Origin of the sequence: Anaerotaenia torta (assembly GCF_050433395.1) — a bacterium.
In the GTDB taxonomy this organism is placed as follows: domain Bacteria; phylum Bacillota; class Clostridia; order Lachnospirales; family Lachnospiraceae; genus Mobilitalea; species Mobilitalea torta.
Genome location: NZ_JBNPXH010000004.1, coordinates 1 through 230,686, shown reverse-complemented (window position 1 = coordinate 230,686; position 230,686 = coordinate 1). Strand labels below are relative to the sequence as shown.

Annotated in this window: 199 protein-coding genes, 2 tRNA genes, 1 other RNA gene, 4 pseudogenes and 1 CRISPR repeat array (1 of these 207 cut by a window edge); of the genes and pseudogenes, 137 read left to right on the top strand and 69 right to left on the bottom strand. The window is 47.1% G+C overall.

All coding sequences use genetic code 11. The annotated features are described in order from the left end of the window. The 4 genes in view from HNQ56_RS09045 to HNQ56_RS09030 are tightly spaced (at most 45 nt apart) and all read left to right on the top strand, a layout consistent with a single transcriptional unit that may run on beyond the window. A protein-coding gene (locus HNQ56_RS09045; protein ID WP_429144804.1) for a DUF5696 domain-containing protein crosses the window boundary here: on the top strand, window positions 1-287 show its final stretch. 2,329 nt of this gene lie to the left of the window's left edge; the window shows 287 of its 2,616 coding nt (coding positions 2,330-2,616); the start codon falls outside the window, past its left edge; the stop codon is at window positions 285-287. A 2-nt stretch (window positions 288-289) separates the two neighbouring features. Continuing rightward, on the top strand, window positions 290-1,228 hold the full coding sequence (locus tag HNQ56_RS09040) for a carbohydrate ABC transporter permease (protein ID WP_429144802.1): 939 nt from the start codon (window positions 290-292) through the stop codon (window positions 1,226-1,228). Between the two features lie 24 nt (window positions 1,229-1,252). Continuing rightward, window positions 1,253-2,203 carry a carbohydrate ABC transporter permease gene (locus HNQ56_RS09035; RefSeq protein WP_429144800.1) on the top strand — a complete coding sequence of 317 codons (951 nt, stop codon included), beginning with the start codon at window positions 1,253-1,255 and terminating at the stop codon, window positions 2,201-2,203. A 45-nt stretch (window positions 2,204-2,248) separates the two neighbouring features. Next, on the top strand, window positions 2,249-3,328 hold the full coding sequence (locus tag HNQ56_RS09030) for a glycoside hydrolase family 76 protein (protein WP_429144798.1): 1,080 nt from the start codon (window positions 2,249-2,251) through the stop codon (window positions 3,326-3,328). Between the two features lie 76 nt (window positions 3,329-3,404). On the opposite strand, the gene HNQ56_RS09025 is transcribed toward HNQ56_RS09030, so the two are convergent. Continuing rightward, complete coding sequence (locus HNQ56_RS09025; RefSeq protein ID WP_429144796.1) at window positions 3,405-4,520, bottom strand: GntR family transcriptional regulator; 1,116 nt, start codon at window positions 4,518-4,520, stop codon at window positions 3,405-3,407. A gap of 309 nt (window positions 4,521-4,829) precedes the next feature. Between HNQ56_RS09025 and HNQ56_RS09020 the strand changes: the two genes are divergently transcribed. From HNQ56_RS09020 to HNQ56_RS08985, 8 genes are all read left to right on the top strand, one after another. Beyond that, a complete protein-coding gene (locus tag HNQ56_RS09020; protein WP_429144794.1) occupies window positions 4,830-10,811 on the top strand; it encodes a glucoamylase family protein in 5,982 nt (1,993 codons plus the stop codon). A 15-nt stretch (window positions 10,812-10,826) separates the two neighbouring features. Beyond that, on the top strand, window positions 10,827-13,247 hold the full coding sequence (locus HNQ56_RS09015; RefSeq protein ID WP_429144792.1) for a glycoside hydrolase family 94 protein: 2,421 nt from the start codon (window positions 10,827-10,829) through the stop codon (window positions 13,245-13,247). Between the two features lie 169 nt (window positions 13,248-13,416). Then, the gene (locus HNQ56_RS09010; protein ID WP_429144790.1) at window positions 13,417-14,163 is read left to right on the top strand and encodes a DUF975 family protein; all 747 of its coding nucleotides are present in this window, start codon (window positions 13,417-13,419) and stop codon (window positions 14,161-14,163) included. A gap of 87 nt (window positions 14,164-14,250) precedes the next feature. Continuing rightward, complete coding sequence (locus HNQ56_RS09005) at window positions 14,251-15,555, top strand: MATE family efflux transporter (protein ID WP_429144788.1); 1,305 nt, start codon at window positions 14,251-14,253, stop codon at window positions 15,553-15,555. A 339-nt stretch (window positions 15,556-15,894) separates the two neighbouring features. Then, window positions 15,895-16,554 (top strand): amino acid ABC transporter permease, encoded by a 660-nt coding sequence (locus tag HNQ56_RS09000; RefSeq protein ID WP_429145002.1) that lies wholly within the window; start codon window positions 15,895-15,897, stop codon window positions 16,552-16,554. Beyond that, on the top strand, window positions 16,535-17,212 hold the full coding sequence (locus HNQ56_RS08995; protein WP_429144786.1) for an amino acid ABC transporter permease: 678 nt from the start codon (window positions 16,535-16,537) through the stop codon (window positions 17,210-17,212). The genes HNQ56_RS09000 and HNQ56_RS08995 overlap by 20 nt, the downstream gene beginning before the upstream one ends. An 11-nt stretch (window positions 17,213-17,223) precedes the next feature. Further along, window positions 17,224-17,970, top strand: coding sequence for an amino acid ABC transporter ATP-binding protein (locus HNQ56_RS08990; protein ID WP_429144785.1), 747 nt, complete (start codon window positions 17,224-17,226; stop codon window positions 17,968-17,970). Between the two features lie 60 nt (window positions 17,971-18,030). Further along, window positions 18,031-18,915, top strand: a complete 885-nt coding sequence (locus HNQ56_RS08985; protein ID WP_429144783.1) for a cysteine ABC transporter substrate-binding protein — start codon at window positions 18,031-18,033, stop codon at window positions 18,913-18,915. 84 nt (window positions 18,916-18,999) lie between these two features. Here HNQ56_RS08985 and HNQ56_RS08980 read toward each other — a convergent pair whose 3' ends face one another. Further along, on the bottom strand, window positions 19,000-21,627 hold the full coding sequence (locus HNQ56_RS08980) for an Ig-like domain-containing protein (protein WP_429144782.1): 2,628 nt from the start codon (window positions 21,625-21,627) through the stop codon (window positions 19,000-19,002). A gap of 228 nt (window positions 21,628-21,855) precedes the next feature. Here HNQ56_RS08980 and HNQ56_RS08975 point away from each other — a divergent pair, with 228 nt between their 5' ends. The 15 genes from HNQ56_RS08975 (at window position 21,856) to HNQ56_RS08905 (ending at window position 45,277) form a co-directional block, all read left to right on the top strand. Further along, window positions 21,856-25,668 carry an Ig-like domain-containing protein gene (locus tag HNQ56_RS08975; protein ID WP_429144780.1) on the top strand — a complete coding sequence of 1,271 codons (3,813 nt, stop codon included), beginning with the start codon at window positions 21,856-21,858 and terminating at the stop codon, window positions 25,666-25,668. A 353-nt stretch (window positions 25,669-26,021) separates the two neighbouring features. Further along, window positions 26,022-27,689 (top strand): DNA repair protein RecN, encoded by a 1,668-nt coding sequence (gene recN, locus HNQ56_RS08970; RefSeq protein WP_429144779.1) that lies wholly within the window; start codon window positions 26,022-26,024, stop codon window positions 27,687-27,689. 324 nt (window positions 27,690-28,013) lie between these two features. Beyond that, window positions 28,014-29,303: a SpoIVB peptidase gene (spoIVB, locus tag HNQ56_RS08965; RefSeq protein ID WP_429144777.1), complete on the top strand. Its 1,290-nt coding sequence runs from the start codon at window positions 28,014-28,016 to the stop codon at window positions 29,301-29,303. Window positions 29,304-29,854: 551 nt separating this feature from the next. Then, entirely contained in the window at window positions 29,855-30,661 is an 807-nt protein-coding gene (spo0A, locus tag HNQ56_RS08960; protein WP_429144775.1) for a sporulation transcription factor Spo0A, read from the top strand. A gap of 578 nt (window positions 30,662-31,239) precedes the next feature. After that, window positions 31,240-32,247 carry a type I glyceraldehyde-3-phosphate dehydrogenase gene (gene gap, locus HNQ56_RS08955; protein WP_429144773.1) on the top strand — a complete coding sequence of 336 codons (1,008 nt, stop codon included), beginning with the start codon at window positions 31,240-31,242 and terminating at the stop codon, window positions 32,245-32,247. Between the two features lie 131 nt (window positions 32,248-32,378). After that, a complete protein-coding gene (locus HNQ56_RS08950; RefSeq protein ID WP_429144772.1) occupies window positions 32,379-33,572 on the top strand; it encodes a phosphoglycerate kinase in 1,194 nt (397 codons plus the stop codon). 13 nt (window positions 33,573-33,585) lie between these two features. Beyond that, window positions 33,586-34,335 (top strand): triose-phosphate isomerase, encoded by a 750-nt coding sequence (tpiA, locus tag HNQ56_RS08945; RefSeq protein ID WP_429145001.1) that lies wholly within the window; start codon window positions 33,586-33,588, stop codon window positions 34,333-34,335. A gap of 79 nt (window positions 34,336-34,414) precedes the next feature. Beyond that, entirely contained in the window at window positions 34,415-35,965 is a 1,551-nt protein-coding gene (gpmI, locus tag HNQ56_RS08940) for a 2,3-bisphosphoglycerate-independent phosphoglycerate mutase (protein ID WP_429144771.1), read from the top strand. A gap of 64 nt (window positions 35,966-36,029) precedes the next feature. Further along, complete coding sequence (secG, locus tag HNQ56_RS08935) at window positions 36,030-36,269, top strand: preprotein translocase subunit SecG (protein ID WP_429144769.1); 240 nt, start codon at window positions 36,030-36,032, stop codon at window positions 36,267-36,269. 158 nt (window positions 36,270-36,427) lie between these two features. Next, window positions 36,428-38,572, top strand: coding sequence for a ribonuclease R (rnr, locus tag HNQ56_RS08930; protein ID WP_429144999.1), 2,145 nt, complete (start codon window positions 36,428-36,430; stop codon window positions 38,570-38,572). Between the two features lie 18 nt (window positions 38,573-38,590). Then, window positions 38,591-39,055, top strand: a complete 465-nt coding sequence (gene smpB, locus HNQ56_RS08925) for an SsrA-binding protein SmpB (RefSeq protein ID WP_429144767.1) — start codon at window positions 38,591-38,593, stop codon at window positions 39,053-39,055. Window positions 39,056-39,173: 118 nt separating this feature from the next. Next, complete coding sequence (locus HNQ56_RS08920; protein ID WP_429144765.1) at window positions 39,174-40,916, top strand: Ig-like domain-containing protein; 1,743 nt, start codon at window positions 39,174-39,176, stop codon at window positions 40,914-40,916. A gap of 153 nt (window positions 40,917-41,069) precedes the next feature. Further along, window positions 41,070-41,434: a transfer-messenger RNA gene (gene ssrA, locus HNQ56_RS08915) on the top strand. 560 nt (window positions 41,435-41,994) lie between these two features. Continuing rightward, window positions 41,995-43,356 carry an Ig-like domain-containing protein gene (locus HNQ56_RS08910; protein ID WP_429144764.1) on the top strand — a complete coding sequence of 454 codons (1,362 nt, stop codon included), beginning with the start codon at window positions 41,995-41,997 and terminating at the stop codon, window positions 43,354-43,356. A gap of 511 nt (window positions 43,357-43,867) precedes the next feature. Beyond that, complete coding sequence (locus HNQ56_RS08905; RefSeq protein ID WP_429144762.1) at window positions 43,868-45,277, top strand: RICIN domain-containing protein; 1,410 nt, start codon at window positions 43,868-43,870, stop codon at window positions 45,275-45,277. A 348-nt stretch (window positions 45,278-45,625) separates the two neighbouring features. On the opposite strand, the gene trpB is transcribed toward HNQ56_RS08905, so the two are convergent. Together trpB and HNQ56_RS08895 are read right to left on the bottom strand one after the other, a co-directional pair. Beyond that, entirely contained in the window at window positions 45,626-46,831 is a 1,206-nt protein-coding gene (trpB, locus tag HNQ56_RS08900; protein WP_429144760.1) for a tryptophan synthase subunit beta, read from the bottom strand. A 102-nt stretch (window positions 46,832-46,933) separates the two neighbouring features. Continuing rightward, on the bottom strand, window positions 46,934-49,186 hold the full coding sequence (locus HNQ56_RS08895; RefSeq protein ID WP_429144758.1) for an extracellular solute-binding protein: 2,253 nt from the start codon (window positions 49,184-49,186) through the stop codon (window positions 46,934-46,936). Window positions 49,187-49,409: 223 nt separating this feature from the next. On the opposite strand from HNQ56_RS08895, the gene HNQ56_RS08890 reads away from it, so the two are divergent. The 13 genes from HNQ56_RS08890 (at window position 49,410) to HNQ56_RS08830 (ending at window position 67,161) form a co-directional block, all read left to right on the top strand. Continuing rightward, entirely contained in the window at window positions 49,410-50,447 is a 1,038-nt protein-coding gene (locus tag HNQ56_RS08890) for a uroporphyrinogen decarboxylase family protein (protein ID WP_429144756.1), read from the top strand. A 276-nt stretch (window positions 50,448-50,723) separates the two neighbouring features. Next, the gene (gene cas3 / locus HNQ56_RS08885; RefSeq protein ID WP_429144754.1) at window positions 50,724-53,255 is read left to right on the top strand and encodes a CRISPR-associated helicase Cas3'; all 2,532 of its coding nucleotides are present in this window, start codon (window positions 50,724-50,726) and stop codon (window positions 53,253-53,255) included. Window positions 53,256-53,271: 16 nt separating this feature from the next. Then, on the top strand, window positions 53,272-54,024 hold the full coding sequence (cas5c, locus tag HNQ56_RS08880) for a type I-C CRISPR-associated protein Cas5c (protein ID WP_429144753.1): 753 nt from the start codon (window positions 53,272-53,274) through the stop codon (window positions 54,022-54,024). Then, the gene (cas8c, locus tag HNQ56_RS08875; RefSeq protein WP_429144752.1) at window positions 54,021-55,988 is read left to right on the top strand and encodes a type I-C CRISPR-associated protein Cas8c/Csd1; all 1,968 of its coding nucleotides are present in this window, start codon (window positions 54,021-54,023) and stop codon (window positions 55,986-55,988) included. The genes cas5c and cas8c overlap by 4 nt, the downstream gene beginning before the upstream one ends. Further along, entirely contained in the window at window positions 55,985-56,854 is an 870-nt protein-coding gene (gene cas7c, locus HNQ56_RS08870; protein ID WP_429144751.1) for a type I-C CRISPR-associated protein Cas7/Csd2, read from the top strand. The genes cas8c and cas7c overlap by 4 nt, the downstream gene beginning before the upstream one ends. Before the next feature lie 16 nt (window positions 56,855-56,870). After that, window positions 56,871-57,500, top strand: coding sequence for a CRISPR-associated protein Cas4 (gene cas4 / locus HNQ56_RS08865; RefSeq protein WP_429144997.1), 630 nt, complete (start codon window positions 56,871-56,873; stop codon window positions 57,498-57,500). Continuing rightward, a complete protein-coding gene (gene cas1c / locus HNQ56_RS08860) occupies window positions 57,497-58,528 on the top strand; it encodes a type I-C CRISPR-associated endonuclease Cas1c (RefSeq protein WP_429144750.1) in 1,032 nt (343 codons plus the stop codon). The genes cas4 and cas1c overlap by 4 nt, the downstream gene beginning before the upstream one ends. 8 nt (window positions 58,529-58,536) lie before the next feature. Beyond that, a complete protein-coding gene (gene cas2, locus HNQ56_RS08855) occupies window positions 58,537-58,827 on the top strand; it encodes a CRISPR-associated endonuclease Cas2 (RefSeq protein WP_429144749.1) in 291 nt (96 codons plus the stop codon). A gap of 152 nt (window positions 58,828-58,979) precedes the next feature. Beyond that, a CRISPR array of direct repeats spans window positions 58,980-63,266; the repeat unit is 32 nt; unit sequence GTCGCACCCTTTATGGGTGCGTGGATTGAAAT. A gap of 190 nt (window positions 63,267-63,456) precedes the next feature. Continuing rightward, window positions 63,457-64,101, top strand: coding sequence for a hypothetical protein (locus HNQ56_RS08850; protein ID WP_429144748.1), 645 nt, complete (start codon window positions 63,457-63,459; stop codon window positions 64,099-64,101). Between the two features lie 39 nt (window positions 64,102-64,140). Continuing rightward, window positions 64,141-64,452: a hypothetical protein gene (locus HNQ56_RS08845; RefSeq protein WP_429144747.1), complete on the top strand. Its 312-nt coding sequence runs from the start codon at window positions 64,141-64,143 to the stop codon at window positions 64,450-64,452. Window positions 64,453-64,455: 3 nt separating this feature from the next. Next, a complete protein-coding gene (locus tag HNQ56_RS08840) occupies window positions 64,456-64,632 on the top strand; it encodes an ABC-2 family transporter protein (protein ID WP_429144996.1) in 177 nt (58 codons plus the stop codon). Window positions 64,633-64,829: 197 nt separating this feature from the next. Continuing rightward, on the top strand, window positions 64,830-65,912 hold the full coding sequence (locus tag HNQ56_RS08835) for a Gfo/Idh/MocA family protein (protein WP_429144746.1): 1,083 nt from the start codon (window positions 64,830-64,832) through the stop codon (window positions 65,910-65,912). Window positions 65,913-65,988: 76 nt separating this feature from the next. Further along, window positions 65,989-67,161, top strand: a complete 1,173-nt coding sequence (locus HNQ56_RS08830) for a Gfo/Idh/MocA family protein (protein ID WP_429144745.1) — start codon at window positions 65,989-65,991, stop codon at window positions 67,159-67,161. Here HNQ56_RS08830 and HNQ56_RS08825 read toward each other — a convergent pair. Continuing rightward, complete coding sequence (locus HNQ56_RS08825) at window positions 67,146-68,009, bottom strand: AraC family transcriptional regulator (RefSeq protein WP_429144743.1); 864 nt, start codon at window positions 68,007-68,009, stop codon at window positions 67,146-67,148. The genes HNQ56_RS08830 and HNQ56_RS08825 overlap by 16 nt on opposite strands. 208 nt (window positions 68,010-68,217) lie before the next feature. Between HNQ56_RS08825 and HNQ56_RS08820 the strand changes: the two genes are divergently transcribed. The 12 genes from HNQ56_RS08820 to HNQ56_RS08765 all read left to right on the top strand — a co-directional run bounded on the left by HNQ56_RS08820 (window position 68,218) and on the right by HNQ56_RS08765 (window position 79,515). Beyond that, window positions 68,218-68,706: a chemotaxis protein CheW gene (locus HNQ56_RS08820; protein WP_429144742.1), complete on the top strand. Its 489-nt coding sequence runs from the start codon at window positions 68,218-68,220 to the stop codon at window positions 68,704-68,706. Window positions 68,707-68,725: 19 nt separating this feature from the next. Further along, on the top strand, window positions 68,726-69,031 hold the full coding sequence (locus HNQ56_RS08815) for a Dabb family protein (protein ID WP_429144741.1): 306 nt from the start codon (window positions 68,726-68,728) through the stop codon (window positions 69,029-69,031). A 43-nt stretch (window positions 69,032-69,074) separates the two neighbouring features. Further along, entirely contained in the window at window positions 69,075-70,868 is a 1,794-nt protein-coding gene (gene aspS, locus HNQ56_RS08810; protein WP_429144740.1) for an aspartate--tRNA ligase, read from the top strand. A 4-nt stretch (window positions 70,869-70,872) separates the two neighbouring features. After that, a complete protein-coding gene (locus HNQ56_RS08805; protein ID WP_429144738.1) occupies window positions 70,873-71,145 on the top strand; it encodes a DUF1294 domain-containing protein in 273 nt (90 codons plus the stop codon). 360 nt (window positions 71,146-71,505) lie between these two features. Then, window positions 71,506-73,032, top strand: a complete 1,527-nt coding sequence (locus HNQ56_RS08800; RefSeq protein ID WP_429144736.1) for a sodium:solute symporter family transporter — start codon at window positions 71,506-71,508, stop codon at window positions 73,030-73,032. 114 nt (window positions 73,033-73,146) lie between these two features. Further along, window positions 73,147-74,454 (top strand): phenylacetate--CoA ligase family protein, encoded by a 1,308-nt coding sequence (locus HNQ56_RS08795; protein ID WP_429144735.1) that lies wholly within the window; start codon window positions 73,147-73,149, stop codon window positions 74,452-74,454. 174 nt (window positions 74,455-74,628) lie between these two features. Continuing rightward, entirely contained in the window at window positions 74,629-76,368 is a 1,740-nt protein-coding gene (gene iorA / locus HNQ56_RS08790; RefSeq protein WP_429144734.1) for an indolepyruvate ferredoxin oxidoreductase subunit alpha, read from the top strand. A 12-nt stretch (window positions 76,369-76,380) separates the two neighbouring features. Next, window positions 76,381-76,956: an indolepyruvate oxidoreductase subunit beta gene (locus HNQ56_RS08785; RefSeq protein ID WP_429144733.1), complete on the top strand. Its 576-nt coding sequence runs from the start codon at window positions 76,381-76,383 to the stop codon at window positions 76,954-76,956. Between the two features lie 79 nt (window positions 76,957-77,035). Continuing rightward, complete coding sequence (locus HNQ56_RS08780) at window positions 77,036-77,461, top strand: ACT domain-containing protein (RefSeq protein ID WP_429144731.1); 426 nt, start codon at window positions 77,036-77,038, stop codon at window positions 77,459-77,461. Beyond that, complete coding sequence (locus HNQ56_RS08775) at window positions 77,458-78,756, top strand: phenylacetate--CoA ligase family protein (protein WP_429144730.1); 1,299 nt, start codon at window positions 77,458-77,460, stop codon at window positions 78,754-78,756. The genes HNQ56_RS08780 and HNQ56_RS08775 overlap by 4 nt, the downstream gene beginning before the upstream one ends. 17 nt (window positions 78,757-78,773) lie before the next feature. Next, a complete protein-coding gene (locus HNQ56_RS08770; RefSeq protein WP_429144728.1) occupies window positions 78,774-79,220 on the top strand; it encodes an ACT domain-containing protein in 447 nt (148 codons plus the stop codon). A gap of 94 nt (window positions 79,221-79,314) precedes the next feature. Further along, entirely contained in the window at window positions 79,315-79,515 is a 201-nt protein-coding gene (locus tag HNQ56_RS08765) for a cold-shock protein (RefSeq protein WP_429144727.1), read from the top strand. Window positions 79,516-79,693: 178 nt separating this feature from the next. Here HNQ56_RS08765 and HNQ56_RS08760 read toward each other — a convergent pair whose 3' ends face one another. Together HNQ56_RS08760 and HNQ56_RS08755 are read right to left on the bottom strand one after the other, a co-directional pair. After that, window positions 79,694-80,188 (bottom strand): hypothetical protein, encoded by a 495-nt coding sequence (locus HNQ56_RS08760; RefSeq protein ID WP_429144725.1) that lies wholly within the window; start codon window positions 80,186-80,188, stop codon window positions 79,694-79,696. Between the two features lie 63 nt (window positions 80,189-80,251). After that, on the bottom strand, window positions 80,252-80,656 hold the full coding sequence (locus HNQ56_RS08755) for a DUF4430 domain-containing protein (RefSeq protein WP_429144723.1): 405 nt from the start codon (window positions 80,654-80,656) through the stop codon (window positions 80,252-80,254). 207 nt (window positions 80,657-80,863) lie between these two features. Here HNQ56_RS08755 and HNQ56_RS08750 point away from each other — a divergent pair, with 207 nt between their 5' ends. Beyond that, window positions 80,864-81,922 carry an aldose epimerase family protein gene (locus HNQ56_RS08750; protein WP_429144721.1) on the top strand — a complete coding sequence of 353 codons (1,059 nt, stop codon included), beginning with the start codon at window positions 80,864-80,866 and terminating at the stop codon, window positions 81,920-81,922. A 112-nt stretch (window positions 81,923-82,034) separates the two neighbouring features. Here the strand turns inward: HNQ56_RS08750 and upp are convergent. After that, a pseudogene (gene upp, locus HNQ56_RS08745) lies at window positions 82,035-82,663 on the bottom strand (uracil phosphoribosyltransferase). A 737-nt stretch (window positions 82,664-83,400) separates the two neighbouring features. Between upp and HNQ56_RS08740 the strand changes: the two are divergent. The 7 genes from HNQ56_RS08740 (at window position 83,401) to HNQ56_RS08710 (ending at window position 90,169) form a co-directional block, all read left to right on the top strand. Then, window positions 83,401-83,892 carry a hypothetical protein gene (locus HNQ56_RS08740; RefSeq protein WP_429144720.1) on the top strand — a complete coding sequence of 164 codons (492 nt, stop codon included), beginning with the start codon at window positions 83,401-83,403 and terminating at the stop codon, window positions 83,890-83,892. A gap of 125 nt (window positions 83,893-84,017) precedes the next feature. Further along, window positions 84,018-84,692 (top strand): L-serine ammonia-lyase, iron-sulfur-dependent subunit beta, encoded by a 675-nt coding sequence (sdaAB, locus tag HNQ56_RS08735; RefSeq protein ID WP_429144718.1) that lies wholly within the window; start codon window positions 84,018-84,020, stop codon window positions 84,690-84,692. Beyond that, window positions 84,682-85,551, top strand: a complete 870-nt coding sequence (gene sdaAA, locus HNQ56_RS08730) for an L-serine ammonia-lyase, iron-sulfur-dependent, subunit alpha (protein WP_429144716.1) — start codon at window positions 84,682-84,684, stop codon at window positions 85,549-85,551. Before sdaAB ends, sdaAA begins: the two co-directional genes overlap by 11 nt. A 350-nt stretch (window positions 85,552-85,901) precedes the next feature. Further along, window positions 85,902-86,585 (top strand): hypothetical protein, encoded by a 684-nt coding sequence (locus HNQ56_RS08725; protein ID WP_429144714.1) that lies wholly within the window; start codon window positions 85,902-85,904, stop codon window positions 86,583-86,585. A 40-nt stretch (window positions 86,586-86,625) separates the two neighbouring features. Then, the gene (locus HNQ56_RS08720; protein WP_429144712.1) at window positions 86,626-88,005 is read left to right on the top strand and encodes an MBOAT family O-acyltransferase; all 1,380 of its coding nucleotides are present in this window, start codon (window positions 86,626-86,628) and stop codon (window positions 88,003-88,005) included. Window positions 88,006-88,017: 12 nt separating this feature from the next. Continuing rightward, window positions 88,018-89,160: a DHHW family protein gene (locus HNQ56_RS08715; protein WP_429144710.1), complete on the top strand. Its 1,143-nt coding sequence runs from the start codon at window positions 88,018-88,020 to the stop codon at window positions 89,158-89,160. Window positions 89,161-89,251: 91 nt separating this feature from the next. After that, window positions 89,252-90,169, top strand: a complete 918-nt coding sequence (locus HNQ56_RS08710) for a polysaccharide deacetylase family protein (protein WP_429144708.1) — start codon at window positions 89,252-89,254, stop codon at window positions 90,167-90,169. 343 nt (window positions 90,170-90,512) lie between these two features. Here HNQ56_RS08710 and HNQ56_RS08705 read toward each other — a convergent pair whose 3' ends face one another. From HNQ56_RS08705 to HNQ56_RS08695, 3 genes are all read right to left on the bottom strand, one after another. Beyond that, a complete protein-coding gene (locus HNQ56_RS08705) occupies window positions 90,513-91,670 on the bottom strand; it encodes an aminotransferase class I/II-fold pyridoxal phosphate-dependent enzyme (protein ID WP_429144706.1) in 1,158 nt (385 codons plus the stop codon). A gap of 164 nt (window positions 91,671-91,834) precedes the next feature. Continuing rightward, window positions 91,835-92,674, bottom strand: coding sequence for a MerR family transcriptional regulator (locus tag HNQ56_RS08700; RefSeq protein ID WP_429144704.1), 840 nt, complete (start codon window positions 92,672-92,674; stop codon window positions 91,835-91,837). Between the two features lie 127 nt (window positions 92,675-92,801). After that, window positions 92,802-93,521 (bottom strand): SAM-dependent methyltransferase, encoded by a 720-nt coding sequence (locus HNQ56_RS08695; protein ID WP_429144702.1) that lies wholly within the window; start codon window positions 93,519-93,521, stop codon window positions 92,802-92,804. 375 nt (window positions 93,522-93,896) lie between these two features. Here HNQ56_RS08695 and HNQ56_RS08690 point away from each other — a divergent pair, with 375 nt between their 5' ends. From HNQ56_RS08690 to HNQ56_RS08680, 3 genes are all read left to right on the top strand, one after another. Beyond that, entirely contained in the window at window positions 93,897-94,367 is a 471-nt protein-coding gene (locus HNQ56_RS08690) for a hypothetical protein (protein WP_429144700.1), read from the top strand. 71 nt (window positions 94,368-94,438) lie between these two features. Beyond that, the gene (locus HNQ56_RS08685; RefSeq protein ID WP_429144698.1) at window positions 94,439-95,125 is read left to right on the top strand and encodes a response regulator transcription factor; all 687 of its coding nucleotides are present in this window, start codon (window positions 94,439-94,441) and stop codon (window positions 95,123-95,125) included. Further along, complete coding sequence (locus HNQ56_RS08680; RefSeq protein ID WP_429144696.1) at window positions 95,126-96,454, top strand: sensor histidine kinase; 1,329 nt, start codon at window positions 95,126-95,128, stop codon at window positions 96,452-96,454. Between the two features lie 26 nt (window positions 96,455-96,480). Here the strand turns inward: HNQ56_RS08680 and HNQ56_RS08675 are convergent, their stop codons facing one another. The 5 genes and pseudogenes from HNQ56_RS08675 to HNQ56_RS08655 form a co-directional block, all read right to left on the bottom strand. After that, window positions 96,481-97,503, bottom strand: coding sequence for a phosphotransferase (locus HNQ56_RS08675; RefSeq protein WP_429144694.1), 1,023 nt, complete (start codon window positions 97,501-97,503; stop codon window positions 96,481-96,483). 15 nt (window positions 97,504-97,518) lie between these two features. Next, window positions 97,519-97,995 carry an NUDIX hydrolase gene (locus HNQ56_RS08670; RefSeq protein WP_429144692.1) on the bottom strand — a complete coding sequence of 159 codons (477 nt, stop codon included), beginning with the start codon at window positions 97,993-97,995 and terminating at the stop codon, window positions 97,519-97,521. Between the two features lie 134 nt (window positions 97,996-98,129). Beyond that, entirely contained in the window at window positions 98,130-98,669 is a 540-nt protein-coding gene (locus HNQ56_RS08665; RefSeq protein WP_429144690.1) for a methylated-DNA--[protein]-cysteine S-methyltransferase, read from the bottom strand. Between the two features lie 10 nt (window positions 98,670-98,679). Then, the gene (locus tag HNQ56_RS08660) at window positions 98,680-99,831 is read right to left on the bottom strand and encodes an AlkA N-terminal domain-containing protein (protein WP_429144995.1); all 1,152 of its coding nucleotides are present in this window, start codon (window positions 99,829-99,831) and stop codon (window positions 98,680-98,682) included. 105 nt (window positions 99,832-99,936) lie between these two features. Then, window positions 99,937-100,137: pseudogene (locus HNQ56_RS08655) on the bottom strand (Ada metal-binding domain-containing protein); the annotation flags it as partial. A gap of 490 nt (window positions 100,138-100,627) precedes the next feature. Between HNQ56_RS08655 and HNQ56_RS08650 the strand changes: the two are divergent. Then, the gene (locus HNQ56_RS08650; RefSeq protein WP_429144688.1) at window positions 100,628-101,257 is read left to right on the top strand and encodes a CPBP family intramembrane glutamic endopeptidase; all 630 of its coding nucleotides are present in this window, start codon (window positions 100,628-100,630) and stop codon (window positions 101,255-101,257) included. A 118-nt stretch (window positions 101,258-101,375) separates the two neighbouring features. Here the strand turns inward: HNQ56_RS08650 and HNQ56_RS08645 are convergent, their stop codons facing one another. From HNQ56_RS08645 to pyrH, 3 genes are all read right to left on the bottom strand, one after another. After that, window positions 101,376-102,500 (bottom strand): amidohydrolase family protein, encoded by a 1,125-nt coding sequence (locus HNQ56_RS08645; protein WP_429144686.1) that lies wholly within the window; start codon window positions 102,498-102,500, stop codon window positions 101,376-101,378. A gap of 132 nt (window positions 102,501-102,632) precedes the next feature. Then, on the bottom strand, window positions 102,633-103,295 hold the full coding sequence (locus tag HNQ56_RS08640; RefSeq protein WP_429144685.1) for a zinc dependent phospholipase C family protein: 663 nt from the start codon (window positions 103,293-103,295) through the stop codon (window positions 102,633-102,635). A gap of 74 nt (window positions 103,296-103,369) precedes the next feature. Then, window positions 103,370-104,098 carry a UMP kinase gene (gene pyrH, locus HNQ56_RS08635; RefSeq protein WP_429144683.1) on the bottom strand — a complete coding sequence of 243 codons (729 nt, stop codon included), beginning with the start codon at window positions 104,096-104,098 and terminating at the stop codon, window positions 103,370-103,372. A 241-nt stretch (window positions 104,099-104,339) separates the two neighbouring features. On the opposite strand from pyrH, the gene HNQ56_RS08630 reads away from it, so the two are divergent. Further along, window positions 104,340-105,674, top strand: coding sequence for an MATE family efflux transporter (locus HNQ56_RS08630; protein ID WP_429144681.1), 1,335 nt, complete (start codon window positions 104,340-104,342; stop codon window positions 105,672-105,674). Window positions 105,675-105,696: 22 nt separating this feature from the next. Here HNQ56_RS08630 and HNQ56_RS08625 read toward each other — a convergent pair whose 3' ends face one another. After that, window positions 105,697-107,487 (bottom strand): sensor histidine kinase, encoded by a 1,791-nt coding sequence (locus tag HNQ56_RS08625; RefSeq protein ID WP_429144679.1) that lies wholly within the window; start codon window positions 107,485-107,487, stop codon window positions 105,697-105,699. Window positions 107,488-107,667: 180 nt separating this feature from the next. Here HNQ56_RS08625 and HNQ56_RS08620 point away from each other — a divergent pair, with 180 nt between their 5' ends. From HNQ56_RS08620 to HNQ56_RS08565, 12 genes are all read left to right on the top strand, one after another. Then, the gene (locus tag HNQ56_RS08620; protein ID WP_429144677.1) at window positions 107,668-109,233 is read left to right on the top strand and encodes a response regulator; all 1,566 of its coding nucleotides are present in this window, start codon (window positions 107,668-107,670) and stop codon (window positions 109,231-109,233) included. 307 nt (window positions 109,234-109,540) lie between these two features. After that, window positions 109,541-110,746 carry a glycoside hydrolase family 130 protein gene (locus tag HNQ56_RS08615; protein WP_429144675.1) on the top strand — a complete coding sequence of 402 codons (1,206 nt, stop codon included), beginning with the start codon at window positions 109,541-109,543 and terminating at the stop codon, window positions 110,744-110,746. A 69-nt stretch (window positions 110,747-110,815) separates the two neighbouring features. Next, entirely contained in the window at window positions 110,816-114,397 is a 3,582-nt protein-coding gene (locus HNQ56_RS08610) for a carbohydrate binding domain-containing protein (protein ID WP_429144673.1), read from the top strand. Between the two features lie 148 nt (window positions 114,398-114,545). Next, the gene (locus HNQ56_RS08605) at window positions 114,546-115,877 is read left to right on the top strand and encodes an ABC transporter substrate-binding protein (protein WP_429144672.1); all 1,332 of its coding nucleotides are present in this window, start codon (window positions 114,546-114,548) and stop codon (window positions 115,875-115,877) included. An 85-nt stretch (window positions 115,878-115,962) separates the two neighbouring features. After that, window positions 115,963-116,838, top strand: coding sequence for a carbohydrate ABC transporter permease (locus HNQ56_RS08600; RefSeq protein ID WP_429144670.1), 876 nt, complete (start codon window positions 115,963-115,965; stop codon window positions 116,836-116,838). A 2-nt stretch (window positions 116,839-116,840) separates the two neighbouring features. Next, entirely contained in the window at window positions 116,841-117,728 is an 888-nt protein-coding gene (locus HNQ56_RS08595; protein ID WP_429144668.1) for a carbohydrate ABC transporter permease, read from the top strand. A 134-nt stretch (window positions 117,729-117,862) separates the two neighbouring features. Continuing rightward, window positions 117,863-118,879 (top strand): glycoside hydrolase family 130 protein, encoded by a 1,017-nt coding sequence (locus HNQ56_RS08590; RefSeq protein WP_429144666.1) that lies wholly within the window; start codon window positions 117,863-117,865, stop codon window positions 118,877-118,879. Between the two features lie 227 nt (window positions 118,880-119,106). Continuing rightward, window positions 119,107-120,684: a glycosyl hydrolase gene (locus HNQ56_RS08585; protein ID WP_429144664.1), complete on the top strand. Its 1,578-nt coding sequence runs from the start codon at window positions 119,107-119,109 to the stop codon at window positions 120,682-120,684. A gap of 196 nt (window positions 120,685-120,880) precedes the next feature. Then, the gene (locus HNQ56_RS08580; RefSeq protein ID WP_429144662.1) at window positions 120,881-122,242 is read left to right on the top strand and encodes an ABC transporter substrate-binding protein; all 1,362 of its coding nucleotides are present in this window, start codon (window positions 120,881-120,883) and stop codon (window positions 122,240-122,242) included. Next, window positions 122,199-122,456 carry a hypothetical protein gene (locus HNQ56_RS08575; protein WP_429144660.1) on the top strand — a complete coding sequence of 86 codons (258 nt, stop codon included), beginning with the start codon at window positions 122,199-122,201 and terminating at the stop codon, window positions 122,454-122,456. Before HNQ56_RS08580 ends, HNQ56_RS08575 begins: the two co-directional genes overlap by 44 nt. Further along, on the top strand, window positions 122,438-123,394 hold the full coding sequence (locus HNQ56_RS08570) for a carbohydrate ABC transporter permease (protein ID WP_429144658.1): 957 nt from the start codon (window positions 122,438-122,440) through the stop codon (window positions 123,392-123,394). Before HNQ56_RS08575 ends, HNQ56_RS08570 begins: the two co-directional genes overlap by 19 nt. Next, window positions 123,391-124,239 (top strand): carbohydrate ABC transporter permease, encoded by an 849-nt coding sequence (locus HNQ56_RS08565; RefSeq protein ID WP_429144656.1) that lies wholly within the window; start codon window positions 123,391-123,393, stop codon window positions 124,237-124,239. Before HNQ56_RS08570 ends, HNQ56_RS08565 begins: the two co-directional genes overlap by 4 nt. Before the next feature lie 284 nt (window positions 124,240-124,523). On the opposite strand, the gene HNQ56_RS08560 is transcribed toward HNQ56_RS08565, so the two are convergent. The 6 genes from HNQ56_RS08560 to HNQ56_RS08535 all read right to left on the bottom strand — a co-directional run bounded on the left by HNQ56_RS08560 (window position 124,524) and on the right by HNQ56_RS08535 (window position 128,653). Next, window positions 124,524-125,006 (bottom strand): DUF6773 family protein, encoded by a 483-nt coding sequence (locus tag HNQ56_RS08560; RefSeq protein WP_429144655.1) that lies wholly within the window; start codon window positions 125,004-125,006, stop codon window positions 124,524-124,526. After that, a complete protein-coding gene (locus tag HNQ56_RS08555; RefSeq protein ID WP_429144653.1) occupies window positions 124,987-125,202 on the bottom strand; it encodes a helix-turn-helix transcriptional regulator in 216 nt (71 codons plus the stop codon). The genes HNQ56_RS08560 and HNQ56_RS08555 overlap by 20 nt, the downstream gene beginning before the upstream one ends. A gap of 172 nt (window positions 125,203-125,374) precedes the next feature. After that, window positions 125,375-126,043 (bottom strand): hypothetical protein, encoded by a 669-nt coding sequence (locus HNQ56_RS08550; protein WP_429144651.1) that lies wholly within the window; start codon window positions 126,041-126,043, stop codon window positions 125,375-125,377. Window positions 126,044-126,241: 198 nt separating this feature from the next. Next, window positions 126,242-126,853 (bottom strand): immunity 26/phosphotriesterase HocA family protein, encoded by a 612-nt coding sequence (locus HNQ56_RS08545; protein ID WP_429144650.1) that lies wholly within the window; start codon window positions 126,851-126,853, stop codon window positions 126,242-126,244. Window positions 126,854-127,181: 328 nt separating this feature from the next. Beyond that, entirely contained in the window at window positions 127,182-128,099 is a 918-nt protein-coding gene (locus HNQ56_RS08540; RefSeq protein WP_429144648.1) for a helix-turn-helix domain-containing protein, read from the bottom strand. 329 nt (window positions 128,100-128,428) lie between these two features. Further along, window positions 128,429-128,653 carry a hypothetical protein gene (locus HNQ56_RS08535; protein WP_429144646.1) on the bottom strand — a complete coding sequence of 75 codons (225 nt, stop codon included), beginning with the start codon at window positions 128,651-128,653 and terminating at the stop codon, window positions 128,429-128,431. 203 nt (window positions 128,654-128,856) lie between these two features. On the opposite strand from HNQ56_RS08535, the gene HNQ56_RS08530 reads away from it, so the two are divergent. The 3 genes from HNQ56_RS08530 (at window position 128,857) to HNQ56_RS08520 (ending at window position 130,443) form a co-directional block, all read left to right on the top strand. Continuing rightward, window positions 128,857-129,558, top strand: coding sequence for an Ig-like domain-containing protein (locus HNQ56_RS08530; RefSeq protein ID WP_429144645.1), 702 nt, complete (start codon window positions 128,857-128,859; stop codon window positions 129,556-129,558). Next, window positions 129,551-129,832, top strand: coding sequence for a T9SS type A sorting domain-containing protein (locus HNQ56_RS08525; protein ID WP_488167873.1), 282 nt, complete (start codon window positions 129,551-129,553; stop codon window positions 129,830-129,832). Before HNQ56_RS08530 ends, HNQ56_RS08525 begins: the two co-directional genes overlap by 8 nt. A gap of 92 nt (window positions 129,833-129,924) precedes the next feature. After that, window positions 129,925-130,443 carry a nitroreductase family protein gene (locus HNQ56_RS08520; protein ID WP_429144642.1) on the top strand — a complete coding sequence of 173 codons (519 nt, stop codon included), beginning with the start codon at window positions 129,925-129,927 and terminating at the stop codon, window positions 130,441-130,443. Between the two features lie 31 nt (window positions 130,444-130,474). On the opposite strand, the gene HNQ56_RS08515 is transcribed toward HNQ56_RS08520, so the two are convergent. The 8 genes from HNQ56_RS08515 to HNQ56_RS08480 form a co-directional block, all read right to left on the bottom strand. Beyond that, the gene (locus tag HNQ56_RS08515) at window positions 130,475-131,083 is read right to left on the bottom strand and encodes a class I SAM-dependent methyltransferase (RefSeq protein WP_429144640.1); all 609 of its coding nucleotides are present in this window, start codon (window positions 131,081-131,083) and stop codon (window positions 130,475-130,477) included. Further along, window positions 131,080-131,883, bottom strand: coding sequence for a hypothetical protein (locus tag HNQ56_RS08510; RefSeq protein WP_429144638.1), 804 nt, complete (start codon window positions 131,881-131,883; stop codon window positions 131,080-131,082). Before HNQ56_RS08510 ends, HNQ56_RS08515 begins: the two co-directional genes overlap by 4 nt. A gap of 181 nt (window positions 131,884-132,064) precedes the next feature. Beyond that, entirely contained in the window at window positions 132,065-132,961 is an 897-nt protein-coding gene (locus HNQ56_RS08505; RefSeq protein WP_429144636.1) for an AraC family transcriptional regulator, read from the bottom strand. Between the two features lie 9 nt (window positions 132,962-132,970). Beyond that, window positions 132,971-133,891: a transglutaminase-like domain-containing protein gene (locus HNQ56_RS08500; RefSeq protein ID WP_429144634.1), complete on the bottom strand. Its 921-nt coding sequence runs from the start codon at window positions 133,889-133,891 to the stop codon at window positions 132,971-132,973. 77 nt (window positions 133,892-133,968) lie between these two features. After that, a complete protein-coding gene (locus HNQ56_RS08495; RefSeq protein WP_429144633.1) occupies window positions 133,969-134,499 on the bottom strand; it encodes a sugar phosphate isomerase/epimerase family protein in 531 nt (176 codons plus the stop codon). A 212-nt stretch (window positions 134,500-134,711) separates the two neighbouring features. Beyond that, a tRNA-Gly gene (locus HNQ56_RS08490) sits at window positions 134,712-134,783 on the bottom strand. 135 nt (window positions 134,784-134,918) lie between these two features. Continuing rightward, the gene (locus HNQ56_RS08485; RefSeq protein WP_429144631.1) at window positions 134,919-135,695 is read right to left on the bottom strand and encodes a nitroreductase family protein; all 777 of its coding nucleotides are present in this window, start codon (window positions 135,693-135,695) and stop codon (window positions 134,919-134,921) included. A 40-nt stretch (window positions 135,696-135,735) separates the two neighbouring features. Further along, window positions 135,736-136,605, bottom strand: coding sequence for an AraC family transcriptional regulator (locus HNQ56_RS08480; RefSeq protein ID WP_429144629.1), 870 nt, complete (start codon window positions 136,603-136,605; stop codon window positions 135,736-135,738). 490 nt (window positions 136,606-137,095) lie between these two features. On the opposite strand from HNQ56_RS08480, the gene HNQ56_RS08475 reads away from it, so the two are divergent. Next, on the top strand, window positions 137,096-138,886 hold the full coding sequence (locus tag HNQ56_RS08475) for an ABC transporter ATP-binding protein (protein ID WP_429144627.1): 1,791 nt from the start codon (window positions 137,096-137,098) through the stop codon (window positions 138,884-138,886). Beyond that, complete coding sequence (locus HNQ56_RS08470) at window positions 138,879-140,678, top strand: ABC transporter ATP-binding protein (protein WP_429144625.1); 1,800 nt, start codon at window positions 138,879-138,881, stop codon at window positions 140,676-140,678. The genes HNQ56_RS08475 and HNQ56_RS08470 overlap by 8 nt, the downstream gene beginning before the upstream one ends. 144 nt (window positions 140,679-140,822) lie before the next feature. Here HNQ56_RS08470 and HNQ56_RS08465 read toward each other — a convergent pair whose 3' ends face one another. Further along, a complete protein-coding gene (locus HNQ56_RS08465) occupies window positions 140,823-141,632 on the bottom strand; it encodes a GGDEF domain-containing protein (protein WP_429144623.1) in 810 nt (269 codons plus the stop codon). A 203-nt stretch (window positions 141,633-141,835) separates the two neighbouring features. Here HNQ56_RS08465 and HNQ56_RS08460 point away from each other — a divergent pair, with 203 nt between their 5' ends. The 3 genes from HNQ56_RS08460 to HNQ56_RS08450 all read left to right on the top strand — a co-directional run bounded on the left by HNQ56_RS08460 (window position 141,836) and on the right by HNQ56_RS08450 (window position 144,119). Beyond that, complete coding sequence (locus HNQ56_RS08460; RefSeq protein ID WP_429144621.1) at window positions 141,836-142,174, top strand: helix-turn-helix domain-containing protein; 339 nt, start codon at window positions 141,836-141,838, stop codon at window positions 142,172-142,174. Window positions 142,175-142,321: 147 nt separating this feature from the next. Next, window positions 142,322-143,383 (top strand): A/G-specific adenine glycosylase, encoded by a 1,062-nt coding sequence (mutY, locus tag HNQ56_RS08455; protein WP_429144619.1) that lies wholly within the window; start codon window positions 142,322-142,324, stop codon window positions 143,381-143,383. 172 nt (window positions 143,384-143,555) lie between these two features. Beyond that, window positions 143,556-144,119 (top strand): SH3 domain-containing protein, encoded by a 564-nt coding sequence (locus HNQ56_RS08450; protein ID WP_429144617.1) that lies wholly within the window; start codon window positions 143,556-143,558, stop codon window positions 144,117-144,119. Here HNQ56_RS08450 and HNQ56_RS08445 read toward each other — a convergent pair. Next, on the bottom strand, window positions 144,068-144,985 hold the full coding sequence (locus HNQ56_RS08445; protein WP_429144615.1) for a LysR family transcriptional regulator: 918 nt from the start codon (window positions 144,983-144,985) through the stop codon (window positions 144,068-144,070). The genes HNQ56_RS08450 and HNQ56_RS08445 overlap by 52 nt on opposite strands. 339 nt (window positions 144,986-145,324) lie before the next feature. Here HNQ56_RS08445 and leuB point away from each other — a divergent pair, with 339 nt between their 5' ends. From leuB to HNQ56_RS08420, 5 genes are all read left to right on the top strand, one after another. Further along, window positions 145,325-146,407 carry a 3-isopropylmalate dehydrogenase gene (gene leuB / locus HNQ56_RS08440; protein ID WP_429144613.1) on the top strand — a complete coding sequence of 361 codons (1,083 nt, stop codon included), beginning with the start codon at window positions 145,325-145,327 and terminating at the stop codon, window positions 146,405-146,407. A gap of 117 nt (window positions 146,408-146,524) precedes the next feature. Beyond that, a complete protein-coding gene (leuC, locus tag HNQ56_RS08435) occupies window positions 146,525-147,808 on the top strand; it encodes a 3-isopropylmalate dehydratase large subunit (RefSeq protein WP_429144611.1) in 1,284 nt (427 codons plus the stop codon). 18 nt (window positions 147,809-147,826) lie between these two features. Then, window positions 147,827-148,312, top strand: a complete 486-nt coding sequence (leuD, locus tag HNQ56_RS08430) for a 3-isopropylmalate dehydratase small subunit (RefSeq protein WP_429144610.1) — start codon at window positions 147,827-147,829, stop codon at window positions 148,310-148,312. 210 nt (window positions 148,313-148,522) lie between these two features. Beyond that, a complete protein-coding gene (locus HNQ56_RS08425) occupies window positions 148,523-149,638 on the top strand; it encodes a LysM peptidoglycan-binding domain-containing protein (RefSeq protein ID WP_429144608.1) in 1,116 nt (371 codons plus the stop codon). A gap of 119 nt (window positions 149,639-149,757) precedes the next feature. After that, window positions 149,758-149,937 carry a DUF1540 domain-containing protein gene (locus HNQ56_RS08420; protein WP_429144607.1) on the top strand — a complete coding sequence of 60 codons (180 nt, stop codon included), beginning with the start codon at window positions 149,758-149,760 and terminating at the stop codon, window positions 149,935-149,937. 79 nt (window positions 149,938-150,016) lie between these two features. Here the strand turns inward: HNQ56_RS08420 and ytvI are convergent, their stop codons facing one another. The 3 genes from ytvI to HNQ56_RS08405 are packed head-to-tail and all read right to left on the bottom strand — an operon-like array spanning window position 150,017 to window position 152,834. Next, window positions 150,017-151,084, bottom strand: coding sequence for a sporulation integral membrane protein YtvI (gene ytvI, locus HNQ56_RS08415; protein ID WP_429144605.1), 1,068 nt, complete (start codon window positions 151,082-151,084; stop codon window positions 150,017-150,019). A 42-nt stretch (window positions 151,085-151,126) separates the two neighbouring features. After that, the gene (locus HNQ56_RS08410; RefSeq protein ID WP_429144603.1) at window positions 151,127-151,750 is read right to left on the bottom strand and encodes a DUF47 domain-containing protein; all 624 of its coding nucleotides are present in this window, start codon (window positions 151,748-151,750) and stop codon (window positions 151,127-151,129) included. 34 nt (window positions 151,751-151,784) lie between these two features. Next, window positions 151,785-152,834 (bottom strand): inorganic phosphate transporter, encoded by a 1,050-nt coding sequence (locus HNQ56_RS08405; RefSeq protein ID WP_429144602.1) that lies wholly within the window; start codon window positions 152,832-152,834, stop codon window positions 151,785-151,787. A 549-nt stretch (window positions 152,835-153,383) separates the two neighbouring features. On the opposite strand from HNQ56_RS08405, the gene ilvD reads away from it, so the two are divergent. From ilvD to HNQ56_RS08255, 30 genes and pseudogenes are all read left to right on the top strand, one after another. Next, window positions 153,384-155,075, top strand: a complete 1,692-nt coding sequence (gene ilvD / locus HNQ56_RS08400; RefSeq protein ID WP_429144601.1) for a dihydroxy-acid dehydratase — start codon at window positions 153,384-153,386, stop codon at window positions 155,073-155,075. 72 nt (window positions 155,076-155,147) lie between these two features. Continuing rightward, on the top strand, window positions 155,148-156,830 hold the full coding sequence (gene ilvB, locus HNQ56_RS08395; RefSeq protein WP_429144600.1) for a biosynthetic-type acetolactate synthase large subunit: 1,683 nt from the start codon (window positions 155,148-155,150) through the stop codon (window positions 156,828-156,830). Between the two features lie 255 nt (window positions 156,831-157,085). Then, window positions 157,086-158,174, top strand: coding sequence for a 3-phosphoserine/phosphohydroxythreonine transaminase (gene serC / locus HNQ56_RS08390; protein ID WP_429144599.1), 1,089 nt, complete (start codon window positions 157,086-157,088; stop codon window positions 158,172-158,174). A gap of 122 nt (window positions 158,175-158,296) precedes the next feature. Next, the gene (locus HNQ56_RS08385; protein ID WP_429144597.1) at window positions 158,297-159,475 is read left to right on the top strand and encodes a phosphoglycerate dehydrogenase; all 1,179 of its coding nucleotides are present in this window, start codon (window positions 158,297-158,299) and stop codon (window positions 159,473-159,475) included. Between the two features lie 381 nt (window positions 159,476-159,856). Then, complete coding sequence (locus tag HNQ56_RS08380; protein ID WP_429144595.1) at window positions 159,857-161,341, top strand: methyl-accepting chemotaxis protein; 1,485 nt, start codon at window positions 159,857-159,859, stop codon at window positions 161,339-161,341. Between the two features lie 59 nt (window positions 161,342-161,400). Beyond that, on the top strand, window positions 161,401-162,642 hold the full coding sequence (locus tag HNQ56_RS08375; RefSeq protein ID WP_429144593.1) for a DUF1015 domain-containing protein: 1,242 nt from the start codon (window positions 161,401-161,403) through the stop codon (window positions 162,640-162,642). Window positions 162,643-162,737: 95 nt separating this feature from the next. Further along, the gene (locus tag HNQ56_RS08370) at window positions 162,738-163,400 is read left to right on the top strand and encodes a YesL family protein (RefSeq protein ID WP_429144591.1); all 663 of its coding nucleotides are present in this window, start codon (window positions 162,738-162,740) and stop codon (window positions 163,398-163,400) included. Between the two features lie 272 nt (window positions 163,401-163,672). Next, window positions 163,673-165,781, top strand: coding sequence for a glutamine synthetase III family protein (locus HNQ56_RS08365; RefSeq protein WP_429144590.1), 2,109 nt, complete (start codon window positions 163,673-163,675; stop codon window positions 165,779-165,781). Between the two features lie 238 nt (window positions 165,782-166,019). Further along, window positions 166,020-166,472, top strand: a complete 453-nt coding sequence (locus HNQ56_RS08360) for a MarR family winged helix-turn-helix transcriptional regulator (protein ID WP_429144588.1) — start codon at window positions 166,020-166,022, stop codon at window positions 166,470-166,472. A 70-nt stretch (window positions 166,473-166,542) separates the two neighbouring features. Next, on the top strand, window positions 166,543-167,520 hold the full coding sequence (locus tag HNQ56_RS08355) for a beta-ketoacyl-ACP synthase III (RefSeq protein ID WP_429144586.1): 978 nt from the start codon (window positions 166,543-166,545) through the stop codon (window positions 167,518-167,520). 85 nt (window positions 167,521-167,605) lie between these two features. Further along, window positions 167,606-167,842 carry an acyl carrier protein gene (acpP, locus tag HNQ56_RS08350; protein ID WP_429144584.1) on the top strand — a complete coding sequence of 79 codons (237 nt, stop codon included), beginning with the start codon at window positions 167,606-167,608 and terminating at the stop codon, window positions 167,840-167,842. Window positions 167,843-167,897: 55 nt separating this feature from the next. Continuing rightward, window positions 167,898-168,839 carry an enoyl-[acyl-carrier-protein] reductase FabK gene (fabK, locus tag HNQ56_RS08345; RefSeq protein WP_429144582.1) on the top strand — a complete coding sequence of 314 codons (942 nt, stop codon included), beginning with the start codon at window positions 167,898-167,900 and terminating at the stop codon, window positions 168,837-168,839. Between the two features lie 25 nt (window positions 168,840-168,864). Further along, on the top strand, window positions 168,865-169,806 hold the full coding sequence (gene fabD, locus HNQ56_RS08340; RefSeq protein WP_429144581.1) for an ACP S-malonyltransferase: 942 nt from the start codon (window positions 168,865-168,867) through the stop codon (window positions 169,804-169,806). Between the two features lie 16 nt (window positions 169,807-169,822). Further along, complete coding sequence (gene fabG / locus HNQ56_RS08335) at window positions 169,823-170,563, top strand: 3-oxoacyl-[acyl-carrier-protein] reductase (RefSeq protein ID WP_429144579.1); 741 nt, start codon at window positions 169,823-169,825, stop codon at window positions 170,561-170,563. A gap of 168 nt (window positions 170,564-170,731) precedes the next feature. Continuing rightward, window positions 170,732-171,964 (top strand): beta-ketoacyl-ACP synthase II, encoded by a 1,233-nt coding sequence (gene fabF / locus HNQ56_RS08330; protein WP_429144577.1) that lies wholly within the window; start codon window positions 170,732-170,734, stop codon window positions 171,962-171,964. Between the two features lie 51 nt (window positions 171,965-172,015). Beyond that, window positions 172,016-172,537: an acetyl-CoA carboxylase biotin carboxyl carrier protein gene (accB, locus tag HNQ56_RS08325; RefSeq protein ID WP_429144575.1), complete on the top strand. Its 522-nt coding sequence runs from the start codon at window positions 172,016-172,018 to the stop codon at window positions 172,535-172,537. A 30-nt stretch (window positions 172,538-172,567) separates the two neighbouring features. Further along, window positions 172,568-172,993 (top strand): 3-hydroxyacyl-ACP dehydratase FabZ, encoded by a 426-nt coding sequence (gene fabZ / locus HNQ56_RS08320; RefSeq protein ID WP_429144573.1) that lies wholly within the window; start codon window positions 172,568-172,570, stop codon window positions 172,991-172,993. Window positions 172,994-173,004: 11 nt separating this feature from the next. Then, window positions 173,005-174,339 (top strand): acetyl-CoA carboxylase biotin carboxylase subunit, encoded by a 1,335-nt coding sequence (locus HNQ56_RS08315; protein WP_429144571.1) that lies wholly within the window; start codon window positions 173,005-173,007, stop codon window positions 174,337-174,339. A 3-nt stretch (window positions 174,340-174,342) separates the two neighbouring features. Next, window positions 174,343-176,025 (top strand): annotated as a pseudogene (locus tag HNQ56_RS08310) (acetyl-CoA carboxylase carboxyltransferase subunit alpha). A 320-nt stretch (window positions 176,026-176,345) separates the two neighbouring features. Next, window positions 176,346-176,705 (top strand): BlaI/MecI/CopY family transcriptional regulator, encoded by a 360-nt coding sequence (locus HNQ56_RS08305; RefSeq protein WP_429144570.1) that lies wholly within the window; start codon window positions 176,346-176,348, stop codon window positions 176,703-176,705. After that, window positions 176,702-178,018 (top strand): M56 family metallopeptidase, encoded by a 1,317-nt coding sequence (locus HNQ56_RS08300; protein ID WP_429144569.1) that lies wholly within the window; start codon window positions 176,702-176,704, stop codon window positions 178,016-178,018. The genes HNQ56_RS08305 and HNQ56_RS08300 overlap by 4 nt, the downstream gene beginning before the upstream one ends. A 61-nt stretch (window positions 178,019-178,079) precedes the next feature. Continuing rightward, window positions 178,080-178,574, top strand: coding sequence for a flavodoxin family protein (locus HNQ56_RS08295; protein ID WP_429144567.1), 495 nt, complete (start codon window positions 178,080-178,082; stop codon window positions 178,572-178,574). After that, on the top strand, window positions 178,568-179,236 hold the full coding sequence (locus tag HNQ56_RS08290) for a flavodoxin family protein (RefSeq protein WP_429144566.1): 669 nt from the start codon (window positions 178,568-178,570) through the stop codon (window positions 179,234-179,236). Before HNQ56_RS08295 ends, HNQ56_RS08290 begins: the two co-directional genes overlap by 7 nt. A gap of 82 nt (window positions 179,237-179,318) precedes the next feature. Then, window positions 179,319-181,079: a DUF5050 domain-containing protein gene (locus tag HNQ56_RS08285; RefSeq protein ID WP_429144564.1), complete on the top strand. Its 1,761-nt coding sequence runs from the start codon at window positions 179,319-179,321 to the stop codon at window positions 181,077-181,079. A 705-nt stretch (window positions 181,080-181,784) separates the two neighbouring features. Beyond that, the gene (gene thrS / locus HNQ56_RS08280) at window positions 181,785-183,662 is read left to right on the top strand and encodes a threonine--tRNA ligase (protein ID WP_429144562.1); all 1,878 of its coding nucleotides are present in this window, start codon (window positions 181,785-181,787) and stop codon (window positions 183,660-183,662) included. Window positions 183,663-183,825: 163 nt separating this feature from the next. Beyond that, on the top strand, window positions 183,826-184,956 hold the full coding sequence (locus tag HNQ56_RS08275) for a helix-turn-helix domain-containing protein (RefSeq protein WP_429144560.1): 1,131 nt from the start codon (window positions 183,826-183,828) through the stop codon (window positions 184,954-184,956). 258 nt (window positions 184,957-185,214) lie between these two features. Next, window positions 185,215-186,183 (top strand): hypothetical protein, encoded by a 969-nt coding sequence (locus HNQ56_RS08270; RefSeq protein ID WP_429144558.1) that lies wholly within the window; start codon window positions 185,215-185,217, stop codon window positions 186,181-186,183. Window positions 186,184-186,193: 10 nt separating this feature from the next. Then, window positions 186,194-186,424, top strand: a complete 231-nt coding sequence (locus HNQ56_RS08265; protein WP_429144556.1) for a helix-turn-helix domain-containing protein — start codon at window positions 186,194-186,196, stop codon at window positions 186,422-186,424. Further along, window positions 186,411-187,388, top strand: coding sequence for a hypothetical protein (locus tag HNQ56_RS08260; RefSeq protein ID WP_429144554.1), 978 nt, complete (start codon window positions 186,411-186,413; stop codon window positions 187,386-187,388). Before HNQ56_RS08265 ends, HNQ56_RS08260 begins: the two co-directional genes overlap by 14 nt. A gap of 170 nt (window positions 187,389-187,558) precedes the next feature. After that, window positions 187,559-188,845: an MFS transporter gene (locus HNQ56_RS08255; protein WP_429144553.1), complete on the top strand. Its 1,287-nt coding sequence runs from the start codon at window positions 187,559-187,561 to the stop codon at window positions 188,843-188,845. A gap of 115 nt (window positions 188,846-188,960) precedes the next feature. On the opposite strand, the gene HNQ56_RS08250 is transcribed toward HNQ56_RS08255, so the two are convergent. Further along, complete coding sequence (locus HNQ56_RS08250) at window positions 188,961-189,833, bottom strand: hypothetical protein (protein ID WP_429144551.1); 873 nt, start codon at window positions 189,831-189,833, stop codon at window positions 188,961-188,963. A gap of 120 nt (window positions 189,834-189,953) precedes the next feature. Next, window positions 189,954-191,594: an ABC-F family ATP-binding cassette domain-containing protein gene (locus HNQ56_RS08245; protein ID WP_429144550.1), complete on the bottom strand. Its 1,641-nt coding sequence runs from the start codon at window positions 191,592-191,594 to the stop codon at window positions 189,954-189,956. 244 nt (window positions 191,595-191,838) lie between these two features. Between HNQ56_RS08245 and HNQ56_RS08240 the strand changes: the two genes are divergently transcribed. The 5 genes from HNQ56_RS08240 to HNQ56_RS08220 all read left to right on the top strand — a co-directional run bounded on the left by HNQ56_RS08240 (window position 191,839) and on the right by HNQ56_RS08220 (window position 196,707). After that, complete coding sequence (locus HNQ56_RS08240; protein WP_429144548.1) at window positions 191,839-192,471, top strand: SGNH/GDSL hydrolase family protein; 633 nt, start codon at window positions 191,839-191,841, stop codon at window positions 192,469-192,471. A gap of 470 nt (window positions 192,472-192,941) precedes the next feature. Further along, window positions 192,942-193,874, top strand: coding sequence for an alpha/beta hydrolase (locus tag HNQ56_RS08235; protein WP_429144546.1), 933 nt, complete (start codon window positions 192,942-192,944; stop codon window positions 193,872-193,874). Window positions 193,875-193,953: 79 nt separating this feature from the next. Beyond that, window positions 193,954-195,222 carry a hypothetical protein gene (locus HNQ56_RS08230; RefSeq protein ID WP_429144544.1) on the top strand — a complete coding sequence of 423 codons (1,269 nt, stop codon included), beginning with the start codon at window positions 193,954-193,956 and terminating at the stop codon, window positions 195,220-195,222. A gap of 98 nt (window positions 195,223-195,320) precedes the next feature. Next, window positions 195,321-195,992, top strand: coding sequence for a DUF6320 domain-containing protein (locus tag HNQ56_RS08225; protein ID WP_429144542.1), 672 nt, complete (start codon window positions 195,321-195,323; stop codon window positions 195,990-195,992). Between the two features lie 43 nt (window positions 195,993-196,035). Then, window positions 196,036-196,707 (top strand): TraX family protein, encoded by a 672-nt coding sequence (locus HNQ56_RS08220; protein WP_429144540.1) that lies wholly within the window; start codon window positions 196,036-196,038, stop codon window positions 196,705-196,707. Here the strand turns inward: HNQ56_RS08220 and HNQ56_RS08215 are convergent. Then, a complete protein-coding gene (locus HNQ56_RS08215; protein ID WP_429144538.1) occupies window positions 196,691-196,894 on the bottom strand; it encodes a hypothetical protein in 204 nt (67 codons plus the stop codon). The two genes, HNQ56_RS08220 and HNQ56_RS08215, sit on opposite strands and share 17 nt — an antisense overlap. Window positions 196,895-197,024: 130 nt before the next feature. Between HNQ56_RS08215 and HNQ56_RS08210 the strand changes: the two genes are divergently transcribed. The 12 genes from HNQ56_RS08210 to HNQ56_RS08155 all read left to right on the top strand — a co-directional run bounded on the left by HNQ56_RS08210 (window position 197,025) and on the right by HNQ56_RS08155 (window position 207,553). Beyond that, window positions 197,025-197,525 carry a DUF5721 family protein gene (locus HNQ56_RS08210; RefSeq protein WP_429144536.1) on the top strand — a complete coding sequence of 167 codons (501 nt, stop codon included), beginning with the start codon at window positions 197,025-197,027 and terminating at the stop codon, window positions 197,523-197,525. Between the two features lie 167 nt (window positions 197,526-197,692). Then, window positions 197,693-199,879 (top strand): molecular chaperone HtpG, encoded by a 2,187-nt coding sequence (gene htpG, locus HNQ56_RS08205; RefSeq protein WP_429144534.1) that lies wholly within the window; start codon window positions 197,693-197,695, stop codon window positions 199,877-199,879. Window positions 199,880-200,176: 297 nt separating this feature from the next. Then, window positions 200,177-201,013 carry a DegV family protein gene (locus HNQ56_RS08200; protein ID WP_429144532.1) on the top strand — a complete coding sequence of 279 codons (837 nt, stop codon included), beginning with the start codon at window positions 200,177-200,179 and terminating at the stop codon, window positions 201,011-201,013. Between the two features lie 154 nt (window positions 201,014-201,167). Continuing rightward, a complete protein-coding gene (locus HNQ56_RS08195) occupies window positions 201,168-201,293 on the top strand; it encodes a hypothetical protein (protein ID WP_429144531.1) in 126 nt (41 codons plus the stop codon). A gap of 20 nt (window positions 201,294-201,313) precedes the next feature. Continuing rightward, window positions 201,314-201,514 (top strand): hypothetical protein, encoded by a 201-nt coding sequence (locus tag HNQ56_RS08190; protein ID WP_429144529.1) that lies wholly within the window; start codon window positions 201,314-201,316, stop codon window positions 201,512-201,514. Window positions 201,515-201,651: 137 nt separating this feature from the next. After that, on the top strand, window positions 201,652-202,149 hold the full coding sequence (locus HNQ56_RS08185) for an RNA polymerase sigma factor (RefSeq protein WP_429144527.1): 498 nt from the start codon (window positions 201,652-201,654) through the stop codon (window positions 202,147-202,149). Then, window positions 202,139-202,945 (top strand): zf-HC2 domain-containing protein, encoded by an 807-nt coding sequence (locus tag HNQ56_RS08180; protein ID WP_429144525.1) that lies wholly within the window; start codon window positions 202,139-202,141, stop codon window positions 202,943-202,945. The genes HNQ56_RS08185 and HNQ56_RS08180 overlap by 11 nt, the downstream gene beginning before the upstream one ends. A gap of 278 nt (window positions 202,946-203,223) precedes the next feature. Then, a complete protein-coding gene (locus HNQ56_RS08175; RefSeq protein WP_429144523.1) occupies window positions 203,224-203,412 on the top strand; it encodes a hypothetical protein in 189 nt (62 codons plus the stop codon). 38 nt (window positions 203,413-203,450) lie between these two features. Beyond that, window positions 203,451-204,443 (top strand): putative bifunctional diguanylate cyclase/phosphodiesterase, encoded by a 993-nt coding sequence (locus HNQ56_RS08170; protein ID WP_429144521.1) that lies wholly within the window; start codon window positions 203,451-203,453, stop codon window positions 204,441-204,443. Between the two features lie 154 nt (window positions 204,444-204,597). Then, a tRNA-Pro gene (locus tag HNQ56_RS08165) sits at window positions 204,598-204,671 on the top strand. A 241-nt stretch (window positions 204,672-204,912) separates the two neighbouring features. Next, window positions 204,913-207,066, top strand: a complete 2,154-nt coding sequence (locus HNQ56_RS08160; RefSeq protein ID WP_429144519.1) for a methyl-accepting chemotaxis protein — start codon at window positions 204,913-204,915, stop codon at window positions 207,064-207,066. After that, window positions 206,990-207,553 carry an SMI1/KNR4 family protein gene (locus HNQ56_RS08155; protein ID WP_429144518.1) on the top strand — a complete coding sequence of 188 codons (564 nt, stop codon included), beginning with the start codon at window positions 206,990-206,992 and terminating at the stop codon, window positions 207,551-207,553. Before HNQ56_RS08160 ends, HNQ56_RS08155 begins: the two co-directional genes overlap by 77 nt. A gap of 137 nt (window positions 207,554-207,690) precedes the next feature. On the opposite strand, the gene HNQ56_RS08150 is transcribed toward HNQ56_RS08155, so the two are convergent. The 27 genes and pseudogenes from HNQ56_RS08150 to HNQ56_RS08020 all read right to left on the bottom strand — a co-directional run. After that, complete coding sequence (locus HNQ56_RS08150; RefSeq protein ID WP_429144516.1) at window positions 207,691-208,167, bottom strand: 6-pyruvoyl trahydropterin synthase family protein; 477 nt, start codon at window positions 208,165-208,167, stop codon at window positions 207,691-207,693. Window positions 208,168-208,225: 58 nt separating this feature from the next. Then, the gene (locus HNQ56_RS08145; protein WP_429144514.1) at window positions 208,226-208,618 is read right to left on the bottom strand and encodes a Fur family transcriptional regulator; all 393 of its coding nucleotides are present in this window, start codon (window positions 208,616-208,618) and stop codon (window positions 208,226-208,228) included. Between the two features lie 384 nt (window positions 208,619-209,002). Further along, the gene (locus HNQ56_RS08140) at window positions 209,003-209,404 is read right to left on the bottom strand and encodes an arsenate reductase ArsC (protein WP_429144512.1); all 402 of its coding nucleotides are present in this window, start codon (window positions 209,402-209,404) and stop codon (window positions 209,003-209,005) included. Beyond that, window positions 209,401-210,459 carry an ACR3 family arsenite efflux transporter gene (gene arsB, locus HNQ56_RS08135; RefSeq protein ID WP_429144510.1) on the bottom strand — a complete coding sequence of 353 codons (1,059 nt, stop codon included), beginning with the start codon at window positions 210,457-210,459 and terminating at the stop codon, window positions 209,401-209,403. The genes HNQ56_RS08140 and arsB overlap by 4 nt, the downstream gene beginning before the upstream one ends. Window positions 210,460-210,478: 19 nt before the next feature. Beyond that, a complete protein-coding gene (gene hgcB, locus HNQ56_RS08130) occupies window positions 210,479-210,772 on the bottom strand; it encodes a mercury methylation ferredoxin HgcB (protein ID WP_429144509.1) in 294 nt (97 codons plus the stop codon). 12 nt (window positions 210,773-210,784) lie between these two features. After that, window positions 210,785-211,873 carry a mercury methylation corrinoid protein HgcA gene (gene hgcA / locus HNQ56_RS08125; protein WP_429144507.1) on the bottom strand — a complete coding sequence of 363 codons (1,089 nt, stop codon included), beginning with the start codon at window positions 211,871-211,873 and terminating at the stop codon, window positions 210,785-210,787. Further along, a complete protein-coding gene (locus HNQ56_RS08120; RefSeq protein WP_429144506.1) occupies window positions 211,866-212,201 on the bottom strand; it encodes an ArsR/SmtB family transcription factor in 336 nt (111 codons plus the stop codon). Before HNQ56_RS08120 ends, hgcA begins: the two co-directional genes overlap by 8 nt. Before the next feature lie 169 nt (window positions 212,202-212,370). After that, window positions 212,371-212,631, bottom strand: coding sequence for a sporulation initiation factor Spo0A C-terminal domain-containing protein (locus HNQ56_RS08115; RefSeq protein WP_429144504.1), 261 nt, complete (start codon window positions 212,629-212,631; stop codon window positions 212,371-212,373). 190 nt (window positions 212,632-212,821) lie between these two features. Further along, a complete protein-coding gene (locus tag HNQ56_RS08110) occupies window positions 212,822-214,441 on the bottom strand; it encodes a recombinase family protein (protein WP_429144502.1) in 1,620 nt (539 codons plus the stop codon). After that, window positions 214,441-215,781 (bottom strand): recombinase family protein, encoded by a 1,341-nt coding sequence (locus tag HNQ56_RS08105; protein WP_429144500.1) that lies wholly within the window; start codon window positions 215,779-215,781, stop codon window positions 214,441-214,443. Before HNQ56_RS08105 ends, HNQ56_RS08110 begins: the two co-directional genes overlap by 1 nt. Window positions 215,782-215,841: 60 nt before the next feature. Beyond that, entirely contained in the window at window positions 215,842-216,003 is a 162-nt protein-coding gene (locus tag HNQ56_RS08100) for an SHOCT domain-containing protein (RefSeq protein WP_429144499.1), read from the bottom strand. Then, the gene (locus HNQ56_RS08095) at window positions 215,984-216,400 is read right to left on the bottom strand and encodes an RNA polymerase subunit sigma-70 (RefSeq protein ID WP_429144497.1); all 417 of its coding nucleotides are present in this window, start codon (window positions 216,398-216,400) and stop codon (window positions 215,984-215,986) included. The genes HNQ56_RS08100 and HNQ56_RS08095 overlap by 20 nt, the downstream gene beginning before the upstream one ends. Window positions 216,401-216,452: 52 nt before the next feature. Further along, window positions 216,453-218,006, bottom strand: a complete 1,554-nt coding sequence (locus tag HNQ56_RS08090) for a SpoIID/LytB domain-containing protein (protein ID WP_429144496.1) — start codon at window positions 218,004-218,006, stop codon at window positions 216,453-216,455. Further along, window positions 218,003-218,419 carry a phage holin family protein gene (locus tag HNQ56_RS08085; protein WP_429144993.1) on the bottom strand — a complete coding sequence of 139 codons (417 nt, stop codon included), beginning with the start codon at window positions 218,417-218,419 and terminating at the stop codon, window positions 218,003-218,005. Before HNQ56_RS08085 ends, HNQ56_RS08090 begins: the two co-directional genes overlap by 4 nt. A gap of 76 nt (window positions 218,420-218,495) precedes the next feature. Next, window positions 218,496-220,961 (bottom strand): glycosyl hydrolase family 18 protein, encoded by a 2,466-nt coding sequence (locus HNQ56_RS08080; protein ID WP_429144494.1) that lies wholly within the window; start codon window positions 220,959-220,961, stop codon window positions 218,496-218,498. Beyond that, a complete protein-coding gene (locus HNQ56_RS08075) occupies window positions 220,961-221,530 on the bottom strand; it encodes a hypothetical protein (RefSeq protein WP_429144492.1) in 570 nt (189 codons plus the stop codon). Before HNQ56_RS08075 ends, HNQ56_RS08080 begins: the two co-directional genes overlap by 1 nt. Before the next feature lie 58 nt (window positions 221,531-221,588). Then, window positions 221,589-221,783: a hypothetical protein gene (locus HNQ56_RS08070; RefSeq protein WP_429144491.1), complete on the bottom strand. Its 195-nt coding sequence runs from the start codon at window positions 221,781-221,783 to the stop codon at window positions 221,589-221,591. 14 nt (window positions 221,784-221,797) lie between these two features. Continuing rightward, window positions 221,798-224,323, bottom strand: coding sequence for a phage tail spike protein (locus HNQ56_RS08065; RefSeq protein ID WP_429144490.1), 2,526 nt, complete (start codon window positions 224,321-224,323; stop codon window positions 221,798-221,800). A gap of 4 nt (window positions 224,324-224,327) precedes the next feature. Then, on the bottom strand, window positions 224,328-225,110 hold the full coding sequence (locus HNQ56_RS08060; protein ID WP_429144488.1) for a distal tail protein Dit: 783 nt from the start codon (window positions 225,108-225,110) through the stop codon (window positions 224,328-224,330). A 5-nt stretch (window positions 225,111-225,115) separates the two neighbouring features. After that, on the bottom strand, window positions 225,116-227,638 hold the full coding sequence (locus HNQ56_RS08055) for a phage tail protein (RefSeq protein WP_429144486.1): 2,523 nt from the start codon (window positions 227,636-227,638) through the stop codon (window positions 225,116-225,118). Window positions 227,639-227,840: 202 nt separating this feature from the next. Further along, window positions 227,841-228,230, bottom strand: a complete 390-nt coding sequence (locus HNQ56_RS08050; protein ID WP_429144484.1) for a hypothetical protein — start codon at window positions 228,228-228,230, stop codon at window positions 227,841-227,843. Between the two features lie 8 nt (window positions 228,231-228,238). Next, window positions 228,239-228,832 carry a major tail protein gene (locus HNQ56_RS08045; protein WP_429144483.1) on the bottom strand — a complete coding sequence of 198 codons (594 nt, stop codon included), beginning with the start codon at window positions 228,830-228,832 and terminating at the stop codon, window positions 228,239-228,241. After that, window positions 228,833-229,180 carry a hypothetical protein gene (locus HNQ56_RS08040; protein WP_429144482.1) on the bottom strand — a complete coding sequence of 116 codons (348 nt, stop codon included), beginning with the start codon at window positions 229,178-229,180 and terminating at the stop codon, window positions 228,833-228,835. It abuts the gene before it with no gap. Continuing rightward, window positions 229,177-229,641, bottom strand: coding sequence for an HK97-gp10 family putative phage morphogenesis protein (locus tag HNQ56_RS08035; RefSeq protein ID WP_429144481.1), 465 nt, complete (start codon window positions 229,639-229,641; stop codon window positions 229,177-229,179). The genes HNQ56_RS08040 and HNQ56_RS08035 overlap by 4 nt, the downstream gene beginning before the upstream one ends. A gap of 4 nt (window positions 229,642-229,645) precedes the next feature. Continuing rightward, entirely contained in the window at window positions 229,646-229,984 is a 339-nt protein-coding gene (locus HNQ56_RS08030) for a phage head completion protein (protein WP_429144479.1), read from the bottom strand. A gap of 3 nt (window positions 229,985-229,987) precedes the next feature. Further along, window positions 229,988-230,287 (bottom strand): head-tail connector protein, encoded by a 300-nt coding sequence (locus HNQ56_RS08025; protein WP_429144477.1) that lies wholly within the window; start codon window positions 230,285-230,287, stop codon window positions 229,988-229,990. A 48-nt stretch (window positions 230,288-230,335) separates the two neighbouring features. Next, a pseudogene (locus tag HNQ56_RS08020) lies at window positions 230,336-230,590 on the bottom strand (phage major capsid protein); the annotation flags it as partial. Between the last annotated feature and the right edge of the window lie 96 nt (window positions 230,591-230,686).

Below are 230,686 nucleotides of genomic sequence, written 5' to 3'. Positions count from 1 at the left end.
ACAGCTCCCTGCTGAAGGAAAGTGAAATCTACGATTCCTACTATTCTGTGAATTTTGATATTTGGAAGGAACAGGCGGTGTCAATATACCGGACGGTCAATGAAGTTCTGTCGGGAGTCAGGAACAGTTCCATCCAAAATCATGAAAATATAGCGGAGGATGTCTACCGTACCGTTTACGATAATGGAACCGGGATTTATGTAAATTACTCGGATGAAATTGTTGAGATTGATGGACTGACAATTGCTCCTATGGATTATGCAGTTGAGCAGATAGGAGGAAGATAATTATGGCCGGGTTTAAAAAGAAAGGAATATCGTTAGAGGCAAAAAAGGCAAGAATGGGATGGTTTTTCGTTGCACCGCTGGTATTGGGCTTCTTCCTGTTCTTTCTGGGGATCATTTATAATTCCTTAAAATTCAGCTTTATGGATGTGCAGACAGATCCTGCCCAAGGCATTCTGTTACGGAATATTAAGTTCGAGAATTACTCCTATATGCTGACGGTGGATACGGATTTTGTGAGGAATCTGAGAAATTCCGTCCGGGATATGCTTTATAACATCCCCATCACCATTATGTTCAGTTTATTTGTTGCCATCCTCTTAAATGGTAAAATGAAGGGCCGTGGTTTATTCCGGGCAATATTCTTCATTCCGGTTATTCTGGCCACGGGTATCATTGATAAGGCGGATGCGATGAATTCCGTATTGAATGCTTATCAGGGAATTGATGTCGGTGAGAGTATGAGCGCTGCATTTGAGATGGACAGTCTGTTTAATACGGCCAGCCTGACCTATTATTTTTCCGGTATACTATCCTTCAGCCCCGCGCTGACCAGTATGACGGTCTCGGTAGCCTCCAATATCTATCAGGTGGTGAGCTCCTCCGGTGTGCAGATTCTGATCTTTCTTGCCGGCTTGCAAGGGATATCACCCTCCTTATACGAGGCTGCGCAGATTGAAGGCTGCTCCCGATGGGAATGTTTTTGGAAAATCACCTTTCCCATTATCAGTCCGTTGATACTGACCAATGTAGTGTATACGGTGGTGGATTCCTTCACCAATGAGAGCAATGTCATCATGAATACCATTTCCACCTTCCTGAGCAGGGCGGAATATGGAAAAGCCTCCGCAACGGCATGGATGTATTTCCTGGTGATCGGTTTACTGATGGCAGTGGCGGGAATGGTTGTGAAGAGTTTTGTATTTTATCAAAATAGAGAGTAGGCGGATGGCCTGTGGAGGTTAAAAATGAAGAGGACAAGAGGGAAACAAACCTATCGGCGGATGGCTGAAATGACGGTTACGAGTGTTTTAAAATACCTGCTCCTGGCCGGATTGTCGTTTATCATATTGTATCCCCTGCTGTTAAAGCTTTCGACCAGCTTTATGACCGAGGAGGATATGCTGGATACTCTGGTGGTGTATATTCCCCGTAACTTCACTTTGGATAATTATAAAGTGATTGCGGAGTATACCCAATATTTTACCGGGTTAAAAAACACGTTTATGATTTCCGTTTTCTGCGGTGTGGTACAGATGTTTATTTGTTCCTATATCGGATACGGGCTTGCCAGATTTAAGTTTAAGGGCAGGGGCCTGGTGATGCTGCTGGTATTCTTCACCATCCTGGCGCCCCCGTCCACCTTTCAGACATCTATGTATTTAAAATTCCGTTATTTTGATTTTTTGGGTATTATCAGGCTTTTGACGGGAAATACGGTGAATTTGATGGATTCCTTCTGGCCCCTGGCAATTCTGTCCTTTACGGGATTTGCTTTTAAGAACGGTTTATTCATATTTATGATGAGACAATATTTTAAAAACGTACCGGAGGAACTGGAAGAAGCGGCCTATGTGGACGGATCGGGGATTATACGGACTTATTTTAAGATTATACTTCCCCTGGCAAAATCCATGATGCTGACCGTATTCCTGTTTTCCTTTGCATGGCAATGGACCGATACTTTTTATACCAGGATGTTTTTCAGCAGAATACGGACCTTATCCAATGCCTTACTGAAGGGCTTTGAGGGAATGATGGTTGCCGGCAAGACCCTGGGATTAAAGAACGGCCAGCCCTTAACGGTTGCCTACACCGGAACCATGAGTCTTATGGTGATTGCCCCTCTGATTATCATGTATATCTTTGCTCAGAAGAGCCTGACGGAGGGAATTGAAAGAAGCGGTATTGTTGGATAATAGTGCCTGCAGCCAAAGCTTGCAGGCAGTGAGAAAGGTGAGGTTATGAATAGGAAAGAGAAGAATTATACGGCGGGAAAGTTAGAGACTTATTGCGATTATGCGGAATGGGCTCAGGAGAAATTGTATGAAAATTATTGGGTAGAGAAGGAGCAATGCGTAAGTAATTATTATCCCTTTCAGCCTGAACGGGAAGAGGGCCTGAATTATTGGTGGAAGGCTCATGCGGCGGATGCAATGATTGACGGTCTGGAGCGCACCGGGCGGCAGGAGTATGCATTAAGGGCAGAGGCAGTGATTGACCGGGTATTTGCACGCAACGGTTCCCTCTTTAATGAATTCTATGATGATGAAGAATGGATGGCTCTGGCCTGCCTGAGGTTATACGATATAACCGGCAGTGAGCGGATGAAGGAATATGCCCTCCGTCTTTGGGAGGATATTAAAACTGCCTGGTGGGAGGATGAAATCGGAGGTCTGGCATGGAAGAAGGATGAAGGCAGAAAAGGCAGAAATGCTTGCTGCAACGGTCCCGCCGCCATTCTGGCTGCCAGATTGTATCAGCGGTTTGCGGATGAGAGCGATTTGGAATGGGCACGGAAAATCTATGCCTATGAAAAAAAATATCTGGTTGATCCGGACAATGGGCTGGTTTATGATGGTATGGCAGTCCGGGGGGATAAGACCCTGGATATTAATAAGGCCTGGCTGTTTACCTATAATGCGGGTACTTATATTGGAGCGGGAGTTGAGCTCTGCCGTATCACCAAGGAGCGGCATTATCTGGAGGATGCAATCAAGACAGCGGAAGGCTCCATGAAGGGCCTGGTTAATGAAGACGGAGTGCTGAAGAGTGAAGGAAACGGGGACGGAGGATTATTCAAGGGAATATTGATCCGCTATATGGAGCAGCTCTATCAGGTTAATCAGGAGGAGCGGATTGCAGACTTTATAAAATATAATACGGAGAAGCTGATTTTGGAAGGAAGCACGGAGGAACAGGGATTGTTTGGTCAGGTATGGACCAAACAGCCGCAGCTGCCCCTGGATGTTACCTGCCAGTTAAGCGGAGTATTTTTGCTCGAAGCAGCGGCCAGGATCGCTCCGGAAGGCAGTCTGATTTAGTTTTTTCATAACTTGACAGATACAAAAAGGGCACATCGTTTTCAGGATGTGCCCTTTTATAATAGGAAATTACGCCTCACGGCTGGTGATAGGTAATAATTTGATAGGGAATTAAGGTGGTTTCCGGAACATGATTTCCATTCATCACTTCATTCAGTATATCCACACTGGTTTTCCCTATCACGTACTGCTCCTGTGCTACATAAGCAAATTGGGCAGACAGATTGCAATCCGCAATACCGTCAAAGCATACAATAACCTTTTCCTTTTCTGTATTCAATTCTTTCATTGCTTCATAAATGATTTTGGCGATACCGTATTCAACAGCAAAATACGCAGTTGTTTTCGGATTTTCCGCCATATATGCCTTGACCATATCCACATCCCGGCGAATCAGATCTTCTTTTTTCTCATCAAAGTCCCAATAACTGGGCAGGGTAGAGACCAGATTGGCAATCCGGTTTCCTTCGTTGGTGATAACCCCCCGCTCTAGATGACAGTCGATAAATCCCTTATGCCGTTCCAGCAGGGTAGAGGTATCATTGCTCAGCGGCGCTGCATAGCAGATATTCGTATGGCCCAGATCAAATAAATAATTCGTAAGCACCCTGGAGGCTTTATAATTATCTGTTCCCACAAAAGGAATTGGGATTCCTTTTAATTGCCGGTCAATCAAAACCATAGGAAACTTTTTCAAGGACAGTTTCAAGATCTCATCATTATAGATGTCATCATGCACGCACATTATGATCATGCCCGATACATCCATCTCCAGGAAGCGCTTGATGGCGCTGGTTTCCTTTTCCTTTTTTCCATGGGAACATTTTAACACCATGTCAAATCCGTATTTATTGCATCTTTTTTCTATGCCCAACAGGATATCGGAGCCAAAATTGCTGCCAAAGGAATCAAACAAAACGCCGATGGTTTTATTTTCCTGATGCACCTTGTTTGCCGGTTCCTGCCCATCGCTTTCATTGCCAATAACAAAGGATCCCTTGCCTGGTTTTCGGACAATCAGCTTTTGCTCAGCCAACATTTCCAGGGCTTTTTTGCTGGTTATTCTGCTGACCCCATATAGCTCCGATATTTTAAATTCTGATGGTAAACAACTCCCAGGCGGATATTTGTTACTAAGAATATCGTCCAGCAAATCGTTATAGATTTTTTTATATAGTGCTTCTTTATCCATATTTCCTCCCGGCAATATACGCTAATGATATATACATTATATATATAGTATCAGAGGTTGCCCAATTCGTCAATCGAATCCGACAGATCACTTGAATTCCATGTCGAATACAGTCCTCTTCACGAGTATGCTCCTTGCAAATTTCATCAAATAGAAAGCATTCCATCCCCATTATTTTTAATTGCTATATACAATATAACCATTCCTATTATTACATAACCGGCCTGATCTGCTAAAAGGATCTTTTGCGGACTCATAAAGCTTTGCAAAATTGGCATACTATAATCAAAATTGCATACATTGCCAGCAATGTATAATCAGGAAAGGGACATAGCAATGACTTTGAATGATTTGGGACCAAAAGAGTGGGAGCAGTTTATGAAGGATCTTGCTTCTGATCATCGGAATACAAAAATAACAAGGTATAATACCATTCTGGATTATTATAATCAGGTTGCCTATAAAAAATTGAATCGGATTCGCGACCATATCTCCCAGATATCCACAGACATTATCGTTTTAATTCCGGCGGCACGGTGGCTGTTTGACAACTTTCAGATGATGTACCGGGAAATCAAAAAGTTCCGTGCATCGGGGACAAGCTACGAGCTTCTTCCAATTCTAAAGGACGGAGATGACAAAGGGTATCCCAGAGTCTATATTTTGGCGAAGACCATCACCCAGTTAAGCGGGGGGCATCTGAATGAAGAGAATATCCATATTATGCTGTCTGCTTATCAAAAGGAGCTTCCCTTGACCGACAGGGAGATATGGGTGCTGCCGGAGATGCTGGGCTTCTGTCTGCTGGAAAACATCATTGAATTAGCCCAGGAGATCATTCACATCATTAAAATCAAATCAAAGGCAGACCGGTTCGTGCACAGGAAACAGGGAAATCAGCAAGGGTTGTTGGACATAACTCCCTTGCTTACGGAATTAGACCAGGAGTGCAGGCATGATTTTAACTTTCATTCCCATGTAATACACCTGTTAAAGAACCGGTCGGCAGATGAAATATCCCTTCAGAGGTATCTAGACTACCATTTTAAAAGTTTTGGACGTCTCATTAAACCCAGTGATGTATTTACTGCGGAGGGTAAGATTGAATCCCAGCTGGAAGCCTATATCCGTGCTCTGATCATCAGCCTGAGAGACATTGATGATATCGATACGGAGGCCTTTTTTGATGCCTGTTCCTATCTGGAGCACATTCTTTCCAAGGACCCGGAGGGGGTATACTCCAGAATGGATTCGGAAAGCAGGGGGATGTACCGGCAGGTTATTGTCAAGCTCTCCCGCAAATATAAAATTAAAGAAGAAAAGATTGCGGATGCCTGTCTGGAGCTGGCTGTCCAGGGAGTGCCGGGGATGAACTGCTCCCACCATGTGGGAGTATATCTTCTGGGTAAGGGATACCGGATTCTGCGGGCAAAGCTCCTGGGAAAGCCGGTGCCGGATAAGACGGAGAAGAAGAACTGGAAAGGGTTCCTGTATTTTGCAGCTTTGACAGGAATTTTCCTGTGCCTGAATGCACTCATTCTGGCTATACTGATACGCTGTGGAATCGGAAATTATGATACGGCTGTTTTTCGGCCATTGCCTGGGGTATCTCCTACAGCGGCGGCTGTTTTCTGGCTGCTGGCCGGAGCTCCGCTGCTTATGGGAATCAGCCTGGAGATAAACAATTTCATCTTTACCCGGAATATCCAGGTGAAGAAAATACCTTCCATGAACTATATAGACGGGATACCGGAGGAAGCCAGAACCTTTGTGGTGATGCCCGTGATTGTATCCTCCCCTGCCCAGGCTGTGGGCTATATGGATCGGCTGCAGAAGCATTATCTGGCGAACCGCCAGCCGAATCTGTATTATGCTCTCTTAGTGGATCATAAGGATGCACAGGAGGAGTATCTGGCAGAGGATAAGGTGGTGGAAGAGGCCCTTTTAAACCGGCTGGAGGAGTTAAACCGGCTTTATCCCTCCGCTCATCCCCGGTTTTCGCTTTTTATCCGTTACCGGAAATGGAATGCCTCGGAGAAGTGTTATATGTGTTGGGAGCGCAAGAGGGGAAAGCTAGAAGAATTTAACAATCTCTTGAGCGGAGTGCCCGCTGAGAATACCACCTTCTCGCTGATCCGGTGCGACCGTGAACTTTTGGCCGCCTTCCGCTATGTTATCACGCTGGATTCGGATACGGATTTAATCCGGGACAACGCGGCCAAGCTGGTGGGCCTTATTGATCATCCCATGAACCGTCCGGTACTGGACGAGGAAGGCAGGAAGGTGAAGGAGGGCTATGCTATCATTCAGCCCATGGTGAGAAATCATATTGTGAACGGCCGCGGAAGCCGTTTTGCCAAGCTGTTTGGGGGACAGACGGGCATGGTCTATTATGCCACTGCCGTATCGGATATTTATCAGGATATTTTTGACCAGGGTATTTATATCGGGAAGGGAATCTATGATATCCATGCCTTTCACCGGCTGCTGAATGGGGTGATACCGGAGAACAGGGTTCTGAGTCATGACCTGTTGGAAAGCTGCTATGCCAGAACGGCATTCTCCAGCAGTGCCAGAGTGATGGATAACTTTCCCGGCAGTGTGATTGCTTATGCCAAGAGAGAGCACCGCTGGATCCGAGGGGACTGGCAGCTCTTTCCCTGGCTGTTTCGGAGCGGTTCTTCCGGAGGAAGGGGGCTGTGTGCCCTGTCCCGTTGGAAGGTTCTTGATAATCTCAGAAGAAGTCTGGTTCCTGTCAGCAAGCTCCTGATCATTGTACTCAATCTGGTGACCTTGCCGCGAGGAGCCATGCTCTGGGTGCCTTTGGTCTTCTTCAGTGATTTGTTCCAGATAACGGTGCTGATTTTAAGCATTGCAAAACAGAAGCTGCTGAGGCCTAAGCTGGCTCTGGTGTATAAAGGACTGAAGCATGATCTGGGAGCTATGCTGGAGTGCGGGTTTCTGGAGTTCGTGATTATACCATACCGGGCCTATATTGCTCTGGATGCCATGCTGCGGACCTTGTTCCGCCTGTATATCAGCAGAAGGAATCTGCTCCGCTGGAATACGGCGGAAGCGGTGGATTCCCAGATCAGCAATACGGTAAGGGGATATTTTCTTACCATGTCAAGCTGCGCCTGGGCTGCTGGCATTCTGCTGCTATTGCTGTGGAGAGTCCGGATCTCCCCTCTGGGACTGGCTTTGTATGGAAGTACGGCTCTGTGCTGGGCGTCAGCCTTTTACCTCTCCTACGGCATCAGTCAGCCGGAAGGTCTGAAGAATGCGGTGAAGCCGGAAGACAGGGCAATGCTTCTGGAGGCTTCCCGCAGAACCTGGATGTTTTTCAAGGAATATTCAAAGCCGGAAAACCATGATTTATGTCCCGACAATTATCAGATTGCCAGAGTGGAGAAGATCAGCGATAAGACCTCTCCCACCAATATCGGGCTTCAGTTCCTATCCATTCTCACGGCAAGGGACCTGGGTTTTGAAACTCTCAGCGGGACGGTAGAACGGATTGAGAGACTGATGGATACGGTACAAAGGCTGGAAAAATGGAAGGGACATCTGTTCAACTGGTATCATATCAAAACATTGGAGGTGTTGAATCCGGCGTATATATCCACTGTGGACAGCGGGAATTTCCTGGGTCACCTGGTGGCGCTGAAGAACGGACTGCTGGAGATGCTGAAACAGCCGATTTTTACAAAGAATTTTGTGGAGGAACTGAGGATGCTTCTGAAGCTCAGCCATTATGAAGGAGAGCTTTCCTCCGATTACACGATGGTTGGTGAGTTTTGTGAAGCGGTTGCCGGAATTCGGGAGGATTTGCAGGGAAGAAGCATCCGGCAGTATGAGGATTCCCGCTGGATCCGGGAGCTGGAGAAGCTGTCGGAGGAGACCCTTCAGGAGACCATGTACTACATGGTAAAGGGAGAAAGCCTTTCCGGATGTCCCTCCCTGGAGAAGTTATCAGAGAAGGGAAATAAGAATGCGATTGCGATGGCAGACCGAATCCGGCGCCTGGCGGGACAGATCGATGCTATTCTGGCCGATGTGGATTTTACCTTTTTATACGACAGCAGGCGGATGCTGTTTCATATCGGCTACCATGTGTCCTCCCAGACCCTGGATGCCGGCTGTTATGATCTGATGGCGTCGGAATCCGCACTTACCAGCTTTCTGGCCATTGCAGGAGGCAGTATTCCGCAGAAGCACTGGTTTAAGCTGGGAAGGCCGCTTACCATGGTTAGGGGAATTCCCTGCTTTGTCTCCTGGAGCGGCACCATGTTTGAATATCTGATGCCGAATCTGGTATTGAAGGAATATGAGGATTCTGTATTTGCAGAGACCTCCCGGGCAGCGGTGCTGCAGCAGATTAAATATGCAAAAGAGGCGGGGATACCCTGGGGGATCTCAGAATCCCAGTATTACCGCTTTGACCTGAACGCCAATTACCAGTATAAGGCCTTTGGCGTCCCCAAGCTGAGGCTTCAGCCGGTGAGGAAGAATTCCCTGGTGGCGGCGCCCTATGCCTGTATGCTGGCTCTGGAATATGCCCCGGAGGACTGCTTTGCCAATCTGAGGAGACTGAAGGACCTTGGCGTATATGGGGAATATGGTTTTTACGAAGCCATTGATTACAACAGCCCCGATGCTTCGGAGATGACCCCTTACTGTATTGTGCGTTCCTTCATGGCGCATCACCAGGGAATGAATCTGGTGGCAATTAATAATTTTCTTAATGAAGGGATTATGCGGAACCGCTTCCATTCCGAGGCGATGGTGAAAGCCACGGAAAGCCTGCTGGAGGAGAGGCGGCGCAGTCATCTGATTTCCATTGCAAAGCAGGGCTATACCATTAAGATCAACCGTTCTTATTTTAAGGAAGAGGCTTATAGCAGCCGGTATGTGAACGGAATATCTGCCAGACCGCCGGTTACGAATTATCTTTCCAATGGGCAGTATTCTCTGCTGATTACTTCGGACGGAGACGGCTTCGGCTGCTGCAGGGATCTGATGCTGTACCGGTGGAGGCCGGATTTATATGCGAATTCGGGAAATTATATTTATATTAAGGACACCGGAAGCAGAAAGGTATGGAGCAGCACCTATCATCCGACGAAGACCGAGCCGGTACGGTATCAGGCGGTGTTTTCCCCCCACCAGGCGCTTTTTATGCGGGAGGATGCGGAGATTGCCACCCAGACCGTGGTCAGCCTGGACGCGAACCGCAATATGGAGATTCGCAGGGTGACGGTGGCAAACCATAGCAAAGAGGACAAGGTAATTGAACTGACCAGCTACCTGGAGGTGGTTGGGGATACCCATCTGGCGGAGCGGAGCCATCCGGCTTTCAACAAGCTTTTTATGGAAAGCGAATTTCTGGAGGAGCAGGGGATCTTCCTCTCCAGGCGCAGAAGCGGGAAGGGTGTGAGCTATCCCTATATTATGCATATGGTGAGGTCCGGTGTAAAGCCTCTGAAAAGAGTGGAATATGAGAATGACCGGTTAAGATTTTTGGGAAGAAACAATACTCCGGCCCACCCGGCGGCAGTGGTGAACAGCTATGCCCTCTCGAATCAGGCGGGATTTTGCAATGATCCCATTATGAGCCTGAGGGTGACCATTGCACTGGATGCGGGAGAGTCGGCGTCGGTTTCCTTTATCACGGGAATCTGCGGCAGCCGGGAGGAGGCGGTTTTGGTAGGGCAGGAATTGAGCAGGGGATATCATGTTGATGATATTTTTGAGAAATTTAAGCTGCAAAAGGAACTTGAGCTGAAATATCTGGAGATATCAAAGGCGCAGATTATTGCGTTCCAGGAATTGATTACTCCCATTTATTACCCGGTGGCCATCTACCGGGGACCCAGGGAGAGCATTCGGAGAAATCATCAAAATCAAAGCTTCCTGTGGAGATTCGGAGTGTCCGGAGATAATCCCATTATGCTTCTGCGGGTGAAGTCCCTTGAGGACGCGGAGCTGATCAGGGATACGCTGAAGGCATATGAATATATGAAGATGAACCGGGTGGCGGTAGATTTAATTCTCTTGAGCGAAGCAAAGCACGGCTATCTTCAGGAGCTGGATGAACTGGTGAATGATCTGACCAGCTCTCTGCGGTTATATGATTCGAATAATGACAGGCCAAGTTTATTCCTGCTGCATTCCTATCAGATGGTGCCGGCAGAGATTGATTTGCTTTTGACGGTGGCAAGAGTGGTGATTTCCAACAGGACAGGAATTTATTTTATGAGAAGATATAAGGAAAACCTATTAACGGAGTAAAGGAGGCGGGCCGATTTGGACACAGGGACGGAGCAGACATTGCAGGGAAATTCTGAGTATTTTAACGGATTCGGAGGCTTTGTGGAAGAAGGAAAGGAATATGAGATTCTTCTGGAGGGAAAGAACAAGCCCCCGGTGCCCTGGATTAATGTAATTGCAAATAAAGAGTTCGGCTTCACAATCTCGGAGGCCGGAGGAGGATTTACCTGGTACGGCAACAGCAGGGAGAATAAGATTACGGCATGGTCCAATGATCCGGTAAGCGATCCTCCTTCTGAAGTGATTTATATTCTGGATGAGATTACCGGAGAGATTATGACCCCCGTCTCTCTGGGAAGGAGCGACCGGGGAACCTACCGGGTTCGGCACGGCTTTGGCTATTCTGTGTTCCGGCATGAAGAGGCCGGGCTGGAGCAGGAGCTTACTGTCTTCGCGGCAGTGGAGGACCCGGTTAAGCTGTGGCAGCTGAAGCTCACTAATAATTCCAACCGGGTGAAATATCTGAGCCTGGCTTATTATGTGGAGTGGGTGCTGGGAACCAACCGGGAGGATACGAATCCTTATATTGTGACCTCCTATAACAATGAACATGAATATCTGGCGGCAAAGAATAACTATGCATTTCATTTTCGGGAAAGCAGTGCCTTTCTCTTCAGCAGTGAAATGATTAAAAGATATACCGGTGACCGCCAGGAATTCCTGGGGGCCAGGGGTTCGATTGTTTGTCCCCAGGGAGTGGAAGGAATACTGTCCAACCATACGGGGGTGTGCTATGACCCCTGCGGGGCGCTTCAGACCTCCCTGGCCCTGGGCCCCGAGGAGTGCAAGACCGTAATTTTTGCCCTGGGCTATGGCGGTGATCCGGCAGAGCTGCGCCGGCTGCGGGATCAATATAGGGATCCCCGCAGGGCAGCAGAGGAGCTGGATCGGGTTAAGGCTTATTGGAACAGGCTGAACAGTACCATTCAGATTAAGACCTCGGATAAGGCCATAGATTATCTGGTCAACGGGTGGCTTCTGTACCAGACCGTGTCCTGCAGAATGAATGCGAGAGCGGCCTTCTACCAATGCGGCGGCGCATACGGCTACCGGGATCAGCTGCAGGATACTCTGGCGCTCCAGTTTGCGGACCCGGGGGCACTTCGAAACCAGATTTTGATTGCCTGCAGCAGACAGTTTGAAGAGGGGGATGTGCAGCATTGGTGGCATCCTCCCACGGGGTTGGGAGTTCGTACCAGGATAACGGATGATTTGCTCTGGCTGCCCTATGCAGTGGCGGCCTATATCCGCAGCAGCGGGGATTTCTCCATATTGAAGGAGGAAGTGCCGTATATTAAAGGCCCCGTGCTGGAGGAGGGGCAGCATGATGTAATGTTCACCCCTCAGATCTCTGAGATCACCGGTACGGTATATGAGCATGCCAAAAAGACGATCTTGCGTACCGGATATGGAGCCCACGGGCTTCCGCTGATGGGGGGCGGGGATTGGAATGATGGTATGAATGAGGTCGGTAAGGATGGGTTGGGGGAGAGCGTGTGGCTGGCCTGGTTCTTCTATACGGTACTGGGAGAGTTTATTCCGCTGTGCTATCATGAGGGAGAAGCGGATCTGGCCGGAGAGCTGGAGCAGAAAAGGGAAACCCTGCTGGAAAGCATCGAGAAGCACGGCTGGGACGGAGAGTGGTATCTGCGGGCTTATTATGACGACGGCACAAAGCTGGGCTCCAGGGAGAACGATGAGTGCAGAATAGACTCCATCAGCCAGTCCTGGAGTGTGATATCGGGCGGAGGGGACAAGGACAGATCCCTGGCGGCCATGAGATCTGCCTGGAGGTATCTGGTGAGAGAGGAGGATGATATTTCCCTGCTTCTTGCACCTCCCTTTAATAAGACGGATAAAAATCCCGGCTATATTAAGAATTATTATCCGGGTATCCGGGAGAACGGGGGCCAGTACACCCATGCGGCCGTATGGCTTGCCATTGCCACCGCGAAGCTTGGGGAATACAACATGGCCCATACCCTGTTCACCATGCTGAACCCAATTCACATCACGGAACATAAACGGGAGTCCCTGATTTATGAGAAGGAACCCTATGTGATGATTGCGGATATTTCCTTAAGTCCTCCCTATACGGGCCGGGGCGGCTGGAGCTGGTATACCGGCTCCGCCGGCTGGATGTACCAGGGACTGGTATGCTGGTTTCTCGGTATCCGAAAGGAGGGCCAGGAGCTGATTATTGATCCCGCCACTCCTGCCTGCTTTGGCAGCTACATGATCCGCTATCAGTATGGCAGCGCATTGTATGAGATTATTGTGGAGAGCCGGAGCAAAGGGGTGCTTTCCACGACGGAGCTTACCGTCGATGGGGAACGCATCATGGGGAACCGGGTTAAGCTGGCGGATGACGGCGCCTGCCACAGTGTGATTGTCTAAGTGACGTAGCAAAAATATAAAAATGTAACAGTTCAGAGGGCAATGTCAGTTACTTAAAAATTGATTAGAAGGATTAAATTAAGTATATTTTATTGAAATATCTGCAATAAACTGTTACTATAGTCAGCAGAAACGTATTTTAACTATGTATGATTAGGGAGGTAGCGGTATGTTATATGCAGAGGATTTTCGTAGCATTGCAAGGAACGCGCTCAGGGGGAGATGGGCGCTTGCCGTAGGAACGGGTTTTGTAGCCATGCTGCTGGGAGCGGATACAAGCGGCGGCGGCAGCAATGGCGGAAGATCAGGCAACAGGACGGGGGACGGATCGAGGCTATGGAATGGATTTGTTGATCTGATATCCAGCGGATGGGGCAGAGCTTTATTGTTCTTTATTGCCGGTATCGTCTCCGCTCTTGCATTATGGGCACTGATAAGCTTTTTGATCGGCGGTGCGGTTGAACTGGGATACTGCCGTTTCAATAAGAACCTGATTAAGGGGTATAACCCTCAGTTTTCAGATTTGTTTTCCAGATTTAATCTGTTTGGCAAGGCTCTTGGGCTGCGCCTGGTGACCACCATTTTTATTGTTTTGTGGACTCTGTTGTTTATTATACCGGGTATTATAGCATCCTACCGGTATTCGATGGCGTTTTATATTATGGATGATGACCCGTCCATTGGTATTATGGAAGCCATTAACCGGTCCAGTGACATGATGAGGGGAAATAAGTTCCGTCTCTTCTGTCTCCAGATCAGTTTCATTGGCTGGGCGATCCTGTGCCTCTTTACTCTGGGAATTGGATTTTTATGGCTGAATCCATACATCCATGCGGCCACCGCCGCCTTCTATCTGGAGGTATCCGGGCAGGGAATGAATCCCCAGCCGGCATATGAAGAGAGCTACAATCAATAGAGGAATGAGGGCACCGGTGCCGGGCGGCAGTTTCCGTCTGGATCATGGTGATACAGAGGCGATAAGATGTTTACGAGAAAAGATCTAATGAAATTGATTATCCCGTTAATCATAGAGCAGATGCTGGCGATTACGGTAGGAATGGCGGACGGCGTGATGGTGACCAGAGTCGGAGAGGCGGCGGTATCCGGAGTGTCTCTGGTGGATACTATTAATGTTCTTCTCATCGGGCTGTTCAGTGCAATGGCGACAGGAGGGGCCGTGGTATCTGCCCAGTTCCTGGGACAGAAGAAGACGGGGGCGGCGAGCACAGCCGGAGAACAGCTGATTGCGGCTGTTCTCGTTCTCTCTCTGGCCGTTATGGCGACGGCATTACTATTTGGCCATTCTGTTCTGAAAATGCTCTTTGGAGATGTCAACAAGGATGTCATGGACAATGCAAGAATTTATTTTCTCTATTCTGCCATGTCCTTCCCCTTTATTGCGGTTCACAGCGCCTGTTCGGCCCTGTTCCGTTCTATGGGGAATTCAAAGGTATCCATGCTGATATCTCTTATTATGAATGTGATTAATATTCTGGGCAATGGGATACTGATTTTTGGACTGAATATGGGGGTAGCGGGAGCAGCTATTGCTACCTTGCTGTCCAGAGTGGTGGCGGCAGCTATTATGTTCTTGCTGCTCATGAAGGGGAGGCAGGAGATTCGCATCGGGAATCCCCTGGCTTTTCGCATAAATATCGGAATGATTAAAAGAATTCTTAAGATCGGTATTCCCAACGGACTGGAGAACAGTGCATTTCAGATCGGTAAAATCATTGTTCAGGGAATCATCGCGGGGCTGGGAACCTCTGCCATCACTGCCAATGCTATTGCAGGTACGGTGGGCGGTATGGGAATATTGCCGGGCTCTGCCATTGGCCTTGCATTGATTACCGTAGTGGGGAGGTGTATGGGAGCCAATGATTATGCGGCGGTCAAGCGATATACCTTTCGTCTGATGCGGTTTGCCTACATAGCGGTGGCAATGGTCAACCTGGTGATCATATTTTTGATACCGGCGATCCTGAAGCTGTACGGTGTGTCGGACCAGACGGCGGATATCGCGTCGGATCTAATGCTGTATCATTGTATCCTTTCTTCCTTGATCTGGCCGCTCTCCTTTACATTGCCCAATGCTTTGCGGGCGGCTAATGATGTGAGGTTTACCATGTGGATATCCATGATCTCCATGTGGGTCTGGAGAATCGGCTTCAGCTATGTTCTGGCGATTACCCTTGAGCTGGGTGTATTGGGAATATGGATTGCAATGACGATTGACTGGCTGTTCCGTTCCATTATCTTTTTGATACGGTTTTTGCAGGGCAAGTACAGAAGTATGCCGGTTATGTGATTGGGAGTTTGGAATATAGCGGAATAGAAAGAGTGGAGAGCCGGGCGGTTCAGGACAAAATCGCTCCGGCTTTTTTGTTGTGCTCAGATTTTATATTTAAGGTCTTGACAAAAAGAGAAAGAGGATTTATTATAACATATAATTCATATAGAAATAGTATGAAATGAAGATAACGTGTTATGAAACCGATGAATAAGGAGAAAATAGAGGGTGTAGTATGAGATGCAAGGAATTTTATTGTTGCAGATTCATAATATATCTTATAAGTGATCTTCGTTTCTCTGCATGAGCAGGCCTGACGGCATACTGTTTTTCCGTGTCTGAAAGAAAGGAATGAAAATGGATTTTGATTTTATCTATCGGCATATTCCGATGTATCTGGAGGCGGCCGGACTGACAGTCCGAATTGGGGCTGTGGGAATAGCGGCTTCGGCGGCCCTGGGACTGGTCTGCAGTCTGATCCGTTATTTCAGGGTCCCTTTTTTGGAGAAAATAGTGGTTCTGTACACAGAGCTTTCAAGAAATACTCCCTTACTGATTCAATTATTCTTCCTATATTTTGGACTGCCGAAGATAGGAATTGTGCTAAGCTCGGAAGCCTGTGCCATTATCGGTCTGATATTCCTGGGAGGAAGCTATATGGCAGAGGCCTTCCGCAGCGGGTTGGAATCTGTTGCAGGCAGCCAGATGGAATCGGGACTCAGTCTGGGGCTCACCAGGGGGCAGGTAATGAGGCATATTGTGCTGCCCCAGGCGATAACCGTCACCATCCCCGCTTTCAGCGCCAATGTCATCTTTCTGATTAAGGAAACCTCCGTATTCAGTGCGGTAGCTCTGGCGGACCTGATGTATGTGGCCAAGGATCTGATCGGATTGTATTACAAAACGGATGAAGCCCTGCTATTATTGGTGACTGCCTATTTGATCATATTATTGCCGATATCAATTGGTTTCACCCTGATTGAGAGGAGGATGAGATATGCAGGATATGGGAATTAATGTGATCTTCCAGGGGAGAAATCTGATCCGGCTCCTGGAGGGGCTCTGGGTCACAATCCGAATCTCCATGCTGTCTGTTATCCTGTCCGCAATACTTGGAATTCTCCTTGGAATGATTATGTCCGTAAAGAACCCGGTGATCAAGCTGCTGACCCGAATCTATTTGGAATTCATCCGTATTATGCCCCAGTTGGTCCTGCTGTTTCTGGTTTTCTTCGGACTGACCAAGATGTTCCGGATTAACCTCTCCGGTGAGACATCTGCAGTGATTGTATTCTCCCTCTGGGGAACGGCGGAGATGGGAGATCTGGTGAGAGGAGCCCTGGCTTCGATACCGAAGCACCAGTACGAAAGCGGCAGGGCCATTGGTCTTACAGACCTGCAGATATACCGTTATATCATCATCCCCCAGACCGTCCGGAGGCTGCTGCCCCAGGCGATGAATCTGGTCACGAGAATGATAAAAACCACATCCCTCATCGTGCTGATCGGTGTTGTGGAAGTGGTTAAGGTAGGGCAGCAGATTATTGAGGCATCCAGATTAACGACGCCTTCCTCGGCCATCTGGATTTATGGGATTATTTTTATGCTTTATTTTCTGGTCTGCTATCCCATCTCCCTGTTATCCGCAAGACTTGAAAAATTATGGAGGAATTGAGGCAAGTATTTATGAAATCAGATCAAAAATTAGTTGAAATAAAAAATCTTAGTAAATCCTATGAGAACAATGTGATCCTGGAGAATATATCCATTGATATCCATAAGGGCGAGGTGCTGGTATTGTTGGGTCCCTCCGGCTGCGGGAAGAGCACTCTGCTTCGATGTATTAACGGGCTGGAGGAGATCCAGTCCGGTGAAATCCTCCTAGCTGGAGAGCTGATCAGCGGCCAGAAGAAGAAAATGCACCTGGTCCGCCAAAAGGTCGGAATGGTGTTCCAGAGCTATGATTTATTCCCCCATATGACCGTGTTGGAGAATATCGTTCTGGGACCGGTAAAAGTACAGAAACGGGATAGGAAGGAAGTGGTGGAGGAAGCGGAACAGCTTCTGGAACGGGTTGGACTGTCGGATAAAAGGGATGCCTATCCGAGACAGCTCTCAGGAGGACAGAAGCAGAGGGTGGCGATTGTCCGGGCCCTCTGTATGCATCCGGAGGTTATGCTCTTTGATGAAGTAACGGCTGCCCTTGATCCGGAGATGGTACGTGAGGTTCTGGATGTCATTCTGGGGCTCGCCAGAGAGGGGATCACCATGGTGATCGTGACCCATGAGATGCAATTTGCAAAAGCCATTGCAGACCGCATTATTTTTCTGGATGAAAGCAGAATTGTGGAAGAAAGTGATCCGGCCGTATTTTTCACCAGGCCGGAGACGGAGAGAGCCAGGCAGTTTCTCAATCTTTTTGAGTTTAATTAAGTTTAAGAATAAATTATGGAATGCCGCAATGGCATTACAGGGAAAAGAGAGGATAGGAATATGAAGAAAGTAACAAATTTAGCAGCACTATTGTTAAGCCTTATTCTGGTGACGGCAGGACTTGCCGCTTGCAAGAAAGGCACGGACGTCCCTGGCACCGATGGGACAAAGGGTTCGCCGGACAGCCAGGCAACCGCAAGAACCCTGGAGGAAATTAAGGAAAGCGGAAAGATTATTATTGGTGTATTCAGTGATAAGAAGCCCTTCGGATATGTGGATGAGAATGGGGAGTACCAGGGTTATGATGTGTATTTCGGCAACCGGATTGCAGAGGATCTGAAGGTGAAAGCAGAATATGTTCCGGTGGAAGCGGCAAGCAGGGTGGAGTACCTGGTTACCGCCAAGGTGGATATTATACTGGCTAATTTCACCGTGACGAAGGAACGTGCGGAGAAGGTGGATTTTGCATTGCCCTATATGAAGGTGGCTCTGGGAGTGGTATCACCGGATAAGGCGCTGATCACCGCGCCGGAGCAGCTGGAAGGGAAGACCCTGATTATCAGCAAGGGAACTACCGCAGAGACCTTTTTCACAGAGAATTATCCGAAGGTTAAGCTTCTGAAGTTCGATCAGTACAGTGAGGCTTACGGTGCTCTGTTAGATGGCAGGGGAGATGCCATGTCCACCGACAATACGGAGGTTCTGGCCTGGGCGCTTGAGAATCCGGGATTTTCCGTGGGAATTGAATCCCTGGGCAGCCTTGATACCATTGCGGCGGCGGTTCAGAAAGGAAATACGGAACTGTTAAATTGGTTAAACGATGAGATCAAAGCTCTGGGTAAAGAGCAATTCTTCCATGCGGCTTATGAGGAAACTCTGGCTCCGGTCTACGGTGATGCCGCATCCCCGGATAATCTTGTTGTAGAGGGCGGAGTGATCGAGTAACCTGGCAAAATATCCTGAAATAACACAAACAGCCTGCACCGAAGCGGTGACAGGCTGTTTGTGTGAATCCGGAGCGTATGCTTCTTAATAATTCACAAAGGCATTCAGAACCGGATCAATAGTGGATGGATTGCCACTTAAATCTGTAATACTGTTATTATCCACATAGATCTGTACATGGGTTCCGGCAGGAGGAGTATTGTCCAATGCAATCAGAACAGTATCCCCGGAGACGGTGACCGTATTGCCTATCATATTTCCTGTATTGCGTTCCCTTACCGTCACTGTCATGGTTCCCTGGATTTTCTCGCTGAACTTCACCTGTATTCCGCTCTTGGAGGCAGAATCATATTTTACACTCAGCAGTTCCGGATCCTTATTCTCTGCCAGGGTAATATCCTTGGAATAACTGTCCATTTCAGCGGAAGTACCGTTATAGCCCCGTATTCCCGACACGGTTATTTTGCGCTTGCCGGAGCTGGTAATGGACCCCTTTTCGACGGTAAGACGTACTGTCGCTCCGTTTGCGGTGTTGCTCAGTAATTTGACCTCTTCCGTGGTGACACCGGAAATTGCGTAATTGTTGGGATCCATGGCAGTTGCAACATCCAGCTGGTCGGCAAATTCAACATAGATAAAGGAATGATTTGCCTCGGATTGATAGATGGAATACGGCTCGGCCAGCTTGACCACTCCTCCGGCTCCGCTGCCATTGCGTATGGTAATGGTCTTGCTGTAGCTTGAGTTCTGGAAGGTATCTCTTGCAAAGCCTTCCGGCAGCGTGAAGGTATAGTCCCCATACAGGGTCATATCACTCAGCAGCAGCTCGATAACATTGCCCACCGCACTGGCCTGGGTATATTGTAAGAAGCCCTGAATATTATCCCGTTGATTGGAGGACATGGTGTATTCCAGGCTGTCCGTAGTCAGGTATAATTCTACCTTTTCATTAAAGGTTAATGTCAGTAAATTTAAAGCCGGATTGTAATCATGGGATATTATCTGGGGTCTGACCTTTTCCGTGGTGAAATTCACTTTAAAATCATACATTTTCTCAGCATAGGTATCCTGGGGCAGTACATTGAAGCTGTCCCAGAAGCCGATGGACACGGTCTGGGTTCCGGATAAGGTCTGCTCATAGTAGGACAGCTCATAGTTCACCTTCCGGTTGTCATTGGCATCCACCTTACCGGAGGCATAGCTGCCATTAATATAGGCATAACCGGGAACCTTAATTGCTCTGCTGAAGGTGGCGGTAACCGTGTCATAAGCCGTTCGGATTATGGAGATAGGCCTTGCCTGTGCTTTGGAGGAGGTATCCGTTCGAAGTGTAACAATAACGCTGCCTCCCGCCAGCCGGTTGCCGGAAGTGTCCGTAACTCCCGATATGGCGATGGAAAATGTCTTATTATAATCGCCGGAATTAATTCCGGCCAGGTCGATATAGACGGACTTGCCGTCCGAGCTGAAGGAGTAGTTGCTCTTCGTATTTAAAAAGCTGATGGAGCCGGCTGCGGCACTGGAGGAGCCTGCTACAAGCTTTGCATCGGAGACGGTGAAGCCGCTGAAATCCATCTTTTCAGAAAATGTGATGATATTGGTCGTTCCGTTATCATTCAGCACGGTCTGAACCAGGCGCGGTGCATCCGTATCCGGCGTCATGGGATCCGGGGTACCGGAATTATCATCATCCGTATTGCCGGTGTTGTTGGACGGATCGTCCGGCACTACGGCGGTATAATCCAATTCAAAATAATCAGGATAGACTGCTTCTCCTCCGCTTGTCAGTATCCCTTTCTCAAAGGTGATGCCATAGTGTCCGTTAAAGTAGTTGTCCGCCGTGATGGTCAGGGTCTTCAGATTGCCGGACAGGGTCCCCCGCAGGATACCCGGATCCTTTGCTTCTCCCTCCTTGGAATCGAATCTGCTCAGTCTGATCTTACCGGACAGGGTCCCGTTGGAATTGATCACGGTGGAGGACTGGACGGGAGCCCCGAATTCAACCCGAATCTGTTTTGAATTAATAATGCTGGCGGAAAGTACTTCCGGGGCAGAACCTACCACCTCGATAATGACGGCATCTTTGACAATGCTCTTCTTGGCGGACTTTTCGTTGGATTCTCTGGCAGCCGTGGCCACCAGTACGATTTTCCCGCTTCGGAGAGCGGTCACCTTTCCTACCTTGCTGTCGTCAATCCGAACCGCATTGGGATTCGCGTCGTCACTGGAAGCATCCAGCGACCAATAGGTTTTATCTGTGGAATTGGAGGGGGAGAGCGTACGGTTAAAATCGTAGCTCTCTCCGACTCTCATAATGTGAGCGCCGTTCTTTTCGCTGGTATTATTAATTTTAATTTTCTCGGCAGGGATAAGCACGGTAATATCACAGTATAAATATTTTGTTTTTCCATTGGAATAGGTGATCCTGCATTCTATTTCCGCGGTTCCCTTATTTACCGAGGTTACAAGTCCGCTGCTATCCACCTTGGCAACCTTTTTATTGGAGGAAGACCATTTATACTTGCTTTTTGCCGGTTTATTGGAAATTTTAAGCTGATATTCCTCTCCGATACCATGAATCTCAACCTCCTTCTCTTTGAAAGCCGGAGTTGCGGCCTTCGCCGTCGCTGCTGTGCCATGCAGGAGCATCGGCAATGCGATGGCGAATACTAAGAGTAGCCTTCTTATCCATCGTCCTGCTGTTCGCTTCATAAAACTAACCTCCTATTATCATAGATTATATCTTGCCTTTCTTTCCTATCTATAGCATACCACAATATCATTGTCAAAAAAATGGCAGCTTTGCAAATTCTTATCAGTAATATTTCCTATCTGTCACAAAAATGCCAAATGTTACAAATAAAATGAATACGAAAAAACTAATTAATATGGAATACCCATCCGATATATTGATTAAGATATGGTTTAGGAGGTTATCAAATGAGCAGGATAAAAAAGGTTGGTATATCCCTTGTATTTGGCGTTTTCTTTCTGTTGTTCTTCTTCTCAATCAGGCCGGAACAGGCATATGCGTCGGCAGCCCCGAGGCCGAAGTTCTATTTTAGAATAGGAGGAACTGAGGTTAAGGATGGCGGCACAGTGAAATTAAACGGCATCGTGAATGAGACGGACATTATTGTTCAGGCAGACGACTGGATGGAAGATTATACAGTGGAGTGGACCTCCTCAACAGATGTGGTAACACTTTCGTTTACGGATGCCGAGCATAAGAACGGAAGGCTGAAGCGCAACGGTCCGGGCTTTTCCACTATAGTAGCGACGATTAAAACAGGGGGATACACTCTGAGAATAAGCTGCATTATAGAGATAAAGCTTGAGGTGAACTGGGTTAAAACCAAGCATGTTGCGGCAAAAACATCAGGGGGAACGGACAGCTATGTAGTTCAGCTGAGGTTGAGCGATTTACCAGATACCCAGACAATTTATATGAAATATGCGGATGCAGAGACAGGAACCGGTACGGTGAGCGGCAGCCCGATTGAAACGGGGATTGAATTTGCAAGCAGTGATACTTCGGTGGTTGAAGTGGATTCGAAGGGTAAGCTCACGCCAAAGGGGGGAGGCAGCGCTGATATCACAGTCAGCAGCACCACCTATTCCGGTTCGGACAAGCCCATGACAGCGAAGGTCAGAGTGGTTGTAGTGCCGACCTTCCAGATCTCCTGGGATGAGAACGGTGCAACCAGGACAGAGGACTCATGGTATCCGAAGAGTAAGAAGACCCCAGTGCGGGATGTTCCTTCTAATTTTATTGTAAGATCCAATGCGCAGATTGCGGAAACATTGAAATGGGAGGTCTGGGATTGCACCGGGCAGACTCCCAAGAAGCTTTCTGCAAATTCGGCGAAGCTGGAGTATATTGTTAGCAACGTGGGCGAAAGCGTAACCTTCCGCAATGTGAAGGCGGGCACCTATGAGATACGGGCCTATGCCGGCCAGGACTATACGGAACAAAGCGGTGCTGTTGAATATGCTTATATGAGAATTGTGGTCCCGATCCGAATGGACGATACAAGTATTGTAATGCAGGTAGGGGATACCTATGATATTTTTAAAAACTCCAATATACCCATGGCAGATGCATTTACCTATACATCGGATAACCTCAATATAGTGGGCTTTGAAAATGGAAAAGTAGGGGTTCTGGAGGCAAAAACCAAGGGATCTACCTCGGTTATCTGCAAGCTGGTGCCCGGATGGCAGCTCTATCCCGAAGGGGTACCGGATTTAAAAGATGAATTTATAATTAATGTAAGGGTAATTGATGGAATATCCCTTAATATGAGCAATGCCAAGATGTACGTGGGCGGAACTCTGCAGCTGGTTGCCGATATCACGGACAAAACCCAGGCAGTCTGGTCTTCCAGCAATGAGAAGGTTGCGACGGTCAAGGATGGCCTTATTACCGCAAAGGCTGTAGGGCAAGCGAATATTATTGCCAGTGTAACCATTGACGGAGTGGTCAAGAAGGCAATCTGTAAGCTCCTGGTGGAAAAGACGGTGACCAAGATTGAGTTGGTACCGTCGAAGTGGACCCTGGGAATCGGTGAAAATCTTGCACTGGTTGCTAAGATGACACCCGATAATACAACGGTTAATCTGGTTTGGAAATCCTCTGATGAGAAAGTAGTTAAGATTTCTAAAACTTACCCGGACTCGGCTACCGTTACGGGTGTGTCCGGCGGACATGCGGTAATCTCTGCGATTAATGAGGACAATGTGGTTGTAGGATATTGCCATATCACTGTTCGTCAGCCGGTTACCAAGATTGAGCTATCCGAATATAAAATTGTTGCAGATTTAAACGGGAGGCTAATTCAGCTCAATGCCATCGTGCGTCCCGATAACGCGGAGAATAAGGAGATACTCTGGAGCTCTACTGATACAAGCAAGGCTACAGTGGACAAGAACGGCCTGGTAACGGTGAAGAAGCCGGGAACGGTATCCATCATTGCGACCTCGAAGGACAGTCCTGAGGTTACAGCCGTATGTAATATTGATATTCTGATTCCCGTCAATTCCATCAACCTGGATACTACGGAGAAAGTTATGAATGTCGGGGATACCCTGCGGCTGTCCTATACCATGAATCCGGTGGATGCCAGCACTAACAGCGTAAGCTGGACCTCGACGAATCCCAGGGTTGCAGCGGTGAACGGAACGGGGCTGGTTACTGCAAAAGCGCCCGGAACAGCGGTTATTATATTGAAATCCGAGGACGGAGGGTATACCTCCTATTGTACCATCACAGTAAAACGGATTGCCGCAGGCATCAAGCTGGATGCATCGGCATTGAATCTGAAGACAGGGGAGACCTATGCGTTAAAAGCAACCTTGACGCCTGCCGACAGTACGGAGGCGAAGATCACCTGGGAAACCAGTGATGCAAGGGTTGCAACGGTGGATGCCAGCGGCAAGATCACCGCAAAGGCAACGGGCTCCGCTATCATTGCGGCAAAGCTGGAGACAGGTGCCACCGTATACTGTAAGGTGAATGTAACCACGCCGGTAAGCGGATTGCTGATGAACTTTACAGAGAAGACAATTTACAAGGGAGAAACTTTAAAGCTCAAGGTATCCGTTACGCCCAGCAATGCCACCCTGATGGATGTGACCTGGACCAGCTCCAACAACACCATTGCAACGGTGGATGAGAGCGGTGAAGTGACGGCGGTTGCCGGGGGTACGGCAATCATTACCTGTAAGACAAAGGACGGCGGTTATACAGCCAACTGTGTACTGACGGTGCGGGAAGGGGTTACCAATGTCAGCCTGAATCATCAGACATACTATCTGGGAGTGGACAAGTCGGTAACACTGGTTGCCACGGTATCCTCCCCCTCTGCAACGAATCAGGAGATCATCTGGTCCACCAGCAATTCCAAGATTGCAACCGTGAATCAGAAGGGTAAGGTAACAGCGAAGAAGATAGGAAATGTTACAATTACAGCCATGGCTGCAGACGGAAGCGAGGCGGAAGCGACTTGTGAGATACAGGTGGTGAAGCCGGTAGAAAGCGTTTCCTTAAACAGCTCCAGTATTTCTCTGATGGTGGGTCAGACCAGGAAACTGAAAGTGACGGTAAAGCCTGGGGATGCAACCCTCAAGGCGGCGAAATGGACGTCCAGTGATCCCAGTGTGGCCATAGTTGATGAGGAAGGCGAGATCATTGCAGTGAAAGCGGGCAATACGACAATTACCGCAGAGGCTCTGGATAACAGCGGGAAGAAGGCGATATGCTATGTGGTTGTATATGAACGCGTCGCCTCTACGGGAGTAACCCTCCAGGACAAGCAGATTGTAATGGTTGCGGGAGAAGAAAAGGTGGTAACCAGCGTTCTCACTCCGGCCACTACCACGGATAAACTTACTTGGAGTACGGATAATGCGGCAGTAGCAAGGGTTGATAAGAACACGGGCAGAATCACTGCGAGAGCGAAAGGTGTTGCTTATATTACGGCAATGACCGACTCCGGAAAGACGGCCCAGGTAGAGGTGAAGGTAATCGGGCTGAATATAACGGAGTTGACGCTGGAAGAGTATACAAATTATAAACATCAGCTGCAGGTTGAAGGAACAGACTCAAAAGTCAGTTGGAGTATTGACAATCCCAGGGTTGCGGAAGTGACCAATGGAATGGTCAGCACCAGAGGAGTAGGAAAGGCAACGATTACCGCTACGGTGAACGGCCGCAAGCTGACCTGCAAGCTTACCGTAACCAAGATCAAATAAACTGCCGGGTCTATTCCCCGCAGCTTGGATAAAGAACGGCTCATAAAGCATATTTTCGAATGTGGCTTTATGAGCTGTTTTTATAAAACAGTTTATGGATATTGAATAGAAGCCGGGTGATTTTCTGGCAATAACCAACAGAGTTTGAACAAAGGATTGCGGCAAAAAAGCCCTTGTGATACAATGAAAGCGGAATGAGGATAGTGCGGAAAAGACATCCGCACAGCAAGCTTGCTTGCAATTTCCGATTGGAGTAACAAGATCATGAACATGGTTTTTGTTCATGATATAATATTTGCAGAACGTATGTTTCGAAACGAAAAGAGGGATACTAATTGTTAATCGGCTTGCATGTGAAGAATTTTGCAATTATTAATGAAGTTGAGATTGATTTTAAGGACCATCTGAATATTATAACAGGGGAGACCGGTGCGGGAAAATCAATTATTATCGGTTCTGTTAATGCTGCCCTTGGAGCGAAGATCAGCAAGGATATTGTGAGAAACGGAGCGGAATATGCTCTGGTGGAGCTTGTATTTGAGACAAAGGATGAAGCCGTCTTTCATGCCATGCGTGAGCTTGATATTCCTGTGGAGGGTGATCAGATCATAATCTCCCGCAAGATCATGGCCGGAAGAAGTATCTGCAGAATTAACGGAGAGAATGTGACAGCCTCTGCCCTGGCTGCGATTGCAGGAATGCTGATTGATATCCATGGACAGCACGAACACCAGTCCCTTTTGAACAAGGCAAAGCATCTGGAGATCGTGGACCGCTTTGCCCGTGATGAGATCGGAGACCTGAAGGCCGAGCTGGAGGAGAGCTATAAGGAATACCAGAGGCTCAGGCAGGAGTATGAGCATTCCGGAATGGATGAAGAGAAGAGACTGCGGGAAATTGCCTTTTTAGAATATGAAGTGAATGAAATTAAGAGCGCCGCATTGGTGCCGGGTGAAGATGAGGAGCTGGCGGGGCGGTATAAGAAGCTGTCCAACGCCAATATCCTGTCGGAAGGCTTGCAGAATACCTACCGGTATACCGGATATGATGCCGTTGCCGCAGGTGATTCTGTGGGACGTGCTCTTCGCCAGCTGATGAAGCTGACGGAATATGATGAAGAGATCGGCGGTTTTTTGAATCAGGTATCCGAGATTGACGGTCTGCTGAATGATTTAAACAGGGATCTTTCCCAGTATATTGCCGATATGGAGAATCCGGAGGAGGAGCTGGAGGAGGTCACCAGGAGACTGGATCGGATCAATCATTTAAAATCAAAATATGGTAATTCCATGGAGCAGATCCTTAATTACTGTAAGGACTGTGAGGAAAAGCTATCCAGATACCGGGATTATGACGAATATATGGACAAGCTGGGCAAAGAGCTTGCTTCGGCCCAGAACAGGCTGGAGCAGTTATGCAGCAGCCTGTCCGCAATTCGCAAGAGCAAGGCGAAGGAGTTGACAGAGCGGATCAGGGAAGCTCTCGTTGCTTTGAATTTTCTTGAGGTTAGATTTGATATGGTCTTTGAACAGGCCTCGCATTATTCTCCCAACGGCTATGATGACGGTGAATTCATTCTATCCACGAATCCGGGAGAAGCGTTAAAGCCGCTGTCAAAGGTTGCCTCAGGAGGAGAGCTTTCCCGTATCATGCTGGGAATAAAATCAGTGCTGGCCGAGAAGGATGAGATTGAGACTTTGATTTTTGATGAAATTGATGTTGGTATCAGCGGAAGGACAGCCCAAAAGGTATCGGAGCAGCTTTCCTTGATCGCCAGGCATCATCAGATTATCTGCATCACCCATCTGGCACAGATTGCGGCGATGGCGGATGCCCATTATGTGATAGAGAAGGAGACGGACGGAGTGTCAACCCAGACGGTGATCCGGACCTTGAAGGAAAGCGAGACCATCGACGAATTATCCCGTCTTCTGGGCGGTGCGCAGATTACGGAACGTGTGCGTGAGAGTGCAAGAGAGATGAAAGAATTGGCATCTGCTGCTAAAAAATACATCCTTTAAAAAACTAAAAAAGAGAGAATACTTACGGTGAGGATATACAATACTATGTATATCCTTTTTCGATTCTCAGCTGAGAAACTGCGTAAAATAGGGAAAAAATATAACAGATCAGCCTGCGGCGGTGAGAAGGGCATGATGCTCTCTCACACAGGATGGAAGACATATGACTGGATTTGTATGTCACAACCGTACAAGTTTGTTCGTCTGTGACATACAAATCCAATCACATCTCTTCCATACAGTGCATTACGGGAGCATCATGCCCTTCTCACCGCCGCAGGCTGATCTGTTACGAAAACTTGATAGAGGGTATGAGGTGAAAGGATGAGAAGCAGGAAAAGATACCGTAATTTTTTAATCTGTATTTTTCTCATAAATATTTTTCTGTTAGTATTTTTCATATATCGCACAATGGATAAAAGGATACCGGATGAAATAAAATTGTTGGTGGGCACCGAGGAAAGCTTTGATTTTGGAATGCCCCTGGAAGGGAATATAACCACGGAGGATATTGGCGTAATCCAGGTTAATGATCTAAGTGTCCCCACAGAGCAGATCAGAGTTGATTTAAAGCAGCCTTTTACCTTACAGTCAACCCAAACCGGAACCTACAGTATGGATTTGAAGCTGTTTGGTTTGTTCAGCTTCAAGCGGGTGTCCCTGGATGTGATTGACACCATGGAGCTCATCCCCTGCGGGAATCCCATCGGAATCTACGTGGAGACCGATGGAATTCTGGTACTTGGCAGCGGAAGGATCACCGGAGCGGACGGTCTGAACTACGAGCCCACCAGGGATAAGCTGAAGTCCGGGGATTATATCTTGAAAATTAATGGGACCGAGGTGAACCGCAAGAACGACTTTGTAGAGCTGATTCAACAATGTGAGGGAAAGGACATCATCCTGCTGGTCCGCAGAAACGGGGAAGAGATTACGGTGAGCATCGAGCCGGTGAAAACAGCCAGCGGCAGCTATAAAATCGGAGCCTGGATCCGGGACAATACCCAGGGCATCGGAACGCTCACCTTTATTGCACCGGACGGACAGTTCGGCGCCCTGGGGCATGGAATCACCGATATTGACACCGGTTTGCTCATGGATGTAAAAATGGGGTCTATCTATACGGCGGAGATTATGTCCATCGTTAAGGGCAAAAGCGGGGAGCCGGGAGAGCTAATCGGCATGATCCGCCAGAGCGACAAATATAAGATAGGAAATATAAGCAATAACACTTACCAGGGGATCTTCGGAAGGATTGGCTACGGCTATGATTTTGACAGCAGCAAGGGCCTGAAACCGCTGCCCATCGGACTAAAGCAGGAGGTGGAAAAGGGAAAGGCCTACATCCGATGTGCTATTGATAAAACCATCTCGGATTATGAAATTCAGATTGAAAGCGTGGATATCAGCAACAGCAATCACAGCAAAGGAATTGTGATCAGGATTACAGATAAACGGCTGGTGGAAATGACGGGAGGGATTGTCCAGGGAATGAGCGGCAGCCCGATTATCCAAAATAATAAGATAATTGGTGCGGTTACGCATGTATTTATACAGGATTCAACCAAAGGCTACGGTACTTTCATAGAGAACATGGTAAATAATTTGGAATAAGGAGAGCTTTTGTTATAAAAAGAATTCGACAAAAATGCAGTAAATACAATTTGTTTCAAAGAGAGAATACAGCACATTAATTGCTAATAAATTCCAATCACACACAAAATATTGTGGTTCCCATTTTATTTTTAAAAAACAGGCTTATTATCATGTCGATTGGTGCGGTATTAAATGTTTGAAAGTTGTAAATTTTATGATTATAATTCAGACATGGCAATAATTTACAGAAACTGATAACCGAAAACTTGTCGAAGAAACTTCTGAATTTTGTGCAGTTTAATGGGTTAAAATGTAAAAGACTAATAATAAAAGTCACATTATGGTACTTATATTTTGTTTAATTTGCTAAAGCAATATAGATTGACGCGTAATTAGCTAAGATGTATAATGATATCATAAAAATAACATGAAACCCAAAATACTGCACGAAAATTCACGATAAGTGAAGACACGTATATGTACAACCCGGGATACAGGCCAGATGAAGAGATATTTTAAGGGGATTTGTTTTAGGAGAACAAAATATGTAATGGAGGTTGGAAGGTAAAATGGGTAAAATTAATGTAGCTATCGTTGACGACAATGAGAGAATGGTAAATCTGCTGGAAGATATTTTGAAGGAAGATTCGGAAATTGAGGTTGTTGGTAAATCAGAAAATGGAATTGATGCTCTGGACATGATCAAAGAGAAGAAGCCGGATGTTGTTTTATTAGATTTAATAATGCCAAAGTTGGACGGGCTGGGAGTAATGGAGAAGATCCGGAGGGATGCGGAATTGAAGAAGAGTCCTTCCTTCATCGTCATAACAGCAATCGGTCAAGAAGGTGTTACAGAGAATGCATTTGACCTGGGTGCCAGCTATTATATTATGAAACCCTTCGATAATAACGTGATTCTGTCTCGAATCAAGCAGGTTAAAGGGGATTATCACAGCAAGCTGATTGATAACCACAGAGTCAGCGCATATGAAAACAGAAGCTCCAGCTCCTATGTGGAACGCAATCTGGAATCGGATGTGACCAATATCATACATGAGATTGGTGTTCCCGCACATATTAAGGGTTATCAGTACTTACGGGATGCGATCATGATGTCGGTGAATGATGCAGAGATGTTGAATTCTATCACAAAGATTTTATATCCTTCTATTGCGAAGCGCCATAAGACAACCCCAAGCAGAGTGGAAAGGGCGATACGGCATGCGATAGAGGTGGCCTGGAGCCGGGGAAAGATGGATACCATCGATGAACTATTCGGCTATACCGTAAGCAACGGCAAGGGAAAGCCGACGAATTCAGAGTTTGTGGCATTAATTGCAGATAAGATCCGGTTAGAATATAAATTACGGTCATAATCAGCAGGTTGTACATGGGATGTTGCAAATCAATTTACATAAGAAGGCCTGCGGTCACAGGGGGGCTTCCCTGACGCCGCGGGCCTTTTTGGTTACAGTTCGCAGGGCACCTTGTCTTCCGCCTGACTGCCCTATGAACTGTAACCCTTTTTGCGGTATTTCCATAGGGGAAAAGTCAAACATGTTGTAAAGGCATACAAACTATGTTATAATGGAATGTAGTGGATGTGAGGGACAGCACTTTTTTCGCTTTCGTCATAGCATGGTTATCACGATAAAATTGCACAAAAATAGATAACCTGCCTTATAAATTAGTAACATATTCATAATTATAATGAAATAGGGAAATAAGCTCTTGATATTTTGTTGTAAATTAGGTAAAATATTTTTGGATTGAGAAAATTTTGTCAATGTATTCCGGTTCCCAATTCCTTGAGAAATAAGATTTCACAGAAAGTATCTACTTTGATTAATTGCTGTCCTCAATGTACCGATAACAAGCATTTGACAGGAAAATCAGTTCGTTGGTATCTTGGGCAGTATATTATAAATTTAAATAATTTAGGAGGAATATAATCATGGCAGTAAAAGTAGCAATTAACGGTTTTGGACGTATTGGCCGTCTCGCATTCAGACAGATGTTCGGTGCGGAAGGTTACGAAATTGTAGCTATCAACGATTTAACAGATGCTAAAATGTTAGCACACTTATTAAAATACGATTCCGCACAGGGCAGATATGTTGGTCACGAGGTAGTAGCAAAGGAGAATTCCATTGTTGTAGACGGCAAGGAGATCCAGATCTACGCTCAGAAGAACCCGGCTGACTTACCTTGGGGCAAGCTTGGAGTAGATGTAGTTCTTGAGTGCACAGGCTTCTTCGCTTCCAAGGCTAAGTCTCAGGCACATATCGATGCAGGCGCTAAGAAGGTTGTTATCTCCGCTCCGGCCGGTGATGATCTTCCCACCGTTGTATTCAGCGTAAACGAGGATATCTTAAAGGCAAGCGACACCATTATTTCCGCCGCTTCCTGCACCACCAACTGCCTGGCACCCATGGCTGCCACATTGAACAAGTTAGTTCCCATCGAGAAGGGCTTCATGACCACCATCCATGCTTATACCGGTGATCAGATGACTCTGGACGGACCTCATCCGAAGGGTGATTTAAGAAGAGCACGTGCTGCAGCTGCTAATATTGTTCCCAACTCCACAGGCGCAGCTAAGGCTATCGGCCTTGTAATCCCTGAGTTAAGCGGCAAGCTGGACGGCGCTGCACAGAGAGTACCCGTTCCCACAGGCTCCCTTACTGAATTAGTTGCAGTTGTGAACGGCAAGGTAACCAAGGCTGAGATCAACGAAGCGATGAAGGCTGCACAGAGCGCATCCTACGGCTATACTGAGGATGAGCTGGTTTCCAGCGATATCGTGGGAATTACCTACGGTTCCTTATTTGATGCCACTCAGACCAAGGTGACCGATCTGGGAGACAAGACCTTAGTTAAGGTAGTGTCCTGGTATGATAATGAGAACTCCTACACAAGCCAGATGGTTAGAACAATTAAATACTTTGCTGAATTAGCATAAAGTTTACAATGCTTAATTGATCCATCATGGGTCCGGTCTTTCAGGACCGGACCCTTTTGTTTCGCTGTAGTTGATGGTATGAATAACATAGAATTCCTGAATAAGAGCGCAGTACTGAAAGGAGAAAGATTATGTTAAATAAGAAATCTGTTGATGATATCAATGTAAAAGGGAAAAAGGTTCTGGTAAGATGTGATTTCAATGTTCCTCTGCAGGATGGCAGAATCACCGATGAGGTGCGCCTGGTGGAGGCTCTCCCCACGATTAAGAAGCTGATTGCAGATGGCGGTAAAGTGATTCTCTGCTCCCATTTAGGCAAGCCCAAGGGTGAGCCCAAGCCGGAGCTGTCCCTTGCCCCTGTTGCGGCAAGGCTGACGGAATTACTGGGACAGAATGTCACTTTTGCAAAGGATGACAATGTAGTCGGCGACAATGCCAAAGCGGCCGTAGCGGCTATGAAGGAGGGCGATGTGGTTCTCCTTGAGAATACCCGTTACAGAGCGGAAGAGACGAAGAACGGAGAAGCCTTCAGCAAGGAGCTGGCCTCCCTGTGTGATGTATTTGTAGATGATGCTTTTGGTACCGCTCATAGAGCGCACTGCTCCAATGTTGGCGTTACAGAGTTTGTGGATACCGCTGTGGTAGGCTATTTAATGCAGAAGGAGATTGAGTTCCTGGGCAATGCGGTGAACAATCCCCAGAGACCCTTCGTAGCAATTCTCGGCGGCTCCAAGGTGTCCAGCAAGATTTCTGTTATTGACAATCTTCTCGAAAAGGTGGATACTCTCATCATCGGCGGCGGAATGGCATATACCTTTATGAAAGCTCTTGGCGAAGAGGTGGGCAATTCCCTGTTAGAGCCGGACTACATCGAATATTCAAAGCAGATGCTTGAAAAAGCTGAGAAAAAGGGAGTTAAATTATTGATTCCCGTGGATACTGTGGTTGCTCAGGAATTCTCCAATGACACAGCTTTCAAAACCGTAGGACGCGGCGGCATTGAACCGGGCTGGCAGGGCCTTGATATCGGTGAGAAGACCCGTGCGCTTTATGCAGATGCCATTAAGGAAGCTAAGACGGTTGTATGGAACGGACCCATGGGCGTATTCGAGTTCTCCAACTTTGCGGCAGGCACCATTGCAGTGGCAAAGGCATTGGCGGAAATCGATGCTACCACCATCATCGGCGGCGGTGATTCCGCGGCGGCAGTGAATATTCTGGGCTTCGGCGATAAGATGACCCATATTTCCACCGGCGGCGGCGCTTCCCTTGAATTCCTGGAGGGTAAGGAGCTTCCCGGTGTTGCAGCAGCAAACGATAAGTAAATGATTGGAGAATATTATGCGTAGAAAAATTATTGCAGGCAACTGGAAGATGAATAAGACTCCCGCGGAGACGGTTGCCCTGATTAATGAATTAAAGCCTTTGGTAGTGACCGAGGATGCGGATGTTGTATTCTGCGTTCCGGCAATTTCTTTGACAACCGCCCTGGAGACAGCCAAGGGAAGCAATATTGCCATTGGTGCCCAGAATATGTATTATGAGGAGAGCGGTGCCTATACCGGGGAGATCGCTCCCGCCATGCTGACCAGCATCGGAGTAAAATATGTTATTGTCGGTCATTCTGAGAGAAGGGAGTATTTCGCAGAGACGGATGAGACGGTGAATAAAAAGGTGCTGAAGGCTTTTGAACACGGTATCACACCGATTATCTGCTGCGGAGAGACTCTGAAGCAGAGAGAACAGGGGATTACTATTGACTGGATCCGGCAACAGATCAAGATTGCTTTCTTAAGTGTCACCGCGGATCAGGCGAAGACGGCAGTCATTGCCTATGAGCCCATCTGGGCCATCGGAACCGGCAAGGTTGCCACCACCGAGCAGGCGGAGGAAGTGTGCAAGGCAATCCGTGAATGCATCGCTGAGATTTACGATGAGACAACGGCGGCAGCAATCCGTATCCAGTACGGCGGCAGTGTAACGGCAGCCAGTGCGGCAGATTTATTCTCCCAGCCCAATATTGACGGCGGATTAGTGGGTGGAGCAAGTCTGAAGGCCGATTTTGGCAAGATTGTAAATTACAAATAAGATTTCTTAATTCATTTCATCGCCTCTGACCGGATTCATAATCCGGTCAGAGGATTTTATAAAGGAGACAAGTAAACATATGAGTAAAAAACCCACAGTATTAATGATATTAGACGGTTACGGCCTGAATGAAAGAACGGACAGCAATGCGGTGGCGGAGGCCAACACCCCAGTCATGGACCGGTTAATGGCGGAGTATCCCTTTGTGAAGGGCTATGCCAGCGGAATGGCGGTTGGTCTTCCCGATGGTCAGATGGGCAATTCTGAGGTTGGTCACATCAATATGGGAGCCGGACGGATTGTATATCAGGAGCTGACCAGAATCACCAAGGAGATTCAGGACGGTGATTTCTTTAAGAACGCGGCACTGCTTGCGGCAGTGGACAATTGCAAGAGAAATAATTCGGCCCTGCACCTCTTCGGGCTGTTATCCGACGGCGGTGTGCACAGCCATAATACCCACCTCTATGCTTTACTGGAGTTGGCCAAAAAACAGGGCTTGACCAATGTATATGTCCATGCCTTCCTGGATGGGCGTGATACCCCTCCGGCCTCCGGCAAGGGCTTTGTGGAAGAGCTCTGGGAGCAGATGAAGATCATCGGTGTGGGCAAGATTGCCACCGTGATGGGAAGATATTATGTCATGGACCGCGACAACCGCTGGGATCGCGTGGAAAAGGCCTATCGTGCCATGGTATACGGCGAGGGAGAGAAGGCGGAGAGCGGAGTGCTTGCCGTGCAGAATTCTTATGATGCGGAGAAATACGATGAATTTGTACTTCCCACGGTTGTAATGGAGGATGGAAGGCCGGTAGCGACCTTGAAGGATAAGGATTCCGTGATTTTCTATAACTTCAGACCGGACAGGGCCAGAGAGATTACCAGGGCATTCTGTGACGAGGAGTTCAAGGGCTTTGACCGGGGAAAGAGGCTGGAGCTTACTTATACCTGCTTCTCGGAATATGATATTACCATTCCCAATAAGATTGTTGCTTTTCATAAGATATCCCTTGATAATACCTTTGGGCAGTTCCTTGCGGCGCATCACAAGACCCAGCTTCGTCTGGCTGAAACGGAGAAGTATGCCCATGTCACCTTCTTCTTTAATGCCGGAGTTGAGGTGCCCAATGAAGGAGAGGACCGTATTCTTGTCAGCTCTCCCAAGGTAGCCACCTACGACCTGCAGCCGGAGATGAGCGCTTATGAAGTGGCGGATAATCTGGTGAAGGCCATCAAATCCGACAAATACGATGTTATTGTAGTGAACTTTGCTAATCCGGATATGGTTGGTCATACCGGAATTGAAGCAGCAGCCATCAAGGCGATTGAAGCAGTGGACCAATGTGTCGGCAGAGCCGTAGATGCCCTGCTTGAGGTGGACGGTCAGATGTTCATCTGTGCAGACCACGGCAATGCGGAACAGCTGGTGGATTATACCACCCATGAGCCTTTTACCGCCCATACCACCAATCCGGTTCCTTTTATTCTGGTAAACTATGATAAGAATTATACTCTGGCAGAAGACGGATGTCTTGCGGATATTATTCCTACTCTCATAGAGATGATGGGGATGGTGAAGCCGGAGGAAATGACCGGGAAATCATTACTCAAGCGAATAGATTTGCTTTAAAAAATAGGTTGAAATAATTTCTATTCTATGTTAGAATTGAATTTAGTTTTTAGGAGGTGCGGACATGGAGGCATTAAAGCTAATCGTTCAGATTATATACATTTTAGTATGTATAGCATTGACATTCGTAGTGTTGAGACAGGAAGGCAAGACAGCAGGATTATCCGGTGCTATTACTGGTACGGGTGAGACCTACTGGAGTAAGAATAAAGGACGTTCTGCAGAAGGTACTCTGGTAAGAGTAACGGAATACCTGGCGGCAGCATTCATGGTTCTTTCTATTATTTTATGCTTAAAATGGTAATAACTGAGATAAGTTAGTTATAAAAACACTCTGAACGTTGGTCAGGGTGTTTTTTTATAAATTTGTATTTTAAATCAAGCAATTTATGGTATACTATCAATACAAAGGCTAATATGGACAAACTGAGGTCTGAGGTGCCGGGAAGAGCAGGTGAAACGATGAGAGAGAAGGAAGAATTCAAAGAAGAATTAACAGAAAAGAAGCAGATGCTGGAGGAACTGTTCTCCAGTAAGGAATATAGACCCATGAGATTTAAAGAGCTGGCAGGATTGCTGCAGGTTCCCCGGGAATCCAAACATGAGCTGAAGCAGTTGCTGGATCTTCTGATCTCATCTGGAAAGCTGGTTCTGGACGGTCAGAACCGTTACCGGATACCGGGAGATGATGTGAAGACGGGAATCTTCTCTGGAACTCAGAGAGGCTTTGGTTTTGTGTCGGTAGAAGGGGAAGAAGAGGATATCTTTATTCCTGGGGAAGCCACCAAGGGGGCGCTCCATGGGGATAAGGTTATGATAATCATTCAGAAGGAGCAGTCGGGCCGCAGAAAAGAAGGAGCGGTGACTGGAATTATGGAACGCGGCAATAAAGAGATGGTGGGAACCTTTGAGAAGAATAAGAATTATGGTTTCGTAATTCCGGATAATCAGAAGTTCGGCAAGGATATCTTTATTCCCAAGGAGTTCTCCAAGGATGCGGTCAGCGGACATAAAGTGGTAGTAAGGCTGACCAGCTACGGGGACGAGAATTCGAACCCGGAGGGAAAGGTGATTGAGATTCTGGGGCATGTGAATGATCCCGGCGTTGATATTATGTCCATCGTCAAAGCCTATGATCTTCCGGTGGAATTTCCGGGGGATGTGATGCGTTCCCTGGATGCGGTTCCTGAGGAAATTGACCAGGAGGAGGCAAAGAACAGGAAGGATATCCGGGATATCATAACGGTTACCATCGACGGTGAGGATGCCAAGGATCTGGATGATGCCATTACGCTGACGAAGGAAGGGGATATCTATCGCCTGGGCGTCCATATTGCGGATGTAACCCATTATGTAAGGGAAGGGACGCCTTTAGACCGGGAAGCCTTGAAAAGAGGCACCAGCGTATATCTGGTGGACCGGGTAATCCCTATGCTGCCGCATAAATTATCCAATGGAATCTGTTCTCTGAATCCGGGAACGGATCGCCTGGCGTTAAGCTGTTTTATGGATATTGATTCCAAGGGTACTGTTCTGGGACATGAGATTGCCGAGACTGTGATTCGTTCTGACCGCCGCATGACTTATACGGATGTGGCGAAGATTGTGGAAGGAAGCGATGAGGAGGTAATCCGGGAATACCAGGAGCTTGTGCCGGTATTCCTGCTGATGCAGGAGCTGGCGGAGATTCTGAAGGAAAGAAGACATCGGCGCGGGTCCATTAATTTTGATTTTCCCGAGAGTAAAATCATTGTGGATAAGCAGGGCAGACCCTTAGAGGTAAAGCCCTACGAGAGGAATAAGGCGACGAAGATTATTGAGGAATTCATGCTCATCGCCAACGAGACAGTAGCGGAGGATTTCTTCTGGCAGGAAATTCCCTTCGTGTACCGCACCCATGATAATCCGGATGAAGAGAAGATAAAAAAACTGGCTATTTTTATTCATAATTTCGGCTACAGCATCCGGCTGGGGCAGGAGGAGATCCATCCAAAGGAGCTGCAGAAGCTGTTATTGAAGGTGGAGGATACTCCCGAGGAGGCTTTGATCAGCAGACTGACGTTGCGGTCCATGAAGCAGGCCAGGTATACCGTGGCGAACACGGGACATTTTGGTCTGTCCGCAAAGTATTACTGTCATTTTACCTCGCCCATAAGACGGTATCCGGATTTGCAGATCCACCGGATTATCAAGGAGAATATAAAGGGAAGTCTGGGAGAGGCGCGAAGAGCCCATTATGAGAAAATTCTATACGAAGTCACCGAGCACTCCAGCAAGACGGAACGCCGTGCCGATGAGGCGGAGCGCGAGGTGGAGAAGATGAAGAAGGTGGAGTATATGCAGAAGCATATCGGAGAGACCTTTGAAGGAGTCATTTCAGGAGTGACTTCCTGGGGGATGTATGTGGAGCTGCCCAACACCATTGAAGGAATGATTCGCGTCAGTGAGATGAAGGATGATTATTATGTCTATGATGAAGAGCGTTACCAGATGATCGGAGAGCATACGAAGAAGGTATATAAATTAGGGCAGAAGGTTGCGGTAGAAGTGGTGAATGCCGACAAGATTATGAGGACAATTGATTTCGCATTTGCAGAAATGGAATAGACGGAGGCTGAGGAATAAGTGGGGGAGAATATTAAGCTGATCGCCAATAATAAGAAGGCGTATTTTGATTATTTTATTGAGGATAAATTTGAGGCCGGGATCGCTTTGCACGGAACGGAAGTGAAGTCATTGCGTATGGGCAAGTGCAGCCTGAAGGAGTCCTTTCTCCGAATCGAGAAGGGGGAGGTGTATATCTACAATATGCATATCAGCCCTTATGAAAAGGGGAATATCTTTAATAAGGATCCTTTGAGAGTGCGTAAGCTGTTGATGCACAAATATGAGATTAATAAAATTGCGGGCAAGGCGGTTCAGAAGGGATATACCCTGGTGCCGCTGCAGATTTATTTTAAAGGAAGCCTGGTTAAGGTGGAGGTTGGACTGGCACGCGGTAAGAAGCTCTATGATAAACGGGAGGACATTGCGAAGAAGGATCAGCGCAGGGAGGCAGAGAAGGAGTTCAAGGTGAAGAATCTGTATTGATTCCTGCTGTGACTGCGATACGCCCGATAGGTAGGGTGACCTAGGCGAGAAGGATGCGAAAAGATAAAAGGTTATAAGTACGAAGGAGGCGGCAAATTCTATGAGACTGAATGAATCTATGAGACGAAGTAAATCTGTGAGACAGAATGAGTCTGTGAGGCAGAGTGAGTCTGTGGGGCAGAGTGAGTCTGTGGGACAGAGTAAGTCTGTGAGACAGCATGAATCTATGAGACAGAGTGGATTTGGGCGACAGAGTGGATTTGCGAGACAGAGCGGATCTGCGGGACGGAATAGATCTATAAGACGAAGCAGACTTGAAACTGTAATTACCTTCGTACTGATTCTTACTGTGATTGGACCGTGGGCGAGTACAATCGCGTCTGCAGTGCAGAAGAATGGGCCGTTAGTTACCTTAACCCAGGAGGGGCAGGTATTGGAGACCATTACCTATAATGGTGTCACAGTGGAAGCAATTTACCATGACCATAAGACTTCGGGCGGGGATCCGGTTTATGGCTGTGCTGCGTTTGTGAAGAAGTTCTATCTGGAGGTCTATGGAATTGGTGTATACAATCTGTTTGATACCAAAAGTACACCCCTGGTTTATGACAATAAGGGAAGCTTTTCCCTGACGAAACAGCCCGTAGTGGGGGATATTGTGCGGGATAATAAAAAGACACATTGGGCCATTGTGAAGGATATTTCCGGAGATACGGTGACACTGATACAGCAGAATTACAGCACAACACTCAATGGGCAGTATGTAGCTTGGGTGGACTGTACCATTGATCTTAATGATGCCGGATACTCCTACTTTACCTATAGCAACCGGATTGAACAAGCAACCGGCGGAAGGTTGGAAGGGAATTCAGAAGATATTGGGTTGGAAGGAACAGAAGAAGGTGCGGAGGCTGGTTCAGGAACAGGAATTCCGGATAATCAGGCAGAGGCGGCTCCGGCTCTGATTCCGGAGGGTATCTATCAGATATTTCAGGCATCCACGATGAAGCTGATGACTGCTTCCGCGGATGGAGCGAATGGAAGACTTTCGCTGGTTGAGTATAAGGAGAGCGATGAACAAAAGCTCAGCATTGTGAATCTGGGCGGGGACAGGTATTCCCTGCAGTTTGTCTCCGATGGGAGTTTTCTGGCGGCAGGGGAAGGGCAAGGGATATCCTCGGAACAGCAATCACAGAGCTACTTCTTTGTAGATCGTGGGAATGGTTTATATACGATATCTCCGTCTGACCATGGGGATATGGTGATTGCGTCGGTTCTTTCTTCCGGTTCAGAGGAAGCACAGCACGAGGTAGTGGTTCGGGAATATACCGGTGCAATGGAGGAGCTGTGGTATCTAAGTCAGCTATCTTCCTCGGCACTGGCGCTTATACCAAAGGAAACAGAAAACAAGAAAACCCTGTATACAGGCTATCAGGATTACATAATTAAAATAAGTCAGTTAAAAGATAATGCCATGGCAGTCTACAGTTCCAGTGACCCGGAGGTGGCGTCAGTGGATGAAAACGGAACCGTTCGCCCGCTTGCAGCCGGAACTGCGGTTATTTCTATCCAGATATCACAGGATGGGATAATATATCCGTGCGATGTTACGATTACCGTAAAGGAGCCGTATCTTAAGCTAACAGCGTTGGAAAAGGAGCTTGCTATCGGCGGAAGCGTCAATATTAGTGCAAAGAAGTACGGAACCAAGGAAACCATCACCTGGAAGGTATCCGATAAATCCATTGCGACGATTCAAAGCAAAACAGGAAAACTGACCGCTAAAAAGCGTGGAACAGTAACCGTTACAGCAATGACAGAGAACGGCCTGACAGCAAAGATTAAGATTAAAGTGGTTTAAAAAGGAATTTTGAAAAAGTAGTGGTAAGATTTCCATTTAAAAATCCATTAAAATTTTGTAAAAACAGCCGGTATTACTTGACGTAACCGAATTTGTGTAATATGATATAGATGCGTTAAAAAATGCGTTTTGAAAACCACAATCTTATTTAACGGGGTTGTACTGGTTTCGACGGGGGTTTTGAAATTGCGGAAGCCATTCGCAGACTAGGACTGCGTCATCAACTTAGAATTAAAATTAAACGCAAACGATAATTACGAATTAGCTGCTGCATAAGCAGCTTGTCGGCCCTAAGCAACTCGCAGCTCAGGAACCCGGCATCAAATTAGCGAGGCCCTCTATTTTCAAAGCTTTGAGAAGATAGAAGATCCATGAAGCTACCGAAACCAATAGCCTGTCTGTCGGCGATTGGCGGAGGGAACAGCGGACTTCGGGTTCGCATAAAAGATAGACTGTAATGGGAGAAACTGCAATGAATGGGCTTTCGGACAGGGGTTCAACTCCCCTCAGCTCCATACTTAAAACCTTGAGAAATCAAGGTTTTTTATTTTTTTGTGTTGCATTTCGTGTTGCATGTATGCCTTGAATTCATTCGGCGCCTCCTCATTGTTTTTCTCTAGCAGTCTTTTAAACTGCATATCGATAGCGTGTCCGGTTAATGTAATTAATTTGATTTTTGTATTCCTGGATTGGTCGATGTGGCTGTAGCAGAGTCCTCTGGCTGCCGATGGTAATTTTTGCTTTTGCCATTATGATATCTCCTCAATTTAGGGCATAAAAAAGACACCTCCTAAAATAATATTGCTGATTACATCATTTACCATTATAACAAATAATTAAAGAGGAAGCCACAAAAAATTACCAGTATATTCAGGATGTAATCAGTAACATTTTTGCAGGCCGATAGTCTACCGAATAATTAAAGTGTAAAGAGGTGAGCTTCGTTTACTCCTCCTTTAAAAGACATTTGGCCGTAGTCGGGTGCTTTTTTTGTATTGCAGTATTTTGCAAGATGATGTATAATTATGGTAATACACCATGGTAGTACTCTATTACATGGAAAAGGAGATAACAAATTATGAAAAGCCTTATTGAGCGCTTTAAAAGAATAACTGCGTTAATGGCATTTATTCTGATATTTCTATGGATATTACCTGGTAATTCGACTTGTTTTCAAGCAGCCAAAGTGGCTCAGGCCGCGACGGTTAAAATAAACAAATCGAAAGCCACTATATATGTGGGAGAAACAGTCGCATTAAAAATTACCGGTACAACAAAAAGTATTACATGGAAGTCCAGTGATAAGAGTATTGCAACTGTAAGTAAAAAGGGGATAGTAACAGGGAAAAAAGCCGGGAAGGTAACTATTACAGCCAAAGTAAATAACAAATCGTATAAATGTACTATAGTAGTTAAAAAGCCGATTACCTTGGTAACAGATATTATTACAACCAGCAGTTCACTATTGGTTCCAGTGAATTCCCGGTTTGCATTTAATGCCACAGTATATCCATCAACTGCTGACGATACTCTAGAATGGAAATCAAGTAATGAAAAGATTGTTAAAGTTGATGAAGCGGGAGTATGCTTAGCGGTTGCAGAAGGAACGGCGTATATTTATGCAACTGCAACAGATGGAAGCGGCATTTCTGCTAAGTGGGAAATAAGCGTAAACAATGATTTTTCAAAACGAATTAGCAGCAATTATAAAGAGATTAATTTGAGTCTGACAGACATAAAGACAGTCATACTAAGAATTCCAGGTGATGTTGTGGGAGAAGTCTTTACATGTGAACAATCTAACATAATCTTAATTGCAAAGTGGAAAGAGGATGCGTATGAAGTAATTATTTCCCCGTTTAAAGAAGGGGAAACTTATCTTATATTTACATCAAATTTATACCAGGGAGAGTACAAAATTAAGGTTACAGTGGGCGGGAATTTATCACCGACAGTAACAGCATCGCCAACACCAACACCTACTCCACAGATTCAAGATACAAGGAATACGCCAACACCTATGCCTACAACAGTACCTGATAATTCCGCAAAGCTTCCTACCCCTACAGAAACACCTGATAATCCTGTAAAAGTTCCCACGCCTACAGCAGTACCTGATAATTCTGCAAAAATTGCATCTTTGAATAGTCAGATATCGTCTGCACAGGTGACTTTAAACGGCTATAAATCCTTATTGGCACAGTATCAGTCAAAATTGCAGAAAGCACAATATGACCTTGAACGTGCAAGAAACAATAAAACGATACTTATCTATCGTGAAGACCAGGGTTTCGTTTATGAAGCGGATCCGGACGCCATTCGAGTTGCACAGAATAATATTGATTATTATCAGTCGTTAGTTAATCAATATACTGACTTAATTACATCAAAGGAAACAGAAATTAATGCACTTCAAGCGGAATTAAATTTATTAACTTAATATAGATTTCAATGTTCTGTGGGCATCCTTTGCTCTGCTATGATGAGAGGGTTCAACGCTCCACGGCTCCAGACTAAATTTGGATGGGAAAACCTTGATTTACAGGGTTTTCCCATTTTTGATAATGTGATTATATCTCTTCCTTTCAAGGGGAGATAGATGTATAAGAATGGAAGAAAACATTATAAATACAATTGACAAATATTTCAAAACATGTATAATGAATGTATGAAACCGATTTCAAACCTGCTTATATTTTTTAGATGAGGGGTCTGAAATTAGAAAGGAGGGTGTCACTTTACCTCAGCTAAGCTTAAACCGTATAATTATCCAGGTATATAGGCAACGGCTCAGAAGCAGTGGAATACGATAGAATATTAAATAATACAGACGAACTTTATTAGTGTTTTTAGTAAAGACCTTCTTTTACAATCCGAGGAGCAAAGGCTGGATTTATTATCATAGCTTGTAGACGAGTATCTTAATATAATATATTTTTGGAGGATATTCTATGTTAAAGGAAAAGAGAAGGATTTTTAAATTATGCTTAACGATATTACTAATCGTGAGCATTGTTAACTTTGGACAAGCAGATTTGTTCAGCATGGAGGCGACTACGGTATCTGCTGCCACAAATTCAATTAAGGGTGTAAACTGGGCTGATCCGAATGATAATTTTAATACAGGGGTGCTGTATTTGTCAGGTCTTAGTTCTACGGATACTTATGCCTCAGCCGCGACGGTTGCTGATCGGGTTATCGGTCAGTTCATGTCATTGCTAGGTTCCAATACGGTACGGATGCCGATTAATGAAGCAACGGTTTCCAGCTATTGGGGTACCTATACAGGCGCGATTGATACGGCATTAAGTAAAGGGAAAGTGATATTATGCTATTGGGCGGCTGCGAACGGAAAACCGTCGAATATGACGAACTATTGGAATATGTGGAATACAGTAGTAAATAAATACGGTAGTAATAGCAATTGTTATTTTGAGCCGATCAATGAGCCTTATGGTTATTCGGCTTCTGACTTGTGCACCGTATATCGTACCTGGGTGTCAAACTATGCAAGCGTTCCTAAAGGAAGGATCATATTAGACGGTTCCGGTTATGCCGAGAATTTATCAACTGTAGGTGCGGACTCCAATCTGAGCAGTTGTCTGCTGGGAGTTCACGATTATGCATTCTGGAAGACACTTAGCTCCGAGGGAGCTTGGCAGCAGGATATAGCAAACATCATCGGCAGCTATGCAAGTCGTGTTGTGGTAACCGAATGGGGTGCAGCCATGACTACAGGTAAGAATTATAATCAGCCCAGCACAGATAATGAAGTATGTTATATTCGCGGGCTAAGTAATCAGTTGCGGGCTATGGGCGTGGGAAGCTGTTACTGGCCCGGACTGCGGGATGGAGATTCTTATCGGCTAACCACAAAAAGCGGAAGTGGTTCGAGTATTACATTAAGTGTGACCAACACTAGTGGTCTTGATCGCCTCAAATATGCCTGGGGTGATGCAAATATAAAGATTAAAAATGCAGCTACGAATATGTATCTGGATGGTAACGGAGCTACTAGTAATGGAGCCGATACCTTGCAAATAAACAGTGCCAATAATACGAAGCAGCAATGGGTAATCGAGGGCACCGGCAGTACTTATGTAAGAATTAAGAACGCTGCAACCGGACTCTATCTGGACGGTCTTGGGAATTCTTCGAATGGAGCGACTGCCGGGCAGTGGGGTAATACCAATAGTGTGAATCAGCAGTGGACTCAGGAGGTATCCGGTAACTATGTAATGTTCAAAAACAGAGGAACGGGATTATATTTGGATGGATTGGGATATACCACAAATGGTTCCGTGGTCGGACAGTGGAGTAAAAGTGGCAGCTCGAATCAAAAATGGTCCGTTACTCCTTGATACCTCTGAAGATGTACTTCAATCCAGTTGTTTCTCTGCTTATTGATGAAAGCTTTTACACAAATGCATACTGGCGGCTGTGTTGAATTATTGGAAGAAGGTAGGGGCCGGAAAATTATCTGGCACCCCACCTTTACCCGGCTATATCGTTATGCGAAATACTGATCGCAGTTATAAGGATATTCTTATGAGGCAATGACAGAGTTCTTATTGCTTCTAACAACTTCCGGCACCAGCTCAATAGTCATATCAAAAACCACCTCCCAAGTGAGATTATTCATACTCGTTTCTCACTTGGGAGGTGGTACTCATTATGTTCACCGAATGAAATGGTTTGACTTTGTAAAATTATTCAGCATAACCATAATGTTCTACTATATAATCGATATCTTTATCCCCGCGTCCGCTTAAGTTAACCAGAATCGATCCCTGCTTCATTTCCTTTGCTTTTCTCATGGCATAGGCAACAGCATGGGAGCTTTCCAATGCAGGAATGATACCTTCCAGCCTTGACAGAAGGAAGAAAGCATCCACAGCCTCTTGATCCGTTGCCGTTTGGTATTCAATGCGGCCCAGATCACGTAAGAACGCATGCTCCGGTCCGACGGAAGGGTAGTCAAGACCGCTGGCAATGGAATATACCGGAGCAGGCTCACCTTTTTCGTCCTTTAACATAATGCTTTCAAACCCGTGCATAATTCCGCTCTCTCCATATGTCATGGATGCCGCGTGATCTCCCAGATCAGAGCCTCTGCCCAAGGGTTCTACCCCGATAATATCTACCGGCTCTTCCAGGAATGGAATAAACATTCCGGCGGCATTGCTTCCTCCTCCGACACAGGCGCAGACCACATCCGGTAAAAGTCCGGTCATTTCCTTAAATTGATCCTTGGCTTCGTAACCAATCACCGATTGGAAATCTCGTACCATTAAGGGAAAAGGATGCGGACCGAGAGCAGATCCAATGCAGTAGATAGAATCTTTATAGTTTTTAGAGTAAGATTCAAAGGCAGAATCCACCGCTTCCTTGAGGGTTTTTAAGCCATGGGATACCGGAACTACCTCTGCCCCAAGAATTTTCATACGAGTAACATTGGGAGCCTGCTTAGCGATATCAACCTCTCCCATATGGATTTCACATTGCAAACCAAAGAAAGCTGCCGCTGTTGCCAGTGCAACTCCATGCTGGCCGGCACCGGTTTCTGCGATAAGCTTTTTCTTGCCCATGAATTTTGCCAGAAGACCTTCTCCCATGCAATGGTTAAGCTTATGGGCTCCGGTATGATTTAAATCTTCCCGTTTCAGGTATATTTGAGCTCCGCCAACCTGTGCGGATAACCGTTCACAATGATATACCGGGGTGGGGCGTCCCTGGAATTCTTTCCGAATTCTCCGAAGCTCATTAATAAACTGAGAAGAGTGGCAGATGGTCTGATATGCCTCCGAGATTTCCTCAAATGCCGGAATGAGCTCATCCGGAAGATAGGCTCCTCCATAGGTTCCGAATTTACCGTTTGCGTCGGGATAATTTCGTAAATAGGTTCTGTAGTCCATAGTTCCTCCTTATGTGTTTTCTCGAGTTAATCTAACAATTTAGTATAGTATAGCAATAAAGAGAATAAATTACAACAGCCTTACTGTAAGCCGATCCGTATTTCAGATAAAAAATTGATTGATAATATCTGTCTGGCATTTTTCTAATGCCTTGGGAATGGTTAATTCTCCGCTGCACATCTTATGAAAAGCAATTCGCAGATTCGCTTCAAAGTCGGCAGGGACGATTAAGCCATTCTTTCCCTGAACCGGATATACCCGGTTTCGGCAGTGGGCCAATCCCTCGGCTGTCAGCTCCAGCCATGGATATAACAGCAGCAGCTCATGATGAGTATGGGGATGAATCAGCGTGGATTGTCCGCAGAGGATGGTTTGATAATAACTGTTCTGTCTTTGACAGAGCCATTGAAATAACTGCTTCACCGCAGGGAGCTTTTGCGTCTGCTTTGAAACACAGAAATGCCATCCCACATTGGCAGGAGTATTGCCCGGCAGCCTGCTGTATCCGATTTTTGATAGGAATTCAGGGTGCAGGCTATTTTGAATTTTGGAGGCATATTCCGTAAAGGTAATGGCCATGGCAATTTGTCCGCTGCCAATCTGCTCAAAGGTTGTTTCGCTGGAATTTATCATTGGCGGCGTATAGTTTACAGTCTCCACCATATTAATAAAGGCATTTACATTCTGGGGAGTATTCAGTTCCATTTGATTTCGGCTGTTAAAAAGTCCTCCGTCATGGCTCCATAGTCGAATCAGCAGCTCCAGCATGAAATCCTCCGGTAAGTTGGAGGAAATGGAGGTGCCATATTTTGTTGGGGAAGCGGGATTATATTCCCGAGTAAAAAAACGTGAAATACGGTTAAACTCCGTCCAGGTTCTGGGGGGTCTTAAGGAAATGCTGTGCGTTGCCTTGTACTGGCGCTGTAATTGAGGATCCTCAAATAAATCCTTGCGATAGAAGAGAAACTGGGTTCCGCCTATTACAGGAAACCCGTAGCTGCGATCCCCTATTTTTGCATTATTTAAATTCTTAGGAAACACGGAGGCAGCCAATTCGGGGATATGGTTTAAAACCTCTGTGATATCCATGAATACATTCTTTTGCGTAAAATATGCCATCCAGGAGACATCGGACAAATAGATATCATAGTTCGGGGCGTCCAGCTGTGTATCTTCTTCAATCAACGAAAAAAGTTCCCGAAGGGGGTAGAAATCTATCTCCAGCTTTATATTGTAGGCTGCAAGAAATTGACGGCTTACTGCCTGAATGGCCCGAATGGTCGGTAAATCCGTGCTGGCAATATGTATTGTCTTTGGATTCTCTGCATATGCCGCCGGCTTGAATTCGGGTTTCGGAACGGAAAAAGGAGCATTTAACACATTATCCTTGTATAACTTGAATTTTCTGTCATAGAGCTGGGGCGGGATGTTTTCCTCCATGAGGACTCGAAAGCTGTCCTCTCCCAAGGTATAGGCAGTGGCGGCAGTGTGAAGTACATTCTGGTTATAGCCGGATTGGTTCCAGCGCTCTTCTGACAGGGTAATTAAGCAAATATTATCCTTTGGTTTGATATTGTGGACATCACATGCTTCAATCACTCCATCCATAATTGTTTGGGAGGAAGTGATAATCGCCTGGGGAAGAAAAGAGGACAGGTAGAGCATGGTGACTTTAAAGGCTCCCTCCTTAGACATATCCGTACAGAGAATATTTTCACTGTGATATGCTTTCCCGTATTTATCATGGGCTTCCATAAGGCCGTTGATACATTCGCTTTCAGAAAAAAAGTCTTCCGGTCCGGTGACAATGGCAATATCCTCATAACCCTTTTGAAGCAGGCTTTCTGTTAAATAACGGACAGTATTGTAATTATCAAAGCCTAAGAAATTCCCGGAGATTTTCTGAGGGAGCCGCATGATGAATACATTACTGATATCATTTTTAAATAATGTGTTCTTGAAAAAGGCGGAATCATGGGATTGACAGGTCATCAGTATGATGCCGGCATAGTTTTTGCCGATAAATTTGTGGATGATTTCCTGCTCATTGCGTGGATTGTTATAGCTGCAGGCCACATTGACGGAATAATTTGCTTTGCCGGCCTGGGCAATGATTCCTTTTAGTATTTCTGAGTTTGTGGAATCATCCAGGTTAGGCAAAACGACACCGATTTCATCGGAAGATCTATTCTTCAGGCTGCGTGCAGAGAAGTTTGGGATGTAATTAAGCTCGGCAATGGCTTCTCTTATTTTTAGCTGTGTCTCGGGCGATATGTTTTTTTTACCATTGATGCAGTAAGAGACAGTGGCAACGGATACCCCTGCCCTGCGGGCGACTTCTTTTAATGTAACCATTTTTTTGACTCCTTTTCGTTAAATGTAGTTTGTCATATTGATGAATAAAAGTCAATGTTATTTGGTTAAACGTTTAGATCCTGTGTAAAGCATTTGTTGAGTTGTACTAAATTATTCTGTATAATTAGTTGTATGTTAAGTAATATAGATGGTATTTATGGATTGGGGCTGTTGCAGGGTAATCTATTTTGCAGCGACCCCGTCATAAGCAAGGAGGAGGATTATGAACAGCAGAGAGCGTTTTTTTGCAACCGTTAACCGTGAAACAGTGGACCGCCCGGCGGCCTGGCTTGGAATGCCGGATATAAAGGCACAGCCGGCTTTGTTTGATTATTATGGAGTAAGGGATATTCATGAACTAAAGCTTGCGGTTGGCGATGATTTTTATGCGATTGAAGTACCTTATCAATCGCCGACTGCGAATGCCATCTATGCCGCCTTTGACTGGTATATGGACGGCAATGTGGACAGTGAGGAACGAACTCTTACGGCGGATGGGTGTTTTAAAGATGCGGAAGAAATAGAGGATCTGGACTTTTTTGAATGGCCTGACCCTGCTCAATATATTGATGTGGAAGAGTGCAGGAGAAGAATTAATATGGCTCCTGAGGATAAGGTGCGTCTGGCCATGTGCTGGTCTGCCCATTTTCAGGATACCTGCGCAGCCTTCGGAATGGAAACGGCGCTCATGAATATGCTGGCTAATCCCGAGGTTTATGAAGCGGTGGACGAAAAAATTGTGGATTTTTATTTGAAGGCAAATGAAATTTTCTTTGAAGCAACGAAGGGGAAATTAGATGCGGTGCTAATCGGTAATGATATGGGAAGTCAGAGAGGCCTTATGCTTTCGCCCCAATGTGTCCGGGATTTTGTGATCCCGGGATGCAAAAAGCTGGTGGAACAGGCGCATTCCTACGGCTTGAAGGTAATTTATCACTCCTGCGGTTCTATTGTGGATGTGATTCCGGATCTAATTGAAGCCGGTGTGGATGTGATACATCCGATTCAGGCCTTGGCAGCAGGTATGGAGCCGCTGAATTTGAAAGAGAAATTTTGCGGTAAGGTTTCCTTCTGCGGAGGGGTGGATACACAGGATTTGTTAGTGAATGGTACGCCTGAAATGGTACGTAATAAGGTGAAGGAATTGCGTACGATTTTTCCTACCGGGTTAATTCTATCTCCGAGTCATGAAGCAATTATGCAGGATGTTCCTCCTGCCAATATTTATGCTCTGTTTAAAGAGGCACAGGAAATATATTAAGCATCCAGAAGACGCAGTGAGAAATGGTGTTTTATACACGAATAAAATTTAATCTGATCAGAGAGTAAGGGTAATTTTATCTTTACTCTCTTTTGTTTATTTAGTAATCCAAATGTGGAAATTAATTGGGAAAATTATTATTTAATATAGAAATATGGGAAATAATATGATATATTGTAATTATCAGTTATAAGGAAATATCTGCATATCAGTATTATTTGATAAGTCGTCTGAAAATTTTACGATCATTGAATTATTATAAGGAGAGGTTGAAACATGCTGTTAGCCCATAGAGAAGCGAGTAGCGACGGAAATTTCCTGGAGCAACCATTGGACGAGCATTTGTATGAAACGGGAAAAAGAGCCGGGGAAATTGGAAGTGAAATTGGTTTGAAAGCCCTTATGGAATTGGCGGGTTATATTCATGATGTTGGAAAGAGTGACCGAAAGTTTCAGGGTTACATTTGCGGAACAAAAAAACAACAGGTAAATCATTCTTCTGCAGGAGGAAGAATTTTGGAGGATATGATTTCTTATGATCAAGAATTTAATGAAGTGAGGAGCAGTAAGTCATTCCGGTATTTCCAGGAGATACTGACCTATATTATTTTTGCCCACCATGGAATTTTTGACCAGATAAATAATTCCGGCATGGAGCATAATACTGATCTGAGATTTCGTTATGATGAAGACGGAGACTATCACTATAGGGAAGATGTAATCCCCTTTGTCCAACATTTTGATTCTGAGCTACAGAAGAAGGGAGAGGCATCATTAACAGAATTAATCCGGGATGCCTATGAAGAATTTAAACGAGTTTATGCTGATATAGTAAGTCTTGCCGCTAAAAACAGCGATAAAGAAAGTAGGATGGAGGAAAAGGAATACTATATTGCCTGCCTGACAAGATTATGTCTTTCTATTTTGAAGGAAGCGGATATTTATGATTCAGTGAATGCTTTTCATCATCCGAAGCAACATCTATGGAGGTCAGAAGAAAGGATTAAAATATGGGAGGAAGCCTCACAGCGAATTGAGACTATATATCAGAAATATGCAAGCAACTCCGAAGCTTCCGATATTAACAAAGCTAGAAATATTCTTGCCGATCTTGCAAAAAGTGCGGCGGAAATTAGTGACAGCGGCATATTCAAATTGGAATTGCCTACAGGGGCGGGAAAGACGAAAGCGGGTCTGCGGTATGCATTAACCAATGCCAGGGAATATAAACGAAATAGGGTATTTTACATAACAGCATATCTTTCTGTTCTTGAACAGAATGCTGAGGATATCAAGGATGTTATTAAGCACGACGAAGTGGTTTTAGAGCATCACAGCAATATGACAGAGGAATCTGAGCAAGAAGCGGAAGGGGAAGAAGATAGGGATGATTATGAATACAAAACCTACCTGAAGGATAGCTGGGAAAGCCCGATCATACTGACTACCATGGTCCAATTCTTTAATACCCTTTTTAAGGAAAGGGCAAGTAATATCAGAAGGTTTTGTAAACTAATTAACTCAGTGGTTATTATTGACGAGGTTCAAAGTCTTCCACTAAAGGTTCTTTCCAATTTTAATCTTATGATGAACTTTATGAAAACGGTAATGCGCTGTAATATTGTGCATTGTACTGCGACACAGCCGGTCCTGGATAATGCAGCGATGAAGTATCGGATTTACTATGGAGACAGCGGGGATAACAAGGCTACCATCGTAAATAAGGAACAAAATAGTCTGGAGTGCTTCCGCCGGGTCGATTTTTATAATCTTACAGGTCGGGATGCAAGATCAGTCATTTCTACGAAACAGATATCTTCTCTTATTGCAGCTAAGCTGGAGGTTTTTGATAGCTGCCTTGTGGTATTAAACACAAAGTCTGCGGTTGCTAAATTGTGTGATTATCTGGAGGATAATTTGCCGGAGACAGAGATTATTTATCTGACCACTAATATGTGTGCTGCTAACCGGCTTGATATCATCTCGGATATGAAGGTGAAATTGCGGCAGAATAGGGAGGAGTGTGCCCATAAAAAGGTCGTCTGTGTCAGCACCCAGTTAATTGAGGCGGGAGTAGATGTGGACTTTGATGTAGTATTTCGTTCACTGGCAGGTATCGACAGCTTGATTCAATGTGCGGGACGCTGCAACAGAGAAGGAAAATTGATGCTGGACGGAAAATATGTTCATGGTAAGTTATATATTATCAGGTACGTGGAAGAAAATCTCTTAAAACTACCGGATATTAAAGTCACGGCTGATGCTTCAGAATATGCTATCCGCACGCGGAAAGGTGCGGAAGGTGCAAAAGACGATGCAATCGAAATAGGAACTTTACAGGAACCATATTTTAATAAATACTATGTGGAAAATAAAAACAAATTACATTATACAGATCTTAAAAGGAATAGCAGTATGTTGGAGGAACTGGGAAGAAATACACCGGACAGGGACGCATATCATCTCATGGGGAAGCCGGGAAATCAAAATCCGGTATTGTTTCAGGCGTTTCGGCGGGCAGCAGAGAATTTTGAGCTGATTGGCCAGGAGATGACAGGAGTAATTGTAGCTTATAAAAACCAGGATTTGCTGGATAAGCTGGAACAGGCAATGGAAAAAGCGAATTATGTAGAAGTTAAGAAATTGTTGCAGCAACTTCAGCGATATACGATCAATTTATACACTTCTCCTAAAAATCAACCATATATTACAGAAAATAAGGATTTTAATATATATATTCTGCAAAAAGAGTATTATAATGGGAAAAGAGGAGTTGTTATGGACCGTCTTGCGGATTTAATTGTATAAGGAAGGAGGATTTATTATGGAGGAAAAGTTTAAGTCAAGGCCCTTTTATTATCGTCTGTACGGAGAATATGCCCTTTTCACGGATCCGGTAACGAAAGGGGGAGGGGAGAAATATACCTATCAGATTCCTACCTATCAGGCTCTCAAAGGTATCACAGAGCAACTGTATTGGAAGCCTACCCTGGTTTATTACATTGATTCGGTGAAGGTGGTAAAAAAAATACAGACGGAGACGAAGGGGATTCGGACACCGCTGAAAAATGGGGGCAATGATTTAAATTATTATACCTACCTTCGTGATGTGGAGTACCTTGTTCAGTTTCATTTTGAATGGAATCAAAACCGTTCCGAATTAATGGAGGATAGGAATGAGACAAAGCATGAACAGATTCTTCTTAGATCAATAGCAAAAGGCGGAAGAAGAGATCTGTTTCTGGGTACCAGAGAATGTGTTGGATACGCGGAGAGAATTAGGGAGGATCAATTTCAGGCAGCACCCACTTATTATGATGGAAAGAAGCTTTCCTTCGGGATTATGTTTCATTCCTTTCTTTATCCGGATGAGACAGTATATGGCGACCCTGATAAATTAATATCCGGTTTTACCGACATAAGAATGAAGGATGGAAGAATTGATTTTGCAAGGCCGGAAGAATGCCAGATTCATCACACTTTGAGAAAATATAACTTTAAGCCTTTCACAAGAAAAAACATGATATTTGCGGAGGATGAATTCGGTTCATTAACTGAGGAGGTGGAGACAGAATGAGTGTCTTGACTGCACTATACAGAACGTATTGTAATGCGGTTGACAATGATATGGTAGATCGGACAGACCTGTCTCAGCAGCAGACCGTATTACTTCCGGTATACCATTCAAGTAAGAAGTCTGCCGGCACCAATGATATAATAGAAGTTACGCTCAATGAAAGAGGAGAATTTATCAAAGCGGAATGGGTGCCCAAGGATCAGATTATCATCTTCCCTATCACAGAAAGTTCCATTATACGGGCAGGAAAAGTAATAGCACCTCACCCGCTGTGTGATGAATTATCCTATCTGTCAAAAGAGCTCGACCCGGAGAAGCATCAGGAATATGAAAGCATCCGGGAAGACTGGGTTTCTTATACTGAGGCAGGGCACTCTAACCGTTTGCTGGGGGCACTAAATGAGTATCTAGGCAGGGGAACCATATTCAGAGACTGTGTTGATTCGCTTTTTGCGGGTACGGATTATGAAATAGGCATGGATTATGCGATTATTATTAATAAAGGTGAGAAGGCGGAAAAAACAATTAACCTGGATAAGACCTTTGTCACTTTCCGTATAGAAACGGATGAATCGATGGAAGAGAACCTTTCTGTGAGTACAGATCGGGAGCTGCATCAAAATTATATCGGCTATATACGGCAGAAAAATGCCGGACAGCCTCAAGAAAGATGTGATATATCTGGGGAAATGGCTTACTGCGCATCCAGGCATCGCGGTCTGCTGGGTAATGCCAAGCTGGTTTCCATCAGCAACCATAACGAAACCTACTATGGAAGATTCGATGCGGGAGAAGAGATTGTCCATATCGGATATGAAGCATCGCAGAAAATACATCTCATGCTGAAGTATCTGATGGAAAATGAACAAAACAAGAGGCAGATCGGTGAAAGCTGTATTCTCGTCAACTGGTTCTCCGATGATATTGGCAATGAGGAACGAGTTAATCTGTTGGAACCGGTTTCTCCTTATGAGGACCCGGAGGAGGAAGAGGAATATGCTTCTCCTAAAACCCTTGGCGGAAGTATGTCTGTTGTGGTTAATGATTATATAACAGGAAAGAAAAACAAGATTGAGCCGGAGGGTAAGTTCTATGTTATGATTTTGGATAAGATCTCTAATGGCCGGATTTCGGTCAAGTATTTCAGAGAACTTCCTAAATCTCAGTTGTTCGAGAGGGTAGATAATTGGTATCAATCTGCGAGCTGGATATTCTTCAATAACACAACAAAAAAGCTGATTAGGGAAACACCTTCTCTTTTCCGTTATGCGGACGCGATATTCGGACAGGAAACGGATAAGGGGTATGTGGAATGTAAGAATTCCAAATTGAGGACAAAGACCCTGGAACGTCTGCTCCTATGTATTTTAGAGCATCGTAGATTTCCGTTTGACTTGAAGAATCGGATGCTGGAGAATCTATGCAGACGTAATTCCTATGATAAGACCTGGAATTACGTACTGGCCATGGGCTGCTCTATTTTTAAAAAATATCAGATCGATAATCAAGGTAAGAAAGAGGTGAGTGAGATGTTGGATGAAAGTAAACAGAATCGAAGCTATTGGTACGGTATGCTGCTGGCGACCTACGAGAAAATGGAACAGGATGTTTTAAATAGCAGGACTGTTGATAATAAGGACAGGCGGACGACTAATGCAGAACGGCTTTGGAGCGTATATACCAAGATGCCGGGTAGAACCCTTATGATTCTGGAGGAGAAAGTGAAGCCCTACAGGGAGAAGTTGATTAAAATCAGCTACGGCACGGTTAGGTATTATGACAGTATAATAACAGATGTTACGAAGAAAATCAGAGAATCGGAAAATTATGAGGCGGAAAAGAACCGGCCTTTGGATGAAGATTTTGTGTTTGGCTATTATGCTCAGAAACAGGATTTCTATACAAAAAAAGAGAGTAAACAAAATAATGAGGATCTGAATCAAGAAGAGGGAGGAAGTAAATGATGGCTGCGTTGGAAAATAAGATTGATTTCGTGATGTTCTTCACTGTATATGGGGCGAACCCCAATGGTGATCCGCTGAATGAAAACATGCCGAGAACGGATTATGACGGGTATGGTGAAATCAGTGATGTGTGTATCAAACGTAAAATCAGAAACCGGATGCAGGATAAGGGACATTCCATTTTCGTGCAGGCAAATGACAGGATTGATGACGCCGTGAAATCTCTGGAAGAGAGGTTTGGAGCGGAATTTAAACAGCCTAAGATAGATCCGGATGATAAGGTGTATCAGGTATCCTGCGAGAAGTGGATTGATGTGCGCAGCTTTGGTCAGGTTATGACCTTTCAAAGCCGTTCCATCGGTATTCGGGGACCTGTTTCGATTACTCTGGCGAAAAGCCTGAGTCCGGTTGACGTTATGAGTATGCAGATTACCCGGAGTACGAATGGAATGAAAGCAAAGGAAGGCGCTACACGATCTTCCGACACAATGGGAACGAAGCACTTTGTAGAGTTTGGAGTATATAAAGTGAAGGGAAGCATCAATGCGTATTTTGCAGAAAAAACAGGTTTTACGGCTGCCGATGCAGAGATAGTGAAGGATGCTCTGTGCTCATTGTTCGTAAATGATTCTTCTGCCGCAAGACCGGAGGGCAGTATGGAAGTGAAACAGCTCTATTGGTTTAAACATCCGTCAAAGTTAGGGGTCGCATCCAGCGCTAAAGTCCATGAATTGGTTGAAACTGAGGTGAAGGATAAGAACATCAGGCCAGCGAAATATGAAGACTATTCTATCAGCTTAAACAAGCAAAAGCTTGCTGTGTTGGAAGAAAAAGGTCTGCAGGTAGAGGTACTTGAAGGATTATAAAGAAGAAGATTATCTCATGATTTCCGGAATCCAGCATTTTGTGTTTTGCAGGAGACAGTGGGCATTGATTCATGTTGAACAGCAGTGGGAGGATAATTATTTCACTGTTGATGGGGAGTTAAAGCATGAAAGGACGGATAATCCGGAATTCTATGAGAGGAGAAAAAATACGATAACGGTTCATGCCTTGCCGGTCAAATCACAAACCTTGGGGATTACAGGTAAATGTGATGTTGTGGAATTGAAGGAAACCGAAGGAGGGGTCCTTCTACCGCAATATAACGGATACTACTCTGTTACTCCAATCGAATATAAGCGGGGAAAACCAAAGGAGGATAATTCGGATAAGCTTCAACTGCTGGCCGAAGCTTATTGTTTGGAAGAAATGCTGGCGATGCGAATCGAAATGGGATATCTTTTCTATTTTGAAACGAGGAGGAGAGAAGAGGTACATTTTACAGATGTGCTCCGGCAACAGCTTAAAGAAATGGTGGAAGAGATGCATTCATACATGGATCGCGGCTATACACCTAAAGTTAGAACGGGTAAAAAGTGTAAAACCTGCTCTCTAAAGGATCTTTGTCTGCCGGAGCTCAATAGCAATAAGAATGTCAAACAATATATCCTGGGGAGGATATCAGAATGAGGCAACTGTTGAATGTACTGTTCATTACAAAACCTGAGGTATATATTGGCTTAAATGGAGAAAACGTTACTGTAAAGGAAGAAGATGTTATTCTTGCCAGATACCCGCTTCATAATCTGGAAGGGATTGTTTGCTTTTCCAATATAGGTATGAGCCCTGCCTTAATGGAAAAATGTATGGAAAAGAATATATCCATATGCTTTTTGACTCCAACAGGACGGTTTCGTGCAAGAGTAATTGGTGAAACAAGAGGGAATGTGTTACTGCGTAAAAAGCAATACCGTGTTGCTGATAATCAAGAAGAGAGCCTTAATATTGCCCGTAATTTTATTCTCGGAAAGGTGTATAATGAAAAATGGCAGTTAGAACGTTATATCAGGCAATATCCGCTCAGAGTGCCGGTGGGAGAGATGGAAAGTGCTTCTGAAAGGCTGAGTAATTATATGCATGAAATAGAAGCAAGCGAGAATTTGGATCAATTGCGTGGTTTTGAAGGCATGGCACAAATGATCTATTTCGGTGTTTTTGATCATATGATTTTGAATCAAAAGGAGGAATTTTATTTTCATAACAGAAGCAAGAGGCCTCCGGAAGATCGGGTAAATAGTTTGTTATCCTTTGCTTATACGCTGTTGGCGAATGATATTGCTGCAGCATTGGAGACAGTTGGACTGGATCCTTATGTTGGATTCATGCATCAAGACCGGCCCGGAAGAGCGTCGCTGGCAAATGACTTAATAGAAGAATTAAGAGCTCCGATAGCAGACCGATTTGTTCTTTCTCTCATTAATCGAAAGCAGCTTCATGCAGATGACTTTGAGATTAATGACAATAATTCTGTATACATTAAGGATTCCGCACGAAGAAGTTTTATCAGTGAATGGCAGAAGAATAAGCAGGAAGAATTAACTCATCCATATTTAAGTGAGAAAATGTCTTGGGGATTGGTTCCTTATTCACAGGCATTGCTGCTGGCCAGATATCTTAGAGGCGATATAGACCAATACCCACCATTTTTCTGGAAGTAGAGGAAACGATGTATATATTAATAACTTATGACATTAACGTAACTTCACTCAAGGGGCAGAGCAGATTACGGAAAGTGGCGAAGATATGTGTAAATCATGGTCAAAGGGTACAGAATTCTGTATTTGAATGTAAGCTAACGGAGGCTGAATTATTAAGGGTAAAAAAACAATTGCTGGATGTGATAGATAAGGAGACAGATAGTCTTCGATTCTACAGATTAGGTGATAATTATGAAAAGAAAGTTCAGCATATCGGCGCCAAGGAGACATATAAAGTTGATGAGGCCATGATTATATGACAAGTGCGAACCCTAAGCTCACATGTAAAACCAGGGACTTTCGCACTCAAAAAGGGGAAAATGAACTCTGTTTTTTAATGTTACAAGAATGGAAGAGAAGATAAAAATCTAGTTCTTGTGATATGCTGCTATGTATAGCACAATATATAGCTGTCGCACCCTTTATGGGTGCGTGGATTGAAATGATATGCAAGACGGGAAACGGATAATCATTTACAACGTCGCACCCTTTATGGGTGCGTGGATTGAAATCGACATCCCGGCCTGTTTGACAGGTGCGCATGTGTCGCACCCTTTATGGGTGCGTGGATTGAAATCGGTGAAGTCACCGCGATGGGTTAAGGACTTAACGGTCGCACCCTTTATGGGTGCGTGGATTGAAATATAAATTAGGCACTCGAAAGAGTGCCCTTTTATTGTCGCACCCTTTATGGGTGCGTGGATTGAAATAACTGAAAAAGATTTGATGGAAAGCGCTTATGCCGTCGCACCCTTTATGGGTGCGTGGATTGAAATTCGTAAATGTATGGTGTTTTCGATATAACGAAAATAGTCGCACCCTTTATGGGTGCGTGGATTGAAATCTGCGGTAGATGCGACACTGAATGGGATGTTGAAATCGTCGCACCCTTTATGGGTGCGTGGATTGAAATTCTCCTGCGTAATTTATCCTTAAAAACGTATCAGTCGCACCCTTTATGGGTGCGTGGATTGAAATTTTTTTTTATGCAAGGTAGTCCGCCGGATCTCTGTGTCGCACCCTTTATGGGTGCGTGGATTGAAATCTTGTTTACGAACGCAAACAAGTGTGATATAATGTCGCACCCTTTATGGGTGCGTGGATTGAAATGGATTTTATGAAATTTACTTTGTCTATGAAAAAGGCGAGTCGCACCCTTTATGGGTGCGTGGATTGAAATCTTGTTTACGAACGCAAACAAGTGTGATATAATAAGTCGCACCCTTTATGGGTGCGTGGATTGAAATGCAGTGGTCTGCCGTTACTCCACATCCTTCACTCGGTCGCACCCTTTATGGGTGCGTGGATTGAAATCGACATCCCGGCCTGTTTGACAGGTGCGCATGTGGGTCGCACCCTTTATGGGTGCGTGGATTGAAATTTTAATTATCTGACAACCTTTACATCTCTCCATGTGGTCGCACCCTTTATGGGTGCGTGGATTGAAATTGCGCTCAATCGATTCCTGTCATTAATTAAGTTGTCGCACCCTTTATGGGTGCGTGGATTGAAATTGGAAATGACAGAGAGGAATATACGGCAGGAGGGTCGCACCCTTTATGGGTGCGTGGATTGAAATAAAAGGTGGAGCAGATGGCTTACGCCCGTGGGAGGTCGCACCCTTTATGGGTGCGTGGATTGAAATTATTGCCTACAAAGAGTTCATACAAAAGAAAGTTAGTCGCACCCTTTATGGGTGCGTGGATTGAAATCTTATGGGCACGGAGAAAAATCCGTCATGATGATTGTCGCACCCTTTATGGGTGCGTGGATTGAAATTGTATGGCACGGAGAATTTAGATAATGTCAGAGCAGTCGCACCCTTTATGGGTGCGTGGATTGAAATAATGGATACGGCGAAGAACTCGGAGAACTGTGGGAAGGTCGCACCCTTTATGGGTGCGTGGATTGAAATCGGTGAAGTCACCGCGATGGGTTAAGGACTTAAGTCGCACCCTTTATGGGTGCGTGGATTGAAATCGAGATAAATGGAGAAACCAGGGGACAAAGCTTGTCGCACCCTTTATGGGTGCGTGGATTGAAATATATCCAGAGGCAGGAAATTAAGTATAAGCATCCGTCGCACCCTTTATGGGTGCGTGGATTGAAATAGGGATGTCAATGTAAATGATATCCGGCTTTATCGTCGCACCCTTTATGGGTGCGTGGATTGAAATAGGGATGTCAATGTAAATGATATCCGGCTTTATGTCGCACCCTTTATGGGTGCGTGGATTGAAATAGATACCATAATTGGATTTTCTTCAAAAGTGGTGTCGCACCCTTTATGGGTGCGTGGATTGAAATATTCCGTTTTTCTTCTCCCCAACACTTTGAGCAGAGTCGCACCCTTTATGGGTGCGTGGATTGAAATTAACCATCATAATCATTCCCTCCAATTTTTCTAAGTCGCACCCTTTATGGGTGCGTGGATTGAAATTGGAATTGAAATAATTGAATTAACCGATAAAGGTGTCGCACCCTTTATGGGTGCGTGGATTGAAATCGATCTGGAAGCTTTTGTACTGAATGTAAATGTAGGTCGCACCCTTTATGGGTGCGTGGATTGAAATTACAACCTTATCCACATCATAGGCGGTAGGCTGGTCGCACCCTTTATGGGTGCGTGGATTGAAATCGGACGGCGGTCAAGGCTGAGATGGATAAAGGCGTCGCACCCTTTATGGGTGCGTGGATTGAAATAGACTGCACAATTTCGTGTACACCAATTATTTCGTCGCACCCTTTATGGGTGCGTGGATTGAAATAAGTTCAATCACCGCTGTCTGCGATTCTGTTTTCCGTCGCACCCTTTATGGGTGCGTGGATTGAAATAAATTATATCAAGCATATAAAGACGAGCACGATAGTCGCACCCTTTATGGGTGCGTGGATTGAAATGATTTTCGTCGGATTTAGGAATCGGAGAAGTGCAAGTCGCACCCTTTATGGGTGCGTGGATTGAAATTGACCGTAGTATGACGCATCATATCCGCGACAAGCTGTCGCACCCTTTATGGGTGCGTGGATTGAAATCGATACCCGTGCCGCCTCTCATGGCAGTCATGGCACGTCGCACCCTTTATGGGTGCGTGGATTGAAATTATTATCATAAGCTTATCTCCTCATACAATCCTAGTCGCACCCTTTATGGGTGCGTGGATTGAAATCGATACCCGTGCCGCCTCTCATGGCAGTCATGGCAGTCGCACCCTTTATGGGTGCGTGGATTGAAATACGGTATCGCTCATAGATTGATAAGTTTTCCATGTCGCACCCTTTATGGGTGCGTGGATTGAAATCGATATCTCGCTTAACTTATCATCAAAGCGTTGAGTCGCACCCTTTATGGGTGCGTGGATTGAAATCCGGAAGAACTAATCACGCCATGCATCCTTGCCGGTCGCACCCTTTATGGGTGCGTGGATTGAAATAACCATCCAGGGATTACGACGCTTCCCGGATAATTGTCGCACCCTTTATGGGTGCGTGGATTGAAATACACTTAGGCTATGGCCGTTGTAAATGGCATGGCGGGTCGCACCCTTTATGGGTGCGTGGATTGAAATCTTTCGTGGGCGGATCGCAATGGATTACTGCTCAGTCGCACCCTTTATGGGTGCGTGGATTGAAATTTGTGATTTCGCATTTTTACGGGCCACTTCTTTAAGTCGCACCCTTTATGGGTGCGTGGATTGAAATATGTATTGTAAGTGAACGCTTACATTTACGGCGCTGTCGCACCCTTTATGGGTGCGTGGATTGAAATGGGCATAAAAATAAGACGTTGACGTACGTCTTGAGTCGCACCCTTTATGGGTGCGTGGATTGAAATGCAATACTGGCCGGCTTTAAATTCAGCGATACCAGTCGCACCCTTTATGGGTGCGTGGATTGAAATGGATAATGCATTGATTAGATCACCTTTTGATATAGTCGCACCCTTTATGGGTGCGTGGATTGAAATCTGCTCCAGGAATCTCATACGGCCAGAACCGGAGTCGCACCCTTTATGGGTGCGTGGATTGAAATCGCAATATCCGCTTTGATTTCCGTCCACTCTTTACCGTCGCACCCTTTATGGGTGCGTGGATTGAAATTTGCATAAGTCACGATACTCTCTATGCGGATCATTGTCGCACCCTTTATGGGTGCGTGGATTGAAATCCGTAGCGTTGTCCGTGAAGCCTGGGGCCACCGCCGGTCGCACCCTTTATGGGTGCGTGGATTGAAATACAATGTCGCCGACCTTATGCCCGGTAGTAGGGTGTCGCACCCTTTATGGGTGCGTGGATTGAAATCGTCGGCACAGGACAACCAGGATTGTTGCATTTAAGTCGCACCCTTTATGGGTGCGTGGATTGAAATCGGACGGTCAAAGCGGACAGAGATGCAAAACAAGTCGCACCCTTTATGGGTGCGTGGATTGAAATGATGATGTATGGATTTCCCTTTGTGTCGGATATCGTCGCACCCTTTATGGGTGCGTGGATTGAAATACATGGATGCCATCAGGCCTTTCAGCACCCAATTAGTCGCACCCTTTATGGGTGCGTGGATTGAAATTATAATGTAGTTAACTACCTTAGACGTGCGCATTAGTCGCACCCTTTATGGGTGCGTGGATTGAAATTCGGATTGTTGGAGCCCATCGCCGAAGTATTGGCGTCGCACCCTTTATGGGGGCATGGATTGGAGCTGATATTTATGGAGGATATCGAAATAAAATTGGAAAGGGAATTAAAAACGTCTATTGCCAGGTTTAAACGCTGTAGCCTACACCCAATAACAGTATGATGGGGTTTTATTGAATAATACAAAACAATAGTTTATAATGGCTAAAGAAATTCTAAATGCCTTTGATTATTTTATGAAACTGGAGAAAACATATGAAACGGCTAATATTTAGATCACAAATAAAAGATGGTTATGAGGATAAAGTAACTAATTTGTTAAAGAAAGAAAAAGAAGTGCAGGGCCTGGTGGAAGATGGACATGCAATGGTAATTGCAGCATATTATTGGGAGAAGAATATTTTCTTATATTGCGAATGCCTCAAGGATGAAGTACAGCCGGAGGAATTGTTTCAAAGTGTGGGTGATTACCTGGAGGATTGGCCAGGAAAGGAAGTCAAGCGCAAATGGATTCCCATGATTGATGTATTTCACTTCAATGAGCCGGTGAGTGAGGAGCATTGGAGAAGAAAAGAGCCGGTGGAAAGCAGAAAAGGCAGAGTTGCCCGCCTGAAGCCGGAGATGATGAGCAGCTATATCTATTATCATTATCAGCTTCAAGAGGAGCGGGCATTCTTAGGGCCCAAATATGAGATTATTGCTATGCATGAGAATCTTCTCTTCGGATATCAGGAATTCCCGGCAATTGTAGAAGAGCCCCTGGCCCCTAAAAAGTTGAGCACCTCCGGGACTCCGCAAAATTGGAATGATTCAAGAATGGATCTTCATTTTCAGCCATGGGAAGACGGACACTTGTATTTTAAACATATAGAGCCGATTTTTGTCTATCATGCCTTATAATGGTATATATCCTTTGGGGCGCTTCTTGGTATCCATTTTATGTTTTCACGTTTCAATGCAATTGAAGATTTTACCTATGAACAGATGCTTTTATGCGATTCCATTGTGCTGATGCCTTTTTTCCTGGCGGAGATGCTGGAAACGGATTTGCCGGCTTTCCCGGGAATACTCGCCAATGGAGCGTTTGACCGAGCCCTTGTAAGGCTGAGAAGCGTCAGAGTACAGTACAGATCCCGCTGCTCAGAATGGATTTTTTTCGGAACCCAGGGAACGGATGCTATGAACATCTTTACCTGCGGCGCACGCCAGTTTGGACGCTATCCTTATTTTATATACGGCAAGGGGATATGAAAGCTGGTTACTTATTGTATTCCGCTGGCATTGTTTCAATATTATCCGTTATTGTACCTGCCGGACAGAGAACAGAACAGACTGTTTATGCTGTTGCCGGTGCTTGGTTTATTATTTGTAATTCCCTGCTATGTGCTCTTTCGTTTGAGCCTGCGTCATTATGAATCAACGGCTTCCTGAGCACCTGGTTATAACAGCATCATAAAAGTCGCATTTCGCAAAGAAAGTAGTCGTTTATCGTGTATTAATTACATATTACAACGTGCTATATTGCTGTTATATACAAGTGAAAAGTAAAATACCAACAATAAAATCAAATATCGGTTGAAATCGTAAGAATTGCAATTTCGATTTACAGCCGGGAGGAGGGAAAGAAAATGAACGATAAAAAAGACGGTATGAATTATGCACCGAAGGGTAAGCCGGCTCCTGTGGTAGCTCCCGGAGAATTTCAGATAGCGGCAATCGCACTGGATCATGGCCATATCTACGGGATGTGCAACGGGTTGATTGAGGCGGGTGCCACCTTGAAATGGGTATATGATCCCGATTCCCGCAAGGTGCAGAAATTCATGGAGGCCTTTCCAGGGGTCAAAGCAGCTTCCTCCGAGGAGGAAATACTAAATGATCCGGAAGTGAAGCTGGTATGCGGTGCAGCGGTGACAAGCCTGCGCTGTGCCCTGGGGCTTAGAGTGATGGCGGCCGGCAAGGATTATTTTACGGATAAAGCCCCCCTTACCACATTGGAGCAGCTTGCACAAGCCAGAGACATGGTGAAAAGAACGGGAAAGAAATACATGGTTTATTACAGTGAGCGTATCCATGTGGAAGCGGCCGTATTTGCCGGGGATCTGATTGAACAGGGAGCGATCGGCACGCCCATTCATATTGACGGCTTTGGACCGCACAGGGTAGGAGATCCCAGCGGGAGGCCGGAATGGTTCTTCCAGAGGGAGTATTACGGAGGTATTCTGTGCGATATCGGGAGCCATCAGATTGAACAGTTCCTGTATTATTGCGGGGTTAAGGATGCCCAGGTAAAATACAGTCAGGTAGGCAATTACGGGCATCCGGATTATCCGGAGCTGGAGGATTTCGGAGATGCCACGCTGGTGGGAGACAACGGAGCCACACAGCATTTCAGGGTGGACTGGTTTACGCCGGACGGGCTCTCAACCTGGGGAGATGGCAGAACCTTTATTCTGGGAACGAAGGGCTATATCGAATTGAGAAAATATGTGAACATAGGGTCTTTGGACGGAACCGGCAATCATGTCTATCTGGTTAATCAGGATGGAGAGCAGCATTTTGAAGTGACGGGGAAGGTAGGGTACCCCTATTTTGGACAATTAATTCTTGATTGTATCAACCGCACGGAGAATGCCATGACCCAGGAGCATGCCTTTAAAGCGGCGGAGCTGTGTGTCAAAGCCGAGCTTCAGGCTGAAAGGATAAAGTGACCGATAAAGCGGGAGCATCAGAAAACAGGCAACAATCAGACAGGTTATCATAATTCGAGAGAGGAACGGGTCAGAGATGATAAATGTAGCAGTTGTAGGAACCGGAGCGATTTCTAATGCCCATATACCGGGACTTCTGAATTTTCAGGAGCGGTGCAGGATTGTGGCTCTATGTGATATCTATCCGGAGAAAGCGGAGGCCGCCAAGGTAAAATATGGGCTGACGAATGCCCAGGTTTTTGATGACCATGAGAAAATGCTGGCATCCGGATTGAAAATTGATCTTGTACATGTATGCACGCCGCCCTCCAGCCATGCCGAAATCGCAATCAATTCCATGAATGCGGGAAAGAACGTATTGGTGGAGAAGCCGATGGCGCCCAGCCTGAGAGAATGTGACGAAATGCTGGAGGCGGAGCAGCGAAATGGAGTAGTACTGGGGTGTATTGCGCAGAACCGCTTCCGAAACAGTATCTATAAGCTGAAAAAGACTCTGGACAGCGGTCTGGCAGGAAAGCTCCGCTGTGCGCATGTTGATTCCCTGTGGTGGAGAGGTCACTGCTACTATGATTTGTGGTGGAGGGGCACATGGGAGAAGGAGGGAGGAGGTCCCACGCTGAATCATGCGGTGCACCATATTGACATGATTAACTGGATGCAGGGCGAACTTCCCATAGAGGTGACTTCCATGCTGGCTAATGTTATGCATGACAATTCTGAGGTGGAGGATGTTTCCTTTGCGGCTCTGCGCTATGCGGACGGTTCTGTGGGCGAGGTGACAAGCTCTGTGGTGCATCACGGGGAAGAGCAGGGAATCGTTCTTCAGTGTGAAAAGGCCAAAATAGCGGCTCCCTGGTCCTGTGTGGCGGAAGTCTCGCAGCCCAACGGATTTCCGGCGGACGGCCATAATCAGGAGCTGATGAAAAAGCTGAAGGATTATTATGAAAGTCTGGAGGATTTGCAATACGAGGGCCACGCGGGAGAGATCGAGAATCTTCTGACCGCTCTTGAAAATGGCATTCGTCCCATGATCACGGGAATCGACGGAAAGAAAACGGTGGAATTAATTACAGCTATTTACAAAGCGGGTTTTGATAAGAAGACCGTCAGCCTTCCGATCCGGCCGGAGGACGAGTATTATACGGTGGAGGGTATCCAAAAGCATGCCATTTATTTTTATCAGAAAAATGCATCGGTAGAGAATTTTGGGGAAGCAGGCATTACAGTTGGAAATTACGAAAAGAAATAACGGGAGTGCAGCTGATATTGTTTTGGTGAACAGCCGCTCTGCTTGGAAAAGGTACGTGAAAAATTGGAATAATTATTAAAGCCTGTCATATAACAGACATCGCTGGGAGAGTAGCCTTCGCGCAGAAGCTTCTGTGCAAAGACTACTCTCTTTGCAATGATATATTGCTGCAGAGAAATTCCCATAATATTCTTAAAGCATCTGCTGACATAAGTTCCGTTATGATGGAGATGCCCGGCAAGGCTTTGCAGGGAGAGGTCTCCCGTAAGACGCTCCTCAATATAGGCACAGGTGTCAGCTACAAGCTCCGGCATAATCCCGGAATAGTTGGGGATATTCTGGGATATGGTGAGCCGGTTGATCATAACCAGAATCTGTTTCAGGTAACTATCGGCCAGGATATCGCTGCCAAAGTCGTGGGAATTCAGTGCGGCCTCAAGTAAAGAAGCATATTCTGTAAACCGGGCAATTTCTTCTTCCTTTAAATGAAATATATTAAGATTCTTAGAGGAATTGTAATAAAAGCAGGAGGACAAATCTGTTTTCCCGGTAGAAAGGGATTTTAGTAATCCGTCTCTGATGTTAAGGGTAATGCGGCTGTAAAGATCCGGACTCAGCAATTCTCCGCGGTGGAAATCATAAGAACGCATACAGATGAGGTCGCCGCGTTTCAATCTCTTACCGTCCGCTTCCGTGTAAAAGTTGATATCTCCCTCTAGTAAGAGGAAAATTTCACAGCCGTCATGGTTATGCAAAAAATGAGACGGATCGGAAGGAACACCTGTTATTTTACATTCACAGATCAGGTCCGCGGGCAGTATTCGTAACTCCGTCTGCTTTTTCTGCATTGTTTCTCCCTCCTTTTCATGTCATGCATTATCAGCAACACATAAGATAATAGCATTTTACATCAGAAGGAAGGATTTGACCAGCTCTTACCGGTCTTTTGTTTTCCTTTTCAGCAGAAGTTGACAAGGAGATTCATCCCCTATATAATTAGAGAGAGTTGATATTAACGGTAACGAACAGAATTCCATAAAAAAAGGAGGTACATTCATGACCGATATGATGGAAGCAATATTGGAGGAAGAGGATACTCTGAAGGGGCGTTTTTTAACCTTTTCACTTGAGGGGGAGAGTTATGGGATTGAGATTAAATATGTAACCGAGATTATTAAAATCCAGGCAATTACCCAGATGCCGGAGCTGCCCGAATACATGAAGGGAATTATTAATATGAGGGGTAAGATAATTCCTGTTATGGATATTCGTCTGCGTTTTAAGAAGAAGCCGGAGGACTACAGTGATCGTACCTGCATCATTGTAATTGATATCTCAGGGCTGCACGTTGGACTGATTGTGGATCATGTAGCCGAGGTGCTGACCATTGACGGGGAGAATATCGTTGACCCGCCCCAGATCACACAGGCAGGTAACCGCTATATTAAGAGCATTGGCCGGGTAGGGAATGATGTAAAGCTGATATTAAACTGTGAGAAGCTGCTCACAGAAGAAGAGGTCAGCACCATCAGTCATGCCCTGTAAGAATGGAATGGAGGTTACTATGGTAAAACATATCGTAGCATATAATTATGCGGAAGGCTTTACAGAGGAAGAGAATCGCAGGAATGTGCAGAAAATGAGGGCGGAGCTGGAGGCCCTGGTAGGAATCATTGACGGATTGATCACACTGAAGCTGTATGATACGCCCATGGAGACCTCCGAATTCGATCTGCTGTTATACAGTGAATTGGAGAGCGAAGAAGCGCTGAGAGCATATGCAATACATCCGGAGCATGTGAGGGTGGCAGCCAATTATGTAAGACCTTTTATAAGCGGCCGTAAATGCATGGACTTTACAGTTTCTTAGGAAATATAAAAGAATGTAGATCAGATAAGGAGAATAGAAAACAATGGCTGAAGCAATGAAAGGCTTACACAGAAGCCATAGATGCACCGAGGTATCCCGGAATAACATCGGAGAAACAGTGACAGTTATGGGATGGGTGCAAAAGAGCAGAAATAAAGGCGGTATCATTTTTGTGGATCTGCGGGATCGTTCCGGTCTGCTGCAGATCATCTTTGAGGAAAGTGACTGCGGAAGTGAGAATTTTGCAAAGGCAGAGAAGCTGAGAAGCGAATATGTGGCGGCAGTTGTCGGCAGGGTGGAAGCACGTTCCGGCGCTGTCAATGAGAATCTGGCTACCGGTGATATTGAGATCAGGGCGCAGGAGATACGGATTCTATCCGAGGCGGAGACGCCCCCTTTCCCCATTGAAGAGGCTTCCAGGACAAAGGAAGAGCTGAGACTGAAGTATCGCTATCTGGATCTTCGCAGGCCCGACCTGCAGAAGAACCTCATCCTTCGCAGCAAGGTGGCTAATGTGACCCGCCAGTTTCTTGCAGAAGAAGGCTTCCTTGAGGTGGAGACTCCGATGCTGACGAAGAGCACTCCGGAGGGAGCACGGGATTATCTGGTTCCCAGCCGCGTTCATCCGGGTAATTTCTATGCGCTGCCCCAGTCACCCCAGCTGTTTAAGCAGCTGTTGATGGTGGCCGGCTATGACCGGTATTTCCAGATTGTAAAATGCTTCCGTGACGAGGATCTCCGTGCGGACAGGCAGCCGGAATTTACTCAGATCGATATGGAACTATCCTTCGTGGATGTGGATGATGTAATTGATGTGAATGAACGTCTGCTTCATAAAATGTTCAAGGAAAGCATCGGCATCGATATACCGCTGCCGATCCAAAGAATGACTTATGCCGAGGCCATGGATCGTTTTGGTTCGGACAAGCCGGATGTTCGCTTTGGCCTGGAGCTTAAGAATGTGTCCGGGGCAGTGAAGGACTGCGGCTTTGCTGTATTTACCGGAGCCCTGCAAAGGGGCGGTTCCGTTCGGGGAATTAATGCCGAGGGACAGGCGGAGATGCCGAGAAAGAAGATTGATGCTTTGGTCGACTTCGCCAAGGATTACGGCGCCAAGGGCCTGGCTTATCTGGCAATCGATGCAGAGGGCGGCTACAAATCCTCCTTTGCCAAATTTATGACGGAGGAAGAGCTGAAAGCCCTGGTGGCGGCCATGAACGGCAAGCCGGGTGATCTTCTCCTGTTTGCGGCGGACGAGGATGATGTGGTGTTCGCAGTGCTGGGAGCCCTGAGGCTGGAGCTGGCGAAGGGACTTGGCCTGCTTCATAAGGATGAATATAAATTCCTGTGGGTGACCGAATTCCCGCTGCTGGAATACTCCAAGGAAGAGGGAAGATATACTGCCAAGCATCACCCCTTCACCATGCCCATGGAGGAAGACCTTCCCCTGTTGGATACCGATCCCGGTAAGGTAAGGGCAAAGGCTTACGATATTACCTTGAACGGCACCGAAATCGGCGGCGGCTCTGTGCGAATCTTCCAGAGCGATGTTCAGGAGAAGATGTTCCAGGTTCTAGGGTTTACCAAGGAGGCGGCCTATGAGCGTTTCGGCTTCCTGCTCAATGCCTTTAAATATGGAGTGCCCCCTCATGCCGGACTGGCTTACGGCCTGGACCGTCTGGTTATGCTTATGGCCCAGGAGGACAGCATTCGTGATGTTATTGCTTTCCCGAAGGTAAAGGATGCTTCCTGCCTGATGACGGATGCTCCCAATGTGGTGGATGACAAGCAGCTGAAGGAGCTTGCAATTGCTCTGGCACTTGATCCGGAGAAGTAATCCCATGCCCTATGAAAAATATTTTATTATGGGTTATTTTGTTCTGGCAACCTTAGCTGGCTTTGCTCTCATGGGAATTGATAAGAGAAGGGCTGTGAAGAGAGCCTGGCGGATTCCGGAACGGGTTCTGATCGGAACCGCTTTCCTTGGAGGAGGTCTCGGAGCCTTCCTGGGAATGTATGTTTTCCGTCATAAGACCAGCCGTACCAAATTCCTGGTTCTGCTGCCGGTGGCTGCCGTTTTGTCGGTATTTCTGGCATACAGGCTGGGGATGTAGATACCGTTTTTATTGTTTGTTGATCGGTCTGTTGATATAGGAAAGAGTTAAGAAAGCTGCCTGCGGTCATGGAAATTCTCCTTACACCGCAGGCATTTTACATGTGATTTTTCTGCCTCCAGGGCGGACGGAATTCCGTCGGAACCCGGCGATGCAGAGTTTGCAATTAATTTAACAAAGAAAATGGATTTATATTGACACATGCGATCTAATTTGTTATTATTGCTTTAAAGTGTTGATGCTTTAAAGTATGGAAGTAACTACCATGTCAGAAGCGCAATACAAATGTAGAAAAGAACCGTGAGTGACACGCTGTGCGAGCCGCTCTGACGTTCAATAAAAACAGGGAGTGGACAAAAGATGCTTGTAAAAATAGTGTTTTTAGTAGTGTTCTTTGCCGTTATGATACTGGTAGGGATTTATGCCCGTAAGCATACCGCCAGTGTCGGTGATTTTGTATTGGGAGGAAGAGCGGTAGGGCCGTGGCTGACAGCATTTGCTTACGGTACGACGTATTTCTCGGCGGTTGTGTTTGTTGGATATGCCGGTCAGTTCGGATGGAAATACGGTTTATCCGCCACCTGGATCGGAATTGGCAATGCCATGATCGGAAGCCTGCTGGCCTGGCTGGTGTTGGGACGCCGGACCCGTGTTATGAGTCATCATTTGAAATCCACCACCATGCCGGATTTCTTTGGAAGCAGATTTGACAGCAAATCTCTGCGCATTGTTGCTTCCGCGATTGCCTTCGTATTCCTGGTGCCTTACACGGCCTCGGTATATAACGGTTTATCCAGGCTGTTCGGAATGGCCTTTCATGTGCCCTATTGGGTGTGTGTATACGCCATGGCAATCCTTACCGGAGTGTATGTCATTCTGGGAGGCTATATGGCTACAGCCATCAACGACTTGATTCAGGGCATTATCATGCTGGCAGGTATTGTGGCCGTTATAGGAGCCGTGCTCAGCAACAACGGCGGCTTCCTGGATGCGGTGAAGGAGCTGGCTAAGTTCGAGAGCGAGGCTGCCATAACCCAGGGCCAGCCGGGAGCCTATACCTCCTTCTTCGGACCGGACCCGCTGAACCTTCTGGGTGTGGTTATCCTCACCTCCCTGGGGACCTGGGGACTCCCGCAGATGGTACATAAATTCTATGCCATTAAGAATGAGAAATCCATTCGTTCGGGAACGATTATTTCAACTATATTTGCAATTGTGATATCCGGTGGCTGTTATTTCCTGGGAGGCTTCGGAAGACTTTACAATGGAGGGGAAATTTATAAAGCAGATGGGACGGTGGTATTTGACGCTATCATTCCTCATATGCTGTCCTCCTTATCCGATGTACTGATAGGAATTGTGGTTGTACTGGTACTGTCCGCATCCATGTCGACCCTGGCGTCTCTGGTTATGACATCCAGCTCCACCTTGACCCTGGATTTTATCAAAGGCAATCTCATAAAGAACATGAGTGAGAAGAAGCAGATTCTGGTTATGAGAATCCTGATTGTATTCTTTATTGCCATCTCCGTAGTGATTGCATTGAACCCCAACACCTTTATTGCCCAACTAATGGCAATCAGCTGGGGGGCCCTGGCCGGCTCCTTCCTGGCGCCGTTCCTGTACGGACTGTACTGGAAACGCACCACCAAGGCGGCTGTATGGACAAGCTTTGCAACTGGTGTGGGTATTACCGTCTCCAACCTGTTTCTCAAATATATTGCATCGCCCATCAATGCAGGTGCAATCGCCATGCTGGCAGGGTTAGTGGTAGTACCGGTGGTGAGCCTGATCAGTCCGGCATTGGATAAGAAGAAGGTACAGGAGATATTCTCCTGCTACGAGGAAACCGTAACGGTGCATACAAAGAAATCCATTGAAGAATAACAAAATAAATCCAGTTAAAACGACGGGGAGAGAAAGCCTGTGATACGGGCTTTCTTTCCCCATGTATGTGTTTTTTCGATAGAATAGTAAATAAGGATATGGAGGAATGAAAAAATGATTTGGGCCAAAGAAGAGACACTTTCCAGAGAAGAGATGGAGAAACTGCAGCTGCAGCGTTTGCAGGAAACACTGAACAGAATCTATGCCAAGGTACCGGCATACCGCAGCAAGATGGAGGAAGGGGGCATAAAGCCGGAGGATATAAAAAGCCTGAAGGACTTAGAAAAGCTGCCCTTTACCAATAAAGCGGACCTGAGAGACAATTATCCCTTTGGTTTATTTACCGTACCGAAGAAAGAGCTGGTGCGTATCCATGCCTCCTCAGGAACGACAGGAAAGCCTACCGTGGTAGGGTATACGGCAAAGGATATGGATATCTGGACGGAATGTGTCTCCAGAATCGCCGTGATGGGTGGCGCGGAGAAGGAAGATGTGGCCCAGATCTGCTTTGGCTATGGAATGTTTACCGGCGCACTGGGACTCCATTATGGTCTAGAGAATATCGGAGCCGCCGTCTGCCCCACCTCTTCCGGCAATACCCAGAAACAGATCATGTATATGCAGGATTTTGAGACCACTCTGCTGGTAGCAACGCCTTCCTATGCCCTTCACCTGGGCGAGGTAGCATGGCAGATGGGTTTTGATCCGGCAAAGGATCTGAAGGTGAGAATCGGCCTGTTCGGCGGAGAGGGCATGACGGAGCCCATGCGCCAGGAGATGTATAAGATCTGGGGGAAGGAAATAAAAGTAACGCAGAACTATGGCATGAGTGAGCTTATCGGACCCGGCGTATCCGGGGAATGCCTGGAGCTGTGCGGAATGCATATCAATGAGGATCATTTTATTCCGGAGATTATCGATCCCGAGACCGGCAAGGTGCTGCCTCCCGGCTCCAAGGGCGAGCTGGTAATCACCTGTATCACCAAGGAAGCGCTGCCGCTGATCCGTTACCGCACCAAGGATATCTCCCGGCTGATGTATGAGCCTTGTAAATGCGGCAGAACTACGGTACGCATGGAGAATCTCTCCGGACGTTCCGACGATATGCTGATCATCCGCGGGGTCAATGTATTCCCCAGCCAGATCGAAGAGGTCCTGCTGAAGGTTCCGGAGATCGGAGCCCATTATGAAATCGTTGTGGACCGTAAGAACTTCCTGGACTTTATGGAAATAAAAGTGGAGCTGGCGGATGAATCCCTGCTGGATTCCTATACACGTCTCGGAGAGCTGGAGCGGCGGATCAAGTCGAATCTCAGAGTAGTGCTGGGCCTGGATGCCACAATCAAATTGGTTGCGCCCAGAAGCTTGCAGCGTTTTGAAGGGAAAGCAAGGCGCGTTACTGACTTGAGGAAGGAAAAGTGAGTATGCCTTGCTTATGCAAGGCGCGTTACCGGCTTGAGGAAGAAGATGTAACATACGGGCGAGAAAAGGAAAGCCGGTTTCGCGCATAGAAACCGCTTTGCATCAGGGGAAAGATGTGATAGAATTAGCATAGAATTCAGGAGTATGTGACAGATTGGAAAGGAGATTTACATAGTGGAAGAAAAAGTTATTATGCTGGGAAATGAAGCCTTTGCGAGAGGGGCCTATGAGGCCGGCTGCAAGGTTTCGGCTGCCTACCCGGGCACTCCCAGCACGGAAATCAGTGAATATATTGCGAAATATGGGGAAATTTATTCAGAGTGGTCACCCAATGAGAAGGTGGCGATGGAGGTGGCTATCGGAGCATCCGTTAGCGGTGTGCGGGCGCTGGCATCCATGAAGCATGTGGGGCTGAATGTGGCGGCGGACCCTCTCTTTACCGTATCCTATATCGGAGTGACCGGCGGACTGGTGGCAATTATTGCGGATGACCCAGGCCTGTACAGCTCCCAGAATGAACAGGATACCAGGGCAATCGCAAGAGCAGCCAAGGTACCGGTGCTGGAGCCCTCGGACAGCCAGGAGGCCAAGGATTTTGTGAAGCTTGCCTTTGAACTCAGTGAAAAATATGATACACCGGTCATTGTCCGTTCGACCACAAGACTCTCCCATTCCCAGGGCATGGTGGAGCTGGGAGAGCGCCTTCAGAAGGAGGACAAGCCCTATGTGCGGGATGTGGCGAAGAATGTAATGATGCCCGGCAATGCAAAGGGGCGGCATCTGGTGGTGGAAAGCAGGGAGAATGCTCTGGAAAGGGACGGCAGCAGTCTGCCTGTCAATAGGGCAGAGTACCGGGACACCAGCATCGGCTTCATCACCTCCGGAATTCCGTATCAATATGTGAAGGAGGCTTTCCCGGAGGCCAGTGTACTCAAGCTGGGCATCGTGAACCCGCTTCCGAGAAAGCTGATTGAAGAATTCGCGTCCAAGGTAGATACCTTATATATTGTAGAAGAACTAGACCCGATTATTGAAGAGCAGGTGAAGTCCTGGGGAATCAAGGCTATCGGGAAGGAGATACTCACAGTCCAGGGAGAATATTCGGCAAATCTGCTGAAAAAGGCAATTTCCGGTCAGCAGCCGGAGCAGGTTCTTCCGGCACAGGTGCCCGGCAGACCTCCGATTCTCTGTCCCGGTTGCCCTCACAGGAGTGTATACTCTGTTTTGAATAAACTTAAGATCCATGCTGCGGGGGATATTGGCTGCTATACTCTTGGAGCCGTGGCACCCTTAAGCGTGGTAGATACCACCGTATGCATGGGAGCCAGCATCTCCACCCTTCACGGAATGGAGAAAGCAAAGGGGAAGGATTATATCCGGAACTGGGTGGCGGTAATCGGAGATTCCACCTTTATGCATACCGGAATCAATTCCCTGATTAACATGGTCTATAATAAGGGAACCGGCACGGTTATGATTCTCGATAACTCCACCACGGGAATGACGGGACATCAGGATCATGCCGCCACCGGCAAGACCCTGAAGGGAGAGGAAACCTATGCCGTGAATTTGGCAGAGCTCTGCCGTGCAGTGGGAGTAAGACGGGTCTTTGAAATCAATGCCTTTGATACCGATACTCTGGAGAAGGCCATTAAGGAAGCCGCATCCGCAGAGGAACCGACGGTTATTATAACGAAGTCCCCCTGTGTGCTGTTAAGTAAGGCACCGGTTAAGCTCCAATACCGTATTCTGCCGGAGGTGTGCAAACGGTGCGGCATGTGTATGAAGCCTGGCTGTCCCGCCATCACCAAGCGGGAGGACGGAACCATAGTAATCAATGACACCATGTGCACCGGCTGCGGCCTCTGCCGGCAGGCCTGCAAATTCGGCGCAATCGAGCCGGTTGAGCGATAGGAGGAGAAGACTATGGAGACGAAGAATATAATGATTGTTGGTGTCGGAGGGCAGGGAACCCTGCTCACCAGCCGAATATTAGGAGCCCTGACCATGCAGGCCGGCTATGATGTGAAGCTGTCCGAGGTTCATGGAATGGCTCAGCGCGGCGGCAGCGTAGTTACCTTTGTCCGCTATGGAGATAAGGTGTATGAGCCCATTGTGGAGGAGGGGCAGGCGGATCTCCTCATCGCCTTTGAACGCCTGGAAGCATTGAGATATGCCCATTTTCTCAAGGAAGACGGCGCCATGGTTGTGAATGATAACCGGATTGATCCGATGCCTGTTGTCATCGGCGCCGCCAAATACCCGGAGAATATTCTGGAGGATCTGGAGCAGAGCCACAGAATCTACAGTGTGGATGCGCTGGAGGAAGCGAAGAAGCTGGGAAACAGCAAGGTCTTCAATATTATTGTGTTGGGAGTCGCCGCACAGCATATGAATTTCTCCCGGGAGGAATGGCTGAAGGTAATCGAAGAGACGGTTCCGCCCAAGACAATTGATATCAATAAACGGGCCTTTGAGGTGGGATATCATTTGCACGGATAAAGTAAATTAATTCGCTACAGCTTAGAATGAAATAGTCCCGCGAAAGACAGGCGGGCTATTAGAAGGAGGGGGCAGGATAATGATTAAACAGCTTTCTGTATTTGTGCAGAATGAGAATGGAAGTCTGGCCGGGGTGACCTCGGTTCTGAAGGACAATGAAATTAATCTGCGGGCAATCGCATCCTTTGATACACCGGAATTTGCAATTCTCCGGATTGTAGTGGACCAGCCGGAGAAGGCGAAGGAGGTGCTGAATGCCGGGGGCTTCGCAGTTAAGGTGTCCGAGGCGGTTGCGGTTGAGCTGGAGGACAAGCCAGGCGTACTGGATGGCATGCTGCATGTGATCGCGGATGCCGGTATCGGCATCAATTATATTTATTCCATCGTAGTCCGCAGCGGAAAGATTCCGCTGATGATTCTCAATACCGGAGACCTGATAAAGACAGCCTCCGTCTTAAGAGAGCATGGATATATCGTTGCAGAGCAGGAGGATATTACCGCATGATTTGGAATGAGACAAAGGAATGTATGAGCCGTGATGAAATTCATAATCTGCAGAGCGTACGGCTGAGGAAAATGGTAGACCGGGTGTACCACAGTGTAGAGTTCTACCGCAGGAAAATGCAGCAGATGGGTCTGGAGCCGGGAGATATCCAAAGCATCGATGACCTGGATAAGCTTCCTTTTACAACGAAAGAGGATCTTCGGGATAATTATCCCTTTGGATTATTTGCCGTACCCCAGTCGGAGGTGGTACGAATCCATGCTTCCTCCGGCACCACCGGCAAGGCCACCGTTGTAGGCTATACCAGAAAGGATATTGACCTATGGCAGGAATGCGTGGCAAGAGTGCTTGCCATGGCAGGTGTGGGGCCCCAGGACAAAATCCAGGTGGCCTATGGATACGGCCTGTTCACCGGCGGTCTGGGCCTTCATTACGGTGCGGAGAATCTGGGGGCTACGGTTATCCCCATGTCCTCCGGCAATACCCAGAAGCTGATTACCATGATGGAGGATTTCGGAGTAACGGCCATTGCCTGCACGCCTTCCTATCTGCTCCATATTGCGGAGACTTTGGAGGAGACGGGCCGGATCGGCAATATCCAGCTGAAGGCGGCTATCTGCGGCGCGGAGCCCTGGACCGAGAACATGAGGAAGGAAATCGAGACAAGGCTGAATCTGAAGGCCTATGATATCTACGGGCTGAGTGAAATCCTGGGGCCCGGTGTGGCTGCCGATTGTGAATACCATAACGGACTTCATGTTTATGAGGATCATTTTGTACCGGAGATTATCAATCCGGAGACCCTGGAGCCCTGTAAGGAGGGTGAAGTGGGAGAGCTGGTATTTACCACCATTACCAAGGAAGCCCTGCCCCTGTTCCGGTATCGGACGAAGGACCTGACCAGCATTACCTATGAGAAATGCCGATGCGGAAGAACCATGGCCCGGATTGACCGGTTTAAGGGACGCTCTGACGATATGCTGATTATCCGGGGAGTGAATGTATTCCCGTCCCAGGTTGAGACGGCACTGCTGGAAATAGCGGAGACCAGCCCCCACTATCTTCTCATTGTGGACCGTGTCAACAACCTGGATACTCTGGAGGTGCAGGTGGAGGTAGAGGAGCGGTTTTTCTCCGATGAGATCAAGCAGTTGGAGGGACTGACCCGAAAGATTACTCAGGTGCTCCAATCCGCCCTGGGCCTGGCTGTAAAGGTGAAGCTGGTGGAGCCTAAGACCATACAGAGATCGGAAGGAAAGGCCAAGAGAGTCATAGACAAGCGGAAACTCGTCTAAATGGAAGGAGGAGGACTATGGTTATAAAGCAATTATCGGTGTTTATCGAGAATACCAAGGGCAGCCTGGAGCGGGTTACGGAAGCCCTGACGGAGCACAATATCAATATTGTGTCCTTCAGTCTGGCGGATACTTCGGAATTCGGACTTCTCAGGATGATCGTATCCGACCCGGAGGAAGGCAGGAGAATATTGAAAGAGGAAAATTTCTCCGCCATGCTGACGGATGTCATTGCAGTAAAGATTGAACAGAAGCCGGGAACCCTTCACAAGGTGCTGAAATGCCTGGCGGATGCAGGCATCAGTGTAGAATATATGTATACGCTGGCGACTGCCGGAAGAGACACTTCCATCATCATGAAGCTGTCTGACCTGGCGGATGGTTTAAAGCACCTGGTTTCCAATGGTTACGGCCTGTGTATCGCTTCGGAAGCATACGAACTAAATCACTCTGTCGACAAATAACATTTGACATGGTATGGAAAGAGTGATATCATAAACTTGTTGTCAGAATACTGACAATTAATAAATATTATTTTTTATTTTTGGAGGAATTAGCATGAACAAAGGTACAGTTAAGTGGTTCAACAATCAGAAGGGATTTGGATTTATCTCCGATGAGCAGGGCAATGATGTATTCGTACACTACAGCGGTCTTAACATGGATGGCTTCAAGTCTTTAGAGGAAGGCCAGGAGGTTGAGTTTGAGGTAGTTCAAGGAGCAAAGGGCCCTCAGGCAACAAATGTAACAAGATTATAATCAATGTTGGGTTTACAGTGTACCTTTTTCTAGTATATAAATTTAGTCTTGATTAAGAAATAAGTTTATAAAGAAATGGCTATATTGTTTGGGACAGTTGATTAAGGAGCTGTTGCAGCGATGGGTGGAGCATCTATCGCTGCAACAGCTCATTTTCATACCGGCCAGGTGCCTGATCTCAGCACATTATCTTTCGGTGGATTCGATCCAGTACATGGTAAAGAGGATGGAAGAGCAGCAGGGTAATAATAAAATTACCGATGCAGTGTGCGATATCGAAAGGAATACCGGCAATCCAGTAGCTGACGGCAGAAGGAAGCCCGCTGAGGAACAGATTGGGGATGGCGCATAATGCACCGAAGGCCAGTCCGTAGAAACCGGACAGGATGGCCCACAGCAATACGGAACGCTGCCTGCGGAATAACATAACTGCAAAAAACAGGAGAGTCCAGATATACAGATAGTTAATCCACCAAAGGCTTATACCGTAGATCATACCTTCCACTATTACAAAAACATAGATGATGTAAAGGGTTTTCCTGCCAAAGACCAGGGTGTACAAAATAATAAACAGCGAAACCAGTTCTATATTGGGAAGGAAGCTAAGAGCTACCTGAACGGTAATTAATATGGCACTCATTATCCCGATCAATGCAATATCCTTAATTCTCATAGCCGCCCCCCTGTCAGTCTTCTTTTGTGACGGATAAAGCCTCTGCGATTGGCAGGCACTGCATTAATAACCCACCGTCAAGGTAATCTCGTATTTATCACCGTCAGCAATTGCAATGGAATCCACTCCATATTCCACTGAAGCACCGTCCTTGGTAATACACCACCATTCCTGCTTGGCAGAATCGGCGCTTCGTCCGTTGACCTCCGTAATAAATAAACCATATTCCGAATCGGAGCCCTGAATTAGATCCTTTTCTTCCAAAGCCTGACGCAGATATTCTGCATCCGTATGGAGGGTGAATTTCTGTGCCTCTTCTTCAGGAATTATAACTTCAATGGCGATTTCCTTGGCGCCCTTTTGAGGCTCTGGTTTAAATCGGTTATAAATCAGTACCATAGCCAGAATGACCAGCACCATGGCCAGACAGGAAATAATAACTCGTTTTATCGTATTGCTTTGCTTCATTTTGTTTTCTCCTTCTGTGAAACGCATATACCGTATTTCGATTTATTAACGCCCCCAAGTATAACATTAGGGCTGGGAGCTGTCAATTGAGTAAAATACATACAAAGAAAATATTTGATATTTTACATGATTATGTTATAATGAAATGTAATTGTCATAGCAGAGTGCATAAACTCATGAAATAAAAAATAAGGAGTAGAAAGAAACATGGAGATTACACAGAAATCATTTGGTAAAACAACAAAAGGGGAAGAGGTAACTCTGTATACCCTGTCCAATCGCAATGGAATGAAGGTTTCCCTGACTAATTTTGGAGCCAATATTGTAAGTATTATTGTTCCGGATGCAAAAGGGAACTTTGCTGATGTGAATTTGGGATTTGATAACCTGGCGGGCTATGAGGAGAATGGGCCGGGCTTCGGTTCCTTTATCGGCAGACATGCCAACCGGATCGGTGATGCCAGATTTGAATTGAACGGCAAGGTATATGAATTGGACAAGAATGACGGTAAGAATAATCTTCATGGAGGCTTTCACGGCTATAATAAATTTGTGTATGAGGCAGAGGTGTATGAGGATGAGGATATCGTAAGCGTTGAGTTCTCAAGACTGAGCCCCCACATGGAGCAGGGATTTCCCGGCAACCTGGATGTGGCGGTAACCTACAGCCTGACCGAAGGCAATGAACTGGTAATTGAATATCTTGCGGTATCCGATCGGGACACCATTGTCAATCTCACCAATCATGCTTACTTTAACCTGGCCGGACATAATTCCGGATCGGTTTTAGATCACAAGGTATGGATTAAGGCAAACCAGTTTACACCCACCACGGCAGATTTAATTCCTACAGGGGAATTACGGGATGTTGCCGGGACACCGATGGACTTCAGAACCATGAAGACCATCGGCCGGGATATTGATGCGGATTATGAGCCCCTTGTCCTTGCCGGAGGATATGATCACAATTATGTACTGGACATTAACGGCGGCCAGGTGGAGAAGGCGGCGGAGCTGGTGGATGAAAAGAGCGGCAGAAGGATGGAGGTATTTACCGACCTTCCCGGCATCCAGTTCTATACCGCCAATATGTTGACTCCGGTGAATAACAGCAAGAACGGAGCAGATTACCGAAAGAGATACGGTGTCTGCTTTGAGACACAGTATTTCCCCAACTCCTGCAATATCAGCGGATTTCCTTCCTGCGCGCTGAAAGCGGGAAAGGAGTTTGATACGGTTACGATTTATAAATTCTCAACTTTGTAATTAGTCCGGTTTATTCCATATAGGCCGCGAACATACAGAAGGGGCTGCGCACTATGGTTGATCAGTGCGGCGGCCCCTGTTGTTTGCTTTCTCATGCGGATGCGGTATCTAATTATTTGGTTCCGTAGATTCTGTCCCCGGCATCTCCGAGACCGGGAAGGATATATCCCTTTTCATTTAATCTCTCATCCAGATTACCGATATAGATCTCGACCTCCGGGTGAGCCTTGGTAAGCCGCTCCACGCCTTCCGGGGCTGCAATGAGACAGAGGAAATGGATCTTGGTAATTCCTCTTTTCTTCAGAATGTCGATTGCCGCCACAGCGGAGCCTCCCGTAGCCAGCATGGGATCTACTACAAAGATCTCACGTTCCTGGGCGTCGGAGGGAAGCTTGCAAAAATATTCCACCGCTCCAGGGTCTCTTCATTGCGGTATAAGCCAACATGTCCCACCTTTGCACTGGGGATCAGATTGAGAATACCGTCCGCCATATGAAGGCCTGCTCTCAGAATGGGGACGATACATAGCTTTTTACCGGCGATTTCCTTTACGGTGGTGGTGACAAGCGGGGTTTCAATTTCTATGTCAGTAAGCGGAAGCTTGCGGGTCGCTTCGTAGCAGATCAGCATGGCAACCTCGGATACGAGATCACGAAACTCCTTGGTGGATGTGGTTTTACGTCTCATAATTCCCAACTTATGATGGATTAAAGGGTGGTCCATAATCATTACATTTGACATTTTTCTTCCTCCTGGGTTAGTTTTCTAATGAACAGGATTCTCAGACAGCAATACTCTCTAATCTCCTGATGAACCTTTACTACCGAACATTATAACAAATTATTCGGCTACATTAAAGAAAAAAATATATTTTGTTAGAAAAAGGCCGAAACATAGGAGCGAAAGAGAGGAGATGAACAATGTATGGAGAGTTCCATATATTGTATTAGGAAGGTAAACCATGTTCATGATCCTGTTGCCCCCTTCGTTCATATTTCTTCCGGAGCCCCTGGCAGGCACAAAAAAAGATGGAAACAAGTTCCATCACGGTGTCGGCTTAAGGATAACGGCCCGATAAAAAGAGGAGAAGCCCGGTAGAGGGGGGAGGGTAGCTGCCGGGCTTATTTTATGAAAAAAATTATCTTGTAAGCAATATTAAATTGGTGTTTCTTGTTTTTGTTTCGCTGTTTCCTATCAGTTGCTTTCTTAACTTGTTTTTATTATAATGGACATATATGTTTTTAATATGGATATATTATGAACATTTTGTTAATAATTCGACCTGAATTGCGAAAGAACAAAAAGAATAGATACATTAGGTAATAGTGTCATTATTTGCAGAGTTTTATTTTGTGTCCACAGAGAATAATAGTAGTATCACAGGATCAAAAAATTATGTTTTTATGGCTGTGGAATGTAGAATATACTGGACAATAAAATAGGAATGTGATATAAAGTTCAGAAGGAAGACTGCCAACATGGGAAAGAGAGTAGGTGATTATATGTCAAGTGTATTTAAAAAACTCATCAGCAGAGAGTTGGGGGAAGCAAATTATCTCCGCTATTCTGCTTTCGTAAAAAAGAACCTGGAGACGAAGATAAGCGACAGTCAGATCCTTTATAATGACATTTATGATAAGCTGAAGTATAGAGATTTCAAGGTAATCACTAAAATGCACAGCCGTTTGAATGATACGATGATCATTGCCTTTAAGATCAGTAAGAATTTCTTTCTGGCATTTTTATTCTACCTGGCCTCCTGTATTTTCATTATTGCCAGAATTCCTCAGCCGATCCTGTCAATCCCGGCGCTGATTCTGATTAATGCTTGCTTTATATATAAGTCATACGAGTTTATTTCCAATAAGTTTTGTTATATTGATGCCCAGATCATATTAGTATATAAGGCGGTGCTGGACCGTATCATTTTAAATGAACGCAAGAGCGCCCAGGAGAATGACAGGGGATAATTCAATGTACTTACGCTCCATGGAAGGGAATAATACAGTATAGTACAGCATGTGGCAGAGAGCATCATGCCCTCCTCCCTGCCACATGCTGTACTGCCATGGAAGATCAAGGGGGAAATTAGAAAATGAACGTATTTGACATTATGGGACCCATTATGGTTGGGCCCTCCAGTTCCCATACGGCGGGAGCGGTGAGGATCGGATTTACGGCAAGACAGCTTCTGAAGGAGGAAATCAGAAACGCGAAGCTCTATCTTCACGGCTCCTTTCTGGCGACGGGAAAGGGGCATGGTACGGATAAGGCGTTGATCGCGGGACTTCTTGGGATGAAGCCGGATGATGAGCGCATTCCCGAGAGCTTTCGCTATGCAAAAGAGAAGGGGCTGGCATTCCAATTTGCCGGAATTGAGCTGCGCAATGCCCATCCCAATTCCGTGCTGATGAAGCTGGAAGGGGTGAAGGGGAATAAGCTGGAGCTCATTGCCTCTTCTATCGGCGGAGGGGCTATTCTGATTAATCAGATTGATGGAGTGGAGGCGGATATCAGCGCCGGCTGCCCCACCCTGATCGTCCATAATGAGGACAAGCCGGGACATGTGTCCCAGGTGACCTCGGTTTTGAGCCGGAAGGCAGTGAACATAGGAACGATGCGGATTCACAGGGATAAGCGGGGCGGCAATGCCGTTATGATCATTGAATGTGACCAGGAGGTTCCGGCGGATGTGCTTACTCTGCTCCGCGAGGCAGAGGGTGTGAAGAAGGTAACTTACCTGAGTATGGAGGAAAAGCATGAGTTTTAGATCCTTGGATGAGATTATTAATAAATGCCGTGAGACCGGAGGATCTTTCTGGCAGATGATTCTGGAGGATGACCTGGAGGAGCGCATGGTAACGGCAGAGGAGTCTCTGGAGCATATGGACCGGCTTTATCAGGCGATGCAGGATGCGGACAGGATATATGACAAGAGGCTTAAGTCTGCCAGCGGGCTGGTGGGCGGTGACGGCGACAGGATGAACCGGGCCTTGTCGGAAAACAAGGTATTAAGCGGCCCATTTATGGGTGAAGTAATTGCGAAAGCATTGAAAATGGGGGAATCCAATGCCTGTATGAAGAAGATTGTAGCGGCTCCCACTGCCGGCTCCTGCGGTGTGATTCCGGCGGTCCTGTTAAGCTATGAGGCACAGTACGGCGCATCCCGGCAGAGGATGATAGAAGCCCTGTATGTTGCATCGGGAGTCGGGCAGGTAATTGCTGCAAGAGCATTTCTGGCAGGGGCGGCAGGAGGCTGTCAGGCGGAAATTGGTTCGGCCAGTGCCATGGCGGCAGGAGCGCTGGCTTATCTTAACGGCGGGGATGCGCAGTGTATTGCCCATGCCGCCGCTATGTCATTAAAAAACCTTCTGGGGCTGGTCTGTGATACGGTGGGAGGTCTGGTAGAGGTTCCCTGCGTGAAGCGGAATGTGGTGGGAGCTGTAAATGCCATTGCCAGCGCGGATATGGCAGTTGCGGGAATACGCAGTCAGATACCGCCGGACGAAGTGATTGATGCCATGCGGGAGGTTGGCGAAGCCCTTCCGAAAACGCTCCGGGAGACAGGGGAGGGCGGCCTTGCCGCCACACCCACGGGCCGTGAGGTCATGGAACGGATTATGAATTGAGCCGCATCAGCAGAAATATGCGGGAATAGAAGAAAAGAGAGAAGACACAGCATCGGACTGCTGCTCTTCCATGTTATAGATACGGGAATTGCCGGATCGGACAGGAAGAAGCAGCAGTATTTTTATGGTGTTTTTTGATTGGAGGAAATTGGAGGACACCGATTTCTAAAAAAGTTGAAACCCATTGGAAATAAACTGCGTCTAATTCATGTATCGAAGAGAGAGCACAGATAATATTCATTGATTGCGGAGAGACGAACGGAGAAGGGGTTTACACCTCCGCTGTTGTGAATGCCGGTTCTCGTTGCGATGATAAATTACTTATTTAAAACAACTGGAGGAAATTAACGATGAGATTAAAAAAAATAATGATAGCTTTATCCTTTGCCGCAATTACACTTGCATTTACCGGATGTCAGAAGCCGGTTTCGGATGATAACCTTCCGAAGGAGAACGAAAATGTTGTTACCGGAACAGACGATGTTCAGGATGGGAAGGACGACGGCCAGGATGAGAAAGACAAGGCCCCGGAGGAAGGAAACGGCACAGGGGAAGAAAGCCAGGAAAACGGCGACAAAGGTAATGATGGTCAGGAAATACTGAAAGGGGACCTGACCAAGATCGTAGAGAAAATATATGAGAAAAAAAATACCGGCCTTAATCTGCAGGATACGTCTGTTGATTTGACAGATAAGGACTCCGTGAAGTATTATACCGGCCTGGAAGATGCATCCAAGGTGAAGGAAGCGGTAGTATCCGAGGCAATGATCAGCTCTATGGCATATTCTATGGTGCTTATTCGGGTGAATGATCCTGCCGATGCGGAGGAGGTTGCCAATGCCGTGCTGAAGGGAATTGACACTAGGAAGTGGATCTGTGTGGAAGCGGACGACATTCAGATTGTGACCAATGATGATCTGGTGCTGCTTGCGATGGTTGCTTCCAGCCTGAATGAGACGGTAACCTCCCAGCAGCTTGTGGATGCTTTTGGTGAAGTATGCGGGACAAAATTTGAGAAAGCTTTAACAAAATAGAAGGTTTGGTCAACTTATGGTATTTTCAAGCATAACTTTTTTGTTTTATTTTTTACCTCTGGTGGTAGGAGTATATTTTATCAGCCCGGGAAAGCTTAAAAACTATATTTTATTATTGGTTTCCCTGATTTTCTACGGCTGGGGAGAGCCTAAATATATTCTGCTTATGGGAATATCCATCCTGGTAAATTATATCATGGGATTGCTGATTGAAAAGGATGCGGGAACAGCCAGGCCAAAGCTCTGGCTGACCCTGTCCCTTGCGATATCCTTAGGGATGCTGGGATATTATAAGTACACGGATTTTGTCATTGGGAGCGTGAACTCAGCCACCGGTTGGACCATTCCCTTACAGAAGGTGGCGCTTCCTGTGGGAATCAGCTTCTATACCTTTCAGATCCTCAGCTATACCATTGATGTATACCGCGGCAATACCAAGGCGCAGAGGAATCTGGCCTATCTGGCCACCTATGTGGTTTTCTTCCCGCAATTGATTGCAGGGCCCATTGTCCGCTATATTGATATTGCCCAGGCCCTGGAGAATAGAACCCACAGCCTGGAGAAAGTCCGGCATGGGCTGCGGAGATTTCTGCTGGGTTTATCAAAAAAGGTCCTGATTGCAAATTCCCTTGGAGAGCTGTGCAGTATTGTCACGGAATCTCAGGAGAGGACCGTCCTCTTCTGGTGGATGTATGCGGCGGCCTTTACTTTGCAGATCTATTTTGACTTTTCCGGCTATAGCGATATGGCCATAGGCCTGGGTAAGATCTTCGGCTTTGAATTCCTGGAGAATTTCAATTATCCTTTTATTTCCGCAAGCATTACAGAGTTTTGGCGCAGATGGCATATGTCCCTGGGGACCTGGTTCCGTGATTATCTGTATATTCCCATGGGAGGAAACCGTGTTCCGCTGCTGCGATGGCTGTTTAATATCCTGGTGGTATGGCTGCTGACGGGACTGTGGCACGGCGCGGCATGGAATTTTGTCGCATGGGGGCTTATGTTTGCCGTATTGTTAATCCTGGAGAAGCTATGGCTGGGTAAAGTTCTCAAAAGAATCCCCAAGGCATTGTCTCATTTCTATGTCATCTTTCTGGTGATTATCAGCTTTGTGATATTTGATGCTCCGAGCCTGGGAGCAGCCGTGGGGAGAATTGGGGCAATGCTGGGAATGCAAGGGCTTCCGCTGTCCGGAATACAGTCGGCTTATTATTTGCGGAGCTATCTGGTGGTATTGCTGATTGCTGTGATTGGAAGCACCCCTCTGCCGAAAATGATCGGTCAGAGTTTAAGCAGGACACGGCTTGGAGATATGGTGCAAAAAGCGGCGGAGCCCATAATATGTGCAGGACTTCTTATATTGGCAGCAGCATATCTGGTGGATGCTTCCTTTAATCCGTTCTTATATTTCAGGTTTTAGGGAGGTGCCGGGATGAACGATAAAATGGTGAACAGAGCGGCTGTTCTGTTAATAGGGGGCGTGTGGGCTATTATTACACTGCTGTCCTGGTTTCATATACCCCAGGAGCTCTCGGTGAGTGAGCGGAGAAAATTGAAGCAGTTTCCCGAAGTCAGTATTAAGAATCTGGTCTCGGCAGATTTCATGGATGATTTTGAGCAGTATGCCAAGGATCAGTTTCCGAATCGCTTTTTCTTCCGCACGCTGAAAGCCTATACCAGATTCTATCCTTTGGGGCAGAAGGATAATAATGGAATTTATATTGAGGACGGCTATGCGGTTAAGCTGGATTATCCCTTGAATGAGGCCTCGATCCAAAGAGCTGCGGAGAAGTTTAAATCTCTTTATGATAAATATATGAAGGAGAAGGATGTCAGCATCTATTTCTCCGTTGTTCCGGACAAGGGTTATTTTCTTTCGGAAGAGAACGGCTATCCTTCCATGGATTATCAGAAGCTTTTTGAGATTATGAAATCCAGCATGGATTTTGCGCAGTATATTGATATTACGGATACACTGACAGTGGAGGATTACTATAGGACGGATATTCACTGGAGACAGGAGGGGCTTAAGAAAGCCGCCGATGCAATCAGAAGAGCCATGGGAAAGAACAGTGCCGGAGGCGCGGATAACAGCAGCGTCAAAGGAGGGGGCAATGGGAGTGATTATACCGAGATCAAGGCGGAGAAGCCTTTTTACGGAGTATATTACGGACACGCGGCCCTGCCGATGAAGCCGGATACCCTGATCTACCTGACCAATGAGATCATTGACGGATGCAGTGTATATAATTTAGAGACGGATGCCGTAACCCCCGTATATGATACGGAGAAGCTTGCCGGTAACGATCCCTATGATGTATATCTCTCCGGTGCGGCACCCTTGCTGGTGATTACCAATCCAAAGGCTGATACGGACAAGGAGCTGGTAGTATTTCGCGATTCCTTTGGCAGCAGCCTGTCACCCCTGTTGGTGGAGGAGTATTCCAAGGTGACCCTGGTTGATATCCGGTATATCAGCAGCGATCTGCTGGAGAATTACCTCACCTTTGACCGGCAGGATGTGTTGTTTCTATACAGCACCTCCATCCTGAATTCCAGTGCGGTATTAAAGTAGAAAATCGGAAGCTTTTGCCATGGTATTTTAGCGAATGTTGTACTTGCTTTGCCAATATATTGTATTAACACAGGATTCTTCTGGAGGGACTATGGCAAGAAGATCAGGTGCTCGCGGCGAAGCAGAGCAAATAAGGGAAGAAGAAAAGGGGCAGGAACTGCCCGATAAGGTGCTGAAGTGGCCAGGCAGGGAATTGGGATGGCCGAACCAGGAAGCAGAGAAGAGTGATACCGGAACATACGCTGCCAGCAATGCCTCCTTATTTGTTAAGGTGGGTATTGTAGTATTGAGTATAATTATGATAATCGGATTTGGCATAAAGCTGATTCCGGGGGCGGTTACCGTCACCACCCTCAGCACCAGGAACAGCCTGCCGATTCATAGTGTTGACTGTGAGGAGGCCAGAGTTTCGCTCAGCTTTGATGTGGCGTGGGAGAATGATGATATTCCGGGGATTCTGGATATTCTGGAGCAGCATAAGATTAAGGCTACTTTCTTCCTCACGGGAGAATGGGCGAAGGAATATCCGGAAGAGGTTAAGATAATCGCGGCAGCAGGTCACGATCTGGGCAATCACAGTGAGAAGCATAAGGAAATGACTCGTTTGCCAAAGGATGAATGTATCCGGGAGATTATGAATACCCATGAAGAGGTGAAGGAGCTTACGGGAGTGGATATGAAGCTGTTCCGCGCCCCCTATGGGACCTATGATAATACATTGCTCACCTTAGCCAGAGAATGCGGATATTACACCATACAATGGAATATTGACAGCCTGGACTGGAAGGATTACGGTGTGGACAGCATCGTCAGGACCGTAATTGATAATGAACAGCTGGAGAATGGTTCCATTATACTGATGCACAGTGGGGGAAAGTATACTACGGAGGCATTGGAGGCAGTTATTACCGGACTGAAGGATAAGGGGTATGAGCTGGTTCCGGTATCCCAATTGATTTATACCGGAGAATATACGGTAGATCAGACAGGAAGACAGATAAGGAAATAAACAATACACCCTAAAGGCCGGAAAGTTGATAGCATGGTTTTTAGGGTGTATTTATAATTGCCGCCAATTCCGCAGGAGAAATATTTGCCTTATTAGCAGACCAGGTTAGCATAACGTTCCAGGAGCTCTGTTTGATATTTTAGAAAATACTTTCCTGCTTATAATACTGAAGAATTATCCGGCAATTAGCAATCCAATGATAACCACATGCTCGTACTTTACAACGGTTAAGTTTGTTATGCTTTATCTCTGGATTTTGGCATTAGCTATTCGGTTCCTGTCATCCAAGATTCTAAAAATTCTATAATCTGAAGGTCGGATATCAGGTGAGTCTCCATCGATCTTAGCCGAATGAAATCTCTGTGAAGACAGCGTTTATCACATCAGCCGGAAGAACCAGGGCGAATCTCACATAGCCTTCCCCAAGGGTGCCGAAGCTGCTGCCGGGAGTGCAGAGGATTCCTGTTTCCTCAAAAAGCTTTCTGCAATACTCATTGGAATTCGTATATCCGTCCGGAATATGGGCCCATACGAACATAGAACCGGCGGATTTATGTACCCTCATGCCCAGCTTTTCAAGGCCTGAGCAGAGCGCGTCCCTTCTTCTTTCATACTCCCTGCAATTAACGGCGATATTGTCCTGAGGTCCGGTTAGGGCAGCGATGGCCGCTTTTTGAACCAGATAACTGGTACCGTAATCAAACTGGGAACGGATTGTCTTGAAGGCGCGGATAATATCGGGATTGCCAAGTAAGAAGGAAATCCGGATGCCTGTGATATTATAGGTCTTGGAAAGAGAGTTAAATTCCACACCGACCTCCTTTGCACCGGGAAAGCTCAGGAAGGAACCGGCCTTGCCGCCGTCATAAACGATTTCCGAGTATGCATTGTCATGGATAATCACGATCTTATATTTCATGGCAAAGTCAATCAGCTCCTTGTAGAAGGAATCGGGGGCCGCCGCACATACAGGGTTAGCGGGATAGGAGACGATCATCATCTTAGCCCTTGCCGCGGTTTCCTCTGGGATGGAATCAAAGTCCGGGAGATAGCCATATTCCGGCAGGAGATCATAGTACTCAATTTTGGCCCCGCATAGATAAGGGCCGATTTCAAAAATAGGATAGCCGGGATTGGGAACTAGGACCGTATCCCCGTGATTGAGCAGTGCCAGTCCGATGTGTGTCATTCCCTCCTGCGTACCGCTTACAGAAGTGATTTCGTCAGCCGTCAGATCAACCTGATATCTTCTTTTATACCATTGGATAACAGCTTCAGTGAGCACCGGGGAATCCCCAAGGGAATATTTATAATTATCAGGATCAAGGGCCGCCTTGGAAACGGCCTCCATGATGAAGGAATCGGGTTTAAAATCCGGCGTTCCCACGGTAAAATTATATACGGCCTTTCCTGAATTCAAACGTTGATTTTTTAGATCATTCAAGGTATTAAAAATATTGCTTCCAAAGCGGTTGGCTCTTTCGGAAAATTCGATATTCATAAAGCGGCAGCTCCTTTCAAAAAGCTTCTTCTGTACTGGGTTTATTGTCTATAAAAAAAGATACACCATTATCCTTTGATTCGCAATATCCTAATCTATGATACTTGTAAATATCTGATATAAATTTAAGTGCAGGTGAATAGAAGCTGTTACTCATTGAGGTATTAGTTTCTGTCCTTAGTATCTGTTTTCATCAGACCAAGGAGTGGCAGTCCTATCAATACCACTGTGTCAATCAGCAGAATATTTGTAATGTGTTTTACAATCCCGGCAATAAACAGGATAGTAAAAATCTCAATGGAGAAAGCAACAAAGCACATAAAATTCGTTATATAGTTAGCTATGTTTTCACTGTAAGGGGCATTGATCTGCAACCATCTCCATATATAAGGTTTAAAAAAGAAACGAATAAGAATGCAAGCTAAGGGATAGGCAAATAGAAACACTTTTGATACGGATGAGCTGACATTCCCTCCGCTCCATTGGACGGGTATCTTGTCCGGCAGAGAAGGATATGCCAAAGCAGCAACAATTAAGCATAATACGGTAATAAATCCCCACGTAATAAAGCCGCCCCACATATAGAAAAAGCTTACGGAATCCAGCTTGAACACCTTTTTGTTTTCAGACCAATAATGATCCACATCATCAGCATACTGCTCCACTTTCAAATCATTGATATTCAAATTATCGATTTGTAACATTCTAGAGCACAAAGATTTTGCTGATTGCAGCTCTTCGATCTGTGTATCAAGCTTTTGATATTGAATGGAGATTATCTCAGATAATTCGGTTTCATAAAGCATTATCTTTCTTATCTCTTCGATTGAAATGTCCAATGTTCTTAAAAAGGCGATTTTTTTTATATTTTCAATATCTTCCTCCGTATATTCCCGATATCCGTTATTTTCATTTCTGACCGGAGCTATCAGCTTTTCCTTTTCATAGAACCGTATATTTGAACGGCTTAAGCGGGTCCTCTCTTCCACTTCTTTTATTGTCATAGTAAACCTCTCCTTATGTTTATATAGTATATTTTAAAGTATAAACATAGTTTACAGTCAAGCAGTTTAATGATTAACCTGATAATATATAACAAGAAGGAAGCAAAAGCTTCCTTCTTGTTATATATTATTTTTTTGTGGCCGTCATAAGTATCAGGGTAAGATAATTTTCTGTATCGGCATCGTGGAGCTCATCATCTGCCGTCATTCTCCAAATCGATTTACCGTCAAGAATTTCTTGAGCACAAGTAATATCTACCAAATCAGTCTTTTCCCAAAGATGCTTCCACCATCCGGCACTATGCCAGGCATACATATTAGGTTCCCAGAAGGGCTTCATTTTCTCTGGGAGACCGTCAGTAAACTCTCTGGAAAGACCGGGAAGGACGAGGCCAAACTGCCCGTTTGGTTTCACTAATTTAGCATAATAATCACATAAGTAGCACTCATCTGTGCCAAAATAATGATAGGCATCAATGCTGATAGCCGCGTCAAAAAAATTGTTTGCGAAAGGAAGGCTGTGGGCTTCCGCTCTAAAAGGAAACACCCTGTCTTCAACTCCGGCTTTAACAAAGCGCTCATAATTTTCGGATGCAGAAAACCATAAATCATTTGCAAATACAGTGACTCCGAATTCTTTTGCCAATATAATTGAAGTGAAGCCTGTTCCGCACCCCATGTCCAATACACGCATGCCAGGTTTTAGATCCATTTTTTCGCATAAAACCTCAATAAGACATAATGCATCCGGCCCCATGATATAGTTATGACTATGACTGTTATTATAGTCTTCAATCAGACTCTGAATCAATGTGCCGTACTTTTCCTTAAAAATAAAATTCCGCATTTTGCAGAACCTCCTGTTATTGTTATTTTTTGTCTTCGATGAAAGGAGGCAAAAGAATAACAACCTGAGGCGGTCAGTAAATTGTTAAGATGCCACCGGCTTTATCCTAATGCCACCTCAACAACAATGCTGTATTTTGTAAACATACCTATCACATCCCTTCCGTGTTATAGTTAAAATATATCAACTATTTATTTGAAATGCAAGTTAATTCGTTTACACGGACTTCACAGACACAAAAGAGGAGCAATATGTTATAATACATATGTGATTTCTGGATGAAAAAACTTCTCTATTTCAGATTCAGCAAAGGTTTCTCCTTTAAAATGATAATTGCAAGGTAGCTGCCTGCAAATATTAAATGGAGGTAATCGAATGAAAGTAAAGATCTTGGACATTTTAGGAACAGGAAAGAGAAGAGTGGGTATGATTGCCCTTAGTGCAGCGCTGGTGCTGACTTTTGGAACGACCACGGCACTGGCTGCCAATGCCGTAAGCGGAGGAAAATTGGGCGAGCTGTTTAAGCTGGATAACGGCAAGCCAAGTTATTCGGTTGACGGAGGACAAACCTGGAATGAGGGGACGCCGGAGGACAGCGATTTTCATTATTCCCTGGATGGCGGAGAGACCTGGAATGAGGGGACTCCCCCGGCCGGCAGCGAGCAAACGCTTGTTGTCAATGGGGAGATCCCGGATGGAACGGACGGAGATTATAGTGTGGCTGTCAAGAACGTCGATGGTGCGATGCAGTATTCAACCGACGGCGGCAAGACATGGAGCAGCACGGTGCCTGACGGATTCCATGCCACAGTCAACCCGGACGGCAGCGTAAGGGTTGGAAGATAATATCTTGCATTAAGGGGCAAAGAGGCTGTTTGGCGGCCTCTTTGCCCTACCTACAGAAAAAGGAGTCATTTATGCGGATACTGATGGTGGAAGATGAGAAATATATAGCAAAAGCAGTAGCGGAAGTCTTAAAGAAGAACCATTATGCCGTCGATTTGGCCCATGACGGGCAGTATGGGCTGGACTGCGCTCTTTCCAATATTTATGATATCATTATCCTGGACATTATGCTGCCGGAACGGGATGGGCTTTCCATTTTAAAGGAAATACGCCGTAACCGCATAGAAACGCCCGTTATCCTTCTGACAGCCAGGGGCCAGCTTGAAGATAAGGTACAGGGCCTTGATCTGGGAGCTGACGACTATCTGGCAAAGCCCTTCCATACCGACGAGCTGCTGGCCCGGCTGCGCGCCCTGGGAAGACGAAAAACCAGACTGCTGAACGACGGGACGCTGACCTTTGGCGATCTGCAGCTTTTGCCCCATGCCCTCATGCTGAAATGCAGCGGATCGGAAACCAGGCTCACGCTGAAAGAAACGCAATTGCTGGAGCTTCTCATCGATCATAAAAACAGGATTATATCAAAGGACACGATCATAGAAAAAATATGGGGCTATGATACCGAGGCAGTGGACAATCATGTGGAGGCGCATATCTCTCTGCTGAGAAAAAAGCTGGCAGAGGTTCGGTCAGGGACGATGATACGCACGATACGGGGCGCAGGCTATACCTTGGTGGCAGGAGAGGATGGGAGATAGATGTTTAAGAAATTACGAAACAGGTTCCTTTTTCTAAACATGGCGATTACTTGCCTGGTTATGTTTGCTGCATTCAGCGCAGTGTATCTGACAACCTATCGCAATATTCAAAATGAAAATCAAAAAAAGCTGGGCGGCATGTCAAAAACGATCATGGTTTCTTCTGAAAATGCCATTGACCAGCCGGAGACAGCATCGGACGGACTTTTATCTGAGAGACAAGAGCAGGGACATATGGTTCGTGAGGTTTCCTCTGACTATATGCCTTCCTTTACCATATTTTTAGATCAGAATGGCAGAATTACTGACATTGACACCATTCTGGATCTGCCGGAAGAAATCTATCGGGAGGCGGCCCGGATAGCCTGGCAAAAAGGAGCGAAGTCGCCAATCAGCCTGGAAGGCCGGCTCTGGATGTACTCCGTTAGCCCGGTGAGCATAACCCAAATCTATGAGGATGGACGTTCCGTTACCAACACCTCCGATAACAATTATCAGATTTCATTTCTGGACATTACGGATACACAGAAGACTTTACGGGACTTACTGATTACTTTTGTTTTTGTGGGCATTGCCATGCTGGCGGCCATTTTCCTTATAAGCCTTTATTTTGCCAACCGTTCCGTAGGACCCATCGCCTCCGCATGGGAGAAGCAGCGGCAGTTCGTCGCGGATGCTTCCCACGAATTAAAAACCCCGCTTTCGATTATCACGGCAAATTACGACGCGCTCTTAGCCAATCAGGACGAAACCATCCGGAGTCAGCATGAATGGCTGGATTATATGAAAATCGGCACTGACAGAATGGCAAAGCTGATAAACAGCCTTTTATTGCTTGCAAAAATGGAGGATGCAGACATTGAGGCACCCAAAGCACCTTTTGACATAAGCGATATCATCCATAGGGAAATTGCATCTATGGAGGCAGCGGCAGCCGAAAAAGGACTTTCTATATTGAAGCGGATTGGAACGGACATTGTTATCAACAGCGATCAGGAGATGGTTAGCCAGGTATTTACAATTTTATTAGAAAACGCTATCAAATATTCCGATATCAATGGGACAATTACGGTATCCTTGACAAAGAGCGGGCATAGTGTTATTTGTTCCGTCAAAAACAGCGGAAAAGGAATTGCAAAGGAAGACCTGCCCAGAATTTTTGACCGGTTTTATCGGGCTGACAAATCCCGTTCAGAGGATAGCGTTAGCTATGGACTTGGCCTGTCAATTGCCAAGGCAATGATTAATCGGCTTGAAGGGGATATTGCTGTCGAGAGCATAGAAAATGAATGGACCGTTTTTCGATTCACGCTCTACAATTCTATGTAAAATAATATCAGGGCGGCAGAAGGATTTTAAGGATGCAGTTCTAATTCATCCTTAAGCCATTTCTTTATTATTTTCATTTGGTGATCATATCTTTCCAGCTCTTTCATGGTTCCTGCTATTTGCTCTGCTCCAAGTACCTTCTCTTCCTCATCCGTACTTTCTATTCCTAATGCCCGTTTGCAGCTATATTCTAACCAGCCCAGCATACCGGCGTAGCCGCTGTCAAGCACACAATCCCAATCAACTGTTTTGATATTCATATGTTCCCGGTAAGCATGGAATAGTATTATGAATTTATCTTTATCCAGCCCGCCTTTACCGTCATTAGCCCAGTAATTTAAGACTTCCAACAGCTCTTGATATGGGTTTACATATCCTGCGGCTTCCCAATCAATGAAATATGGTATTCCCTGATCCCACATTACATTTTTGGGGTCCAAATCTCTATGGCTGATCACCATAAATTCAGACAATATGAGATTAGCGTCATTAACACGTTTGTTCCAATTAATTAACTTATCAATCATATAGGAATAAGCGTTAGCCCAGTCGGCATTCTGTTCTTTCCCTTTGTCAAAAAATTGCTGAAAGTTATAGATAACAGAATGGTTCTTATCTTTCTCAACTTCTGGTATGGTAATATCTAAATGATGAATTCTGCCTAAAGCATTTCCGATTGCATAACAATTTTTGCCCTGGATAGAGGGGGGAAAAATAGAGGTGCCTGTAATCCAATGAAATACCATATAATATTTATTGTTCGAATGCAGGATATGATGTCCCCCGAAATTTAACGCAGCTACCACTGGAAGATGCTTGGAAAAGGCATTTGCAATTCGTTCGGAATTGATCATATTCTCCATTACAAATTTTCGCTGCATAATGGAAGGATTAAGCCATTTTACGGCGTATACATTGGTTCCGGTGGTAACCTTAAACATTTTGTGCAGAAGTCCGCCTGAAATGCTGATAGGTTTTTCAATTACATTTCCAATTTTATAAGTATTAAATAAATCTTTGATATCATTATAGATTGCTGTATCATTCATTTTTACTCCTTCAGCTTATGCTATTTCGATTGGAACCATTGGGATTTGTCCAGCGGAGAGATTATTTAGGATATCAATGATATCATTTGTGAAAAACTCATCATCTGACTGTTTTATTTCATCTGCAGACCACCACTTGCCATCCAGCATTCTTGTGTTTTCACTTTCAGTCCAATTAGTATATGAGAAATCATTTCCATCGGCATAAACAAGAAAAAATCTCTCTTCGCATTGAGCTATTTCACCATTTTTTAAATAATAGACTGGATTTCTGTAATAAATTTGCTGGTAATCCCGGTTTATCTGTATGCCCAGTTCCTCAAAGACTTCTCTTTCAAGTGCCATATCAAAAGATTCCCCTTCTTCAAGCCCGCCGCCAGGAGTGATCCAAACTATATTACCTTTGATAAAATAGTCAAAATGATATTGAAATAAAAATATTTCATTCTTTTTATTCAAAATAATCGCTCTGCTTGATTTTCTTGTAATCATACGGCATTCCTTCTTTTAGCTTATCGGTGACTGGATTGACAATATGGTATCATGCCTTCATCGCCGATCTCTTTATCAATTAGTTCGTTTCCACAATGTGGACAATAGGTAAAATGCATTGTTCTCCTCCCTGTCTAAAGCGCGGTGCCTTTTGTAGGTATAAATAATCGGGACATGTCGGCACCCTCTAATTCAAGCAATTTTATCTTTGTATGAATGCCTCCGGCGTATCCTGTCAGGCTGCCGTTGGAGCCTACAACCCGGTGGCAGGGGATGATGATCGATATGGGATTATGCCCGACAGCTCCGCCTACCGCCTGACTTGACATACTTTTCTTGTTCATCTTTGCCGCCATCTTTTTGGCGATGTCGCCATAAGTGATAACCTGACCATATGGTATCTCGCATAAAATATTCCATACTTCCTGACGAAACCCGCCGCCGGCAGGAGCTAAGGGCAGTTCTGAACTATGGGGCTTTTCGCCGGCAAAGTATCTGTCCAGCCATTTTTTGGCGGTATCGAATATCAGCAGGCCATTGTTCTCCGGAATATCTTCGAAGATCGTATTGCCGTGATATTTTTGTCCGTCAATCCATAAGCCAACAAGATTATTTCCGTCACAGGCAAGTGTAATTGTTCCCAGGGGGGATGAATAAGTCGTTGAATAATACATGGTATACCTCCTATAGTGTGTTCCAAAGGTTGACGGTGGCATAGCTGCGCCAAGGCCGCCATGCTTCTGCCATTTTCAATAATTCCTTTGAGGTGTAAGGCTGTAATGCTTTTTTTACACCGGCATCTGTTTCAAGGAAAGCATCCGGCCATTCCATAGCACGCATAGCGATATATTGGGCCGTCCAGCTTCCAATCCCTCGAATAGACATCAGCTTTTTCATTTCTTCCTCCGGCTGGGCGCAAAGATCAAAATTGATTTCTCCCTGTACCAATGACCGTGCCAGTTCGTAAAGGGTATTTGACCGTGAAGCGATGACGCCCAGTGTACCAAGATGATCTTTAATAGCTCCGCCCAGAGCCAATATATCCTGGGGGGAAGGGAAGAGATGGGTTAATCCATCAATCCCGGTTTGTATAGGGGTGCCGTAAGTTTCAACAATCCTTGCCGCTAATGTGCTTGCGGCTTTCACGGTAATCTGCTGCCCAAGCACCGCACGTACTGCCATTTCAAAAGCGTTGAAGCATCCCGGTACACGGGTTCCCAAAATGCAAAGGCCGGGACGGATGCTGTTCATAACCTGAAGTGTTTCATACACCGCGCAGGGATCACAATATAAGTCAAATAAATGACGTATCCGTGCCAATACTTGGGGGAGTACGGGAAGTAAGGCTTCGCTTACAGTAACGGCCAATGCGTTCTTTTTAGGCCTGTGGCTCACCCTTACCCAACCATATATATGCTTACCCTCAGCGTTTTCCAAATGCACGGTGCGCATATATTCACCGTTTTTTACAACCTCGATTCCCATTATGGCACGTCCGGCAAGGAAGTTCAGCATTTTTTCCCAAGGATAGGGAGGGCGGTAACCCAATGCTAAAGTAATGTTGCCATTATGCTTTTCCTCCGAGGTACGTTTTCGTAAAGCTGTGGGCGAAAGCTTATACTTTTTTTTGAAAAGGTCATTGAAGCGGCGCAGGCTGCCGAAACCTGCCGCCATTGCAACGTCCAGAACCGGTAAATCTGTGTCCGTGAGCAGACTTTTAGCAAGGAGCAATCTGCATGTTTGCAAATATTGAATGGGTGACACATTATATTCTGATGTAAAGACCCGTCGCAGATGCCGGGCAGTACAACCGAGTTGTCCGGCTATTTCCTCCAAGTTCTGTCCGCTTCCGCAATTTTTTTCTAACAGTCTTGCTGCCCGGTAGACTAAATTAGCGGTAGCATCTGTGATTGAAGTGCCGGGGGCAAGCTCCGGTCTGCATAAAAGGCATGGGCGGTATCCGGCTTGCTCCGCTTCGGCGGCGGTGGGATAAAACGTGCAGTTTTCGGCTTTTGGCTGCCTTGCCCGGCACACCGGGCGGCAGTATATTCCGGTGGATGATATTCCTACAAAAAAACGCCCGTCAAAACGGGCGTCTTTTGCCTTAAATGCAGCATATAGGCCGCTATCATTATCTGGCATAATTCTTCGCTCCCTTATTTGAAGTTAATTTGATTATACCACATTCTACAGAATTATCTCGCTATTTTCGGACATGCTTTTGCGATTTTTATAATGTCCGGGCTTTGTAAAGGGCAGAGTTTGAGACATCATATATTTCCCTGCCTTCTCGTATCGTATCCGTAGCGATGAATGGTGAGCCGGTATGTTTTGATAGCTCATTCCAATAGCTATAATTAATATACCGTATTTTATTAATATCTTCACAGGTACACTCGGCCAAAATCCACCTGGATATGTAAGCAGCCTGACAAATAGTTAGGCCGAATTTTGCTCCGTGCCTTGCCGGAAACAGTTGGTCCTGGCATAATGTTTGCAAGCTCAAGCTTGAGAAATTGCATTGACTGTGTTACCATTTTATACAAGCCGAGGAGAAAGATATTTGTGAAATGATATTCAGCGGAATTTACATTTTAAGAGCGAATTCATATAATGGGCGGGGGTAATTATAATGGAAAAAAAACATATTAAAATAATCTTATTATCAATTGCTATAATTGCCATAGGATTTATTGTAGCGGTCACTGCAAATCATATTATAGGAGAATGGGCCTTTATTCCTTTAGCTATAGTATATTGGGCCTCAATTTTTATTGTCGTTAAGCCGACGAAAAAGAAATTGACGGAGATATTCAGATATCCGCTTAAAAGCTCTAGATATGTTCTTCTTGCTTTTGTTCCAGTATTATTTTGCATTGTTTCGTTTGCGTGGGGTATTCAATATATAAGCGGTGTTGTGCTGATTTTATTATGGATTTTATTTGCTATTGTGAATCCAATCGCCGAAGAAATGTTTTGGAGAGGCTATCTTCTTGATAATTTGAGCTGGAAACCGGCAATAAAAATCCTTTTTTCCTCTGCACTATTTCTTCTAAGCCATATGATGTGGGGTGTTTTTTCTATAACCATCAGGAGTTATATCATGATTATGCCCTTACTAATAATGGGGATAACATGGGGATATGTCTATCACAAGACAAAGAACCTAAAGTGGTGTATAATCGCACATTTTTTTGTGGATATTATGAATTTATCCATTTGGGTTTTCTTAAATATTTACATACCGCCCGTCATTCAATAAAGACTTCGTAGAAGCAGCAATTCATTTGGCTTCTGAGTTTTTAACGGCTGATAAATTAATGCAAATTTATGCAATGGCTGAACGATTTCAAGCCATGCACCGATCTCGATCTTCCCTTTCAAACGACTGCCTCCATACCGCTTAATCCTTGTTGTCTTATGCATTCCAACTCATTTTTACTAAAAGCTCCTGCTTGATATAAATTTAAATATTCTTCTGACACAGAAGCATTAAAGATACACATATCATCTGTATTTATTGTCACCTTAACGCCTGCATCAAACATTTTGCGAATTTGATGTTGTTTATAACTTTCACTTCTTTTCAGCATAATGTTGCTGGTCGGGCAGACGTGGCAGGTGATCTTATTATCGGATAAAAATTTTAAGAGAGAGGGATCTTCTACTGCATTTATTCCATGATGTATTTCGTTTAATTCCAGCTGTTCAACACATTCACGAATATGTCCTGCATGACCAAACTCGCCCGCATGTGCACGAAGTAAAAGATGATGTTTTTTGGCAATTCTGTACATCGGTATGATATCTTCTATTTTTCTTGAATTTTCATCTCCCTGCCAATCGACCGATTTAAAATACTTATAATCCAGAATATGCTCCAGCCTTTCACAATCCTGATTAATTCTGCCATGCCTGAACAAAACTAATTCCGGGAAAAAGTATGTATCGGGTATGAGCTTTTGATAATCATTCATTATATGGATAAAACAATCCATTCCACCAACTTGTTCTATCTCATCTAATCCATAGCTCATGGATAAGACTTTTACAGCATCACTTTTTGCTTGTATAAACGATGCCTTAACTCTTTCTAAATATCCGTTCAATCCTGTGTAATATTTTTTAATATTATTTTCAAACCAATACTGCATTTCTTGCAAAGACTGAAAAGGAGTAGAATTCGGTATTATTGAAATCCCTTTATTAGAGGCCAGATAATCTTGACTTCCGCCTCTGCCGACATGATTATGCAAATCACTTTTTGATACTTTACGCATCAATGATAGTGAATTATGATCGAGTGCCTCAAAAAATAGTTCTTTATCCTTTGATTTATCCATTAGATACCTCTCAGTGGGTGTGGATGCAACCATGTCTAACACAAGCTCTTCAAATTTATAGACGTTTGGTTCATTCGGTTTTATATACATACTGTCGGTAGAGAGATAGGGTATTTTCTTCTCAACTACGTGAATAGGTAAGTCATACTTTGCAATATCCATCAGTTTGTCTAAGCGAAATAAATAATTCAGGATAACTCCAAAAGCATAGCATAAGTCACCATTCTCTTTTCTCGCGTGAACCCATTCCGTTAGAATTCAACAAGCATCGTTTGAGTCAAAGACTATAAGCATTCATATATAAGACTCCTTCAGTATCCTGCCAATTGTCCCGGAACTATCATTGACGAACCGTTCCATCTCGTTCTCGCTTAAATAGATATATTCTCTTTCTAAATTCTCCCTTTTACTGCTATAAAAACTGGAAATATATTGTCTTCTGAGATCAAATGCATCTTCAGAGAAGAACTCGATATATTTATTATGGAAGTTAATTGCGTTTTTATAGATGGAGAAAGCTCTGAAATCAGGATTTTTCTTAATATAGAGAAAGTCAAGGTCATACCAGTCTTTTTTTAATGTCCAGATCCACTCTGTTCTGTCTTTGTCATACAGAGCTTTAAATTTGTCCTTGCAGGGCCGAACGATTTGATCGACCCATAATATATCCGTGAGAAGATGGGTCAGATAACCCAGATAAAAAGATTTCTGTTTCATATTGTATCGTGTTCGGTGTTCCGCAGAAAAGAACATCTCCACATATTCATGCAAGTGAATATTCTTTAGACCATCCTGGTCCGTAGTTTTAAAGTGCGAAATATCTCCGCTGGGAGTAAAGACAGACCAGTCATCATTGGGTATACCGCTGTCAGGGGCTATATTTCCGACCACAAATTCTGTGAAGGAAAGGTTATCTATTTCATCCAGCAATTGATCTGCTATTCGTAAGTGTACCATCCAGGAGGCCATTTTGATCCTTCCTCTCTTCAATTATAAATCACGTCATTTTTGATAAGTCCATCAAATTGATTTTAATAAAATACATCTGTGCATTGCTTTTTTATTACGGTGCCAATATTCTTGCCTTCAATAATATGAAATATAGCATTTTTATCTTTTCCATCATATAAATACATCGTGAGCCCAAATTCCTCGGCCAGCATAAATGCAGCTGCATCGCAGGCTTTAATTTTTTTTGAAACACAGGTGTCATAACTTAACTGTTGGTAGCGTTTAGCGTTTTTATTAAGATGGGGGTCTGAATCATATACACCGTCTATACTTTTTGCCATAAGCAGCATATCTGCTTCAATTTCTATGGATTTCTGTACTGCCGGATAGTCAGTTGACACAAAAGGGTTTCCTATTCCTCCGCCAAAAATAATCACATAATTGTCTTCTAACAGTTTTATAGCATCTTTCCTGTTATAGATATCTGTAATTCCGCCTAGCAGCATTGGCGTCATGACCTTGGAATGTACACCGACTTTACTCAGCTTATTACGAAGCATAAGTGCATTGGCTACTGTAAATAACATTCCCATTTCGTCAGCATCCGGCCTATCTATTTCCCAATTCTGGGCATCGCGTCCTCTTAGCAAATTACCGGCTCCAATAACGATAGCTATTTGATAACCTTCCTCTTTTATTTTTTTTATTTCATCGCAGATATTATCAATAACAGTTTTATCATAAATTGATTGATGATCTCCACTTAATGTTTCCCCAGAAACTTTAATCAGAATTCGCTTACCATTCATAACCTAATCCTCCGAAACTAATTTATTGGTTTAAATCATAGTTATAAGAACCTCGGCAGTTATTTCATAGCATTAGTTATTGGTCTTTAAATTATCAAATAGCGGATAAAAAAATAAAACTTCATTGCCATAATTAATATACTATATATCGATACAGGTATCAATTATAATTTTACTATTGCTTTCTGAGTGAGGTTCGCTTAAACTAGTGAACTATAACTTGTGACTAGGAGAGAGTATATTGAAGACGATTGATATGACCACCGGAAATGCGACGAAGAAAATCCTGCTGTTTTCCCTTCCTATTTTTTTAGGCAATGTTTTTCAGCAGGTTTACAGTATGTCCGACACCATTGTAGTCGGACGCTTTTTGGGAAAGGAGGCGTTGGCGGCAGTCGGCGCATCCTCCGCGCTGGTAGTTTTTATAAACGCGATATTGATTGGATTATGTATGGGAAGCGGTGTGCTGTTTGCAGAGCTATATGGTTCCAAACGCTACAAAGAGCTGTCGGCGGCCATATCAACCTCGGCGATTTTTATTTTCTCCGTAACGGTATTCATCGCGGCGCTTTCCCTGCTTTTCCTGGACCCTCTGGTCCGCCTGTTCCAGGTGCCGGAGGACGCTCTTATGCTTTCCAAAAACTATTTGAGAATTATATTATCCGGCCTTCCCTTCCTGTTCTTATACAATATGGCAGCCGCTGTTTTACGTGCCATGGGGAATTCCAAAACACCGCTGATTTTCCTCATTACAGCCTCTGTGATCAATGTGGCCTTTGATTTTATACTGGTTATCTGCATTCCCATGGGAGTAAAGGGCCCTGCCTGGTCCACCTTTGCGGCACAGGTACTTTCCGGGATGCCCTTGTGCATTTATGCGGTGAAAAAGCTGGGATTTCTTAAGCTTCGACTGAGCTTTAAAAAGGAGATGTTCAATAAGGTTGCCAAGTACTCCATCCTCACCTCCCTGCAGCAATCCATCATGAACTTTGGAATCCTGCTGGTGCAAGGGCTGGTGAATTCCTTCGGTGTTATTGCAATGGCGGCTTTCACAGCGGGGGTGCGAATTGATACCTTTGCCTATATGCCTGCCCAGGATTTTGGAAACGCATTTGCAACGTATATCGCACAGAATAAGGGGGCAGGAGAGGAAGGGCGTATTAAAAGCGGCTTTCAATCGGCCATCCTCTGTGCCACCATATTCTGTGCCGTGATATCCGCGGGAGTGTGGCTGTTCGCCCCGCAGCTGATCAGCCTCTTTGTGCCTGGGGATGCGGCGGTGATAGCGGCAGGGGGACAATACCTGCGGATTGAAGGCACCTTCTATATACTGATCGGATATTTGTTTTTACATTATGCCTTTTACCGCGGCCTTGGACATTTTAACACCTCGATAGTTCTGACGGTGGTTTCTCTCGGCATAAGGGTGGCTCTGTCCTACAGCCTGGTCTGGCTGGGCTTTGGGCTGCAAAGTATCTGGTGGAGTATTCCAATCGGCTGGGCGCTGGCAGATATTGCAGGCTTTGTCCGGTATTGGGGGCTGAAAAAGCGTAACAGCCTGCTTCCCCCGGCATGATAATGTCCAGGGGAGGTGCAGGTCAGTGGTTCTCCACCGGAAGCTTCACCATGACCTTTGTGCCGGAGCTGGGCAGGCTCTGTATCTCCAGCCCGTATTCCTCGCCGTACTTGATCTTGATTCTCTTATTCACATTTCTAAGGCCGATGCTGCTAAACAGATTATTCCGGTCGTTAATGTAATCATTCAGGTCCCGGGCTAATTCCTCGGTCATACCCTTGCCGTTATCCGTGATTTCAAAAACCAGCAGCTTCTTGTCCTGCTTGTATCCGCTGACAGTAATCAGGCCCCCGGAGCGGATATCCTTCATCCCGTGATAAATCGCATTCTCCACAATGGGCTGGAGGATCAGCTTGATAATATAAATAGAATACAGCTCGGGAGCGACGTGAATCTCAATGCCGTATACAGATTCAAAACGAATCGCCTGAAGCTGGATGTAGTTCTCCAGGTTGTCAAGCTCCTCCTTTACAGTGACCTCGGCTTTTGTCTTGTTCAGCCCGTATCGCAGGATGCTGCCCAATTTGTATGCCATCTCCGAGGTGGTGCTGTCATCGTGGATGGTAGCCATCATGCTGATGGATTCCAGGGTATTATAGATGAAATGCGGATTAATCTGGGATTGCAGCATCTGGAGCTCCAGCTCGCTCTGACGGATTTGCTCGATATAAACCTCCTGGATCAGGCTGTTGATCTTGCTCGTCATGGAGTTGAAGGATTTTGCCAGGGTGCCGATCTCGTCCTTGCTATTAACATTGATCTTAATGTTAAAATCACCGTTTTCCGCCAGCTTCATTAAGGATACCAGTTTCTTTAAAGGGCGGGCGATCTGGGAGGATACGAGGAATACCAGCAGCAGGGAAATGAGGATCAGCAGGGTGATTGCCAGCACGGTAGTGATCTGCATCCGCTCCAGGTCGTGGAACATTTCCTCATAGGGGATGAGGCTCACGATTCTCCATCCGCTGTAATTCGAGATCAGGGATGAGGTCATGTATTTCTGGCCGTTGATATAAATGGTCTTCTCCTCTTCCGGCGAATCCCGGCTGACATCGAGGAGGTCGCCGGAGGCGGTGGCAGCAATATTCTCCTCCTGAGTATCATAAATCACATAATCATCATGAAGAATAACAATGCGGTGGTTCTGGGAGGCTTTCATATTATCGCAGACCTCCCGGAGATAGTCGGTTCGCGTATTGACCACAAGGATTCCGATGACCTTGCTGCTCTCAAAGCGGACAATTCCTCTGGAAATGCCGAAGACATAGACCGGATTCTTCTCAAGGGACACGTAAGGAAGCTCATAGGTATCCAGAATAACCGGCTTTCCGAACAGCTCGATGCTTTTCTGGAACCAGGGCTCCTCCGCCGGGTTCATGATATTATAGACCGGTGTGCGGACCTTATAATCGCCGACGCCGGAGAGGTTATAGACATAGCAGGCTTCCACATTGCTCTTATATGCATGGATTTCTTCAAACATCTGTCCGTTCATCAGCTGGAAATCTCGGGATATAACACCGGTTTTATTGAAATCCTCCAGGCTTCGGAGATAGGATTTGTCATTCTGCTTATAGGTAAGGGGAATCTTCGTTATATTGGCAATATCAATCAAATAGTCGTCTATTTTGCTGAGGGCCTGATGATTCGTCTGATTGACCGAGCTATAGATGGATACGGTTTTCTCCTTGGAGAAGATCATGAAATTCATAATCGGTATGCTGAGCACGGCGATAAACAGGGAAATGATGATCAGGGACAGACGAAAGAAAATGGATTTATTATTATAAATGGACAGTAATTTTCTAATCATGGGTAAGCTTCCTCTCCGTCGAAAAGATTCCTATTTTAAACAAATGACCAAGGTTGTTGCAAAATGGAAGAACTATTTGTTACTATTGTACAAAAAAGAAGTTGTAAAGGCAAGAGGTATCCATTATAATAAATAAATAAACCTTTGGGCTGGCTCAAGATGAAATGGATGGAGGAAGTCATGAACATTTTTATTGCTGATGATGATCAGATAATCAGAAAGGGTCTGCGAAGCATTATTGAAAAAAGCGATCTGAATTGTACTGTAGTCGGTGAGGCATCCGATGGAGAATTGGCTCTCCAGGAGATGGCGGAATGCGGCAAGGTGGATTTGCTGATTACGGATATTCGGATGCCGATCATGGACGGCCTGGAGCTGATTAAGAAGATCAAGGAACAAAATCTGTTGATGAAAGTCATTGTGCTGAGCGGCTATGATGAATTCAAATATATCAGGAATGCCTTTGTTGACGGTGCAGTTGACTATCTGCTGAAGCCCATTAATAAGAAGGACCTAGTTGAGGTGGTGCGCAAGACACAGGAGGCCATCGAGCAGGACGCCGCAAGGGAGCTTAACCGGAAGGAAAGCCATCAGATTCTGGCTGCCAATACGCTGAAGCAGATTTTCCATATACCGGCCAGGGAGAAGGAGGAGGAAGAAAAGCTGCTGGGCAAAATCGGCTTGAATCTGGAGAACTCCTATTATTTCGTCATGGTATGCCGGATCGATAATTATTATAAGCAGAACATGGAACGGATGATCTATGAGGGAGCCCTGGAGGTCATATACGATCGGATGGAGGATGCCATCCGGGAGATACAGGGCCCTCATGTGCTGCAATATATCAATAACACGGAGATCGTCTATCTGGTTTATTCGGAAGAGGAGCTGGATGCCAATGCGGTCTCGGAGCACATTTATGCCAAGGTATGCGAGGTCCATATGGAGGACACCACCTACACCCTTGGGGTGGGGAATGTCTATCACGGACTTTCCGGGATTCGCAGGACTTACCAGGAGGCGCAGACGGCGGCTGACGCGCGGTTTTATCTGGGGAAGAATCACCGCATCGAATACCATGAGATCGAGAGCAAGCTGATTGACATAAATTACAACCTGGAGCCCTTGGTGGAGAAACTGACCCAATACATCGAATTGTATGATTATATCAACTGCAAGAAGCTGCTGGAGCAGACCTTCCTTGATTTATGCTACCTCACCCCCTTGAAGTTCAGGAAGTATATGAAGGATATGCTGGAGCTGCTGATTCTCCGGGTCAAGGATTTTCAGGAGGCGGTGCTGTGCTGCGCCTATGAGTATGGGTTCTTCCTGGAGAATATCAATACATACAATGAGCTGAGAACCTATATGAGCTATCTGATCAAGGATGTGATCGAATATATCAGGAGCGAGCGGGAGAAGAGAAGCAAGAACCGGATTGAGCTGGCGAAGAAATATATCTCGGAGCATTATAAAGACAACATCACGCTGAATGATCTGGCGGAATATGTGGAGCTGAACGCCTCCTATTTCAGCAATTTATTCAAGACGGAGGTGGGCACCAATTTCTCCGATTACCTGCTGGAGGTCAGAATGCGGGCCGCCAGGACGCTGCTGCGGGACCCCACCATCAAGGTATACGAGATCGGATGCATGGTGGGCTATGAGGACGCGGTTTCCTTCGGGCGGGCCTTTAAGAAGAGCGTGGGGATTTCTCCGAAGGAATATCGCAACACGGTGTATTGATTCCGGCCCAGCAGAGTGCTTGCGGCCTGATTTAATGATATTGCGTAAGGAACGGCAGCAGGATAACTATAAAATAACAGCGGGGCTGAAATTTGCTTCGTGCTAATTCAAACAGCCTGGTTGATTTGAAGGAACCGGCATGGAAGTGATGGAATAATTCATCGCTGCCATGCCGGTTTTTGTTGTTTGTTTAGCTAAAGATTTGCATATAAAACCAAAGAGGAGCAATTAATTTACAGTTCAGAACATGCTATGATATCGGAGAGGTGAGTTAAAAAATATATTTGTTATCAGGAGGAGTATCAGAATGAAGGAACCAAAGATTCGATATTCAAGCAAGCCCGTGATCGTGCCGCAGGAGGGTTGTTCCTGGGCGGACACCATGGTGCTGAATCCGGCCATTGTCCGGGAGCAGGACAGCAATACCATACATATGCTCTTCCGGGCAACCGGCCCCTGGCCCCAGAAGAACCTGAGAGGTCTGTCTGATCCCTATCCCATCTTCCTGGGATATGCTGCAAGCGAGGATAACGGGGAGACCTGGGTGGCTGATTTTAGCAGACCGGCCCTGGCCCCCGCGCTGGAGTATGACGTGGACCGGATGTATATCAAGGATATCTATGGAAATCAGGTGGTCAACTATGCCAACGGGTGCATCGAGGACCCCAGAATCTTTTTGCTGGAGGGAGAGTACTATATGACGGCGGCCTGCCGGATGTTCCCGCCGGGCCCCTACTGGGAGGGAGACAGGAGAAGGGACAATCTGCCGGATTGGGCCATGAAGGAGGACAATCCCTTCGGCTCCGCCGCATCTAAGAATGATACGACAACGGTGCTGTTTAAATTGGATCTGGAGCAGCTGAAGAAACAGAACTATGAACGGGCCTTCGCCTATGTGTGCGTGTTGACGGACGGCAATGTGACGGATAACCGGGATGTGTTCTTCTTCCCCAACAAAATGATGATTCGCGGAAAGTTACAGTATGTCATGCTGCACAGACCGGATCATCCCGATGTTTTTGAGGCGGGGAGAGGAATAAAGAAGCCCTCCATGTTTCTTGCGGCGGCCGGGGAGCTGGGGGATTTCACAAGCGATAAGGCGATTCATGAGCTGCTGGCCGTGGGCATCTTTGACTGGGAGGAGGAGAGAATCGGAGCCAGCTTTCCGCCCATCCCACTGGATAACGGGGAGTGGCTGGTATCCTATCATGGGAAAAGCCTGCCGGACTATGGGTATACCCAGTCCTTCATGATATTGAAGAAGCAGGAGAATGACTTCCCTAAAATTATTCACAGATGCTCCAGCCGTCTGATGTATGCCAAACAGGACTGGGAGCTGCCGGATAAGTTTGCCTGTCCCTGCATCTTTACCACCGGCGGGATTGTAAAGGATGATGAATTGATTATGTCCTACGGGGCGGCGGATCAGAAGGTGGGGATTGCCTGGGCCTGCTTTGACGAAATTCTTGATTATGTACGTTCCTTTGATTCTCAGGGAAATCCCCTGGACTAAAGGAGAGAAAGGAGAATGGGGGCCGGTGCTCCGGTTCTCCTTGCTTTATAAAAGGAGAGGAGTATTGCAATGAAGAGTAGGAAAGGGAGAATCACAGTTATGATCCTGCTGCTTGCCGCGCTGCTGGGGATGCTCGGCTGCAACGCGGGAACAGGACGAACGCCAGATAAGAAAGAGGCAAATACCAAAGATACGAATACGGAAAGTACAGATACGAAAGCTGAGAATGCGGAAGCCGTAGATACAGGGGTTGCAAATACAAAAGAGGATGGAGCAGCAGGATTTCTAAACAGGTATCCGGAGATCGAGCTGGATACCTCAGAAGGCAGACGGTTTGAAACCGTATTCGAGGATTACATCAAGGTAGACGGCACAAAGCTGATGGATGGGACAAAGGAGCTGAAATTCGCTTCTCTGAACTATCCCCAGGCCACCTCGGACACATCCTGGGAACAGGCCAATGCCCTAAAGACAATCCATGCCATGGGCGGCAAGGTCACCAGAACCTATACAATTCCTGTATATAACGGCAATAATGCTGGAAGGGCTTATGTAACAGGCGTGGACGGGAGCGGCAAGCTCACCTTTAACGAGGGCGCCTTAAATCAGCTGGACAGCCTTCTGGCTCTAGCCAATCAATACGGTGTCCGTGTTATTATTCCGCTGGTGGATCACTGGCACTGGGTCGGAGGTATGGACGGTTATCTCAGGCTGGCCGGGATAGGGATGGGGCATCCGTCCAGCTTTGACACGAAGGCATGGGAATTTTACACGAACCCAAAAGCAAGGGATTACTTTAAGCAGATGATAACCCATTTGATGGATCGGACGAACTCCGTATCCGGCATCAAGTATAAGGATGATCCTGCGGTCCTGTGCTGGGAGACCGGCAATGAGATCGCGGCCTATGATGAGACCGGCACGAAGTTCCCCCAGGAATGGACCACGGATATCGCGGCCCATCTGAAAAGCACGGGAATCCGCCAGCTGGTGCTTGACGGCAAGATGGATGCAACCGCAGAATCCTTAAAGGACCCCAATGTGGATATTTTGGGAAGCCATTATTATACCGGACATTTCCCCACCAAGACGAAGAATGACACCTGGCTGTCCTTCAATAACGGCCAGGGCGGCGCGAAGCAGATACTGGGCAGTGACGGCCAGCCCCTGCCGGGAAAGCCCTTTATCCTGGGAGAGTTTGGCGCCTACACAAGGGTGGAGCAGGTAAATGAGGTCTTTGATGCCGGGCTTGAGGCCGGCGCCAACGGAATGATGATGTGGAGCCTGAGGGCTCATAAGGACGGCTACGGGTACTATTTCCACCCGGAAAATCCGGGGAACTGGGCCGCTTACCACTGGCCGGGCTTCCCGTCAGGGGATTATTATGATGAAACCAGAATTGTAAGAAGCATCTTTGCCTATGCCAGCCTGCTGAACGGGGCCGCGGATACGATAGAAGAGGCCAGGGCTCTTCCCATTCCTCCCCCGGAGACCGGGGAGGCACCGCTCCTATATGAGATCAAGACAGTCGGCGACATCCAGTGGCGGGGTGTGGTCGGCGGAGCCTGGTATGAGATAGAGAGAGCCGAAGGACAGAACCCCGGGGAGGGCGATTGGCAGACCATTGCCGATGAGAGGGATTATGTATACGATTCGGGACGAAATTGGGAGGAGAAAGCAAAGCCCTGTATTGCCGGTTACCATGATGAGACGGCGGTCACAGGCAGCGCATACTCCTATCGTCTGAGGGCCTGCAACGAATCCGGCGCGGGAGCCTGGTCCAATGTGGTCACGGTGGCTTCTGCGGAGCATATTGTGGCGGACCCCCTGGATATGATCGCGGTATCAGGCCAAGATCCGAATCCCACAGAAATCCGGAATGTCTACAGCTATGATCATTCGGAAAATGTAACAACCTTTGACGGTGCGCTTTGGAACGCTTCCGACACAGAGGGCTACATTGCCTATAACGCGAAGATTCCTATGACCGCCATTGAAATCAGGACAAAGAACATCCCGGATAAACAGCCAAGGGTCCTGGTGTCAAAGGATGATATAACCTATGCCGAGGTCCCGGTGACCGGTTCTGCTTCCGTCTATGGAGCGGATGCGCTGCCTGCGGGCACCTATTTTGCAAGAGTATATATTTGGGGGAATAACGCCTGCGTCCTGGAAGAGGTCAAAACGGTATATACCTATACGGGAAATCAGGAGGAGGTCTATCTCGCCCAGATATTAGACAAGAATATACTGCTTCAGGATGAGGACTTCAATCCGTCAAAGCCGTTATATGCCCATAAGTCTCCGAACCTGGAGAGAATCACCGACGGCGGTATTGAGGGGCTGGCGGCCGCTGACGGCGGGGAAGGCGTGCTGATCTATAAAACCGCAGCGGATATGACCTCCTACCGTGTAATAGCCTATATGAAAAAGGGAGCAGAGCTTAAGGTGGAGGTATCTGCGGACGGCGTTATCTATGAGAAGGTTTCCGCATCCGGGGAAGGAAAAGCGGAGGGCGCATATTCGAAGTATGTTTTTGCCGATACAGAGCCATCCTCATCCGCCCGCTATCTCAGAGTGACTTATCCGGCAGGCAAGGGCGGCGCCATAGTGAAATCGGTGGAGGTGGGCTCCGGTTCCAAGAGGATTCCCATGCAGGATAAGGCTCCGGTGAATGTCCTGGAGGACGGCGAATTCTACTTTGGCAGCGATGCAAGGCTGAATGCGGCATACACCGGGAAGGCGTCTGAGGCGGCGAAACCTCTGCCGGATCTGGACTTCACAGAATATGATGTGTTATTTGCCTGGGTGAAGGGGGATAAATCGGGCAATACCCTGACCCTTTCCCTGACGGATAAAAATAATGTGGTTTGGAGCGGAGAAAAGAAGCTGACAGAGGACACGGGCGAGATGGTGAAATTTGATTTCAAGGATCTGACCGCCTCTGTGCCCGGCGCGGTGAGGGACTTCTCTGCGGTGAAGGGCTTCGGAATGGGAATTAGGGGGGCTTCCGGGGTTTCCCTGGTATTGGATCAAAGGAATTACTACACCGGCAACTATGGAGTAGGCCTAAGCTATAAGAAGGGGACAGACTCTGTGATATATCTGGATAACATTTACGTGGGAAGCCTGACCAAGGTGGATGATTATGAGGGCTATAACGGAGCGGATTCCCTATTGGAGGAAAATTATACGAGAAATGGCGGCGGCGGGATGTTGAAGCTGAGCCTTGACCCTGACATGAAATCCGAGGGGGCCTATGGGCTAAAGCTGGAGTACGATTATCAGAACAAAGGCTATGCAGGCGCGACGAAGAAGATGGATTACCTGAATCTGAAGGATTATGACGGCTTCAGGGTCTGGTATACCGGAGACGGCTCCGGCAATTCCCTGACCTTCCAGGTCAAGACTTCGGACGATGTGTACTGGGAGTACATCGGCTATCTGGAGGGAACACAGGCCGTTGAGCTTGACATACCCTTTGATGAGTTTGCGGCGCCGAGCTGGGCCCCCAGAGAGGGAACCTTGGATAAAAATCTGAATATTATCGAATTTTCCATTTACACCAATAAGGTGGGAATCGGACCCGAGACAGGAACTATATACTTTGACGATATCAGGGGGGTGAACTTCATAAAGGAACGGGAATAAAGGAAGCCCTCTGCTACACCTGGGCAAATAAAAAAATGTTGAGAAATACAAAACACAGTGGTTTCAAATCCTTCAAAAATCGGCTATGATAGTAACAGAAGTTGCAGCTTGTACTACCGTTCCAGAAAAAATAAGAGGAGATGTGAGTATGAAAAAAATTACAGCATGTTTTTTGGTTCTGGCTCTTGTTCTGACTTCCTTCGCTGCCTGCAGTAAGAAGCCGGAAGCGCAGAAAACGGAGCCGACCAAGGCTGCGGGAAAGGGCGGTTCCACAGAGGGACCGAAGGATACCGCCGCCCCGGAGGGAGAGGAGGAGGCTCTATCCGGCAGGATTGTGATTGCCACCAATATGACCAATGTAGTTGACACCACCTTGAAGGATTTAGCGCAGGGCTTCATGGATGCGCATCCCGGGACAGAGATTGTATACGAGGCGATCAAGGATTATGAAACAGTGGTTGCCACCCGTATTTCCGGAGGGGAGGCTCCCGATCTCTTTATGTCCATTAACGGCATGACCCTGGATACCCTGGCGGATTATTTCCTTCCCCTGGATGACCTGGGCATTCATTGGGATGACATCCTGTTCTCAAGAAATAATACCGGCAGCGACGGTAAGATTTATGCCATTTCCGACAGCGTAGGCTATACGGGGATCGTATATAACAAAGCGGCCTTCCGGGCGGCAGGCATTGCAAGCGTTCCCAGGACCATGGAGGAGTTCTGGACCGCCTGCGGGAAGCTGAAGGCAGCAGGAATCATTCCCATGGTTACCGCGTTCAAGGATATCTGGCCTATCTATCCCTGGTGTGACTGGAATATCGCCCAGCTGTCACTCAACGGCGATTCCAGAGGAAAGAACCTCTATGTGGAAAGGGATGAAATCTATGATGAGACCGTACTGTATTTCATGAATATTCTCCGTGAGATGAACAAGAGGGGTTATCTCGAGGCGGATATCATGTCTGCAAACTGGGATCAGCTGAAATTGGATATGGCTCAGGCCAAGGCAGGTATGTTTTATATAGAGACCTGGTTCCCCCAGCAGGTGGTTGACGCCGGGGCGAAGCTGGAGGATGTGGGCATGTTCCCCTTCCCGGAGGCAAAGTATGTATATTCCACCTCCGGCAAATCCTACGGTGTGTCCAAGGATTGCGAGAATCCGGAGCTGGCGAAGGCTTATTTAAAATATATGGTCGAGGGCGGGAAGCACGCCACCGCCATTTCCACAATCCCTGCGGATACCACGGCGCAGATTGAAAATGTATTTGCAGCGGAGCTGATGTCCTATGGCGTACCCGCGGGAGAGAGCGATATGACGGTAACTGCCTTCTGGGACATCAAAAACCAGATTGAGCTGGATGACCAGAGCTTTTTGCTGTCCTATGTATTGGAGACGGACGATGCAAAGGCCGGGGCGCTCTGTGATGAATGGAATGTGAAATGGGCCCAGGCCCGCAAGGAAATTGTAAAGAAATAACGAAATCAGTATAAAGCATTTTCTGCTGCATTTTATCCGAAAGCTAAAGTGCAGCAGAAAATCTATCAGGGAATGAGGACTATCTATGAAGAGTAAAACAAAGGACAGAATTACAATAACGGGATTTCTGCTGATACCGGTCATACTGCTGATTTTGTTTTCCTATTATCCGCTCTATAAATTAGTGCAGATTAGCTTATCCAGCTGGAATGGAATGACACCTGAGATTGAGTTCATCGGTTTTCGAAACTATAAGGATATTCTCAGCGGCAAGGAATATCTGGCGTCCATATGGAACAATATGGCCTATGTGATCACCGCCATTATACAGCAGTTTGTAGGTTTGTTTCTGGCAATACTGCTGGACAGCAATTTAAAATTGAAAAAAACATTCAGGGCAATCATTTTCATGCCGTATATCATCAACGGCGTGGCAGTTGCTTTCATGTTTAATTATATGTATGACTTCACCAATTCCCCGGTGAATGTGCTGCTGAAGGCCATTGGGCTGGAGAAGCATGTAATTCGCTTCATCAGCATGGATTACAGCTCTAACTTTTCCCTCTCCTTCATCAGCTTCTGGAAATACATTGGCTTTACCATGGTGATCTTCCTTGCGGCCCTGCAGTCCATTCCCAGGGAAATCTATGAGGCGGCCAGGGTGGACGGAGCCGGGTTCTTCCAGCTGATACGGCATATCACCTTCCCCAATATCAAAAACATGTTTCAGATCTCTGTTCTATTAAGCATTAACGGCTCCCTGCAGGCTTATTTTGAGCCTTTCGTCATCACCAAGGGCGGGCCCAACGGAAGAACCGCCACGGTGATCGTAAAATCCCTGGAGCTGGCCTTCCAGTATAAGAAGTTCGGCAAAGCGGCGGCTTTGGGAGTGGTCTTGCTGCTCATCATTCTGGTGATCGTGGGGGTGCAGAGAACGTTTTTAAAGGAGCGTGATAAATAGCAATGAATATGAAGATCGTTCCAATCAGAAAAGGGAAGGAAAGCTGTTTTGCGGAAACCGGCACCTTTCGGATCGTAAATCCGGCGGGAAAATTCCTGTGTTATTTCTTATTGCTGTTTTTTCTGTTCCTGGTCCTGGCTCCCATGGTGATCATATTAAATGTTGCCTTAAAGGGAAATGCGGAGTACATGGAGAAGGGCGTGTATTCCCTGCCGGAGAATCTGTTCAACTTCAGTAATTTTATCAATGCCTTTCAGCTGGGGGGCTTTGGTGAAGGCTTTAAGAATACCCTCCTGCTGGTGGCCTTCAGCGTGCCTGCCGCGGTTATCTTCGGCACGATGGTGGCATATGCTCTGGGGAGATTTGAGTTCAGGATGAAGAAGATCCTTTTTGCGGCCTTCCTCTTCCCCACCTTCGTCCCCACCATGACGGTCACCATCGCTACCTTCACGCTGATTAAGAGCCTGGGGCTGTATAATTCCTTTATGGCCGGAGTGTTGTTATATATCGGGACGGATATCATGCAGATTTATATCTTTCTGCAATTTATCAATCAGATTCCCGTGGCGCTGGACGAAAGCGCGCGGATGGACGGGGCCTCCAGACTGAAGATTTACCGCAGCATCATCCTGCCCCAGTTAAAGCCCGCCATCGCCACCACGGTTATACTGAAGCTGCTGGGCATTTACAATGATTTTTTTACCCCCTATATGTATATGCCGAAAATAAAAACGGCGGCCACTTCCCTTAACACCTTTGCCGGGGACCGGATGGCGGACTGGCCCCTGATGTCGGCAGCCATCCTGTTGATCGCGATTCCTACCATCCTGCTGTACATTTTCCTGCAAAGCTATATCATCAGCGGGGTGGCGGAGGGAGCCGTAAAATAAAGAAGGATTTTCAAAATGCCGGGCCGGGCGGCTGGGAAGGAATACCCGGATATTCGAGGAAGCAGTAGAGATATTCACAGCTTAATAAATAAAAGGAGACCGGCTTTGACCGGATTTCCAGGAAAGAGGTCAGAATGAGTGAAGTAAGAATAATTGGAACCGGAGTAAAAAATATTCCATGGCAGGAGAAGCCGGAGGGCTGCGGGGATGTTCTGTGGAGGCACACGGAAAATCCTATCATGGGAAGAAACAAGACCGCCAGGTCCGCCAGGATATACAACAGCGCAGTATTGCCCTATAACGGGAAATTCGTCGGAATATTCCGCGCTGACCACAAGGACGGAATCCCCCAGCTCCATGTGGGCTACAGCGAGGACGGCATCAAATGGGAGCTGGAGGATGAGGATATCCATTGGGTGGATGAGGAAGGAGAGGAATATAACACGGGTTACGCCTACGATCCCCGGCTGGTGGAGCTGGAGGACAGGTATTACATCCTGTGGTGCACAGATTTTGGCGGCCCTACCATCGGGCTGGGCGTTACGGAGGATTTCAAAACCTTTGTACGTCTGGAGAATTCCTTCATCCCCTTTAACCGCAACGGCGTTCTCTTTCCGAGGAAGATCAACGGACATTATGCCATGCTGAGCAGGCCAAGCGACAGCGGACATACGCCCTTCGGCGATATTTTTCTCAGCTATAGCCCGGATCTTACCTTCTGGGGAAGGCACCGCAGAGTCATGACCAGCGGGCACACCTGGTGGCAGGGAACCAAGATCGGGGCAGGGGCGGTTCCCATTGAGACAACGGAGGGCTGGCTGCTGTTCTACCATGGAGTGTGCGGAACCTGCAACGGTTTTGTCTACAGCATCGGGGCGGCCATTCTGGACCGGGAGAACCCGGCAAAGGTCTTGTACCGGACGAAGGACTATATCATGACGCCGGAGGCCGACTATGAGGTGAGCGGCTTCGTGCCCAATGTGACCTTCCCCTGCTCCGCCTTATTCGATGCTGATACGGGGAGAATTGCGATCTATTATGGGGCTGCGGATACCTGCCTGGGGATCGCATACGCCAGAGTAGAGGAATTGGTTGATCATGTGAAGAATAACTCCTATCTTCTGCCCGGAGATGGGGTAGAATACCGTTAAGGAAGATATAACATTTCACTTGGTGGGGAGTGAATATTATATATTTCGGAAGGAGCCTTCGGGCTCCTTTTTCAGTGTCACGGTGTCAGGCACCACGTTTTCGTTGCACATATTGGTACCAGGCACCAAAGAATAGCATATAAAAACAAAGTATTGTAATTTTGTCCATACTCTTTTTTTGTTACGATATCCCTTATAGTTTAGAAATCAACAGTGGAGGATGGACAATGAACAAGAAAAGAGTGGTTTATATTTTAGTATTTATTTTGACTATAACATTATTCGCGGCGTGTTCAAAGAAAGGGAAAACGGAACAGCCTGTAACTGATGATACAGAATCAAAACAGTCGGCTGAAGTAAAAGAAGAAGGGAAAGAGGAAGAGAAAGAGGATAAGAAAGAGATTGTATATCAAGAGGACGAGGTAATCGGTATTAAGAACCTTGCAGCAGGTAAAGCGGTTACCGTATCTTCCACGGAAAGCGGTGAGCGCCTTGGTAAATATGCGGTAGACCAGAATGAAAAGACAAGATTTTCTTCCGCTTATGAAGACAATCAGTATCTCATCATTGATCTGGGGGAAGAAATCACCTTCCATTATATCATGCTTTTATGGGAAGCTGCATTTGCAAAGGATTATGATATCTTAGGCTCCAGTGATAATCAGAACTGGGATATCCTATATCAGAAAACGGATTTCAAGGGCGGCAATGAAGTGATCGAATTAAACGAGGCAAAGGCCAGATATGTGAAGCTGGATATGAAAACAAGAGCAACCATATATGGCTTCTCCCTTTATGAGGTAGGTATTTATGCCGAGAAACCGGAGCTGCCGGTGGATGAGGATGCAGTAAATGAAGAAATTCATGCAAAGGCGAAGAGTCAGATCATACCCTCCGGGATAACAGAGGAGATCGGTGTACTGGATTTCCTGCAGCAGATCAGCGGCAGGCAGACCCTTCTCAGCATTCATAACAGGGAACCTAATGCAGAGCCGACAAAGCAGACTGACCGTATCTGGGCAAGAACCGGTGTATACCCGGCAATGTGGAGCGGTGATTTCCTGTTCTCGGCAGATGATGTTGCAAACAGGTGGAAAATGATAGAGGAATGTAAAAATCAGTGGGAGCAGGGAGCTATCGTTCAGCTGATGCTCCATGTAACGGCGCCGAACCAGCCGGAAGTCGGACCCTGGAAGGGCGGCGTACTGGCCGAACTGACGGAGGAAGAGTGGAGCAGTCTGATTACAGACGGCGGGGAGATGAATAAGCTGTGGAAACAAAGGCTGGATATCTATTATGAATATTTTCAGTACCTGGAGGATCATAATGTGACCGTACTGTTCAGACCCTTCCATGAGATGAATCAAAGTGTGTTCTGGTGGGGAGGAAGACCCGGCGAGAACGGCACCGGTGCACTATTCTGCATAACCAGGGACTATCTGGAGAAGGAAAAGGGTCTGACCAATCTCATTTGGGTATGGAATATGCAGGATTTGGATTATTCCTGGGCGGATTATAATCCGGGAGATCAGTACTGGGAGATCTTCAGTGTGGATTTCTATAATGGAGACGGCTTTACGCAGAGAAAATATGACCTTGCTCTAAGTATTGCAGGGGATAAGCCCATGGGAATTGGGGAATGTGATGCGCTGCCCACTCCGCAGCAGCTTGTCCGACAAAACCGTTGGGCATTTTGTATGAGCTGGGCGGAGCTGACCTTTGAGAAAAATTCCAGTGAAGCAATCCGCAATTTATATTGGGCAGAGAACACTTTAGTAAGAGAGGAGCTGCCTAAGCTGAAATAACGGTATCAAATAACGGTGCCTGACACCGCAATGTCTTCGCGGTGTCAGGCACCGTAAAATAAAAAATAGAAAAATTGGAAGGTACGCCCAAAGATCTGTATAGAAATATAAATTACTGCTGTGCAAAACATAATAAAAAAGTCTTATGATAATGATACAGGTTGCAACCTCAATAAAAAAAGGGAGAGAATTCATTATGAAAAAGAAATTAGCAATCCTTTTATGTTTCGTTATGCTGGGAGCCCTTCTGGCGGGCTGCAAGAAAGAAGCGCCGGCCAATTCCACGGCGGACAAGGGAGAGAAGAAAGGCGCGGAAAGCCAGACCATCTTTGGAAGTGAAGTATCGAATGATATTGCAGCTGAGCTGACCGTATTTACAAACCGGACGGATTTGATTGACACTGTGTTTCAAGATTACATAAAGGAATTCAACAAGCTGTACCCTAACGTGAAGATTGAATATGAGGCTATGACGAATTACGAGGAGGATGTTACCATCCGTCTCACCACAGAGAATTGGGGCGATATCTGTATGATCCCCAAGACCGTGGCATTGGCCAACCTGGGCGATTTCTTTGTACCCTTCGGCACCGTGGAGGAGCTTTCTCCCGTGTATAACTTCGTTACGGAGAAGGCAAGCGGCGGAAAGGTCTACGGATTGCCTTGGGCCTGCACTGCCCAGGGTGTGGTCTACAACAAGAAGGTATTCGAGGCTGCCGGTGTGACACAGATCCCCAAGACTCCTGAGGAATTCCTGGCCGCTATGCAGAAGATTAAGGACAATACCAATGCGATTCCTTACTACACCAACTATGCAGCCGGCTGGCCCTTAAGCGCCTGGGAGGATTATTGCTTCGGCGGGGCCACAGGTGATGAGAATTACAGGAACAACGTGCTGCCCAGGGAAAAGGAGCCGTTTTCCTCGGGAACTCCTCATTATACGGTATACAAGCTGATGTACGATCTGGCAAATAAGGGCCTGATTGAGGATGATCCCACCACGACGGACTGGGAAGCCTGTAAGGGCATGCTGGGACGGGGTGAGATCGGAGCCATGGCCCTCGGTTCCTGGTCGGTGGTCCAGATGCAGGATCAGTCCACGAACCGTGACGATATCGGCTATATGCCCTTCCCCATAACGGTGGATGGGAAGCAGTATGCGACAGCCGCTGCGGATTATTGCTTCGGTATCAATGTCAACAGCACGGAGGAAGAGATCCTTGCCTCCAAGGCATATATTAACTGGCTGACTTCAAAATCCGGCTTTGCGGCTTCCCAGGGCTCCATCTCCGTAATCAAGGCGGACCCGCTGCCCGCAACCCTGCAGGATTTTGTCAACGGCAACGTGAAGCTGATTGCCAGCGCTCCGGCAACAGCGGAGAACGAAGGGCTCTTTGATAAAATTAATGACCGTTCCGAGGTTGGCTTAACCTCCAATGAACAGAAAGCCAGAATCATAGAGGCAGCCATCGGCGTGACTAAGGAAAGCTTTGACGATATCATGAAGGATTGGAATGAGAAATGGACCAAAGTCCAGGCGGCAGAGGGAATCCAATAGGATAGAAGGCATTCCGGAGAGGGGACGCGGGTATTGGCCGCGTCCCTGCTTCGCGGAAGGAAGGGCTTATGCAGGAGCTTACCGGGGATTGTCCCGGGAGAGCTCCCGTACGGCAGCAGACGCGGAAATGGAGAGATGGTTGAAAGAAAGAAAAGGTATCAATGAAGGGGGGACCGGGTCCATGCCAACGCTTTCATGGCGGTTTGCGCGGTAAAGGGCATGGGCATAACTATGGGACAGAATAAGCGAACAGAAGGCGGTGGAGTAAAGCGCTGGGCAAAAAGCAGGCAGGGGCAGAAGTGGATCATGGTGTTCACCTTTTTGCTGATTCCGCTGTTATTGCTCTTTGTGTTTACCTATCTGCCCTTCGCCAAAATGGTTCAATTCAGCTTTTATGAAATGAGCTATCTGGGTGACCGGACATTCATCGGTCTTGGAAATTATAAAGAGGTGTTCTCCCGGCCGGAGTATTTTGCCACACTGAGGATCAGCGTCTATTATTTCGCCGGCGCCTTTGTTCAAATGGCGTTGGCTCTGTTCTTTGCTATGCTGCTGAGTTTTCAGCTGAAGGGAAGAAACTTTTTTAAAGGGGTGCTGTTTTTTCCCTATCTGATCAACGGAGTCGCTATTGGATTTGTATTTCTGTACTTTTTTAAGAGAATGGGGACATTGGATACCCTGCTTACCATGGCGGGGGTTCCTGAGGATAAGCTCCCCTACTGGCTTTTGAACAGGAATGTAAATAACATATCCTTAAGCTTTGTCTCGGTCTGGCGTTATATGGGACAGAATCTGATTATGTTTATCGGCGCGATTCAGTCCCTGGATCACACGGTATACGAGGCGTCGGATATTGACGGAGCGAACCGCTGGCAGCAGTTTTGCTACATCATCCTGCCGGGCATCAAAACCGTGGTGAGCCTGAATCTGATTCTGGCTGTCAGGGGAGCCATAAGCGTCTTTGAGATCCCCTATATCATCACAAACGGTTCCAACGGCACGGCAACCTTCGTGATCCAGACCATACAAACGGCTTTCAAATTCAAGAAGGTAGGGCTGGCCTCCGCCATGGCGGTTGTCCTGCTGGTTCTGATTCTGATTATCACGGCGATACAGGAGCACTATTTCAATAGGAGGGATCGGAGCAAATGAAGAAGCATAGAACGTCAGCCCGGAAATCGATTGCCATGGGGATGAAGTATCTGTCCCTTGCCTTTGCCTCCTTTGTCGCGGTGGTGCCATTGATTGTCATTCTGTTGGTTTCCTTTAAGACCCAGGTTGAATTCCGGGAGACCGGGGCACTGGAGCTGCCGGAAAGCTTTATGAATGTGGAAAACTACATAAGGGCCTTTGTGGATGGGAAGATGCTGCGGGGTTTTACCAATACGGCAATTATATTGGTTATCTCAATGATCGGCGCAATTCTGACCGGCACCATGACGGCATATGTGCTGAACCGGTTCGAATTCAGGGCGAAGAAAATCGTGAAATCCTCCTTCCTGATTGCCGCGCTGGTTCCCTCGGTAACGATGCAGGTGACCTGCTATCAGATTATGAATGCTTTGCATCTGATTAATACCAGAACCTCGGTGATCTTACTGTATATTGGCACGGACATTATTGCTATCTATATCTTTCTGCAATTTCTGGACAATATCTCGGAATCTCTGGATGAATCGGCGATTGTGGACGGAGCGTCTTATTTCACGGTGTTTTTTAAGATTATCATGCCGCTGCTCAAGCCTGCCATCATGACGGTGCTGATTATCAAAGGGGTCAATATCTATAATGATTTTTATACCCCCTTCCTGTATATGACCAGCAGAAAGCTTCTGGTTATCTCTACCTCCCTGTTCAACTTTCAGGGACCTTACGGAACCCAGTGGCAGGTGATTTGTGCCGGGATTGTCATCACCATTCTTCCGACCCTGGCTATTTTCCTCTTCCTGCAGAAATACATCTATAGCGGATTGACGCAAGGGTCTGTGAAGGGGTAGGAGAGGGCACGAATTTTGCCTTTGGCTCTGTCACAACTTGATATTTATTCTTTTTTGAGCAGAGCAATTATGCTCTGCTCAATGTGAATATAACCACTTCTGGAAACATCCAACACAACCACAATGAGGGCATATAATATTCCTCCATATAATGACCTTCCTGTACGGTTTTTACCTGTATAAAGGAATAGCCGTGTTCCCTCCCGGCATAAGGGTAGACGGCTATGCTCTGTAATTGCGGGACATAATGTGTCCGGTGATAACAGGTCATGAACGTTTTTATTTTACTCGTCATCATCTTTGAATTTTGTTTCTATCTGCTGTTTCTTTTTTTCACTTACAATATAAAGTAATTCAAATGCTACAAATGCAATTATTGTAGAGCATAGGAAGGTAATAAGCGTAACCAGTAAAGTGTTGGTGAAATCTGTTGTGAACAAGCTTCCCAGTCTCATGTAATTAAGTGTCGTATGGATCACAGTAATTGTCAATCCGCAAACAAGACTATTAATGATGACGGATCGATGGCCTGGTTTATTTGGGGAAAAGATATCATTACCATACATTATATTACGAACTAAAAGATATATGGAAGCGGATATAAAAAAGATAAATTCCACAATATACTGTGATACAGGTGCATTAAACATAATTTGCTGAATTAGCACGGATAATAACAATCCAAAAAACAGAATGGCAAATGCATCACTTTGGATTTTTCGTTTTTGTGCTAATACTCTTTCATCATTAATTTTTTGACTGCTCATCATATTCCTCCCAAAATAAATCATTTAATGTTTTGTTAAGTGCCTTACAGATTGCAATGCAGAGATTAAGCGTGGGATTGTAATCGCCTGACTCAATTAAACCGATGGTTTGTCTTGTTACTCCTACAGCTTTTGCTAAATCTTCTTGTTTCATATCACATTCCATTCTAGCAATTTTCATTTTTTTGTTTTTCATAGACACCTCCTTACATTGCATAGTATAATATATAAATTGCTTCATGTCAACTATATATTGCATTTTGAATATAATGCAAGGCTTTCCGAAAATCAGGTCTGAAAATCAGAAAGCCTTGCATTGAATAATGAACTTAATAACGAACGAACAGGTTTGCCAATATGGTAATGGTTTATTTCTCCAATCCAAAATGTTTTGCCAATAAGTTCAAGGTTTCCAATTTCGTATCGGCAACAGCATCCCTTCTCACGATTGTAAAAAATCCGCTGTTAGCAAATTTATCATAATTTTCTTTGCTATTGATTCTTGCGATGCACTCCCGGAAATTTGCCATGGTTTTCTCGGGATTCTCGGCCTTCATAATCTGTTCCTTGAAAAACTTCTTATCTTCGTCCTCACGCTCGAAAAAATAATCAACAGACATTGACTGCGGTGACAACATAATTGCAACCTGATTATAATCTGCAATTCGCTGCAATATATCAGTTGTAATATTTGTATCAACAATCACTTTTTGAGAATGTGAAATACTCATAAGATATGCAATTTCAAATTCCATGACTTCCTCTGTGACCCCATCGATCCATCGAGAATATTCTTCCGGAGTTCTGTTTATAAACTCCTGCCAGTTCTTCATGGTTTCGAAATAGCAGAGATTGGGATATTCGGCAGGCGTGGCGATTTCATTGGTTATAACTCCATGATAATTTTCTCCGCAATGAATTAGACCATATTTTTCGGCAAGCATAGCTGCCATTGTGGATTTTCCGGCATATGCCGTACCATTTATAAACATTACATTTTTTAAACAGTGCTTTATGATTTTATCATTGATTTTCATATTGTTGGTCTCCCTATAGTTTATTTTTTTCGCATAACAAAATAAGCTTAACAGAACGAACAGTCTTACCTTCAATGATCAGCGAATCCTATTTGTACCTATAGATTGATTGTTGCAGAACATGATACTATACACATAATGTTTTACAGCTTTTTATAATAACCTCATATTAGGTGCTGCTGTCTGCATTGACACTTACTAATAGATTACTGAGGGATCAAGAATTAATTCGCGAGTAACATAATATGCAATACCAGTGATTGTTGTGATACCGCAAACGCCTAATAGCGAAGGTTGATGATCCATCTCAACACCATTTTCCTTGTAATATATAACTTTGGAAGGATAAGTTTTATAGAATCCATAATCCAGATTCTTTTCGACTTCACTAATTGCTTCATTACCGATAGTATAAAAATATCCACTCGTCCAATAACTTTTTCCTACAATGGACGGTTCGATTAACAAATTATCATAATCCGGTTTATAATTTTCCAAAGTAGCTTCTTTACTTTTACACTTAAAAATGAAAATAAGATTTTGCCCATTAATGAAAGAATCTCCTCCTATGTGCTGGATATTTGTTTTCGTAACTTTTCCATAGAAATATATACCATCCTGAGGGCTGAGGACAAATATATCTCCATCCGTTAGCGCGGTTCTTTTTCTCTTTATAACCTTAAGTTGGTATTCGTTTGGATGCATATTATTTAATTTATCCAACCTATCCCTAACGTCTTTAGGCTGTGCATTATACTGTTCCTCCCATTTTTTATGCATTGGATCATTATTTACATACTTTGAATTCATACACATCATCCTTTCTGTTTTCATAAGAAATTAGCAATAAAAGAAGCGTAGAAGTAACATAAAGTAATGGTGCCTTCTTGAAATTCTCACAGCATAAGTGGATTCCGGTAAAGCTCAGAATCCACTTATGCCTGGAATATTACTGATTAATAAACCATGTTGCCCATTGCATGGCATCCTCTAAGGAAATTACAATACATAATTTTGTCCCTTTCTACAGCTTTAGAAAGCTAAGCCCTAATTCAATGATATCATAATAAAGAGAATAAAGAAACGGTTTTAATTGCGGGGACTCCGGTTCATTAGCTTGATTGCTTCCTGGCGGCAATCAAAGATCATCCGTACTTTTCACATCGACTTTAAGGTTATCAGTGCCTCTGAGTTTTTGGTTTACCCAATTATTCAGAAGCTCCGGGGAAAAATTTTCATTTTGAAATATCAATGTATCTGGTTTCAAAATTATCTCTGTACCCGAAGAAGCTTCTAGATTGCTAATATAAAGTTCATGCTGGGCAATGCCCCGAATAAAGTCTTGCTGAAAGAGTTTTCCATCCCTTTTTACAATGATTTGCAAGGCTTCGCATAATGAATTAACGGTCTGTAAGTCTGCCTGCATAAGATCGCCCATTTGGCTGTATTCTGCATTCGTTATTGGTCTTCCGGCTAATATTTTATCCAGTACGGCTTTACTTGCATGTAAATCTTCAGACAGGGGTAATCCCCTTCCGTTATCACGGATTTTTATTCTACCCTCTGATAAAAGCGTAATTTCTATGTTAGTACAGAAGCCAGCCTTGGCCTCTTCAAAGGATTGTTCAAGAAATTCGAAAACAAGCTGGTGCATATTGTGTTGTAATGAACTTATTACTTCCATATTTGACCTCCTGTTAATAGTTTCTGGTACAACATACATAGGAACCGTATATGAAGTGAGATGCTTCCTAACAGTGCTTGGTGTTGAACCAAAGAGTTGGGTAAAGGCACGTGTAAACCCTTCGTGGGAGTCAAATGCATACAAAATTGCAACATCGAGAACCTTTCGCCCTTCCAGCAAGGAAACGACCGCATATTGTAATTTGCGAATCCGAACATAGCCCGTAACTGGCATTCCCATTGCGTCAGAAAACAGTTTGCTGAAATAGAAGGGACTATAGCCTGCTAGTTCAGCTAAAACACATAAACTTATTTTTTCATAAATATGTTCCTCGATATAAGCTAATACGTCTTCCAACATATCGCTATTCATATACATTTACCTCCTGATAGTATCAAGCTGCTGCCGGCAACATAATTATTATATCAATTATTTCAGCAGTATTCTTGACTTTATATATTATAAGTTTATAGGAGTGCATGTATCAGCGCAACAAAAAAACCCCTTGTAAGTCAAGGGGATCTCGTAAGCGTGCGGTATGCGAGCTGCCCGCTATTAAAAAAATCATACTGATTTCCTCCAATGGAAAAGTGTAGTACAGCATTCCGTGCCGATCCATCAAGAAACCTCTGTCTGATTAAAGAGGGAACCAATAGACGGTGGCTTCATTTATTTTCTCAAATCCTAATTTTCTGGCCATATCATATGAATAAATCTAAAAAGTCTTCCTGTGTTTTAAAAGTACCAAGGAATGCAAAGCTTCCTACCGCATAGGACTCGGCGATTGCAAGCCTTGGTTCTTCGATATTGTCAACCCATAATCTGCCCTTGCAGCCCTGGTTCACAATACCAGAAAAGCTGGGGGATTTTTCACTTATGACATTTGTAACATCTTTTATTTTTATACCTCGGCTTATTTGTATCATCAGTCCCCCCTAATTCTTGCCTGCCCCATCAATGATGCTAGGGAAGCTATTCTATGACCGCCTTTCTTTTGGCGGCTTCTAATAAATTACATGATATCACATCAAATAAAATAAATAAACCTAAAGTATGATTATGGAAAAATGTTTGATTATTGTAAAAGCAGCGAGTATAATTATAATAATACTGTAAGTGGAGGACAAACATGAATAAGCCAATAAGATTAATCAAAATGATAGCTCTATCGTTAATCGTTTGTTTCACATTAAATGTTCCAATGACCGGTTTTGTTATAACAGCCGAAGCAGCAGCCCAAAATTTAAATAAAAGCAGTCTTTCCCTGTATGCAGGGGATACGTATAATCTAAAAATGACAGGAACCACGGCTAAAGTAAGCTGGGCTTCTTCCGACAAATCCATAGCAACGGTGTCTAAGTCAGGCAAAGTAACCGCAATAAAACAAGGATCGGCTGTGATCACAGCAACTGTAAGTAAATCAAAATACAAATGTACGATAAAGGTTAAGAATCCGTCTATTAACGAGAAGGAATTATCTTTGGATATAGCAGAGACGGCGGACCTCCGAATAGACGGGGCAAAGGGAAATATAGCATGGAAAAGTTCGGATACGTCCATTGTTTCCATCAATAAAGAGGGGCAGGTTCGTGCAAATAATTATGGCTCTGCCAAAGTAACCGGGAAATATAAAAATAAATCATATACATGCCAGGTAACCGTAAAAGATAAAATATTACATGCAAGCGTAAATAATTTGACCTGCAGCCAGGACTCAGCAATAATGGTTACCGTTGATGGTGTAATGCCCGAGGATGGGGAGATAAGTTTCGATATTGGTGACGAGAATGTAATAAATTGTATGTGGGGAGAATGGTCAGGTGATGACTGATCTATATAAATTTGTTATAACTGAAGATAGACCGATAGGATTAGCCGGTGCTGCCTTAACAAATGATTCGGATACGGCAAATCTTCATTTTTCAATAATTGATGCGAAAGGTGTTCTTATGGCGGATTCTGAGACCCTAAAAAACGATGAGAACAGGTTATTCCAGGTGATATCCAGCAATCTGCAGGCAGGAACATATTATGTTACGATATCATCGGATACGCAATTAGCTTCTGGTAGTATTGAATATATATTTGCATTAAGTTACCAATAAGCTGCCAATAAATAAGGGCTTTTCTGATGGCACAAGGTGGAGAAGGTACTAAAATAATGGCAGCATCATATTGAGAGAGTAAGGGGGATTTTATGTTAGATCTATTACTTACAAGGAGAAGCTGTCGGAAATTTGAAGACAAGGCTGTGGAAGCGGGGAAAAAGGAAAAGCTTCTTCAGGCAGCCCAGCTTGGACCTACCGGGAAGAGTACCCGCCCATGGGAGTTTGTAGTTATCGAAAATAAAGAAACACTTCAAAAGCTTGGCGACTGCCGGAAGCCGAAACAATCGTTTTTACCGGAGGCACCCCTTGCCATTGCGGTATTGGCCGATACACAGAAAACCGATACCTGGATAGAAGATGCCTCCATAGCCTCGATCATTATGCAGTTGGAAGCGGAGAGATTAGGGCTTGGCACCTGCTGGGTGCAGATTCGGTTAAGAGAATCCAATCAGGGAATGAGCAGTGAAGAGTATGTGCGTAAGCTTCTTGGGATTCCGGAGCATATGGCAGTACTTTGTATTATTGCAGTAGGGTATCCGGAAGGGACAAGGCCGGCACATACATTAGAAGAAGTAAATCCGGCAAAGATTCATATAGAAACTTATTAACCTTGAAGACTTCCCAATCATAGATATTGTCTTATTTGCGTTGCTTTCTTTGTAATTTTTTTGATAAACGGTTTGTATCTTTCTGTTTTTTGGGAATATAAGAGGAACGCTTTTCGGCAATAAAAACATAGTAGCCGTTTGTTTCAATTACTTTGACACCGCCAAAAACGGAAGTAAGCTTATTTTTATACCAATCCTTTCGTTTTGTAACCATCACCATTTTACCGCCAACAACCAGCTTTTTAAAGCCGGCTTCGATAAACTGCTTTGGTACGGTAAAATCAACATGATAGGGCGGGTTGGACAGTATCAATGTGAAATCACCATCGGTGATATTCTCCAAACCGTTGCTCTGTATGATTTTTAAATCATCAAGGTTATTTCTGGCTGCATTTATTTTTGATAATGAAATAGCGTCTTCGGAGATATCGCACATTGTAATATGGTCAGTGCCAATCAGCTTACTCGCCAGAATTCCTACAATTCCGTATCCGCATCCCAAATCAAGAACCTTGTCAGTGCTGTTAAAATCGATTTGAGACAGCATGGACAAGGTTCCTAAATCGATTGATGATGGAGAAAATACCTTATCGTTAGTCTCAAATTCAAGGGATATTCCCTTTATTTCTGCGGTTATCATATGAATTCCCTTCCAATATTGCTGCTGTCTTGTATTGTTCTGACAAAGTCAACAACCTTGTCATTCCACTCCTGCAGGGTAGCCCCTCTTTGATGCAAATAATACACCTTCTTGGCTAACTCCTGCGGAATACAGCTTTCTATCTGTTTCTTATATTGTTCCGGTACGATGCAGGCAAAGAGATAATCCGAAAGGATAACTTCATCTTTCACTTTAAGGGGATGATATCCGTCAAAAGTATGCTTCTCATGTTTAATCAGGTCTTCGTATCTAATATAGAAACGGATTCCTGCATCAAAATTTCTCTTTAAAAAATCCTCTTCTTTTGGAAAGTCTTCTGAAAGAACAACGTAGTCGCCCACTAAATGGGTCCCCCAACCAAACATAATATACTCATAAAAATCCGCAGGGTCCTCCCAGCCGATTTCCCGTCTTTCAAGAGCAAGCTCTTCCCCTGTTTTCCCATAGACTTTTGTAGCAGAGAGAAGTCTATTACTTGATAATATGTTTTGTGCTGCCATAGCATTTGTTGCATGGTAAACAAATTCCTCTCTAGCTTCTGGGATTGGAGGAATATATTCTGTCCCATCAAGCGGAAGGGCAGCATTGCTAATTAAGGACAGCACAGCAGAATCCTCGCAGATAAATTCGGGCTGCTGTCCGATAGATTTTTCATAACTAATGAATGCTAATATATTATTCCATTCCCATTCCTGGATATTGGGATAATCTGATAATGCAAAATGATATATTCCATTTTGAAGCTTCGTTACTCCATCATTCGAAAGTTCAAGTATCATAATATTTTCCCTCACTCGTAATATTCGATTTCTTTTTATTCGGTAAACTTTTTCTATTATATCATTCATTTTTATTAATGCCAACATATTCCTATAAATAGGAGGTTTGCGATTGGTATTACATGAGTGAGAATAATTCATACAACATTCCGAATATCATTTTCTTTCAACGAGATTGGAGCTATATCTTTTGAACCGGAATCCAAATCTCTGAAATGTAGTCATTAGACTGTGTGTTACCAGGACCGTATACTTCAATCTGATAATTCATTGATTTTATATATCCACTGGAAGGTAACCATTCAGTAAATATCTTTGCGGTCGCTGTTTCTAACGGATGGACACTTTGATTTAAGGTGCCATGGGCTTTTGAAACCAGCCATAAACTTGCAGGTATTTCAAACCTTGTAAGCTCAGGATAAAATCCGCCATCATCTTCTGCACCTATGAACAATTCTATTTCCCCGGTTGATAAAGTATTCATAACCCCGAACTGCCATAAAGGTGCTTTGTACAAATTATATTTATCTCTGATCATCCTGTTCATACCTCCATTAAGAAATTCATCCCAGGTACTCCATGACAAACCACCTTTTTCCTGCCAGCTATTACCTTGATGGTTAACTGTCCATCTTCCTAAATTTTTAACAACTCCAACTCCTTTGATAACATTTCTTTCCTCAAAACGATACTCCATTTCAACGGTTCCTTTTATAGACATCTGAAATTGTATGCGCGGGTAAAATTTTAACTGCACACCGGTTGAAAAGGCTTCCTTCGGCGATATTCCGTGCATCTTCCGAAACGCTCGAAAGAATGACTCGGGTGAATCGTACCCGTATTTCAGAGCGACGTCCATCACCTTTGTTAATCCTTCCTGTAATTCAAGTGCAGCAAGAGATAGCCTTCTGTTTCTTATATATTCAGACATTGATACTCCAGCCACATAAGAAAAAATCCTGCCAAATTGGTATGCTTCACAGCAAACAATCCTTGCTACATCATTATAATCAATATCATCAGTGATATGATTTTCAATGTAATCTATCACTTCAGTGAATTTATTCAGTAGATTCACATATCCTCCTTACTTTGGCGCAAATATTTTATAGTATAAATCAGTTCCGAAGTTGGATAAGGAATAATATTTTTCATTGTTATTCCAAATTTCATATAATTCATTGAAATTATCATCCGGATTTTTTGCTAATCTCGCCAAGTCATCAAGCCCGCATAGTTCATCTTCGGTTATTTTTGCATAGTTATTGTAGAAATGCTTGGGTAAAAAAGAATAGAATATCTCATTATTCATCAACGAATGAAAATCCATCATCATATAGGAATAGATACCTTGACCGGGCTCTGCTTCATCTATAATTATCTTGGTTTTATCAAGTGTTCCACAACGAATTCTTAACCATGCATCCGCTCCGGAAATGAATTTTCTTACAGGCAAATCAAATTGACTGTAACCGAAACGAGATTCAAATTCATAGTACCCATCTATATCCATCAAAACCCACCTTTGTTCATTGTCGTTCCAGTATTCGTTTACCCAATGCTCGATATATGATGAGCTATCATCGCCAAAATCAATAAATCCTGCACGGGAGCGACATGGGATATTTTTAGCTTTTAATATCGCCGTCATCAGTACCGAAGCCTGACGACAAGAAACCGAAAGTCTTCCTGTGACATCTTTATCTTCTACAAACCCCCTTTCATCCAAACGGAATAATTCTGCAGTCATAGCTGCTGCGGTGACAAACAATTCATCTTCGTTTAGAAAACGGTGTTTTTGGAACGAGCTCAGTTTACCGAAATATTTATCCTCCATATATTTTGAAACAGGCGTGAAAAAGAAGCTTGGATGTATAACCTGTCCGCAGACAAGTCTTCCAAGAGTCGGAATATCATCCGGTAATGATTGAAAATAATCTTTATATGCTCCTGCATAGGTATAGGCACTTACTTCAAGATAATGTTTTTTAATAAAATCATTAATCATCGTTCTTCCTCCTATAAGTAATCATCATTTTATTAGATACTCATTGTAACAAAAGAAGGAAGCAAAAACCTTGCATTTTAGAAACAATAATGCAAGGTTTTATAGTACATTATATGCTCCATGTCAAACATCATTTCCCATGCTTTCGGGCAAAAGCCGATGTTGCATGTGTTATGATACCAAAATCCGTACATTGGACAATTCTCTATGCCAATTTTGATGTCACTTGATTCTGCTCTTCTTGCCAAATTCCCAAATACTTCTTTGAATCTTGGCATTGATTCATCTACAGTTTTTCCTTCCAGTGCACCTGCAAAAGTACCTACAATCTTAGCATTAAATAAGTGCGCATTGTCAATACAATACTCCAGTTCTTTTCTTTGTTCTTCATATTGTAATGGATTACAATATAAACCAATACCAGAGACTTTTAAATCTGAATCACCAATGATTTCATTTGTTCTTTTTGATAGTTCGACAAAATCAGCACCCTCAAGAGAGACATTATAATATAATTCAATTGTTTCAAATCCTGACTTAATCACTTCCGGTAGTACTGTTAAAATTTCATTTCCCCTGACACATGTTCCAATCTTGATATTTCCCATGGATGTACCTCCATTATGTAAGCTTTAAGATATATAGATTATAAATTCCAAAATATAGCATGTCAATTATTAATTGAATCGTGCCTATATGGAAAAGGCATTATAGCAGTCCTCGTACGTAAAAGGATGTTGCACACATCCTGCACACATGTTTTTAAGCAACAAAAATCGCTAACCCTTGATTTATAAGGATTAGCGATACTTTTCAACGAAGCGCGAGACGGGATTCGAACCCGCGACCCTCGCCTTGGCAAGGCGATACTCCACCACTGAGCCACTCGCGCATTATGTTTTGCACCTGCGGATTTCACAAGCACATGACATAATATACTATAGATTGGAACAAATGTCAATACCCCTAAAATAAAATTGTAAGTGAAACTACAAATTTATTTTATAATTTATATTATTCATATAATTCAACCAATTGTAATGGTGCAGACGTACTCATTATTCTGGAAGGGCTTGCTTTTCAGCGCGTCTGATTTGGACAGGGAGACATCCACCCAGAGTTCTTCCGCGGCCTGCAGGAGATTGGCCATCATAACACCCATATCAATCATCTTGTTATAGTCCAAAGCCTGGGCGATCAGCGGGTTTTTCTTCGCAAAGATATGAATCCGGTTCTGGTATACCACAAAGCGCCAGGGCTGGCTATTGAAAGCGGAGGGGGCGAGGCGGGCAGCAGCAAGGATCTGCCGGATATCCGGGGTTACCTCTTCCTTATACACGACAATCTGATCCTCAGGCACGCGCTTCGCCTTGAAGCTGTCACGGGTCGGAGCGGACTTGGTATTGCCGAAGGCCAGCGCCAGCACATATTTATATTTCATCGTTGCTTTCAAGCCGCTTCCGGGATAGGCCACCAGAAAACAGGTGCCGATGCCCTTGGAGGTCAGATACAGATTGACCTGCTGCAGCAGATAACCGGCATTCAGCATGTAATCCTCCTTCTCCTCGGAGGAAATGCATAAATAGTAGGGAGCCTTGACATTGAAGGGGCCGAAGAAGCCCTGTTTGGCTTCAATATTGCTTACCAGCTTAAATTCAATGGCGATGCCTTCGATCAGCATGGGAAGATTGTTGGCATAGTCAAGCAGGTCGGCCAGGATATTCCAGTCCAAGGGCTCCTGTTTGAAATGCCGGTTGGACTTTCCGGAAAAAATAGCATCAAAGGTATTCATAGTTATCTCCATTCCTGCGCATATATCCTGCGCATTAAAATCTGTCTCCTCCTCATTCGTTGGCAGCATTCTTGCACATGGCACTCTTCTTATAATAAAGAGGAGAGATACCGTAGTATTTCTTAAACAACTTGCTGAAATGGTATACATCTTCATAGCCGACCCGGTTGGCAATATTCTTGATGCTTCCGCCGTCATCATTCAGCAGAATATCCCTCGCCTTTTCCAGGCGGATTTTAATTAAGTAGTTAATGGGCGATTCGCCCGTCTCCTCCTTAAAGATCTTGGAGATATAGACGGGACTCAGATACATATTATGCGCAATTTGCTCCAATGATATCTTCTGCTCATAATTTTCATTTAAATAATGAATGATCTGGTTGACGGAATAACTCTTGTTGTAAGATTCAATATTGCAGCCCTTTTGCTCAGGCCGTTCTGCGTCAGCGATCTCCCGCATAATCATCAGCAGCATTTGCATCAGATGGGTCTTGAACATGATGTATTTTCCGGTGCGATTGCTTTCCTTCTCTGCAATCATGGCATAACAGTGCTTCGAAAGCTCATGCTTCAAAGCTGCGCTGGTATGCAGGATACAGCCGCCGTCCGGGAGTTCGATGGAATTAGGAGCCATATTCTTAAAGTGAAAGCCGGTAAAGCCGGTAACAAATTTTATATAGGGCTCCTTCGGGTCGCAGAAGAGATTGGCATGGTACGTACCGGGATTGCAGATCAGAAGATCACCGGCCTCAACCTCATATTCCGTTCCCTCTACTAGATATTTCCCTTTTCCCGATAATATATAAGCCAGTTCCGTAAAATCATGGTCATGGTAGTTTCCGCTGCCGGCTGTCTTAACCTTGGAAACATAGAAGACCGTGGGATTAAAATCATTATAGGTTAAATCATATTCGCAACACATATAAAAACCTCTCATTCTGACGAAAAGACTCGAATTGGAACCCCTTCTCCGATGACATTGAGTCTCTCCGAAAAAGCAGAATAATACCTTTTGATGCTTCTGATATATTAATTATTATTATAACATTAGTATTAAGAATAGGTAAATGGATTTTTTGAAAATTATTTTCTTTTGGGTAAAATGTTGGGACATGACGGTATTTCCGTCTGTATTTTGTATCATATGCGCTATTGCCTTTGCAGACACGGCGGGTTATAGTAGTAGTCTGTGCATGCCCGCCTTGCCTGCGGGGAAGGAAGTGTTTTCCAAAGCCAGTGGGGCTTTAGTATGACAAAAAGAGCCATAATCGCTTATTAATTGTAATCATATAATAAACCACATTAAAACAATAAAAATCTCCATTCTTTATACTGCAGGATGTACTATAATGGGGTGGGTTCAGGTATTTAACGAATGCCAAAAATGGCACTGCCAATGAGGAGGAAATTTTATGACAGCAATGCAGTGGTTCTTTTCCTTTTTGAAAAGGTACCGCGTCAGACTGATGTTCGCAATTGTGCTAGTTACCGCCACCTGTGTGATCGCTATTGTAAATCCCCATATTTCCGGGATTGTGGTTGACGAGATCATTGAAGGCGGTAACCGCAGTATCTTACCGGCCATGATGATTATCATGATTGTTACCACTCTGGTAAGAGCTGCCTTAAAGTACTGGTTTCTCATTATATTTGAGACATCTTCCCAGGGGATGCTGTATACCCTGAGGGATCATGTATACCGGAGACTGTTGGCTCAGGATTTCAGTTTTTACAACAAAAACCGGACAGGAGATCTGATGTCGCGGCAGACCGGAGATATGGAGGCGCTCCGGCATTTTGTATCCTTTGTAATTTATTCCGTATATGAGAACACTCTGTTATTCATCATTGCTCTGATTATGATCTTTGTGGTGGACTGGCGTCTGGCGCTTTGTATGATTGTCGTACTTCCCCTCACGGCTTTGGCTACGATAAAGCAGCTGAAGGTAGTGAAGCCGGCGTTTCATAATATCCGTAAGCAGTTCTCCAGTCTGAATACCTTTGTCCAGGAAAATATCAGCGGCAACCGGGTGGTGAAGGCTTTTGCAAAGGAAGACTATGAGATTCAGAAATTTCAAAAGGAGAACGACGGTTACCGGGCGGCAGAATTAGCGGCAGCCAATATCTGGAAGAAGTATGTGCCTGTTTTTGAATTTCTGGCCAATGTGCTGTCCATCATTCTGTATCTGGTGGGAGGCATCATGGTGGTTAAGGGCTATATGACAATGGGTAAGCTGGTAACGGTCAGCGGCTATCTGTGGATGCTGAATCAGCCGCTGCGTCAGGCCGGCTGGCTGGCCAATGATTATCAGAGATTTGTAACCTCTGTAGAGAAGATTTATTCTACCATCAATGCGGAGCCCGCCATACGGGAGCCGGAGCATGCCGTAGCAAAGAAACGCTTCCGGGGAGAGATTGTCTTTGATCATGTAGGCTATAATGCCGATGATGAAGTGATCCTTAAGGATATTAATTTCCATGTAAAGCCGGGTCAGACGGTGGGTATCATTGGAGCTACGGGCTCCGGCAAGTCCACACTGATGAATATCCTCTGCCGTTTCATTGATGTAACGGAGGGAGCGGTGACTCTGGACGGCATTAATCTGAAGGACATGGATCTGTATTCCCTGCGGGACAATATCGGCATGGCGATGCAGGATGTGTTCCTCTTCTCGGATACCATAGAAGGAAATATTGCCTACGGCAGACCCAACTGCAGCTTTGAAGAGGTGGAGGCGGCAGCCAGAGTTGCCAATGCCCATGACTTTATCATAAAGATGCCGGAGGGCTATGATACCATTGTCGGCGAGAGGGGTGTGGGACTTTCCGGCGGCCAGAAGCAGAGGATCTCCCTGGCAAGAGCGCTGCTGAAGGATCCCTCCGTTATTATTCTGGATGATACTACCTCCGCGGTGGATATGGAGACGGAGACCCAGATTCAGCAGGAGCTGAGTTCGCTGAATCGGAAGCATACGGTCTTCCTGATTGCACACCGTATTTCCTCCATTAAGGATGCGGATCAGATTCTGGTACTGGATGACGGAAGAATAATCGAAGCCGGTACCCATGATGAGCTTCTGGAGAAGAAGGGTTACTATTATACGGTATTCCATCACCAGTACGGAGATTTTGACGCACTGAAGCAGAGGAAGTCCCAGTATCGCGGCTATGAGCGGGAGAAAGGGGGCAGTAAGGTTGGCTAGAAATAAATATGATATCGATGAGACACTCCAGACCGAATTTAACTTTTCTCACTTGAAGAGGCTGGCTACCTATATCAGACCCTATCGAAGGGATATGATTTTTACTGTATTTTTATTGACGCTGTCCTCGGCGCTGGGCATGATGACTCCTATCTTTCTGATGCAGATCATGGATGTATACATACCGGAGAAGAATATCCCCGGCATTGTGATGGTAAGCTTGATTTTGCTGGTGATTTATTTTATCATATCGGCAATTATCAGAATGAAGACCACCATCACCTCCAGACTGGGACAGAATATTATCCATACCATAAGAAGTGATATCTTCTGCCATTTGCAGGAGCTGCCTTTTTCCTATTATGATGACAAGCCCCATGGCAAGATTCAGGTTCGTGTCGTGAATTACGTCAACAGCCTCAGTGACCTGCTGTCCAATGGTATTGTTAACACGATCACCGAGCTTTTCAGCCTGTTCTTTATTGTAGGCTGTATGCTTTACATCAATGTGAGACTGACATTAATCTGTATCTGCGGCTTGCCGCTCCTGATGATTCTTATCTTCCTTATTAAGAAGAAGCAGAGAGTGGCCTGGCAGCAGTCCAGCAATAAGTCTTCCAATCTCAATGCATATATTGCGGAGAGCATTAACGGAATACGGGTAACCCAGAGCTTTACGCGGGAGCAGGAGAATATTAAGATCTTTAATAATCTGAGCAATGATTACCGGACGGCCTGGATGCGGGCGGTTAAGCTGAACTTCCTTCTCTGGCCTGCGATACAGAACATCGCAACCTGGACCAATGTGGCGGTCTATGTTCTGGGAATCGCCTGGATGGATAACGGTCTGAAGGGGATCACCGTAGGCTCTTTGATTGCCCTCACCAGCTATGTGGGAAGGTTCTGGGCTCCGGTTAACACCCTGGCCAGCTTTTACAATTCTATTCTGACGGCGGTATCCTATCTGGAGAGAATCTTTGAGACCATTGACGAGCCGGTTCTCGTAAAGGATTGCCCGGGGGCCATTCCCATGCCTCCTATCCGGGGTGAAGTGGAATTCAAGGATGTGGTCTTCAGCTATGAGGATGGGATTAAGATACTGGATGGCATCAACTTCCGGGCAAAGGTGGGAGATTCCTTTGCAATCGTAGGGCCTACGGGAGCTGGTAAGACAACCATTATCAATCTCATCAGCCGTTTTTATAACCTGGATTCCGGCATGATTACCATTGACGGCCAGGACATCAGCCAGGTGACGATTCAGTCCCTGCGCAGGCAGATGGGCGTCATGCTTCAGGACAGCTTTATTTTCTCCGGTACCATTATGGATAATATCCGCTACGGTAATATGGAAGCCACGGACGAGCAGGTCGTTGAAGCGGCAAAGACCGTACGTGCCCATGATTTTATTGTCAATCTGGAAAAAGGCTATGACACTCCGGTTAATGAGCGGGGAACCCGGTTATCGGTAGGGCAGAGGCAGCTGATCAGCTTTGCAAGAGCGTTGCTGGCGGATCCTAAGATTTTGATTCTGGATGAAGCTACCTCCAGTATTGATACCGAGACGGAGCTTCTTCTTCAAGAGGGATTGAGCAGGCTTCTGGCGAACCGTACCTCCTTCATTATAGCCCATCGGCTGTCTACCATCAAGAATTCCACCTGTATCCTGTATGTGGATAAGGGGAAGATACAGGAGATGGGAACCCATGAGGAGCTGTTGGCGAAGAAGGGATGCTACAGTGAATTATATCTGTCCCAGTACAAATTCCTGGAACAGGATCAGGCGGGTTGAGACTTTGAAGAGAAAAGGGTCCATAGTATTATAAGATCAGGTTGTAAAAAGGCCTGGGGTCGTAGGAGTTTCCTCATATTACAGAGGTTCCTGTGCTCCAGGCCTTCTTCTGGCATAATTCTGCGATATTTCCTGGCAACCCTGTCATGTGGAGATTCTGTTACGCCCCTTTCTCTTTGCCAGATAGAGTTTCTGATCCATCATTTCGATAACATCATTGACGGAATGGATGCCGCTGTTTTGGTTGATCGTCTGAACACCGAAGCTGCACGTAACCTGTACATAGGTATCATTGACGGGGAAATGAATGGCAGCTACGGCGCGATGCAGGCGGATGGCAAGCTTATTCGTGCTGATGCGCCCGTGGTCAGGAAGGCAGATCAGGAATTCATCACCCCCATAGCGGGCCACCCAGCCGTCCCTTCCCCTTACATGGCGCAGAAACAGACCGGCGATCTCTTTCAAAATATAATCACCGGCCAGATGCCCGTAAAGGTCATTGACCTGTTTGAAATAGTCAATATCCGCATAGATGAAGGATACGGACTCATTGTTTTGGAAGGCAAGCTCCAAATCAAGGGGCAGCTGTTCGTCAATATATCTTCTGTTATACAGATTTGTAAGGGCATCTGTGATGGCCAGACGGTACATGTGTTCAAGGGAAGCTCTGTCAGGAGCTTTGTTCCCGAAATGGATCAGTTCAAGCAGACAAGTTCGGCCTCCGATCGTAATCGGTATGCTTGTAATGATTTCCAGAAGACCCTCTTTATCACTGATGCAGAGAGATGCCTCGTGAAGCCCTATGATTGGGGCGGGAACATCTGCGTAGGAGATTGTGTTCTCGCTATCATACAATATTTTTCGATGTTCGGGATCCCAGATACGGGTAACAGCGTAATGCTTCTGCAGTATCCCAAGGGATGCGGCAGCTTGTGTTATGCAATCAAATTCCATATTCTTTGCTTCCTTTTGTAATATGCGACATTCTCTTTCGTGTGAGGCAGGTAATACAGTGTGACTAAATGCCTATATGAAACAAGGTATAAATTATCCTCCGCACAGGTATTCTATATGAATACATTTTAATATTCTTTAAGATAGTTTTCAAGTACAATCGTATTCTTTAAGATTACTAAAAAGGAGGCGGATAGTATATCATGATAAATCGAAGAGAATTTGGAGCTGCCATACGAAATGCCCGACTGGAAAACAAGCTGACCCAGGAAAAGCTGGCAGAGATACTTGAGGTGACACCTATCCATATCAAGCAGCTGGAAGCCGGAAGCAGAATGCCATCTCTGGAGCTTCTTCACAGCATAGCGGTTGTACTTAACTTCTCGGTTGATGACGCATTCTTTCCTGCAGAAGAAAAGAACATGGATATGTTGAATAAGCTTCAGCGGAAGCTGCTTTTATGTAATTCTCATGAGCTGCGGGTGGTCTATGCGACGGCCAGTGCTTTGATCGATAAAGAAGCGGGGGCATCTGTACTGTGACGAACCCTTTGTCATGAGAGGAATTATTTAACGAATCAAAGTAATTGATGCAACGGAGTAAATAGGTTAAAATGAGTAGGTGGCAGATACTTGAGACGGAAGGAGGATTATACTCCGAAGGTTCTGAAATGATGAAGGAGGAACATGATGAGATATGACTATAGCGAAATTGTCCCCTATCTGCTGCATTGGTTTGAATATAATGCGAGAGTTCTGGCCTGGAGGGAGAATCCCAGGCCGTATTATGTCTGGGTGTCTGAGATTATGCTCCAACAGACCAGGGTGGAAGCGGTAAAAGGATATTTTGACCGGTTTATTACTGCATTGCCGGGGATCGAAGCACTTGCGGATGCGGACGAAGACAGGCTGCTTAAGCTGTGGGAGGGGCTGGGCTATTACAATAGAGTCAGGAATATGAAGAAAGCGGCGGTTATGGTAATGGAGGAGCATGGAGGTGAGATGCCGGCCGGCTATGAGAAGCTGCTAGCTCTGCCGGGGGTAGGGGAATATACGGCGGGAGCCATTGCTTCCATCGCCTTTGGCATCCCGGTGCCCGCCGTGGACGGCAATGTTCTCCGGGTGATGAAGCGGATTGCCGGAAGCTTTGATGATATCACCAGGGCATCTGTAAAGAAGGAGCTCTGGCAGGATATGAAGGAGATCATACCCCGGGACAATCCGGGTAATTTCAATCAGTCCCTGATGGAGCTTGGAGCAACGGTGTGTCTTCCCAACGGAAAGCCGCTTTGCGATTCCTGTCCTGTAATGCACTTGTGCAGAGCCTTTCACGAGGGCATCCAAATGCAGCTGCCGGTAAAGCCGGAGAAGAAGGAGAGGCGCAGGGAGGAACGAACTATCCTCCTTCTGGAGTATCAGGACCGTTATGCAATCCGAAAACGTCTTGCCAAGGGCCTACTGGCCGGCCTGTGGGAGCTGCCGGGAATTACCCGGCGGATGAACCGGGAGGAAGTAAGGAATTATCTGAGCGTCCAGGGAATGGATGCGGAGCAGATCGGCAGCATGGGGGAGGCAAAGCATATTTTCTCCCATGTAGAATGGGATATGACAGGCTATCATGTCCTGCTGAAGGAGCTGCCCCAAGCCTACACCCGGGAGAATGCCATAATATGGGCGGACCGGACGGAGATCAACGAGGTATACAGTATTCCGAATGCCTTTGGAGCATATACGAAATCCGTAAAATGCTAAAAGAGCCGGGGTATTATTGTCAGATCTGGTACAAATATATGGTTTTATTTGCAAATAAGGATTGTAAAATGGGCCAAATATGCTATGATAATAGAGGGTACACAAGCAGAACTATCTCTGCGGTCTCATATCGGCTGCAGAAATTTTATGGATAACAGTTGGAGTGTGGACTATGAAAAAGAGTATACTATTTATTATATTGACAGCAGCGGTAATGATGGCGGCAGGCTGCAGCAACAAGGAAGATGAGATGCCGGATTTTATTCCGACACCGATACCAAAGAACGGCGGCGAAGTGACTGATTCTGAGAATACGACAGCCGGGGAAGAGCCCGGATCAGAAGAAACGCCGGAAGATAGTGGGACAGAGGAGGCTCCGGGAGATGACACCCAGGCAACCCCCACTCCCCCGACGGTTCATGTTGGGCAGACAACGGTAATGTATGTAAAGCTGAAAGCATACGGTGCAATATTGAATGTCCGGTCAGCGCCCTCCAAGGATAGTGATATTGTAGGATTTCTTGTACATACGGAACGCATCCGGGTGGTTGATATTGCGGATGGCTGGGCAAGCTTTCTTTATAACGATGAGGTTTGCTATGTCAGTGCCGATTATCTGGTAACAGAACGGCCGGAATATCTCACTCCTCCTACTCATACGCCGGTACCAACGGTAAAGCCGAATCAGGAGGGCACGCTGGAAGGTGATTCCGGAGGGACACCGTCAGAGATATAATCTATAAATTTAAGCATTGAATCAGAGAGGAAGGCATTCCTGGGATAGGAAAAACCGACCTCTCTTTTGCTGACAGGAATTCTTAGAGGGATCTGGATTAAAGTGCCGTCCTCCAGCTCCTTTTGAACAAATTCCTTGATTACGCAGGCAACACCCAGGCTGGTTTTGGCAAATTCAATGAGGAGATCCATAGTGCTGACCTCCAGTATCTGCTTCGGCTCAATATGATTCGACTTGAAATAGTCGTCCATATGCTTTCTGGAGATATTTCCGCCGTCCAGCAGCATAATATTGGCACAGGAGAAGATGTCCTCACTGTTTTCACGAAGCAGCAGATTATCCAGATAGCTTTTGGTAGCAACAAAGATATCTTCAATAGGCCCAAGGGAGTAGAAGAGAAAAGCGTCATTGCCCGGATTGGCTACGAGGCCCACATCCAGAGTACCGTTCTCCAGCAGCTTCATGGTATGGGAGGAGGATTGGTTATGAATATTGATCTTAATGTGGGGATATTCTCTCACAAAGCCGTTCAAGTAGGGAAGGAGAAGATGCTTGCACAGGGTGGTGCTGGCACCGATCCGCAGCTGTCCGATCCCCAGATCATGAACATGTCTCAGGCTTGTTTCTCCCTGCTTCAGTATATCGAAGGCGCTTCTGGTATATTCATACAGAAGCTGCCCCTCTTCGGTCAGCCTGACACCGCGGGAACTGCGTACGAACAGGGTTACACCCAGATTATCCTCCAGGCTCTGGATGGATTTGCTGACTGCCGGCTGGCTGATATAGAGCTGCTTTGCAGCCTTGGAGATATTCCCGGCTTCCGATACACAATTGAAGATATAATATAAGGACAGATTTTGCTCCATTGCAAACACTCCTTTGATGATATAACGATTGGTTATAACTGATATTAATAATATGTATTATGATTATACCAGACACCATGATAAAATGGCAATAGAAAATTTATGATAACACATGCTGCGGTGGGTTACCGTACAGTCTGTGGATGCGGTGGGAGAGCTGCTCCCTCACACACAGGATGGAAGACACATGACTGAATTTGTATGTCACATCCGTACAAGTATGTTCGTCTGTGCCATACAAATCCAATCACATGTATTCCATACAGTGCATTATGGGAGCAGCTCTCCCACCGCATCCACAGACTGTACGGTAACCCAGAGCGGCAGACGGAGGTTGAGATGCAATATAATATCGCAGTCATTCCCGGTGATGGAATTGGGCCGGAGATTATTACGGAAGCAAAGAAGGTGCTGGACCGGGTCGGTGAAGCGTTCGGCCATGCCTTTGCTTACACGGAGGTACTGATGGGCGGAGTCTCCATTGATGCAACAGGGGTTCCCCTGACGGAGGAGGCCCTGGAGACAGCAAAGAAAAGCGACAGCGTACTTCTGGGCGCAGTGGGCGGCAATGTAGGGCAGTCGAACTGGTATAGCATTCCTCCCCACCTTCGGCCAGAAGCAGGGCTGCTGGCCATCCGTAAGGGATTGAATCTGTTTGCCAATATCCGTCCGGCAGTGCTTTATGACGAGCTGAAGGGGGCCTGTCCGCTGAAGGATGAGATAATAGGAAAGGGCTTTGATTTCGTAGTAATGAGGGAGCTGACGGGAGGACTTTACTTTGGAGAACGTCATACCCGGGAGGAGAACGGGATTCGTAAGGCGACGGATACCCTGGTGTACGATGAAAATGAGATCAGAAGAATTGCAAAATGGGCCTTTGAGATAGCAATGAAGCGCAGCAGGAGGGTTTGCAGCGTGGATAAAGCCAATGTCCTTGATTCCTCCAGACTGTGGAGGCAGGTAACCAAAGAGGTGGCGAAGGAATATCCCGGGGTGGAGCTCACGGATATGCTGGTGGACAATTGCGCCATGCAGCTGGTGAAAAACCCGGGGCAGTTTGACGTTATCCTGACAGAGAATATGTTCGGCGACATTCTTTCCGATGAAGCCAGTATGATCACCGGTTCCATCGGTATGCTGGCCTCCGCCAGCCTTGGGGATACCAGGCTGGGGCTGTACGAGCCGAGTCACGGATCGGCGCCGGATATTGCGGGGCAGAATAAGGCGAATCCCATTGCCACCATATTATCTGCAGCCATGATGCTTCGCTACTCCTTTGATCTGGAGAAGGAGGCGGACCGTGTGGAAGCAGCGGTGAAAGAGGTTCTCAGGAAGGGGTACCGCACCATAGATATCATGTCGGAGGGAATGACTCTGGTGGGAACGAAGGAAATGGGAGACCTGATTGCTGCTGAGATTTAAGTTTGGAAGAAATGGGACAGATAAAGGAAGGGGTACCGGGTTCATGCCAGCCCTTTCATGGCGATTTGCGGGGGAAAGGGCATGGACATAAGGATGATAGTGAAGGAGGATATAACGATGAGTGAACCTTGTAACAAAGGCATGACAATGACGCAGAAGATACTGGCTGCTCATGCGGGACTGGAACAGGTGACGGCAGGACAGTTGATCGAGGCGGATCTGGATCTGGTTCTGGGTAATGACGTTACTACGCCGGTAGCCATCCGTGAGATGGAGAAGATGAAGAATAAGAAGGTATTTGATAAGGATAAGATTGCTCTTGTTCCGGATCATTTTACTCCCAATAAGGATATTAAATCAGCAGAGCACTGTAAATGTATGCGTGAATTTGCAATGGATCAGGATATTACCAATTACTTTGAAATCGGTGAGATGGGAATTGAACATGCCCTGCTTCCGGAGAAGGGACTGGTAGTTGCCGGAGACGCAGTAATCGGAGCGGACTCCCATACCTGTACCTATGGAGCCCTCGGAGCCTTCTCCACCGGCGTCGGCAGTACGGATATGGCGGCTGGGATGGCGACGGGCAAAGCCTGGTTCAAGGTTCCTTCCGCAATGAAATTTGTTTTGACGGGAAAGCCTGCTCCCTGGGTCAGCGGAAAGGATGTTATTCTTCATATTATCGGCAAAATCGGTGTGGACGGGGCGTTGTACAGGTCCATGGAATTTGTGGGAGACGGAATAAAGAATCTTACCATGGATGACCGCTTCACCATGGCGAACATGGCCATTGAAGCCGGGGCAAAGAACGGTATCTTCCCTGTGGATGAGCTGGCTATAGAGTATATGAAGGAGCATTCCAAGAAAGAATATAAGATATATGAGGCGGATGAGAATGCCGAGTACGATGAGGTGTATGAGATTGATCTCTCATCCCTCAGGCCCACGGTTGCATTTCCCCATCTTCCTGAGAATACACGCACCATTGATGAAGTGGGTGAGGTGAAGGTTGACCAGGTAGTGATCGGCTCCTGCACCAACGGACGGATTGATGATCTCCGGATTGCCGCTAAGGTTTTGGAGGGCAGGAAGGTTGCACGCGGGATGCGTGTTATCATCTTCCCCGCAACCCAGGCTATCTATCTTCAGGCGATGGAAGAAGGGCTGCTTGCTACCTTTATCAAAGCCGGGGCGGTAGTCAGCACACCCACCTGCGGACCCTGCCTGGGCGGACATATGGGAATACTGGCAGCGGGCGAGCGGGCGGTTGCCACTACGAACCGTAACTTTGTCGGGCGTATGGGACATGTGGATTCCGAGGTGTATCTGGCAAGCCCGGCAGTAGCGGCAGCCAGTGCGGTTACCGGCAAGATCTCCGGTCCTGCCGAGCTTGGATTATAATTGGATGGAGGGACAAAAATGAAAGCGATTGGAACAGTACACAAATATGGCGATAATGTTGATACCGATGTAATCATTCCTGCACGGTATCTGAATTCCTCCGATCCGAAGGAGCTTGCCGCAAAATGCATGATCGATATTGATAAGGACTTTGTAAACCGTGTAAAAGCCGGAGATATTATGGTCGCCAGCAAGAATTTCGGCTGCGGCTCCTCCAGGGAGCATGCACCCATTGCCATAAAGGCTGCGGGAATCAGCTGTGTTATTGCCGAGACCTTTGCAAGAATATTCTACCGCAATGCCATCAATATCGGTCTGCCCATCATAGAGTGCCCTGAGGCTGCAAAGGAAATTGAGGCCGGTGACCAGGTAGAGGTTGATTTTGACAGCGGTATGATCTATGACCGGACAAAGGGAACCCGGTATCAGGGTCAGGCATTTCCTGAATTCATGCAAAAGATTATTAAGGCGGAAGGTCTGATCAATTACATTAATAATAAGTAAGCTATAATCGGATTTTGATATAGAATGTAGAAATAAGAACAGAAAGGTCTGCCGGGTAAGAATATTACCTGGGAGACCTTTTTTAGGCCGTTATAGGCGGTTGAAGAAAGGAATAAAATGGATGAATTAGGAATGTGACCTGCTTTCGGAACATTGACCAGGCTGGCATCATATTTTGAAATAGAACTTCTTATAGGTGATGGTACTGACATGGATGGTACAATAAGATATACAATCAGGCCATATGATACGGTGTGGATGCTTGCCCAGATATTTAATACCACGGTGGATTCGATCATGGATCTGAATCCCGGAATCGATCCCCGTAATCTGATGATTGGGCAGGTTATTACAATACGGCCCGGCTACCAGAACTATCCTGCTTATCCGGTTGCTCCGGGAACGTCGGCAAATACCGGCGTAGGGAACGGTCAGGACGGAAGGAATGATGGAAGCAGGACGAATACTCGGGACAACATGGATAACCGTAATGGAGTAAATGACCGAAACAGCGTAAATAACCGAAACAGCGTAAATAACCGAAACAGTGTGGATAACCGTAATGACGTAAATGACCGAAACAGTGTGGATAATCGTAATGTGGTAAATGACCGTGGCAGCGTAAATAACCGTAGTGGAGTAAACGACAGCAACAGCATGAATAACCGTAACGGAATAAATGACCGAAATAGTATGGATAACCGTAATAATGTAAATAACCGTGACAGCATGGACAGCCGCAATGGAATGAATGACCCGGACTGGCAGGAGAGAGATGGGCTGAATCATGAGGCGGAAGGAAATATGATGGATATGGTGAATTATTTCCGTCTGCTTTGGGAACAGCATGTGGAGTGGACGAGAATGACCTTCATGGCGGCAATCCATCAGCTTCCCGATGCGGAACAGACCTTGCAGCGGCTTCTGCGGAATGCTGTGGATTTTGCCAATGCCCTGGCTGCTTTCTATGGGGATGAGGCAGCAGAGGAATTTGAAAGGCTTTTTACGGAGCATATCAGAATTGCCGGAGAGCTGGTACAGGCAGCAATGGCGGGAGATAACGGCGCAGTGGCGGATGCGGACCGCAGATGGCATGAGAATGCGGATCAGATTGCGAGACTTCTTGCCGGCATGAATCCCTACTGGAGCGAAGAGGACTGGAGTGCGATGCTGTATGAGCACCTGGAATTACTAAGATCCGATATAGAGAATATGCTGGCCGGAAATTATGAGGAAAGCATTAACGGATATGATGAAATTGAGATGCAGGCCCTTGAGATGGCTGATATGATGGCGGAAGGAATAGCAATGCAATTTCCCTGGTAAACAATATAAAAAGAAAAAACATCCAATGATATAAAAGTATTTTGGTGAATGATTTGTATTTTTCCTGCAAACACTAATACCGCAATAAATAAAATACGTTAGAAAGTTGGAGGAAAACTATGGCAGTCAGAAAAATGGATAAACCGAATGAAGGGATAAAATGCGTTGTAAATACCTGTGAATATCATATGAACGGAGACCACTGCGCGGCAGAGAAGATTCAAGTGGAACCCAGGAATGCCAAGGATTCGGACCAGACCGATTGTACTACCTTTACGAGAAAAGATAAGATGTATTAGAATATACATTGCAGGCAATGTATAACAAAGGGCTGTTTTTGGAGGAGAAGATCTTCTCTTCGAAAACAGCCTGAATTATTTATGTCTTTTTGAAAAAATGTATGCTGCCATCGTCATTCAGCTTAACAATAATGGTGGCGATGATGGGAAGAATGAAGAGGCCGAGGACACCCATGAGCTGGGCTCCTACATACATCAGTATCAAGGTAATAATGGGATGCAGGCCGATCTGCTGTCCGACAATACGGGGCTCGATAGCCTGGCGGACTGCGGTGATAACAACATAGAGCAGCAGCATTCCGACACCGATCTTAGTGTTGCCGATGATCAGGGAAATAATGGCCCAGGGCAGCAATACGGCTCCGGTTCCCAGAATAGGCATTACATCAATGATTGCAACCAGAGCTCCGAAGAGAAAAGGGTTCGCAATGCCCAGAATCCAAAAGCCGATGGACAGCTCCAGGAAGGTAATGCTGATGATGGTAGCATAAGCACGTATAAATTTCCCGATGGTTCCGATGCCGTTGTCCTTGAGTTTGAGAATCATCTCCCTGCGCTCCGGCTTGATCTGGAGAATGAGGAAGCGGGTAATTCTGTGATAATCAATAGTAAAGAAGAAGGAAGAAACAATAGTAAAGATAAGATTAATCAACAGGTTCGGCAGGGAAGCCGCAAAGCGTGCAATGAAGCCTACCACAGCCGAAGAAGCATTGGTTAAAAATTGAATAATGGAATTGCTGATATTATTTAAGATATCCTCGAGATAAAACTCAATGTCGGGAAAACGTCTGATTATTTCATCGGTTGCCTGTTGTATCGCAGGAAGAACCGTGGTTTCATACAGGGAGGGAAGGCTGTAAAACAAATTGCTCAGGAAGCCGAAAGCCTTAAAGCCTATCATGCTGGCCACAACGCCCAGCACCCCGTAAAAAATAATCAGAATAAGAATGGACATCAGGATGCGGTTGACGCGGAATTTCTTATTAAGCATATCAATGGGCTTGCGGAAAATCAGCGCAAGAATGACACCGATGACAAAGGGCATCAATAAAGGCAGCAGGTATTTAATCCCTACATATACAATTCCAAGGAGAAAAATAATATAAATGACATGTATGATAAATGCTTTTTGTTTCTCGATATTCATATCGAACTATGTCCTTCCCTGTTTTGATCAGTCTGGCTCCGATTAGGAGTTCTTCATCACAATGCTCTCCAGCACATCTGCCACATCCTCGCAGTTATCGCAGCAGCGCTCCATACGGTGAAATATCTCGGTCCAGCACATTAATTCAATGGGGTCCTTGGAGGTCTGGAACAACTTGCGCATAGAGTCAACATATAAAGCGTCAGCGTCTTCCTCCAGACGGTTGATTTCAATTGTTTTCTCATGAAGCTTCTTAGGGCTCTTAAAGTTCTTGAATTCCTCCAGGGCTTCATCCATGGCCTTGCAGCAGTCAACAATCAGCTTTGTAAACTTTAGAATCTCAGGACGGATGGACTGGATGTTAAACATATCAACATAGATTAACACATCCTCAACGGAGTCGGTCACATCATCAATTTCCTGGGTGAGGGTGGTGATATCCTCCCGCTCGATGGGCGGAAGAAATTCCTTCACCAAATGGTGCATGATCTCATGCTTTGCCAAGTCGGCGCCGTGCTCGATCTCATGGGCAGCTTTTACCTGATCGGGAAATTTTGCGGGATCAAAATTGGATAATGTGGAATGCAGGCTCTCGGCTAATTTATAGGAATATTTGGAGAGACCGGCAAAGGCATCAAAATAATTATATTCATGTTTTCTTTTCATGCTGATATATTTCCTTCCTTATTTAATATTTAATTTAAAATATTTTCATAAACAGATAAGCCATCAGATATCCCAGCAATCCGCATCCCGGGAAGGTTAAAACCCAGGCGGCAGTCATTTCCTTAACGATTCCCCAATTGACGCTGGAAAGTCTCTTGGCAGCGCCGACACCCATAATTGCGGTGGTCTTGGTATGGGTGGTACTTACGGGAACACCCAGCGCGGAAGCGGTAAAGAGGCTGGCTGCGGCAGCAATGTCAGCGGAAAAGCCCTGGTATGTAACAAGCTTAACCATACCCATACCCACCGTTTTAATGATCTTATAGCCGCCGATGGAAGTACCCAGAGCCATAACGACCGAACACAGCACCATGAGCCAGATGGGAATACTGAATTCCGTAATATCAGCCTGTCCCTTGGCAAGAAACACACCCAGAAGGAATACGCCCATGAACTTCTGGCCGTCCTGAGCTCCATGCATAAAAGCCATGGCAGCGCCACCGGCGACCTGAGCCTTAGAGAAAAAGGAATTTGTCTTTCTGCGGTCCATACCCTTACAGATAAAAGAGATCAGCTTAGTCACGAGATAGCCTATTCCAAAACCAAGGATGGAGGACATGAACAGGCCGTAGATTACTTTGATCCATTCACTTCCGTTAATACCCTGCCCGCCCTGAATTGCGATGGCAGCGCCTGAAATACCTGCAATCAAAGCGTGGGATTCACTGGTGGGAATACCAAAAGCCCAGGCGGCAGTCGCCCATACCACAATGGCAAAGAGCGCAGCGCACAAAGCAATCAATGCATTCTTGGGGTTATTGCCGAAATCAACCATGTTATAGATTGTCATGGCTACGGCATTGCTAAGCAGAGTCATTACAAATACGCCGAGAAAGTTAAACACAGCCGCCATGATTATGGCGCTTTTTGGACTTATGGATCTTGTCGATACACAGGTCGCAATCGCATTCGGTGCATCGGTCCAGCCATTCACCAGAATTACTCCCAGAGTAAGGATTACGGTGATAAACAGGGCCGGATTGGATGTCAGCTGCTTTAAAAACTCAGCTAAAGTTATTGTCATAATAGAGCCTCCTGTAACTTGATTTGATTTAAAGCATAATGTACGCAATAACAATCATAAAAATCTTAACACGAATAAATGACATAAGCAATCATAATTTACATTAAAATGTCATAAAATTCGCTTGAAATTTGCCGTTGCTGTTATCAAAAAAGATAAATTTTACGTGAATTTTACATAGACTTTACATAACACAGAATCTCGGTAAGCCAAAATTATGGTAAGAATATTTCTTTAAAATTATTCCCATAATTTTACTTATTATAACCTGATATTCGCCGGAGGAATGGAAGCCATAAATTGAGAGAATATTTATAAATCTTTGTGGAAAAAAATCCACAATTATTTGAATTTTGACATTGATTTTTCAAAAGAAATCCTTTAATATATACAGTATTACCCCGAAGTACCGTGAAAACAATACTTCGCGAGAATTTTAACAGACTTTTATAAATATGAACAAAACAGCTGCTCCGTGCCGAAGGAAATGAATCACGTAATGGTCACGAAGTGAGATATAATTTTAATTAAGAAAAGGTGGTAATGAGGATGAGAAGTGACGCAGTGAAAACAGGAATGGCACAGGCACCCCACCGGTCATTGTTTAATGCCCTGGGCATGACCAGGGAGGAGCTGAGAAAGCCGCTGATCGGTATCGTGAGCTCTTATAATGAAATTGTTCCCGGTCATATGAACCTGGATAAAATCGTAGACGCCGTCCGGCTCGGCGTGGCAATGGCCGGAGGAACACCGATTGTATTCCCTGCAATCGCTGTATGTGACGGTATCGCCATGGGGCACCAGGGAATGAAATATTCCCTGGTAACCAGGGATCTGATTGCCGATTCCACCGAAGCGATGGCAATGGCCCATCAATTTGACGCCCTGGTTATGGTGCCAAATTGTGATAAGAATGTCCCCGGACTTTTGATGGCGGCAGCCAGAGTGAATATCCCCACCATATTTGTCAGCGGCGGTCCCATGCTGGCGGGCCGGGTGAAGGGAAACAAGACCAGCCTTTCCTCCCTGTTTGAAGCGGTGGGCGCATACAGTGCAGGAACCATGACGGAGGAAGAGGTGGAGGAGTATGAGAACAAGGCATGTGCCACCTGCGGTTCCTGTTCCGGCATGTATACCGCCAATTCCATGAACTGCCTTACGGAAGTAATCGGAATGGGACTGAAGGGGAACGGAACGATCCCCGCCGTGTACTCTGAGCGAATCCGCCTGGCAAAACATGCGGGCATGAAGATTATGGAATTGCTGGAGAAGGACATTAAGCCCAGGGATATTATGACGGAGAAGGCATTCATGAATGCGCTGACGGTTGATATGGCTCTTGGCTGCTCTACCAACACCATGCTGCATCTGCCGGCAATTGCTCATGAAGCCGGCTTTGAACTGAACATTGACATAGCCAATGAGGTGAGCGCCAGAACACCAAATCTGTGTCACCTGGCTCCGGCGGGCCATACCTATATGGAAGACCTGAATGAGGCCGGCGGTGTCTATGCGGTAATGAATGAATTAAATAAGAAGGGACTCCTTTATACCGAACTGATTACCGTAACAGGCAGGACGGTGGGAGAGAACATAGCATCCTGCAAAAACCTTGACCCGGAGGTGATCCGCCCCATTGATAATCCTTACAGCGAGGTCGGCGGAATTGCAGTTCTGAAGGGAAATCTGGCTCCGGATTCCGGCGTGGTAAAGCGTTCGGCGGTTGCTCCGGAGATGTTAAAGCATAGCGGTCCGGCCAGAGTATTTGATTGTGAAGAGGATGCCATTGATGCCATCAAGGGAGGAAAAATCGTTGCCAAAGATGTGGTGGTCATCCGCTACGAGGGTCCCAAGGGCGGACCGGGTATGCGGGAGATGCTCAATCCTACCAGTGCAATCATGGGCATGGGCCTGGGTTCCAGCGTGGCATTGATTACGGACGGTCGTTTTTCCGGCGCATCCAGAGGAGCCTGCATTGGGCATGTATCTCCGGAAGCAGCGGTAGGAGGCAATATTGCCCTTGTGGAAGAGGGGGATATCATTGACATTGATATTAATGCCAACTCCCTGAACTTCAGAATATCGGAGGAAGAGCTGGAGGCAAGAAGAGCCGCATGGCAGCCGAGGGAGCCTAAGATAACAACAGGATATCTCGCCCGTTATGTGGAGATGGTAACCAGCGGCAATCGCGGAGCGATTCTTGAGATACCGGGGAAGAATGGTGCGGCGAAAAAACATTGAGTAGTATATAATAATTGAATTGCCGAAGGCGGCTTCGCTTCATTGCCGCCGGCTGGCGGAACGGAGGAAGCTATGGAATTAACAGGTGCACAAATCGTTATCGAATGTTTGAAGGAACAGGGTGTTGATACCGTGTTCGGATATCCCGGCGGTACGATATTAAATATTTACGATGAATTATATAAGCATAGCCATGAAGTCAGGCATATTCTTACCTCTCATGAACAGGGAGCCGCCCATGCGGCGGACGGTTATGCGAGAGCCACCGGTAAGGTCGGCGTCTGTTTTGCCACCTCCGGGCCCGGTTCGACGAATCTGGTCACAGGAATTGCAACGGCCTATATGGACAGTATACCGATGGTTGCAATTACGGCTAATGTGGCCGTCAACCTTCTGGGAAGGGATTCTTTCCAGGAAATTGATATTGCCGGTATTACCATGCCCATCACAAAGCATAATTATATTGTAAAGGATGTTGCCAATCTGGCGGACACCATCCGCAAGGCATTTACGATTGCGAAAACCGGAAGACCCGGCCCGGTGCTGGTGGACATCACCAAGGATGTAACCTCGGAGAAGGCGGAATACAACAGGAAGGATCCGGAGCCGGTTCTCAGGAAGACGGATGAGATTACGGAAGAGGATCTGGCCAATGCCCTGGAGATGATCCAAAGCTCCAAAAAGCCCTTTGTCTTTGTAGGAGGCGGAGCGGTAATTTCCGAAGCCTATGATGAGGTGAAGGAATTCGTGGATAAGGTGGATGCACCTGTTACGGATACTCTCATGGGAAAGGGTGCCTTCGACGGCACGGCTTCCCGCTATACGGGCATGATCGGCATGCACGGAACGAAAACCGCCAATCTGGGCGTGACAGAATGTGATCTGCTGATTGCTATCGGGGCCAGGTTCTCAGACCGGGTGACGGGCAATGCCAAACGGTTTGCTAAGAATGCTAAAATCCTGCATATTGATATTGACCCCGCGGAGATTAATAAAAATGTTCCTGCCTATCATAGTGTTGTGGGTGACATCAGAGAGGTGCTCCGGATTCTGAACGCCAGGCTGACGCAGCAGAATCATAAGGAATGGCTGGAGCATATCGCAGAGCTGCAGAAGAAGTTCCCGTTAAAGTATAATCCCCAGGGCCTGACCGGACCCTATGTTGTGGAAAAATTATATGAGCTGACTGGGGGCGATGCGGTCATTGCCACGGAGGTAGGCCAGCACCAGATGTGGGCGGCGCAGTACTTCAAATTTACACGCCTCAGAACCTTCCTCACGTCCGGCGGTCTGGGAACCATGGGCTATGGTCTGGGAGCCAGCATCGGAGCCAAGGCGGGAGTGCCGGATAAAAAGGTAATCAATATTGCAGGAGACGGCTGCTTCCGCATGAATATGAACGAGCTGGCTACGGCAACCCGTTATGATATACCGATTATTCAGGTTGTACTTAATAATAAGGTATTGGGAATGGTGCGTCAATGGCAGGATCTGTTCTACGGTCAGAGATATTCCAATACGAATCTCAGTGACAAGGTGGATTTTGTCAAGCTGGCGGAAGCCATGGGAGCCAAGGCCTACCGGATCACGAAGAAGGAAGAGGTTGAGACTGTTCTGAAGGAAGTGCTGGAGCTGAATGAGCCGGTGCTGGTGGAGTGTATCATCAACAGTGATGATAAGGTATGGCCCATGGTAGCGCCGGGGGCGGCGATTGAGGATGTATTTACGGATGAGGATCTGAAGGACCGGAAATAGAGATGGTTTGTTAGAGGGAAAGTGAGGGGCGCATGTTCCTGCAACCAGGATGAACGGCGCAGGAACGGCGCCCCTCTGACTTTATTAGGTGGCCTAATATTTATTATTACCATAAAACAATTGACAAAAAAATAACAGGGTTTTATAATAAGCTTAATACTTTATTAAGCTAAAGCTGTAAACTATCGAAATCTGTTTCGGATCTAAAGTAGCTCAAATCAAAAAATAAATGTAAGCTTTAAGGAGGATGAAAGAGTGGGAAGAATTTATAATTTTTCAGCAGGGCCGGCTATGCTGCCGGTAGAAGTGCTCAAGGAAGCAGCGGAAGAGATGCTGGATTACAGGGGCTCGGGAATGTCGGTAATGGAGATGAGCCACAGATCAAAGGCTTATGAGGCAATTATCCAGGAAGCTGAGAAGGATTTGAGAGAACTGATGAACATTCCGGATAATTATAAAGTACTTTTCCTGCAGGGCGGGGCATCCTTACAGTTTGCCATGATACCCATGAACCTGATGAAGAACAAGGTGGCAGACTATATTGTTACCGGACAGTGGGCGAAGAAAGCATACCAGGAAGCAAAAATCTACGGGCAGGCCAATGCCATTGCCTCCTCGGCAGATAAGACCTTTTCCTATATTCCGGATTGCTCCGATCTTCCGATTTCTGAGAATGCGGACTATGTGTACATATGTGAGAATAATACCATCTACGGCACCAAATTTAAGAAGCTTCCCAACACCAAGGGCAAGACCCTGGTAGCGGATGTATCCTCCTGCTTCTTATCCGAGCCGGTGGATGTTACCAAGTACGGCGTGATCTACGGCGGTGTACAGAAGAATATCGGCCCCGCGGGTGTGGTTATTGTGATCATACGCGAGGATCTGATTACGGAGGATACCCTGCCCGGCACTCCCACCATGATGAAATACAAGATTCATGCCGAAGAGAAATCCTTATATAATACCCCTCCGGCTTATGGTATCTATATCTGCGGGAAGGTATTCAAGTGGATTAAGAACAGGGGCGGCCTGGAAGCCATGAAGGAGTATAACGAGAAGAAGGCGGCGATACTCTACGATTTCCTGGATCAGAGCAGTATGTTCAAGGGTACGGTGGTGAAGGAAGACCGTTCTCTGATGAATGTGCCCTTTGTTACCGGCAATGAGGAGCTGGATGCCAAGTTTGTCAAGGAAGCGAAGGCGGCGGGCTTTGAGAATCTCAAGGGCCACAGAACCGTGGGCGGAATGAGGGCCAGCATCTACAATGCAATGCCCATCGAGGGTGTGGAGAAGCTGGTTGAGTTTATGAAGCAGTTCGAGGCGGAGAATACCCAGGCATAACCATTATGATAAACGCGGCGTGAATGTGCGGACGCAGGCCGCGGATGCTTAATCAGATCAGTCCCACATCAGAATAGAATATAGGGTGCCGGCCCGGGCCGGTGCGGATTGGAGAGCAGGATATGAAGTATAATTGTCTTAATCCTATTGCCGAGATAGGCCTGAATATATTTACAGAGCAATATGAAAAGGTAGAGGACAGAAACGACGCGGATATGATTCTGGTTCGCAGCGCGTCAATGCACGAGATGGAGTTTGGCGATAATCTGAAGGCGATTGCCAGGGCGGGTGCCGGAGTAAATAATATCCCCCTGGATAAATGTGCCGAGGAGGGTATCGTGGTATTCAACACTCCGGGAGCCAATGCCAACGGAGTAAAGGAGCTTGTAATCGCGGGTCTTATGCTGGCTTCCCGTGACATTATCGGCGGGGTGAACTGGATTCAGTCAGTGAAGGGGGAGCCTGGGGTTGCCAAGCTGGTTGAGAAGGAGAAGGCGAAGTTCGCAGGAAAGGAAATCCAGGGAAAGAAGCTGGGCGTAATCGGCCTTGGAGCGATCGGTGTCCTGGTAGCCAATGCCGCCAACCGTCTTGGGATGAAGGTATATGGTTATGACCCGTTTATTTCCGTTGACAGTGCATGGAATCTCTCCAGGGAAGTTGTTCATGTGAAATCCAGGGACGATATTTACAGAGAATGTGATTACATCACGGTTCACACACCGTTGATCGAGGATACGGATCCCAGCGTGAATACAAAGCAGATGATTAACACGGATTCCATCAGCAAGATGAAGGATGGGGTGATCCTCCTTAACTTTGCCAGAGATCTTCTGGTAAATGACGCGGATGTGGAGACCGCCTTGAAATCCGGAAAGGTAGCCCGGTACGTGACCGACTTCCCCAATGAGAAGACCGCCGGAATGGAAGGAGTAATTGCAATTCCTCATCTGGGCGCTTCTACCGAGGAATCGGAGGATAATTGTGCTGTAATGGCTGTGAAGCAGCTTAAGGACTTCATGGAGAACGGTAATATCAAGAACTCTGTGAATTACCCCAACTGCGATGCAGGCATCTGCACTACCGCAGGCCGCGTTGCCATCTGCCACAGGAATATACCAAACATGCTGACTCAGTTTACCGGTGCTTTCTCAGCGATGAACATCAATATTACCGATATGATGAATAAGAGCCGCGGCGATTATGCCTATACGGTGCTGGATGTAGAATCCTCCGATAACAGCGAGGTTGCAGAGAAGCTGTCAAAGATCAACGGAGTGCTTAAGGTTCGTGTTATAAAATAAATAAAGGAATGGTATATCATATGCCGTTTTGATGGGACATGGGCAATATGGGATTATTTACATATTGCTCATGTCCCGGTTGGCGTTTTACCGCAGACAAAAGAATGCAACAGTTCAGACAGGGGCAGGGAGGAGGACAAGGGGTTCCCTCACACACAGGATGGAAGACACATGACTGGATTTGTACGGCACCACCGTACATACATGTTCGTCTGTGCCGTACAAATCCAATCATATCTCTTCCATACAGTGCATTACGGGAACCCCTTGTCCTCCTCCCTGCCCCTGTCTGAACTGTTACAAAAGAATACCGGTATAAATGCAGTTGGATTTATAGAGGAGTATCATTTACACTGCATATTTGTTAGAATGGAGAATACGATGGAGAAACAGAATGCTTACAACTTGAAAAGAGTGGATAGGATCAATGTGCTGGTAACAATATCAATTGTACTTCTGATCTGTTCCCAGGTGGTGATGAATCGAGGATTGGCCGAAAGCATCGCACCCCTTGCTGCCGGAGCTTTTGTGGTTGCCGTGGCGGTAATCAATTATTTCCTTAAAATAAATCAGAATATCAAGGCCTTAATTTATGCGCTTTTACCGGCAATTGTGGTGCTTGCGCTGTTCATACTGGATATATTTACAATGAACAAGCACTATATGCTTATTATTACGACGGCAATGATAACTCTTTATTTCCGTAAAAACCTGATTCTCATCTATGCCGTCATCGTAGATATTGGAATGGTGGTTATTTACATTATTACTCCGAAGGGATTAATGGGGACGGAGCATGAATTAAGCGGCTTTCTGAAGGTCTTTACCCTGATGGTAGGACTTCATGTATTACTGTATTTTCTGACAAAATGGGGAAATGATCTGATACAGGTGGCAGAGGATCAGGGAGCGCAGGCGCAGAAGCTGCTTCAAAAGCTGGAAACTACTTTGAAGATGGTGGAGGAGGGAACCAATACTCTGGATCACAACATCGGAGAGGTGGATACCCAGCTGGAAGGGATTCATTCTGCAAGCAAGGGAATTCTGGATTCCGTACAGCAGATGGCTATGGCGATCCAGGAGGAAGCCACCAGTGTATACCGTATCAACGAGACCATGAGTCACTCCCTGGAGGTTGTGAACCAGACCATCGACATTTCCAGAGGCGTTGTTGAGAAATCGAATCGGATGAGCGTAATGGTGGAAGACGGCTGGATCAAGATGAATGAGGTGACCGACCGTATGGATACGGTAAATTCAGCCATCGAGAACACGGTTACTACGGTGAGTGATCTGGAAATCAGCCTGGAGCAGATCAACCAGCTTCTGGTTAGCATCAAAACCATTGCGGAACAGACAAACCTGCTGGCCCTTAACGCGTCCATTGAATCGGCCAGGGCAGGAGAGCAGGGCAAGGGCTTTGCCGTTGTAGCGGACAGCATTCGTACTCTATCGCAGCAGAGCAGGAAGATTGTAGAGGATATTAATGAAGTTACAGCCATGATATTTGAGAAATCGCAGGCGGCCTCCCGGATGTCCGAGAAAGGAAAGGCGGCAGCCCATGAAGGGATCCGGATTATCAGCGAGGTTTCCGCTTATTTGGCGGATATTCTGGCTTCCTATCAGGAAACCAATACGGATCTATCCAAGAGCATGAATGAAATTGCGGTTGCCGCCAATAACTTTATCTCCGTACAGGAGCAGGTTACCAATGTGGCAAGCATCTCGGAGGAGAACGCGGCTTCCACTCAGGAGATATTGTCCATCATAGAGGATGAGAACACCAAGATCGATTATATCAATGCTTCTGTATCCGAGGTACATGGCCTCAGCAGGAAGCTGAAGGAAATTGTGGAGGAAGTGTAGCTCAGGGATGATAGCAGTCTGAGTGTATATAAGAAAACTGAAAGATGGGGGAGTTGAATATGGCAGTAATAAAACCGTTTCTATGTATAAGGCCGGAGGAAAAGGTGGCCCACCGGGTAGCAGCCCTGCCCTATGATGTCTATAACCGCAGTGAAGCAAAGCAGGAAATTATCCGGGAGCCCTTGTCCTTTCTTCGGGTTGACCGGCCGGAGACTAATTTTCCGGATGAGGTGGATATCTATGACGCCAGGGTCTATGAAAAGGCCAGGGAGATTTTGAATCAAATGCTGGAGGATGGGATTTTCAAGCAGGAGGAGAAGGAATGCTATTATATCTATGAGCTGATCATGAACGGCCGCTCCCAGACGGGCCTGGCGGCCTGTGCCTCTATTGAGGATTATTTGTCCAATGTAATTAAGAAGCATGAGAACACAAGGGCGGATAAGGAGCTTGACCGGATCCGTCATGTTGACACCTGCAATATGCAGACAGGGCCCATCTTCCTTGCCTATCGCGCCCATCAGGTAATCAACCGCATTGTGGAGAAGGCGAAACAGCAGGAGCCGCTGTACTGCTTTGTATCGGCGGATGGAATAAGCCATAATGTATGGCGCCTGGACGGTGAGCAGGAGATTCATGCCGTCAGGGAAGCCTTTTCGGAGATGGGCAGCATCTACATTGCGGACGGTCACCATCGTGCCGCGTCTGCCGTTAAGGTCGGCTTGAAGAGAAGAGAGGAGAACCCCGGTTATACGGGAGAAGAGGAATTCAATTATTTTCTGTCCGTGCTCTTTCCCCATGACCAGCTGATGATACTGCCCTATTACCGTGCGGTGAAGGATCTGGCGGGGCTGTCCAGGGAGGAGTTCCTTGGCAGAGCAGGAGAGAATTTTGAGGCGGAATATCTGGGGGCGGTTCCCTTTGCCCCGGAGAAAAAGGCTGAGTTTGGAATGTATCTGGAGGATGGCTGGTATCGTCTGACGGCAAAAGAGCATTTGACGGCGATTCAGGATCCGGTTGCCTCCCTGGATGTGTCCCTGCTCCAGGATTACCTCCTTCAGCCGGTTCTTGGAATCGAGGATCCGAGGGTGGATAAGCGAATTGACTTTATCGGCGGAATCCGGGGATTGAAGGAGCTGGAACGCCGTGTGGCAGAGGATATGACGGTGGCATTCTCCCTGTACCCCACTTCCATCGAGGAGCTTTTTGAGGTGTCCGATGCGGGCAAGCTGATGCCGCCCAAATCCACCTGGTTTGAGCCGAAGCTGCGCAGCGGTCTGTTCTTACACCGGTTGTCCTGATATTTATAATTATTTTACTTTCTTAATAACCGCAATTGTGCTAAAATAGAAAGGAATTATTACGCTTAAAAAAGTGAAAGGTACAGGTGTTGGTAATGGGTAATCTTTTTAATATGGACAATCCTTTCTTTACCGCGTTGGCGAAGATATGTGATGTTATATTTTTGAGCCTTGTGTGGGCTCTGGTGTGTATTCCGCTGATCACCATCGGGCCGGCTAATACGGCATTGTATTATACGACAGTCAAGGTAATCCGGAGAGAACGCGGATATCTGACGCGGGAGTTCTTCAAATCCTTTAAGCTGAATTTTAAACGGGCCGCGATCATAGGTGTTGTACTTACCATCGCCTTTGTGATCTTAGGCTTCGATCTGATCTGGGGATACGCCAATATGAGCACCGGTACTGCTGGATCCATTTTATTCGGCATTTTTGTAGCAATTACCTTCCTGTTGGTTGCCTTTGCAGTCTATGTATTTCCTGTGCTGTCAAGGTTCGACATGACGGTGAAGCAGTTGGTGAAGGCGGGAGCATTCATGTCCATCCGGCACCTTCCCTCCACGGTAGTGATGATCGTTATTACGGCTGCCGGAATCTTGGGAGTTTTCCTGATTCCGATTCTGATCTTTGTTATACCTGCTGCCGTAACCTTTTTGAATTCCCTGCTGATGGAACGTGTGTTGAAAAAGTACATGCCTAAGCCGGAGGAGCTTTCGGAGGACGAGACTCCCTCGAAAGATGAATGGTATCTGGAATAGATATAGTATGGGTGTCAGGCACCTTGATTCGGTGTCAGGCACCTTTATTCATTTCGTATATTTGGTTTCGTATTGCGGAATACTTTCCGTCATTTACAATAAACTTTAAAAAGTTAAAAATAAATACTTTTCATTTCGGCTAGAATGTGGTATATACTATATATAATTAAGTTGGAACGAGGGTGTTCTCATTTAACATAAGACAAGTGGGTTACCACTTGTCGTTGTTTTTGAGGGCATTTTTTTGTCTCCACGAGAGGAGAGAATAGGGTATGTCGGAGAAATTGACGGAGATTTTTGGAACAGATGTGTTTAATGAAGCGACGATGGTGGAGCGCCTGCCGAAGAAAACTTATGCGGCGTTGAGGAAAACCATCGAGAATGATGAGGATCTTGACCCCAATATAGCGGAGGTGGTGGCCAATGCGATGAAGGATTGGGCAATTGAGAGGGGGGCGACGCATTATACTCACTGGTTCCAGCCGCTCACCGGGATTACCGCGGAGAAACACGATTCCTTTATCAGTCCCACCCAGGACGGCAAGATTATTATGGAATTCTCCGGCAAAGAACTGATTAAAGGAGAGCCGGATGCTTCCTCCTTTCCTTCCGGAGGTTTAAGGGCAACCTTTGAGGCCAGAGGCTATACGGCATGGGATTGCACCTCCCCGGCTTTTTTAAGAGAGGATGCAGCGGGAGTTACTCTCTGTATTCCTACTGCTTTCTGCTCCTATACGGGAGAGGCGCTGGATGTTAAGACACCGCTGCTGCGCTCCATGGAAGCCCTGAGCGTCCAGGCGGTACGTATCCTGAAGCTGTTCGGTCATGACAATGTGAGGAAGGTCACTCCGTCGGTGGGGCCGGAGCAGGAATATTTTCTGGTGGATAAGATGAAATATTTGATGAGGGATGATCTGATCTTCACCGGGCGGACTCTGTTCGGTGCAATGGCCCCGAAGGGCCAGGAATTAGACGATCATTATTTCTGCAGTATCAAGGAAAGAGTGGCTTCCTACATGAAGGAGCTGAACATTGAGCTGTGGAAGATGGGGGTTACGGCCAAGACCCAGCACAATGAGACGGCTCCGGCACAGCATGAGCTGGCTCCGATCTATGCTACTGCTAATATCGCGACGGATCATAATCAGTTGATTATGGAGTGTATGAAGAAGGTGGCGAACCGCCATGGTCTGGCCTGCCTGCTTCATGAGAAGCCCTTTGCCGGTGTGAACGGCTCCGGCAAGCATAATAACTGGTCCATGGTTACGGATACCGGCAAGAACCTCCTGGACCCGGGCAAGACACCTCACGATAACATACAGTTCCTGCTAATGCTCTCCGCGGTGCTGAAGGCAGTGGATTTACATGCGGATCTGCTTCGGGTATCCGCATCGAACCCCGGCAATGACCACAGACTGGGAGCCCATGAAGCGCCTCCCGCTATTATTTCCGTGTTCCTGGGAACCCAGTTGGAGGACGTGATCGCCCAGCTGATTGAAACGGGAGAAGCCCGGAGCAGCAAGGACGGCGGCAGACTGAACGTGGGGGCACATGCAATTCCTGAATTGAAGAAGGATGCAACGGACCGCAACCGCACCTCACCCTTTGCCTTTACCGGCAATAAATTTGAATTCCGTATGGTGGCGTCCTCCATGTCCGTAGGTATGGCGAATACCGTATTGAATACCATCGTAGCGGATGTGCTGGGAGATATGGCGGATGAGCTGGAGAAGGCCGAGAATTTTGATATTGCAGTTCATGATCTGATTAAGAAGACCTTAACGGAGCATCAGAGAATTATCTTCAATGGGAACGGATATGCCCCGGCCTGGGTGGAGGAGGCTGAAAGAAGAGGTCTTCCCAATATCAAATCCATGGTGGAAGCAATTCCTGCCCTGGTGACAGAGAAAACGTTCCGGTTATTTGAAAAGCATCATGTGTTCTCAGAGACGGAGCTCCATTCCCGTGCGGAGGTTTTATACGGTTCCTATGGGAAGGCTATTACGATCGAGGCAAAGACCATGATCTCCATGGCCAGGGTGAAATATATTCCGGCGGTGATTACCTATACCCGTAAGCTGGCAGATGCTATCAATTCTATCCGTTCTGCAGCGGCGGAGGCGGATGTTTCGGTTCAGACCGAGTTGCTGAAGGATATATCTGGATTGCTGGTCCAGGCCCAGGCGGCAGTGAAGAAGCTGGAACAGGTAACGGCGGAAGCCCATACACTTTCAGGTGTGGATGCACAGGCGATATTTATCCGGAACAATGTATTTCCAGCTATGGAAGAGCTGAGAGCACCCATTGATGCACTGGAAGTACTGGTTGAGAAGGATTTGTGGCCGGTTCCTACATATGGGGAGCTGCTATTTGAATTATAGAGAAGGAAAGAGATAAGCCCTATCCGGCGACGCAGTACAGCGTTTGCCTGGACAGGGCTGTTCTTTTGCTAAAAAATTTCTTGACAAAAAGTCGTTTTTCATTTATATTTTGATTATCAAAATATTTGCATCACAAAGTATTTTGCAAAGGGGCATGGGTCAGCAGATCGGACGGACTTTGTCAAAGGGCCGAAAGCGGCTGGGTCTGGGAAATATGCCGGGTTAAGGAGAAGGGCACATGAATGAGAAACTGATGGAAATCAATAAGACGCTGGTGGAGGTTTATGACGACATAATCCATATCGAGGAATATTCCATCCGGCAGGGAGCCTTCAGCGATTTATCAATTACAGAAATTCACACCATTGAAGCGGTGGGAATGTATGGCTCGAAAACCATGTCGGAGATTGCCCTGGAGCTGGAGATCACCATGGGTACCCTGACCACTGCGGTGGATAAGCTGATCCGAAAGGGGTATGTGGAGCGCAATCGAAGTGCCTCTGACCGGAGAATTGTGAATGTGAGCCTGACTAAAAGGGGGAAGCTGGCATACCGGATTCATGAGAAGTTTCATATTGACATGGTGAAGGCAATTATGTCTGATTTTACCCAAGAGGAAGAGGAAGTGCTGCTGACAGCCTTGAATAAGCTGAACCGGCATTTGAAGGATATCTACCGCGCCAAAGCATAGAGAAAGATTATTATGATAAATGATCTGGAAGGGGGCAGCGGGTTATGGATTGCTCTAAGGAGGATTTAGAATGAAGCGTGCGGTGATTGCCGGTACAGGCAGCTATGTTCCGGAGAACAGAGTAACCAACGATGATATGGCATTGCTGGTGGAGACCAGTGACGAATGGATTGCATCACGGACAGGAATCAGAGAGCGGAGGATATCCACCGGGGAGAACACCTCGGATCTGGCCTGTGAGGCGGCGAAAAGGGCATTACAGAATGCCGGATTGGACGCCGGACAGCTGGATCTGATTATCTGTGCTACCATAACACCGGATTCCTTTATGCCTTCCGTGGCCTGTATGGTTCAGGAAGGCCTGGGGGCAGGGAGGGCAGCCGCCTTTGACCTGTCGGCGGCCTGCAGCGGACTGGTCTATGGGATGGCTTGCGGGGCATCCTTTATTGAAAGCGGTATGTTTGGTAATATTCTGGTGATCGGGGCAGAAACCCTGTCAAAGACATTGGATTTTACGGACCGTTCTACCTGCGTTCTATTTGGAGACGGGGCGGGGGCAGTGGTGCTGCAGGCCTCCGATACCGGCGGAGGGATCTCCGGTATCCATCTCCTGAGCGACGGGAGCAAGCAGGATTATCTCAGGCTTCCTGCCCTGCCGCTGAAGAAGCCGGGGCTGGAGCAGGCGGACACACCGCCTCAGGTAATAACCATGAAGGGGCAGGAGGTCTTTAAATTTGCGGTCAGAAGCATCACGGAGCATATCCGTACCGTGCTGTCCCGGACCCAGGTACCGGAGGAGGAGATCAAATATATCATAACTCATCAGGCCAATAACCGTATTATTGAACAGGCAGCCAGATCCAGCGGCATACCGGACGGGAAGTTCTACCGGAATCTGGACCGCTATGGCAATACCTCTGCCGCGTCCATCGGGATAGCATTGGATGAAATGGCACGCAAGGGGCTGCTGGAAAGCGGAGATAAGATATTGTTAGTAGGCTTTGGCGGAGGAATGACCAGCGGAGCTCTGTTAGTGGAATGGAGCTGATAAAGCATTCCTTTCCAAAACAAAAATAAAAATATGAAAATGAAAAGGAGGAAGTCCTCCGTCAGTCAGGAGGATGAATAAGATCATGGATTTTAACAAAATTAAAGAGGTAGTAGCAGAGCAATTAGGAGTGGATGTAACCGAGCTTACATCAGAGACTTCCCTGAAGGAGGATCTGAATGCGGATTCTCTGGATTTATTCCAGATTATTATGTCTCTTGAGGAGGAGTTCGGCATTGAGATTCCTACTGAGGATACGGAGAATATCGCAACCATCGGAGATATTGAGAAATATCTTACCAACAGAAGCGGGGCAGAATAACTGCTTCGGGTTCCTTTAAGCGTGAGATGGCAGATGCCGTCATGGAGGTTAAATAATGAGGTTACAGTCTGGAGTTTGCGATTTACTGAATATAGAATACCCGATTTTTCAAGGTGCAATGGCCAGAATATCCGATGCCTCACTTGCATCCGCGGTGTCGGAAGCCGGGGGCCTGGGCATTATAGCCGGAGGCACGGCACCGGCAGAGGTGATCCGGGCGGAGGTCAGAAAAGCAAAAGAACTGACGAAGAAGCCCTTCGGCGTGAATATCATGCTGCTGAGCGAATTTGCGGATGACATGGCGAGAATGGTATGCGAAGAAGGCGTTAAGGTAGTTACCACCGGAGCGGGAGCCCCCGGCAAGTACATGGAGATGTGGAAATCACATGATATCAAGGTGATCCCTGTAGTTCCCTCCGTTGCCATAGCAAAACGCATGGTGCGCAGCGGAGCGGATGCGGTGATCGTAGAAGGTACGGAGGCCGGCGGTCATGTAGGGGAGCTTACGACCATGGTTTTGGTACCCCAGGTGGCGGATGCGGTAGAGGTTCCGGTCATTGCTGCCGGAGGAATTGCCGACGGAAGAGGAATCGCAGCCGCCTTTATGCTGGGAGCGGAGGCAGTGCAGGTAGGAACCCGCTTTCTGACGGCTTATGAGTGTACGGTCCATCCTAATTATAAGAAGAAGATTCTGGGGGCGAAGGATATTGATACCGCGGTTACCGGACGGCCCACCGGACATCCGGTCAGAATACTGAAGAATAAGCTGAGCCGCAGATTTGCGGAGCTGGAGGCTGCCGGTGCCACGGCACAGGAGCTGGAGCAGCTTGGAACAGGAGCTCTGGCTAAGGCGGTGGTGCAGGGAGATATGGAATACGGCAGCGTCATGGCAGGCCAGATTGCCGCTCTTGTGAATAAGGAACAGAGCTGTAAGGATATCATTACAGAAATGTTTGCAGAGGCACAGGAGCTGCTGGGCTTTGAGTGGTGGAAGTAAAGTAAGAGCTGAAACGGAGAGAGAGATGGGAAAGACAGCATTTTTATTTGCCGGTCAGGGAGCGCAGTACGTCGGCATGGGAAAAGAGCTCTACGGGGCATACCCGGTCTGCAGGCAGGCCTTCGAGGAAGCAGGAGACAGCCTGGGTTATGATATAGCAAAGCTGGTGTTTGAAGGAAGGAAAGAGGAACTGGATCTTACGGAGAATACACAGCCTGCCATTGTAACCATGTCCGTGGCGGCTTTTCGGGCGGCAGGGGAGCTGGGAATTGTGCCGGACCTGGTTGCCGGATTAAGTCTTGGAGAATATTCTGCTCTGACGGCCAGCGGTGTGTTCACCCTGTCCCAGGCGGCAGAGCTGGTAAGGAAGCGGGGACGTTTTATGCAGGAAGCGGTTCCTGCGGGAATCGGCAAGATGTGCGCCATATTAAACCTGTCCGGGGAGAAGGTAAGAGAAGCCTGTAATGAGGCTTCCGCTTTTGGAACGGTACAGCCTGCAAATTATAATTGTCCGGGGCAGATTGTCATCGGAGGCGAGAACCGGGCGGTAGAGGAAGCGGCCCGGCTGGCGAAGGAAAAGGGAGCTATGAAAACGATAGAGCTTGCGGTCAGCGCCCCCTTCCATACCTCCATGCTTGCGCTTGCGGCAGAACGTCTGAAGCAGGAGCTGGAACCCATGGTTCTTGGAGAGCTGGATGTACCGGTTATCTGTAATGTAACCGCAGACTATATCAGTGATACCAACCAGGTGAAGGATTTGCTTTACCGTCAGGTGATGAGCAGCGTGCTCTGGGAGCAGAGCATCCGCAGGATGATTGCCGACGGGGTAACGGAGTTTGTGGAAATCGGGCCGGGTAAAACCTTATCCGGATTTGTGAAGAAGATTGACAGGGGGCTTGCGATCTACAATGTGGAGGACATCGCATCCCTGGAACGCACTGCCGGGGCATTGCAGGCAGGAAGATAGAAAGGAAGCAGATAGAATGCTGAAAGGAAAGGTTGCTGTAATAACCGGAGCGGGAAGGGGAATTGGGAGAGCCATCGCTCTGCAATTTGCCGGATACGGCTCCAAGGTGGTAGTAAATTACCGCAGCAGTGCCGCCCAGGTGGAGGAGCTGCTGGATACCATAAGAAATGCAGGCGGTGAGGCAATCGCGGTGCAGGCGGATGTCAGTAAGGATTCGGAAGCCAGGAAGCTGATGGAAGAGGCAGTGAGGCAGTACGGAAGAGTGGATATCCTGGTGAACAATGCCGGTATTACCAAGGATAATTTACTGATGCGCATGTCGGAACAGGATTTTGACAGTGTGATAGATATTAACTTAAAAGGCAGCTTTTTATGCACAAAGCATGCGGCTACCGTTATGCTGAAGCAGAAAAGCGGGAAGATTATCAATATATCCTCCGTGGTTGGGCTTACGGGCAACGCGGGGCAGGCAAATTACGCCGCGTCCAAGGCCGGTGTCATCGGAATGACGAAGGCGGCAGCCAGGGAGCTGGCATCCCGGAATATCACGGTGAACGCAGTGGCGCCGGGATTTATTGAGACGGATATGACGGATAAGCTGTCAGACAAGATCAAGGAAGCTACCGTAGCAAATATTCCGTTGAAGCGTTATGGTGCTGCGGGAGAGGTGGCAGAAGCGGTCAGCTTCCTGGCTTCCGAGGCGGCAAATTATATTACGGGCCAGGTGCTCCAGGTGGATGGCGGGCTTGTGATGTAGTACCCTGGCAGTGTCTTTGGGTGAACTAAGAGACGATAATGCAGCATTATGGCGGTACTTTAGGTAAACCAAAAGGCACGGTGATACAGTAACACTGTGTTGGAGCAGGCTACGAAATAGGAACGAAAGTGATTTTGAGGCGGCTTAAGCTGCCATATGGAGGGAACTATGAATCGCAGAGTCGTTGTTACAGGAATGGGTGCCATTACTCCCATTGGAAATAGTGTGGAGGAATTTTTCCGGAATATACGGGCCGGAGTATGCGGCATTGATTTTATTAAAACCTTTGATACGGAAGGCTTTCAGGCAAAGCTGGCGGCCCAGGTGAAGGATTTTGAACCTAAGAATTACATGGATGCCAAGGATGCGAGACGCATGGACCGCTTTTCTCAATTTGCGGTGGCGGCGGCAAAGGAAGCGATAGAGGACTCGGGAATCGATCTGGACAGAATTGACAGAGACCGTTTTGGAGTAGTAGTCGGCTCCGGCATCGGAAGCATCGGACTGATTGAGAAGGAAACGAAGAACCTGCTGGAGAAGGGGCCTAAGCGGATCAATCCCCTGTTCATCCCTATGACAATTACCAATATGGCAGCAGGCAATCTGGCGATTCAATACGGCGCAAGAGGCACCTGCACCAATGTAGTGACGGCCTGTGCAACCGGAAGCCATAGCATAGGAGAGGCATTCCGCAATATAAAACACGGTTATGCGGATGTTATCCTGGCCGGAGGAACCGAGGGCGCCGTCACTCCCCTGGGAGTGGCGGGCTTTGCAGCTCTGACGGCGCTTTCTACCAGCAGTGATCCGCTGAGAGCGTCCATTCCCTTTGATAAGGAAAGGGACGGCTTTGTAATCGGGGAAGGCGCGGGTATCCTGGTGCTGGAGGAATATGAGCATGCTAAGAGCCGCGGCGCCAAAATCTATGCCGAGGTGGCCGGTTACGGTTCCACCTGTGATGCTTATCACATCACCGCCCCGTCGCCGGATGGGGAGGGCGGAGCCAAGGCGATGAAGCTGGCCATGGAAGAGGCCGGAATCACGCCTGCCCAGGTGTCCTATATTAATGCCCACGGCACCAGCACGCCCACCAATGACCGGATCGAAACCGCAGCAATCAAGCTGGCTATGGGTGAGGAGGCATACCGGATTCCCGTAAGCTCCACCAAGTCCATGATCGGCCACCTGTTGGGAGCAGCGGGAGCGGTAGAAGCGGTGATCTGCATGAAGGCCATGGAGGACAGCTTCATTCCTGCGACCATCGGACTGAAAATTCCCGACGAGGAATGTGATCTGGATTATGTACCGGGAACAGGGAGAAACGCCGAGCTGACCTATACGATGTCTAATTCTCTGGGCTTCGGCGGCCACAATGCAACTCTGGTATTTAAAAAGCTGTAGAAACGCTGATGGGAAATAAATTCGCAGGCTTTGACAGAATGGAGGATTAGAATGGATTATAAGTCGATTATCAATCTGATGAAGGAAATGAACAATACAGATTTGACCAAACTTGAGATAGAGGAAGAGGGATTGTGCATTTGCATGGAGAAATTACCGATGCCGGTAAACATCCCTTCCGGGCAGAATATCCCTTATGCGCCCGGTGTGAATTCGCCGATGCCAATCTATGCTTCGGCACCCGCCGCATTGCCGGCGGGCGGTTATGGCAATACCGTAATTGCCCGGGAAGCGGCTGCGATACCGCCGGAAACAGCGGGAGAGAAGGAAGAGGAAAACCATAAGAAGCAGGTGTCGCCCATGGTGGGGACCTTCTATGCCCAGCCCTCCCCGGATAAGCCCCCCTTTGTGAAGGTGGGAGACATGGTTAAGAAGGGGCAGACCCTCTGCATTATAGAAGCCATGAAGCTGCTGAATGAAATAGAAAGTGAATATGACGGCGAGATTGTCAGCGTTCTGGCGGATAACGAAGAGATGGTGGAATTCGGGCAGACCCTGTTTCTGATAAAATAAGCTGCTGTAATCAGGTTGGATGGAGGAATTATGTTAAATATTGATGAGATACAAAAAATCCTGCCCCATCGCCCTCCCATTTTATTGCTGGACCGTGTGGAGGAGCTGGAGCCGGGAAAACGTGCGGTAGCCAGAAAATGCGTCACAATGAACGAGCCCTTTTTCCAGGGGCATTTCCCCGGGAAGGCGGTGATGCCCGGAGTGCTGATTCTGGAATCCTTAGCTCAGGCAGGAGCCATCTGTATGCTTACGGTTCCGGGAAATGAAGGCAGGCTGGTATACTTCGGAGGAATGGACCGGGTAAAATTCAAACGCCAGGTAGTGCCCGGCGATGTGCTGACCCTGGAGGTTGAGATCACGAAAAGCAAGGGCAGCTTCGGTGTGGGAAATGCGACAGCCTATGTGGACGGCAAGGTGGCTGTGGAAGCCGTTCTGACCTTTGCCATCGGGGAATAAGGAGAAGCGGGATGTTTAAGAAGATTTTAATAGCAAACAGGGGTGAGATCGCAGTCAGAATCATCCGGGCCTGCAAGGAGATGGGCATCGAAACGGTGGCGGTCTATTCCGAGGCGGACCGGGAGGCCCTCCATGTCATGCTGGCGGATGAGGCGGTATGCATCGGCCCCGCAAAGTCCAAGGACAGCTACCTCAATATGCAGAATATCATCAGTGCAACGGTGCTGACCGGCGCCACCGCGATTCATCCGGGCTTTGGCTTTTTATCGGAAAACAGCTCCTTTGCCAGAATGTGCGAGGATTGCAATATAACCTTCATCGGCCCTAAGGCGGATACCATCGATCTTCTTGGCAACAAGTCAAGGGCGAGGGAGACCATGCAAAAGGCGGGCGTACCCGTGGTTCCCGGCTCGGAGGGAGAGGTGGCATCCACAGAGGATGCCCTCCGTCTGGCGGAGCAGATTGGCTATCCGGTGATGATTAAGGCTTCGGCCGGCGGCGGGGGCAAGGGGATGAGAGCCGTATTTGCCCCGGAGGACCTGGAGAAGGCATATACCTCGGCGAAAGCAGAGGCAAAGGCTTCCTTCGGAGACGATCAGGTGTATATCGAGAAGCTGATTATTCATCCGAAGCACATAGAATTTCAGATACTGGCGGACAGCCATGGAAATGTGGTTCACCTGGGGGAGAGGGATTGTTCCGTCCAGAGAAGAAATCAGAAGATGATAGAGGAATCCCCCTCCGCAATCATGACCCCGGAGCTGAGGACACGGATGGGCGAGGCGGCGGTAAGGGCTGCCAAGGCTACCGGTTATGTCAACGCGGGAACCATAGAATTCCTGCTGGATAACCAGGGAAATTATTATTTCATGGAAATGAACACCCGCATACAGGTAGAGCATCCGGTGACGGAGATGGTTACCGGAATTGACATGATTAAGGCTCAGCTTCTGATTGCCTGTAGCCAGGAGATGCCCTACCGCCAGGAAAATATCGAATTCCGGGGCCATGCCATTGAATGCAGAATCAATGCGGAGGACCCGGCTAAGAATTTTATGCCCTGCCCGGGACGGGTGGAGAATGTGCTGTTTCCCGGCGGCTTCGGCGTGCGGGTGGACAGCGCCCTTTACTCCGGTTATACGGTGCCCTCCTGCTATGATTCTATGCTGGCCAAGGTGATTGCATACGGCAGGGACAGGGAAGAAGCTCTTCAGAGAATGAAGCGTGCCCTTTCCGAGCTGGTTATTGACGGAATTCAGACCAATGTGGACTATCAGTACGGGCTTTTGGAAAGGGAAGAAATCGTCTCCGGTCATTATCACACGGGACTCATTGAGGGAAAATAATCTATGAACAGGAATCCATTTAAGGCAAAGCAATATGCAACCTCGAAGATATACCGGGCCAAACCCCAGGATATAGAAGGCATTCAGGCGGAAGACGAGCGCCCCAATGTCCCCCAGGGTATCATGATAAAATGTCCGGGCTGCGGAAAGGTCATTTATACAAAGCTGCTGTTAAAGAATTATAATTGCTGTGATGAATGCGGCTATAACTTTAAGCTGCGCGCCAAAGAACGTATTGCACTTGTTGTAGATGAAGGGGAATTTCAGGAATTTGACCCTGAAATGATCAGTACGGACCCTCTGGACTTTCCCGGCTACCGGGATAAGCTGGAGAAGACCCGGTCCCAGACCGGCCAGGCAGACGGCGTGGTGACGGGACTGGGTAAAATAGAAGGAAACCCGATTATGCTGGGGGTGATGGACCCTTATTTCTTCATGGGAAGCATGGGAACTACCATCGGAGAAAAGCTGACCCGTTTATTTGAACGGGCAACAAAGGAACAGCAGCCGGTTATTGTGTTTACTGCCTCCGGCGGGGCCAGAATGCAGGAGGGGATATTCTCCCTGATGCAGATGGCGAAGGTCAGCGCGGCGGCGGCAAGGCATAATGAAGCGGGGCTGCTCTATATAGTGGTTCTCACAGATCCCACCACCGGCGGCGTGACGGCCAGCTTTGCCATGCTGGGGGATATCATTCTGGCGGAGCCTGGGGCTTTGATTGGATTTGCCGGACCGCGGGTGATTGAACAGACCATTGGACAGAAGCTTCCCGAGGGCTTTCAGAGAGCAGAATTTTTGCTGGAGCATGGCTTTGTGGATCAGATTGTTCCCAGGGACCAGCTGCGGAGCACCCTGGGAGCTATCCTGAGAATGCATCTGAGATAGCAGGAAGGAGAGACTATGGGTATTACACCTTGGGAGACGGTGAAATTGGCCAGGATGCCGGTACGCCCCACAAGCCTGGATTATATAGAACGCATCTTTGACGGATTTATGGAGATGCACGGAGACCGCTATTACGGAGAGGACCGGGCAATCGTGGGAGGCATTGCGCTTCTTGGCGATACCCCGGTTACGGTAATAGCGCAGCAAAAGGGAAGAAATACAAAGGAGAATATCACCCGTAATTTCTCCATGCCTCATCCGGAGGGTTACCGAAAGGCGCTCCGGCTCATGAAGCAGGCGGAGAAATTCGGCCGTCCTATTATCTGTTTTATTGACACGCCGGGAGCCTTCTGCGGATTGGGAGCGGAGGAACGCGGGCAGGGAGAAGCCATTGCGGAGAATCTGGCACAGATGATGCTGCTGAAGACACCCATCCTGTCGGTGGTGATTTCAGAAGGGGGAAGCGGCGGAGCGTTGGCCCTGGGAGTTGCCGACAAGGTGTATATGCTGGAACATTCCATTTATGCAATTCTGTCACCCGAAGGATTTGCCAGTATTCTGTATAAGGATTCCTCCAAGGCCGAACAGGCGGCAAAGGATATGAAGCTCACTGCTCAGGATTTATACCGGTATCAGGTCATTGACGGCATTATACCGGAGCCCCAGGGAGGAGCCCATAACGATTATGCACAGATGGCGGACAGCATCCGGTCGGTTCTTGAGGCGGAGCTGGCACAGCTCCGGGGCATGAAGCTGGAAGAGCTGCTGGAGAACCGGTATCAGAAGTTCCGAAGAATATAAATACTATAATGTAGTGTACAAATAAGTGAAATATAAAGATGAAATACAAAGATGAATGATAAAGGCAAAAGAAATATACAAACGTAAGAAATACAGGATGAATGTAAAATAGAGAGAGTATAGCCCATGACAGTGGCTTTGATGGATTGTTTCAGAGCTGCCGCCATGGGTTATATTTTTAACAAATCAAAATAAAATACCTGTAATTTTCAGCCAGATATGTTATACTACTAAAAGAAATAGGGACCTTGACAGGCCAGGTCTATTGTGATAAACTCAACGCATGGTTTATTGGAATAGACCGAAGGAGGTCACGGTATATGGAAAACTATAAGTTATATGATGCAGAGTATAAATTTACAAGTCTTATCTGGGATAACGAACCCATTAATTCAACCGAGCTTGTGAGACTTTGTGCGGATCAGCTGGGATGGAAGAAATCCACCACCTACACTGTGTTAAAAAAGCTCTGTGACCGCGGGATATTGCAGAATCAGGACGCGGTTGTAACCTCACTGGTCAAACGGGAGCATGTGCAAAAGTACGAGAGCAATGCCGTCGTGGAAAAGTCCTTTGACGGCTCCCTCCCCAAGTTTCTAACTGCTTTTCTCGGCGGGCGTAAGATCAGCCGGCAGGAAGCCGAGGAGCTGAAGCGGATTACCCCGGAGGCGATGAAATGAGCAGTCGTCAAGAGCTGTTTACCACGGTACTCAACATGAGTATCACAGCCTCCTATGTGGCTGCCGGGATTATTCTTGTTCGGATACTTCTGAAGAAGGCCCCGAAGATTTTTTCCTATGCCATATGGGCGGTGCTGCTGTTCCGTCTGATCTGCCCCTTTTCCTTCAGTACCTCCTTCAGCTTCCTGGGATTATTGAATGTGAAATCCCAGAATAGCATGGGTGTATTAGAATATATATCGCATGATATCGGGGCGGTGCAGGCACCTATAAAGCAAAATGATATCAATGGTTCGGGTATTAACGGCTCAGATATTGGCGGTTCCGATGGCAGTGGTTCAGATATCAATGGCTCAAACGTCGGCGATTCCAATAGCAGTGGATCAGATCTCAGCAGTGCAGATGTCAGAGGCTCGGATATCAGCAACCTGGACAGCGCGGCGGGGATAGGTGCATCCCTGCTCCGGTCTATACGAACGGCAAAGGCAAATTTCATACAGATATGGATGGATGTTTTAAGTATTATATGGCTTACAGGGATAGCGGTACTGTTTTCTGTCAGTATCATTTTATATATAAAAATAAAGAGACGGCTTCTGACAGCTACTCTGGTGAATGATAATATTTACGAGTCGGACCGGATCGGAACCGCGTTAGTCTGCGGCTTCCTTCATCCGAAAATATACGTACCCCTAGGTGTGGAAGAACCCGATCTTTCCTATATACTGGAGCATGAGCGCACGCACATCCGCCGGAGGGATTATCTCATCAAGCCTCTTGCTTTTTTCGCTCTCCTTCTCCATTGGTTTAATCCGCTTATGTGGCTGTCCTTTGCCCTTATGAGCCGGGACATGGAGATGTCCTGTGATGAAAGCGTTCTGCAAAGGATGGGCCGGGATGCCAGGGGAGGCGGATTTCTGGTGGTCGCTCCAAAAATTTATGGGAGCTATGAGGAGGAAGACCGGCTCAAAGTCTTTGCAACAACCTATCAGAAAAAATATAAGCTTTTTGGCAATGAGATATCGGAGGGAGAGTACGGCAGCATTATTCCGGCAGCAATTACCTATCGCAAAGACGATAACGGCGATTATATCCTGGAGGAATACCGGCAGGCGGAGGATGGTGCGGGATTTGTTCCCTCTATCGAGGAATATTGCACGATGCCCGTATCCGGAAAGAAGATCGAGGAGCTTGCGGATACAATTCTTGAGGATTACCCGGGCGGGGAAGATATTCAGGCTCTGATGCAGGATAATCTGAGGAAGCATTTGAAGAAACATGGAGTGGAAGAGGTTGAAATTGCAATGGAGTAAGATCAGCAATAAAGAGAAGCTATAAAACGCAGCAAAGCCAATAATAAGGGGGAGGATGCCAATGATTATACATGATTTGGAGCAGGAAGAGGCGCAGCAGGTTTTGGCTGGCGTGCCAGATTCCGGCAGAATATCGGACAACGGAACGATCCGCAGCTGTACCGGGTGTTTCGGATGCTGGATTAAGACACCGGGACAGTGTGTTATTAAGGATGGCTATGAGAATATGGGCGAATTGCTGGGGAAGACCACGGAGCTGATTGTCATAAGCAAATGCTGCTACGGGAGCTTCAGCCCCTTTGTCAAGAATGTATTTGACCGGAGCATTTCCTATATCCACCCTTATTTTAAAATCAGGAATAGGGAAATGCACCATAAGCGAAGATATAATAATGTGATACAGCTCAAGGTTTTCTTCTACGGGGAGGAGCTTACACAGCAGGAGAAGAATACGGCGGCTCAGTATCTGGAAGCAGTCTGTCTTAACCTGGATTGCAGTCTGAAGGAGCTGAAGTTTTTAACAAAAAAGGAATTAATGGAGGGCTGTATATGTTAAAAATAGCATTGATCAACGCAAGCCCCAAGGCAAAGGACAGCGCTTCCGGATGTCTTCTGGAGGAACTGAAGCCTTTATTAAAGGACAGCATAATATCAGAATATTCCATCCGAACACCCCGGTTGAAGGAGCTGGAAGCCCTGTTGCAGCAGGATGCGGTTGTATTTGCCTTTCCTATCTATGTGGATGGAATTCCGGCCCATTTGCTCCGCTGCCTCTCCCAATGGGAGGAGCCGGCCCGGGGACGAAAGCCCGGTCTCAGGGTCTATGCCATCGTAAACTGCGGTTTCTACGAAGGGCATCAAAATAAAAATGCGCTGCAAATTCTTAAAAACTGGTGTACAAAAGCCGGACTGACCTGGGGGCAGGGTGTGGGGATAGGCTGCGGCGGGATGCTTGCAGCAATTCGCGGCATACCCCATGGACAAGGCCCGAAGAAGAATATATCAGTGGTTCTGGAGATGCTGGCAGGGAACATCCTGGCCGGAGGCAGCTCCGAGGGGGCTGGTTCATCATCAGCGTCATCAGCACTTGGGTTGCCGGAGCTGTATACACAGCCGGGATTTCCACGGATCATGTATAAGCTGGCCGGAGAATGGGGCTGGAGGAAGACGGCAAAAGCCAACGGGCTTAAGAGGAAGGATTTGGGTATACGCCGGTAAGAAATGCAATGGGCAGTTCAAAGCCCTTCCAGGCGTAACCATTCATTTTACATAATTCTCAGACAAAACAAAAGGAGACGACATGAAAAAAAGTTTGATTATATTTACTGTTCTTATATTGATTCTTAGTTTCGGCGGCTGCGGGACCCGAAGCGGGAAGGTTGAAGAGGCAAAAGCGAATGTCCCGGAAAATGAAGCAGGAGATACTGCGGGGGATGTCGGATTGTCTGCGGTCCCTGTAGTGTCGGAACCGGATACCGCACCCACAAGCGCCCCGGAAGTCATTCCGGAGGTTGTAAACAACCGCGGGGATTGCGCGCTTTCCGGCGGCAGGCTATATTATATTAACAACTATGATAATATAACACTTTATAGTATGAATATCGACGGCAGTGATAACCGCAAGCTTAACGATGATTGGACGTCATGGTTCTATGTATCCGGAGACCGGATTTATTACCGGAATGGGCAGGGCGGGGAGCTCTATGCCATGAATACCGACGGCAGCGGGGAGCAAAAGTTAAACGACGATGATTCCATGAATGTTAATGTCGTCGGTGACAGGATATATTACAGTGTTTGGGATGAGGCTTCTGCGCTTTACAGCATGAACACTGATGGCAGTGACAGGAGAAAGGTGGATGACGGCAGTTCCTCATACAGGAATGTGGTGGTGGATGACCGGATTTATTATTACGGTGATTTTAACGGCAGTAAGGGAATCTACAGTGTAAAAACGGATGGAAGCGGCAGAATTAAGCTGACGGAGGACAGTCCTTACCGTATGACGGTGGCAGACGGCTGGATTTATTATAACAATGAGGACGACGATACCAAGCTTTATGCCGTCAGAGCCGATGGCAGCGACAGGCATAAACTGACCGATGACTACGGGTTAAGCATCAATGTGGCGGATAACCGGATTTATTACCAGAATGGAAATGAGAATAAAATCTACAGTATAAATACGGATGGCAGTGACCGGAAGCTCCTGTCCGAAGATAGCGCGGAGTGGCTTGTTGTCGGAGGCGGCCGGATTTTCTATACCATGACCGGAGCCAATATCTACTCTATGAATACCGACGGCAGCGACAAGCGGATATTAGCAGATTTGCGCAGCGGTTTGTACAAGGATGTAACGTATGAAATCAGCGCCAGCCTGCGCGAAGACATGCCGGAATACCGTTTTGTGGCCAAAGGGATGACAACGGGGACGGATGAATGGGTGCACGGCTCTGTTATGGGGCTGGAGGTCTTTGATGAAAACGGCCTTTCTCTTCTCACGGCGGACTTTTCCTATACTTTCCGTGATCTGGTAGAAGGAAACGGTGTTTATAACATAATGATGGACACCATGGGTCTGCATGTTACCGATGTAAATTTTGACGGTTATAAGGATGTAATTATTTTGAACAACTTCAGCGGTGCCCACGCAAATACCTGGTATGACTGCTGGCTATGGAACCCGGAGGACGCGTCCTTTGTCAAAGCGGAAACCTTCACCGATATTGCCAATCCGGCCCTTGATATGGAGAAAAAATGCATTTACTCTACCGGAGGATCGGGAGCAGGCAATCGGAGCTGGACTATTTATCAGTTTATTGACGGTAAATTCAAGGCCACCAACAATTTGTCCTATAACGAGGGAAATGAGGGGTATCACTTTCAGGAACAAAAGCTTGTGAATGGGGAAATGGAAATGGTGCGGGATGATGTGATAAAGGAAGACAGCTTTGAAGATGCGGTGTCTGCCGCAGGTTATATTGGTGATGAGCTGTGGCAGCTGGAGCATCCGCGCTGGTATGGGGTTGGAGGTCATGAGGCTGACCAGTGGCTGGAATAATGTTTTTGGGAGCTGATACGCGGGATGCAGATTTCAGCAATGCGGATTTGAGAGATGCAGTTTTTTTATCGCAGGGACAAATAAATTCTGCCAGAGGTAATCGAAATACCAAACTACCCCAATACTTGGAATATCCGATTACATGGAGATAATAGATTGATGTAATCCCTTTTAGACAAGGCCCGGCAGAAAATATCATACCGGATAAGGAAAAGTCTGCGGAGGGAGCTGGCAGATGAACTTAAATTTCCTCCTTGACATTTTTCGGATTTGTAGTAGAATATGTTTCAATATAAGAAAAGCTATGAAGGAAAGAGTAGCTGTGGCAGCGCATTCAGAGAGAAGAACGCTCGGTGGAAGTTCTTTATGTCAAGCCCCTGTGAAAACCGTTCCGGAGCCGTAATGCTGAAATTAGATTAAGCGTTGCCGTATGTCTGCGTTAAAGAATAGGATTTGTTGGAATCCGAAGTGAAAAGTTAAGGTGGGACCGTGCATTTCACACATAGTTAGCATTGCTGGCAGTGTTTGCACCCTTAAACAGATGGTATGATACCATTTGTTTTAGGGTGCTTTTCTTATATTACAATATTCCAGAGGGCGATTTTCTCAGCTTCATCCATGGATATATCCGTAGATCCATAGACATGGAAAAAGAGGTGGAATGAAACAGAGAGAAATCAGCAAAAAGAAAAGGAGACGTAGTATATGAGGATTTTATTAAAGGATGGTGCGGTAAGAGAATACCAGAACCCGGTGACCGTGCTTCAGGTGGCGGGGGAGATCAGCCCCTCCCTGCAGCGGGCAGCCTGCGCAGGAAGGATCAACGGCGTGTGTGTTGATCTTCGTCATGAGATTAAGGAGGATTGTTCCCTGGAGATACTCACCTTTGAGGACGAGGAGGGCAGGGCGGCCTTCCGCCATACGGCATCCCACATACTAGCCCAGGCGGTAAAGCGTCTTTACCCTGGTGCACGCCTTGCCATCGGTCCGGCAATTAAGGATGGTTTTTATTATGATATTGAATTTGAGGCGGCTTTCACTCTTGAGGATATGGAGAGGGTCGAGGCGGTAATGAAGGAAATCATACAGGAGGAGCTGGAGATTGAGCGCTTCACCATGGAACGGGAGGCGGCTGTTGCCTATATGAATTCCTGGGAGGAGTTCTACAAGGTGCAGTTGATCGAGGATTTGCCGGAGCAGGAGGAGATCAGCTTCTACCGGCAGGGAGAGTTTGTGGATCTGTGTGCAGGCCCGCATCTAATGAATACGCGGCAGATTAAGGCATGGAAGCTGACTTCCATGGCCGGCGCCTACTGGCGGGGGAATGAGAAGAACAAGATGCTGACGAGAATCTATGGCACGGCTTATCCCAGAAAACAGGACTTAGAGGCATATCTTACGATGATGGAGGAGGCGGCCAAAAGGGATCACAGAAAGCTTGGGAAGGAGCTGGGGCTGTTCACGCTGATGGACGAGGGGCCGGGCTTCCCCTTCTTTCTGCCGAAGGGGATGGTGCTGAAGAACCTTCTCATCGATTATTGGAGAAAGATTCATGAGCGGGAAGGATATGCGGAGATATCCACCCCGATGATGCTGAACCGCAGTCTATGGGAGAAATCAGGACATTGGAAATACTACCGTGACAAGATGTACACGACGAGAATCGATGAGGACGATTATGCCATCAAGCCGATGAACTGTCCAGGCGGAATGCTGGTATATAAATCGGAGCCCCATTCCTACCGGGAGCTGCCCATGAGAATGGCGGAGCTGGGATTGGTTCACCGGCATGAGAAATCAGGTACCCTGCACGGTCTCATGCGTGTCCGCTGCTTTACCCAGGATGATGCCCATGTCTTTATGACACCGGATCAGGTCATTGATGAAATCAAGAGGGTTGCCCGGCTGATTCACGAATTCTATGAAGCCTTTGGCTTCCGGTATCATGTGGAGCTATCCACCCGGCCGGAGGACAGCATCGGCAGCGATGAGGATTGGGAATTGGCGACGCATGCTCTGGAAGAGGCCCTGCGGCAATTGAAACTGGATTATATCGTCAATGAAGGGGACGGAGCCTTTTACGGCCCCAAGATTGACTTCCATCTGGAGGATTCCATCGGAAGGACCTGGCAGTGCGGTACGATACAATTGGATTTCCAGCTTCCCCAGCGTTTTGAGATTGAGTATATCGGAGCCGACGGAGGCCGGCATCGTCCTATTATGATACACAGAGTAGTCTTTGGTTCCCTGGAACGGTTTATCGGAATTCTCATTGAGCACTATGCGGGAAGATTCCCCTTCTGGCTGGCACCGGTACAGGTCAGGGTGCTGCCCATCTCGGAGAAATTCCTGGGCTATGGGGGAGAGGTGCTGAGCCGGTTAAAGGAACGGGGCATCCGCTGTGAGCTGGATCAGAGGGACGAGAAGATCGGTTTCAAGATCAGGGAGGCACAGCTGGAGAAGGTTCCTTACATGATCATTCTTGGGCAGAAGGAAGAAGAGAGCGGGAAGGTCTCTGTCCGCAGCAGGGACCAGAAGGATATGGGAATGCTTTCGCTGGAGGAGTTTCTGGAAACCTTATAAGAACCGGGGCGTTATTCTGGAAATATTAATCTGCGGTTAAATTTTTCTTCCGTCTATTTAACAAAGCCTCCATTGTCTCCTAAAGAAGGAAAGGCTATAATGGACATAAGACGAGCAGCTGCCGTTGTTGAATTAAGCCTAATTCATATTTGGAGGAAGAAGGATGAATATCGGAAAAGTAATCTTTACCCATAGAAAACAAAGGAACATGACCCAGGAGCAGCTGGCGGAGAAGCTGGGAGTATCCGTGCCGGCAGTAAGCAAATGGGAGACCAACGTATCCATGCCGGATATTACCCTGCTGGCGCCCATTGCAAGATTGTTCCATATCTCCATCGATACCCTGCTGGCCTTTCAGAGCGAGCTCTCCCAGGAGGAGATCCAGGAGTTCTTGAAGGAGGCAAGAAGGCGGGTGAAGGAGCAGGGGCTTGCGGAGGGAATGCGATATATTGAAAAGCTTCTGACGCAGTATCCCAACTCGGAGAGGCTCCGCCTGGAGGCTGCCTTCGGCCTCTCCGGCCTGAAGAGCCTTGCCGGGCTGGAGCTTACAACGCTTTCGGCAGAGCAGCAGGAGGAGCAGCTCAAAGTCATACAGGATTGCGGGGACAGGGTGGTCGCTATGTTTGAAGAGCTGATGCACTCCGAAGACTACTATGTAAGCAATGCAGCAAAAACGGGTGTGGCGTCCAGTTACATGGGAAGCGGAAGATTGGATGAGGCGGAGGCCATTTTTCAACAAATGAAGCTGCCCAGGGAGTGGAACTCCAACCATATACTACCTACTGTCTATCTGCTGAAGCAGGAATATGACAGAGCATTTTATGCGGCGGAAGAAAACCTCATGGCAGACTGGCAGGATGTAGTGATTGATTTGAGAACCATTTATAATATTGTACTGAAGAAGCAGGATTATGACAGGGCGCTGAAGCTTGCCCAGGCAGTGTGCACTATATCGGATTGCTTCGGTCCGGGGGGGCTGAATCAGGGGATGGATATGCTGGTGGAAGTTCATATTCTGAGAGGGGAGCTTGCCCAGGCGCAGGCCGCCTTTGAGCGTTATATTGACTGGCTGATCGGCAGCGATGGTCCCTCAGGAAAAAGGTATTCGGAGGTGTTCTTTGCCGAAGCCTATGAACAGGGGTTGTACGGCAGGAAGGAAGACAGCCGGGAGGAAGCGGAGTTAAATGTGCTGCAGGTGATGTATCAGGCGATTGTCCAGGATACCAGGTATGAGGTGATACGCGGGACAGAGGCGTACCAAAGATGCATGAGAAAGCTGGAGGAATACCTGTAGGACGATATGTATTTCAGAGATGGCAAAGAAACAAAAAAGGCAACCTTGGAGGGTGCGTCTTAGGGATTTTTAATCCCGGAAAAATATCGGCATAGTCGGGTATGTGTTACCGGCTATGCCGATTTTTCTGATGTGGATGCGGAAAACAGTGAGTCAAATCGTCAATACAGTCATTTTCAGTAAAATTATTGACAAACGATAATTTTATATGTTATACTAAATATAAATTATCGAATAACAATAATTATGGAGGCGAATATGAAACCCAGGACTTTTTTGATCCTTCTTGGAATGGAAGCCGTGCTTTGTGTTGTACTTAGCATGATGCAGGAAGCATTTTCCGGAGTATTTACAGCGGCTATGGCATTCCCCTTCGAGCAAATCGGGATTTTGCTGCGAAGCCTCTCCCTGCTTAGGGGGATTGGCAATATAGCTGCTATTGTAATCTACACGGCAATCTGCTTGATTCCCGCCGTCGCTTTTCTTATGCTTCGGAAAAAACGAAAGCTTTATTTAGAGGACAGACTGCTTATACTCCTGAGTGCCGCTCTGTTTGTGGTGCTATATGTCATGATTAACCCAGGCGTTATCAGCCGGCTCCTTGGCAAAGCTTCCGGACTTGCCGTAAGCAAGGCTATATTAGGCGGTACAGTGTATTCTGTGCTCTGCGGATATCTTATATTGAGAGTATTGCGCCTGTGCTTTGCCAGCGGTACGGAAAAGCTGCAACAGTATATGACCGTCCTGCTCCGGCTGTTGAACGCGCTGTTTGTGTATGTGATTTTCGGCGCCTGCTTTAACGATCTTCTGGATTCTATAGCGGCTCTCCGGGCTGGAAACACGGGTAACGAGCATCTGCTGGGTGTAAGCTATGCCTTTCTTGTTCTGCAATATGCAGTTGATACTCTGCCATATGTTTTTAATGTTCTTGTGGTCTTTGCCGGAATTCGGCTGCTGGGTGAAATACAGGCTGACCGCTATTCCAATGAGAGTGTGGAGGCGGCCGGAAAGCTGTCCCATTTGTGCGGGGCGGCTCTTGCGGCAACGGTGCTCACTAACATTGGGTTTAACCTTCTGCAGCTTCTTTTTGCCCGGAGCCTGATGATCATCAACAGTTCGTTGAACATCCCCATACTTTCTGTAGGCTTTGTGCTGGGCGCATTGCTGCTTTCACGGCTCCTTGCAGAGAATAAGCAGCTCAAGGATGATAACGATATGTTTATATAAGAGGTGCGGGATGGCGATAAGAGTATTTTTGGATGATATATTGAAAGCACGCAAAATGACCTCAAAGGAATTGTGTTCCCTGGTAGGAATTACAGAAGCAAATCTGTCCATTCTTCGCAGCGGAAAGGCAAAGGGCGTACGTTTCGGTACGATCAACAAAATCTGCTGGCATCTTGGCTGTGATGTGGGGGATATATTGAAATTTGATGGAAATCTGGAGGACGATGATGATGAAATATAAAATGAGGATGGCAGCAGCCTTCCTTACCGTCTTGATGCTGGTCCCGCTGTCAGGATGTCAGCTGGCACGGGAGGACGCAGGATTAAGCAACCGGGAGGACAGATTGATCGGCGTCTTTTTAACTACCGAGTATCTTGACCTGTGGGATTTTGAAGGTTATCTGAACGACAATATCAAGAGTTTCTCCGGCGGAGAAATAAAGATGGACGGACCGATGGAACAGTATCAGGGCAGGCTGTACGCCGAGCTGAGGCCGAAAACACTGACTAATACGGAAACGGGCGAAAAGACCGTGACAGAAGAATACATTTTTCCTGGCATAGAAGGCATCCCGTATTTTGCTGCCAGGGTTCCCGACGCTGCAGAACGTCAGGGTTATATCACTTCCGGGTCGGACGAGGCCATCAGCGACGGCCATATGTACTTGAACTATGGCGACAAAGAGGATAGTACTGTCCTGAATGGAACAGTCTATGTATCCCCCGGCTCCGGCAGCATATATTATTTCAATCCGGTTTACCAGAGTGAAGATGACCGTGTCTATGCATTGTCCGGCAGCGGATTATCTACCGGTGGAATCCAGAGTGAGGGAGAGGTTTTTTCACAAACCCTGGATGCCAGCTACACATCAACAGAAAATGGGAAAACAAAATCAGAGAGTATCTCAGTAAAGGTTTCCATTAGTGTAATGTTCCCTCCGGAAGAAATTACGATTTTACAGATGGATGCAGACAGTGCTGTGGTCTCCAGAAGGGAATATACCCCGGAGGAAATACCTGAATCAATTACGCCGAAGGCTAATACCGAGTATATCATAGTCGAGATTCACAAGACGCATCCAAGCGATAGTACTTTTATTACACGGAAGCTATATGGCAGGGACGTGGAGTCTCTTGAGACCTTCTATAGACGAGCAAATGGCATATGCGTTAAAAAATGGGTGCCAATAAAATGGTCAAAATAAAATCCATTTATAAGAGTGATTATACAAACCTTAAATGCGGATAAAGTTTGTGAAAATGCTTTACCTTTGGAGATGATTATACTATAATGTTCGAGAGCACACCATGTCCGCAAGTATCCATGGTATGGGTGCGGATCTTTAGTAAATTGTCTGGAGGTATCAAAGTATTAATGAAGAAGAACAAGTGGGTGAGAACATTGCGTTCTCACCCGTTATTTGACCTGATGTATACTATCGAAGGGAATGCAAAGCCTTTAATTCTCATTGAACCCTTATGGGGGATTCCTTATAATCTGCTGGCTCCCTTCACTACGCTGTACATGGTGGCGATGGGAGTCACCGATGTACAGATCGGACTGATTCTTTCCATTGCCATGGTGGTTCAGGTGGCCTTTTCCTTCATGGGAGGAATTATAGCGGACAAGCTGGGGCGGCGCATCACTACGATGCTGGGAGATTTCTTCGGCTGGAGTGTTGCCTGCTTTATATGGGCCATCTCGCAGAATTTCTGGTTTTTCCTCATTGCGGTTCTGATGAACAGCTTTGAGCAAATTAACCAGACGGCCTGGTACTGCCTGCTGATTGAGGATTCCAAGGAAAAAGACATCCTGAATATCTTTAACTGGATTACCATCGGGGGCCTGGTGTCGGTATTCTTCGCCCCCATCTCAGGACTGCTGATCGGACGGTTCTCGCTGGTGCCGGTTATCCGGGGTGTTTATCTGTCCTTCAGTATTACCATGCTGCTGAAAACCATAATCACCATGCGCTATACAAAGGAAACCCGGCAGGGAGCGGTGCGGAGGCAGGCCACCAAAGGAGTGTCGGTATGGAAGCTGATGTCGGAGTATAAACAGCTGGTTCCCCGTATCTTCCGTAATAAGGCTACGGTGCAGACCCTGGCAATTATGATGATTGTTTATATTACCGGTATGATAAATGGAAACTTTTTCGGACTTTACGTTAATCTGAGACTGGGAATTCCCAAGCAATATCTGGCCTTCTTTCCTATTCTGCGTGCCATCGTGATGATTGTGTTTATGTTTGCAATACAGCATCGGCTGGAGCGCTTAAGCCTGAAAATCCCCATGCAGGTGGGGCTGGTAATGTATGTATTATGCCAGCTGCTGCTGATTTTCAGTCCGGCGAACCAGATATTGCCGGTGGCATTGTTCACCCTGATGGAAGCGGTGGCCAATGCTCTGGTGATGCCCCGCAAGGATGCCATGCAGGCTATGAATGTAGACCCGGCGGAGCGGGCGCGGATCGTAGCATTGCTGACGGCCTTTATGATCGGTTTCTCCTCACCCTTTGGGTACGTGGTAGGATTGCTTTCCAGTATTGACCGAAGGCTTCCCTTTGTGTTAAGCAGCTGCCTGTATCTTTTGGCGATTGTGGTTATTTCACGCTTCAAGGAGCGCAAACCGGCTATGGAGTCCCAGATATCATCGGAATAACAGATTGCCGCTGGCTGAATGGTTACATCAGCACACATAGATCAATATACATAGATCGAAATAGAAGAAACGGGGCCGTTGCAGGGGAAATCCTGCAACGGCCCCGTTTTCATTGTCAGAAATATTTATCCGTGATATAGACCAGACTGGAGGTGGAGGGTGTGCTGTGGCTATCGATATAATCCCGGTATTCCTCATAGTTAATATAGTATTGTTTTCCCCAGGAGGAGATACGCAGCATAATCCGGCCGGTTACCTCATCCTTAATCAGGGCGGTTACGGTAACATAATGTCCGTTGATCCCTTCTTCCACGGTTTTATAATAATAGGGCTTAGAGGCTTCGGTCATGGGCTCCTGGCCTTTGGCACCGGGGTCCAGATAATCGATTTCCTTCAGTTCATAGAAAGGAATTCCCTTGCGTCCCCAGAGCTTCGGGACATTTGGGCCGATGGAGAGTATGACCGGGAGATCCCTGCCCAGCATCTCTTCCATTCTGTCATACATATCGTAGTAATTCAGCTTCCATTTCCAGGCGGCTTTCAGACCAAGTCCGTAAGTGCGGGAGTAGGAGCGGACGGCGCGGGCAATAGAAGGGCCAAGTACGGTGACCAATGGCTTGGTTTTAATATAGCTATGATGAATGGTATAGACATAGGGGATATAATCCATATAATTAATTCCGTTTTGCCGGATAATTGCAGAATCAGTAACAGGAGTCCGAAAGGAGCTGTTTTGCATTGCAAGATATAGAAAGAGATCCGCGGTGGCAATGGTCCCGCAGCCATAATTATGGAGAATATAATCCTTACCATACCGGTGATTTGCAGAAAACCACATCTGGCTTCCTCCGAAATATTTGTCGTTGTTCTTGATTACAGGAAGATAGTCGGGCCGGCGAAGCGTGATGATCACATTGTCTTTAAATGGCACAGTAAATTCTCCCATCATGATATCCTCACAATAGTTTATTCCGTTTCGCTTGTTCATGTTGCAGGGATAATGCTATAAAACAAATGATGGAATAGCACTCCCCTTTGGCGATATTAAACATAAGAGAGCGTATTGCAAAAGCTGGTTTTACAATACGCCCTCTTATGTTACGTAAATTTATTCTTCGCCGCTTTCATCCTCGGCAGCAAACTGGCTGATCTGTCTCTTTCTGGCCTGTTCGTCACTATCAAGATATTCGTCATAGGTGGTAATCTTATCAATCAGATGCCCGTTGTAAATCTCCATAATACGGTTAGCCGTAGTCTGGATAAACTGATGGTCGGGGGAGGTGAACAGGGCAACACCCGGGAATTTAATCAGGCCGTTGTTCAAGGCGGTGATGGATTCCATGTCCAGATGGTTCGTGGGCTCATCCAGAACCAGCACATTGGCTCCGGCAATCATCATCTTGGATAAGAGAACGCGCACCCGCTCTCCTCCGGAGAGCACATTTACCTTCTTGGAGCCTTCCTCACCGGCAAAGAGCATTCTGCCCATAAAGCCGCGGACATAGGTGACATCCTTTTCCGGGGAGAAGGGCATCAGGAAATCAACGATGGTCTCATCCCCTGCGAAAAGCTTCGTATTGTCCTTGGGGAAATAAGACACATTGGTGGTAATGCCCCATTTATAGCTGCCCTCATCCGGTTCTTCCTCTCCGGCGAGAATCTTGAACAGGAGGGTAGTGGCCTGGGTGTTGGGGCCGACAAACGCGATCTTATCCTCTCTTCCCACAATAAAGGAAATGTTATCTAACACCTTAATTCCATCCACATATTTCGTCAGATTTTCTACCGTAAGAACCTCGTTGCCGATTTCACGGCTGGGACGGAAATCGATATAGGGATATTTTCTGCTGGAGGGACGGATGTCATCCAGCTCGATTTTCTCAAGGGCCTTCTTTCTGGAGGTAGCCTGCTTGGATTTGGAGGCGTTGGCGCTGAAGCGCTGGATGAATTCCTGCAGCTCCTTGATCTTCTCCTCTTTCTTCTTGTTGGCTTCCTTCATCTGCTTTACCATCAGCTGGCTGGACTCATACCAGAAATCATAATTGCCGGAATAGAGCTGTATCTTGGCATAATCAATATCCGCAATATGAGTACATACCTTATTCAGGAAATAACGGTCATGGGATACCACGATAACGGTATTCTCAAAATTAATCAAAAATTCCTCCAGCCAGCGGATCGCTTCCAGATCCAGATGGTTGGTGGGCTCGTCGAGGAGCAGGATATCCGGGTTGCCGAAGAGAGCCTGGGCAAGCAGCACCTTCACCTTCTCACCGCCGTTCAATTCGCTCATCTGCTTGTAATGAAGCTCCGTCTCGATGCCCAGACCGTTGAGGAGGGACGCGGCATTGGCCTCCGCCTCCCAGCCGTCCATGGCGGCAAATTCGCCTTCCAGCTCACTGGCGCGGATTCCGTCTTCCTCCGTAAAATCCTCTTTCGCGTAAATGACTTCCTTTTCCTTCATAATCTCATACAGACGCTTATTGCCCATAATGACGGTGTCGAGAACCTGGTAAGCGTCGTACTTGAAGTGATCCTGCTGTAAGAAGGACAGCCGCTGTCCGGGGGTGATGATCACCTCACCCTTGCTGGGCTCAAGCTGCCCGTTTAATATCTTCAGAAAGGTGGATTTGCCGGCACCGTTGGCGCCGATCAGCCCGTAGCAGTTGCCCTCGGTGAACTTGATATTCACGTCCTCGAACAACGCCCGCTTTCCTATCCTAAGTGTAATATTACTTGCCTGTATCATGAGAAACCTCCTGGTAACATTCTTTATGTTTTGAACTCCTGTTTTTCTATATCAGCCTGGGCAGCAGTGGGATAGCCCGTGCAATTGCTGACATAATCGCCATTTCTATTGTATCGTATATTCATTATTTTGCAAGAGAAAACTGCTGTGATTTAGGAAAATGTATACATCGCCATCAATATTTGCTATAATACACTATGACAAAATACAATGCGTGTCGGCTTACGCAGGAATGGAGAACAGGATGAAAAGCATATTTCAAGACGGACAAGTAGTATTATTTCAAGGAGACAGCATTACGGACTGCGGGAGAGACCGCGGCGATATCACTTCCCTGGGAGGGGGATATGCCGGTGTGGTAGCCAGCTTATACCGGACCTTATTTCCCCAGGCAAAGGTGAGCTTTATTAACAAGGGAATCAGCGGAAACCGGGTGAAGGATCTGCTGGCCCGCTATGAGGAGGACTTTCGTTCGATCCGGCCGGATTACTTATCGATTCTAATCGGGATAAATGATACCTGGAGAAGATACGACAACAACGACCCCACCAGCAGTGAAGAGTTCGAGGATACATACCGGGAGCTGCTGACAAAGCTGCGCCGGGATCTGCCGGATTGCAAGCTGATCATGATAGAGCCTTTCCTGCTTAACTCTCTGCCGGACAGGGCTGCATGGAGAGAGGATCTGGATCCGAAGATTCATGTGATAAGAAAGCTGGCAAAAGAATTCGCTGACTATTATATCCCCATGGACGGCATCTTTGCAAAAGCAGAGGTAGAAGAATACACCTGTAAAGAACTGGCGGAGGACGGAGTCCATCCCAGTGAAACCGGCCACCGTATCATAGCAGAAGAATATTTAAAACTATTTTCATAAAATCACGCGGCGGTGCAGGCTGTGGCGGGGAAGAGGGGGAGCATGGTGCTCCTGTAATGCACTGTATGGAAGAGATGTGATCGAATTTGTATGGCACAGACGAACAAACTTGTTTGTACGGTTGTGTCATACAAATTCGGTCATGTGTCTTCCATCCTGTGTGTGAAGGAGCACCATGCTCCCCCTCTTCCCCGCCACAGCCTGTACCGTTGCAATTCTTGTTGCAATTCAATTGTTTTTAAATTGTTCACGAAACGTTAATACCTTCTACATAAATCGAGGATATACTAATGATATGAAACAGCCAATCATATAATTTTTTTCATAAACCTCCTCCTCCCTACAAGCCAACTTGAATAAGTTGGCTTTCGTTTTGGGATTCATTTGACTTTTATAACCATTATGAGTAGAATAAAATTGGCTGGTGTTAGGACGGGTGTCTGACACCTGGCACCCGAATGGAGGTCTATATGGCAATCAATAACGCAATGAGAATGGCTCTGCGTGCTTTGTCTTATCCGGAACTGGATCTGAAGAAAACCTATAAGCTGCAGAGACAGCTGAAAACAGCTGCCAATCCTGTCATCCGGCCGTTGTATAAGATGTGGGATCATAAGGTATGCCTGGAGGACTACGAGATTCCGGTCCGGGTCTTTCTGCCTTCTCCGGAATATACCCTGAATAAACTGCTGATTTTCTTCCACGGCGGAGGATGGGTCATCGGCAATATTGATAACTACACCAGAGTGTGTGCAAATATGGCGAAACAGACGGGACATCTGGTGATATCCGTGGATTACCGGCTGGCGCCGGAGTATAAATTCCCCGCGGCACCGGAGGATTGCTATGCGGTCACCAAGGAGATATATGAAAATGCGGAGCTGTTTCAGGTAAAGCCGGAGGATATTACCCTGATCGGCGACAGCGCAGGGGGGAATCTGGCGGCGGCGGTATCCCTGATGGCCAGGGATCGCGGAAGCTTTCTGCCTGCCGCACAGATATTAATTTACCCGGCGACAGACAGCGACCACAGCGAGAGCTCGCCGTATCCCTCGATCATAGAGAATGGCAGGGATTTTTTGCTGACTTCAAAACGAATCTGTGAATATATGGATTTATATATCAGCTGTGAGGAGGATTTGCAGAATCCCTATCTGGCACCGATACGGGCGAAGGATCTGTCCGGCCAGCCCAGGACATTGATCATTACGGCCGAATATGATCCCTTGAGGGACGAAGCAGAGGCCTATGGCAGGAAGCTCTTTGAAGCCGGCAACGAGGTGGAGGTATACCGTATGAAGGATGCCCTGCATGGCTTCCTCTCTCTGCCGAAGCATTTTGTTCATGTAAAAAGAAGCTATGAATTGATGAACCGTTTTCTGAACGGTGCGGAGAAAGAATGATTCGGAAAGAATACCGCCCGGCAAATCGGTTCATAATCAGATAGATATCAAAAGCTGCCGGAAAGGGGGATTGTGACTGGTGGTAAGAAGAAAACCTGTTGAATGGATGAAATTAGATAATGCGGCCAAGATATTCCCTCCCAATACCAATGAGAAGGACACCAAGGTCTTTCGGTTTGCCTGTGAGCTGAAGGACGAGATTGACCGGGATACCCTGCAGAGGGCATTGGATAAGGCTCTTTCCCTGTTCCCCATCTACCAGACGGTGCTGCGCAGAGGGCTGTTCTGGTATTATTTTGAAAGCACGGATGCCAGGCCGGAGGTTATAGAGGAGAAGAAGCTTCCCTGCAGTATGCTGTACCGGGTGAATCGCCGTAACCTCCTGTTTGAAGTAACCTACTATAACCGAAGGATTAATTTGGAGGTCTATCATGCACTGACGGACGGAACCGGTGCGCTGGAATTTTTAAAGACCATTGTATATTATTATCTAACCCTGCGCCATGGGGAGGAATTCGGAGAGGGGCTGCCGAAGCTGGATTATGATGCATCCCTTACCCAGAAGATGGATGACAGCTTTCTGAAACATTACAGCGGAGATAAGCAGCTGGACCGGATTAAGATCAGCCGTGCATATCGTATCACCGGAAGGCGCGCCATCGATAACCGGCTGAGGATTGTGGAAGGGGTGACTTCGGTCCGTCAGATACTGGAGCAGGCTCACCGCTATGACACCACTATGACGATATATCTGACGGCCCTTTATCTAAAGGCGATTTCCATGGATATGCCCGCAAGAAGCCGGAAATATCCTGTCATCCTCACAGTACCGGTGAATCTCAGGACTTATTTTCCCTCTGTGACGGCCAGGAATTTCTTTACGACCATCAGTATCCGCTATCATTTTGCGAAGAATTCGGACAAGCTGGAGGACATTATACCGGAGGTGAAGGAAGCCTTTGCCCGGGAGCTTACCAGGGAGAAGCTGGGCGGTCATATAAACCGGCTGTCCGCATTGGAGCATAATGCATTTATGAGAGTGATTCCCCTGGCAGTCAAGGATGTGATCCTGCGCTTTGCCAACTATCTGAGCGGACGGGGCATCACGGCAACCCTGTCCAATATCGGCAGGATTACGGCGGCGCCGGAATTGGTTCCCTATATCCGGCTGTTTGATTGCTTCACCAGCGCCAGGAGGCCGCAGATTGCCATGTGCTCCTTTGGAGACGAGCTGGTGATCTCCTTCACCTCTCCCTATGTGGGAACGGAGATCCAGAAGAATTTCTTCCGTATGCTGACCCAGGAAGGCGCCCATATCATAGTTGCCTCCAATAACAAGGAGCTGTAGGAGATGGAAGGTTGCAAGAAATAAAAATGTATAAATAAAGGAGGGACCGGGTCCATGCCAGCACTTTCATGGCAATTTGTGCGGTAAAAGGCATGGATATGAGGATGTTAAAATGCGATAAATGCAAGGTATCCCTGCAGGGGGAATATGAGGTATGCCCCCTTTGCGGAGGAATTATAAGAGAAGGGGATAAGGCGGGAGAGGAGGTATTTCCCAACATTCCCACCATATTCCAGGAATTCAATATCTTTATCCGGATTATGATTCTGGTATCCATCGCGGCGATTGTGATCAGCTTTGCTGTTAACCTGATCTTTGCCAGGGATTCCAGATGGTCTCTGATTGTGGCGGCCGGCATTGGCTGTATGTGGGTCAGCCTGTTTTTCATTATTCGCAAGAGAAACAATATACCCAAGACCATTGTCTGGCAGGTGGTGCTCCTTGGGGTGTTGTCCGTTCTCTGGGACTGGTCCATGGGCTGGCTGGGGTGGTCCCTGGATTTTGTGATACCCTCGGTATGTTTTGGAGCCATGGTGGTTATGGCTATCGCAGCTAAGATCTTAAAAATCGGTGTCAGAGATCTGCTGGTATATCTGTTCATTGATATTATTTTTGGTTTCCTGCCGATTATTTTTATTTTAACCGGTGTATTGAATATCATATTTCCTTCTGTGATCTGCGTGGCTGCAAGCGCCATCAGCCTGTCGGCATTAATTCTGTTCCAGGGAGATAATATGAAGGCGGAATTGAAAAAGAAGATGCATATCTAGGAAATTTCCTGATAGAATACCTGTGACTGAAAGGATGGGATGTATGAATTCATTTTACCTGAAATTGATTGCTATTATTACCATGCTGATTGATCATACGGCGGCTGTGTTAATTCCCGGTGATACGATGCTCTGGCTTGTGATGCGCTGTATTGGCCGCCTGTCATTTCCGATCTTTGTGTTTTTGCTGGTGGAGGGCTTTTATCACACCAGGGATGTTCAAAAATACATGCTTCGGATGGGAGCCTTTGCCCTGATCTCTGAGATACCCTTTGACCTTGCCTTTTATGGCAAGACGCTGGAATTCAGTCATCAGAATATCTTTTTCACCCTGTTTCTGGGGCTGCTCTGCCTCGTTTTGATGAAGGAGGCGGAGAAGAGATACCAGAAGAATTTATTTGCAATTAATGTGTGGAATGCGGTGATTACCCTTGGTATCAGCCTCGCTGCCATTGTTCTGAGAACGGACTATAATTTTGCGGGAATCTTATTGATCGTGGCGTTTTATCTCTTCCGGGGAAGCAGGCTTATGTGCACCCTTACCCTGCTGCTGGTATCCGCTTTTTTGATCGGCGGAATCCAGGTGGTTGCGGTTCTTGCCATAGTGCCCATTTTCTTTTATAACGGACAGAGGGGCAAAAGTATAAAATATGTATTTTATATCTTTTACCCCGTTCATCTTCTTCTGCTGGCATTGCTCAATATATATCTGTAGGATCCTCATATCCCTCCTGAGTATATTCGCCTTTTGGAGAATAATCATCGCCGTACAGGGACGTAAAGTGCAAACTCTCGCCGGAAGCATAGGGCTGATCCGGATAATAGTAGCGCCGGTCAAAATTCTGTACACTGTTAAGGGATGGAAAACGGTAATATGTTTTTTTGGCAGATTCATAATACATGATTGCAGTCCTCCTGTTTATTTTGATGGATGATCTAATCTTAGTGTTCGTCGTTTGAAGAGGAACTATACCAGGAAAACATTTAAGAATTTACAAATTTTACAAATAGATACCCTAAGGAGAGAACAATATGATTTCGCTGATGATTACGGAGGTTAAGCCGTTTATGGCCAAGCTTCTTGCTCAGACCGCCTTTGACCATTTCATACTTCGGGAGATGGAGCTGTCTACCTTAACCAATTTTACCATTGACGGACAGTTGAACGAAGCCTTCCTTTCGAAGGAGGAGCTGGAAGAGAGAGGAGAGCATGGACGGAATATTCTTTGGAGTGATGTGAGAACGGTTGTGTTTTCCATGATTAAAGGCAATAAGACGCCCCTCTCCTTAAAAATAGTATTTCAGCTGCCACGGAAGCAGAGCGAGGAGCTGCTGCAGAACCTGGGAGGGAGAATCCGCGCGGAAGAGCTGGGAGGCCTGTACTTAAATATCCGGTTTGAGAAAAACGCGCTTCATATCATTACCGGAACCGCCATTAAGACCTTCACCCTGGATAAAACCCTGGAGCAGGAATGGGACAGGAGGGTGCGGGAGATACTGAAGGAGCAGGCAATCCCTTTTGAAGAATTATAAATTGTTAGCACTCTTACTTAAAGAGTGCTAATTTTGTCTTGACATTTTTTTTAACCCGTATTATTATATCATTTGAAGATACCGTTTGCAGTCATGCGGCAGACGGAGGGAAGAATAAGCTGAAATCAGCATAATACAAGAGTAAACGATGTAAAGGAGTTGTTTTCATGAGCACAGAGCGCGGCAATCTATCGATTCATTCAGAGAATCTGTTTCCCATCATTAAGAAGTGGTTATATTCCGACCACGACATATTTGTCAGAGAATTAATATCCAACGGCTGTGATGCCATTACAAAGCTGAAGAAGCTGGAGGTTATGGGAGAGGCTGATCTGCCGGAGGATAACCACTACCAGATCACGGTAACCGTGAATCCGGAGGAGAAGACGATCCGTTTTTCCGACAACGGCATCGGTATGACAGCGGAGGAGGTCAGAGAATTTATCAATCAGATCGCCTTTTCCGGTGCGCAGAAGTTCCTTGAGAAATATAAGGATAAGACCAATGAGGAGCAAATCATCGGACATTTTGGCCTGGGCTTTTATTCCGCCTTTATGGTGGCCTCCAGAGTAACCATTGAAACCCTCTCCTGGCAGCCGGAGGCTGAGCCCGTGCATTGGGAGTCCGACGGCGGTACGGAGTATGAGATGAGCAGCAGCACCAAGGCGGAGCGCGGTACGGATATCACCCTGTACCTGAGTGACACTAGCTACGAATTCTCCAATGAATACCGCGTTCGGGAGGTTCTTAAGAAATACTGCTCCTTCATGCCGGTGGAAATCTACCTGGTGAACGCCAATGCCAAGGTTGAGGAGAAGAAGGAAGAGGTTGTAGATGCTTCCGTGAATGAGGATGGCACGGTGGAGGAGGCCAAGGACGGGGCGAAGGAAAATAAGCCGGAGCCTATTAACGAGGTCAATCCCCTGTGGACAAAGCATCCCAATGACTGTACCGAGGAGGAATACAAGAAGTTCTACCGTGAGGTATTCCATGATTATAAGGAGCCGCTGTTCTGGATACACCTGAACATGGACTATCCTTTTAACCTGAAGGGAATTCTGTATTTCCCCAAGATTAATACGGAATATGATTCCCTGGAGGGACTCATCAAATTATACAGCAACCAGGTATTTATTGCGGATAATATCAAGGAAGTAATTCCGGAATTTCTGATGCTGCTCAAGGGCGTCATCGACTGCCCCGATCTTCCGCTGAACGTATCCAGAAGCGCGCTGCAGAATGACGGCTTCGTGAAGAAGATCTCCGAATACATCTCCAAGAAGGTGGCGGATAAGCTGGCCGGTATGTATAAGGTGGAGAGAGAGAATTACGAGAAATACTGGGAGGATATCAGTCCCTTCATCAAGTTCGGCTTCCTGAAGGATGATAAATTCCGTGAGAAGGTAAAGGATGTTATTATCTTTAAGAACCTTGAGGACAAGTATGTTACCCTTGCGGAATATGTCGCTGCTAAAAAGGGTACGGAAACCTCCGCTGAAGAGAAGAGCGGTGAAGGTCAGAAGGAGCAGAGCGAAGGCAGTGCGGAGCATGACGGACATAGTCACGAACATGATGAGAACTGCGGCTGCGGGCATGACCACGCGCAGGATGAAAGCGGCAGCGGACAGGATCATGTACACGATGAGAACTGTGATTGCGGACAGGATCATGCACACGATGAGAACTGTGACTGCGGGCACGACCATGCACAGGATGACGACGAGGAGGTTGTGGATGAGGATAAGAAGATCACCGTCTACTACGTGACCGATGTCAAGCAGCAGAGCCAGTATATCAATATGTTCAAGGAAGCAGGCAGCGATGCCTTCATCCTAACCCATAATATTGACCAGCCCTTCATTACCCAGCTGGAATATCAGGATCAGACCATTCGCTTCCAGCGTATCGACGCGGATATCAGCGAAGGCTTCAAGGATACCCTTAAGAAAAAGGACCAGAAGATCCTGAAGAAGAATACCGATGCTATGACCAGCCTGTTCCGTAAGGTTCTCGGCAAGGATAAGCTGGAGGTCAAGGTGGATAAGTTCAAGAACGAGAAGGTATCCTCCATCATGACCCTGTCCGAGGAAAGCCGCAGAATGCAGGATATGATGCGTATGTACAATATGTCGGGAATGGACATGGGTAATCTGGGCGGCGGAGAGACCCTGGTGCTGAATGCCAACAATAAGCTGGTTCAGTTCATTCTGACCAATGAAGGGGCGGAACAGACACCGATGATCTGTGAGCAGTTGTATGATCTGGCCCTGTTGAGCCACAAGCCCCTGGAGCCGGAGGCAATGACCAGATTCATCCAGAGAAGCAATGATATTATGATGTTTCTTGCGAAATAAATAGAAGAATAAATTAGGCAAATATGAGACAGACTTGAGATGGGAGGAATGCTTTCATCTCAGGTCTGTCTTTTCTATAAATATAAAATTTCAATAAATTATGGTATGCCTCTTGATTCTGTTAATATGATTTGGTATGATAATATATAGTAATGAAAACCATATTATGTGGTGTACATACTGGTTGAAGTGTCCAGAAGTACAAGATGAGCAGATAGCACCAGTAAAGTTATTTTACCGGGCTTCTTATAGAAAAAATAATAGAAAGAATTTTTATTTAACAGGAGGATGAATACGATGTCATACAGAATCATCGGAGACAGCTGCACGGATTTACCGAAGGAATTACGGGAGGATCCGCACTTCAAGCTGGTACCTCTTACCTTGATTGTAGATGATATTTCCATCGTTGATGATGATACCTTCCGGCAGAAGGAATTTCTGCAAATGGTGAGCAACAGCCCCAACAGCCCTAAGTCGGCATGCCCCTCTCCGGAGGATTATATGAAGCATTTTGATTATGACGGGGATATCTATGTAATTACATTGTCGGCTCAGCTAAGCGGTTCCTATAACAGTGCAGAGCTGGCGAAGAAGCTTTATCTGGAGGAGCATCCGGATAAGAAGGTGGAGATAATCGATTCCCGCTCCGCTTCTGTGGGTCAGACTTTGATTGCAATGAAGATAAAGGAGCTCGTTGAGGCGAAGCAGTCCTTTGCCAATGTGGTGGAGAAGGTTCGGGCCTTCCGCGACAGCATGAATACAAAGTTCGTACTGGAGACGCTGGACACCCTTCGCAAGAACGGCAGACTTTCCAACCTTCAGGCCATCATCTGCAGCGCGTTGAATATTAAGCCGGTCATGGGTGCGACCCGGGAAGGAACCATCTGTAAGGTGGATCAGGCCAGAGGCATCACCAAGGCATTAGCCTTGATGGCGAAGAGCATCCAGGAGGATGTGATAAGACCCCAGGAACGGACCCTTGGCATTGCACACTGCAATAATTATGAGAGAGCAATTTATATTAAGGATGAGATATTGAAGAGAGTTCCCTTCCGGGATTGGTTTATCGTGGACACAGCCGGAGTAAGCTCTTTATATGCCAATGAAGGCGGAATCATTGCGGCATATTAATAGAATATGTGTCGCCGGGTAAACCTCAATATCCAAAGGGCAACCCCGCTTATCCTCGTCGACAGTAGAAAATGAAATAGAAAAAAATGCGAAAGCATCTTCGCATTCAGACCTAGATAGGGCATTAAACCGCCCCGTCTCAGGTCTGTTTTTTTTGGCTCTTAAGCTGGGTCCTGTCCGGCAGGATGTCCAGAATACGGGGATTCCTGGCATCGGTAAGAATGCATTGGTATTTGCCGGCATCCGTATTCCCCTGCCTTCAAATCATTTGCTGACATAAGATTAGAGAAAGATATTTATATGGATGTCTCTGCATATGCCTTGAATGGCAACGGCCAAGAACGTAAAGCAACGAAAGAAGAAATGGAAATGGTTATTAATGATGATTTTCCTTACAACTATGATGGGGCAACTTTAAGTTGTATTAATCATGATGGGCCAGACCAATTTATTGTGCGAAATAAAGGTGGCTCTAGACGGCTAGCGGATGGTAATGTTTAAAAAAAGATGTTATGATGTTTACTAATCGCGTTAATTATCCAACTTTGCTTTTTTATTATACTAATAAATCAAGTTTTGTGTAACCTTTTCTATAAAAGGGTAACTAATATTATAGACCGGGTAAAGGAGGTAAGGGATTGCAAGAATTCGAACAATTATATTCTGATTATAATAAAGATATATATAGATTTCTGTTAAAAATAAGTGGATATGATTTCACTTTAGCAGAAGAATTGACACAGGAGACCTTTTATCAAGCATTCATATCTATGGCTAAATTTCAAGGTAGATGTCAGATAAAGACATGGCTCTGTCAAATTGCTAAAAACATATATTATCAGCACCTTAGAAAAAAGAAAAGAGAACATATTACTGTGGAAAACGAAAATGAAACTATAACCAGTTTGGAAAGTAAAGTGGAAAACGCCGAACTTATTCAAAATGCTTTAGCAATCATAAACTCTTTTGATGATAGGACAAGGGATGTCATGTTATACAGGTTCTATTCTGATTTGCCCTATTCGCAAATCTCCCTCTTGTTGGGGATTAGTGAGGGTTCAACAAAGGTTGTTTTTTTTCGAGGTAAAGCTTTACTACAAACTAAATTACGGGAGGATTTTGGATATGAAATATGATTGCGAACTTATCAGAGACTTGTTACCGCTCTGTCAGGATAATATTGCAAGCACAGCCAGTCAAACCGCTGTGAATGAGCATTTGTTGGAATGCTCTGAATGTCGTAGTTTTAAGAAAAATATGCAGACAGATAATTTGCCACAGAGTAAGACAAAAATAAAAGATGCAGAAACAATAGGTTATTCAAAAGTCGCTACACGTATAAGAAAAAGAAAAACTCTTGTAACTGCTTGCCTTGCTTTAATAATCGTCTTAGTAACTTATTTTGCACATGCTTATGCTACTGGGAAAAGCTTTGATTCATACCTTTGTGCTCAAAACAGCCAATGGGTAGACGAAGAATCCATTTTGTTAAATGAGGTGGATATGTTCCCTTATCATGTTTACTTATACGAGAATGAGGATAAGTATAGGACAATAGTTACCCAATACTCCTTTCCGTTTTGGGAACTTGGGGACAGTTCATGGGCCAACAAAACAGACGATATGATAAAATTAGTCGGTTGGTATAGTGGTGCCCGTAATGGACACGGCATTACAGTAGTCCCTATACAATGTTTGGACGAAAATATTGCATACATTGAGATGGGGGCTAATGAACGTCTGCGAAAAGAAGCTAAAATCGGAGAAGTAATGATCTTTTCTTGGGCCAATACTCTGCGCTGGAATGATCTTGATGGCATCGCTTATTCAGCAGATGGTGAACCTCTATACAGGTTAGGATACGACCATCAAAATTCAACTATTAAGGCAGATGAATTAAGATGGCTTCCCCTTAACGACGAAGTAAATTAACTGCTAGTTGAAAATTCAGGAGGTACAATGATGTCTGCAAACTCAAATCTGTAAAAATTATATGGCAGGAATTATAAGATCAGAAAAAGCAACAGACCGGTATGGGTTGGATAACTTACCCATTACAGGCCTTGCTTTTTGCTTCGGACCCAAGTATAATGGAGGAAAGTGACATAAAATCGGTAATATATGATAAGTTTGTCTGTTTCTGCGGCGCCAATCTGAGCGGAACGGATCTTAGGCTCTCCTGGGATAAAGATTAACACTGAGGTATCATTATGAAGCGTAAATATTTCAGATATACAGAGATGCAGTTGGTGATTATGCTTATCATTTTTTTTGCTTTGATATTCTTTCTTGCCAGCTACCAGCGCTCGGAGGAGCGATACCAGCTGGCAAGTGTCGGACAATCCATCACCTATTCCCTCGGGCAGCATATTGCTGTAACAGAGGGGACGAGTTCTTAATCCTGGTCCGGGACCGTCAGGACAGAGAGGCGCTGGAGGTGCTATGTCAGGAGATCCTGGGTGTCTTCGGGGAGCCCTTTGAGCTGATGCAGAAATCCGTCTATGTCTCCGTAAGCATCGGTGTGGTCTATGGCTTCGAAGCCGGGCAAAGCGCCAATGATGTGTTCCGCAGTGCGGATACGGCGCTGAACAAGGCAAAGGAAAGCGGAAAAAACCAGTACTGCATCTATGATGAACTGATGCATGAGGAAATCATGAGAAAGTCCAAGGTGGAGGAATGTATCAGGCAGGCGTTAATCAAGGACGGCTTCATCATTCATTACCAGCCCCAGTATGATCTGGTGAATCAGAGCATCAGGGGCGTGGAGGCCCTGGCCAGGCTGTATTCCCGGGAGCTGGGAATGATCTCCCCGCTGGAATTCATAGCGGTTGCCGAATACACGGGGTTAATCATCCCCCTGGGCAGCTGGATATTAAGAAATGCATGTATTCAGGGAAAGCGCTGGATCGACCAGGGATATAACATAGGTAAGCTTTCTGTCAATATCTCGGTGCACCAGCTGCGGGACGGGAATTTCTATGAGCAGGTGAAAACGGTTCTGGCCCGAACCGGGTTTCCGGTGAAGCAATTGGAGCTGGAAATTACCGAAAGCGTCTTCCTGGACTCCTCGGAGGAGAATATTGATATACTGAAAAGGCTAAAAACCCTTGGCATCAGCATAGCACTGGATGACTTCGGCACAGGATATTCCTCCTTAAATTATCTGACTGTACTTCCCATTGATGTATTGAAGATAGACAAATCGTTTTTGGGAAAGGCGCTTAATAGGGGAACGGAAAACCGGGTGATCCGAAGCATCATCGAGTTGGCCCACGATCTGGAGCTGGAGGTGGTATCCGAGGGAGTGGAGACAGAGAAGCAAAAACAGACCCTTGAGAAGATCGGCTGTGACTATATTCAGGGTTACTATTTTGCAAGACCGGAAACAGCAGAAAGCGTAGAAAAACGGTTTCACCCTTTCCAACAATAAGTTTTTTGAAGGATATTGATCAAGGGAAACCATTTTGTGGAAGACTCTTTAAAGGAAAACAATTAAAAAGTGAAATTAGTAGTTGACTTTTTGCCGCTTTTGATAGATAATAACTAATGCGGTGCTTACTTAAGGCACCTCAGGTTACAAGAATCGAGGCGTGGCTCAGTTTGGTAGAGCGCTGCGTTCGGGACGCAGAGGCCGTGGGTTCGAATCCCGTCGCCTCGACTGTAAAGCCCTTGAATTATCAAGGGTTTTATTTTTTTGTGTTAAGTTTTGTGCTACATGAAAGCATCCTTCGGGGTGCTTTTCTTATGTCATTTTTTAAATCCTAACGCTTAAATATTTTATGAAAACGCCATGTCGTTATTTCTTGTATTTTGTCGTATTATATGCTAGAGTAATCTAGGACTGATATACTACTAATAAAAAACTAATCAATGTACCCAAGAGGAGGACACAAGAAACTATGTTCAAAAAAAGTAAGGTTAATAGCCAGGCATCAAATCCGCCAGTAAGAGGATTTAAGACGCTCCTGTCTAAGATTCTCATATTTGTCGGAGGTCCGGTAGTCATTTCCTATGTAATTGTCAGCGCTATTCTGATGAGTCTTGTCAGCAACGCTGTAGCCAATCTCACAACCAATGAACTGACTGCAAAATCGCAGGCAGCGGCTCAGGATATCGATGCTTATTTTGGCAAGCATTTTGAGATCGTCAAGACATTAGCCACCAATGTGGAGCTGGAGGCGCTGTTCAACGAAGTTGTCCCCGGTATGAAAATCAATCAGTCGCCGGAATATCTTCCCATAAGACTCAGCCTTGATAATGTACGTAAATTGAACACGGATTCTATTATGGCCGTCTGGATTGTTGATGTTGATTCCAGCCAGATTGCACAAGCAGATGGATATATTTCAGAAAGTGATTGGGATGTACAGGTGCGCCCGTGGTTCCAACAGCTTAGTGCGGCCAAAATGCCCATTCTGACAGAACCCTACGAAGATACAGCCACAAAGCTGCAGGTAGTCACCGTAGCGGCTCCGGTGTTTAAACCGGGAACCCAGGAGATTATCGGAGTAGCAGGAGTGGATTTTTCACTGGAAGCCCTTGCGGAGACCATTAGAGGCTACACCTTGGGAGAGAACGGATATTACATCCTCACAACGGAAGCGGGGCAGATTATCTATCATCCGGTTTCCGAAAATATTAACCGTAATGTCAGGGAAACAGATATGTCGGACAGCATCCGGCAGGCTATGACTTCTAAAACCGAGGGCAGCCTGGAATATACCTCCCATGGGATCAAGAGCCACGGCTATGCCGCGGCAATCGGAGCCACGGGATGGATGGTTGCCACAGGTTTGCCGGATACGGAATTTTATAAGGACTATACGGCGGTCCGCACGACCATGCAGATTGTCTTTGTGATTGCTGCTGTGGGTATCTTCCTTATGATTTTAGTTGTATCCAATCAGATTGTCACACCAATCAAAAAGCTGACTCGCACGGCTAATCAGATTGCGGAAGGCGACCTGAGTGTTTCCGCACAGGTCGGCTCCCGCGACGAAACCGGGCAGATGGCAGATGCGATCAATCGAACCGTTGTGAAACTGAGCCGTTATATAGCTTACATACAGGAAATCACTTACACCCTTGAAAATATGGCTAGGGGAGACATGCGGATCAGCCTCAGGGAGGACTATGTCGGTGAATTTGCGTCGATCCGCTCAGCCTTTGAGGATATCTCCGCTTCCTTGAACAGCACTCTGCGCAATATCGATACCGCGGCGGAGCAGGTGAGCACCGGGGCTTCCCAGGTGTCCGACGGAGCGCAGGCTCTTGCGTCAGGTTCAACGGAGCAGGCTTCCGTAGTCGAAGAATTAGATGCTTCCGTTGTGAAGATTGCTGAACAGGCTACGGAAAATCTGAATAATGTAAAAACAGCAGCCCGGTACGTGGATGAGGCGGGCGCAGGTGTGGCGGCCGGAAATGAGCATATGAACCAGCTTACGGAGGCGATGAGAGATATTGACTCCTCGGCGGGTCAGATTGCCAGCATAACAAAGGTGATAGAGGATATTGCCTTCCAGACTAACATTCTGGCTCTTAATGCCGCCATTGAAGCCGCCCGCGCAGGAAGCGCAGGGAAGGGCTTTGCGGTCGTGGCTGACGAGGTGCGCAGCCTTGCCGCGAAATCTGCGGAAGCCGCCAAGCAGACAGGAGAGCTGATCCAGAATTCCGTCGTTACCGTATCCAAGGGTGCGAAAATAACGGAGCAGACGGCGCAGATCCTGCGGGAGGTAAGAGAAAACACCATCAAGGTGGTGGAAAGCTTCACTAAAATCGAGCAGGCATCTGTTGACCAGACCAATGCCATCGGGCAGATTAAGCAGGGGCTGTCCCATGTCTCTTCCGTTGTTCAGACCAATGCTGCCACAGCGGAAGAAAATTCCGCGACCAGCGAGGAAATGTCAGCCCAGGCGGCTCTGCTGAGGGAGGAAGTAGGGAAATTCCAGCTGGATACGGAAAAAAACAGTATTCCGGATGTTTCCTTGCAGCTGGATTTGCCGAAGCCTAAGAAGCAGCAGCCTGAGACGGGGAAGGATTTCGGTAAATACTAATGCATGGGCAGAAGAATTTGCCGGAACATGCCGGAGCAGACAGAACATAAATATTATCGCGGAAGAGGGCGGTAAAACGAAGAAAGAAGTAGAAAAGGCGGAGCAACTGCTTAATGTGAAATTTTCAAAACAGAGCAAAGAATTTTATGAAGAGTATGGTTACCTGTCTTTTTTCGGCAATGAAATTTTCGGAATTGATCCTGATGATTTGGACATGTTAGAGGGGAATTCAGTCGCATATGCAATAAATGACAGAGAAGAATATAATCTCCCGAATGATTGGATACCCATCTATGATTTTGAAGATGGAAATATGGCCTATTTAGATTACTCTTCCTCGAATTCAGAAAAAGAGCCAAGAGTTATCATGACATTTTATAATGGGGAAGAATATGAGCTTGCTGAAGTTTTGTCCGAGGATTTCGGGGATTTTATTTTGGAGCTGGTAGAAGAGCAGCTGGAAACACAAAATGCTTCGTTTGATTAATGTCACGGAGATATTTCACGGTCCTGGACTGTAAGATATCTCCGCTTTTTCACCCTGTTTCCCTATAAAGGAAGCAAGAAAAAGCCGCAGCCACAGTGAAACATTCATCCACTGGGGCAGCGGCTCATCATTCAAGATTAGAATTCAGCAGAGGCGCAGTTGTCGCCGGATGCAAAAGTCATCTTTTTGATATTGACCTTATCTTTTAAAAGGCTATAGAAGACTTCAATTAAATTCTCACAGGTAGCAACCTTCTTGACAACGACTAAACGGCATTCCGGATAAGCTTTGGCCAAACCATTATCAAAAGGCAGACCAACCATTGTGTTTGTTTCGGCGCCATTGCGAATGCCCTGTTCCTCATACGCCTTGAGAATTCCCGGCAGGAGAGGATCTTCTTCCTGTAAAATCAGTGCATGGTCAAAGTTCTTCAGAAAATCCCAGGCAATCCGTTTGATACTGTTACACGGATACACAAATCCTGTTCTGGCATCGACGTCGCCCTCGACCTCGATAGTAAGCAGTCCGGTATGGCCGTGAAGGTACTGAGCTTCTCCCTCATAATTTAAGAAACGATGGGCATACTGGATGTTTAATTTGGTGATTGAATGCATAAATAATCCTCCTATGGTATTATATTGTCTAAGCAGCTCTTTCCCGCTGCTGTGTGACCTATCTGGTTTCCGGCTGATGCCCTGGGGCGGACTGCTGCCCTTTACAATCAGGACAAATGTAATGTACTTTTAAATCATAATCTAAAATAGGGACATCCAGCTGAGCCTTCAATTGATCTGTTAAATCATTCAGGCAGATATCAGACAGCTTCCCGCAATATTTGCAGACCAAATGGTCATGCTTTGTTGCCTTATCAAATCTGTCCGGATACCCTTCTATGGAAACCTTGTTAATCAGCCCTTCTTTATATAACAAGTTGAGATTGTTATAAACAGTTGCTAAGACAAGCTTGGAATTACGGCTTTTTAGCTGTAAATATACCTGCTCGGCAGTTAAGTGACTGTCGGAATTCTGAATCATATCTAAAATTATCGCAGCGTTTTTCGTCATGGCAATTACCATACCTTCATAATAGTAATTATAATTAGAATAATTCTAATTATATATATGACAGAACAGAATGTCAAGCCCTATAAATAAATAAAATTATAAATCTAAGGAAAATCGAAATATGTTGAAAAAGTATAACAGAAAAATCCCCCTCGGAGTAAAAGGTTAAGTAATCTTATTGGATTGGGGAAAATGATAAAAGACCTACCTTCCTTTGGGGGAAGATAGGCCTTTCCTTTGTCTAAAAGGACAAAGTTTAATACAATTTGGCGTTATTCCACTGGCGCTCCTTTATGGTTTTCAGCGAGATATTCGCCTCTCAAAAAGCTAAACTATTTGGCGTTATTCTTATTATGAATATTCTATTGCTGCCTTTAATCCTCATTATAAAGAATTGGTTTCAATCCTGGCTTTAAGCTGTTTTATCTTGCTTTCTATCTCGCGTATGACAGCTATAAATTCTTCGTCACTTTTCCCTGTCGGGTCGTCAAGCCCCCAATCTTCCCTGTGCTTGCAGGGAAGGTATGGGCAGGTGACATTGCAGCCCATCGTAACAACAATATCAACCGTGGGAATTTCAGAAAGCAGCTTTGGACGCTGCGTTTTTTCGATGTCTATTCCGTAAAGCTGCTTCATCAGGCGAACAGCGTCTTGATTGATCTGCGGCTTGGTTTCGGTTCCCGCCGAATAGCTTTCAAAGGCGTCACCGGCAAAGTATTTGCCAAGAGCCTCCGCAATCTGACTGCGGCAGGAGTTATGCACACAAATAAAGGCAACCTTTGTCATGCTGCTTCTCCTTCCTTTGGGAACCAATGTCGGGTCTTATTCACAAACCGTACCAGCAGGAGCATCACGGGAACCTCGGTCAATACGCCGACCGTTGTAACCAACACAACCGGGGAGGTTGCCCCGAAAAGCGTAATGGCGACGGCAACCGATAGCTCGAAAAAGTCCGACGCGCCAATGAGCGCAGCGGGAGCCGCGATATTATGCGGCTGTTTCAACTTTTTGCAGAGCAGATACGCAAAGAGTGCCGTAATAATATTTTGGAGCACCAACGGCACGGCTATCATCAGCACATGAAGGGGATTGTTCAGTATGGCGTCCCCCTGAAATGAGAAAATGATAACCAGCGTTAAAAGCAGCCCTATGGTTGTCACTCCGTTAAACTTGGGAATGAAGCGGTTATTAAAGAAATCCGCTCCTTTGTGCCGAATCATCCACATGCGGGTGAGCGCGCCCCCCGCCAGAGGGATTGCCACAAACACGACCACGGAGAAAAGCAGCACATCCCAAGGGACTTGAATATTCGATACACCCAGCAGGAAAGAAACTATCGGCGCGAACAGGAAAATAATCAATAGGTCGTTAATGGATACCTGAACGAGCGTATGGGCAGGGTCGCCCTTTGTCAGATGGCTCCATACGAATACCATTGCGGTACAGGGGGCCGCGCCCAGCAAAACCGCACCCGCCACATAATCCCTTGCCAGTTCTGTGGGGATAAAGGCTTTGAATACCACATAGAAGAAAAACGACGCAAGGCCGAACATCAAAAAGGGCTTAATCAGCCAGCTTGTTCCGCTGGATACAAGAAGCCCTTGCGGATGCCTGCGCACATTTTTTATCGACTGGAAATCTACTTTAAGCATCATGGGGTATATCATTATCCAAATCAACACCGCAATGGGAATAGAAGTTTGTGCGTACTCAAATCGCTGTAAAAACGCGGGAATGCCCGGTAAGAATTTCCCGATCAGGATTCCCGCCGCCATGCACAGTAAAACCCAAAGGGTCAGATATTTTTCAAAAAAGCCGATACCTGTATTCTCTTTACTCATAAACCCACACCTTTCATTATTAACAACACTCTCCGCCGCCTGAACAATCACAACTCGGTTCACTTCCGGTAAGCCAGCCCATAATCACGGCGGCGGCGCATCCCACTCCGGCGTCAACCGTGATGGCGTTTGCAGGACAGTTTATCGTGCAAGCCCCGCACTCCATACACAGGTCTTTATCTTTTATCCGCGCTTTTCTTTCGTCCACCTTGAACACCCCATGGGGACAAACCTCCGCGCATTTTCCGCAGCCGATACATTTTTCAGCCGATAGCCGAAGCGTTGTGACATTTTTCAAATACTTGTGTTTCATAACACCCTCCATTTACGACAACAGGCTCTTTATGAGCACCAGCACAATTCCCACAATAGACGAAAGCGCAATAAGCGGCACCGCCGCTTTCATTTCCTTGATAACACCGGAAAACGAAGTATATGTTGACGAACCTGTGAAATTCATTGCCAAGTACGCTGACAACGACGGCAGCACCAGCAGATACCCTATGGCAAGAAGCAAAAATTCCGAAACAAACCAACCGTTTAGCCAAACAAACCCTGCCGTCCAGAGCAGCCCCAGCAGCCAGCCCTTCCATGCGAACGCCCTGCCGGGAATAAGGGGAAGGAGCAAAGGCGTAAGAACGGTTCCCGTTACCACAGCGCCCACATATACGATGAAATCTGCAAGCCCGAAAGGTCTTGCCGCAAACAGGTTGATAAGAAACAACACTCCGAAAACCATTAGAGAAGTCCTTGCAGCCGCCACCAGTTCCACAGGGGTGAGAACCAACCTATCCCATGCCGTAAATTTTACGGTACGCATTTCTTCTGTGGCTTTAAAGCCGGAAGCAATGAAAGCATTTATATCCTTTGCTCTCACAGGGCCGTAGACCACAGAAAAACCGGTTTGTTTGGTCACTTCATGGGCGCTCACACCGGGTGCGCTCAACTGCGGTAAAATCAATGTCCTATGTGATACAATTTCAGACAGCCCTGTTTTCAATATGCGTTCCACCAGTTCATCGGTTCCAAATGTACCTTTACCGGCGGCGCACCAGACGTTGATGCCCTTTGTATCGAGTATCAGAATCCAGCAATCCAGCCCTAAAAGCTCTTTTCGCAAGGTGTCAAATGTCAGCTTGTAGTTCGCGCTGACCAGCACAGGGGACGTGTGATCGGGATTGCCTACGGCGTAAAGCCCCGGACTGATTTTGTAATTCATCCGGCCTATGCCCCAGCGCACTTTCCATGCACCGAGAATATCTTTGAAGTTAAGATTTGTCGAAGCCACAGGAACGCCGCCCTGGGGAGTATGGATTTCACCCGTTACCCATTTATCCTTTTCGCTATACGGCGTGATGGATTCCACGACACAGCAACCACCACCTGAACAGCAGCAGGACTTCTCGTTACTCATTTTCATCACATCCTTTGCAGCACCCCGTATCTTTTTTGCAGATGCAGTTTTCCTTATCCGATGTAATGTCGCAGAAAAACTGCTTTGTCCTGCTGATAATATCCTCATCCAGAGAGTAGTACGTCCATTTGCCTTGTTCTCTGCCCTTGACCAATCCGCATTCACACAGGAGCTTCATGTGATGAGACAATGTGGACTGGGACATTTCAAACTTCTCTAAAATCATACAGGCGCAAAGCTCTCCGCAGGAAAGCATATCCACAATCATAGCCCTCTTGGGATCACTCAGCGCCTTGAATACTTTTGTATATTCCAGATATTTTTCCATACCAACACCTCAAATCTAAAAACTTCGATATGACCATTATATGCACCAAATCGAAAGGTGTCAATATGAAATTTCGCTTACCCCAAACATGAGACTATAGTAAAAAATTTGAACAGAAAAAAACGCCAGCCGAGGCAATTTCTCGGCTGGCGCTTCTTTTCAATAATGCTCACCATAAAAGATAACGCCGGAGCAGTGCTTCGGCGTCATTTTGCTTCGCTTTCCGGACGACGTAGGTAATCAATTCATCCGGCGTCGGTATGTCTCCCTTTCGAGGTATCTTGGCCCATTGTGCCTGCACCTTGGGGTCGGGATTATTGAACCCTGCCCGTATAGCGGCCTCCATTTCTCGGCGGACTTCCTCCACCGTAGTATTGTGCTCTGCCGCTATTCTCTCAAAGATGTGCGTGAATCCCTTTTTTCTGTTCATTGGTGATGACCTCTTTCTTTGTTGTATTAACGCGTACACAGCGCGTCCTTACCTGTGTTATCATAGGACATATGGACATACAAGTGCCTATCAAACAGTTTACAGATAAGAAGATATGGACGCACTAAGGCATAAAAAAGCCCGCAGGCTCTATCGTAGAACCTGCGGGCTTCTTCTATCCATATTTACTTTATGCGACCTTCCATATATCCGGTTCTATTGAAATCTCGGAGCCGTCCCTGAATGTGAGTAACAGGCGCTGGTCGGCATAAACCGTCACCGATTCCACCGTGATATACCAAAGCTCCTCGTCAAACTCCGTTACGAGGTCGCCCTGCTTCACAAGCATTTTCAAAAAGCGCATGATGTTTGTTCGTTTGGCGGTACGTTCAAGACGCAGAGCGTTTATTTCGGTCATCCGGACGCGGGCCGCCGCGTAACGCTCTGTCAATGCGGTATAGCGCCGCTGGTATTCCTCTTGGTTGAGGGCGGTCTGCGCGTTCTCCTGTACGCATTTACGCGTCAATTCCATTACCACATCACATTCGCCTTGAAGCTCGACGCTCTCGGCGTCAAGGGCTGTGTTGTCTGTCAAAACGCGGATTATCTCGTCATAGACCGCCAGAATTTCCGCTTTACTATCCAACAGGCGATTGAAGGCCGCAAGGAACGCCGCCTGTATCTGCTCGTCCGTTAAATGCGTGACCCTGCATTTCTCGCCGCCCCGGTGCTTTTCGTTACATTGCCATACCATGCGGCGGTATTGGTTGTTGCTGTGCCAGACCTTGCTGCCATATAGGCTGCCGCATTCCCCGCAGAAGATTTTCCCCGAGAAACAGTGGGCGCTGCTCGTCCACCGGCCCGATTCCTTACGCTGTTTTAGCTCGTATTGCACAAGGTCGAATATCTCCGGCTCAATGATAGCCGGGTGACTGTTGGCGACGTAGTATTGCGGCACCTCGCCCTCGTTGACCTTCTGCTTCTTGGTGAGGAAATCCACGGTGAATTTCTTCTGCAAAATGGCATCACCTTTGTATTTCTCGTTAGTAAGGATACTGATAACCCCATTAGGCCGCCAGTTGGCTTTGCCGCCCGGCGTCAGAATGCCCTCGTCTGTAAGCATGGAGGCAATGAAGGAGGGCGATTTCCCATAAAGGAAAAGCCGATAAATGAGCCGTACTATCTCCGCTTCTTCCTCAACAATAACGGGTAAGCCGTCCGGGCCTTTTTTATAGCCCAGGAACCGCTTATACGGAAGGCTTACTTTTCCGTCCGCAAAGCGTTTGCGCTGGCCCCACGTCACATTCTCGGAAATGGAGCGGCTTTCTTCCTGCGCCAGTGAGCTCATAATGGTAATAAGGAGCTCGCCCTTGCTGTCGAGGGTGTAAATGTTTTCTTTTTCAAAATACACCTCGACACCCTTTTCTTTGAGCTTGCGCACGGTGGTTAGGGTATCCACAGTATTGCGTGCGAAGCGCGAAACCGATTTTGTGATAATGAGGTCGATTTTTCCGGCAAGCGCGTCATTTACCATGTCGTTGAAGCCGTCGCGCTTTTTCGTGCTCGTCGCGGAAATGCCCTCGTCGGTGTATACCTTTACAAATTCCCATTCGTCCTTGGACTGAATATAGCGGGTATAATAATCTACCTGCGCCTCGTAGCTGGTTAGCTGTTCCTCGGTATTGGTGGATACCCGCGCATAAGCCGCCACCCGTTTGCGGGCCGCCATGCTCATGACGTTGAAAGGCAGGTTTTCAATTTTTGCCGGTATGAGGGTTACGGCCCGAGGGGCTATCGCTGTATTCGCCATTATTCCGCGCCCCCTTTCCGATGATTGTGCCGTAAGGCGTGCTCGCGCGCCTGCTGCTTCATTTCCGGGCTCCAGCTATCCCGGCGCGATTTGTTTTCCCATGTTTCGGTTATCTCGGTGCCGTCGCGTAATATAAAAATCAGGGTGCCATTTTCCGGCACCCTGATTTCCACGACCATCTTGGTGAAAACCGCTTCGTCAAATTCGGTCAGGCCCAATACCCGAGCGGCAATGGAAGAAAGAATATCTTCCGGTATCTGCTGCGACGGGCAGTAGGCTTTGCCCTTGGTATTGAAGGTGGTACATATCCAAACCGCCCGCCTGTACTTGCCTCCGGCGTTGGCTATCTTCCGGCGAAAATGCGCCCCGCATTTCCCACAGACCATCTTTCCGGTGAACGGATACGTCTGGCGCGGCCCGCGTGATTCCACTGGCCGGTACTTGGCAGCCCGGCGCTCCCGCTCCGCGAGAATGCGTTCATATGTTTCGCGGTCAATAATGGGCTCGTGGCTGTTGGTTACGAAATACTGCGGTTTTTCTCCGCGATTGATACACAGCTTCTTTTCGATGGGGTCATTGACATACTTTTTCTGTAAGAGCATGTCCCCGGCCACTTTCTCATTGAAAAGAAGGCCCCGGATAACATTCTCGCGCATTTCGCCTCCGCGCTTACCACGAGCTCCCGCACAACATAAAGCGCGGGAGAGATTGATTCCGCCGTTCCCTTCAAGGTATAAATCTGCGGCAAGGCGAAGTATCTCCGCCTCCTCCGGTACGATTTCAAGAACCCCATTGACGAGCTTATAGCCATACATGGTGATACTCCAAGGCAAGCCCTGCTCATAATTGGATTTGATGCGCCACTTCTGGTTTTCACTAACCGAGCGGGCCTCCTCCTGCGCGTATACCGCAAGAAGGGTTAGTAATAATTCGCCATCCCCGCCAAGGGTGTGTATGTTCTGTTCCTCAAAGTACACGTCCACATTCAGCGCCCGGAGCTCCCGTATGGTTCGGAGGGTAGTCAGGGTATTGCGGGCAAAGCGGGAAACCGACTTGGTAATAATCATGTCGATTTTACCAGCCCGGCAATCGTCGAGCAGCCGCTGAAACTCTGAGCGGGTATTCTTGGTGCCGGAAATGGCCTCGTCGGCATACACACCCGCGTATTCCCAGCCGGGGGTTTTCTGTATCAAACCGCTGTAATGGCTGATCTGTGCGGATAGCGAGTGAAGCATGGCGTCTTTTCCGCTGGATACCCGCGCATATGCGGCGACGCGTTTTGCCCGTAATTCGGCCTCGCGGATGGCGAGCGGCGTAATGTTTTTAATGATTCTTTGCATATAAAAGCCTCCTTCCTTGGTGTCACAGCTTACCCTTGACACCGCTGTCTTTCAAGGCTTTCAGCCCCTGAAAGTCCCAAGAAAAGGACAAAATTTCGTACAAAGAACCTCCTCGATTTTCCGGTAATCCTCGTCATTTATGACGCCTTTTTTCAGCATGGCCTTGGCGACCGCGAGCGCGGCCTGATACTTTTTTTCGCGTTCAAATTGTTCTCTCGTCATAGCCGCCCTCCTTTCCGAAGCGGGCCTTGATATAGCAGGCATGACTGCAATATTTCCGGTTCTTGTTTCCATAGCTCTCAAACTCTTTGCCGCATTGCTCGCAGGCAGCCCGGTAATAGGCACGCTGCTCGGACAAATAAGGGTGAGATTTCCACCAAGCGCGGCGGCAGCCTTCTGAGCAAAACTTCTTCGGTTTGCCTCTTTGCCAGGACGCCAGCGGTTTTCCGCAATGACGGCATAGCCCCTCCATGCGCTTATCTGCCACGCCGGAGAGGCCGTTGCGTCTACAAAAGCTCTTTACCGTATTTTCTGAAAGGGCAAGCCGGGAGGCTATTGCCTTGTATCCTAATCCCTCGCCACGCAGATAGCGAATTTTCTCTTTTTCCATATCGGTCATGATACAAGCCTCCCTTGGAACAAAACGAGCGACCCCGGAAGGCCGCCCGCGCTTAGTTTGGTATTTTCAAAACCTGCCCGGCATAGATGGTGTCGGAGGTTAGGCTATTGAGCGCCTTAATCTCCGTGTACCGAGTACCACTGCCGAGGCGCTTCTGCGCGATACCCCATAGGGTGTCGCCTTTAGCCACCGTATAGGTGGAATAGGCGGCGCTGCCGGTATAGACTACCTTGCCGCTTTCATCAAAGACGGAGTATCCAGCGTTCTGATCGGCGCAGCGTTTCGCGTTATCCAGTACCTTGAACGCACCCTTTTGCGTGGCCGCGTCCGCCCAGCTTTTGCGTACCCGGTAGAGGACGGAGGTATCCGCCGCGCCGCCGCCAGTATCACCGGTGGAGGAATCCGCCAGTTTGGCTTTTACCGCCGCACGGAATGTGTCCATACTTTTCCCATGGTGCGGAAACCAGTGGCCGGGGTCGGCGTGGTTGGACGCAATACCGCGCTTATGCCCTTCATAATGCCCGATAATCACGCCGTCCTTCATAGGGTCAAGGCCGTACATTTTGCAGAGATAGACGCAGAGTTCCACGGCCTCGGTATAGACCTTATTGAAATAGGAAGCGTCGGCCAATCCGTCCTCGCAAATCTCAAAGGAGATGTGCGTATCATTGCCGGAGCCTTTGGAACCCGAGCCGCAATGCCAGCCCCGGTGATTCCATGGGAGCACTTGGTATGTCGCCACCGTACCGTCAGCCAGCTTGCCGATAAAGGCGTGGACGCAGACCTGCCGCCCGCCCGGCTTGTCTTGGTTCCAATGATTATTATATTGGTTGCGTCCCAGCAAGCCGTCGTCCGGGCCGACGTAGCGTTTGAGGTTGGGGTTATTGGCTCCCGTCGAATGCACCATTACACCCTTCGGCGTAATTGTTCGCCCCGCCTTATAGCAGGCGTTATTTACAAAAATCAGCGTATGCAGATTCATAGGGGTACCTCCTTCGGGTTCGGTCGCGCCCCCAAAATCAACAGCACCGCCCTTGCCGTAAGCCGACAGGAGGACGGTGCCGTCATAATAGAACGCGAGAATTTTGTTGTATGGGACGCCATTCTTGGCCGCCCACATGGCTCCGACTTGGCTCATACCCACGCCATGGCTAGGGTTTGTGGGCTTTTCTTGCCGGGCGGAGGCATCCCATGGGTCAACCTTATTTACATAGTAAGGATAATTGCGGCTCCAAACGTCGCCGCTGCGCTTGGTTTGCCCGCCGTTGGAGGACGAATAGAAACAGTCAATCATGGCCTCCTCATAGCAAAGTACCTGTCCCGCCGTATCCATGACCGCCTGCCTGCTCCGAGGGCTTTTCTCCGCAAGCGAGCAGCGGTACGCCTGAAACGAGGTCGTGTCGTTCATCACCGTACCGGCCAGCGCGCGCTTTGCCGCAAATGTCCGAGCGGCCACGGCCTGTGCTTTTAGCGCCTCCATATGGGCGGATTCGTATATCTCGGCAGGAACCACGCCGCAGAGGTATTCCTCAATGTCCAGAACAACCGGCTCAGAACCATATCGCGCAATGTTCTCCGCGCGGGTCATTTTCAGGGTGACGTTCATTTCCCGTCCTCCTTGTCCTCGCGGTTATGCAATTGCGCCAGTACCTCTTTGAGCTTTTCCGGGATGGGCAGGCCCAAGTGGCCCGCATTTTCCAGCATGGAAAGGCCCTCGTTAGAGAGATAAAAGAAAATCATCGCCGTCCGCAATGCGCTGCCGTTGCCTAAGACTTGGCTGTCTATGATGTGGCCGACGCCCACCATTACGAAAATAAGCACCTTGCGGAAAATGCCCTTGAAGCCCACATTACTGGATAGCTTCTTATCCGCAATCGCGCACATTACGCCGGTCAGATAGTCAATTACCACAAAGGCAATCAGCGCGTAAAGAAACCCGTCCATGCCGCCTAAAAACCAGCCGATAAACCCGCCTGCCGCCGCGAGTGCCGCCTGTACCGTTTGCCATACCGTTTTCATCATCAATACCTCCTGATTTTCGCAAAAATAAAACGCCTGCCGTTTTCGGCAAGCGTCAAAACATAAATTTTGAGGTCTATATCTGCCGGGGGAGCGCCTCCCACAGCCGCATATCTTCCTGGCCCAGCGACCAGAGGGCAAAGCCCCGGAGCTTCCAGCGGTAGGCCGCCTCGTTGGCCCAATAAATGAGGGAGTCCGCGTCCGAATAGTAGAGAATACTGAACCCGTCCGCATCGCCGAGCAGGAGGCGCACAGTCCAGACATTTATATCCCTCGGCCTGATTCTAACCCGGTAATCATGGCCACATTGCAGGGGCAGCAGCTTGCTATGAAAAAACTCATAGTCCAGAGAGATTTCCTCGGAGCGAGTGGCGCTTTCGTCCACATCCGACGTAACCGTGAATACCTGAAATTCCTCGTCCCACGTTACGCCGGTGCGGGCAATCCGCCCAAAGGAAGCCCCGGAGCCGTCCGGGTACACAACGTCAAAGCGTTCGTATGGTTCATACGTCCATGCGTCGCCGAGCCGCAAAAGCTGGCATTTGATAGGCCCGTCGGAGCGGATACCGGCGAAACCCCCTGCCCCCGATACGGTGGCCGTGAAACGGAGCGTATTGCTCGCACCGCTATATACCCGGACGCGATTGCCGCGCTTCCTCATTTCAATGGTATACATGGAGGGGTTGCTGCGGATAACAGCGTCGGGTGTCCGGGAAAAGCTGGTGGCATAGCTGCCCAGCAGGGTACTGCCTTGGTATAGCTCCACCCGCTGAGTATCTATATTTAAGCAAGCAAATATGTTGCCAACGAATACCCCGGCCCGGCCTGAGCCGTTCGAGGGGAAGGCGATCTGCGCGCGCAAATGCACGTCGGCAAACCCCTCGTATTGCCACGCCAATTGCCCGGAGCCTTCCAATTGAGAATAGGGCCGGTTTGCCGTGCTCTCCGGGTCTTGCCATACTGCCCATGAACCCGACAGGGTACGCCAATAGGTCGAGGGCAAAGGCGGGGAATCCCGGAAATCCTCATACCATATTAAGGCGCTGTCCGGCTTGCGCCGGAGCATTTCAAAGGTGATCTTAAATCCCCGGTCGGGCTGCGCCGGATTGCCGTTCACGTCGATAAACTGGCGCGGGGCCAGTGTATAGACCGCTTCGCCGGGCCATGTGGATTCTGAAAAACTGCTGCATACCCGGAAGCCGTAAAACTGAACCCCCGGCACGCCGCCGCTTATGCGTATGGTGTGGGAGCCTGCCGAGAGATAAACTCCCGAGGAAAGGGAAAGCCAGCAGATTTTCCGCCAATAGGGCCACCATAAGCGCGATTCCTGAAACATCTTTGTGGAGCCGTCCAAGGAAACGCCGAGCGCATTTCTATCCCAAAACGGATAACAAAGGCGTACCGCCACGTCGTAGGTGCCGCTTTGGCTTACTGTAAAGTTATAGGTGGCTTCGCCGCCCTCGCCAAGTACCGCCATGTTCTCGGTCACGGTTACAATGCCCGAATAGCTGTCCGGCACGCCGTTCCGGTCAACGTAAATCGTGCCAAAGACAGAGTTTTGCTCCTTGCCATAACAGGTCAGATAGCGCCTGCGGTTGTAAGTTTCCCTTGTCAACGCGCCCCGCGCGGACTCGGCCATTGTCCAGCCGTCCATGAAATCATACACATGCGGCATCGCCCACGGCACCATGTCCACATCGTCCCAATAGGCAATGATGGGAATGAACGGCTGCGGCTGCCCATCATTGGTAAAGTTATACGAGCCGTTTAGCCAGAATTGCGCTGCGTAATAGGTGTTGGAGGTTCCCCGGTACGTTACGCCCATGTTTTCCGGCGTGTCATGTATGCGCCAGTTCCAGCCGTAACCGGGCAGGCCCATAAACACCTTATCCGGCGCCATGACCGCAACCGCATAGTTGTAAACACCCTCCAGCCAACTGCGAGGCGATACCGGGCCGGGCGCGGAGCCCGCCCACGACATGCCGTAAGACATAATGGCGGCGGTATCGCAATATGGGTTGAGGTCGGCGTATACGCACCAATTCTCGCCGCCGACGCTCCCTTCCACGCCGGTCATACCCGGCAGGCAGATGTTTACCAGCTTCGCCGGGTTATAGTTTTTGACCGTCGAGTATATGTCCCGGAACAAGGCGTTGGCAGAGTCTTTGTTTTCATAGCCGCCGCCCCGTTCAAGGTCAATATCGACCCCGGCGCACCAAGGGTATTTCTGCATAATGCGCACAATCTCACTTAAAAACTTGGTCTTGGCTCCGCCTTCATTATTGCGTAACGCGGTGAAAATGGAAGCGGTGCCATGGTTCATAATGGTAAGCAGCCACCGGACATGCGGCCAGCGGTTAATATAGGTCATCATGGTGGCAATACTGGTGCCGGTTTCAGATAATGTGCCGGTGGAATCCACTTCAAACGTAAAAATCCCCACCGTATTGAGGCGGTCGCCGTAATCCCGCAGCACCTCATACATTCGGGTATTCCCCATGTAAGCCCACACCATGTTCCGTTTGCCTTTGAGCAAATCCATTAAAACCGCTCGCCTCCTTCCTGCGTCTGCTGAAATACAAAGAGGAGGCGGGCGGATTTGTACTCCTCCAATTCCACAACATGCTTGCTGTCGCCATAGGCGACATATTGATAAAAGCCCTGTTTTCCAGTAGCGGAGCCGTTGCGCAGACATTCGCGGCGTCTGGCCAGCAGGGCCAATTCATCACCGGCGAGAGCGGAGGCAAGGAAACGGACGCTGTGCGCCCCTTGGCCCATGCCAGTGCCAAGGGCAATACTGCCCGCCGCCATATCTCGCACCGGGTAGATATAGCAATCCAACCCGGCGCTTACCTGCGGGGATTTATCTATCACAACGGTACTGCCGCTGGGAGTAATGCTGTTGTTGGCTATCACGACGGTATCGCCGCCCCGGACAATACCGTTGAAATGCCGGGGTGGCTGAATTTGGCCGTCCTTCCGGTATTTTTGCAGGAACCGGCTGGTATGGGTAACATGGCCGGTCTGCCAATCGCCCTCCTGTAGCTGCAAATCGGTGAAGTAGATGGTGCCGGTGCAATCGCTTATCATGGGCGCGACCGAAATGCTCACCACCCGGTTTTCGCCTTTGGGTATCACTGTTTCCGAGAATCGCGTAAACTCCATACAATCACCCGTCCATCGTCCATTGTATCTCCGAAGGATGGCCTACCCAGCCGGTAGCCACCGCGCCGCCCTGTATCATCATGTCGGTGATATACACAACGCCGGTGCAATCAATGACACAAAGCCGTATGGTAATGGCCCTGATCCGCCCGAAGCCCTTCGGCGACAGGTCATTTGCAATCTGCTGAAAATACGCCATAGGCACCGCCTTTCTTAAAAGAGGTCGATAAACCGGGTTTCGGTACTGCCGTCCTCGTACTCAAATATCACCTGAATACCGACCTGCCCGTTCGGGCCTTTTTCCAAGTCCTCGCTGGCAATCTGAGCGGAAAAGGTATAGCTGCTCCTATTCGCGGGATAAATCGTTTGCGAGAGGCTTTTTGTCATATCGGATACGCCCACGGCTTTGAAGCAGGCGGTACCGCTGACCCCGTTTTCCGTATCCACCTCAAAGCCCGAATTGAGCCAGTAGGCCAGACTATTGTCGGCCCGGCTGTTGAGCATGTGATTGAAGGGTACCATATCTTTGATTTCGCGCCGGTCGAGCACATCCACTTGCGAGAGCATATCCGCCGCCTTGTCCCAAGCCGCAGTAGAATCGCCGAGCTCCCGGAGCTTGGTGGATAGCTCAATGACGGTTTTCCATGGCTCCTGCAAGTTATACTCGCGCCGGATAACGCGGGTTCGTATGGTAAGGTTTAGTTCCTTGTCTTGCACCAGAACCGTATCGCCCAAATCCCACGCCTCATGCTCGTATCCGGTCAGCACCGACAAGTCCATGGCGGAGAGCACATAGGAAACGCGGGGCTTGGCGTACTCGGCGAGGCGCATTTGCGTAAATTCCAGCATTTGATACGGGTTTGTGAACGACGATAAATCCAGCGTTGAAATCCGCAGGTCGGCGCTGTAGGTATAGTCCTCCACATACGGCTTTCCGTCATTGATGGAGGCAAAGGTTATTCCGTCCTTGCCAATCGCATACAGGCGGGTTACAAGGCTGCGGGTATCCACGACCCGCTTAATGCTTTTCATGTTCTTGCGGTAGGAAAACAAAGCGCCGCTGTCCTTGCCGCTAAATGTCAAAAGGCTAACCTCCCGGTTAGCCGAATCGAATATAAGGTCGCCGCCGTGAATATCGGCAGCAGCCCGCAGGATAGCAAGCGCGCTCGTTTCCGAGCACGTCCATGTGCGCCGCGTGGCGACGGTAATTGTCCCCAGCGACCAGCCGGTACCCAGCAGGGCGTAGCTCATGGGAGCCTCCGCTGTTTCCGCATTGTATTCCTGCGGTTCCTTTTCCACGCTGAAGGAGAGGTCATAGAAAGCGGCCTCCGCATATACCTGCGTAACCACCCTGCCGTCGCTGCCCTTATCGTCGGTCAAGGTGCGTATGCGGTAAATATCCCCGGCAACCTGCACCTGCTTTTCGTTATCGAGGTACGACCGCTTGGGGTCACGGAACGGGAGCTTAAATTCCAAAGTATCTGAGCCGTTTATCTCGTCGGTCACGAGAATATCATAGGCGTTCTCCAAGACCGCCTCCCAAGCGCCGCTCGTATCCAGCACAATAGGCCGGGCAAAGCCCAGCCGCTGGTACACAGCTATGGGTATGTCGTGCAACTGTATCTCAATGAGCCTCGGCGTGCGCGAGGTATCGGTGGTGGCGAGCGTTACCCGAAAGCGGATATACTCATTGTTGGGCGATTGCAAAGCGCCGCTGGTATCCACAAGCTGCCATGCCGTCCAGTTCAACATATCGTCGCTGGTGCTGGTTTCCACCGAGGTAATGCTGGTTACACCTGCCGTATATTCGCTGGTAACGGCCACCCGCCCGGTACCGGCCAGATTGCATTCCACCGCGCGGGTATAAAGCTCGCCGCTGGCGGGATAAACGCCGCTTGTAGCTTTGAGGGTAACGACGCCGGGCTCCGTCCATGCGTCCACATTGGCGCTGCTGCTCGCGCCGTTCGCCATCTGCGCGTTCAGGAAATGGCGCTCCAAATCGTCCATGGTGAGCGCCGAATCCGTTTCAAAGAACCAATCGTCAAGGCCGCCCGCGTACCAGTATGTCGTTTGCAACATGCCGAACACAATGTTGGCGGTACAGGCGGGGTTGAGGATGCCGGTAAAAGTCTCCACACTCGTCTTCCATGTCACGCCGTCGGCCCGGTTGCCGATGAAACTCTGCACCGTACTTGCTTCTATATCTATAATGGTGGCGATAAAATACCAGCCTCCATTAACAAAGGGTATCTGCATGGTTGGCTCGGAGCGGTCATGAATAAGCGAACCCGACGAATTGTACAGCATGACCCGGTACCGCCCATTAAATAAGGAAAGGTAGAACAAGGGCTGGCCGGGGCCGTTTCGCGTGCTTACAAGCGGGCAATAGGTGTTGCCTATGCTATAGGTCGTGGGGTTAATCCAGCCGCCGATCACCAGGCGCTTACCGAGATTAGTAAAAAACGAGCCGTCATTACTCGCGGTCAAATAGGTGCGCTCGGTGGCCGGATTGCTTATATTCATACGGAAATAACGGCCATACCGGCTGAGTGGAAGGCTTGCCGTCGTACCCGACCAGCCGGAAACGGTGAGCCTGCGATTATGCCCGGAGGAATCGGCAAGGGCGGTGCTGCTGTCAGGCGCGTCCTCATTGAAACGCCACAGCGCCCCGGTCTTTTCGGTAGGGGCATACTCGCCGGTGAAATCTTCCTGCGCCGTCAATATAGATTTTATCGCCATGGGTTCACCTCCACCGGCTGTTCGCCTTTATTTCAAGCTCCGTAAACGAAGCGTTTTCTGTTTCAATCACAATCTCGTTGCCGCCTTGGTGCAGAACGGGGAAATTGAGCTCCCGCATATTTGCCAGCCCGTTCCGCAGCGTTTCTCCGGTTGAATCTATCACCTTGGCTGTCACCAGCCCGGTATCCACCACCAGCGTTTCACCTGCGGAGAGCGGGCCGACGATATAGAGTTCCTCGCCGTTGGTCGTGATTTTGATATGCCGCCCGGAGCCGGAGGCAATGTCCCCCCACATGGAATATACCGGCTCCGAGGTGGTATTTCCTGTGTTTCGGGTGAAGGTGTGCGAGCCGGTACTGCCAAAGGCCGCCGCTTCATCTGATAGAGCATAGGCGAAAGGGTCGGGACAGATAAACTGCAAATCGAAGGCCCCCGCTGTACGCAGGAGCCTTTCGCAATCCACCGCCTCGGTAAGCCGGGCCTTATAATACCGGTCGGGAACATCGTCAAGCATTAGCTGCTTGACGCCATCCTCCGGGTTGAGCCATTCGGCCACGCCGTCGAGCACGGATACCAAAGCGGCAAAGTTCCGCTGGGGCATGACGCCGCAGCGTATGGTGATAATGCGCTCGGCGCTGTCCGAGCCAAAGTCCGCCACGCCCGGCTTGCCCGGCACGGTTTCATAGGCGTTGCGGCGCGCGGGAGATACCACCCAATTGGTGAGCCTTGCCCGTATTTTCATAGATTGCGACGATACGCCGCCGAATAAAAAGCCCAAGCGCGGCACCTCCTTTACGCCGTACTAAAGCGACCCTGCGCCCGCGAGCCGGTCTGCATGAGATTATAGAGTTCTTGGCTGATACGCCGTATGTCGTCCTCGGAGCGGACAATCATCTGCTGCACCATCACCAGCGGGCCACCGCCCATGGAAGCAAAGCCAGCGGAGCCGTTTACATTGACATTGCTATCCACGTCAAGAGCGGTCGGGATGGCGCTTTGTATATCATCGGACACACTGTCCATGGCACGCTGGAAGCCCACGCCGATGCCCTCGCCCATATTCGCGCCGATACCGGCAAAGACGGTGGACGGGGATTTGATACCCAGCAAACCCTTGACGCCGCTTACGATACCGCCGACGAAGTTTTTCACCTTGTCGGTAATCCATGTAATCATGGATTTAATACCGCTCCAAAGGCCGGTGACGATGTTTTTACCTATATCCACCACCGAACCGACCGCTTTGCCGAGCCCTTGGAGAATGGCGGCGATAATCTGCGGTATGGCCTTTACAAGCTCCGGTATGGCTTTCACAAGACCCACGGCAAGCTGCACAATCAGGGTGAGGCCCATTTCAACGAGCTTCGGCAGGTTCGATGTTAAGGCGTTGATAAGCGCGGAAATTATCTGCGGGATGGCCGCCACAATGGTTGTGATAATGCGGGGCAAGTCACGAACCAGCGCAATAAGCAGGTCAATACCCGCTTGGATAAGCTGCGGAATACTGTTGATAATGGCGTCAATCACGCTGCTGATAATCTGCGGAATCACCGCGACCACCGCGTCGATAATCTCCGGAAGCGCGGTCACGAGCGAGGTCAACAGGTCAATACCCGCTTGGATAATCAAGGGAATGGAATCCAGCAACGCCGTAATCAGGCTCCCGATAATCTGCGGCAGCGCCGCGATTAGGACAGGGATTGCCGCGAGCAATCCGTCCGCAAGCCCCATAACAAGCTGTAGGGCCGCATCTATCAACAGGGGGACGTTATCAATCAAGCCTTGGACAATCTGGATAACGGCGGAAATGGCGGCGGGAATAAGCTGGGGCAAAGCCAAGCCTATACCACTCACGAGCGCCGTCACCAGTTGAACAGCCGCATCAATGAGCAAGGGTAAATTGTCAATCAATGCCCCCACGATAGTCATGAGCGCCGCAACAGCCGCCGGTATGAGCTCCGGCAAAAGGGTTAAAATCGTTGTCAGCATCTGCGTGAACAGTTCCGTGACGGTGGAAAGCAGAGACGGAAGCAGGTCGCCGATTGCCTTTAGTATCCCATCAAGGGCGGGCGGCAGAGCCTTTACGATATTCTCGATGACAGGCACGATGTTTTTCACGACGTTCTGGAACGCCTCAACCACATTGCCAATCAAAAGTCCAATGTCCGCGTTGGCGTTTCCAAGCCCGGCCATCAGGTTTCCGATAGCCGACTGCATACCCGCCATAGAGCCGCTTATTGTCTCGGTGGCTTCCATGGCGGTTGTTCCGGTTATGCCCATTTCCGTCTGAATGACGTGGATTGCCTCGGTCAAGTCCGAAAACGACGACAGGTCGTACTTAATGCCGGAGATTTTCTCGGCGTCAGCCAAGAGCCGCTCCATTTCAGACTTTGTACCGCCATAGCCCAGCTTGAGGTTGTCGAGCATGGTGTAGTTTTGTTTGGCAAAACCCTGATAGGCATTTTGTATGGACGCTATGTCTGTACCCATTTTGTTGGCGTTGTCGGCCATATCCGTAATCGCCATGTCCGCAACCTGTGCGGCCTTAGTCGTATCGCCACCGAGGGACTGGATAAGACTTGCGGAAAAACCCGTGACGGTTTCCATGTACTCGTTAGCGGACATTCCTGCGGTCTTGAAGGCATTTTCGGCATAGCCCTGCACAGCCTGCGACGCCTCACCAAAGAGCGTGTCCACGCCGCCGACCAGTTGCTCGTAATCGGCGTATGCCGCTATGACTTCCTTGCCGAGTTTGATGGCGGCGGCCCCTGCGGCGACTGCCACAGCGCCCATAGCCGCGCCGATACCCTTCAATACGCCGCCTAATTTCTCAAATTTACCCCCGGATTTTTCGGCAACATCACCGGCATCTTTTAGTTCGTCGCCCATATCGTCCGCGCTGTCGGCGAGCTCGTCGGCAGCTTCGGCGGAATCATCCATACCGTCGGCATTTTTACGCAGGGCATCGTTGTTGTTTTCCAGTTCCCGCTCCAAAACATTGAGCTCGGCCTGCGCATTATTAAGCTGGGTTGCCCACGCTTGCGTGCGGCGGTCATTTTCGCCGAAGCTCTCGGTGGCGTTGGAGAGGGCGTCCCGCAAAAGGGTGATTTTGTCCTTCTGCGCGTCAATTTCCTTATTCAAAACGGCATTGCGGGCAGAGAGCGCCTGCACCGACTTGTCGTTCTTGTCGAACATGGAGCTAACCAAGTTCATTTCTGAGCCGAGAACCTTAAAGGCCGCGTTGATGTCTTTCAACGCGGCCTTAAATTCCTTTTCGCCCTCGACGCCGATTTTCAGCCCAAAATTATCTGCCAAGCACTCTCACCTCCTTAGATACCGTGCGGAATAATGTCGTCAATAAACAACTCCCGCTTGGGTTTTGACAGCCCGAGAAATTGCTTGTGGCACTCCCATAAATCCAGCAATTCGCCCAAGGGAAGCAGCCATGTTTCCTCGGAGGTGCGGTTCAAATGGACGGTGCCGTAATAAAGGAGCCGGACAAATGTCTCCTCGACACTTATCCGGCCTCCACGTTTTTTGTTTCCTTGTCCTCGCTAACCACCTCGCGCTTGGTACCCCGATACATGGCCTCCATGATGGCGTCCTTATATTCCGCCAGTTCCATAGGGGTTGTGAGCAGTTCCAGCACCTCCTCGGTGAGCAACTCCCGCTTATCGTCCGGGTGCTGAAAATTGTGGATTTGTATGCTCTGGTTTGCCAGCAGGGCAATGAGCCAGATCACCTCGTCCAGAGCCATTTCAAAATTTTCAGCCCTCATCAACTTTTCGCCGAGATTTTCCAGCCCGCCGTAGCGTTTGGCGATTTCCTTTGTGGCTCGCGTGGTGAGCACCATTTCATAGGCCACACCGCCGACCGTGATTTTCGCGCTGCGTTCCTGTTCCATCATTTGACCTCCTATTCGCCGCCCGTACCAAAGGCAGGCTCGTAAACTTCGTTATACCAGCCGGTGATAGTAGAAGCGGCCACGCCGGTATCGTCCTCGTTGACCTCGGCCTTCCAAGGGTGGTTGCCTCGGGTATCCAACTTACTGCGCCGCGTTACGGTGCCTTCTATAGTGGGCGTGGAAAAAGTAATGCTGTCGCCTTTGGTCGCAAGATTGGTGGCGGGTATACCAAACTTGACCTTATACAGCCAGAAATAGCGATACTTCCCGTTGGCCTTTTTGGCGCGAAAGCCAATAGCTACAGGGTCGCCGCCGTCCTCACTGGCGGAAATGAGCACCTTGTTTTCATCAATGGTGGAGCCGGTCAGCATCTGCGCGGCCTCGGTGCCTATGTCGTCAATGCCGAGGGACAGGGTGCCGGATTGAAATTCTTTGATGATATAGGCCGCGCCGTCGTCGGCATAAAGGGTCGCCTCGGCGAGCTCCACCGACAATTCCGCGCTAATCGCCTTAGCGAGCTGTTTCGGCGTGCCGTAAGTCTCGTCGCCGCTCTCGTCCTCGGTGATGGCGGCATAATACAGCCTATCCAGTCCGATAGTTGCCATCTATTCGTCCTCCTTCAATTCGTAGTTGCGCGCCACGTCAATGGCGTAATGGTGATAACCGGCGGATTCCTCAAACCCGATATAACGCCGGTCGGTAATGGTGAAGTCCGCACCCAGCAGGGCCTTCACGAGCCGGTTTTTCAAAGCTGTATAGCTGCCCTTGGAAAACAGAGAAAGCTGCGCCTCCTGCGTCTCGAAATAGGGCTGGTTGTCGGCGTACATTTCAAAAATGTCGCTTATGGGCGTAATGACGATATACGTCTCCGGGGCCGCAGCAGTAAAAACGCTGGTTTCCACCGGCGTTCCCAAAGGCTCCAAGAGGATATTCAGTTCTTCCAACAGGCTCATACGCCATCGACCTCCTGTTCCAATGTCCGCTGCATGGCCTCAATACAGGCTTTTCGGGTAGCGGAGCGGGCCGGACGCAGGAAAGGTTTAGGCGGCTGGCCTTGGCGACCGTATTCCAGAACATTGGCAACCATGGCATTTGTGGCCGTGTGATAGCTCCGCTTGCCTTTGGCGGCGCGTTGTGTGCGCCGGGGCTCGCTAAAGCCTATCTTGATGTTGTGATTTTCCTGCCGGTCGCGCTTTACCGGGGAGGCACCCAGCGAAGCGACGAGCTCTCCGGTGGCGCGGGAGGGGTACTTGGTGCCGCTGCCAACCGCCGCTTGAAGATTACTTTTGATTTTCGGCAGCACCACATCGGCCCCGGCCTCCAATGCCCGCTCTATGATTTCATCCGTCTTATTTCCGAGCCGGGATAGCTTCATGAGGAAGTCATCCGGCATTTTCACAGCGCATTTTGCCATAAAATCACCCCTTTGCCGGTTGAATGAGGGAAGCGGTGAGATTGACATACATGCCACGGCCCGACACATTGTCCACCTTGGTGATGTTGTACCGCCCGTCCTCGTCAACAATGAAATGCTCCGTCGTAATTTTGAGGCCGGGTACGCACCGGAGACGGAAGGAGGTCAATTCTTCCGAAAATACCGCCTCATTGCGCCATCGCTCGCTACCGCCTTCCGTGACCGATTTATACGCCCGGCCCGAAAACAGAACAATATCCTGCTGTGTGCCGAAACCCTCTGCGTCCTTGACCGGTTCGCGGGCTATGACTTGGATAAACACATCCATTTGAGAAACACCCATACGCTACACCTGCCAATCCCGCTCCAACCGCAAAAGGTTGTTGATGGTAGTCCACGATTGCTGGCTAGCCGCGACGCTGTTGGAGAAATGTCCACCGGTACCGCCGTCCCGCGATTCATAGAAAAACGAGGAAAGCATAATAACCGCCTGCTCGGTGGTTGCAGGCAGTTCATGTTCCATATAGTAACCACTCGGTTTTTTCTGGAAAGCCTCAGAATAAGCGACGGCGGCGGTAATGCAGCCCTGCAAAAGCGCGTCGTCCTCGGCATGGGTCAAAATCAGATTTGCCTTGACCTTTGGCAATAGCTCAGTTACAAGCGACATTACCGCCACCATCCTTTCCGGCTTCCATTAAGCCTTTTGCTGTAGAACCTTGACGGCCTCCGGGAGTACCAGCTTACCGTCCACGCGCTGCGTGCCGAGGAATCCAACCTGCCCGGTAGGCGCGTAAAGCTCGCCGAGGCGCTTGAACGAGCGGCCCTGCCTGTCGGCCACCCAATAATAGGAGAGGTCGCCAAACAAGACGGATTTTGCTTGTGCCTCAATCGCGGGCATATATGCCGAGGTGTAGACCGGGCGGTTGAGAAGGGTATCCGGCGTGCCTGCGTGTTGTCCGGCAAATTAGGAGATACAGCAATCAGCACTTTATTTTAACCTGAATTCGGTGTAGGGCATCATTGATCGTCACTTTATCCGATACAG

Coding starts and splice junctions, on each gene's coding strand:
- HNQ56_RS09040 (WP_429144802.1), top strand. CDS start 290: ATGGCCGGGTTTAAAAAGAAAGGAATATCGTTAGAGGCAAAAAAGGCA.
- HNQ56_RS09035 (WP_429144800.1), top strand. CDS start 1,253: ATGAAGAGGACAAGAGGGAAACAAACCTATCGGCGGATGGCTGAAATG.
- HNQ56_RS09030 (WP_429144798.1), top strand. CDS start 2,249: ATGAATAGGAAAGAGAAGAATTATACGGCGGGAAAGTTAGAGACTTAT.
- HNQ56_RS09025 (WP_429144796.1), bottom strand. CDS start 4,520: ATGGATAAAGAAGCACTATATAAAAAAATCTATAACGATTTGCTGGAC.
- HNQ56_RS09020 (WP_429144794.1), top strand. CDS start 4,830: ATGTATAATCAGGAAAGGGACATAGCAATGACTTTGAATGATTTGGGA.
- HNQ56_RS09010 (WP_429144790.1), top strand. CDS start 13,417: ATGTTATATGCAGAGGATTTTCGTAGCATTGCAAGGAACGCGCTCAGG.
- HNQ56_RS09005 (WP_429144788.1), top strand. CDS start 14,251: ATGAAATTGATTATCCCGTTAATCATAGAGCAGATGCTGGCGATTACG.
- HNQ56_RS09000 (WP_429145002.1), top strand. CDS start 15,895: ATGGATTTTGATTTTATCTATCGGCATATTCCGATGTATCTGGAGGCG.
- HNQ56_RS08995 (WP_429144786.1), top strand. CDS start 16,535: ATGCAGGATATGGGAATTAATGTGATCTTCCAGGGGAGAAATCTGATC.
- HNQ56_RS08990 (WP_429144785.1), top strand. CDS start 17,224: ATGAAATCAGATCAAAAATTAGTTGAAATAAAAAATCTTAGTAAATCC.
- HNQ56_RS08985 (WP_429144783.1), top strand. CDS start 18,031: ATGAAGAAAGTAACAAATTTAGCAGCACTATTGTTAAGCCTTATTCTG.
- HNQ56_RS08980 (WP_429144782.1), bottom strand. CDS start 21,627: ATGAAGCGAACAGCAGGACGATGGATAAGAAGGCTACTCTTAGTATTC.
- HNQ56_RS08975 (WP_429144780.1), top strand. CDS start 21,856: ATGAGCAGGATAAAAAAGGTTGGTATATCCCTTGTATTTGGCGTTTTC.
- spoIVB (WP_429144777.1), top strand. CDS start 28,014: ATGAGAAGCAGGAAAAGATACCGTAATTTTTTAATCTGTATTTTTCTC.
- spo0A (WP_429144775.1), top strand. CDS start 29,855: ATGGGTAAAATTAATGTAGCTATCGTTGACGACAATGAGAGAATGGTA.
- gap (WP_429144773.1), top strand. CDS start 31,240: ATGGCAGTAAAAGTAGCAATTAACGGTTTTGGACGTATTGGCCGTCTC.
- HNQ56_RS08950 (WP_429144772.1), top strand. CDS start 32,379: ATGTTAAATAAGAAATCTGTTGATGATATCAATGTAAAAGGGAAAAAG.
- gpmI (WP_429144771.1), top strand. CDS start 34,415: ATGAGTAAAAAACCCACAGTATTAATGATATTAGACGGTTACGGCCTG.
- secG (WP_429144769.1), top strand. CDS start 36,030: ATGGAGGCATTAAAGCTAATCGTTCAGATTATATACATTTTAGTATGT.
- rnr (WP_429144999.1), top strand. CDS start 36,428: ATGAGAGAGAAGGAAGAATTCAAAGAAGAATTAACAGAAAAGAAGCAG.
- HNQ56_RS08920 (WP_429144765.1), top strand. CDS start 39,174: ATGAGACGAAGTAAATCTGTGAGACAGAATGAGTCTGTGAGGCAGAGT.
- HNQ56_RS08910 (WP_429144764.1), top strand. CDS start 41,995: ATGAAAAGCCTTATTGAGCGCTTTAAAAGAATAACTGCGTTAATGGCA.
- HNQ56_RS08905 (WP_429144762.1), top strand. CDS start 43,868: ATGTTAAAGGAAAAGAGAAGGATTTTTAAATTATGCTTAACGATATTA.
- trpB (WP_429144760.1), bottom strand. CDS start 46,831: ATGGACTACAGAACCTATTTACGAAATTATCCCGACGCAAACGGTAAA.
- HNQ56_RS08895 (WP_429144758.1), bottom strand. CDS start 49,186: ATGGTTACATTAAAAGAAGTCGCCCGCAGGGCAGGGGTATCCGTTGCC.
- HNQ56_RS08890 (WP_429144756.1), top strand. CDS start 49,410: ATGAACAGCAGAGAGCGTTTTTTTGCAACCGTTAACCGTGAAACAGTG.
- cas3 (WP_429144754.1), top strand. CDS start 50,724: ATGCTGTTAGCCCATAGAGAAGCGAGTAGCGACGGAAATTTCCTGGAG.
- cas5c (WP_429144753.1), top strand. CDS start 53,272: ATGGAGGAAAAGTTTAAGTCAAGGCCCTTTTATTATCGTCTGTACGGA.
- cas8c (WP_429144752.1), top strand. CDS start 54,021: ATGAGTGTCTTGACTGCACTATACAGAACGTATTGTAATGCGGTTGAC.
- cas7c (WP_429144751.1), top strand. CDS start 55,985: ATGATGGCTGCGTTGGAAAATAAGATTGATTTCGTGATGTTCTTCACT.
- cas4 (WP_429144997.1), top strand. CDS start 56,871: ATGATTTCCGGAATCCAGCATTTTGTGTTTTGCAGGAGACAGTGGGCA.
- cas1c (WP_429144750.1), top strand. CDS start 57,497: ATGAGGCAACTGTTGAATGTACTGTTCATTACAAAACCTGAGGTATAT.
- cas2 (WP_429144749.1), top strand. CDS start 58,537: ATGTATATATTAATAACTTATGACATTAACGTAACTTCACTCAAGGGG.
- HNQ56_RS08850 (WP_429144748.1), top strand. CDS start 63,457: ATGAAACGGCTAATATTTAGATCACAAATAAAAGATGGTTATGAGGAT.
- HNQ56_RS08845 (WP_429144747.1), top strand. CDS start 64,141: ATGTTTTCACGTTTCAATGCAATTGAAGATTTTACCTATGAACAGATG.
- HNQ56_RS08835 (WP_429144746.1), top strand. CDS start 64,830: ATGAACGATAAAAAAGACGGTATGAATTATGCACCGAAGGGTAAGCCG.
- HNQ56_RS08830 (WP_429144745.1), top strand. CDS start 65,989: ATGATAAATGTAGCAGTTGTAGGAACCGGAGCGATTTCTAATGCCCAT.
- HNQ56_RS08825 (WP_429144743.1), bottom strand. CDS start 68,009: ATGCAGAAAAAGCAGACGGAGTTACGAATACTGCCCGCGGACCTGATC.
- HNQ56_RS08820 (WP_429144742.1), top strand. CDS start 68,218: ATGACCGATATGATGGAAGCAATATTGGAGGAAGAGGATACTCTGAAG.
- HNQ56_RS08815 (WP_429144741.1), top strand. CDS start 68,726: ATGGTAAAACATATCGTAGCATATAATTATGCGGAAGGCTTTACAGAG.
- aspS (WP_429144740.1), top strand. CDS start 69,075: ATGGCTGAAGCAATGAAAGGCTTACACAGAAGCCATAGATGCACCGAG.
- HNQ56_RS08805 (WP_429144738.1), top strand. CDS start 70,873: ATGCCCTATGAAAAATATTTTATTATGGGTTATTTTGTTCTGGCAACC.
- HNQ56_RS08800 (WP_429144736.1), top strand. CDS start 71,506: ATGCTTGTAAAAATAGTGTTTTTAGTAGTGTTCTTTGCCGTTATGATA.
- HNQ56_RS08795 (WP_429144735.1), top strand. CDS start 73,147: ATGATTTGGGCCAAAGAAGAGACACTTTCCAGAGAAGAGATGGAGAAA.
- HNQ56_RS08785 (WP_429144733.1), top strand. CDS start 76,381: ATGGAGACGAAGAATATAATGATTGTTGGTGTCGGAGGGCAGGGAACC.
- HNQ56_RS08780 (WP_429144731.1), top strand. CDS start 77,036: ATGATTAAACAGCTTTCTGTATTTGTGCAGAATGAGAATGGAAGTCTG.
- HNQ56_RS08775 (WP_429144730.1), top strand. CDS start 77,458: ATGATTTGGAATGAGACAAAGGAATGTATGAGCCGTGATGAAATTCAT.
- HNQ56_RS08770 (WP_429144728.1), top strand. CDS start 78,774: ATGGTTATAAAGCAATTATCGGTGTTTATCGAGAATACCAAGGGCAGC.
- HNQ56_RS08765 (WP_429144727.1), top strand. CDS start 79,315: ATGAACAAAGGTACAGTTAAGTGGTTCAACAATCAGAAGGGATTTGGA.
- HNQ56_RS08760 (WP_429144725.1), bottom strand. CDS start 80,188: ATGAGAATTAAGGATATTGCATTGATCGGGATAATGAGTGCCATATTA.
- HNQ56_RS08755 (WP_429144723.1), bottom strand. CDS start 80,656: ATGAAGCAAAGCAATACGATAAAACGAGTTATTATTTCCTGTCTGGCC.
- HNQ56_RS08750 (WP_429144721.1), top strand. CDS start 80,864: ATGGAGATTACACAGAAATCATTTGGTAAAACAACAAAAGGGGAAGAG.
- HNQ56_RS08740 (WP_429144720.1), top strand. CDS start 83,401: ATGGGAAAGAGAGTAGGTGATTATATGTCAAGTGTATTTAAAAAACTC.
- sdaAB (WP_429144718.1), top strand. CDS start 84,018: ATGAACGTATTTGACATTATGGGACCCATTATGGTTGGGCCCTCCAGT.
- sdaAA (WP_429144716.1), top strand. CDS start 84,682: ATGAGTTTTAGATCCTTGGATGAGATTATTAATAAATGCCGTGAGACC.
- HNQ56_RS08725 (WP_429144714.1), top strand. CDS start 85,902: ATGAGATTAAAAAAAATAATGATAGCTTTATCCTTTGCCGCAATTACA.
- HNQ56_RS08715 (WP_429144710.1), top strand. CDS start 88,018: ATGAACGATAAAATGGTGAACAGAGCGGCTGTTCTGTTAATAGGGGGC.
- HNQ56_RS08710 (WP_429144708.1), top strand. CDS start 89,252: ATGGCAAGAAGATCAGGTGCTCGCGGCGAAGCAGAGCAAATAAGGGAA.
- HNQ56_RS08705 (WP_429144706.1), bottom strand. CDS start 91,670: ATGAATATCGAATTTTCCGAAAGAGCCAACCGCTTTGGAAGCAATATT.
- HNQ56_RS08700 (WP_429144704.1), bottom strand. CDS start 92,674: ATGACAATAAAAGAAGTGGAAGAGAGGACCCGCTTAAGCCGTTCAAAT.
- HNQ56_RS08695 (WP_429144702.1), bottom strand. CDS start 93,521: ATGCGGAATTTTATTTTTAAGGAAAAGTACGGCACATTGATTCAGAGT.
- HNQ56_RS08690 (WP_429144700.1), top strand. CDS start 93,897: ATGAAAGTAAAGATCTTGGACATTTTAGGAACAGGAAAGAGAAGAGTG.
- HNQ56_RS08685 (WP_429144698.1), top strand. CDS start 94,439: ATGCGGATACTGATGGTGGAAGATGAGAAATATATAGCAAAAGCAGTA.
- HNQ56_RS08680 (WP_429144696.1), top strand. CDS start 95,126: ATGTTTAAGAAATTACGAAACAGGTTCCTTTTTCTAAACATGGCGATT.
- HNQ56_RS08675 (WP_429144694.1), bottom strand. CDS start 97,503: ATGAATGATACAGCAATCTATAATGATATCAAAGATTTATTTAATACT.
- HNQ56_RS08670 (WP_429144692.1), bottom strand. CDS start 97,995: ATGATTACAAGAAAATCAAGCAGAGCGATTATTTTGAATAAAAAGAAT.
- HNQ56_RS08665 (WP_429144690.1), bottom strand. CDS start 98,669: ATGTATTATTCAACGACTTATTCATCCCCCCTGGGAACAATTACACTT.
- HNQ56_RS08650 (WP_429144688.1), top strand. CDS start 100,628: ATGGAAAAAAAACATATTAAAATAATCTTATTATCAATTGCTATAATT.
- HNQ56_RS08645 (WP_429144686.1), bottom strand. CDS start 102,500: ATGGATATTGCAAAGTATGACTTACCTATTCACGTAGTTGAGAAGAAA.
- HNQ56_RS08640 (WP_429144685.1), bottom strand. CDS start 103,295: ATGGTACACTTACGAATAGCAGATCAATTGCTGGATGAAATAGATAAC.
- pyrH (WP_429144683.1), bottom strand. CDS start 104,098: ATGAATGGTAAGCGAATTCTGATTAAAGTTTCTGGGGAAACATTAAGT.
- HNQ56_RS08625 (WP_429144679.1), bottom strand. CDS start 107,487: ATGATTAGAAAATTACTGTCCATTTATAATAATAAATCCATTTTCTTT.
- HNQ56_RS08620 (WP_429144677.1), top strand. CDS start 107,668: ATGAACATTTTTATTGCTGATGATGATCAGATAATCAGAAAGGGTCTG.
- HNQ56_RS08615 (WP_429144675.1), top strand. CDS start 109,541: ATGAAGGAACCAAAGATTCGATATTCAAGCAAGCCCGTGATCGTGCCG.
- HNQ56_RS08610 (WP_429144673.1), top strand. CDS start 110,816: ATGAAGAGTAGGAAAGGGAGAATCACAGTTATGATCCTGCTGCTTGCC.
- HNQ56_RS08605 (WP_429144672.1), top strand. CDS start 114,546: ATGAAAAAAATTACAGCATGTTTTTTGGTTCTGGCTCTTGTTCTGACT.
- HNQ56_RS08600 (WP_429144670.1), top strand. CDS start 115,963: ATGAAGAGTAAAACAAAGGACAGAATTACAATAACGGGATTTCTGCTG.
- HNQ56_RS08595 (WP_429144668.1), top strand. CDS start 116,841: ATGAATATGAAGATCGTTCCAATCAGAAAAGGGAAGGAAAGCTGTTTT.
- HNQ56_RS08590 (WP_429144666.1), top strand. CDS start 117,863: ATGAGTGAAGTAAGAATAATTGGAACCGGAGTAAAAAATATTCCATGG.
- HNQ56_RS08585 (WP_429144664.1), top strand. CDS start 119,107: ATGAACAAGAAAAGAGTGGTTTATATTTTAGTATTTATTTTGACTATA.
- HNQ56_RS08580 (WP_429144662.1), top strand. CDS start 120,881: ATGAAAAAGAAATTAGCAATCCTTTTATGTTTCGTTATGCTGGGAGCC.
- HNQ56_RS08575 (WP_429144660.1), top strand. CDS start 122,199: ATGAGAAATGGACCAAAGTCCAGGCGGCAGAGGGAATCCAATAGGATA.
- HNQ56_RS08570 (WP_429144658.1), top strand. CDS start 122,438: ATGGCGGTTTGCGCGGTAAAGGGCATGGGCATAACTATGGGACAGAAT.
- HNQ56_RS08565 (WP_429144656.1), top strand. CDS start 123,391: ATGAAGAAGCATAGAACGTCAGCCCGGAAATCGATTGCCATGGGGATG.
- HNQ56_RS08560 (WP_429144655.1), bottom strand. CDS start 125,006: ATGAGCAGTCAAAAAATTAATGATGAAAGAGTATTAGCACAAAAACGA.
- HNQ56_RS08555 (WP_429144653.1), bottom strand. CDS start 125,202: ATGAAAAACAAAAAAATGAAAATTGCTAGAATGGAATGTGATATGAAA.
- HNQ56_RS08550 (WP_429144651.1), bottom strand. CDS start 126,043: ATGAAAATCAATGATAAAATCATAAAGCACTGTTTAAAAAATGTAATG.
- HNQ56_RS08545 (WP_429144650.1), bottom strand. CDS start 126,853: ATGAATTCAAAGTATGTAAATAATGATCCAATGCATAAAAAATGGGAG.
- HNQ56_RS08540 (WP_429144648.1), bottom strand. CDS start 128,099: ATGAATAGCGATATGTTGGAAGACGTATTAGCTTATATCGAGGAACAT.
- HNQ56_RS08535 (WP_429144646.1), bottom strand. CDS start 128,653: ATGATACAAATAAGCCGAGGTATAAAAATAAAAGATGTTACAAATGTC.
- HNQ56_RS08530 (WP_429144645.1), top strand. CDS start 128,857: ATGAATAAGCCAATAAGATTAATCAAAATGATAGCTCTATCGTTAATC.
- HNQ56_RS08525 (WP_488167873.1), top strand. CDS start 129,551: ATGACTGATCTATATAAATTTGTTATAACTGAAGATAGACCGATAGGA.
- HNQ56_RS08520 (WP_429144642.1), top strand. CDS start 129,925: ATGTTAGATCTATTACTTACAAGGAGAAGCTGTCGGAAATTTGAAGAC.
- HNQ56_RS08515 (WP_429144640.1), bottom strand. CDS start 131,083: ATGATAACCGCAGAAATAAAGGGAATATCCCTTGAATTTGAGACTAAC.
- HNQ56_RS08510 (WP_429144638.1), bottom strand. CDS start 131,883: ATGATACTTGAACTTTCGAATGATGGAGTAACGAAGCTTCAAAATGGA.
- HNQ56_RS08500 (WP_429144634.1), bottom strand. CDS start 133,891: ATGATTAATGATTTTATTAAAAAACATTATCTTGAAGTAAGTGCCTAT.
- HNQ56_RS08495 (WP_429144633.1), bottom strand. CDS start 134,499: ATGGGAAATATCAAGATTGGAACATGTGTCAGGGGAAATGAAATTTTA.
- HNQ56_RS08485 (WP_429144631.1), bottom strand. CDS start 135,695: ATGGAGATAACTATGAATACCTTTGATGCTATTTTTTCCGGAAAGTCC.
- HNQ56_RS08480 (WP_429144629.1), bottom strand. CDS start 136,605: ATGTGTTGCGAATATGATTTAACCTATAATGATTTTAATCCCACGGTC.
- HNQ56_RS08475 (WP_429144627.1), top strand. CDS start 137,096: ATGACAGCAATGCAGTGGTTCTTTTCCTTTTTGAAAAGGTACCGCGTC.
- HNQ56_RS08465 (WP_429144623.1), bottom strand. CDS start 141,632: ATGGAATTTGATTGCATAACACAAGCTGCCGCATCCCTTGGGATACTG.
- HNQ56_RS08460 (WP_429144621.1), top strand. CDS start 141,836: ATGATAAATCGAAGAGAATTTGGAGCTGCCATACGAAATGCCCGACTG.
- mutY (WP_429144619.1), top strand. CDS start 142,322: ATGAGATATGACTATAGCGAAATTGTCCCCTATCTGCTGCATTGGTTT.
- HNQ56_RS08450 (WP_429144617.1), top strand. CDS start 143,556: ATGAAAAAGAGTATACTATTTATTATATTGACAGCAGCGGTAATGATG.
- HNQ56_RS08445 (WP_429144615.1), bottom strand. CDS start 144,985: ATGGAGCAAAATCTGTCCTTATATTATATCTTCAATTGTGTATCGGAA.
- leuB (WP_429144613.1), top strand. CDS start 145,325: ATGCAATATAATATCGCAGTCATTCCCGGTGATGGAATTGGGCCGGAG.
- leuC (WP_429144611.1), top strand. CDS start 146,525: ATGAGTGAACCTTGTAACAAAGGCATGACAATGACGCAGAAGATACTG.
- leuD (WP_429144610.1), top strand. CDS start 147,827: ATGAAAGCGATTGGAACAGTACACAAATATGGCGATAATGTTGATACC.
- HNQ56_RS08425 (WP_429144608.1), top strand. CDS start 148,523: ATGGATGGTACAATAAGATATACAATCAGGCCATATGATACGGTGTGG.
- HNQ56_RS08420 (WP_429144607.1), top strand. CDS start 149,758: ATGGCAGTCAGAAAAATGGATAAACCGAATGAAGGGATAAAATGCGTT.
- ytvI (WP_429144605.1), bottom strand. CDS start 151,084: ATGAATATCGAGAAACAAAAAGCATTTATCATACATGTCATTTATATT.
- HNQ56_RS08410 (WP_429144603.1), bottom strand. CDS start 151,750: ATGAAAAGAAAACATGAATATAATTATTTTGATGCCTTTGCCGGTCTC.
- HNQ56_RS08405 (WP_429144602.1), bottom strand. CDS start 152,834: ATGACAATAACTTTAGCTGAGTTTTTAAAGCAGCTGACATCCAATCCG.
- ilvD (WP_429144601.1), top strand. CDS start 153,384: ATGAGAAGTGACGCAGTGAAAACAGGAATGGCACAGGCACCCCACCGG.
- ilvB (WP_429144600.1), top strand. CDS start 155,148: ATGGAATTAACAGGTGCACAAATCGTTATCGAATGTTTGAAGGAACAG.
- HNQ56_RS08385 (WP_429144597.1), top strand. CDS start 158,297: ATGAAGTATAATTGTCTTAATCCTATTGCCGAGATAGGCCTGAATATA.
- HNQ56_RS08380 (WP_429144595.1), top strand. CDS start 159,857: ATGGAGAAACAGAATGCTTACAACTTGAAAAGAGTGGATAGGATCAAT.
- HNQ56_RS08375 (WP_429144593.1), top strand. CDS start 161,401: ATGGCAGTAATAAAACCGTTTCTATGTATAAGGCCGGAGGAAAAGGTG.
- HNQ56_RS08370 (WP_429144591.1), top strand. CDS start 162,738: ATGGGTAATCTTTTTAATATGGACAATCCTTTCTTTACCGCGTTGGCG.
- HNQ56_RS08365 (WP_429144590.1), top strand. CDS start 163,673: ATGTCGGAGAAATTGACGGAGATTTTTGGAACAGATGTGTTTAATGAA.
- HNQ56_RS08360 (WP_429144588.1), top strand. CDS start 166,020: ATGAATGAGAAACTGATGGAAATCAATAAGACGCTGGTGGAGGTTTAT.
- HNQ56_RS08355 (WP_429144586.1), top strand. CDS start 166,543: ATGAAGCGTGCGGTGATTGCCGGTACAGGCAGCTATGTTCCGGAGAAC.
- acpP (WP_429144584.1), top strand. CDS start 167,606: ATGGATTTTAACAAAATTAAAGAGGTAGTAGCAGAGCAATTAGGAGTG.
- fabK (WP_429144582.1), top strand. CDS start 167,898: ATGAGGTTACAGTCTGGAGTTTGCGATTTACTGAATATAGAATACCCG.
- fabD (WP_429144581.1), top strand. CDS start 168,865: ATGGGAAAGACAGCATTTTTATTTGCCGGTCAGGGAGCGCAGTACGTC.
- fabG (WP_429144579.1), top strand. CDS start 169,823: ATGCTGAAAGGAAAGGTTGCTGTAATAACCGGAGCGGGAAGGGGAATT.
- fabF (WP_429144577.1), top strand. CDS start 170,732: ATGAATCGCAGAGTCGTTGTTACAGGAATGGGTGCCATTACTCCCATT.
- accB (WP_429144575.1), top strand. CDS start 172,016: ATGGATTATAAGTCGATTATCAATCTGATGAAGGAAATGAACAATACA.
- fabZ (WP_429144573.1), top strand. CDS start 172,568: ATGTTAAATATTGATGAGATACAAAAAATCCTGCCCCATCGCCCTCCC.
- HNQ56_RS08315 (WP_429144571.1), top strand. CDS start 173,005: ATGTTTAAGAAGATTTTAATAGCAAACAGGGGTGAGATCGCAGTCAGA.
- HNQ56_RS08305 (WP_429144570.1), top strand. CDS start 176,346: ATGGAAAACTATAAGTTATATGATGCAGAGTATAAATTTACAAGTCTT.
- HNQ56_RS08300 (WP_429144569.1), top strand. CDS start 176,702: ATGAGCAGTCGTCAAGAGCTGTTTACCACGGTACTCAACATGAGTATC.
- HNQ56_RS08295 (WP_429144567.1), top strand. CDS start 178,080: ATGATTATACATGATTTGGAGCAGGAAGAGGCGCAGCAGGTTTTGGCT.
- HNQ56_RS08290 (WP_429144566.1), top strand. CDS start 178,568: ATGTTAAAAATAGCATTGATCAACGCAAGCCCCAAGGCAAAGGACAGC.
- HNQ56_RS08285 (WP_429144564.1), top strand. CDS start 179,319: ATGAAAAAAAGTTTGATTATATTTACTGTTCTTATATTGATTCTTAGT.
- thrS (WP_429144562.1), top strand. CDS start 181,785: ATGAGGATTTTATTAAAGGATGGTGCGGTAAGAGAATACCAGAACCCG.
- HNQ56_RS08275 (WP_429144560.1), top strand. CDS start 183,826: ATGAATATCGGAAAAGTAATCTTTACCCATAGAAAACAAAGGAACATG.
- HNQ56_RS08270 (WP_429144558.1), top strand. CDS start 185,215: ATGAAACCCAGGACTTTTTTGATCCTTCTTGGAATGGAAGCCGTGCTT.
- HNQ56_RS08265 (WP_429144556.1), top strand. CDS start 186,194: ATGGCGATAAGAGTATTTTTGGATGATATATTGAAAGCACGCAAAATG.
- HNQ56_RS08260 (WP_429144554.1), top strand. CDS start 186,411: ATGATGAAATATAAAATGAGGATGGCAGCAGCCTTCCTTACCGTCTTG.
- HNQ56_RS08255 (WP_429144553.1), top strand. CDS start 187,559: ATGAAGAAGAACAAGTGGGTGAGAACATTGCGTTCTCACCCGTTATTT.
- HNQ56_RS08250 (WP_429144551.1), bottom strand. CDS start 189,833: ATGAACAAGCGAAACGGAATAAACTATTGTGAGGATATCATGATGGGA.
- HNQ56_RS08245 (WP_429144550.1), bottom strand. CDS start 191,594: ATGATACAGGCAAGTAATATTACACTTAGGATAGGAAAGCGGGCGTTG.
- HNQ56_RS08240 (WP_429144548.1), top strand. CDS start 191,839: ATGAAAAGCATATTTCAAGACGGACAAGTAGTATTATTTCAAGGAGAC.
- HNQ56_RS08235 (WP_429144546.1), top strand. CDS start 192,942: ATGGCAATCAATAACGCAATGAGAATGGCTCTGCGTGCTTTGTCTTAT.
- HNQ56_RS08225 (WP_429144542.1), top strand. CDS start 195,321: ATGAGGATGTTAAAATGCGATAAATGCAAGGTATCCCTGCAGGGGGAA.
- HNQ56_RS08220 (WP_429144540.1), top strand. CDS start 196,036: ATGAATTCATTTTACCTGAAATTGATTGCTATTATTACCATGCTGATT.
- HNQ56_RS08215 (WP_429144538.1), bottom strand. CDS start 196,894: ATGTATTATGAATCTGCCAAAAAAACATATTACCGTTTTCCATCCCTT.
- HNQ56_RS08210 (WP_429144536.1), top strand. CDS start 197,025: ATGATTTCGCTGATGATTACGGAGGTTAAGCCGTTTATGGCCAAGCTT.
- htpG (WP_429144534.1), top strand. CDS start 197,693: ATGAGCACAGAGCGCGGCAATCTATCGATTCATTCAGAGAATCTGTTT.
- HNQ56_RS08200 (WP_429144532.1), top strand. CDS start 200,177: ATGTCATACAGAATCATCGGAGACAGCTGCACGGATTTACCGAAGGAA.
- HNQ56_RS08190 (WP_429144529.1), top strand. CDS start 201,314: ATGGATGTCTCTGCATATGCCTTGAATGGCAACGGCCAAGAACGTAAA.
- HNQ56_RS08180 (WP_429144525.1), top strand. CDS start 202,139: ATGAAATATGATTGCGAACTTATCAGAGACTTGTTACCGCTCTGTCAG.
- HNQ56_RS08175 (WP_429144523.1), top strand. CDS start 203,224: ATGAAGCGTAAATATTTCAGATATACAGAGATGCAGTTGGTGATTATG.
- HNQ56_RS08160 (WP_429144519.1), top strand. CDS start 204,913: ATGTTCAAAAAAAGTAAGGTTAATAGCCAGGCATCAAATCCGCCAGTA.
- HNQ56_RS08155 (WP_429144518.1), top strand. CDS start 206,990: ATGTTTCCTTGCAGCTGGATTTGCCGAAGCCTAAGAAGCAGCAGCCTG.
- HNQ56_RS08150 (WP_429144516.1), bottom strand. CDS start 208,167: ATGCATTCAATCACCAAATTAAACATCCAGTATGCCCATCGTTTCTTA.
- HNQ56_RS08145 (WP_429144514.1), bottom strand. CDS start 208,618: ATGACGAAAAACGCTGCGATAATTTTAGATATGATTCAGAATTCCGAC.
- HNQ56_RS08140 (WP_429144512.1), bottom strand. CDS start 209,404: ATGACAAAGGTTGCCTTTATTTGTGTGCATAACTCCTGCCGCAGTCAG.
- arsB (WP_429144510.1), bottom strand. CDS start 210,459: ATGAGTAAAGAGAATACAGGTATCGGCTTTTTTGAAAAATATCTGACC.
- hgcB (WP_429144509.1), bottom strand. CDS start 210,772: ATGAAACACAAGTATTTGAAAAATGTCACAACGCTTCGGCTATCGGCT.
- hgcA (WP_429144507.1), bottom strand. CDS start 211,873: ATGAGTAACGAGAAGTCCTGCTGCTGTTCAGGTGGTGGTTGCTGTGTC.
- HNQ56_RS08120 (WP_429144506.1), bottom strand. CDS start 212,201: ATGGAAAAATATCTGGAATATACAAAAGTATTCAAGGCGCTGAGTGAT.
- HNQ56_RS08115 (WP_429144504.1), bottom strand. CDS start 212,631: ATGAACAGAAAAAAGGGATTCACGCACATCTTTGAGAGAATAGCGGCA.
- HNQ56_RS08110 (WP_429144502.1), bottom strand. CDS start 214,441: ATGGCGAATACAGCGATAGCCCCTCGGGCCGTAACCCTCATACCGGCA.
- HNQ56_RS08105 (WP_429144500.1), bottom strand. CDS start 215,781: ATGCAAAGAATCATTAAAAACATTACGCCGCTCGCCATCCGCGAGGCC.
- HNQ56_RS08100 (WP_429144499.1), bottom strand. CDS start 216,003: ATGACGAGAGAACAATTTGAACGCGAAAAAAAGTATCAGGCCGCGCTC.
- HNQ56_RS08095 (WP_429144497.1), bottom strand. CDS start 216,400: ATGACCGATATGGAAAAAGAGAAAATTCGCTATCTGCGTGGCGAGGGA.
- HNQ56_RS08090 (WP_429144496.1), bottom strand. CDS start 218,006: ATGAACGTCACCCTGAAAATGACCCGCGCGGAGAACATTGCGCGATAT.
- HNQ56_RS08085 (WP_429144993.1), bottom strand. CDS start 218,419: ATGAAAACGGTATGGCAAACGGTACAGGCGGCACTCGCGGCGGCAGGC.
- HNQ56_RS08080 (WP_429144494.1), bottom strand. CDS start 220,961: ATGGATTTGCTCAAAGGCAAACGGAACATGGTGTGGGCTTACATGGGG.
- HNQ56_RS08070 (WP_429144491.1), bottom strand. CDS start 221,783: ATGGCGTATTTTCAGCAGATTGCAAATGACCTGTCGCCGAAGGGCTTC.
- HNQ56_RS08065 (WP_429144490.1), bottom strand. CDS start 224,323: ATGGCGATAAAATCTATATTGACGGCGCAGGAAGATTTCACCGGCGAG.
- HNQ56_RS08050 (WP_429144484.1), bottom strand. CDS start 228,230: ATGATGGAACAGGAACGCAGCGCGAAAATCACGGTCGGCGGTGTGGCC.
- HNQ56_RS08045 (WP_429144483.1), bottom strand. CDS start 228,832: ATGGCAACTATCGGACTGGATAGGCTGTATTATGCCGCCATCACCGAG.
- HNQ56_RS08040 (WP_429144482.1), bottom strand. CDS start 229,180: ATGAGCCTGTTGGAAGAACTGAATATCCTCTTGGAGCCTTTGGGAACG.
- HNQ56_RS08035 (WP_429144481.1), bottom strand. CDS start 229,641: ATGGCAAAATGCGCTGTGAAAATGCCGGATGACTTCCTCATGAAGCTA.
- HNQ56_RS08030 (WP_429144479.1), bottom strand. CDS start 229,984: ATGGGTGTTTCTCAAATGGATGTGTTTATCCAAGTCATAGCCCGCGAA.